Source organism: Duganella sp. LjRoot269 (assembly GCF_964254095.1).
GTDB lineage: Bacteria > Pseudomonadota > Gammaproteobacteria > Burkholderiales > Burkholderiaceae_D > Rugamonas > Rugamonas hordei.
In genome coordinates this window covers 7,110,172-7,281,707 of sequence record NZ_CAXUSL020000001.1, presented here as the reverse complement: position 1 = coordinate 7,281,707, position 171,536 = coordinate 7,110,172, and the positions used below count along the sequence as shown (strand labels likewise).

Sequence of the window (171,536 nt, the reverse complement as noted above, 5' to 3'; positions counted from 1 at the left end):
GAATCTTTTATCTATTCTTTTACTGCTGATAAGGGTGCGAGCGGACCTGGGTTCGCCACACGTAACGCGCTATTCTACTCTCGCCGGGCAAAGTTATCCACAGGCACGACGCTTATTTTCGCAGTTTCGGCGGGGTATCGGCGGGCTCCTGACCTGATCAGTTGTTGACAAGCGAGACCGAAATGCTGATAATTCAGGGTTCCCCGCCCGTATTCCTTGTTTATTCACATGAACGTCAATATGGAGTAAGCGTGGATTTAGCGGGCGATGAGATGGACCCAGCTTGTGCCGGAGCGTTGGCATGGGTGCGCGAAGTGTCATTGGCACCAAAAACTGACGGGGCCACAACCCGATTTTGCATTTTTTTCTGCTTTTAGCGAGACCAACATGAAACGTACTTACCAACCTTCCGTTGTACGCCGTAAGCGTACCCACGGCTTCCGCGCTCGTATGGCTACCCGTGGTGGCCGTGATGTGCTCAACGCACGCCGCGCCAAAGGCCGCAAGCGTCTGGCTGTATAAGCCACTGCTTGTTAGCTGATCGCGTGGAAAGCTGTATTTCAAGCGGCTCGACAGGCGAAGGTTCACACGACTTCGCGCGCGTTCGGCGTATCGTTAAAACGGATGAATTTTCATCCGTTTTTCGTTTGCGCCCTACGCAAAAAAGCGCGCACTTCGTGCTTTACACCCGTCTGAATGACTTGCCGCATGCGCGGCTGGGCGTCGTTGTGGCCAAGCGATTTGCGCCGCGCGCCGTCACGCGCAACACGATCAAGCGCGTTACCCGCGAACTGTTCCGCCAGACCGCCCTGCCGGCGATCGACTGCCTGGTGCGCCTGGCCAAGCCGGTCAACAGCAAGGACGGGCCGGCCACCACCGCCAGGCTGAAAGCGGACCTGCGGGTGGAGCTGGCACGCCTGTTCGCCCAGGCCAAGACGGCAAAACCGCCGAAACCGGCCTTGCCTTCCGCGCCGCCGCCTCCACCTGTGGCATCATGAAAAAATTGCTACGTTTCCTTTTGCGCGCTTACCAGCTGACGATCAGTCCGCTGATGACGCCTTCGTGCCGCTTCCATCCAAGCTGCTCGAACTATGCGCTGGAAGCGTTGCAGGTGCACGGCGCGGCCAAGGGCAGCCTGCTGGCGGTCAAACGCATTTGCCGCTGCCATCCGTGGAATCCGGGCGGGCACGATCCCGTTCCCCCGGCGGACGGCAAAACGAATACTTCAACGACCGCTTGCGGTTGCAACCACTCCTGATAAATACCCTAATGGATATCAATAAACGTACCATCCTGTGGATCGTGTTTGCCGTGTCGCTGGTTATTCTCTGGAATAACTGGCAGGTCTCGACGGGTCGTCCTTCCATGTTTGCTCCGGCCCCGGCGCAAACCGCCAAGGCGCCGGAAGCGAAGAAATCCGATCTGCCTGCCGCCTCCGCGACCGCAGCCACCGGCGCCGCCGCCTTGCCTGGCGCGGGCGCCACGGCAGCCGCCGAGCCGTTCAAGAGTGAGCGCATCACCGTCACCACCGACGTGTTCCGCGTCGACATCGACACGCTGGGCGGCACCATCAAGCGCCTGGAACTGCTGAAGTTCAAGGACGGCGTCGATCCGACCAAGAACCAGGTGCTGTTCGACGTCGACGGCGCCACCGGCAAGACCTACCTGGCCGAAACCGGCCTGGTCGGCGCGCCCGGCCTGCCGAACCACCAGACCGGCTTCGTCGCCAAGCCCGGCCCGCGCATGCTCAACGACGCCAACCAGGTGCAACTGGTGCTGGAAGCGGAGCAGGGCGGCGTCAAGCTGACCAAGACCTTCACCTTCAAGCGCGGCGACTACGTGATCGACGTGCGCCACGACGTGGCCAACGTCGGCACCGTGCCGGTCAAGCCTGAGCTGTACATGCAGCTGATCCACGACGGCAACAAGCCGGCCGGCGACTCCTACTTCAACAGCAGCTACACCGGCCCGACGATGTACACCGAGGCCGAGCACTACAAGAAGATGAAGTTCGAGACGCTGGAAAAAGAAGCGCAGGAATCGATCAAGACCGGCAAGCCGGCGGTGCAGGATCACCCGACCAAGGCCGACAACGGCTGGGTAGCGATCTCGCAGCACTTCTTCGTCTCGGCGCTGGTCCCGCAGGACAAGCTGAAGCGCGACATCTTCACCAAGAAGGTCGACAACAACCAGTACGCGATCGGCACCATCCAGCCGCTGGGCACCCTGGCGCCGGGCGCCACCGTGAGCAACGAAGCCAAGCTGTATTCGGGTCCGCAGGAATCGAAGCTGCTGGAAAAAGTCACGCCGGGCCTGGAGCTGGTCAAGGACTACGGCTGGCTGACCATCATCGCCAAGCCTATCTTCTGGGTCATGGACCACATCCACCAGGTGCTGGGCAACTGGGGCTGGACCATCATCGCCTTCACCATCCTGATCAAGCTGGCGTTCTTCCCGCTGTCGGCCGCCGGCTACCGCAGCATGGCCAAGGTCAAGCTGGTCACGCCGAAGATGCAGGCCATCCGCGAGCGCTACAAAGGCGATCCGGCCAAGATGAACCAGGCCACGATGGAGCTGTACAAGACCGAGAAGATCAACCCGCTGGGCGGCTGCCTGCCTATCCTGGTGCAGATGCCGGTGTTCATCGCGCTGTACTGGGTGCTGCAGGCCTCCGTTGAAATCCGCGGCGCGCCGTGGATCGGCTGGATCACCAACCTGGCCGCGCCGGATCCGTGGTACATCCTGCCAGTGCTGTACGCGATCTCGATGTACATCACCACCAAGCTGAACCCGGCCCCGGCCGACCCGATGCAGGCGAAGATGATGCTGTTCATGCCGCTGGCGTTCTCGGTGATGTTCTTCTTCTTCCCATCCGGCCTGGTGCTGTACTGGGTGGTGAACAACGTGCTGTCGATCGGCCAGCAGTACGTGATCTCGAAAAAATTCGCTCCGCCGGCCGCCGCGTAAGCATCCCGCCAGTGTTGCTAAAAAGCCCGTGTTAATCGCGGGCTTTTTTTATACTTTACAATTCCCCCATGAACCTTGACTCTTCCCCCATCGCCGCCATCGCCACCGCACCGGGACGCGGCGGCATCGGCGTCGTGCGCGCCTCCGGCAAAGCCCTCAAACCGCTGATCGCCGCGCTGTTTGGCGCCACCAGCTTGCAGCCGCGCCACGCCACCTACATCCCGTTCAGGCAGGCCGACGGCGCCATCATCGACCAGGGCATCGCCATCTGGTTCAAGGGCCCGCACTCCTACACCGGGGAAGACGTGCTGGAACTGCAGGGCCACGGCGGCCCCATCGTGCTGCAGCTGCTGCTGGCGCGCGTGCTGGAGGCGGGCGCCGAGATGGGCCTACGGCTGGCCGAGCCGGGCGAATTCACGCGCCGCGCCTATCTCAACGACAAGCTCGACCTGGCGCAGGCCGAGGCCGTGGCCGACCTGATCGACGCCTCGACCGAAGCGGCGGCCAAGTCGGCGTCGCAGTCGCTGTCGGGCGCGTTTTCGAAAACCGTCAACGCGCTGGTGGACGGCGTGACCGGCCTGCGCATGCTGGTCGAAGCGACCTTGGATTTCCCGGAAGAGGAAATCGACTTCCTGGAAAAATCCGACGCGCGCGGCCAGCTGGCCGGCATCGTCGAGGCGCTGGAGACTGTGTTCCGCCAGGCGGCGCAAGGCGCGCTGCTGCGCGAGGGCCTGAACGTGGTGCTGGTGGGCCAGCCCAACGTCGGCAAGTCGTCGCTGCTCAACGCGCTGGCCGGCACCGACGTCGCCATCGTCACGCCGATCGCCGGCACCACGCGCGACAAGGTGACCGAGACGATACAGATCGAAGGCATCCCGCTCAACATCATCGACACCGCCGGCATCCGCGCGGCCGGCGAATCGGTGGACGTGGTCGAGCGCATCGGTATCGAGCGCACCTGGGGCGAGGTCGGCAAGGCCGACGTCATCCTGCACCTGCTGGACGCCGACCACGGCCCGACGCGCGCCGACGAAGGCATCGTCGCCGCCTTCCCGTCGGGCGTGCCGGTGCTGCGCATCTGGAACAAGATCGACCTGTCGGGCCACAAGCCTGGCGTGGACGCGATGGAGGACGCCACGCATGTCTACCTGTCGGCGCACGAGCATATCGGCATCGACCTGCTGCGCACGGAGTTGCTGCGCATCGCCGGCTGGCAGCAGACGGGCGAATCGCTGTACCTGGCCCGCGAGCGGCACCTGATCGCCTTGAAGAACGCCGGCGCCCACCTGGCGCGGGCCGGCGAGCACGCCGCGCAAAACGACCAGTCGCTGGATTTGTTCGCCGAGGAGCTGCGGCTGGCGCAGGTCCAGCTGTCGAGCATCACCGGCGCGTTCTCGTCGGACGATCTGCTGGGCGTGATTTTCTCGCGCTTCTGCATCGGCAAATAAGGCGGCCATGATCCTCTACCACAGCATCGCGGCGCGTTCCTTCCGTCCGTTGTGGATGCTGGAGGAATTGGGGCTGGCCTACGAACTGCGCGTGATGGCCTTCCCGCCGCGCGTGCACGACAGGTCCTATCTCGACATCAATCCCTGCGGCACCGTGCCCGCCTTTTTCGACGGCGCGGTGCGGATGACGGAATCGGCGGCGATCTGCCAGTACCTGGCCGAACGCCATCCGGCCGCCAGGCTCAACGTCGCGCTGGACGAAGCGGATTACGGCGCCTGGTTGAATGACCTGCACTTCGGCGAAGCCACGCTGACTTTTCCGCAAACGCTGGTGCTGCGTTACGGCCGCTTCGAAACGCCGGAGCGGCTGCAGCCGCAGGTGGTGGAAGATTACTCGCGCTGGTTTTTATCGCGGCTGAAAACGCTGACGCCGCGGCTGGAGCAGGCCGACTGCCTGTGCGCCGGCCGCTTCACGGCAGCGGACATCTCGGTGGGCTATGCGCTGCTGCTGGCCGAGCAACTGGGACTGCATACCGCCTTCACCCCGGCGGTCGCCGCCTACTGGCAGCGATTGCGCCAGCGTCCCGCCTTTGTGCGCGCCCAGGAAGCCGAACGCAACGCCGCCATCGCCCAAGGCGTATCGACGGTGCCGGCTCCGCTCAGCGTCTAAGAACACCCGGGGGCAGTGCCGACATTCGGTGATGTTGATGCGCGTGGCGTTACGCGCTACACTGCATCATGATAAAGTCATTCCATCACAAGGGGTTGAAGACATTTTTCGAGACGGGAAGCTTGGCTGGAATTCAGGCGGCTCATGCGCCCAAGCTGGGCGCCATGCTGCGTCGCTTAAATGAGGCTAGCTCTCCGCAGGGAATGAATCTGCCCGGATGGGGACTGCACCCGCTTAAAGGGAAGACGCTCAAGGGGCACTATTCCGTTCGGGTAAGTGGCAACTGGCGCATGACGTTCAAGTTCGAGGGGACGGATGCGATCCTTGTAGACTATCAAGATTATCACTAAGGAATAAGCATCATGGCACGCATGTTTAATCCACCACATCCGGGGCTGACTTTACGGGATGACGTTTTACCCGCACTGGGCTTGTCCGTAACGGAAGCTGCGCAGCAACTGGGCGTCAACCGCGTCACGCTGTCCCGCGTCCTCAATGGCCGCGCTGCAATTTCGCCAGAGATGGCTTTGCGAATCGAAGCTTGGTTGGGTGTAGGTCGCGGCGGTGAGGCCCGGCTGTGGCTCGCTGAGCAAAGCGCATACGATGTGTGGCAGGCAGCTCAGCGTTTCATTGATACACCGATGCAGGTGCAGCCAGCACCGCTGGCTGCCTGAAGTTCTTTCGACTTAATATGGCGAGCCGGTCACGTCCAGCGGCAGCTGCCACAGCGCGCCGGCGCCGGTGATGTAGAGGGTCTTGCCGTCGGCGCCGCCGAATGCGGCGTTGGTCACGTTGGCGTCGACCTTGATCGTGGCGATCTGCTTGCCGGCCGGCGTGAACACGCGCAAGCGCTGGTCGGTGTGCTCGGTCACGTAGATGTTGCCGTGGCAGTCGACCGCCATGCCGTCCGGGATGCCCAGCTTCGCCACCAGGTCGCTGCCCTTCTGCGGCTTGCCGTCGACGATCTTGTAGGCGCGCAGCACGCCGTGGTCGCCCACCATGCCGTTCACGTACAGCACGTCACCTTTCGGCGACAGCGAGACGCCGTTCGGGTTCTTCAACGTATCGTCCACCACCGTCACGCCGCCATCCTTCGCCACGCGGTAGACGCGGGTCTTGTCCTGGCCGCCCGGCGCCGCTTCGCGCTGGAAATCCGGATCGCTGAAGTACAGCGTGCCGTCCTTGGTCATCGCCATGTCGTTCGGCGAATTGAAGACGTTGCCCTGGTACTTGCCGACCACATCGCTGCGCTTGCCGTCCAGCGTGTAGCGCGACACGCTCTTGTACTTGTGCGTCGCCGCCAGGATGTTGCCGTCGTTGTCCACCGCCAGGCCGTTGCTGCCGCTGTCCTCGATCAGCGTGCTGACCTTGCCCGCCGCGTCCAGCTTGCGGATGCGCGAAGGGAAGCCGGGGCCGAAGGTGAAGTCCGAGAAATACAAGGCGTCCTTGATCCATACCGGCCCTTCGTACAGCCCAGGTTCGGTGCGCGTGGAATTGGCGGCGGCGATGCGCGTCGCCACCAGGTCGCCCGACGGCGCCTTGCCGGTGCACGACGCGGCAAAGGTGGACGGTGCGGTCAGCACGGCGGCAAGAACGAGGGCGGAACGGAGCAGGGTCATGGCGGGCAGGCTTTCTGAAAAAGGACTGCCGCCGAGTCTAACACCGGTGCAAAGTTACCGCTATCATTTCATGCGCCGGCAGCTCTGGATAAGCGCCCCGGTTCAGGCGGCACTGGCCTCGGGACGGTGGACGATCACGCAGTCGCGGCCGGCGTGCTTGGCCGCGTACAGGCAGCTGTCGGCGGCGGCCAGCATGGCGGCGGCGTCGGCCAGGCTGTCCTTGTCGAAGGTGGCCACGCCTATGCTCATCGTCACGTGCGGCCGGCCGGCGGCGGGCGCGTGGCTGATGCCCAGCGCGGCGATGCGGGCGCGGATGGTTTCGGCCACCTGCGCCGCCTGCTCCGGGCCGGTGTCCGGCAGCACGGCGGCGAATTCCTCGCCGCCGTAGCGCGCGGCCAGGTCGGCCGGCCGCTGCAGCGTGGCGGCAAAGGCCTCGGCCACCAGGGTCAGGCAGGCGTCGCCCTGCTGGTGGCCGAAATGGTCGTTGTAGGCCTTGAACGAGTCGATGTCCATCAGCAGCAGCGACAGCTGGCCGTTGTTGCGGTGCGCGCGCCGCAGTTCGCGGTCCAGCGCGACGTCGAAGTGGCGGCGGTTGGCGATGCCGGTCAGGCCGTCGACATACGATTGCGCGCGCAGCGCCTCGGCCGCGCCACGCAGCTGGCGTTCGCGGCCGACGGTGGTGCTGATGTCGCTGACTTCGATCAGGCAAAAGCGTTCCTTGCCTTCGCTGAACGGCGTCACCGACACCGCCTGCTCGATGCGCTCGCCGCCCCAGCTGCCGTCCGGATATAGCGGGAAGGGCGAGCGGTTCAGCGCCGGCGACAGCTGTTGCGGTTGCTTGCTTTGCATCGCGCTCTGCACCGCCTGCTCCAGCCGCTGGCCGCGCAGTTCGGGGAACAGCTCGAACAGCTCGCTGCCCAGCACGCGGTGCGCCGACATGCCCGAATGGCTGGACAGCCACTGGTTCCACATGACGATGCGCTGGTTGGCATCGAGCACCATCAATCCCAGCTTGGCCAGCGCGAGCACGCGCGTGGACAGGTGGGCGTGGCCGCCGGCGGCGGCCTGGGGAGCGGAGGTCGGTTCTTGCATGCGCGTTCCTGGCGGGACCAATAATCGTGCCACGATTATATGCGCAGCCGCGCGCCCATTGTTGCTTTCCGTTATGCCTCGGCCATGTGGTGGTTGATTGGCAACGTCACGCGGAAGGTGCTGCCCTCGCCGGGCGCCGACCGCACATCGATGCGGCCGCGATGGTTGCGCACGATGCCGTAGGACAGCGACAATCCCAGCCCCGTTCCCTTGCCGATCGGCCGGGTGGTGAAGAAGGGATCGAAGATGCGCGGCAACACGTCGGCGGCGATGCCGCAGCCGTTGTCGGCGATTTCGACCCACACCTGCCGGCCTTCGCCGCCGGTGCGCACGGTGATGCGGCCGGGCCGCGCCTGCGGCTCCAGCGCCTGCATGGCGTTCTGCAGCAGGTTCATGAAAACCAGGTTCAGCTGCGCCGGCAGGCATTCGATTTCCAGCATGGGCCCGAACTCGGTGCGCACCTCGGCCACCTGCCGCAGCTCGGCGGCCAGCACGTTCAGCGTCGATTCCAGTCCCGCGCGCAGATCGGCCCACACCCACTGCTGATCCAGTTCCACGTTGGAAAACTCCTTCAGGTCCTGCACGATCTTGCCGACGCGGTTCATGCCGCCGCGCGACTCGGCCACCAGCACGGGGATGTCTTCCTTCAGGTAGGCCAGGTCGATGCGGTTGCGGGTGTCGCTCAGGTGCGCCGCCATCTCCTGCGAGGCGACGCTGGACTCGGCCTCCTCGTAGGCTCTCAGCATCTCGAACAGGCTGTCCAGGTAGTGCTCCAGCGTGCTGAAGTTGGACGCCAGGAACGACAGCGGATTGTTGATCTCGTGCGCCACGCCGGCCGCCAGCTGGCCGATCGAGGCCAGCTTTTCCGATTGCACCAGGCGGCTTTGCAGCGCCTTGCGCTCGGCCATTTCCTGCTGCAGCCGGCCGTTGGCCTGCAGCAGTTCGACGGTGCGCTCCTGCACCCGGCCCTCCAGGTGGTCGTTGGCCTGCTGCAGCTCGGCGTTGACGCGCTTGATGGTGGCGTGCGTGCGGATCAGCCGCAGCGCCATCCAGCTCAGCAGGCCGCCCAGCGTGACGGCCAGCAGCGTCAGGTACAGGCGGTTGGTCTGCAGGCGCCGCAGGGCCTGCTGCTGGGCCTCGCCAAGCAGGCCGCTGATGGCGTCGATGCGCGCGGCGGTGGGCGTCGCCGCGATATCGCCCAGCAGCCGGGCGACGATGGCCTGTTCGCGCAGCACGGTGCGGGCATGGGCGGCCAGCAGGTCGATCTGCTCCTTCAAGTCGGTCGACAGGCTGGCCTTGACGGCGTTCAGCCCGGCCAGCTCGGCTTGCGCTTCCGCCAGCTCCTGCTCGGACGGCATTTCGTTGTACATCAGCGTGGCCAGCAGCACGCGGTTGGCGGCCGCCTCGGCCTGTCCCATGGCCACCATGCGCCGGCCGTGGTGGGCGTTGATCATCGCGCCGATGTCGTCGACCGCGACCGGCAGGAACGCCAGCGAATTGCGCAGCACGGCGTTGTGGGACTTGAACGCTTCCATCAGCGCGGACTTGTCGCGCAGCGCTTTCCGATAGGCGGCCACGGCGGACGCCAGCGCGCCGTCGGGCGCTTCCCGGGCCAAGCCGTCGAGCTGTTGCGGCAGCTCGCCCATGTCGTGCAGGGGATCGACCAGCGCGTCGTAATTCTGGTTCAGGCCGGCCTTGGACTTGAGCGCGTCCAGTTCCCACTGGGCGTCCAGCTGGCGGATCTGGCGCAGCTGCGCGATGTTGGCGAAATAGCTGGTCGCGTCGTCGTGCCGGGTGCGCAGGTACAGCCCCAGCAGCAGGCCGGCCAGCAACAGGATGGCGGCCGGCAGCGCCAGCCGCGTGCGCCAGTGAGGTGGGAGCTTCATGGCTGCCCCACCGGTGTGCTGCTCAGCGTATTGAGAAACTGGATGATGAACGCCTTGTCCTCGGGCGTGCCGGGCCGGCCCAGCTGGTAGGTGAACATGACGTCGATGGCCTCTTCCAGCGTCCTGGCCGAGCCGTCGTGGAAGTAGGGCGCGGTACGCGCCACGTTGCGCAGGCTGGGCACCTTGAACACGTGGATGTCGTCGGGGTTGCGGGTGACCAGGTAGCGTCCCATGTCGGCGTCGGTGGGCTTGCCGCGGCGGGCGAAATAGTCGCCCATCACGCCGAACTTCTGGAACATGTTGCCGCCGACGTTGACGCCCTGGTGGCAGGCCACGCAGCCGTATTGCTTGAACCTGGCGTAGCCGGTTTTTTCCGCCGCGCTGATGGCGTTGTGGTCGCCGCGCAGGTATTGGTCGAAGCGCGAGTTCGGCGTGATCAGCGTGCGTTCGTAGCTGGCGATGGCGTCGCGCACGTTGGCGGCGGTCAGGCCGTCGCGGTAGGTGGCGGCAAAGTCGCGGCGGTAGACCGGATCGGCGTCCAGCTTGGCCAGCACATCGCGCCAGTTGGAGCCCATCTCGATCGGATTTTGCACCACGATGTCGATTTGCGCTTCCAGCGTGTCGGCGCGGCCGTCCCAGAATTGCCTGAAATTGAGCGCGGCATTGAGCACGCTGGGCGCGTTGACGCCGCCGAACTTGCCCTGGAAGCCGGGCGAGCGCGCGCGGGCGTCGCCGCCGCCGCGCGCCACGTCGTGGCAGCTGGCGCAGGATACGGTGTTGTTGGCCGACAGCCGGCGTTCGTTGAACAGGCGCCGGCCCAGATCGGCGCGAGCCGGGTCCTGGTGCAGCGTCAGCGGCACCGGCTTGATCGGTTCGTCGAGCTGCGGCGCGGCCATGCCGGGCAGCGCGGCGGCCAGCCCCAGCACGGCAAGCAGCTTGAACAGGAATGGCATGGCGGTCTCCTTGATGGTTCAGGCCGCGTACTGCCGGCCATCGTGCCGCAGCGGCAGCACCACGCGAAACACGCTGCCCTTGCCCAGTTCGGTGCTGACTTCGATGCGGCCGCCGTGCCGGTGCACGATCTGCTGCGCCAGCGAGAGGCCGAGGCCGGTCCCCTGGCCCATCGGCTTGGTGGTGAAAAACGGCTCGAACAACTGCGGCAGGTGCTCCGGTGCGATGCCGGCGCCGCTGTCGCCGACGGCGAACCAGGCTTCGCCGTCGCCATCGGTTCCTGTCTGCAGCGTGATCCGGCCGCGCCGCGGTCCCAGCGCATGGGCGGCGTTGGCCAGCAAATTCATCATGACCTGGCTCAGCTGCGACGGCAGGCAATGCACCGGCGGCACCGCGCCATAGTCCTTGACGATCTCGGCGCGGTATTTGAGTGCGTTGCGCATCATGTTCAGCGTGGCGTCCAGGCTCCGGCGCAGGTCGGTCCACGCCCGTTGCTGCTCGGCCTCGCCGCCGTGCGCGTAGTCGAGCAATTCCTGCACCATCTGCCGCGCGCGCCGCATGCCGTCGCGCGACTCCTGCAGCAGCGCGGCCACGTCCTGGCGCAGTTGCGCGGCGTCGTCGCCGTCTTGCGGCAGCAGCCGCTCCAGGTATTCCTGCAGGGTGTCCAGGTTGGAGCCGACGTAGCCGAGCGGGTTGTTGATCTCGTGGGCGACGCCGGCGGCGATCTGGCCCAGCGCGGCCATCTTGCCGGCCTGCGCCAACTGGCGTTCAAAGCCGGCGTAGCTGGCGTCGACGGCGGCGCTCAGGCCGTGCAGGTCGGTGTCGCCGGATGCCGGGCAGTAGCGCTCGAGCTGGCGCGACAGCAGCGTATGCATCAGCAGCCTCCCGTCAGGGCCAGTTGGGGCCGGGCGGCGGCTTGCGGGCGCGCCGCTTCTTCGTTCAGTCCGTGCAGCTGCCAGTAGTGGCGGAACGCGGCGCGGATGTTGTCGCGCAGCGTGCGGTTGTCCCAGGGCTTGGTGTAGAACCGGTACAGCGAGCCGCGGTTGATCGATTCCATGATGGTCTTCAACTCCGTGTAGCCGGACAGGATGATGCGGAAGGTGTCCGGATACATGTCCTTGACCTTGTCCAGCAGCTCGGTGCCGCTCATTTCCTCCATGCGCTGGTCGCACAGGATCAGCTGCACCGGGTATTCGGCCAGCAGCTGGAAGGCCTCGGCCGCGCCGTTGGCGACCAGCACCCGGTAGCCGTCCGGGCGCAGCAGGCGCTGCAGCGCGGCCAGCACATTCGGTTCGTCGTCGATGATCAGCAGCGTGCGCTCGGCGGCGGCCTGCGGCACGCTCAGGCGCACGTCCCGTTGCAGCAGCTGCTCCAGTTGCTGCGCCGGCAGCGGCCGGCTGTAGTAGTAGCCCTGGATCTGGTCGCAGCAGCGGCGCCCCAGGTAGTTCAGCTGCGAGGCGGTTTCCACGCCTTCGGCCACCACGTCCAGCTTCAGGCTGTGCGCCACGGCGATGATGGCGTCGACCACGGCCGCGTCGTCCGGGCTGCTGGTGACGTCGCGGATGAAGGCGATGTCGATCTTCAGCGTGTCGACCGGGAAGCGCTTCAGGTAGGCCAGGCTGGAATAGCCGGTGCCGAAGTCGTCGATGGCGATGCGCACGCCCATCGCGCGCAGCCTGGCCAGGATGGCGGCGGTGCGTTCGATGTCGTCCATCAGCGCGCTCTCGGTCACCTCCAGCGACAGCAGGCCGGGCGCGATGCCGTGGCGGGCGATGGCGTCGGCCACCGTCCGCTCCAGCGCGTCGCTGGCGAACTGGCGGCTGGCGACGTTGACGGCGATCGCCAGCGGCTCGTCGTTGACCTGCGACCAGGCGGCGATCTGGCGGCAGGCCTGGTCGATGACCCAGGCGCCGACCGGCACGATCAGGCCGGTATGTTCCAGCGCCGGAATGAATTCGCCCGGCGACACCAGGCCGTGGCCGGGGCGGTTCCAGCGCAGCAGGGCCTCGGCGCCGACCATGCGGCCGCTGCTGATCTGCACCTTGGGCTGGTAGTACAGCTCGAATTCGCCTTGCTCGCAGGCGCCGCGCAATGCGCGCTCGAGCTGGTAGCGGCTCTGCGCCAGTGTGTTCATCGCCGCGGTGAAGCGGCAGCAGCGGTCGCCGCCCTCCTGCCTGGCCTGGTGCAGCGCGATGCCGGCATAGCGCATCAGCGTGGCGACGTCGTCGGCGTCGCCCGGGCAGGTGGCGATGCCGATGCTGACCGTCAGCGCGCGCTCGGCGCCGTCCAGCTGGAACGGCACGCACAGCGCCTCGCGGATCCGTTCGGCGGCGGCGCCGGCGTCGTGCAACTGGTCCAGCGCCGGCAGCAGCACCGCGAACTCGTCGTTGCCCAGGCGGCTGAGGCAGGCGCGCGGCAGCTCCAGCCGTTTCAGCAGCTCGGCGAACTGGCGCAGCACGTCGTCGCCGGCGCCGTGTCCGAGCGTATCGTTGACGATCGACAGGCCGTCGATGTCGATCTTCAGCAGCGCGCTGGCGCGCGGCCAGGCGGCCGCCAGCTGCTGCTCCAGCGACTGCGTGAACAGCTGGCGGTTGGGCAGCCCGGTCAGGCTGTCATAGCTGGCCATGCGCAGGCCGTAGGCGCGGCTGTCGCTGTACAGCAGCCGCACTTCCAGCATGTTGCGGATGCGCGTCAGCAGCTCGCCGTAATCGTAGGGCTTGCAGATGAAATCCTTGGCGCCGGCCTCCAGCGCGCGCAGCTTGCACGCGGCTTCGGCCGACACCACCAGCACCGGCAGATATTGCTCCGCCTCGAGCAGGCGCAGGCTTTCGAGCACCTGGAAGCCGTCCATCAGCGGCATGTTCAGGTCCAGCACGATCAGGTCGTAGCGATGCTGGCGGTGCATCTCGGCCACGGCGGGCGCGTCGCTGGTGGCGCTGACGGCCGTGTAGCCTGCGCTGGCGAGCAACTGTTCCAGTACCGCGATATTGACCGGCTGGTCGTCGACGATCAGGATCTTGGCGCTGTGCAGGCTGGTGAGCGATATCATGATGCGGGCCTCAAATGACAGGAGGGAGCGGTGACGGGCAGGCCGCGCCGATGGCGTCGAGCAGCAGCTGGTCGTTGACGGGTTTGGTCAGGTAGGCCAGCGGCCGCAGGCGCATGGCGCGCGCCTGTTCCTCGGGCGTGCCGTGGCCGGTCATGATGATGACGCCGGTGGCCGGCGCGATGGCGGCCAGCCGCTCCTGGACCTCGAGTCCGGACAGGCCGGGCATGTGCACGTCGAGCACCACGCAGCACGGCGGCAGCGCGGCCAGCGGAATGGCTGCCAGCAGGGCTTCGCCGCCGGCGTAGGCTTGCGCAGGGATGCCGGCCGAGCGCATCAGGCGCAGCAGCGCCCGGCGTATCGCTTCGTCGTCATCGACTATTGCTATCCAGGGAAGAGAGGTGTCCATGGCTGCCACGATACCGCGGCGGCCGGGGGGCCGATATTGGACCTTGGGCCAACATGTGGCGGGGAGGCACCGCCGTCAGCGGCCGCGGGCGCGGTCCACCAGCCGCACCAGCGCCGTCACCGAGCGCACTTGCATCTTCGACATCACGCGCGCGCGGTGCACCTTGACGGTCTTTTCCACCGTGCCCAGCGCGGCCGCAATCTGCTTGTTCAGCAGGCCCTCGACGACCAGCTGCATGACCTCGGTCTCGCGCGGCGTCAAGCTTGCCAGCCGCCGGCGGATGTCGCCGAGTTCGTCGCTGTCGCTGCGCGCCGCGCGGTTTTGTTCGAGGGCCAGGCGGATCGCCGCGATCAGCCGCTCGTCGTCGACCGGCTTGGTGAGGAAGTCGGCGGCGCCCAGCTTCATCGCGCGCACGCCGGTGTCGATGTCGCCATGGCCGGTGAGGAAGATAATCGGCAGCACGCTGGCGCGCGCGGCCAGCACCTGCTGCAACGCCAGCCCGCCCATGTCCGGCATCGACAGGTCCAGCACCAGGCAGCCGTCGGTGGCCGCATTGCCGCTGTCGAGAAAGGCTTGCGCGGTGCCGTAGGCCTGCACCGCGAAGCCGGCCGAGGACAGCAGCCGCGACAGCGCCTTCAGCACCGCCGGCTGGTCGTCGACCAGGAATACCTGCTGCTGCTGTTGTTCCAGGCCGCTCATGCCGCCTGCTCCGCGGCGGCCAGCGGCAGCCGCACATGGAAGCTGGCGCCGCCGTCCGGATTGTTTTCGGCCCACAGCCGGCCGTCGTGGGCGCCGATGATGGTGCGGCAGATCGACAGGCCCAGCCCCATGCCGCGCTCCTTGGTGGTGTAGAAGGGATCGAACAGCCGTTCCAGCACGGCCGGCGCCAGCCCGGTGCCCTGGTCGATGATGCTGATCTGCACCGCGTCGCCGGCCCGCGCGCTGCGCACCACGATGGTGCCGCCGTCCTGCTGGGCGTCGCTGGCGTTCATCAGCAGGTTGACCATCACTTGCTGCAGCTGCACCGGATCGGCGGCGATCGGCAGCGGTTCTTCGCTCAGCTCGGCGCGCACGGTCTGGCCGTGGTTGATCATGTCGTTGCGCAGCAGGCGGACGGCGCCGATCACCAGCTCGCCGGCGTCCAGGCGCTGGCGCGGCATGTCCTGCTTGCCGAACAGCCGGCGCAGGCGCTGGATGATGTCGCCGGCGCGCTTGTCCTCGTCGACGATGTCACCGAGGATCTCGCGCACCTCGGCCAGGTCGGGCGCCGGCTGGGCGAGGAAGCGCTGGGCCGCCTGGGCGTTGCTGAGGATGGCGGTGAGCGGCTGGTTCAGCTCGTGCGCCAGCGCGCCGGACAGCTCGCCCAGCATCGCCACCCGCCCCAGGTGCGTGACTTCCTTCTGCTTCTGCTGCAGGTCCAGCTCGGCCTGCTTGCGCTTGGTGATGTCGAGCGACACGCCGCGCAGCAGCGCCGGCCGGCCCTGGTCGTCGAGCTCGACGCTGCCGTGCGAGCCTATCCAGCGCAGCCGCGACAATCCGCCGTCGCTGCGCAGGATGCGGTACTCCATCTCGTAGCGCGGCGCGCCGCGCAGCGAACTGTCCCAGGTGCGCTGGACGGCGGCGCGGTCGTCCGGATGCACGATGGCCAGCACCTGGTCCAGCGTCAGCCGCTGGTCCGGCGGGAAGCCGAACAGCGCGCGCCAGGCGTCCGAGACCCAGATTTCATCGCGCTGCAGGTCGCGGGTCCAGATCCCCAGTTCGGCGGCGTTGGCGGCCAGGGCCAGCCGCCGTTCGCTTTCGTGGGTGGCCGCGCGGGCGCGCTGGACGCTGACGGCCGCCTCGTTCAACGCCTGGCCCAGCTCGTTGGCTTCGCGAAAGTGCAGCGGCGGGATCGGCAGGCTGTAGCCGGCGCCGACCGCCAGCGCCGGCTTGACCAGCGCCTGCACCGAGCGCGCGATGCGCCCGCCCAGCAGCCACGCCAGCGCCATGCCGGCACCCAGCGCCGCCGCCGTCGCCGAGACCAGCCAGGCCAGCGTGCGGCGCAGGCCGGCCGTCAGCTCGTCGCGCGGGATGCCGAGCACGGCGGCCCAACCCGTGCTTGGCGAGCGGCTGTAGACCACGTACACGTCCTGGCCATCGAGGGTGCGGCTGTTCATGCCCGATTCGCTGGCGCTGGCCAGTTGCTGGCGCAACTGGTCGCTGATCTGCCGGCCCGCGTACTTGTCGATCTCGTGCGAACGGGTGACCACGCGGCCCTCGTGGTCGATGACGCTGGCGCGCCAGTTGGGCGGCAGCTTTTGTTCGGCCAGCACGTGCAGCAGGCGGTCCGGCGTGGCGATGGCGTTGAGCGACATGACGATGACGCCATTGCGCACCACCGGCACGCCGATGCTGAAGATGGGCTTGCCGTTCAGCGGTCCGGTGAACACGCCCGACACGCCGGGCTGGCCGGTGGCAAGGATGTGCCGCAGCAACGGCGCCGTGCCCAGCTTGGGCAGCGGCGCGCCCCACGGCCGGCGGGTCGACATCAGCATCGCGCCGTCGGTGCCGAGCAGCACGATGCTGTCGGCGCCCAGCTTGCCGACCACCGAGGTGGCGCGCGCGTGAAAGCCCTGCAGGTCGCCGCTGAGCAGCACCTGCGACGTGGCCAGCATCTGCAGTGCCAGCTGGACGCTTTCGATATCGTGGTCGGCGGCGGCGATCACGGAGCGGGCGCGGCTGACGGTGTTCTCAATCAGCTTTTCGCGTTCCCTGGCGTAGAAATTGACGATGACGAGGGCGGCCACGGCGGCCACTGGCAGTATGCAAGCGATGACCAGGGCCGCAAGGCTGGCGCGCACGTTGGGGGCTTGTTTCCATTTCAAGGAGAACGGTGGGCGCATTGGTTGTCGGGCGGCTGCGAAAGCGGCTTGCTTGCCAGTCGATTGTATTGAATCTTGCCTTCCGTCACAACGTTTTACGACTCAGCGTTGTCATCCAGACGCACTATCATTTTTGAATTTTCAATTAAAAAATATTTCTTCACCCGGAGCATTGTTGCTCACCGAATGCGGGAGCTGGAGGAAGTGTCGTTTGGCGACGTTTTTTGCCATTTCGGCGCGTGTGGCGGGCTTGCCGAACCTGCTATTATTGATTCGTTGAGAATTCTCATGCCTGTGGTATTCCGCTGAAGTAACCTTGCAACGTTGACGTGAGCACTACCTGGAAAGGAGGGATCGTGGAACCGACACAAGAAAGCGTACCGGACGATGGTGCCGCGCCGCCATCCTCCACGGCTGCGCCGTCGGCGCCGCGCACCAGGCAGATGCTGCCGCCCAAGGGATCGTGCTGGTATTGCGAAAAGCCGCTCGACAACGTCAAGCGCTTCTGCGACAAGGAGTGCGCCGATGCCTTCGACGAGGAAAAGGAATATACCCGCTGAGAGGTACAGCTAGATGCACAGCTGAATACCCTGGCCGGACCTCAGGCGGAACCGCTCCGCAGCGCGGCCAGCGCCGCCTCGAATTCGAACTGGTGCGCCGCCGCCGTCACTTCCTGAAACACCGCCACGCCCAAGCCGGCCGCCAGCACCGTCGCCGACTGTTCCAGCACGTCGATCGCCGCCCCGTCGCCATCCTCCAGCAGCCGCGCCAGGTGCTGCACCAGCATCGTCGTCGACGGCGGATGCAGGTCCGCCGCTGCGGCGGGCGGCGGGGGCAAGTCGGCCGAGGCCAGCACGTTTTCCACCATCGGCAGCAGGTTGCGCAATGCCTGCTCCAGCTGCGCCAGCGGCGCGGCGCGGCCGTCCGCCGGCAGGGCCGGCGCCGTGCAGGCGCTCTCCAGCGCCGCCGCCAGCACATACACCTGCTGCGCGCCTATCATGCCGGCCGCCCCCTTGAGCGTATGGGCAATGCGCTGCGCCTCGGCGGCGTCGCCGGCGGCCAGCGCCGCGCGCGCCCGGTCCGCCACGTCGTGGTAGCGTTGGCGGAATCGGTGCAGGATCTGCAGGTACAGCGCGCGGTCGCCCATCAGCTGCTGCAGGCCGGTCTCCACTTGCAGGATGGCCGTCGTCATTTGGTGGTGAACGACCAGGTGCGCGTGACCGGTACCCCGGCCACCACACCGCTGAAGCTGACGTCGTAGACGGTGGCGCTCTTGAGCGGCGCCAGCGGGATGATGGCGGCCGCTGTCTCGGTGGTCATGCTGTCGGTGGCGTGGCTGAGCAGGCGCACCGACAGCGCGGCGCCGCCGCGCGGCGCCACCGTGAAGCTTTGCACCACCACGCCGACGCCATCGCGGATGGTGTCCGCATGCACGCTGATCGGATAACCGACCACGTCCTGTCCGGGCACCGGATCGGGGGATTCGCTGTCGCTGGAGAAAGTGGTCGGCACGGCGGTCTGGTTGTTGATCGGATAGTTGACGATCTTGCCCGCGCCCAGGCCGGTTCCATAGCCGCGCACGGCGGTCAGGTCGGCGGTGAAATAAGTGTAGCTGGAACTGTTGGTGGCGGCGCCGGTGCCGATTTCCTTGAAGATGGGCTCGAACATGACGAAGCGGTGATAAATCGCCGTGATCAATTCCTCGGCCTGGTAAAAGCCGGACGGATTGGAGGTGGCGGAAATGACTTCGCCGATCGCGTACGGCGCCACCACCGGATAACCGGCGTTGGTCAGGCGGTCGATCAGGTGGGCGCCGGTGAAGCCGGGCAGGCCGGGCGTCTGGTCATGGGTGACGGTGTTGTTGGCGCGCAGGTAGTTCGAGTGGCCGAGCGCGGCGGCGTCGATGCTGGCGTTGCGCGACAATTGCGACAGGCCCAGCATGCCGCGCCGGTAGTTGATCCAGGCATAGCCGTCGGTTGCGGTGTTGCCGGTCAGCGCAGGCGCGCCCGGCTCCGACGGGGTGGCCGGCGGCGTGACCACCTGATTGCTTGTGGAGCTGCCGCCACCACCGCCGCAGGCGGCCAGCAGCGCCGCCGTCAGCAGCGCGGGAAGAACGTTGTGCCATCGGTGGCGGGGGATCATGATTCGGTACTCCTGTACGGTATGCCGCCGGGAACGCGCCTGGCTGAGCCAATTCTAAGCCAGATTCCGGTCTGACAGCACCCGTTACGGATAAACCTGTGCAGGGTAAAATGGTAAGCTTGCCATTTCGCCAGCCGTTTTTTTGATTGTGTCCATTGAAGCCTAAAAATCATGCGCGCGTGCAACGCGCCAAGTTCGCCCTGCCCAGCATGGTCACCCTGATGTCGATCGCCTGCGGCTTCGGCAGCATCGTCATCTCGGTCGACAACGCCCTGGTCGGCTCGGCCCGCGACTACCGCCTGGCCGCCGTGCTGCTGGTGCTGGCCGGCGTGTTCGACGCCCTCGACGGGCTGGTGGCGCGCGCCACCAATACCGCCTCCGAGTTCGGCATGCAGCTCGACTCGATCGCCGACATGATGAACTTCGGCTGCGCGCCGGCGTTGCTGTTGTATTGCTACGGATTCGTGCAGCTGGGCGTCGACCACGCGGCGCTGCTGCGCATCGGCGGCATCGCCAGTTTCTTCTTTGTCGCCTGCGCCGCGCTGCGGCTGGCGCGCTTCAACGTCAACGTCGGCCGCACCGATCCGCGCTACTTCGTCGGCATGCCGAGCACGGCGGGCGCGGCTTGCGTGGCCTCGGTGGTGGTGGCGTGGCCGGACCCGGCGGCCACGGTGCTGCATGGCGGCCTGATCGTGGCGCTGCTGTTCATCGTGGGCGGGCTGATGGTGACGACCGTGCGCTTCCCCAGCTCCAAGCAAAAGAAGAGCCGCACCGCGCTGGTCGTGCTGCTGATTAACCTGGGCTTGCTGGCCTGGCTGCAGGCCATGTATTTCGCGCTGTTCTTCGCGGTCTACATCGCCGGCACGCTGGCGCTGAACCTGGCGTGGAAGCGGGGCTGGAGGGGCATCGCCCCGCCAGCCGTCTACACAGACTAATTACGCCACTTCGTGCCCGCGCGCCGCGCGCAGGATCTCGAACCACTGGCTGCGGCTCAGGCTGAACTGGGTCGCCTGCACCGCCTCCGCCACCGCCTGGATGCGGCCGGAACCGGTCAGCGGGACTGGGCGGCTCGGCAGCTGCATAATCCACGCGAACACCACGCTGCCGAACGGACGCTGCAGTTCATCGGCCACTTTCTGCACCGCCGCGCGCACGCGCACGCCGGCGGCGTCGTCGCTGCTGAACAGGCGGCCGCCGGCCAGTGGCGACCAGATCATTGGCGCCACGCCCAGGTCCTGCAGGCCGTCGAAGGTTTCGTCGAACATCGGCGCCACGCACAGCGGCGAGAACTCGACCTGGTTGGTGGCCAGCGGAATGCGGCGGTTCAGGCTTTCAAACTGGTGGCGCGAGAAATTCGACACGCCGAAGTGCCTGACCTTGCCTTCCTGCCGCAGGCGCTGGAAAGCATCGGCGATTTCATCGAAGTTCATCAGCGGATCGGGACGGTGGATCAGCAGCAGGTCGAGATGGCCGGTGCCCAGCTGGCGCAGCGAGTTTTCCGTCGAGGCGATGATGTGGCTGGCGCTGGTGTCATAGTGCTGGATCGTATGCTCGGGACGGGCGGCGTTGACCAGCTTGATGCCGCACTTGCTGACGATCTGCATGCGGCCGCGCAGCGACGGATCCAGCGCCAGCGCCTCGCCGAACACGGCTTCGACGCCGTAGCCGCCGTAGATGTCGGCGTGGTCGAAACTGGTCACGCCCATGGCCAGCGCCTGCTCGATCCAGGTCACGCGTTGCTGCGGCGTCAGCTTCCATTCGTTCATGCGCCACATGCCGGCGACGATGCGCGACAGCGTCGGTCCACCTTTGCTGGTGACGATGGACGGGCAGGACAGGTCGGTCGGTGGGGCGTAGCTCATGGTCGCGCTTTCGTGGTTGGAAGGGGTGGCAGGGATTATAACGACAAGCTTGTACTTTAGTTACAAATACGGTGATGCGGGCCGCGTGATTTTTTCGTTGAGGAATGATTTTGTGCCGTTGTTTCATTGTATGATCAAAAAAACACGCGGCTGATGGAGGCAATAAAGTGGGACTTTTATCGTTTCTGAAATCAAAACCGGAACCCGAAAAAGCAGCTGCCAGCTCTCCGGCGTCCGCCGCGCCGGCGAAGGTAAAAGCTGTGGAACCAGCGCGCGATCCGGAGGCCATCGTTGTCCGTTCCGAGATCGTCGATGATCACAGCCGCTTGTGCGGCTACCGCTTCTCGGTGCCGTTCGGCGCCAACCGCGTGGCGATGCCCGAACCCGCGGTGATGGAAGCGCTGGTGGCCGCCCGGCTGCCGGAGTTTGCACAAAAGCGCATCGCGCTGGTGCAGCTGAGCATGGACACCGTGGTGTTCAACCGCCACCTGCCGCTGGTCGCGCCGCATACGATTTTCATGCTGGACCGCAAGGCCGGCGCCCTCCCGGTCGAACAGATCGCCGGCCGCATGGCGGCGCTGCGCGAGACCGGCTGCAAGGTCGCGCTGCGCGGCGTGTCGCTTGATGCCGAGGACGCGCCGCTGCTGGCGCTGTGCGACGTCGCCGTGCTGTACCTGAACGAACACACGCTGGCCGAATTCCAGACCATCATCAAGCAGCTGCGCATGCGCTACCCGGACATGAAGCTGGTGGTCGACGGCGTCGAGTCGTGGGACGAGCAGCGCATGTGCCTGTCGTGGGGCTGCAACTACTTCATGGGCCATTTCCTGACCACCAGCGACAAGGTGGATCCGGACGCCAAGGTCGACCAGAGCCGCATGACGTCGATCGAGCTGCTGAACCTGCTGCGCAGCGACGCCGAACTGCCGGCCATGATCGAGGTGGCCAAGCGCGACCCCGGCATGACTTACCAGGTGCTGCAATGGGCCAACGCGCCGAGCAACGGCCAGGCTTCCAAGGTCACCAGCCTGAACCAGGCATTCATGGTGCTGGGCCGCAACCAGTTGTACAGGGGCTTGACGGTGTCGATGTTCCGCCTCGGCGGCGGCGCCAACAAGGACCGCGACGAATCGCTGCTGGAAGTGGCGCTGACGCGCGCGCGCTTCCTCGAGACCTGCAGCCCGCTGCCGCAGGCCAAGCGGGACGAGCTGTTCCTGGTCGGCCTGCTGTCGCTGTTCGACGTGCTGCTGGGCGTGCCGATGGCCAACCTGGTGGGCAAGATGCATCTGTCGGACGAGATCCGCGACGTGCTGCTGAACAGCGAAGGCGAGTACGGCCCGTATTTGATGATGGTGCTGCTGCTGGAGCGCGACAAGGTCGACCGCGCGCTGGAGATCGCCGAGAAGATCGGCGTGGATGCGGACACCCTGGGCCAGACCGGCCAGGCGGCGTTCAAGTGGGCGCAGGAATCGATGCACCACACCAGCGCCGACGATTAGGCACTAAAAGAAAACCCGGGGTCAGTTCCGGCAATCTGCCACGCGTGGCGGATTGCCGGAACTGACCCCGGGCTTTTCAGTCTAATCATACGGCCAGTTACTTCAGCCAGAGGCGGATCGAATCCCACGCGCGGCCGAAGATCGAGGCCTGGTCCACGGTCTCCAGCGCCACCACCGGCAGTTCCAGCAGCGGCTTGCCGTCCACCATCATCTTCAGCGAACCGACGCGGCTGTTCTCGGCCAGCGGCGCGACCAGCGGGTCCTTGCGCTCGAGCAGCGGCTTCATCTTGGCGGCCACGCCCTTCGGCACCGTCACCAGCACGTCGTTGGCAAAGCCGATCTTGACCGAGCCCTTCGATCCTTTCCAGATCTCCGGCGTGGCGATCGCCTGGCCCTTCGAGTACAGCTTGACCGTGTCGAAGTTCTGGAAGCCCCAGTTCAGCAGCTTCTGGCTTTCCTGCGTGCGCGACTGGTCGGACGTGGTGCCCAGCACCACCGAAATCAGGCGGCGCTCGCCGGCGCCGTTCGGACGGTGCGCCGAGGCGATCATGCAAAAGCCGGCCGCTTCCGTGTGGCCGGTCTTCATGCCGTCGACGGTCGGATCCAGCCACAGCAGGCGGTTGCGGTTGGGCTGGGTGATCTTGTTGTAGGTGAAGCTCTTGACCGAGTCGATCTTGTAGAACTCCGGGTAGTCCAGGATCACGCGCTTGGCCAGCACCGACAGGTCTTGCGCGGTGGAATAGTTTTCCGGGCTTGGCAGGCCGTGCGGGTTGGCGAAGTGGGTGTTGGTCAGGCCCATGCGCTGGGCTTCCTTGTTCATCATCGCCACGAAGGCGGCCTCGTCGCCGGCGACGGCTTCGGCCAGCGCCACGGCGGCGTCGTTACCCGACTGCACCATTAGGCCGTACAGCAGGTCGTTGACGCTGACCGGCGTGGCCGGGTCGATGAACATCTTCGAGCTGCTCGAGTCGACCTTCCACGCCTTGGTGGAGACGTTGACCATCTGCTTGAGGTCGACCTTCTTGTCGCGCAGCGCGCCGAACACGACGTAGGCCGTCATGACCTTGGTCAGCGAGGCCGGCTCGATGCGGGCGTTGGGGTCTTGCGAGGCGATGATCTGGCCGCTGGTGGCGTCCAGCAGCAGCCAGGACTTGGCGGCGATGGTCGGCGCCGGCAGGGTTTGCGCCACGGCGGCGGTCATCAACATCACACTGGTGGCCAGTGCCGCGATAATTTTTTTCATGGGGTACTTTGTTCGGTGAAAAGTTGAAAGCGTAGGGATTATAGATGCTTAGTCCGCCGTTGCGGTGTCCGTTTCAGTCTCGGCAACGTCGGTGGTGCGGTGCCACAGCTGCGTGACCCAGCTCTTGATGTGCTGCAGCTTGCGGTGGAAGAAGTGGTCCGCGCCCGGGATCACGATCACCGGAACGTCCTGCGGCCGCAGCCAGTCCAGCACGTCGATCAGCGGGATGGTGTCGTCGTTTTCGCCGTGGATCAGGATGGTGTCGGCCGGGATGGCGGCCATTTCCCATTTCTTCGCGGCGGCGCCGACCAGCACCAGGCGCTCGGCCGGCGTGCCGGCGGCGGCCAGGCGCTGCGCCAGCTGCGACTGCACGAAGGTGCCGAAGGAGAAACCCGACAGCGCCACCGGCAGGCCGGGATATTTCGCCGTCATCCACGCGTGCAGCAGGGCCATGTCGTCGGTCTCGCCGTGGCCGTGGTCATGCACGCCCTCCGAGGCGCCGACGCCGCGGAAGTTGATGCGCGCCACCACGTAGCCGAGGTTGACGAAGGTGCGCATCAGCGTGACGGCGACCTTGTTGTCCATCGTGCCGCCGTACAGCGGATGCGGATGGGCCACCAGCGCGATGCCGCGCGGCGCGTCCTTGGGAAAATCGATGATGCCTTCCATCTGGCCGGCGCCGCCGGCGAGGGTAAATTTTTCGTTCTTGTTCATGGGTTTTTCAGATTTTGAGACGATCGACGACCTTGCCCTGCACCAGGTGGCTATCGATGATTTCATCGATGTCGCTGGTGTCGACATAGGTGTACCAGGTGCCTTCCGGATAGACCACCAGCACCGGACCTTCTTCGCAGCGGTCCAGGCAGCCGGCCTGGTTGATGCGGACCTGGCCGTGGCCGTTCAGGCCGAGTTCCTTGCAGCGTTTCTTGGCATGCTTCTGCGCGGTCTCGGCGCCGTGGTGGCCGCAGGCGTCGCGGCCGTCGTCGCGGTTGTTCAGGCAGAAAAAGACGTGGTGTTTGAAGTAGGGAGTGTCGCTCATCGCTGTTTCTCGGGGATGGTTGTAGCCGCTATGATACCCGCTCTGCCCGCGCCAGGCTTAGTTACGGCTTATTGAGCTTGTGCGAGGGCAGCCACAGGAACCAGACCGCGAAGAACGGCCACAACAGGGTCAGGAACTGCGCCGCGCCGTTGAAGTTGAGGAACTTGCCCTGCACCCATGTTTGCAAAGTGGCCACGAAATACGGGTTGGCCGGCGTGGTGTTGACGATCACCAGGCTCAGCAGCAGGGTGGTCACCGCCAGCCGCCGCTGCGCCACATGCGGCGCGAACGCCAGGCCGGCCAGCATGATGGCGCCGATCAGGAAGCCGCCCTCGGCGCCCGGCGTGACCCAGACGAAGGCGTTTTCCGGCGAGAACAGCAGCGCCGTCGCCAGCGCCTTGACCACCACGGCCGCGCCTATCATGGCGGTCACCAGCAGCCCGCGCGGGGCCGGCTTGCGCAGCAGGCACAGCAGGGTAAGCGCGGCGCCCACCATGCCGCAGGCGGTGATGATGGTTTCGGACAGCCAGTACTGTTCCACCGTCAGCACGGTGTCCGGACGGATGTAGCTGGCCAGGTCGATCTCGGTGTCGAGCAGCTGCGACATCCAGTCCGACAGGATGGGCAGCAGCTGGCCGAGGCCGAACAAAAAGCTTTGCGGATACATCTGCGCCAGCGGCCACAGCGCCAGCAGCACCAGGCCCTGGCTGGCATGCGGCGCGAACCAGGCCTGGCGCAGGCGCTGCAGCTGGCTCCGGTCCAGCAGGCGCCGCACCGTCAGCACGCCGATCACGGCGCCCAGCGCGCAGCCGGCGGCGTTGGTGTAGAAGTCCAGGTTGGAGGAGACGCGGCTGGGCAGGTAGGTTTGCACGCTCTCCATCACGCCGGAGATCAGCACGCCGCAGACGCTGGCCATCAGCAGGGCGACGACGCCCTTGAAGCGCGGATACAGCGAGTAGACGATCAGCGTGCCGAGCGGGATGTAGCCGATGACGTTGGTGATGGCGTCGAACTTGGTCCAGTAGCGCGGCATGCTGGTCGTCTCAAGGAAGATCAGCGGCGACAAGCCCTGGTTGTGCCAGCCCGAGAACGGGAACCAGCTGGCGTAGACGATCAGCAGCACGTAGGCCAGCAGCGCCGCGCGCGTGAACGGCGACGGCTTGCTGGCCGGCGCCGCTGTTTCGGCCATCGCGGCTTCCGCTGCGGGCGGCGCTGCCGGCTCGCTGCCGGGTGGACTCTCGGTCATGCCTCGATACCCCGGTGTCTATTGCTGCGGCAGCGTTGCCAGCCACGCCAGCACGTCGGCCGCCACCGCGTCGGAGGCGTCGGCCAGCGCGCGGGCGCCGCCGGCGGCGTCCGCGCTCGGCGCCGGCACGCTGCGGGCGAAGGTTTTCTGGTCCACCAGCTTGTGGCTGCGGAACACCGAGGCGCGCAGGTTGACCACCCCGGCGCTGCTGGTGGCGCTGTCGAAGTTCTGCGCGAAGTCGTTCAGCTCCATGCGCAGCACGGTCGGACTGGCGGCGGCGTCGGTGGTCGATAGCACCTTGACGCCGGCCTGCGCGATGCGCGCCTTCATGCGCTGGGTCAGCAGCTGCAGCGGCGTGGCGGTCCACTGGTTGTAGGCGTAGGGGCGCGACTGGCGCGCGTCCGCATACAGCAGGCGGTATTGCATGCGCTCCGTGTCCAGCGCTGCGGGGCCGGCGACGTCGGCCACGATGATGGCGCCGATGCCGGCTGCCGGCGCGTCGGCCTGGGGCAGCGGGCCCAGGTCGTATTGTGCGGTCGACTGGCCCTTGCTGGCGCAGGCGCCCAGCAACACGGCGATGGCGGCGACGGCGGCGAAATTGCGGAGAGTGGTGGTCATCTCGGTAATCCTTATTTGGACGAGGCGGAAAAACCTTCTTCGCCGGGACCCGGCGGCGTGCCGGGTGCACCGAAGATCAGGCTTTGCGGACGGTCGTTAATCTTGTTCATGGTCTTGCGCAGCGCGCGCATCGAGGCCTTGGTGTCGTCGGACAGTGAATTCACCTGCGGCAGCGTATCGAGCTCGATGCCGCCTGCCACCGCTTCGACCGAGCCGCCGATGCGGTCGGCGGTGGTGGCGATGCGGGCGATCGGTCCGTCCGGCGCCTGCAGGGTTTTCACCAGGCGGTCGGCATCGCCGGCCAGCGCGTTGAAGGAGTTCAGCGTATTGTGGGCCTGGTCGGCCAATGCCGGCAGCTTGGCGATGGTCGGCTCCAGCTTGGCCGGCAGTTCGCGGTAGGCGTTGGCGGTGGCGCTGACGTCGGCAAAGGCGCCGAGGATGGTCTTCTGGTTCTCGGGGCTGAGCAGGTTGTTCAGCTTCTTCGTCACTTCCTCCGATTGCGTCAGGATCTCCTTGCCGCGCTTTTCCAGCTGGTCGAAGAAGCCAGGCCGCAGCGGGATGCGGGCCGGGTTGTCGCTGCTGGTGGCCAGCAGCGGCGAGCCGACCTTGTCGTCGTCGAGCTGGATGAAGGCGATGCCGGTCACGCCCTGGTAGCCCAGCGTGGCAAAGGTGGTCCTGGTGATCGGCGCGTCGGTGTTGATGTTCAGCGTGACGAGGATCTGGCCGGCGGTCTTGGGATCGAAGGCGATGCTGCCGACTTTGCCCACTTCGAGGCCGCGGTAGCGCACCGGCGCCTGCGGGTTCAAGCCAGGAACCGATTGCGTGGTGGCGATCACGTACGGCGCGCGTTCGATGCGGTCGCGGTTGAACCAGAGGCCGAACAGGATCGCCGCGATCAGCAGCGTGATCGTGAAGAAGCCGGTGGTGAGTGCATGGGATCTGTTTTCCATCAGTGCTCCGATTGGGTGGTGTCGGCTTTTTCGTCGAGCGCTTCCAGCGCGCGGCGGCCCCGGTCACCGAGGAAGAACTCCTTGATGAACGGATGATCGACTTTCAGCAGGTCGCGCAAGGGGCCGAGCGCGATCACATGTTTTTCGGCCAGCACGGCGATGCGGGTCGACAGCGCGAACAGCGTATCGAGGTCGTGGGTGACCATCACCACCGTCAGCCCCAGTTCGCGGTGCAGCGACTTGATCAGCGTGACGAAGGCTTCCGACAAGTCGGGATCGAGGCCGGCGGTCGGTTCGTCGAGGAACAGCAGCTTGGGCTCCAACGCCAGCGCACGCGCCAGCGCCACGCGCTTGACCATGCCGCCGGACAGGTCGGACGGCATCTTGTTGGCGTGCTCGGGGCCGAGGCCGACCATGTTCATCTTCAGCAGCACGGCGTCGCGGATCAGGTCTTCCGGCAGCGCGTGCAGCTCCTGCATCGGCTGGGCGATGTTCTCGAACACGGTCAGCGCCGAATACAGCGCGCCCTGCTGGAACAGCATGCCCCAGTGATTACGCAGCTGCTGCAGCTGGTCGGAGCCGACTTCGCTGATGTCTTCGCCGAACACGCGCACGCAGCCGCGCGCCGGCGTCTCGAGTCCCAGCATCTGGCGCAGCAGCGTGGTCTTGCCGGTGCCGGAGCCGCCGACGATGGACATGATCTCGCCCTGCTCGATCTCCAGGTTCAAATCCTGGTGCACCACGGTGCGGCCGTACTTGGTCCACAGGCCGGTGATCTCGACCACCGGCACGCTGCCGTCCAGCGTGAGTTCACCTGTACCGTTGGCTTTTGCGGGGACGAGCGCCTGGTTCGCCATCAGAACCCCACGCCGTTGAACAGCACCGCGAACACGGCGTCGGCCAGGATGACGACGGTGATCGCGGTGACCACCGAGGTGGTGGTGCCGCGACCGAGGCTTTCCGTGTTCGGCTTGATGCGCAGGCCGAAGTGGCAGGACACCAGCGCGATCAGCATGCCGAACACCGTGCCCTTGCCCAGGCCGATCATGTAGTTCGCCAGCGGCACCGCGTCCGGTAGCTTGAGGATGAAGTACTGCGGCGACAGGTTCAGTTCGATCTTGGCCGACACCATGCCGCCGATCAGCGCCATCGTGTCGGTCCAGATCACCAGCAGCGGCATGGAGATCGCCAGCGCCATCACCTTCGGCAGGATCAGGCGGAAGCCGTGCGAGATGCCCATCACCAGCATCGCGTCGAGTTCCTCGGTCACGCGCATCACGCCCAGCTGCGCGGTGATGGAGGAGCCGGAGCGGCCGGCCACCAGGATCGCCGCCAGCAGCGGCCCCAGTTCGCGGATGATGCTCATGCCGAGCAGGTTGACCAGGTAGATGTCGCCGCCGAAGGCGCGCAGCTGCTGCGCCGACAGATACGACAGCACCACGCCGATCAGGAAGCCGACCAGCGCCGTGATGCCCAGCGCCTGGAAGCCGGCGTGGAAGATGTTGGCGGAGATTTCCCGCCACGGCCCGCGCATCGGCGCGCGCAGGAAGCGCCAGGAGTCCTGCGTGACCTGGCCGATCAGCCGGATGAAGGCGCCCAGGTGCTCGAAGAACAGCAGCATCGCGAAGCCGAGCTTCATCACCCAGGTCAGGCGCTGGGCGCGGGCGCGCGGCAGTTCCAGTTTGCCGGCGGTTTCCAGACGGTTGAAGAATTCTTCGAGCCCCGGCGCCAGCTGCAGTTCGGCGGGACGGGTTTTGCCCCAGGCGTTCCAGAACAACTGGGCGCCGATGTGGTCCATGGCGTCGACCGCCGACAGGTCCCACTTCACGTTGCCGTCCTTGAACGATTTGAGCGTCGCGGTGATGGTGGCCATCGCCTTGCCCTGCGCCAGCGCGTGGACTTGCCAAGTGCCGCCCGCGGCGACCGAAGGCCCCTTGGCAGCACCGGGATTGAGAGTGAGTGTAGGCTCTTTGGCAATAGGCATACTGTCAGTTTAAGGGAGTTTGGCCCTTACCGCTACCAATGAGTGCGCGCACCTCAGGCGGCCAGTCTCCGGGCCTGCCGCTTGGGCGCCGGCGTTTCGGCGGCTTTGGGCTTGGCGCCTGCGTAATCGCTGGCCAGCAGCGTGTCGGCGGCGTCCTTGTCCATGCCCTGGGTTTGCAGGTATTTCGACACCATGCCCACCAGCCGGTCCAGCGCGATGCGGTGGGTGGCGTCGGTATTCGCGTACAGCCAGTCCGAAAACGCCATGAAGCGGCCGAAGGCGTCATCACCCAGCAGCACCGGCAGCGTGTGGCCGAAGCGGCCGGAGTTGGCCACCAGGTCCCAATACCGGGCAAAACGCACCAGGCGCTGCATGGTCGGGAAGTCGATGTCGCGGTTGGCGAGGATGGTATATGGCGCGTACGGCTCGAACACCAGGCCGAATTCCTGCGTGTGACGGATGATCGGCGTGCCGCGCAGGCGCTTCAGGATGCCGAACTGGATCTCGTGCGGATCGAGCGCCCACAGCTTGTTGAAGCCTTGGGCGAAGCTGTCGACCGTCTCGCCGGGCAGGCCGGCGATCAGGTCCACGTGCATGTGGGCGTTGGAGTGGTCGGTCAGCCAGCGGATGTTGTCGGCGGCCTTCTGGTTGTCCTGCTTGCGGCTGACCAGCGTCTGCACTTCGGGATTGAAGCTCTGGATGCCGATCTCGAACTGCAGCGCGCCGGGCGGGAACTTGCTGATGCCTTCTTTCAGTGCGTCGGGCAGGTGGTCGGGCACCAGCTCGAAGTGGGCATAGACCGGATCGTCCGGATTGGCTTCCAGCTTATCGAGGAAGAACTGCATGATCTTCAGGCTGGTCTTGATATTCAGGTTGAAGGTGCGGTCGACGAACTTGAACAGCCGCGCGCCGCGCGCATGCAGCGATTCCATCTCCGCCAGGAAGTTATCCAGGGCGAAGGGCCAGGCCGTCTTGTCCAGTGCCGACAGGCAGAACTCGCACTTGAACGGGCAGCCGCGCGAGGCTTCCACGTAAATGGTGCGGTTCTTGATGTCGTCGTCGGTGTAGAGCGAGTAGGGCAGCTTGATCTCCGCCATCGGCGGTTGCACGCCGGCGTGGATCTTCATCAGCGGCTTGGGGCCGTTGAGGATTTCGCCGCACAGCTTGGGGAAGGTCACGTCCCCCCAGCCGGTAATCAGGTAATCGGACAGCTTGACGATTTCCTGTTCGTTCGACTCGTAGGACACTTCCGGTCCGCCCAACACCACCATCACCTGCGGTGCCACGCGCTTGAGCATGGCAACGACCTTGGTGGTTTCCTCCACGTTCCAGATATAGATGCCGAAACCGACGATCCTGGGCGCATGGGCCAGGATGCGTTCGACGATTTCCGTGGTTTTTGCCCCGATGACGAATTCCTGCAGGCGGGTTTGAGCCTGCAATTCCCCCATGTTCGCTAACAAATAGCGCAGGCCCAGCGAAGCGTGGGTGTAGCGGGCGTTGAGGGTGGTGAGCAGGATGGTCATGATGCGGGGAAATTAGCGTGCAAAGGAAGCATTTTATTCCTAATAAAGTTCGCTCACATGTTTAGCTTGCGTCAAAGCGGCTTTTCCGCCGGATTGTTACCTTCTCAGGACCGTGCGATCCCGACAACCTCCCTGGTGATAATTCGATGGAATATGCGCAACTGACGCCGGGCCGCAGGTTTGCCCCGCTCCATAGTTTGTTGTACTACAGTCAACGTGTTGTGACCCGCCCTTCATTGCGGCGGCTGGTCGTTCGCGCGCTCAGCGGCGCGTTGCGCTGGCGCGAGGGCTCGGGCGAGGGCTTGTATGCAGGCACGGCCGAGGAGGAGGCCGCCTTGCTGCAACTGACGCACAGCGGCTACGCGCCGCTGGGCAATTTGCTCGATCCCGCGCAGTGCAACGACATACAAGCCCATCTGAGTAACAAGCTGCTGATCGACCGCGACCGGGTACGCGATGCGTTCACGCTGCAGCAGGTGCCGGCCAGTTTGCGCGTGGCGGACTATCAATTGCGCGACATTGTCACTTGCCCGCATATTCTGGCGCTGGCCAACAGTCCTGCGCTGCTGGGGCTGGCGGCGCGCTATCTTGATTGCAAACCGACCATCTCCGCGCTGGGCTTGCGCTGGTCGTTCCCGGCCGAGGGCGATAGCAGCGCGCTGCAGGCATTTCACCGCGACTCGGAAGACTGGCGGTATTTGAAGGTTCTGGTCTACCTGACAGACGTCGATGAGGAGTCCGGTCCTCATGTCTATTTGCATGGCAGTCACCTGGCGCGCGCGCCGATGCGGCTACGTTATTACAGCGACGCGGAAATCTCCAACGACTATGCGCCCACGATGCTGCTGACCGCCACCGGTACCCGCGGCTTTTGCTTTGCCGTCGATACGGCGGGTATTCACAAAGGTACCGCCCCTTCCAACCACCCCCGCCTGATGCTGCAAATCCAGTATTCGCTACTACCCAGCTACGCCTACCGCTACGCTCCCGAAGACTATCCTGGTCCGCTGGTTTTGGACCGCTACGTCAATCGCCTGATCATCAAGCAAAAAAGCCTTGCGGATACCGACAGGCCTTTGCTATAGTTCGCCCCCTCGCAGAACAACGCATGTAAATGCAGAGTGAAACGAGAATGTAGAAGGGGTTGACGAAACGATCTAAACGCTTCATACTCTTCCTTCTTCGCTGACGGACACAACGCTTCTTCAGCAGGCAGTACCAAGCAAAGTTCTTTAAAAATTAACAGTCGATAAGTGTGGACGTTTGATGGAAGTGCACACGAAGCCTTCGGGTTTCGTGAAACTTAAAAAATATCAAATGTTCACAAGAAGTAATGAAATAGGCGCTACGAAAGTAGTGGCCTGTCAGTATTTTGAGTGAGCGACCCAGCAGAAATGCTGGTGACACGAAAGTGTCAAAGTAACAGAGATTAAACTGAAGAGTTTGATCCTGGCTCAGATTGAACGCTGGCGGCATGCCTTACACATGCAAGTCGAACGGCAGCGCGGGGCAACCTGGCGGCGAGTGGCGAACGGGTGAGTAATATATCGGAACGTACCCTGGAGTGGGGGATAACGTAGCGAAAGTTACGCTAATACCGCATACGATCTAAGGATGAAAGTGGGGGATCGCAAGACCTCATGCTCCTGGAGCGGCCGATATCTGATTAGCTAGTTGGTGGGGTAAAGGCCCACCAAGGCATCGATCAGTAGCTGGTCTGAGAGGACGACCAGCCACACTGGAACTGAGACACGGTCCAGACTCCTACGGGAGGCAGCAGTGGGGAATTTTGGACAATGGGCGCAAGCCTGATCCAGCAATGCCGCGTGAGTGAAGAAGGCCTTCGGGTTGTAAAGCTCTTTTGTCAGGGAAGAAACGGCTGCCTCTAATACAGGTGGCTAATGACGGTACCTGAAGAATAAGCACCGGCTAACTACGTGCCAGCAGCCGCGGTAATACGTAGGGTGCAAGCGTTAATCGGAATTACTGGGCGTAAAGCGTGCGCAGGCGGTTTTGTAAGTCTGTCGTGAAATCCCCGGGCTCAACCTGGGAATGGCGATGGAGACTGCAAGGCTAGAGTTTGGCAGAGGGGGGTAGAATTCCACGTGTAGCAGTGAAATGCGTAGATATGTGGAGGAACACCGATGGCGAAGGCAGCCCCCTGGGTCAAAACTGACGCTCATGCACGAAAGCGTGGGGAGCAAACAGGATTAGATACCCTGGTAGTCCACGCCCTAAACGATGTCTACTAGTTGTCGGGTCTTAATTGACTTGGTAACGCAGCTAACGCGTGAAGTAGACCGCCTGGGGAGTACGGTCGCAAGATTAAAACTCAAAGGAATTGACGGGGACCCGCACAAGCGGTGGATGATGTGGATTAATTCGATGCAACGCGAAAAACCTTACCTACCCTTGACATGGCTGGAATCCTTGAGAGATTGAGGAGTGCTCGAAAGAGAACCAGTACACAGGTGCTGCATGGCTGTCGTCAGCTCGTGTCGTGAGATGTTGGGTTAAGTCCCGCAACGAGCGCAACCCTTGTCATTAGTTGCTACGAAAGGGCACTCTAATGAGACTGCCGGTGACAAACCGGAGGAAGGTGGGGATGACGTCAAGTCCTCATGGCCCTTATGGGTAGGGCTTCACACGTCATACAATGGTACATACAGAGGGCCGCCAACCCGCGAGGGGGAGCTAATCCCAGAAAGTGTATCGTAGTCCGGATTGTAGTCTGCAACTCGACTGCATGAAGTTGGAATCGCTAGTAATCGCGGATCAGCATGTCGCGGTGAATACGTTCCCGGGTCTTGTACACACCGCCCGTCACACCATGGGAGCGGGTTTTACCAGAAGTAGGTAGCTTAACCGCAAGGAGGGCGCTTACCACGGTAGGATTCGTGACTGGGGTGAAGTCGTAACAAGGTAGCCGTATCGGAAGGTGCGGCTGGATCACCTCCTTTCTAGAGTAGCACTGGTCAGCAATGACTACTCATCAAGCGTTCACACTTATCGACTGTCAATATTAAAGAACAGCATTTGGGGCTGTAGCTCAGCTGGTTAGAGCACCGTGTTGATAACGCGGGGGTCGTTGGTTCGAGTCCAACCAGCCCTACCAGTTTCTGCCTTGTAGTAAATCTCAGGGGGATTAGCTCAGCTGGGAGAGCACCTGCTTTGCAAGCAGGGGGTCGTCGGTTCGATCCCGTCATCCTCCACCAAGAGTTCAAATGTAAGGGTAAGCCTTTAGATTTGATCTTTTAGAGATCAAGTGCTGTACGTTCTTTAACAATCTGGAAGAAGTAAGTAAATTTTTATTGATCGTGTTCGCCGACAGGCGGATACGATGGGTAATGATTGTATGTATCAACAAACGCAACAACGTAGTACTTCTTATTTCTATAACCGCTCCTTTGTTTAGTCGCAAGGGGCTAACGTTATAGGGACAAGTGAATAAGTGCACATGGTGGATGCCTTGGCGATTACAGGCGATGAAGGACGTAGTAGCTTGCGATAAGCTGCGGGGAGCTAGCAAACAAGCTTTGATCCGCAGATTTCCGAATGGGGAAACCCACCCTTTATGGGTATTGCATACTGAATACATAGGCATGCAAGGCGAACGCGGCGAACTGAAACATCTAAGTAGCTGCAGGAAAATAAATCAACCGAGATTCCCAAAGTAGTGGCGAGCGAAATGGGAAGAGCCTGCACGTTTTAGCATGACGCATAGAAGAATCCTCTGGAAATAGGAGCCATAGCGGGTGATAGCCCCGTATTCGAAATGCGATGTGTGGAACTAAGCGTGCGACAAGTAGGGCGGGACACGAGAAATCCTGTCTGAATATGGGGGGACCATCCTCCAAGGCTAAATACTCGTAATCGACCGATAGTGAACCAGTACCGTGAGGGAAAGGCGAAAAGAACCCCGGGAGGGGAGTGAAATAGATCCTGAAACCGTGTGCATACAAACAGTAGGAGCGGACTTGTTCCGTGACTGCGTACCTTTTGTATAATGGGTCAGCGACTTACATTCAGTGGCAAGGTTAACCATATAGGGAAGCCGTAGAGAAATCGAGTCCGAACAGGGCGATAGTCGCTGGGTGTAGACCCGAAACCAAGTGATCTACTCATGGCCAGGATGAAGGTGCGGTAACACGCACTGGAGGTCCGAACCCACTAATGTTGAAAAATTAGGGGATGAGCTGTGGGTAGGGGTGAAAGGCTAAACAAACTTGGAAATAGCTGGTTCTCTCCGAAAACTATTTAGGTAGTGCCTCAAGTATCACCATCGGGGGTAGAGCACTGTTATGGCTAGGGGGTCATCGCGACTTACCAAACCATTGCAAACTCCGAATACCGATGAGTGCGAGCTTGGGAGACAGACGTCGGGTGCTAACGTCCGGCGTCAAGAGGGAAACAACCCAGACCGCCAGCTAAGGTCCCAAAGATTGGCTAAGTGGAAAACGAAGTGGGAAGGCTAAAACAGTCAGGATGTTGGCTTAGAAGCAGCCATCATTTAAAGAAAGCGTAATAGCTCACTGATCGAGTCGTCCTGCGCGGAAGATGTAACGGGGCTAAGCCAGTCACCGAAGCTGCGGATATCTAGCAATAGATATGGTAGGAGAGCGTTCTGTAAGCCTGCGAAGGTGTCTTGTAAAGGATGCTGGAGGTATCAGAAGTGCGAATGCTGACATGAGTAGCGATAATGGGGGTGAAAAGCCCCCACGCCGTAAGCCCAAGGTTTCCTGTTCAACGTTCATCGGAGCAGGGTGAGTCGGCCCCTAAGGCGAGGCAGAGATGCGTAGCTGATGGGAAGCAGGTTAATATTCCTGCACCGTCGTATGATGCGATGGGGGGACGGATCGCGGAAGGTTGTCTGCCTGTTGGAATAGGCAGTTTCTGGTTCATAGAAGGCGCTTAGGCAAATCCGGGCGCGGAATTCAAGGGACTGGGACGAGGCACTTAGGTGCTGAAGCAATCGGAAGTGGTTCCAAGAAAAGCCTCTAAGCTTCAGTCATACGAGACCGTACCGCAAACCGACACAGGTGGGCGAGATGAGTATTCTAAGGCGCTTGAGAGAACTCGGGAGAAGGAACTCGGCAAATTGGTACCGTAACTTCGGGAAAAGGTACGCCCTTGTAGCTTGACTGGCTTGCGCCAGAAGGGTGAACGGGTTGCAATAAACTGGTGGCTGCGACTGTTTAATAAAAACACAGCACTCTGCAAACACGAAAGTGGACGTATAGGGTGTGACGCCTGCCCGGTGCTGGAAGATTAAATGATGGGGTGCAAGCTCTTGATTGAAGTCCCAGTAAACGGCGGCCGTAACTATAACGGTCCTAAGGTAGCGAAATTCCTTGTCGGGTAAGTTCCGACCTGCACGAATGGCGTAACGATGGCCACACTGTCTCCTCCCGAGACTCAGCGAAGTTGAAGTGTTTGTGATGATGCAATCTACCCGCGGCTAGACGGAAAGACCCCATGAACCTTTACTGTAGCTTTGCATTGGACTTTGAACCAATCTGTGTAGGATAGGTGGGAGGCTTTGAAGCGGGGACGCCAGTTCTCGTGGAGCCAACCTTGAAATACCACCCTGGTTTGTTTGAGGTTCTAACCTTGGTCCGTTATCCGGATCGGGGACAGTGCATGGTAGGCAGTTTGACTGGGGCGGTCTCCTCCTAAAGTGTAACGGAGGAGTTCGAAGGTACGCTAGGTACGGTCGGACATCGTGCTAATAGTGCAATGGCATAAGCGTGCTTAACTGCGAGACTGACAAGTCGAGCAGGTACGAAAGTAGGACATAGTGATCCGGTGGTTCTGTATGGAAGGGCCATCGCTCAACGGATAAAAGGTACTCTGGGGATAACAGGCTGATTCCTCCCAAGAGTTCATATCGACGGGGGAGTTTGGCACCTCGATGTCGGCTCATCACATCCTGGGGCTGTAGCCGGTCCCAAGGGTATGGCTGTTCGCCATTTAAAGTGGTACGTGAGCTGGGTTTAAAACGTCGTGAGACAGTTTGGTCCCTATCTGCCGTGGGCGTTGGAAATTTGAAGGGGGCTGCTCCTAGTACGAGAGGACCGGAGTGGACAGACCTCTGGTGTACCGGTTGTCACGCCAGTGGCATTGCCGGGTAGCTAAGTCTGGAAGAGATAACCGCTGAAAGCATCTAAGCGGGAAACTTGCCTTAAGATGAGATTTCCCAGAGCCTTGAGCTCTTTGAAGGGTCGTTCGAGACCAGGACGTTGATAGGTCAGGTGTGGAAGTGCAGTAATGCATTAAGCTAACTGATACTAATTGCCCGTACGGCTTGTCCCTATAACCTTGGCAGGTTATGGTGAATGAGAAGTACGTTGGAACGTTCGTTGATACAACTTCATTACCTAATTACTTACCGATTCCAGATTCTGGGCAACGTTCACAAGAACGCGGCTCGTACAAGTCAATGCCTGATGACCATAGCAAGTTGGTCCCACCCCTTCCCATCCCGAACAGGACCGTGAAACAACTCTGCGCCGATGATAGTGCTGCAACCAGTGTGAAAGTAGGTTATCGTCAGGCTAGTTATAAAGAAAAAACCCCACCAGGTGATCCTGGTGGGGTTTTTTTATTTCACCGGCGCCGACATCGGTAGCATCAGCGTGAAGCGGGTACCCCCGCCCAGTTCGCTGCTGACGCTGATCGTGCCGCCGAGGATTTCAGTGACAATGTTGTGCACGATGTTCAGGCCCAGCCCTGAACCGCCGACGCCCAGCTTGGTGGTGAAGAATGGATCGAAGATACGCGGCACATCCTCGCGCCGAATGCCGACACCGTGGTCTTCCACGCCGAGCGTCACCAACCCTTGCGCGGACAACTGCGCCGTCGCTGCAATCAGGCCTTCTCGGCGGCCATCATAGGCGTGCACGATGGCGTTGTTGATCAAGTTGGTAATCACCTGGCCCAGCGGGCCGGGATAACTCTCCATCATCAAGTCTTCCGGTACATGCTGCTTGATGACGAACGGCGTGCGCTTGATGGTGGGCTGCAAGGTCAGCACATTGCCCGCCACAACCTCGGCCAATAAAAAGCTGCGCCGCTGCGAGCTGGTCTGGTCGACCGCCACCTGCTTGAAGTTGGTGACGATGTCGGCCGCGCGATGCAGGTTGCGGCTCAGGATGTCCACGGACAGCCGCGCATTCTGGATGTAGTGCTCGAACTCCTTGCGTGTGATGACGCCTTCGCTGGCGAGATGCTGGCCGATGTCGTCGGTCTGCACTTCAAAGGTGGTGGCGGCCATCAGGCTGTTGCCGATCGGCGTATTCAGCTCGTGCGCGATGCCGGCCACCATCGCCCCCAGTCCGGCCAGCTTTTCATTGCGCACAATGTCCTCGCGCGCCTTGGCCAGGGTGCCCACCATGTCCTGCAACTCGCGGTGCGCCCTGCGCAGCGCCAGGTGGGTGTTGATGCGCGCCAGCACTTCCTCGATCTGGAACGGCTTGGTGATGTAGTCGACCCCGCCGGCATCGAAGCCCGTCACTTTTTGTTTGGGGTCGGTGAGGCCGGTCATGAAGATGACGGGTATATCCTTGGTGGTCTTGCCGGCCTTGAGGCGGCGGCAAGCCTCGAAACCGTCGATGTCGGGCATGACGACATCCAGCAGGATCAGATCAGGCTCGGCGAACTCCGCGCGCATCAGCCCTTCCGCAGCGGTCTGCGCCAGCACGATCATGAAGCCGTGCCGCTCCAGGCGATCCAGCAACGCGGCCAGGTAGGACAGCGAGTCATCGACGATCAGGATCGTCGGCATCGGTACTACAGGGATCTCGCTCTGGTTCATTCTTTCGGCCTGAGGAATTCACGATGAGGACAGTATATTCAACCTGCAATGGCCAGGGTAAAAAAGAGCAAGACCGTTGGATTAAAACATATTCAATCCCTTGAGCATCACCAGCAGGATCAGCACCGGTGACACGTAGCGCAGCAAGGTGATCATCACCAGAATGCCGCCGATGAAGGCGAGCACGCCCCACTGCCACAGCAGCGATCGCTACTGAGGGTAGAGCCGTCGATGGCCTTGAAGACATACGCGAACACCCATGCCACCACTTCCGAATAGAACGACAGGATCAGGAAAGCGGCCGCTATTCTTGCTGAGTCGAGAGGTCGCGATTGTAGTAGTTCGGAAAATAAGCCTTGCGGATACCGGCCTGCCTTTGCTATAGTTCGCCTCCCCGCAAAACGGTGCATGCAAATGCTGAGTGTTGCGGGGAAAGAGAAGAAAATGTAGTGCTTGACGAAACATTCGAAACGCTTCATAATCTCGCCTCTTCGCTGATGAACACAACGCTTCTTCAGCAAGCAGTACCAAACAAAGTTCTTTAAAAATTAACAGTCGATAAGTGTGGACGTTTGATGGAAGTGCACACGAAGCCTTCGGGTTTCGTGAAACTTAAAAAATATCAAATGTTCACAAGAAGTAATGAAATAGGCGCTACGAAAGTAGTGGCCTGTCAGTATTTTGAGTGAGCGACCCAGCAGAAATGCTGGTGCCATGAAAATGGCAAAGTAACAGAGATTAAACTGAAGAGTTTGATCCTGGCTCAGATTGAACGCTGGCGGCATGCCTTACACATGCAAGTCGAACGGCAGCGCGGGGCAACCTGGCGGCGAGTGGCGAACGGGTGAGTAATATATCGGAACGTACCCTGGAGTGGGGGATAACGTAGCGAAAGTTACGCTAATACCGCATACGATCTAAGGATGAAAGTGGGGGATCGCAAGACCTCATGCTCCTGGAGCGGCCGATATCTGATTAGCTAGTTGGTGGGGTAAAGGCCCACCAAGGCATCGATCAGTAGCTGGTCTGAGAGGACGACCAGCCACACTGGAACTGAGACACGGTCCAGACTCCTACGGGAGGCAGCAGTGGGGAATTTTGGACAATGGGCGCAAGCCTGATCCAGCAATGCCGCGTGAGTGAAGAAGGCCTTCGGGTTGTAAAGCTCTTTTGTCAGGGAAGAAACGGCTGCCTCTAATACAGGTGGCTAATGACGGTACCTGAAGAATAAGCACCGGCTAACTACGTGCCAGCAGCCGCGGTAATACGTAGGGTGCAAGCGTTAATCGGAATTACTGGGCGTAAAGCGTGCGCAGGCGGTTTTGTAAGTCTGTCGTGAAATCCCCGGGCTCAACCTGGGAATGGCGATGGAGACTGCAAGGCTAGAGTTTGGCAGAGGGGGGTAGAATTCCACGTGTAGCAGTGAAATGCGTAGATATGTGGAGGAACACCGATGGCGAAGGCAGCCCCCTGGGTCAAAACTGACGCTCATGCACGAAAGCGTGGGGAGCAAACAGGATTAGATACCCTGGTAGTCCACGCCCTAAACGATGTCTACTAGTTGTCGGGTCTTAATTGACTTGGTAACGCAGCTAACGCGTGAAGTAGACCGCCTGGGGAGTACGGTCGCAAGATTAAAACTCAAAGGAATTGACGGGGACCCGCACAAGCGGTGGATGATGTGGATTAATTCGATGCAACGCGAAAAACCTTACCTACCCTTGACATGGCTGGAATCCTTGAGAGATTGAGGAGTGCTCGAAAGAGAACCAGTACACAGGTGCTGCATGGCTGTCGTCAGCTCGTGTCGTGAGATGTTGGGTTAAGTCCCGCAACGAGCGCAACCCTTGTCATTAGTTGCTACGAAAGGGCACTCTAATGAGACTGCCGGTGACAAACCGGAGGAAGGTGGGGATGACGTCAAGTCCTCATGGCCCTTATGGGTAGGGCTTCACACGTCATACAATGGTACATACAGAGGGCCGCCAACCCGCGAGGGGGAGCTAATCCCAGAAAGTGTATCGTAGTCCGGATTGTAGTCTGCAACTCGACTGCATGAAGTTGGAATCGCTAGTAATCGCGGATCAGCATGTCGCGGTGAATACGTTCCCGGGTCTTGTACACACCGCCCGTCACACCATGGGAGCGGGTTTTACCAGAAGTAGGTAGCTTAACCGCAAGGAGGGCGCTTACCACGGTAGGATTCGTGACTGGGGTGAAGTCGTAACAAGGTAGCCGTATCGGAAGGTGCGGCTGGATCACCTCCTTTCTAGAGTAGCACTGGTCAGCAATGACTACTCATCAAGCGTTCACACTTATCGACTGTCAATATTAAAGAACAGCATTTGGGGCTGTAGCTCAGCTGGTTAGAGCACCGTGTTGATAACGCGGGGGTCGTTGGTTCGAGTCCAACCAGCCCTACCAGTTTCTGCCTTGTAGTAAATCTCAGGGGGATTAGCTCAGCTGGGAGAGCACCTGCTTTGCAAGCAGGGGGTCGTCGGTTCGATCCCGTCATCCTCCACCAAGAGTTCAAATGTAAGGGTAAGCCTTTAGATTTGATCTTTTAGAGATCAAGTGCTGTACGTTCTTTAACAATCTGGAAGAAGTAAGTAAATTTTTATTGATCGTGTTCGCCGACAGGCGGATACGATGGGTAATGATTGTATGTATCAACAAACGCAACAACGTAGTACTTCTTATTTCTATAACCGCTCCTTTGTTTAGTCGCAAGGGGCTAACGTTATAGGGACAAGTGAATAAGTGCACATGGTGGATGCCTTGGCGATTACAGGCGATGAAGGACGTAGTAGCTTGCGATAAGCTGCGGGGAGCTAGCAAACAAGCTTTGATCCGCAGATTTCCGAATGGGGAAACCCACCCTTTATGGGTATTGCATACTGAATACATAGGTATGCAAGGCGAACGCGGCGAACTGAAACATCTAAGTAGCTGCAGGAAAATAAATCAACCGAGATTCCCAAAGTAGTGGCGAGCGAAATGGGAAGAGCCTGCACGTTTTAGCATGACGCATAGAAGAATCCTCTGGAAATAGGAGCCATAGCGGGTGATAGCCCCGTATTCGAAATGCGATGTGTGGAACTAAGCGTGCGACAAGTAGGGCGGGACACGAGAAATCCTGTCTGAATATGGGGGGACCATCCTCCAAGGCTAAATACTCGTAATCGACCGATAGTGAACCAGTACCGTGAGGGAAAGGCGAAAAGAACCCCGGGAGGGGAGTGAAATAGATCCTGAAACCGTGTGCATACAAACAGTAGGAGCGGACTTGTTCCGTGACTGCGTACCTTTTGTATAATGGGTCAGCGACTTACATTCAGTGGCAAGGTTAACCATATAGGGAAGCCGTAGAGAAATCGAGTCCGAACAGGGCGATAGTCGCTGGGTGTAGACCCGAAACCAAGTGATCTACTCATGGCCAGGATGAAGGTGCGGTAACACGCACTGGAGGTCCGAACCCACTAATGTTGAAAAATTAGGGGATGAGCTGTGGGTAGGGGTGAAAGGCTAAACAAACTTGGAAATAGCTGGTTCTCTCCGAAAACTATTTAGGTAGTGCCTCAAGTATCACCATCGGGGGTAGAGCACTGTTATGGCTAGGGGGTCATCGCGACTTACCAAACCATTGCAAACTCCGAATACCGATGAGTGCGAGCTTGGGAGACAGACGTCGGGTGCTAACGTCCGGCGTCAAGAGGGAAACAACCCAGACCGCCAGCTAAGGTCCCAAAGATTGGCTAAGTGGAAAACGAAGTGGGAAGGCTAAAACAGTCAGGATGTTGGCTTAGAAGCAGCCATCATTTAAAGAAAGCGTAATAGCTCACTGATCGAGTCGTCCTGCGCGGAAGATGTAACGGGGCTAAGCCAGTCACCGAAGCTGCGGATATCCAGTAATGGATATGGTAGGAGAGCGTTCTGTAAGCCTGCGAAGGTGTCTTGTAAAGGATGCTGGAGGTATCAGAAGTGCGAATGCTGACATGAGTAGCGATAATGGGGGTGAAAAGCCCCCACGCCGTAAGCCCAAGGTTTCCTGTTCAACGTTCATCGGAGCAGGGTGAGTCGGCCCCTAAGGCGAGGCAGAGATGCGTAGCTGATGGGAAGCAGGTTAATATTCCTGCACCGTCGTATGATGCGATGGGGGGACGGATCGCGGAAGGTTGTCTGCCTGTTGGAATAGGCAGTTTCTGGTTCATAGAAGGCGCTTAGGCAAATCCGGGCGCAGGATTCAAGGGACTGGGACGAGGTGCTTAGGCACTGAAGCAATCGGAAGTGGTTCCAAGAAAAGCCTCTAAGCTTCAGTCATACGAGACCGTACCGCAAACCGACACAGGTGGGCGAGATGAGTATTCTAAGGCGCTTGAGAGAACTCGGGAGAAGGAACTCGGCAAATTGGTACCGTAACTTCGGGAAAAGGTACGCCCTTGTAGCTTGACTGGCTTGCGCCAGAAGGGTGAACGGGTTGCAATAAACTGGTGGCTGCGACTGTTTAATAAAAACACAGCACTCTGCAAACACGAAAGTGGACGTATAGGGTGTGACGCCTGCCCGGTGCTGGAAGATTAAATGATGGGGTGCAAGCTCTTGATTGAAGTCCCAGTAAACGGCGGCCGTAACTATAACGGTCCTAAGGTAGCGAAATTCCTTGTCGGGTAAGTTCCGACCTGCACGAATGGCGTAACGATGGCCACACTGTCTCCTCCCGAGACTCAGCGAAGTTGAAGTGTTTGTGATGATGCAATCTACCCGCGGCTAGACGGAAAGACCCCATGAACCTTTACTGTAGCTTTGCATTGGACTTTGAACCAATCTGTGTAGGATAGGTGGGAGGCTTTGAAGCGGGGACGCCAGTTCCCGTGGAGCCAACCTTGAAATACCACCCTGGTTTGTTTGAGGTTCTAACCTTGGTCCGTTATCCGGATCGGGGACAGTGCATGGTAGGCAGTTTGACTGGGGCGGTCTCCTCCTAAAGTGTAACGGAGGAGTTCGAAGGTACGCTAGGTACGGTCGGACATCGTGCTAATAGTGCAATGGCATAAGCGTGCTTAACTGCGAGACTGACAAGTCGAGCAGGTACGAAAGTAGGACATAGTGATCCGGTGGTTCTGTATGGAAGGGCCATCGCTCAACGGATAAAAGGTACTCTGGGGATAACAGGCTGATTCCTCCCAAGAGTTCATATCGACGGGGGAGTTTGGCACCTCGATGTCGGCTCATCACATCCTGGGGCTGTAGCCGGTCCCAAGGGTATGGCTGTTCGCCATTTAAAGTGGTACGTGAGCTGGGTTTAAAACGTCGTGAGACAGTTTGGTCCCTATCTGCCGTGGGCGTTGGAAATTTGAAGGGGGCTGCTCCTAGTACGAGAGGACCGGAGTGGACAGACCTCTGGTGTACCGGTTGTCACGCCAGTGGCATTGCCGGGTAGCTAAGTCTGGAAGAGATAACCGCTGAAAGCATCTAAGCGGGAAACTTGCCTTAAGATGAGATTTCCCAGAGCCTTGAGCTCTTTGAAGGGTCGTTCGAGACCAGGACGTTGATAGGTCAGGTGTGGAAGTGCAGTAATGCATTAAGCTAACTGATACTAATTGCCCGTACGGCTTGTCCCTATAACCTTGGCAGGTTATGGTGAATGAGAAGTACGTTGGAACGTTCGTTGATACAACTTCATTACCGAAAATTTACTGCATAAACGATATAAATCGTTTATAATACTTCCTCCAGATTCCAGGCGGCGCGGAAAAAGACGCGACGCCAGTACAAGTCAATGCCTGATGACCATAGCAAGTTGGTCCCACCCCTTCCCATCCCGAACAGGACCGTGAAACAACTCTGCGCCGATGATAGTGCTGCAACCAGTGTGAAAGTAGGTTATCGTCAGGCTAGTTATATAAGAAACCCCACCAGGTGATCCTGATGGGGTTTTTTGCTTTTGTGGTTAAAGACGCATTTAAGATACACGCTAGATTTTGATCTAAGGAAACTAAAGGTGTACCATGTGTTCTTTCGCGCTTGCTTCACACTTCAATGAAAAATAAGACAGCCCAATCCACGCTGTATCGTGCCTTGGCTACCGCCGGCATCGTAGCAACCGTCTTCATGCAAGCGCCTGCGCGCGCCGATGAGATGGCCGACGTCAGCAAACTGGCCAAGGCCGGCAAAGTCGTCGAAGCGCTGAACAAGACCAACGAATACCTGAGCAAACATCCAGCCGATCCGCAGATGCGCTTCATGAAGGGCGTGCTGCTGACCGAGCAAAACAAGTCGGACGAGGCCATCGCCATCTTCACCAGGTTGACTGAAGATTACAAGGACCTGCCGGAGCCGTATAACAACCTGGCGGTGTTGTATGCGGCCAACGGCCAGTACGACAAGGCGCGCGTTGCGCTGGAACGGGCGATCCGCACCAATCCGAGCTATATGACCGCCTACGAAAACCTGGGCGACGTGTATGGCAAGATGGCCAGCCAGGCCTACGACAAGGCGCTGGCGCTGGGTTCGAACAATGCGCCGGTCAAGTCCAAGCTGACTTTGCTGCGCAACTTCTCCAGCAGCACCGGCGCCAAGGTTGGCCTGCCGGACGCGACGGCGTCGACGCCCGCGCCGGCCCCTGCCGCGCAAGTGGCGCAGGCGACGCCGCCCCGCACCGCCAGCTCGGCGCCACCGCTGATTTCGCAAATCCCTGCGGACGCCGGCAAGCAGACTACGCAGCAGCGGATCCCGGCATTGTCCGTCACGCCGCCGGCGCCAACGCCAGTGCCTGCGACCAAGGTTGCCGCCGCGCCGACGCCAGCACCTGCTCCGATACCGGCGCCTGTTGCCGCCAAGCCGGCCGCGCCTGTTCCTGCGCCGGTGATCGCCAAGGTCGAACCGCCCAAGCCGGCACCGGTGCCAGCTCCGGTGGTGGCCAAGGCCGAGCCGGTCAAACCTGCTCCGACACCTGTGCCGGCCAAGCCGCTGCCTGCGCCGGTGGTCGCCCAAGTCGAGCCGGCCAAGCCGGCCAAGATCGAGCCGCCCAAACCAGTCAAGCCTGAACCGGAAAAAGCCGCCAAGCCGGACACTGCCGAACGCGACGCGGTGCTGGCCCAAGTGAATGGCTGGGCCAAGGCCTGGGCCTCGCAAAACGTCGATTCCTACCTGGGTTATTACAGCCACGAGTTCGAGCCGCCCAAGGGCTTGTCGCGCAAGGCGTGGGCCGATGAGCGCCGCGCCCGCATCGAAGGCAAGGGCCGCATCCGCGTGGAAGTGGGCGGACCGGAAGTGGTTGTGAATGGCAATACGGCGAAAGTTACCTTCCGCCAGACCTATGAATCGGATCGTTTGACCGCCAAAAGCCGGAAGACGCTCGTGCTGATCAAAAATAGTGGAAAATGGCAGATCAAGCAGGAGTCCTCGGGTAGCTGATGTCACACTTTAGATTTTCGCAACACTGGCGTGCATGGAGTTTGTTGTGCGTAGCCCTTCTGAGCGTATTGGGAGGAGAGGTCAGCTACGCCGCAAAAAAGCCGGTACGGGCTGCTGCCCGTAAAGCCAACCCTGAGGACATGCTCTCTGATATCTACAAAGAGCTGTCCCAGCACAACCTGCGCGTCGCCCAGCAGAAGGCCGATGCGCTGGTCGTTGCCTATCCCAATTTCCGCCTCGGCCACCTGGTGCGCGGCGATATCCTGCTGATGCATACCCGCGCGGTGACCACGATAGGCGCCGCCGCACCGCAAGGAACCGACTCCAAGCTGGCCGACCTGCGGCGCGAGGCCGCGGTGCGCATGCAGGCCGAGCCTGGCCGTCCATCGTCGGCGCTGGTGCCGCGCGCGCTGCTGCAGATGCGCAAGGACCAGAGACACGCGCTGATCGTCGACGCCAAGCACTCGCGCCTGTACCTGTATGAAAACCGCAACGACCAGATCCGGTTGCTGTCGGACTTCTACGTCAGCCAGGGCAAGCTGGGCATTCATAAGCTGAAGGAAGGCGATATGCGCACGCCGGTGGGCGTGTACTACATCATCGGCCATCTGCCGGGAATCAAGCTGCCTGACATGTACGGCAAGGGCGCGTTGCCGCTAGACTATCCGAACGACTGGGACAAGGTGCAGGGCCGCAGCGGTTCCGGCATCTGGGTGCATGGCACGCCGCCGGAAACCTTCAGCCGTCCGCCGCTGTCGACCGACGGCTGCGTGGTGGTCAGCAATGACGATTTGAATACGCTGACCCGGACCGTGGAAATCGGCAAGACGCCGATCCTGATCGGCGATCAGGTCGAGTTCGTCAGCAAGGAGCAGATGGAGCGCGACCTGCTGGTCGCCAGTTCGCTGGTGGAGAGCTGGCGCCGCGATGTCGAGAACCGCGACGACGCCAGCCTACGCGCGCTGTATTCGCCGCGCTTCAAGTCGGCGGCCGACGAGGATGTGAATGCCTGGCTGGACAAGAATCGCTTCCTGCCGGGCGCGAAGAAGATCAGCGTGACGGTCACCGAGCCGAGCTTCTTCCGCCAGCCCAGCCAGGAAGAGGTCATCGTCAGCAGCTTCACGCAGCAGATCGTGGTCGGCAAATATCGCCACGCGGTGCGCAAGAAGCAGTACTGGGCCAAGGAAGGCAAGAACTGGAAGATTGTGGCTGAATCGAACGTGTAAAAAAGCGGGGGGCAGTTCCGGCAATCTGCCACGCGTGGCAGATTGCCGGAACTGCCCCCCGCTTTTTTACACATACATCAGAAGTGGTAGGCCGCTTTGACGACGATGAAGTTCACGCCGGTGTTCGGCTTTTTGTAGCCGCCGTTCGAGAAGTGCTGCACCTTGGCGCCGATTTCCCAGTTGTTGTCGAGCACATAGCCGATGCCGATGTGGTCGCCGAACTGGAAGTGGGTCGACAAGCGATAGGTGTCGTTGTCATACAGCTCGGACAGGCGGTGCACGCCGATGCCGCCTTCGTAGTAAATCCCCTTCTTGTTATCGTTTTCCCAGCGGAAGACCGGGTCCAGGCCGATGTCCCACAGGCTCTTGGAGCGGCCGGAAACGTTCTGGTACTGGTTCTGTTTCCAGAAGCCGGCGGTCAGGTCCCAGTAGCCGCTCAGGTGCGTGCCATTGGACTGGAACCAGCGGGCGCTCCAGTCTTTTTGCACGCTGATGCGGGTCATCTGGACCTTGGCGGCGTTGCCATAGTCGACCGACACGGAATCGATCAGTTTGTCTTCGGCGTAAGCTGCCTGGGCCAGCAGCAGAGCGGCTGCAGCCGCCATCATTTTTTTAGCGAACATAGTATCCTTGCAAGGTTTGTGCTGTATTTCTCACTAATACGGCTGCCGAGATTGTACCGGGGTTCCAAAAATAATTCCGGAGGCGGCCGTTTTGACTATTTCAGGAGTTGGAGTATCTATGCGTATCGCCTTTCTGGGTATCGGCTTGATGGGAGACCCGATGGTACGCCGCTTGCTGGCGGCGGGCTACCCCGTGACGGTCTGGAACCGCACTTTTTCCAAGGCGCAGGCGCTGGCCGGCGCCGGCGCGCAGGCCTCCGCTCAGCTGGACGAGGCGGTGCGCGGCGCCGACATCGTGATCTCGATGCTGGAAGCCGGCCCCATCGTCGCCGGCGTGATGCAGGACGCCTTGCTGTCGCTGGCGCCGCGCGCGCTGTGGATAGACATGAGCTCGACGCGGCAATCGGAGGCGCAGGAATTCCACGCGCTGCTGACGGCGCAGGGCCGGCGTTTTGTCGACGCGCCGGTGTCCGGCGGCGTGGGCGGCGCGGCGGCGGGCACGCTGGCCATCATGGCGGGCGGCAGCGCCGAGGATTTCGCCGAGGCGGAAGCGGTGCTGTCGGCGATGGGCCGGCCTACGCTGGTCGGCCCGGCCGGCAGCGGACAGGTGGCCAAGCTGTGCAACCAGCTGATCGTCGGCGCCACCATCAACATCGTGGCCGAGGCCATGCTGCTGGCGCAGGCGGCCGGCGCCGATCCGGCGGCGATGCGGGCGGCGATACGCGGCGGCTTCGCCGAAAGCAAGATCCTCGACGTGCACGGCCAGCGCATGCTGGAGCGTAATTTCGTCGCCGGCGGGCAGGTGAAGACGCAGCTGAAAGACCAGCGCAACATCCTGGCGGCGGCAGAGGCGGCCGGCATCACCTTGCCGGTGACCCAGCTGGTGACCGAGCGCTACCAGTCGCTGGTGGAGACCGTCCCGCAGGCCGACCACTCGGCGGCGCTGCTGGGACTGGAGGCCTTGAATCCGGGGCAGCGCGTCGGCACCGCCCCCGATAAATTGGCTTAGGCCATCGGCAAGCTCTGTTCGGCCAGGCGCACCCAGAAGCTGGCGCCGATCGGCAGCAGGTGGTCGTTGAAGTCGTAGCTGCCGTTGTGCAGCACGCACGGACCGAGGCCGTGGCCCCCGTCGCGGTGGTCGCCCTCGCCGTTGCCGATGAAGACGTAGCAGCCCGGCTTGGCCTGCAGGAAGAAGGCGAAATCCTCCGCGCCCATGGTCGGCTCGACGTTGTCGTCGACATTGTCCGCGCCGACCACCGATTTCATCACCTCGACCGCGAACTTCGTTTCGGCGGCGTGGTTGACCAGCGGCGGGTAATTGCGGCGGAACGTGAAATCGACTTCGGCGCCGAACGCGGCCGCCGTGTGTCTGGCGATCTCCCCCATGCGTTGCTCGATCATGTCCAGCACCGGCTGGGTGAAGGTGCGCACCGTGCCGACCAGCTCGGCCTCGTCGGGGATCACGTTGGTGGCGCTGCCGGCATGGATTTGCGTGATCGACAGCACGGCCGTGTCCAGCGGGCTCTTCTGGCGGCTGATGATGGTCTGCCAGCTTTGCGCGATCTGCACCGCCACCATCACAGGATCGATGCCCTTGTGCGGCTGGGCCGCGTGCGCGCCCTTGCCTTTGACGGTGACGTAGAACTCGTTGCTGGAGGCCATCATCGGTCCCTCGACCACGCTCATGGTGCCGACCGGCGCGCCCGGCCAGTTGTGCATGCCGTAGATCGCATCCATCGGGCATTGCTCGAACAGGCCGTCCTCGATCATGCGCCGCGCGCCCGCGCCGCCTTCTTCCGCCGGCTGGAAAATGAGATACACCGTGCCGTCGAAATTGCGGTGCTCGGCCAGGTGCCTGGCGGCGCCCAGCAGCATCGCGGTGTGGCCGTCGTGGCCGCAGGCGTGCATCTTGCCGGGATGGCGCGAGGCATGGGCGAAGGTGTTCACCTCCTGCATCGGCAGCGCGTCCATGTCGGCGCGCAGGCCGATGGCGCGCGTGGAGCTGCCGTTCTTGATGATGCCGACCACGCCCGTCAGGCCCAGGCCGCGAATGACGGGGATGCCCCATTCGCTCAGCTTGTCGGCCACCACGTCCGAGGTGCGTTTTTCTTCGTAGCACAGCTCTGGATGGGCGTGCAGGTCACGCCGGATTTGCTGGATTTCCGATTGAAATGCAATGATGGGTTCAACTAATTTCATCTGCTTCTCCAATGTAGGGTTCGCCTGCCTTTTGAGCAGCGAGAACAGCCATTGTAGCCCTTGTCAGCCAAACAAATCCAGAGCGGACGGAATGGTCGCCTAATCGTTTACCATACTGCTTTCAGTGTACGCTTTTTGGACTTTTGACATGACAACGACACAAGTTCGCGCGGTCTGCCCGCACGATTGTCCCGATACCTGCGCCCTGCTGGTGACCGTGGAGGACGGCGTCGCCACCGCCGTCAAGGGCGACCCTGATCATCCGACCACCGCCGGCGTGCTGTGCACCAAGGTGGCGCGCTATACCGAGCGCACCTATCACGAGGACCGTTTGCTGTACCCGCTGCGCCGCGTCGGCAAAAAGGGCGAGGGCAAGTTCGAGCGCATCAGCTGGGACGAGGCGCTGCAGGCCATCGCAGCGCGGCTCAAGCCGCTGGCCGAGCGCGCGCCGCAAGCGATCCTGCCGTACAGCTATTGCGGCACGATGGGGCTGCTGCAGGGCGAATCGATGTCTTCACGTTTCTTCCACAAGATCGGCGCCTCGCTGCTGGACCGCACCATCTGCGCGACGGCCGGCTTTACCGGCTACAAGTACACCATCGGCGGCTCGGTCGGCATCGACATGGAGCAGTTCCAGCATGCCAAGCTGATCCTGATCTGGGGCGGCAATCCGATCGCCTCCAACCTGCATTTCTGGACCCGCGCGCAAGAGGCCAAGCGCAACGGCGCCAAGCTGATCGCCATCGACCCCTACCGCTCGCTGACGGCGGAGAAGTGTCACCAGCACATCGCGCTGCTGCCTGGCACCGACGCCGCGCTGGCGCTGGGCATGATGCATGTGCTGATCGCCGAGGACCTGCTCGACCACGACTACATCGCCAATTACACGCTGGGCTTCGAGCAGCTGAAGGCGCGCGCGGCGGAATGGACGCCGGAACGCACCGCCGACACCTGCGGCATCACGGTGGCGGAAGTGGTCGACCTGGCGCGCCTGTACGGCAGCATGGCCAGGGCCGGCGAGCCGGTGGCGATCCGCACCAACTACGGCGTGCAACGGGTGCGCGGCGGCGGCATGTCGGTGCGTAACATGGCCTGCCTGCCGGCGCTGGTGGGCGCGTGGCGCCATCCGGCCGGCGGCATCCAGCTGTCGTCCAGCGGCTCGTTCCCGACCAACAAGGCGGCGCTGCAGCGGCCGGACCTGCTGACGCAGCTGCCGCGCACCATCAACATGACCACCATCGGCGACGACTTGCTGCGCCCATCCTCGCCGGAGTTCGGCCCGCAGGTGGAGGCGGTGATCGTCTACAACGCCAACCCGCTGGCGATCGCGCCGGATTCGTCGAAGGTGATGGCCGGCTTCGCGCGCGAGGATCTGTTCACCGTGGTGCTGGAGCACTTCCAGACCGACACCGTGGACTATGCCGACATCGTGCTGCCCGCCACCACGCAGCTGGAGCACGTCGACGCGCACACCTCCTACGGTCACCTGTACATGATGGCCAACAACGCCGCCATCGCGCCGATGGGCGAGGCCAAGGCCAACACCGAAATCTTCCGCCTGCTGGCGGCGGCGATGGGCTACGACGATCCCTGCTTCAAGGACAGCGACGACGAACTGGCGGCCATCGCCTTCAACGCGCAGGACGCGCGCGCCATCCACTTCGACTGGGAATCGCTGAAGCGCAAAGGCTGGCAAAAACTCAACATGCCGGAGGCGCCGTTCGCGCGGGGCGGCTTCCCTACGCCGTCCGGCAGGTGCGAGTTTTATTCGGCCGCGATGGAGGCCGACGGACTCGATCCGTTGCCCACGTATTTGCCGCCGTACGAATCGGTGGCGAGCAACCCGGAACTGGCAAAACGCTATCCACTGGCGATGATTTCTCCGCCCGCCCGCAACTTCCTCAACTCCACCTTCGTCAACGTCAAGAGCCTACGTTCGGCGGAGGGCGAGCCGCACCTGGACATCCATCCTGACGACAGCGCTTCGCGCGGCATCGTCGACGGCGACATGGTGCGCATCTTCAATGACCGCGGCACCTTCATCGCCAAGGCGCGCGTGACGGACAAGGCCCGCGCCGGTCTTGTTGTCGGCTTGTCAGTGTGGTGGAAAAAGCTCGGGCGGGATGGTAAAAACGCCAATGAGGTTACCAGCCAACAGTTAACCGATATGGGCCGCGCACCAACTTTTTACGATACACTGGTACAAGTCGAAAGAGTCGCTGCTTGAAGGTAATGTATGCGCAATTTAGCCCGCCGGATCGTCCGCGCCAGGTACTGGTTGGCGGCGGCATGTGCAGCACTTCTGCTGGCGGGTTGCGCGCAACTGAAGTACTACATGCAGGCCGCGCAAGGCCAGTACGCATTGTGGTCGGACGCCCGTCCGATTGACGACTGGCTGGGCGATCCGTCCACCGATCCCCAGCTCAAGGCCCGCCTGGAAAAAGCCCTGTTGATACGCAAGTTCGCGGTCCGGGAACTGGGCCTGCCCGACAACGCCAGCTACAAGAACTACGCGGCGCTGTCGCGGCCCTTCGTGCTGTGGAACGTGGTGGCGACGCCGGAACTGTCGCTGCGGCCGATCCAGTGGTGCTTCCCTATCGCCGGCTGCGTCAGCTACCGCGGCTACTACAGCAAGGAGGACGCGATGGCCTATGCCGACGAATTGCGCAAGGAGGGCAACGACGTCCAGGTGGGCGGCGTGCCCGCGTATTCCACGCTGGGCTGGTTCAGCGACCCGCTGCTGTCGACCTTCATCAACTATTCGGACGCCGAACTGGCGCGCATGGTGTTCCACGAACTGGCGCACCAGGTGGTGTACGTGCAGGGCGATTCGCAATTCAACGAAGGCTTCGCCACGGCGGTGGAGGAGGCCGGCGTGGCGCGCTGGCTGGAGCTGTACGGCACCGATCCAATGCGCGAGGCCTATACGCGCTACAACGCCCGCCGCCAGGATTTCCTGGCTCTGCTGGTCGCCCACCGCAAGATGCTGGCCGACCTGTACGCCGGCAAAACCAGCACCCGCCACAAGCGCGCGGAAAAGCTGCGCATCTTCGCCCATCTGAAAACCGACTACCAGAAGCTCAAGGACAGCTGGGGCGGTTATGCCGGCTACGACCGCTGGTTTGCCGAGCCGCTGACCAACGCCCACCTCAGCGCGGTGGGAACTTACCACGATTATTTGCCCGCCTTTCGCACGTTGTTAAAGCAAGAACGAACGTTCGTGCGATTTTATGCTGCGGTGCAAAATTTAGCATCTCTTGATCTAGTTCAACGCCAGCAGCAGTTGCAACAACTGGGCCGCCCGGTAATGCTCAATGCAGAGACCAGCAAGGAGCCGGCGGCCGCCCCGGAAGGCACACATTGATGTTGCGACGCAACATAAAAAGCCGTTAGAAGCCGCATTCAAATATGGTTAAATGCGCTTGCGTCCGAGCTTGCTGCCCGATAGCATCGTAACAAGTAAGCTCCGGTAACTCGCGCAGACGACACCCCCGACGCTGAACCGGCACTGTGCGCCGGACCATACAACGATAATATTGAGACACGAGGCACAGGATGGAAAAAATCTGGTTGAAGTCGTACCCTCCCGGCATGCTGACCGACATCGATCCCGGCCAATACGGTTCGCTGGTGCAGCTGCTGGAAGAGTCGTTCCACAAGTTCGCGGACCGCAACGCCTACGTCTGCATGGACAAGTTCCTCACCTATGCCGAAGTGGACGCCTACTCCAAGCGCCTGGGCGCCTGGCTGCAAAGCCGCGGCATGAAAAAGGGCGCGCGGGTCGCCATCATGATGCCGAACGTGCTGCAGTATCCGATCGCGATCGCCGCGATCCTGCGCGCCGGCTACACGGTGGTCAACATCAACCCGCTGTACACGCCGCGCGAGCTGGAGCACCAGCTCAACGATTCGGGCAGCGAAGCCATCCTCATCCTGGAAAATTTTGCCACCACGCTGGAACAGGTGCTGGGGCGCACGCAGGTCAAGCACATCGTCGTGGCCAGCATGGGCGAGATGCTCGGCGGCCTGAAGGGCATGCTGGTCAATTTCGTGGTGCGCAGCGTCAAGAAGATGGTGCCGCCGTTCTCGCTGCCGAACGCGGTGCGCTTCAAGGATGCGCTGTCGCAGGGCGGCGCGATGAAGCTGACGCCGGTGGCGCTGCAGCCCACCGATCCGGCCTTCCTGCAGTACACCGGCGGCACCACCGGCGTGTCCAAGGGCGCGACGCTGACGCACCGCAACGTGGTCGCCAACCTGCTGCAAAGCGAGGCCTGGTCGGCGCCGGCGCTGGGCGGCGTGACCGAACAGACCACCATCGTGTGCGCGCTGCCGCTGTACCACATCTTCGCGCTGACCTGCTGCGCGATGTGGGGCACCCGCGTGGGCGCGCTCAACATCCTGATTCCGAACCCGCGCGACATCGGCGGCTTCATCAAGGAACTGGCCAAGTACAAGTTCAACATGCTGCCGGCGGTGAACACGCTGTACAACGCGCTGCTGAACCATCCGCAATTCGGCAACCTGGATTTCTCGGGGCTGAAGATCTGCAACGGCGGCGGCATGGCCGTGCAGCAGTCGGTCAACGACAAGTGGCTGAAGGTCACGGGCGTGTCCATCATCGAAGGCTACGGCTTGTCCGAGACGTCGCCGGTGGCCACCTGCAACCGCGCCGACAGCACCGCCTTCAGCGGCACCATCGGCTTGCCGGTGCCGTCGACCGATATCGCCATACTCGATGATGACGGCAACGAGGTGGCGCTGGGCCAGCCGGGCGAGATCGCTATCCGCGGTCCGCAGGTGATGGCCGGCTACTGGAACCGCCCGGACGAAACCGCCAAGGTCATGACGGCCGACGGCTATTTCAAATCGGGCGACGTGGGCGTGATGGACGAGCGCGGCTACGTGAAGATCGTCGACCGCAAGAAGGACATGATCCTGGTGTCGGGCTTCAACGTTTATCCGAACGAGCTGGAGGGCGTGATCGCAGCCCACCCCGGCGTGCTGGAATGCGCCTGCATCGGCGTGCCGGACGAGCATTCGGGCGAGGCGGTCAAGGTGTTCGTCGTGCGCAAGGATCCGAACCTGACCACCGAGCAGTTGATGGCCTATTGCAAAGAACAATTTACCGGCTATAAGAAGCCGAAATATATCGAGTTCCGCGAGGAGCTACCCAAAACCAATGTCGGGAAAATCCTGCGGCGCATGCTGCGCGATGAACCACCCGGCCAGAACCAGAAAGCTGCATAAGATGGAAAAGATTTGGCTGAAGTCCTACCCCGAAGGCGTCCCCGCGGAAATCGACAGCACGCAGTACCGCTCGGTGACCCACCTGCTGGAGGAATCCTTCCGCAAGTATGCCGACCGCAACGCCTACGTCTGCATGGACAAGTTCCTGACCTACGGCGAGCTGGACAAGCTGTCGCTGCAGATGGGCGCCTGGCTGCAAAGCAAGGGCCTGCAGCCGGGCGCGCGCGTGGCGATCATGCTGCCCAACGTGCTGCAATATCCGGTGGCGATGGCGGCCATCCTGCGCGCCGGCTACACGGTGGTCAACGTCAATCCGCTGTACACGCCGCGCGAGCTGCAGCACCAGCTGGTCGACTCGGGATCGGAAGCGATCATCGTGCTGGAAAACTTTGCCACCACGGTGCAGCAGGTGGTCGCGCATACCCAGGTCAAGCATGTGATCGTCGCCACCATGGGCGACATGCTGGGCGGGCTGAAGGGCATGCTGGTCAACCTGGTGGTGCGCAAGGTCAAGAAGATGGTGCCGGCGTTTTCGCTGCCGGGTTCGGTGTCTTTCAAGCAGGTGCTGGCCGAAGGCGCGCGCCTGACGCTGCAGCCGGTCAAGCAGGGCCATGACGACATCGCCTTCCTGCAATACACCGGCGGCACCACCGGCGTGTCGAAAGGCGCCGTGCTGCTGCACCGTAACATCATCGCCAACGTGCTGCAGAACGAAGCGTGGCTGCAGTTCAAGCAGCAGAAGGAGCAGCTGGTGTTCGTGTGCGCGCTGCCGCTGTACCACATCTATTCGCTGACCATCAGCGCCTTCATGGGCATGCGCATGGGCGGGCTGAACCTGCTGGTGCCGAATCCGCGCGACATCCCGGGCTTCGTCAAGGAACTGGCCAAGTACCGCGTCGCCGTGTTCCCGGCGGTGAACACGCTGTACAACGCGCTGCTCAATAATCCCGAGTTCGCCAAGCTGGACTTCTCGTCCTACTCGGTCTGCAACGGCGGTGGCATGGCCGTGCAGCAGGCGGTGGCGGACCGCTGGCTGAAGCTGACCGGCACGCCGATCATCGAAGGCTACGGCATGTCGGAAACGTCGCCGGTGGCCACCGCCAACCGCGTCGACATCAAGGAATTCACCGGCACCATCGGCCTGCCGATTCCGTCGACCGAAGTGTGCATCCTGGACGACGACGGCAACGTGCTGCCGCTGGGTTCGACCGGCGAGATCGCCATCCGCGGCCCGCAGGTGATGGCCGGCTACTGGAACCGTCCGGACGAGACCGCCAAATCGATGACGGGCGACGGCTTCTTCAAGACCGGCGACGTCGGCATCATGAACGAGCAGGGCTTCACCCGCATCGTCGACCGCAAGAAGGACATGATCATCGTGTCCGGCTTCAACGTGTATCCGAACGAAGTGGAGGGCGTGGTGGCGTCGCACCCGGGCGTGCTGGAAGTGGCGTGCATCGGCGTGCCGGACAAGAATTCCGGCGAGGCCGTCAAGCTGTTCGTGGTGCGCAAGGATCCGAACCTGACCGCCGAGCAGATATTGGAGTTCTGCAAGCACGAGCTGACCGCGTATAAAAAGCCGAAGTACATCGAATTCCGCGACGAGCTGCCGAAGACCAACGTCGGCAAGATCCTGCGCCGCCAGCTGCGCGACGAAAAAGTCGCCGCGTAAGGCAAAAAAAATCGCCTGCTGAGCCAGGCGATTTTTTTTTAGCTCAATGGTGGTCTGATCGCGGCCCTTTCTTGATGCAAGCGAGCCGCTTTTCTCTCATGGCGGCGGCCAGTCGCTGGCGCACCTCATGATCGTGATCGATGTAGCCTTCGACGTTGGCCTTGCGGGCGCATTCGGCCCAGTGCTGGTCGTCGACATCCTGCAGCCGTTCGAATTCGGCTAGCGACAGCACGACCACAGCGTCGTGGTCGGCTTTTTCTACGACTATCGTTTGCGTCAGAGCCTGGTGCAGATAGCTATCGAGCTCCCGCGCAATTTCACTCTCTGTGACTTTCAACATGAAGCACCTCCATACAGGGTGGTCTAGCCAGTATAGGCAATGAGCGCGTCAATTCAAGCGCGGACCAGTCCGGGATGGCCGTCGCGCACCAGGAAGCTGGCGGCGGTGCCGATCGGGCTGGCGGGATCGTGCACGTCGTCCAGCGCGAGGAACAGCGTGGTGGTGTCGGACGGCGTGATATTGAGCAGCATGAAGCCGCGCTTGTCGCTGCGGCCGTATTTGATGGCGTGGTTCATCGATACAAACTGCTCGGTACGGGCCTGCGGGCGCGACGGCGAGGTGACCGAGGTGCCGACGAATTCCGTGGCGATGACCGGGTTGGCGGCCGAGCGCGGACGCGCCGGATTTCGGTTGAGCTCGGCAGCGAAGAAGCTGTGGACGTCGCCACCCAGCACCAGCGGATTGCGCGCGCCGCTGGCGTGCAGCGCGTCGAACAGGCGCTGGCGCGCCATCGGATAGCCGTCCCAGCCGTCGGTCCAGAAGCGGCCGTCCGATTCCTTGACGATGGGAACCTGGCTGTTTTGCGCCATCAGCGTTTGCTGGGCCAGGATGTTCCAGCGCGCCGGCGACGACTTCAGGCCCTGCTCCAGCCAGTCTTGCTGGGCGGCGCCGAGCATGGTGCGCGCGGGATCGGCCAGCGCCGGGCAATCGCGCCTGAGCACGGAGCTGGAACCGCCGCGCCCGGCCGGCGTGCAGGCGTGGTGGGCGCGGTACTGGCGGTCGTCCAGCACGTGGATGCGCGCCAGGCGGCCCCAGTCGTAGCGCTGGTACATGCGCAGGTGCGCGAAGCCGGCCGGCGCCACGCGCAGCGGCATGTGTTCGTAGAAGGCCTGGTAGGCCGCGGCGCGGCGGTTGAGAAAGTCCGGCGCCAGCCGCTCGTCGCGGTCGCTGCCGTAGTCGTTGGCCACCTCGTGGTCGTCCCAGGTGACGATCCACGGCGCGGCCAGGTGCGCGGCCTGCAGGTCGCGGTCGGTCTTGTACTGGGCGTAGCGGGCGCGGTAATCGGCCAGCGTGAAGCTCTCAGCGGTCCGTAGCGCGCTTTGCGGATGCTTCAGCTGGTATGGCCCCCACTCGTAGATGTAATCGCCCAGGAAGGCCACCAGGTCGGGCGCGGCGGCGGCGATGTGGCGGTGCGCCGCGTAGCTGCCGAACTCCCAGTGCTGGCACGAGGCCACGGCCAGTTTCAGCTGGTCCGGCATGGCGCCGGCGGCGGGCGCGGTGCGGGTGCGGCCGACCGGGCTGACGGCCTCGCCCAGCATGAAGCGGTGCCAGTACCAGCGGGCCGGCGCCAGGCCGGTGACGTCGACGTGGACGCTGTGCGCCAGCCCGGGCACGGCGCTGGCCGTGCCTTTGGCGACGATGCGGCTGAAGCGCTCGTCCTCGGAGACTTCCCAGCGCACGCTGAAGGCCACCGGCGGCGTGGCGGCGGCGTTCAGCGGATCGTGCAGGATGCGGGTCCAGAGGATGACGGCGTCCGGCAGTGGCGAGCCGGAAGCGACGCCGAGGCTGAAGGGATAGGCGCCGGAGTTGGAGCTGGCGCTGGTCGGCACCGGCACGGCGGCCAGCGCCAGTGCGGAAAGGCGGCCGGCGGCGAGGAGGAGGGCGCGGCGCTGCTGGTCCATGCGTCGCCGCGGCGGATCAGGCGTTGATCAGTGTTTCGATAGGCGGTACCTTGCGCGGCTTGCGGTCCGAATCGGTGGCGACGTAGGTCAGCGTGGCCTCGGTCACCTTGACGGTGCAGGCCTGCAGGCGGTTGCGCTCCGCGTACACTTCCACGTTGACGGTGATGGACGTATTGCCAACCTTGACGATATCAGCATAAAACGACAGCAGGTCGCCGACGAACACGGGATTCTTGAACACGAAGGAATTCACCGAAATGGTCGCCACGCGGCCGTTGGCGCGGCGGGTGGCCGGCAGCGAGCCGGCGATGTCGACCTGGGCCATGATCCAGCCGCCGAACACGTCGCCGTAGACATTGGCGTCGGACGGCGCCGGCATCATGCGCAATTCCGGCATTTTGCCCGGCGGCAGGCCGCGATTGACGGTTTCGACATTGGTGGACGGGGGATTTTGGGACGCGGTCATCGTGAATTCTCTTGAAGGGCTACAATTACCGGGATTGAACCATAAAAAGCCGACATCCGCCATGCGCCGTTACCCGAATACCCCGCCAGACACCTCCAGTAAAGCAGCCCCGGCCGCCGAGCGCAGCGACATGGCCACGCTGAAAACCCTCTTTCCCTACCTGTGGGTCTACAAATGGCGCGTGCTGCTGGCGCTGGGCTGCCTGATCGGCGCCAAGCTGGCCAACGTCGGCGTGCCGGTGGTGATGAAACGCCTGATCGACAGCCTGAGCGTCTCGCCCTCTCATCCGCAGGCGCTGCTGGTGCTGCCGCTCGGCGCGCTGGTGGCCTACGGCGTGCTGCGCGTATCGACCACGCTGTTCACCGAACTGCGCGAATTCCTGTTCGCCCGCGTCACGCAGCGCGCGGTGCGCACCATCGCGCTGCAGGTGTTCCGCCATCTGCATTCGCTGTCGCTGCGCTTCCACCTGAACCGCCAGACCGGCGGCATGACGCGCGATATCGAGCGCGGCACGCGCGCCGTCGGCTCGCTCATTTCGTACACGCTGTTCAACATCCTGCCGACCCTGGTGGAGATCACGCTGGTGCTGGGCTACCTCGTCACGCACTACGACATCTGGTTCTCGGTGATCACCTTCGTCGCGCTGGTGACCTATATTTCGTTCACCATCTTCGTCACCGACTGGCGCACGCACTTCCGCCGCACGATGAACGAGCTGGATTCGAAGGCCAACACCAAGGCCATCGATTCGCTGATCAACTACGAAACGGTCAAGTACTTCGGCAACGAGGACTATGAAGCGAAGCGCTACGACGAAGGCCTGCAGCGCTACGAATCGGCGGCCGTCAAGTCGCAGACCTCGCTGTCGCTGCTGAACACCGGGCAGTCGCTGATCATCGCCACCGCCGTCACGCTGATCCTGTGGCGCGCCACGCAAGGCGTCATCGACGGCAAGATGACGCTGGGCGACCTGGTGCTGGTGAACTCCTTCATGATCCAGCTGTACATTCCGCTCAACTTCCTCGGTGTGATCTACCGCGAGATCAAGCAAAGCCTGGCGGACATGGAGAAGCTGTTCTCGCTGCTGGACCAGAACCGCGAAGTGGCCGACTCGCCGGACGCGCAGCCGCTGGTCACGCACGGCGCGCAAGTGCGCTTCAACCATGTGGACTTCAGCTACGAATCGAAGCGCCAGATCCTGTTCGACGTCGACTTCACCATCGCGCCGGGTACGACGACGGCGGTGGTGGGCCACAGCGGCTCGGGCAAGTCGACCTTGTCGCGACTGCTGTTCCGCTTCTACGAGGTGAACGCCGGCGGCATCACCATCGACGGCCAGGACCTGCGCTCGATCACGCAGGACACGCTGCGCCACGCCATCGGCATCGTGCCGCAGGATACGGTGCTGTTCAACGACACCATCGAATACAACATCGCCTACGGCCAGCCCGGCGCGACGAAGGAGCAGATCGTGGCGGCGGCGCGCGCGGCGTCGATCCACGACTTCATCGACAGCCTGCCGGACGGCTACGCGACCATGGTCGGCGAGCGCGGTCTCAAACTCTCCGGCGGCGAGAAGCAACGCGTGGCGATCGCCCGCACGCTGCTGAAGAATCCCGCCATCCTGATTTTCGACGAAGCCACGTCGGCGCTGGACTCCAAGGCCGAGCAGGCGATCCAGGCGCAGCTGAAGGAAATCGCCAGGAGCCGCACGACGATGGTGATCGCGCACCGCCTGTCGACGGTGGCGGACGCGCAGCAGATCCTGGTGCTGGACCACGGCCGCATCGTCGAGCGCGGCACGCACCAGTCGCTGCTGGCGGCCGATGGCTTGTATGCGCAGATGTGGCAACGGCAGCAGGCCAAGGCCGATGAAGAATTGGCGTCGTCCCCCGACGACGTCGTTGACGCAGTCTAAATAAGGAAACGACTATGAAGTCTCGTTTTGCGCTGGGTGCAGTAACTGTCTTGATGGCTTGTGTTCAGAGTGCGTATGCCGATCCTACGGAACCGCAGTTCCGCGCCCTCTACAAGGAGCTGGTCGAAACCAACACCACGCTGTCGTCCGGCAGCTGCACGCTGGCCGCCGAGCGCATCGCCGCGCGACTGAAGACGGCCGGCTTTGCCGACGCCGAGCTGCATCTGTTCGCCGATCCGGCGCATCCGAAGGAGGGCGGCCTGGTCGCCGTCATGCCGGGCAGCGATCCGAAGGCGAAAGCGATCCTGCTGCTGGCGCACATCGACGTGGTCGAAGCCAAGCGTGAAGACTGGACCCGGGATCCGTTCACGCTGGTCGAGGAAGACGGCAAGTTCTACGCGCGCGGCGCGGTGGACGACAAGGCGCAGGCGGCCATCTGGGCCGACACGCTGGCGCGCTTCAAGAACGAGGGCTACGTGCCGCGCCACACGCTGAAGATGGCGCTGACCTGCGGCGAGGAGACCGGCGGCGCCTTCAACGGCGCAGAGTGGCTGACCAAGAACCGCCGCGAACTGATCGACGCCGGTTTCGCCATCAACGAAGGCGCGGGCGGCGAGCTCGATGCTGCCGGCAAGCGCGTGTCGATGACGGTGCAGGCGGGCGAAAAAGTCTCGCAGAACTACCGGCTGGAAGTGACCAATCGCGGCGGCCACAGTTCGCGTCCTCAAAAGGACAACGCGATCTACCATCTGGCCGGCGCGCTGAAGAAGATCGAAGGCTACACCTTCCCGATCCAGCTGGCCGACGGCAGCCGTGGCTATCTGACCGGCATGTCGAAGATCCAGGCGGCCGAAGGCCACAAGGACGTGGCGGCGGCGATGCTGGCGGTAGTGAAGAATCCGAAGGACGCCAAGGCGGTGGCGCTGGTCTCAGGTCGCGACGCCAGCTGGGGTGCGATGCTGCACACGACCTGCGTGGCGACCATGCTCGATGCGGGCCACGCCACCAACGCCCTGCCGCAGCGCGCGCGCGCCAACATCAACTGCCGCATTTTCCCCGGCGTGACGCAGGAGACGGTGCGCGAGGCGCTGGTCAAAGCGATCAACGATCCTGCTGTGAAGGTGGAGACGTTGGAAATCCGTGGCGAGAATTCAGCGCCGCCGGAGCTGACGCGCGCCATCATGGAGCCGGTCGAGAAGCTGACCGCGAAGATGTGGCCCGGCGTTCCGGTGCTGCCCATCCTGCAATCGGGCGCCACCGACGGCCAGTTCCTGAACGCGGCCGGCATTCCGACCTACGGCATCAGCGGCATCTTCCTGACCCCGGACCTGGGTAACATCCACGGCCTGAACGAATACATCGGCGTTCAGTCGCTGATGGAAGGCCGCACCTTCCTGTATGACCTGGTGAAGGTCTACGCCGGCCAGAACTAAGCCAGCGCGCGGTACTGGAAGTCCCGCATGTGTACAGCGCCTTCACCGGCGCTGTACACCGCCGGCTGCAGGCTGAGGAAGCCGCCGAAGACGTTGTGGTGCATGCCTGAGGTCTCCATCTGCCACGGGTGCTGTATCCATTTGCCGTCGTCCAGCGCGTAGAAGAACGTCACGATGTGCCGGTCATTCCTGACGCGGATGCGTACCGTGGAAGCCTTTACGGCTTCGCGCATCCAACCCTGTTCCCTGGCGTACTGGTAGGTCAGCATGTGCGTGGCGCTGAAGCCGACGCCGACGAACATATGCTCGTTGTAGTGCAGTAGCAGGCCGCCATGGCCCGCGCCGCTGATCTCAAGCGTGACGGTGGCTTCATAAGCGTGGTCGCCGACGATGCAGGACAGCGGCGAGCAGTCGGCCGGAGATGTGCCTTTACCCGCGATGACTACCGAACCCTGTTCAAAGCGCACGCGTCTCATCTCGTCCGGCCCCGGATTGAAGAAGCACCACTGAACGCCGAATTTGTTCTTCGTGAAGTCGTCTGATTTGGCGAAGCCTGCTGGAACGGCCGTACCTTTCTTCGGCATCGGCAGCGGCGACGACAGGTCGCCGCCCTTGGGCTTGAACCAGCCGTCCGCCGTCCATTCGATCGGTTCGAGCAGCGCCTGGCGGCCGAGAGTCCGGTAGCCGTTCTCGTAGCCGTGGTAGACCATCCACCAGTCGCCGGCCGGGCCTTCGACCAGCGTGGCGTGGCCGCGCGACCACCACCGTTCTTCGGCACTTTTGGTGCGCACCAGCGGATTCTGAGGACAGTGCTCCCACGGCCCATGGATGGAACGCGAGCGCGCGGCGATCACCATGTGGCTGGTCGGCGGGCCGGAGGTGCCGCCCACCGCCAGCACCAGGTAGAACCAGCCGTTGCGGCGCAACAGCTTCGGTCCTTCGGGCGCGAACATCTCCACCACCCAGTCGGATGGATAGCGCCACGGCTCATAGACCTTTTCGAGCGTGCCGACGGTCGCCAGGCCGTCGTCGGTCAGGCCGATGCGGCGCACGCCGTTGACGAACAGGTAGCGCTTGCCGTCCTCGCCGACCGCGTGGCCGGGATCGATGGCGTCGATATGCAGGTCGATCGGATCGCTCCACGGGCCCCTGATGTTGTCGGCCCAGATGACGAAGATGGTGCCTTTGCCGTCCGGGGTGGCGGGGATGTAGATGAAGTAGCGGCCGTTGTGCTTGACGAGGTCCATGGCCCACACGCTGCCGATCGGCTTGGTCAGAGCCGGGCCGATCGGCTCCCAGTTCACCAGGTCGCGCGAGTGCCAGAGGATGACGCCGGGATAGGACAGGAAGGACGAAAACGTCATGTAGTAATCCGCGCCATCCTTGAGGATGGTGGGATCGGGATGGTCGCCGGACAGGATGGGATTGAGGTAGGTGCCGTTGCCCAGGTCGGCCTTGCGCTGGCCTTCTACGCCGCGGCCCCATTTCGGCTCGGCTGCGTGGGCCAGTTGCGGCCCGACCGCGGCGCTCGCCAACAGCGTCTTGAGCGCGGTGCGCCGGGATGATGTCATGTCGTCTCCATCTGTGCAAAATAGTGCGTAGATGGTGCATCAGCCCACCGGCCGTCGCAATTACGAATCTCACCAAGCCCGATAACGATTCCGCGCAATGTCAGCTATAGTTCCGCCCGCTTGCTGTGAGGTGGCGCAAGGCGCATCATATTTATTCAAACTACCCTCCGGTGAAACACTTGTAGACAACGGAGGCCTTATGTCTGACTTTTACAAATACTTCAAAGAGAATATGGATGGATTGGGATTAGCTACTCCTGAAAATCTCTTCGGCAGCAGCCAATCGGCAGTTTCGACGGCTTCGACGCTGCTCGCGTTGATTGATAGGTTCGGAAAAAAGGTAACGGTAGCGGAGATGATCGGAGCTGGCACAGGTATTGAAAAGCTGGCGGTCCTAGGGGCGGCGAATGCATCATATTATGTGGGGGCGGTTATTGGTAGTATCGCCATTGCAACAGGGCGCGCCTTGGCGGGCGGAACCTCTCTTTCCGATGTTCTGTTGAATGCCCAAATGAATCACCTTCATCGTCCTTGGCTGGCGGCTGTACTGATGCGCCATCCTGAAATTTATAGCCGACGCAAGGTTGCGCAAGTTAGGAGAGCTAAATGAAAGATGGTTTGTTGTTGTTGCTTACCGCGATAGCGTGCTCAGTCGGTGCCTGGCTGTTTTTTAAGTATCTCGGCAACGATGCGTTCAGCGTCATCATGTTGGTGACTTTGGTATGCGCCATCTGGGACAACGCGCGCTTGCGACGCAAGCTTCGCGACCTGGGCTATAAGCCGGAAGGCAAGCGTACCTGGTTCTGATAAAAAAATGGCCACCGCGAGGTGGCCATCTTGTTGGGGCGCTGCTTGCTTAAGCGGCTTTGACCAGCTCGACTTCGCCGGGAGCGGCCAGCTCGCCTTCCCACTTGGCGACCACCGCGGTGGCCACGCCGTTGCCGATGACGTTGGTCGCCGAGCGCGCCATGTCGAGGAAGTGGTCGATGCCCAGCAACAGCAGCATGCCCGCTTCCGGAATGTTGAACTGGCCCAGCGTCGCGGCGATCACCACCAGCGAGGCGCGCGGCACGCCGGCCATGCCCTTGGAGGTCAGCATCAGCACCATCATCATGGTCATCTGCTGGCCCAGCGACATCTCGATGCCGTAAGCCTGCGCGATGAACACGGTGGCGAAGGTGCAGTACATCATCGAACCGTCCAGGTTGAACGAATAACCGATCGGCAGCACGAAAGCGGCGATGCGGTTGCGCACACCGAAGCGCTCCAGGCCTTCCAGCGTTTTAGGATAGGCCGCTTCGCTCGACGCGGTCGAGAAGGCCAGCAGCACCGGGCTGCGCAGTTCCTTCAGCAGCGAGAAGATGCGGCCCTTGAGGAACAGGAAGCCGATGAAGATCAGCAGTGCCCACAGCAGCGCGATGCCGAAGTAGAACTCGGCCATGAACACGCCGTAGGTCTGCAGCACGCCCAGGCCGCTCTTGGCGATCACGCCCGACACCGCCGCAAACACGGCGATCGGCGCGAACTGCATCACGTAGCCGGTGACCTTCAGCATCACGTGCGCCACGCCGTCCAGCGCGTTGATCATGACGTTGGCCTTTTCGCCGACGGCGGCTGCGGCCGAGCCGAAGAACAGGGAGAAGATCACGATCTGCAGGATCTCGTTCTTGCTCATGCCTTCGACGATGGAGGCCGGCACCAGGTGGGTGACGAATTCCTTCAAGGTCAGGCCCGAGGTGACGATGTCGGCCTTGGCGGTGGTGGCGGCCATGTGGCCGAGCAGTGCGTCGCCAGGGCGGAACATGTTCACCAGCACCAGGCCCAGGCTCAGCGACATCACCGAGGCGATGAAGAACCAGCCCAGCGTCTTGATGCCGATGCGGCCCACTTCCGAGGCATCGCCCATCTTGGCGATGCCGCACACCAGCGTCGAGAATACCAGCGGCGCGATGATCATCTTGATCAGGCGCAGGAACAGCGTGGTGATCAGCGACATGTAGTCCGCATATTCGACCGGCTTGGCCAGGTTGAGGTTTGCCAGGTAGCCGGCAAAGATACCCAGCGCCAGGGCGACGAGTATGTAGGTGGTCAATCGGCTTTGTTTGTGCATGTTATAAGCTTCCTGTGGTAGTGTCTCTCTGGGCCTGCGCAGAGGGCGGGGTGTCCGCCGCTGCTGTGGTTCTGCATTGGCTGCAACCGGTATTTTATGGTCCGGTTGATGAAACTATTGGCAAGTTCCGCAGTATCCTTGTGGGCAGAGGCGCTGTCAAGCGCATGTAGGGCCGCATCCACACAGGTGCGGACCGGCTTTTTTATTCAGCGTACATATGATCGAAATTAAGAACGTCAGTAAGTGGTACGGCCAGTTTCAGGTGCTCGGCGAGTGCAGCACCCGGGTCGAAAAGGGCGATGTGATGGTGATTTGCGGGCCGTCCGGCTCCGGCAAGTCCACGCTGATCAAGACCGTCAACGGGCTGGAACCGTTCCAGCAAGGGCAAATTACCGTCGATGGCATCGCCGTCGGCGACAAAAACACCGATTTGCCGGCCTTGCGGGCCCGCATCGGCATGGTGTTCCAGAATTTCGAGCTGTTTCCCCATTTGTCGATACGCGACAACCTGACCTTGGGCCAGACCAGGGTGCTGGGCCGCAGCGTCGACGAGGCCACCGCCCGCGGCTTGCAGTACCTGGACCGGGTGGGCCTGCTGGCGCAGCAGGACAAATTCCCCAGCCAGCTGTCCGGCGGCCAGCAGCAGCGCGTGGCCATCGCCCGCGCGCTGGCGATGGACCCGATCGCCATGTTGTTCGACGAGCCGACCTCCGCGCTGGATCCGGAAATGATCAACGAAGTGCTGGACGTGATGGTCGGCCTGGCGCAGGACGGCATGACCATGATGGTGGTCACCCACGAAATGGGCTTCGCCCGCAAGGTGGCCAACCGCGTGGTGTTCATGGACAAGGGCCGCATCCTCGAGGATTGCAGCAAGGACGAGTTCTTCGGCGCGCCCCGTTCGGAACGGGCGCGCGACTTCCTGGCACGGATAATCCACTAATATTCACTAATGAACATTCTCAAGCCTCTGGCGGGCGCCATGCTGGCGCTGGGATTGCTGGGCGCCGCCCATGCGGGTCACAGGATCGCCGTCGACCTGGCGCTGACCAAGGCCACGCTGATCGATGTGGCGGGCGGCAAGGCCGTCACCGGCAAGTCGGTGCTGCTGAAGGGCGACACCATCGTCGCCGTGGTCGACGACCGCCAGCTGTCCGGCTATGCCGCCAAAAAGACCCTGCGCCTGCCGGGCAAGTACCTGATGCCCGGCCTGTGGGACACCCACGTGCACTTCGGCGGTGGCCCGGCGCTGATCGAAGAGAACAGGCATCTGCTGGCGCTGTACCTGGCCAACGGCATCACCGCCGTGCGCGACTGCTCCGGCGACCTGCCTGACACCGTGCTGGCCTGGCGCGGCCAGATCAACGCCGGCCAGATGGAAGGGCCGACCATCTTCACCTCCGGCGCCAAGCTGGAAGGCTACAAGCCGCTGTGGAAGGGCACCATCGAAGTCGGCACGCCGGAAGAGGTGAGCAAGGCGCTGGACGGCCTGCAGGCGCAGAAGGTGGACTTCGTCAAGATCACCGAGAACACGCTGAAGCCGGAAATTTATCTTGAAGTGCTGCGCCAGGCCAGGGAGCGCGGCATGCGCACCTCCGGCCACATTCCCGTGCAACTGACGTTGGCGCAGATGTTCGACGCCGGCCTGGGCACGGTCGAGCACCAGTCCTACCTGCTGCGCGCGTCGACGCCGCGGGAGAAGGAGCTGACCGCGCAAGTGGCTGCCGGCACGCTGACCGGCAAGGAAGCGATGAGGCAAAGCCTGGCGAGCTACGACGAGCAGACCGCGCGCGCATCGTTCCGCTACATGGCGTCGAAAGGCACGGCGGTGGTGCCGACGCTGTCGGTATCGCGCGTGGTCGCCTACCTGGACCGCGACGATCATTCGAAGGATCCGGCCTTGCAGTACATCGGCAAGGGACTGCGCGCCACCTACGACTGGCGCGTGCAGCGCGCTGCGCTGGACAACGCGGAAGCCATCGCGCTGCGCAAGGCGACGTTTGAAAAATCGGCCGCGCTGCTGCCGATACTGGCGCAGGAAGGCGTCAGCATCATCGCCGGCACCGATGCCGGCTTCTTGAATTCCTACGACTATCCGGGCCAGGCGCTGCATGACGAAATCGGCCTGTACGTGCAGTACGGGCTGACGCCGGTGCAGGCGCTGCGGACGGCGGTGGTGAACGGCCCGCGCTTCCTCGGCAAGCTGGATCGCTACGGCAGCCTGGAGGCCGGCAAGTCGGCCGACCTGCTGGTGCTGGACGCCAATCCGCTGCAGGACATCGCCGCCACGCGCGAGATCCGCACGGTGGTCAGCCGGGGCCAGGTCTACGACCGCGCGCGGCTCGACAGGATGCTGGCCGAGACCAAGGCCTGGGTCGCAGCCCAGCAGTAGTCCTATGGCGGCGAGGAGTAGCCTTTCAGGCTGGTCTGGACGAAATCGATGAACAGCCGCACCCGCGACGGGATCAGGCGCGATTCGATGATGGCGTAGACCGGTATCGGCGCGAAATCCCATTGCGGCAGCACGCGCTGCAGATCGCCGCGTTCCATGTCCTCGCGCGCCTGGGGGCCGGCGGAGACCGCGATGCCCAGGCCCAGCGCGGCCAGCGTCCGCGTCATGCTGACGTTGTTGCAGGTGTAGCGGCCGGAGACGGCCGTGGTCACGCTCTTCTTGCGGGACGTCAGCGTCCACTGGGCTTGTTTTCCGGTGCCGGCCCCGATCAAACACTGATGGTGCTGCAGATCGTCCGGATGCCTGAGCGGCGGCGCGCCGCGCAGGTAGGCCGGTGACGCATACAGGTAGCGCGGCAGCAGGCCGACCTGCCTGGCGATCAGCGTGGACGGCGTCGGCGGCGGCGCGCCCATGCGGATCGCGCAGTCGAAGCCGTCGGTCACCAGGTCGACCCGGCGCGGCGTCAGGTCCATCTCGAAATCGATCAACGGGTATTGTTCACCGAACGCCTTCAGCATGGGGGAAAGGTAGGTGATCGCCAGGTCCACCGGCATCGATACCCGCAGCGTTCCGCTGGGACGCTCCGCCAGTTCGAGCAGCGATTCATGGGCGATGCGTGCCTCCGCGACTATGCTCTCGCAGCGGCGGAAGTAAGCCTGGCCGGCCTCGGTCAACTCCACCTTGCGCGTGGAGCGGTGAAACAGGCGCACGCCGATTTCCTTTTCCAGGTCGGAGATGCGGCGCGACAGCGTCGAATTGGGCATGTCCAGCATGTCGGCCGCCTTGCGGAAGCCCCTGGCGTTGGCGACCGCCACGAACAGCTCCATGCTTGATAACAGTGACATTTTGATTGCTCCATGGGTGGATCAGTGATTTCATTTTAAGCTATTTATCCCAAGAGTGAATCAATGGATGATGGCTGCACATTCACTCACTTAGCGAGGCTCTCCATGAACACCTTATCGACAGCAGTACAAATCGGCCGTCACACCCTGCGCAACCGCATGGTCATGGCGCCCATGACCCGTTCGCGCGCCAACGACGCCGACGGCGTGCAGTCCGAGCTGGCCGTCACCTACTACCGCCAGCGCGCCAGCGCAGGCTTGATCGTCACCGAAGGCACCTTCCCCAGCGCGATGGGCAAGGGTTACGTGCGTACACCGGGCATTTACTCCGATGCGCAGGTCGCCGCCTGGAAGCAGGTGACGGACGCGGTGCATGCCGAAGGCGGCCGCATCTTCCTGCAAGTGATGCACACCGGCCGCATCTCGCATCCGAGCATGCTGCCTGGCGGCGCGCAGCCGGTGGCGCCGTCGGCCATCAAGGCGGCCGGGCAGGCTTACACCGCCGGCGGCCTGGCGGACTTTGTGACGCCGCGTGCGCTGGAAACCTCGGAAGTGGCGGGCGTCGTCGCCGAATACCGACTGGCGGCGCGCCGTGCGCTGGAGGCGGGCTTCGACGGCGTCGAGCTGCATGCGGCGTCGGGTTATCTGCCGGAGCAGTTCCTGTCGTCCGGCACCAACCAGCGCGGCGACCAGTACGGTGGTTCGATTCCGAACCGCGCACGCTTCATCCTGGAGGTGCTCGATGCGATGATCCTGGAGGCGGGCAGTGACCGGGTCGGCATCAAGATCTCGCCGGAGATGGGGTTCAACGACATCAAGGATGAATCGCCGGTCGAGACCTACACCTATCTGGTGCGGCAACTGGCTGCGCTGGGCCTGGCCTATCTGCACGTGGCCACGTTCAAGGCGGAATACGACTACCACGGCGCATTGCGTCCGCTGTTCAACGGGACTTATATCCTGGGCGCCGGCCAGACCCGCGAAACAGGCGAGCAGCGCATCGCGGCCGGCGAAGCCGACGCGGTGGCATATGGCAGCGCGTTCCTCGCCAACCCGGACCTGCCGCGCCGCTTTGCGCTGAATGCCCAGCTGAACACGCCGAACCCGGCCCTGTTCTACGCGCCGGGCGCGCAGGGCTATATCGACTATCCGGCGCTGGCCGACAGCGAATCGAACCGCGCGTTGCGCATCCATGCCTACGGCGGCACGGAGGTGATGCAGTGGGATGAAGTGCCGATGCCGCAAGCGGCGCCGGGCGAGGTGCTGGTGCGGGTGGCCGCTGCAGGCGTCAACGGCCTTGATTGGAAAATCCGCGACGGCCTGGTCAAGGACGTGTTCAAGCTGCCGCTACCCGCCACGCTGGGCATTGAGCTGGCCGGCGAGGTGGTGGCCGTGGGCGAGGGCGTGACAGGTCATGCGATCGGTTCGCGCGTCTTCGGTGCGCTGGGCGGCGTTGGCGCCTATGCACGGCACGTTGCGCTCGCCGCGTCAAAGCTGGTGCCGACCCCCGCGGTGATTGACGACGCGACCGCGGCCGCGATCCCGGTCGCGGCCATGACGGCGTGGCAGGCGCTTTTCGACGCGGGCAAGCTGCAGCGCGGAGAGACGGTGCTGATCCATGGCGCGGCGGGTGGCGTCGGCAGCTACGCGGTGCAGTTTGCGCAACAGGCAGGCGCCCGTGTGCTGGTCACGGCGCAAAGCCGCAATGCAGACTTGCTGCGCCGTCTCGGTGCCGATGAAGTGATCGACTATAAGACCACACGTTTCGAGGAGCTGGTCGATAACGTCGACCTGGTGCTCGATCTGGTGGGCGGCGAAACGCTGGACCGCTCGTGGCAGGTGCTGTCGCCGCAAGGCCGTATCATCAGCACCGCCGCGCCGGACATCGCCGCGCGTGTGCCTGCGGGACGTCGCGGCAGTTGGTTCGCCCTGCAGCAGAATGGCGAACTGCTGGCACGGATCGCGGCGCAAGTCGCGAGCGGTGAACTGACCGCGGTGATCTCCGAAGTCGTCACTGCAGAGCAGGCCGTAGACGCCATCGAGCGCAACAAAACCGGCCACGGCGCCGGCAAGACGGTGGTCCGCTTCTGACAAATGATGTCAAGCGTAATGCGTCCACATGCGCAGGATGCGAACGATGTGCTGATCCGGAAAAACCTCATAGACGAGGCGGTGATGTATGTTGATCCTGCGCGAGTAGGCGCCCGCCAGGTCGCCGACCAGCTTTTCAAAAGGCGGCGGCCGGGCGAAGGGATCGTCGGCCAGCAAGTCGAGCAGTGCCTGCGCTTGCTTCTTCATTCCGGCCGCGGCTACCTTCTTTGCGTCTTTCTGGGCTTGGTGGGAGTACACCAGCTGCCAGCTCACCAGATCAATTCCTTGTCGCTGCCATCGAGGGGCTCCTCACGAGCTGCCATGATGGACTCGCGCATTCCAGGCACGGACAGCAGGTACAGCGTTTCCTGTATCGCCGTCCAATCTTCGACGGAAACCAGCACCGCGTTGTTCCGCTTGCCAGTGATGGTAATCGGCACGTGGCTGGCCGCTGTCTCGTCGATCAGGTTGTAGAGCCGTGCACGCGCGTCGCTGGCTGAGATGGTATCCATGGAAACTCCCTCGGTTGAGGTTAAAACGTACGCTTTAACGTACGCACTGTCAAGCGACCAGCGCAAGAGGGTAAAATGGCGGTATTCGCCATTGATAGCCTGAAAGCCAGCCGCCATGTCCGACCTCGAACACATCCCAGACAGCATCACCATCGCCCGTCCAGACGACTGGCACCTGCACCTGCGCGACGGCGCCACGCTGGCCAGCGTGCTGCCGCACAGCGCCCGCCAGTTCGCCCGCGCCATCGTGATGCCCAATCTGAAACCGCCGGTGACCACCACCGCCGCCGCCGAGGCCTATCGCAACCGCATCGTGGCGGCGCTGCCGGCAGGGATGAAGTTTGAGCCGCTGATGACGCTCTACCTGACCAACAACACGCCGCCGGACGAAATCCTGCGCGCTCAGGAAAGCGGCATCGTCCACGCGGTCAAGCTGTATCCGGCTGGCGCCACCACCAATTCGGACGCCGGCGTGACCGACCTGTCCAACTGCTACAAGACGCTGGAGATGATGCAGGAAGTGGGCATGCCTTTCCTGGTCCACGGCGAAGTCACCGACCAGGACATCGACCTGTTCGACCGCGAGGCTGTCTTCATCGAACGCGTGATGCGCCCGCTGCGCCGCGACTTCCCGGCGCTGAACATCGTCTTTGAACACATCACCACCAAGCACGCGGCGCAGTACGTGGCCGAAGCCGAAGGCCCGATCGCAGCGACCATCACCGCGCATCACCTGCTGTACAACCGCAACGACATCTTCAAGGGCGGCATTCGTCCCCACTACTATTGCCTGCCGGTGCTGAAGCGCGAGGAACACCGCCTGGCGCTGGTCACCGCCGCCACCAGCGGCGACGAACGCTTCTTCCTCGGCACCGACTCCGCGCCGCACGCGCAGGGCGCCAAGGAAGCCGCCTGCGGCTGCGCCGGCTGCTACACCGCGCTGCACGCGATGGAGCTGTATGCCGAAGCCTTCGAACGCGCCGGCGCGCTGGACAAGCTGGAAGCCTTCGCCAGCTTCAACGGCCCGGCCTTCTACGGCCTGCCGCGCAACACCGACACCATCACGCTCAAGCGCGAGCAGTGGACGCTGCCGGAAACGCTGCCGCTGGCGGACCAGCAGGTAGTGCCGCTCAACGCCGGCGAAACCATCAACTGGAAAATGGTATAAGCAGTGCTGCAGGCAATCGACTGGTCGCGTCCCTGGTACGAATCGGTACGGACGGCGGCCGGCCAATTGACGGCGGATGCGCACTTCCGCGACAGCTTCAACGCGCAGGCCGCGGCGCTGGGCCTGCGCAATCACCAGGGCCTGCCGCTGTCGTTCGTGCCGCAGGAGGCGCTGCCTGACGGTACCGCCTACGAAGCCTTCATCGGCGCGACCGGCGGCGTGCCCACGCGCGACAACCTGCACGATTTCTTCAACGGCCTTGTCTGGCTGAGTTTCCCCCGCATCAAAGTGCAACTGAACGCCCTGCAGGCGGCGCAGATAGCGCTGGACGGCGTGGGCAAATCGCGCGGCCCGGCGCGCGACGGCGCCACCATCTTCGACGAAAACGCCGCCCTGCTGGTGGTGCGCGACTGCGCCGCGGGCCAGGCGCTGACGGCGGCGCTGCGTGACCATCAATGGCGCGAGGCCTTCATCGAGCGGCGCGCCAGCTTCGGGCCGGACGCGCAGGTCTGGCTGTTCGGCCACGCGCTGATGGAAAAGCTGGTGGCGCCGCGCAAGGCGATCACCGCGCACACCCGGGTGGTGGTGGCGGGAGACGACTTCTTCGCCATGGACCACGACGCACGCCGCCGCTGGCTGGACGAGCGCGTGGCGCAGGAGCTGGCCGGGCATGGCCTCAGCACCGCCGACTTCACGCCGATGCAGGCGCTGGGCGTGCCGGGCTGGTGGCCGGACCAGGACGACGATTTCTATAACGACGCAACGGTGTTCCGCCCCAAGCGGCCAACGGCAGTAAAATAGTCTTTTTTAACCGACTTCGCCGCCGACGCGGCAGAAAGAGCACGCCATGACGCAGGTAATTCGCTGGGGCATACTGGGCACGGGCAAGATCGCCAAGGCCTTCGCCACCGCATTGCAGGACACGCCTGATGCAAAACTGGTCGCGGTTGCTTCGCGCACCGTAGATAGCGCTACCAAATTCGGCGCCGAGTTTGGCGCGGACCGATTCCACGGCAGTTACCAGGCGCTGGCGGACGATCCCGACGTCGATGTCATCTACATCGGCACGCCGCACCCCATGCACCACGAAAACGCGCTGATGTGCCTGAACGGCGGCAAGGCGGTGCTGGTGGAGAAGTCGTTCACGATGAACCGCCGTCAGGCCGAGGACATCATCAACCTGGCGCGCGCCAAAAAACTGTTCGTGATGGAAGCGATGTGGACCCGCTTCATGCCGGCCGTGGTCGAGGCCAAGCGCATCGTCGACAGCGGCGAGATCGGCGTGCCGGCCCACGTCAGCGCCGATTTCGGCTTTACCGCCGACGTCGGCCCGGAGCATCGCCTGTTCAATCCGGAGCTGGGTGGCGGCGCGCTGCTGGACCTGGGGATTTATCCGCTGTCGATGTCCTCGTTCTTCCTCGGCGCGGTCACCGCCGTGAAGGCGCAGTCCGAGATGGCCGCCACCGGCGTCGACATGCAGACCGCGTTCACGCTGTCGCACAAGGGCGGCGGCGTCTCGTCGTGCGCCTGCAGCCTGCGTGCGCGCACGCCGACCGAGCTGACGATCTCCGGCACCAAGGGCTTCGTGCGCCTGCACGACCGCTTCCACAACGCCGAGACCATCACCATCACGCTGGTGGACGGCACCTCGCGCAGCGAGCGTACGCTGAACCTGCCCCGCAGCGGCAACGGCTATACGCATGAAGCGCAGGAAGTGGGCCGTTGCATCCGCGCCGGCCTGATCGAAAGCCCGGTCATGCCGCACGAGGAAACGCTGTCCATCATGGGCACGCTGGACGAGATCCGCTCGCAGATCGGCCTGAGTTACAGCGCCGACCGATAGCTCTCCAAGCGCGGGTGGCGGGAACTAGGTAGAATCGGCGGATGTCGTTTCGATAACCAGGACCTGCCATGTTCATCGCCACCCGCGCTCCCTCCCTGAAAACCGTCCTGCTGGCCAGCGGCGTCGTGCTGACGCTGGCGATGGGCGTGCGCCACGGCTTCGGCTTCTGGCTGCAACCTATCTCGCAGGCCAACGGCTGGACCCGCGAAACCTACTCGCTGGCGATGGCCATGCAAAACCTGCTGTGGGGCGTGTTCGGCCCCTTCGCCGGCATGGCGGCCGACCGCTTCGGCACCATGCGTGTGGTGCTGCTGGGCGCGGTCAGCTACATGGCGGGCTTGATCTGGATGGCGCTGGTCACCAACCCGACCTTGTTCGTCATGGGCTCGGGCGTCTTTGTCGGCCTCGGGCTGGCGTGTACCGCGTTCGGCGCGGTCAGCGGCATCATCGGCCGCGTGGCGCCGATGGAAAAGCGTTCCTGGGCGTTCGGCGTATCGGGCGCCTGCAGTTCGTTCGGCCAGTTCCTGATGATGCCGGTCGAGCAGCAGCTGATTTCCGCGATCGGCTGGCAGCACGCGTTTTATCTGCTGGCCGGGCTGGTGGTGGTGGCGATGGTGCCGATGTCGTTCTTCCTGCGCGAGCCGGCGGTGGAGCATGGCCACGGCCCGCAGCAAAGCATAGGCGAAGCGATGAGCGAGGCGCTGGGCAACCGCTCCTTCCTGCTGCTGGTGGCCGGCTATTTCGTGTGCGGCTTCCAGCTGGTGTTCATCGGCGTGCACATGCCGGCCTATCTGCGCGACAAGGGCCTGGCCAATCCGAATGTGGCGGTGATGGCGCTGGCGCTGATAGGCTTGTTCAACATCGTCGGCTCCTACTATGCCGGCAAGCTGGGAGGCCGCATGCCCAAGCGCTATCTGCTGTCGGGCATCTACCTGTCGCGGTCCATCGTGATCACCTTGTTCCTGCTGGCGCCGTTGTCGCCGGCATCGGTGTATGTGTTCGCGGCGGCGATCGGTTTCCTGTGGCTGTCGACGGTGCCGCTGACGAACGGCATCATCGCGGGCGTGTTCGGCGTCAAGCACATGGCTATGCTGGCGGGCATGGTGTTCTTCTCGCACCAGCTGGGCAGTTTTATCGGCGTATGGCTGGGCGGGTATCTGTTCACCAAACTGGGCAGCTATGACGCGGTGTGGGGCATAGCGATCGGACTGGGGCTGATGGCGGCGCTGGCCAACCTGCCGATCAACGAGAAGCCGCTGGTACGCGGCGAGTTGAAGCCGGCATGAAGCTGCGGCCGGCACGCGTGGCAGCATACGCCGCCGGCGCGCTGGTGCTGGCGCTGGTGTTCATGGCCTACCTGAGCCCAGGCTTCATGCTCGACCTCGCCAACCGCATCTACCTGTGCTTTTAATCCGGGGTCAGATCCGATATTTGGACACGAGCCCTGCCGTAATGGTCATTACGGCAGGGCTCGTGTCCAAATATCGGATCTGACCCCGGGTTTAGACTTTGAGGAATTCCTCGCGGCCGCCGAGCCAGCGGGCCAGGTGGGCTTCCACCGTTGCGGCTTTTTCGGGAGTGTTTGCGTGGAGTAGGTCGTGAGCCACATCGCGCGCCTGGTCGACCAGCCAGCCGTCCGTTTCCAGGTCGGCGAAGCGCAGCATCGCCTGCCCCGATTGGCGCGCGCCGAGGAATTCGCCGGGCCCCCGGATCTCCAGGTCGCGGCGGGCGATCTCGAAACCGTCCGTGGTTTCGCGCATCGTCATCAGACGCTGCTTGGCGACGCCTCCCAGCGGGCTTTGATACAGCAGCAGGCACACCGACGCCGCCGATCCTCGTCCCACCCGTCCGCGCAGCTGGTGCAGCTGCGACAGGCCGAAGCGTTCCGCATGCTCGATCACCATCAGCGACGCATTCGGCACGTCCACGCCCACCTCGATCACCGTGGTGGCCACCAGAACCTGCATCTCGTTGGCGCTGAAGGCGTCCATGATGACCTGCTTTTCGGCCGGCTTCAGGCGGCCGTGCACCAGCCCCACGTTCAGGTCCGGCAGCGCTTCGGCCAGCAGCGCGTGGGTGTCGGTGGCCGTTTGCAGCTGCAGCGCTTCGGATTCCTCGATCAGCGGACAGACCCAGTAGACCTGCCGGCCTTCCAGCGCGGCCGCATGCACCCGCTCGATCACTTCGTCGCGGCGGTTCTGGTCGATCGCGCGCGTGACGATGGGCGTGCGGCCAGGCGGCAGTTCGTCGATCACCGACACTTCCAGGTCGGCGTAGTAGGTCATCGCCAGCGTGCGCGGGATCGGCGTGGCCGACATCATCAACTGGTGCGGAACGGCGCCTTCGTTGCCCTTGTTGCGCAAGGTCAGGCGCTGGCCGACGCCGAAGCGATGCTGCTCGTCGACGATCACCAGCCCCAGGTTGGCGAACAGCACCGCCTCCTGGATCAGCGCGTGCGTGCCGATCACCAGCTGCGCCTCGCCCGATTCGATCAGCGCATACGCGGCCAGCTTTTCCTTCTTCTTCAAACTGCCCGTCAGCCACGCGACCTTGACGCCCAGCGGTTCCATCCACGCGGCGATCTTGCGGAAGTGCTGGTCGGCCAGGATTTCGGTCGGCGCCATCAGCGCGGCCTGGAAGCCGCTGTCGATCGCCTGCGCGGCGGCCAGCGCCGACACCACCGTCTTGCCGCTGCCGACGTCGCCCTGCAGCAACCGCTGCATCGGATACGGATGGCGCAGGTCGGCGCGGATTTCGTTCAGCACGCGTTGCTGCGCGCCGGTCAGCTTGAACGGCAGCGCCGCCTGGAAGCGCTCGGACAACGCGCCGATCTTCTTCAGCGCCGCCGCGCCCTTGGAGCGCCGCGCACGCTGCGCGCGCTTCAGCGACAGCTGCTGCGCCAGCAGTTCGTCGAACTTCATGCGCGTCCACGCCGGATGCGAGCGGTCGGCCAGCGCGTGCTCGTCCACCTGCTGCGGCGGATAGTGCAGCAGCTTCACCGCCGGTTCGAAGTCGGACAGCTGCATCTCGGCGCGCAAGTCGGCCGGCAGGGTGTCGGTCCAGTCGACCCGCTTCATCGCGTCGCCGATCGCGCGTCGCAGTATCGGCTGCGACAAGCCTTCGCCCGACGGATACACCGGCGTCAGCGAAGTGGGCAGCGGCGCGCCTTCGTTGACGATCTTGTAAGCCGGGTGCACCATCTCGGCGCCGAAGAAGCCGTGTTTCAGTTCGCCGCGTGCGCGCACCCGCGTGCCCTCGGCCAGCTGCTTGACCTGGCTGCCGTAGAAATTCATGAAGCGCAGCTGCAGATCGCCCGTTTCGTCGGCGATGTGCACCAGCAGCTGCTTGCGCGGCTTGTAGCTGATCTCGTTCTTGACCACCACGCCCTCGACCTGCGAGGTCTCGCCGCCATGCAGCCGGGCTTCCTCGATGGTGATGACCTGGGTTTCGTCCTCGTAGCGCATCGGCAGGTGCAGCACCAGGTCCATGTCGGTGTGCAGGCCGAGCTTGGCCAGCTTGGCTTCCGGACTGACGGTCTTCTTGACGGGTTTAGACGTTGAAACAGGCATATTTGGAGCGTTTTTCGGGCACTAGCGTAAAATAGAGGGTTGGCCGCCGGTATTGTAAGGCTAGCACCGCGATCGGGCCTACCCGTATTTTCTTCAACAGTTTCCAGAAGTCCGCAAATGTATTCGCTTTCCGATTTCGATTTTAACTTGCCGCAAGAGCGTATTGCGCAATTCCCGCTGCCCGACCGCAGCGCCTCCCGCCTGCTGCACCTGGACGGCGGGCAGATCATCGACCGCCAGTTCGCCGACATCGTCGGTCTGCTGCAGCCCGGCGACCTGCTGGTGATGAACGATACCCGCGTGCTGAAGGCGCGTTTCTTCGGCGTCAAGGAAAGCGGCGGCAAGATCGAGGCGCTGGTCGAGCGCGTGCTGGACAACCGCACCGTGCTGGCACAGGTGCGCGCCTCCAAGTCGCCCGGCCCCGGCGTCAAGATCCGCCTGGCGGACGCCTTCGACGTCACCGTCGGCGAGCGCGCCGGCGAGTTCTACACGCTGCATTTCGATGCCGACGTGTTCGACCTGATCGAGGCCCACGGCCGCCTACCGCTGCCGCCGTACATCGAGCACGATGCCGACAGCTTCGACGAAACCCGCTACCAGACCGTGTTCAACAAGGTGCCGGGCGCCGTGGCGGCGCCGACCGCCGGCCTGCACTTCGACGAAAAACTGCTGGCCGAGCTGAAAGCCAAGGGCGTCAACTTCGCCTACGTCACGCTGCACGTGGGCGCCGGCACCTTCCAGCCGGTGCGCGCCGAGGTGCTGGCCGAGCACAAGATGCACACCGAGTGGTACACCATGCCGCAGGAAACCGTGGACGCCGTACGCGCCACCCGCGCCGCCGGCCGCGACGTGGTGGCGGTCGGCACCACCAGCCTGCGCGCGCTGGAATCGGCCTCGCAAAGCGGCCAGCTGGAGGCGGGCAGCGCCGACACCGCGCTGTTCATCACGCCCGGCTACCAGTTCAAGACGGTCACCCGCCTGATCACCAATTTCCACCTGCCGAAGTCGACCCTGCTGATGCTGGTGTCGGCCTTCGCCGGTTTTGAAGAGATCCGCAAGGCCTACGCCCACGCGATCGCCAACGAATACCGTTTCTTCAGCTATGGCGACGCCATGCTGCTGACGACGCAAGCACGAGCAAAATAAGGAACAATATGCTGGAATTTAAACTACACAAGACCGACAGCAGCGGCCTGACCAAGGCGCGCCGCGGCGAGGTGAAACTGAACCACGGCGTGGTCCAGACCCCGATCTTCATGCCGGTCGGCACCTATGGTTCGGTCAAGGCGATGTCGCCGCTGGAACTGAAGGAAATCGACGCGCAGATCATCCTGGGCAACACCTTCCACCTGTGGCTGCGCCCGGGCAACGACGTCATGGCCAAGTTCGGCGGCCTGCACGACTTCATGGGCTGGGACAAGCCCATCCTGACCGATTCCGGCGGTTTCCAGGTGTTTTCGCTGGGCGCGATGCGCAAGATCACCGAAGAGGGCGTGCATTTCAACTCGCCGATCAACGGCGACAAGCTGTTCCTGTCGCCGGAAGTGTCGATGCAGATCCAGCGCGTGCTGAACTCCGACATCGTCATGCAGTTCGACGAGTGCACCCCGTACGAAATCGACAACCGCCCGGCAACTCTTGATGAGGCGGCAAAGTCCATGCGGATGTCATTGCGCTGGGCGCAACGATCGCATGACGAGTTCCATCGCGGCGAGAACCCGAACGCGCTGTTCGGCATCGTCCAGGGCGGCATGTTCGAGAACCTGCGCGACGAGTCGCTGGCCGGCCTGGAAGAGATCGATTTCCCCGGCATCGCCATCGGCGGCCTGTCCGTCGGCGAGCCGAAGGAAGACATGATGCGCATGCTGGCCCACGTCGGCCCGCGCCTGCCGGCCAACAAGCCGCACTACCTGATGGGCGTCGGCACGCCGGAAGACCTGGTGGCGGGCGTGTCGAACGGCGTCGACATGTTCGATTGCGTGATGCCTACCCGTAACGCCCGCAACGGCTGGATCTTCACCCGCTTCGGCGACGTGAAAATCAAGAACGCCCGTTACAAGGAAGACAAGGAACCGCTGGACAGCACCTGCGCCTGCTACGCCTGCCGCAACTTCTCGCGCGCCTACCTGCATCACCTGAACCGCACCCAGGAAATCCTCGGCGCCCGCCTGAACACCATCCACAACCTGCACTACTACCTGGACATCATGCGCCAGATGCGCGAGGCGCTGGACGAGGACCGTTTCCACGCCTGGACCCTGCAATTCCATGCCGATCGGGCGCGCGGCGTCTGAAAACAACTAAAAGTGTTGTAACTCTTGTAAAAAGATTTATGCCACCCACATAGCCGGAAGGCCTAGCGTCTCCCGGCCAGTGCTAGAATACAGCGCTATTTTTTCAAACTATTATCGGAGTCACCTGTGTTCATTTCCAACGCTTACGCCCAATCGGCATCCCCACTCGACGCGCTCGGCCTGGGCGGCAACATCGGCAGCTTCCTGCCGCTGATCCTGATGTTTGTAGCGATGTACTTCCTGATGATCCGTCCTCAGCAGAAGCGCGCCAAAGAACAGAAGGCCATGATGGAAGCACTGGCCAAGGGCGACGAAGTCGTTACCGCCGGCGGCGTGCTGGGCAAAGTGTCCAAAGTGACCGACCTGTATGTGACCATCGAAATCTCCAGCGGTGCAGAAATGGTGGTTCAAAAGAACTCCATCACCATGCTGCTGCCTAAGGGCACGCTGAAGGCGCTCTAATTGGTCCCGGCCCGCGCTGCGCGGGCCGTATTGCATCCGACGCCTAACTTTGAACGTTGAACAATATGAATCGCTATCCCCTCTGGAAATACATACTGATCGTAGTCGCCATCCTGCTGGGCGCGCTGTACACCGCGCCCAACTACTATGGCGAATCGCCTGCGGTTCAGGTTACGAGCGGCAAATCGACCGTCAAGATGTCGTCCGCCATGACGGCCAAGGTGGAGGAGGTGCTCAAGGGCGCCAACATCGCCTATAACGGCATCGCCTTCGACGGCACCGGCACCTACGCTTCCGTGCGCGCCCGCTTCGCCGATCCGGACACCCAGTTCCGCGCCAAGTCGGTGCTGGAAAAAGGCCTGAACGCCGATCCGGCCGATCCGACCTACCTGGTCGCGCTGAACCTGCAAAAAGACACGCCGAAATGGATGCAGGCGCTGCATGCGCTGCCGATGTACCTCGGCCTCGACTTGCGCGGCGGCGTGCACTTCCTGATGCAGGTCGACACCAAGGCGGTGCTGGCCAAGCGCGTGCAAGGCATGCAGGCCGCCGCCCGCAGCCTGCTGCGCGACAAGAACGTGCGTCACGCCGGTATCGACCGCGTCGGCGACACCATCGAAATCAAATTCCGCGACGATGCCACCCGCCAGAAAGCCAAGGACGTGCTGCAAGGCCAGATGGCCGACCTGCTGTTCGTCGACGCCGGCGAGGGCGACGCGCTGAAAACCACCGTGAGTCTGAAACCGGCCGCGCTGAAGCAAACCGTCGACGACGGCGTCAAGCAAAACATCTCGACCCTGTCCAAGCGCGTCAACGAACTGGGCGTGGCTGAACCTATCATCCAGCAGCAAGGCCCTGACCGCATCGTGGTCCAGCTGCCTGGCGTGCAGGACGTGGCCCGCGCGCGCGCCGTGATCGGCCGCACCGCGACCTTGGAAATCCGCATGGTCGACGAGACCATCACGCCGGGCACCGAACTGTCGGCGGCGATTCCGTTCAACTCGGAGCTGTTCACGGTCGGCAAGGCCGTGCCTGTGGTGCTGTACAAGGACGTGGTGCTGACCGGCGACTACATCTCCAGCGCCACCGCTGGCCTCGACCAGAACCAGCAGCCTGCCGTCAGCATCGACCTGAACGGCGACGGCGGCCGCAAGATGCGCGATGCCACCCGCGACCGCGTGGGCAAGAAGATGGCCATCGTGCTGTTCGAAAAAGGCAAGCCTGAGGTACTGTCCGTGGCGACCGTCCAGCAGGAGCTGGGCAGCCGCTTCCAGATCACCGGCATGGGCAACGCGGAAAACTCCGCCGAGCTGGCGCTGCTTCTGCGCTCCGGCGCGCTGTCCGCACCGATGGACGTGATCGAAGAACGCACCATCGGCCCGCAGCTGGGCGCCGAGAACATCACCAAGGGCCTGCATTCGACGATGTACGGCTTCGCCGCCATCGCCATCTTCATGATCGCCTACTACATGATGTTCGGCTTCTTCAGCGTGCTGGCGCTGGCCTGCAACCTGTTGCTGTTGCTGGCCCTGCTGTCGCTGATGCAGGCGACGCTGACACTGCCTGGTATCGCCGCTATCGCGCTGGCGCTGGGTATGGCGATCGACGCCAACGTGCTGATTAACGAACGTATCCGCGAGGAGCTGCGTTCGGGCGCCACGCCGCAGGCGGCGATCTCCGCCGGCTTCGACCGCGCGTGGGCGACCATCATCGACTCGAACGTGACCACGCTGATCGTCGGCGTGGCCCTGTGGGTGTTCGGTTCTGGCCCGATCCGCGGCTTCGCCGTGGTGCACTGCCTGGGCATCATGACCTCGATGTTCTCCGCCGTGTTCATCTCGCGCGGCGTGGTCAACCTCTGGTACGGCCGCAAGAAGAAGCTGCAATCGATCGCCATCGGTACCGTCTGGGTACCGGGTCTGAAATAAACAGGGGTTCACATGGAATTTTTCCGCATTAAAAAAGACATACCTTTCATGCGCCACGCGCTGGTGTTCAACGTGATTTCCGCGTTGACCTTCGTCGCGGCCGTGTTCTTCCTGATCCATAAAGGCCTGCATTTCTCGGTGGAGTTCACCGGCGGCACCGTGATGGAACTGAAATACCAGCAGCCCGCAAAGCTGGAGCAGATCCGTCACTCGCTGGAGAAGATCGGCTACGAGCAGCCGGAAGTGACCAGCTTCGGCACCGCGCATGACGTCATGCTGCGCCTGCCGGTGATCAAGTCGGTCACCTCCAAGGATGCGTCGCTGCTGGTGTTCAACGCACTGTGCGCGGCCGAGCAGGGCACCACCAAGCAGGTCGACAACGTGACCGCCAAGGGCGAGCACGTGGTCAAATCCGCTTGCATGGATGCCGCCGGCGCGGAAGCCGTATCGCTGCAAAAAGTGGAATTCGTCGGCCCGCAGGTCGGCGACGAGCTGGCGCAGAACGGCCTGAACGCACTGGTGATGGTGATCATCGGCGTGATGATCTACCTGGCCGTGCGCTTCGAATGGAAATTCGCGGTCGCGGCGATCGTCGCGAACTTGCACGACGTGGTCATCATTCTCGGCTTCTTCGCCTTCTTCCAGTGGGAGTTCTCGCTGACGGTGCTGGCGGCGGTGCTGGCGGTGCTGGGCTACTCGGTCAACGAGTCGGTGGTTATCTTCGACCGTATCCGCGAAAACTTCCGCAAGCAGCGCAAGGCGTCGGTGCATGAGGTGATCGACAACGCGATCACCTCGACCATCTCGCGTACCATCATCACCCACGGCTGCACGCAGATGATGGTGCTGTCGATGCTGTTCCTGGGCGGTCCGACGCTGCACTACTTCGCTGTCGCGCTGACCATCGGCATCTGCTTCGGCATCTACTCGTCGGTGTTCGTCGCCGCCGCCGTCGCCATGTGGCTGGGCGTGAAGCGCGAAGACCTGATCAAGCCGATCAAGGAAAAAGACGAAACGGACGGCGCGGTGGTGTAAGCGTCGCCGGTTTCATCAAGATCCCTCCCCGCGTGCGCGCCGGGAGGGATTTTTTATTTGGGGTTGAGCCGCGCGCGGTTGCCGTCTAGCGCTGCCATGCGTAAATGTTGTCGGAATACGCCAACGCTGCCATATGTTTACAGCCGCGAGGCGGCCATATATAGTCTAGGCAACAATATCGTCGGCCAGTCTATCCACCGGAGCCAAGGCATGAACCTGTCCCCCGACCTTCCCGCCAAGCCCGTTATCCTCGTCGTAGACGACACGCCCGATAACCTGTTGCTGATGGCTAACTTGCTGAAGGAAAGCTACACCGTCAAGGCCGCCAACAACGGCGAGAAGGCCATCAGGATCGCCAGAGATAAACCGCCGCCGGACCTGATCCTGCTCGACATCATGATGCCCGGCATGACCGGCCACGAGGTGGCGCAGGTGCTGCAGGCCGATCCGGCCACGCGCGACATTCCCATCATCTTCCTGACCGCGATGGCCTCCAGCGAGGACGAGACGCGCGGCCTGGAGATGGGCGCGGCCGACTACATCACCAAGCCGATCAGCCCGCCCGTGGTGCTGGCGCGGGTGCGCACCCAGCTCAAGGTCAAGGACGCCGCCGAGTTCCTGCGCGACCAGAACGCCTACCTGGAACGCGAAGTGCAGCGCCGCACGCGCGAGCTGGGCGCGATCCAGGACGTCACCATCCACGCCATGGCCTCGCTGGCCGAAACGCGCGACAACGAAACCGGCAACCACATCCGCCGCACCCAGCACTATGTGCGGGTGCTGGCCGAGCACCTGCGCGACCATCCGCGCTTCCGCCACTTCCTCGACGCCGCCACCATCCAGCTGCTGTTCAAGTCGGCGCCGCTGCACGACATCGGCAAGATCGGCATTCCCGACCGCATCCTGCTCAAGCCCGGCCGCTTCACGCCCGAGGAATTCGAGATCATGAAGACCCACACCACGCTGGGCCGCGACGCCATCGCCCACGCCGAACAGCAGCTCGGCATGGACGTTGACTTCCTGCGCCTGGCTAAGGAGATCGCCTACGCCCACCAGGAAAAGTGGGACGGCAGCGGTTATCCCGAGGGCCTGGCCGGCGACGCCATCCCGATCTCGGCGCGGCTGATGGCGGTGGCTGATGTGTACGACGCGCTGATCAGCCGCCGCGTCTACAAGGAGGGCATGCCGCACGAGAAGGCGGTGCAGATCATCGTCGACGGCCGCGGCACGCACTTCGACCCGGACATCTGCGACGCCTTCCAGGCCTGCCTGCCGGCGTTCCAGCAGATCGCCGCGCGCTTTGCCGACAGCGACCACGACATGGCCAGGCAAGCCGCCGCGATGGCCCACATCGCGCCGGCGGCGTGAGCGGGTGCCCATGAGGTCGCCACTGGAGTATCTCGAACGCCTGCGCTTGCGCCAGAAACTGGCGGTCGGCTTCTGCTCGGTGCTGCTGCTGGCGCTGGCGCTGGGGGTGCAAAGCCTGCGCACCCAGGACCAGCTCAACCGCGACATGCAGCGCCTGCTCACCGAAGGCATGATCGGCATCGTGCAGGTCAAGGAAGCGCGCATCCAGCTGACCCACTTCGAACTGGCCCTGTACAAGGTCGCCCACGCTCCCGATCCGGTGGCGGCCGACGACGCCCTGCAGCAACTGGACCTGGCGCGCGAACGTCTGCATTTCGCCGGCGACGAGGCGCGCGCCACCTTGCTGCGACTCGACAACCAGCAGCGCCTGGCCACGTTCGACACCATGCTGGCGCGCGTCGAACGCACCGCCGACGAGGCGCTCGAACTGGTCCGCCTGCATCGCCCCGGCGAAGCCGGCGCGCTGCTCGACAGTCAACGCTTCCAGCAGGCGCTGGCCACGGCCGACCAGCAGCTGGCGGAGATCGCCGCCGTCAAGGATTCCAACGTCCGTAGCACGATCTACAACATCCGCCAGTTCGCCGTCACCAGCAACAGGCTGACCTATGCCCTGCTGATCGGCGGGCTGGCGCTGGCGCTGCTGTTTGTCGCGCTGATCAGCATGTCGATCCGGCGTCCGGTCAACCGCCTGCGCGAGGCCGTCGATACGCTGGCCGCCGGACAGCTCGATATCCACATCCCGCATACCGACTACCGCAACGAAACCGGCGACCTGGCGCGCGCCATCGCCAAGCTGCAAGTCGAGTCGAAGCAGCTGGAAATGCAGCGCTGGATCAAGTCGCAGGAAGCGGCGATTCAGGCCGAGCTGCAACTGGCCAATACGCTCGACGAGGTGGCGCGGCGCTTCCTGACCTTGGCGGCGACGTTGCTGCGGGCCGGCCAGGGCGTGTTGTACACGCTGGACGAAGACGGCCAGAAATTGCTGCTGAGCGGCAGCTACGCGACCGACGCCAGCCGGCCGCCGCTGGCGGAACTGCCCGTGGGCAGCGGCCTGCTGGGCCAATGCGCCCAAGACCGCCAGCCACGCCGGCTGACCGGCCTGCCGCCGGAATATGCGTCCATCCAGTCGCAGCTTGGGCAGGCGCAGGCGCGCCATCTGATGGTGCTGCCGCTGCTGCATGCCGACCGCCTGATGGGCGTACTGGAGCTGGCCAGCTTCGACCCGCCCGGCGAAGCCGAACAGGCGCTGCTGGACGAACTGCTGCCCAAGCTGGCGATGACCATCGAAATCAAGATCCGCAACCAAGCGGTGCGCACCTTGCTGGAACAGACCGAACGCCAGTCGGCCGAACTGGCCGGCCAGCAGGTGGTGCTGAAGGCTACCGAAGCCTGGTACCGCGGCATCATCGAGGCGGCGCCGGACGGCATGCTGGTGGTTGGCGCCGACGGCCTGATCATGATGACCAACCCGCAACTGGACCAGCTGTTCGGCTACGATGCCGGCGAGCTGGCCGGCCTGCCGATCGAAACGCTGGTGCCGCAGGCGGCGCGCGGCCGCCACGTCGGCGAGCGCGACGGCTTCATCGCCCACGGCAGTGCGCGCCAGATGGGCATGGTCGGCGCCGACCTGCACGGCCTGCGCAAGGACGGCAGAGAATTCTCGGTCGAGATCGGCCTGTCGCGGCTGCCGGCGATCGAGAACCGCGGCGTCTGCGTGTGCGCCTCGGTGCGCGACATCAGCGACCGCAAGCAGGCGGAGGCCGAGGTGCTGCGCGCCAAGGAGATCGCCGAGGACGCCACCCGCGCCAAGAGCGACTTCCTGGCCAACATGAGCCACGAGATCCGCACGCCGATGAACGCTATCATCGGCATGAGCCACCTGGCGCTGAAGACGGAACTGGACAAGAAGCAGCGCAACTACATCGAGAAGGTGCACCGCTCGGCCGAAAACCTGCTGGGCATCATCAACGACATCCTCGACTTCTCCAAGATCGAGGCCGGCAAGATGAGCGTCGAGCAGGCGCCGTTCCGGCTGGAGGACGTGCTGGAAAACTTCGCCAACATGATCGGTCTGAAGGCCGACGACAAGGGGCTGGAACTGCTGTTCTCCACGCCGCCCGACCTGCCGACCGCGCTGGTCGGCGACGCGCTGCGGCTGGGCCAGGTGCTGGTCAACCTCGGCAACAACGCCGCCAAGTTCACCGAGCATGGCGAGATCGTGGTCGGCATCGAGCTGCTCAACGAGGCGGACGGCCGGGTCGAGCTGCACTTCTGGGTGCGCGACAGCGGCATCGGCATGACGCCCGAGCAGTGCGAGCGGCTGTTCCAGTCGTTCAGCCAGGCCGACAGCTCGATCACCCGGCGCTACGGCGGCACCGGGCTGGGGCTGGCGATCTCGAAAAAGCTGGTGGAGCTGATGGCCGGCCGGATCTGGGTCGACAGCGTGCCGGGCCGGGGCTCGACCTTCCACTTCCACGCCTGGTTCGGGCGCCAGACCGAGGTGCAGCCGCGCCGCATGTTCCACGCCGACGAGCTGCTCGGCCTGCGGGTGCTGGTGGTGGACGACAACGCCAGCGCGCGCGAGATCCTGTCGACCATGGCGCGCAGCTTCGGGCTGGAGGTGGACGTGGCCGACGGCGGCGCCGGAGCGCTGCGCGCGATGGTCGAGGCCGAGAACAAGGCCCTGCCCTACGACCTGGTGCTGCTCGACTGGCGCATGCCGGGCATCGACGGGGTGGAGACGCTGCGCCGCATGCAGACCGGCGCCGTCACCCATGTGCCGTCGGTGATCATGGTGACTGCCTTCGGCCGCGACGAGGCGCAGGAAGCGGCAGCGCGCCAGCAGGTGCTGCTGCCGGCGGTGCTGACCAAGCCGGTGACGCCATCGACCCTGCTGGAGGCGATCGGCGAGGTGCTGGGCAAGGGCGTGGTGGCCGAGACCCGCCTGGCCGAGCGCCAGGACCGCAGCGCGGCCGATCAGGCCGCTCTGGCCGGCGCCCGCATTTTGCTGGCCGAGGACAACGACATGAACCAGGAGCTGGCGCGCGAACTGCTGGAAAGCGCCGGCATCGTGCTGGCCATCGTCAACGACGGCCAGCAGGCGCTGGACTTGCTGGCCAGCGGCGCGCCCTTCGACGGCGTGCTGATGGATTGCCAGATGCCGGTCATGGACGGCTACACGGCAACGCGCCGGCTGCGCGAGCAACCGCGCTTTGCCGCGCTGCCGATCATCGCGATGACGGCCAACGCCATGGCCGGCGACCGCGAACTGGCGCTGGCCGCCGGCATGAACGACCACATCTCCAAGCCGCTGAACGTGGCGGGCATGTTCGCCACCATGGCCAGGTGGATACGCCCGGTGCATCGTGCGGCGGCGGTGGGCAGTGCGGCGATCGCCGCCGAGACGGTAGGCGCGGCCGGTCCGGACGCCCTGCCCGCGCATCTGGCCGGCATCGACCAGCGCGCCGGACTGGCGACCAGCATGGGCCGTCCGGCGCTATACCGGCGCATGCTGGGCCGCTTCCACGATGGCCAAGGCCGCTTCCGCGCCAACTTCGACGCGGCGCGGCGCGGCGACGACCCGAGCGCGCCGGCGCGGGTGGCGCACACGCTGCGCGGCACGGCCGGCAATATCGGCGCCAAGCAGGTGGCGGCAGCGGCGGCAGCGCTGGAATTGGCGTGCAAGGCCGGCGCCGACGACGACGACATCGGGCACCTGCTCGACGAGGTGGAACAGCAACTGGCTCCGGTGCTGGCCGGCCTGGCCGCGCTGGCCGGCGGCAGCGGCGCCGGCAGCGCCGCCGCCGCGGCGCAGGCGCCCGCGTCCGCGCCGTTGCCGCCGCAAGCACCGGCCTTGCTGCAGCGACTGCGCGCGCTGCTGGGCGACAGCGACACCGCCGCGCTGGAAGTGCTGGGCGAACTGGAAACCCTGGCGGACGGCCACCCGCTGGCGCGCCAGCTGCGCAAGGTCAGCCAGGAAGTCGAGCGCTTCGATTTCGACGCAGCGCTGCTGGCGCTGGACGCGCTGGCGCCGGCGGCTTGAGCGCCGGCCGGCGCTACGGCGGCGACGCCGACGGGCCGGCCGGCAAGGTGATGATCAGCGTGGTGGTCTGCGCGTCGTCGTCCACCGCGAACGCCACCTCGCCGTGCTGGGCGCGCGCCAGCAGGCGCGCCGAGTAGGTGCCCAGGCCGGTGCCGCTGGCCTTGCCGTCGGTGACGAACTTGTCGAAGAAGCGCGCCCGTATCGCCGCCGGGATCACGCCCTTGTTGACGATCTCGATGCGCAGCGGCGCGTCGGCATACAGGGTGGCGATGACCCGGGTGCGCTCCGGCGCCGCCTCGCAGGCGTTCTTGATCAGGTTGTTGAGCAGCGAATACGTCAGCATGCCGTCGCCCAGCGCCAGCGGCGGATCGGTGCCGACGTCGAAGTCGGTGTCGACCGCGACCACCAGCTGCTTGCCGGCGTAGGTGGCGCGCGCCGTCTCCACCACCCGCCGCAGCATGTCGCTGATCGCCAGTGGCTCGGCCCGCAGCAGGTATTTGCCGGTCTCGATCTTGTACAACTCGGTCGACAGGTTGACCATGTCGATCACCTGCAGCATGGCCTGTTCGGCCAGCCGCAGGTGCTCGTTCTGGCGCCGGTCCAGGTCGCCCGCGTCGATCAGCGACTGCACCAGGCCGATGGCGCCGGCCAGCGGCCCTTTCAGGTCGTGCCGGGTCATGGCCTCGACATCGTCGCGCAGGCGGGCGATCGCCAGCATGTTGTCGTAGTCGGCCTGCAGGTGGCGGCGCAGCTCGACGTAGCGCATGAAATTGTCGACCCGCAGCTTGAGCTGGGTCGGATCGATCGGCTTGGTGACGAAATCCACCGCGCCCAGCTCCATGCCCTGCAGGCGCGCGCTGTCGTCGGTCAGCGCGGTGACGAAGATGATGGGCACGTTCTCGGAGTTCGGATGCTCGCGCATGCGGCGCGCCACCTCGAAGCCGTCCAGGCCGGGCATCATCACGTCCAGCAGCACCAGGTCGGGAGGCGTGTCGGAACAGCACAGCGCCAGTGCCTTCTCGCCGTTGTGGGCGGCCTTGATGCGGTACTGGCCCTTGAAGATATTGGCCAGCACGTGCAGGTTGTCGGCGGTGTCGTCCACCAGCAGCAGGGTCGGCGGCGGCGGTTCCAGCGGCGGCAGGTGGACCGCGCCGGGCGCCACGGCCGCAGGCTCGGCCGCCGGCGCCGCCGCAGGCGCGACCATGTCCGGCGCCGGCGGCGCCACGTGGTGCGCCATCGCGCGCTGCACGCTGGTGGCCAGCCGGCCGGCCGTGTACGGCTTGACCAGCAGGTCGCTGACGCCGCTGGCAATGGCCGCCTCGATGCGGCTGCGCTCGGCCTCGGCGGTGATCATGATGAACGGCGTATGCGCATGGCGAGGACTGGCCCGCATCAGCTGCAGCAGGGCGATGCCGGTCATGGCCGGCATGTTCCAGTCGGAGATCACCAGGTCGTAGCGCTTGCGCTCGATCATGCGCCAGGCTTCGGCTCCGTCGCCGGCCAGCTCCACCGGCCCGTAGCCCAGGGCGGCCAACTGACCCGCTGTCACCTTGCGCATCGTTTCGACATCATCGACCACCAGCACCTTCAGCACTTGCGCCATGCAACCCTCCTGTGTCGGTAACCGCTTGGCAGCGGGCAATTGCATCATTATCCTGTTTTTTTGCTGCAATCTTATTAAAACATCGAAAGAAAATTTCCCTGGATATGGCTAAAATTTCAGGGGTTTGATCATGTCGTACAGCGCCTGGGCTGCGGGCGACAGGTATCCAGATTTTCGCGTGATGAGCGCCAGTTGGCGCGAGATGACCGGCTCCTTCAGCCGGATGATGCGTACGCGCGGATAGCTGCCCTTCTGGATCGCCAGGTTGGGCACGATGGCCGCCGCGATGCCCGACGCCACCAGTCCCACGGCCGTCGAGCTGCGCTGCACCTCGTACTGGAAGTGCAGGTCCAGGTCCATGCTCTTGCTGCCCAGGTAGCTGTCGAGCAGCGCGCGGTTGCCGTTGACGTCGCCCGAGAAGATCAGCGGGTAGGACTGGATCTGCGACCACGTCAGCGAGCGGCGCTTGGCCAGTGGATGATCGTCGCGGCAGATCAGCACGAAGTGGTCGTCCAGCAGCGGCACGGAGGTCAGCTCCGGGTGCGTGCTGCCGGCCAAGTTGATGCCGAACTCCGCCTCCCGCCGCAGCACCGCCTCGGCCACCCGCAGCGAGGCGTGGTCGAGGATCTTGATGCGGTTGTCGGGGAAGCGCGACGAATATTCCTGGATGATCTGCGGCAGGTACTGGATGCCGACCGTCGGCACGCAGGCGATCGCCACGTCGCCGCGCTGCGCCTTGCCGGTCTCGCGGATCTCGTTCAGCGTGGACGACAGCTCCTGCAGCAAGCGCCGCGCCTGCGGCAGGAAGTCCTTGCCGATGCTGGTCAGCGCGATTGAGCGCGTGGTGCGCTCGACCAGCATCACGCCGAGGAAGTCCTCCAGGTTGCGCAGCCGCTGGGTGACGGCGGTCTGCGTGACGTACAACGTCTCCGCCGCTTTTTGAAAGCCGCCGAAGTCCGCGATCGCGACAAAAGCCTGCACGCCGAGTATGTCGATTTTCATCAGAAAAATGAATGAATAGTCTAAATAAATTCATTGTACTTATATTTCGGAGAGGAAGAAAATTCGCCCTAACGAAACATAGAGGAGCGCATCATGCCCTTATCGACAATCTTCCTGGTGTTTTCCAAGCTGGCGCTGATGGGCTTTGGCGGTGTGATGCCGTTCGCTTACCGTGCCCTGGTCGAGCAGCGCAAGTGGCTGACGGCCGAGGAGTTCGCGCAGTATCTCGCCAGTAGCCAGATGCTGCCCGGTCCGACGATCTGCAATGTCTCCCTGATGGTGGGCAACCGCTACGCCGGCACCGCCGGCGCGCTGGCGGCGCTGGCCGGCATGGTCGGCGGCCCGTTCCTGGTGGTCGTCGCCCTGGGCGTGGTATATCAGCGCTTCGGCGACATCGAGATGTTCCGCCACGCGATACGCGGCATGGCGGCGGTGGCGGCCGGGCTGATCCTTGCCACCGCCGTGAAGATGGCCAAGGCCATGTTCGCCAAGGTCGGCTGGCGCGAGCGTCGCACGCTGTTGCAGGCGGCCTTGCTGGCGCTGGCCTTCATCGGGCTGGGCCTGCTGCAATGGCAGCTGGCGCTGGTGTTCTGCGTGCTGGCGCCGTTGGGCACCGGCGCGACCTATCTGCTGGGAGAAAAGAAATGAACGAGCAATCTCCGGTGCTGGAACTCTCGCTGCACATAGCGTTGATGTCGTTGATGGCGGTGGGCGGCGGCGTGGTGCTGCTCGGACCACAGGTGGGGCACTACGTGGTCGAAGGCAAGCAGTGGCTGAACAATGAGCAGTTCTCGGCCGCCTATGCAATCGCGCAGGCGGCGCCCGGCCCCAACCTGCTGTTCGTCTCGCTGGTGGGCTGGCTGATCGCCGGCTGGGCGGGCGCGATCTTCACCACGCTGGCGGTGCTGGCGCCTTCGACGCTGCTGACGCTGACCGCGATACGCCTGCAGGCCCGCCACGCCGGAGGGCGATGGACGCAAGCGCTGGGTGACGCCTTCGCGCCGATATCGATAGGCTTCCTGGCGGCCACGGCCTGGCTGTTCGCCCGGATCTCCAACGTCAACTGGCATGCCGACGTGCTGACGGTGCTGGCCGCGCTGATCCTGCTCCGCTCCAAAATCAATCCGGTGATGCTGATCGCGGCCGGCGCGCTGGCCGGCGCGTTGCGTCTCATCTGAGCGCGTGCGCCGTGGAGCGTGAGCGCAGCGACGCCGATGGACACTGGCCGAACAGCTTGCGGTAGTCGCTGGAGAACTGGCTGAAGTTGCTCAGCCCCCAGGAGCCGGCCACGTCGCCGATGGCGCCGCCGTCCTGCAGCTGCCGCCGCACGCCGTTCAGGCGCACCATGCGCAGGTACAGCATGGGGCTCATGCCCAGCACATCCTCGAAGCAGTATTGCAGCGTGCGGCGGCTCACGTGCACGCGCTCACACAGCTCCGGCACCGTGATCGAATCGCCGCGATGGGCCATGATGTACTCGCGCGCCAGCGACACCACGTGGCGCCGGCGTTTCAGGCTGGCCGCCAGCGCCGGCTCCACGCTGCTGTGGTCCAGCATGTCGATCAGCGCGCCCAGCACCAGCTCCTGCCATTGTCCGTCACAGCCGTCGTGGCCGCCTGCGGCCATCTCCTCGGCCGGCAGCAGCTGCGACAGCAGGCGCAGGCATTTGGCCTGGGCTTGCGCATCCACCTGCAACAGCTCGGCCGACTGCACCCGCTGCCAGTCGATCCGGGAGCCGTAGCGGCGCGCCGTCTCGGCCAACAGCTCGCGGCTGGCGACGATGCCGAAGATGCTGTAGGCGCTCGGTGTTACCAGTTCGAACTCAACGTTGCCAGGTTGAACCATAATCCGGTCGGCCTCGGTCTGGCGGCCGTTGATGCGGGTGCTGGCGCCGTGGTCGGGCAGGCCGAACCAGATGGCGTCCGGCCACACGCGGCAGGATTGGCGCACCGACTGGCTCAGGCTTTCGCGGAACACTTGCAGCTGCGGCAGGCGCAACTCGGTCAGCGCGCCACGGAACAGGCCGGAGCTGATCTGGTCGTAGCTTTGTTGCCAGTTGGTGAGCTTGCTGGCCAGTTCATCGGCGTCGTGCGCCATCACGGTGCGCAAATCTGGCGCACTGTGTACCAATCCTGTCGCAGTCTGGTGCATATTATTTTTCTCCCGCTGTTGTTTTCCCGTTATTTCTTCCTGTGGACACCAGTCCACCGCAAGTTTGCCGATTTTCGATAACGCTAGCATTTGGCTCGCTTCTATACTCGATTCCGCTGCAACTTCCATACCAGAGCGCTTTACCTTAGGGAGAATCACATGAATGCAAAACAGGCGGCCGGGCAACCGGCGCTGCAACAGTCGCTGGGCACCTTCCAGTTGTGGGGCATCGCTGTAGGCCTGGTGATCTCGGGCGAGTACTTCGGCTGGAGCTACGGCTGGGCCTCGGCGGGGACGCTGGGCTTTACCATCACCGCGCTGTTCATCGCGGCCATGTACACCACGTTTATCTTCAGCTTTACCGAGCTGACCACGTCGATCCCGCACGCGGGCGGACCGTTCGCCTACAGCAAGCGCGCCTTCGGCCCGGTCGGCGGCTACCTGGCCGGCGCGGCCACGCTGATCGAGTTCGTGTTCGCGCCGCCGGCGATCGCGCTGGCGATCGGCGCTTATCTGAACGTGCAGTTTCCCACCGTCGATCCGAAGACGGCGGCGGTTGGCGCCTACGTCGTGTTCATGACATTGAACATCGTCGGCGTGCAGGTGGCGGCCACCTTCGAGCTGCTGATGACGCTGCTCGCCATCTTCGAATTACTGGTGTTTATGGGCGTCGTCTCGCCCGGCTTCTCGGTGGCGAACTTCGTCAAGGGCGGCTGGTCGGGCCAGGACCGCTTCAGCATCGCATCGATCCCCGGCATGTTCGCGGCGATCCCCTTCGCGATCTGGTTTTTCCTGGCGATCGAGGGTGTGGCCATGGCGGCCGAGGAAGCCAAGGATCCGAAACGGTCGATTCCCATCGCCTACATCGCCGGCATCATCACGCTGGTGCTGCTGGCGATCGGCGTGATGGTGTTTGCCGGCGGCGCGGGCGACTGGACCAAGCTGGCCAACATCAACGATCCGCTGCCCCAGGCGATGAAGATCATCGTCGGCGAGCACAGCAACTGGCTGCACATGCTGGTGTGGCTGGGCCTGTTCGGCCTGATCGCTTCCTTCCACGGCATCATCCTCGGCTATTCGCGCCAGATCTTCGCGCTGGCCCGCGAGGCTTACCTGCCGCACTACTTCGCCAAGATCCACCCGCGCTTCAAGACGCCGCACCGCGCCATCCTCGCGGGCGGCGTGATCGGCATCGCCGCCATCTACAGCGACGAGCTGATCAAGATCGGCGGCCAGACCCTGACCGCCAACATCGTCACCATGTCGGTGTTCGGCGCCATCACCATGTACATCCTCAGCATGCTCAGCCTGTTCAAGCTGCGCCGCTTGGAGCCGCACATGGCGCGTCCTTTCCGCGCACCGTTCTATCCGCTGTTCCCGGCGATCGCGCTGACCGGCGCGCTGATCTGCCTGGTGACGATGATCTATTACAACCTGCTGATCTTTGGCGTGTTCGTCGGCTTCCTGGCCGCCGGCTATGGTTTCTTCCTGGCCACCAAGGGCAATCGCCAGCAGCACGCGGCGCTTGACGCTGCCTAACCTACATCAACGGAGCACTCTTCATGTCCCAATCCATTTTCTCCCTGCTGGCCGCGGCCGGCCTGGCTTGCGCGGCAGGCGGCGCGTTGGCCGCCGACGCCGCGCCGGCGGCGCCCGCGCCCGACTGGACCAATACCGGCAACATCACGCTGGCGTCCGACTATCTGTTCCGCGGCATCTCGCAGACGCAGGCCAAGCCGACGGCGCAGGCCACGCTGGACTTCACCCACGTCAGCGGCTTCTACCTGGGCCTGTTCGGCTCCGGCGTCTCGCACGCGGCCTATAACAACGGCAGCGGTTCGGAGATCGATGTCTATGGCGGATACCGCTATCCACTCAGCGCGGACAGCAATATCGACGCCGGCCTGGTCACCTACTGGTACCCCGGCGCGCACTACGCGGCCGGCGGCAAGGACATCAAGTATCATACCCAGGAGGCCAAGCTGGGCGTCAACATCGGCGCCTTCAACGCCTACGCCTGGGTGGCGCTGAGCCGATACTGGTTCGGCTTCGCGGTGCAGCCGGACAGCGGCAAGCTGGCCGATACGCGCGGCACCGCCTATGCCGAGGTGAACTGGAATCCCGAACTGATGCCGGGCCTGGTGCTGAACCTGCACGCGGGCCGCCAGCAGGTGCGCAACATGAGCGATTTCAATTTCTTCGACGTCAAGGCGGGCGTGACCAAGACCTTCGACAGTTGGGCGGTCTCGGCGGCGGGCACCTACAACAGCGGCGACGCCAGCAAGAACGGCACGCCCTTGTGGACCTTCTTCAACGCCGACGGCAGCGGCAAGAACGTGGCACAGAAGCGCCTGGTCGTGACGGCCTCGCGCAACTTTTAACAACATCGAGCAACCTCGAGTACACCGGCGGCATCGGGAGACGGCAATGAGCAGCTTTGCACATACGGTAGGCAGCAGGACATATCAGTTCCGCGACCTGAAGGACTTGATGGCGAAGGCGACGCCGGCGCGTTCCGGCGACTATCTGGCGGGGCTGGCGGCGGCCAGCGCCGAGGAGCGGGTGGCGGCGCAGATGGCGCTGGCCGGGCTGCCGCTGTCGCTGTTCCTGAACCAGATGGTGGTGCCGTACGAGCAGGACGAGGTGACGCGGCTGATCATCGACGACCACGACCGCGTCGCCTTCGCCCGCATCGCCCACCTGACCGTGGGCGACTTCCGCAACTGGCTGCTGGGCGACGCCGCCGACGAAGCCGCGCTGGCCGCCGTCGCCCCCGGCATCACGCCGGAGATGGCGGCGGCCGTTTCCAAGATCATGCGCATCCAGGACCTGATCCTGGTGGCGAAGAAATGCCGCGTCGTTACCGGCTTCCGCAACACCATCGGCCTGGCGGGCTGCATGTCGACGCGCCTGCAGCCGAACCACCCGACCGACGATGCCAGCGGCATCGCCGCCAGCGTGCTGGACGGCCTGCTGTACGGCAGCGGCGACGCGGTGATCGGCATCAACCCGGCCACCGACAACGTGCCGCAGGTGATCAAGATCGTCACCATGCTCGACGAGATCATCGGCCGCTACGCCATCCCCACGCAATCGTGCGTGCTGACCCACGTCACCAACACCATCGCCGCCATCGAACGCGGCGCGCCGATCGACCTGGTGTTCCAGTCGATCGCCGGCACCGAGGCGGCCAACGCCGGCTTCGGCATCAACCTGGCCTTGCTGGCGGAGGCGCAACAGGCGGCGCTGTCGCTGCAACGGGGCACGGTGGGCAACAACGTGATGTACTTCGAGACCGGGCAGGGCAGCGCGCTGTCGGCCAACGCCCATCACGGCGTCGACCAGCAGACCTGCGAGACGCGCGCCTACGCGGTGGCGCGCAAGTTCCAGCCGCTGCTGGTCAATTCGGTGGTGGGTTTCATCGGCCCCGAGTACCTGTACGACGGCAAGCAGATCGTGCGCGCGGGGCTGGAAGACCACTTCTGCGCCAAGCTGCTGGGCCTGCCGATGGGCTGCGACGTCTGCTACACCAACCACGCCGAGGCCGACCAGAACGACATGGACATCCTGCTGACCCTGTTGGGCACGGCCGGCTGCACCTTCGTCATGGGCATTCCCGGCTCGGACGACATCATGCTCAACTACCAGACCACGTCCTTCCACGACGCGCTGTATGCGCGCCGGGTGCTGGGCCTGAAGCCGGCGCCGGAATTCGAGGCTTGGCTGAAGGAGATGGAAATCTTCACCCGCGACGATTACGTTACACTGGGCGAAGCGCTGCCGGCCTCCTTCCAGCGCGCGCTGGCCAGCCTGAACTGATGGGTAAGCACATGAACGACGACGAGGGCCTGCTGCCCGCCAGTCCCTCCGGCCCCAGCGGCGACGGCGTGGTGACGCCCAATCCGTGGGGTTCGCTGCGGCGTTTCACGGCGGCGCGCATCGCGCTGGGGCGCAGCGGCGTCAGCCAGCCGACCGCGCCGCAACTGGAATTCCAGCTGGCGCATGCGCGCGCGCGCGACGCGGTCCACCTGGCCCTGGATCACGCCGCGCTGGGCGACGCCTTGCGGGCCGCCACCGGCTTGCCCTGCCTGCCGCTGCACAGCGCGGCCGTCAGCCGCGACATCTACCTGCAGCGCCCCGACCTGGGCCGGCGCCTGGACGACGCCTCGCGCCGGGCCCTGCTGGAGCGCCCGCGCGACGGCGCCGGCTACGATCTCGCCTTCGTCATCGCCGACGGCTTGTCGGCGCTGGCCATCGAGCAGAACGTCCGGCCCTTCCTGACAGCGTTGATGGCGCGGCTGGCGGCCGAATCCTGGTCGCTGGCGCCGCTGTCCATCGTCCGCCAGGGACGGGTGGCGGTGGGCGACGAGGTGGGCGAGTTGCTGGGCGCGCGCGCGGTGCTGGTGCTGATCGGCGAACGCCCTGGCCTGAGCTCGCCGGACAGCATGGGCCTGTATCTGACTTGGGCGCCGCGCGTCGGCCTGAGCGACGCCGCCCGCAATTGCATCTCGAATGTGCGTCCGGCGGGCTTGACCTACGACGACGCAGCCTTCAAGCTTCACTACCTGCTGTCCGAATCGCGCCGGCGCCAATTGTCCGGCGTCGCGCTGAAGGATGAAACGGCAGCCGACAGCGCCGCCATGGAGGCGCCGCAGCGCAATTTCCTGCTGGAGTGAGACAAGTGAGATCGCAGCAATGAGCCGTACCGGCCGACTTTTCCTACTGATGGACGCCATGCGCGGCTACCGCCGCCCCGTCACCGCCGCCCGCCTGGCCGAGCAGCTGGGCGTCTCCGAACGCACCATTTACCGCGACATCCAGACCCTGGCCGGCCTCGGCGCGCCGCTGGAAGGCGAGGCCGGCGTCGGCTACATGCTGAAGGCCGGCTTCTTCCTGCCGCCGTTGATGTTCGGCGCCGACGAGCTGGAGGCGCTGGTGCTGGGCGCGCGCTGGGTGCGCAGGCAGGGCGACGAGGCGTTGGCCGCCGCCGCCAACAACGCGCTGGCCAAGATCGCCGCCGCCACGCCGAAGGACTTGCGCGACGACATGGCCGAGACCAGCCTGTGGGTGCCGCTGGGCATGGACCAGAACGCCGCCAGCGACGTCCACGTGCGGCCGGTGCGCGAGGCGATCCGTTACCAGCACCGCCTGCGCATGGCCTATTGCGACGAGCACGGCAAGCCGTCGGACCGGTGGGTCTGGCCGTTTGCGCTGGCGTTCCTGGAAGGGCGCCGGCTGCTGGCCGCGTGGTGCGAGCTGCGCATGGCCTTCCGCCATTTCCGCATCGACCGCATCGCCTCGGTGGAGTCGACCGGGCAGCGCTACCCGGCGCGCCGCAGCGACCTGCTGAAGACCTGGCGCCAGCAACAGAACCTGCGCGAAGACTACTGACAAAAACTGTCGCGGGGCGGGCTTACGATGAACTCCTCAACCCAGTCATCGGAGATTTGCAAATGCGCTTATACCACCACCCCGCCTCCTCCAGCTCGCGCCGCGTGATGCTGGCCGCCGTCCACATGGGCACGCCGCTGGAACTGACCGAAGTAAACCTGATGAGCCCGGAAGACCGGCGGCGGCTGGTCGCGCTCAATCCCAACAGCAAGGTGCCGGTGCTGCAGGACAGCGACTTTATCCTGTGGGAATCCTGCGCCATCATGCAGTACCTGGCCGACCGCACGCTGGGGCAGACCCTGTATCCCGACAACATCGTGGCGCGGGCCGACATCAACCGCTGGCTGCTGTGGTCGTCCCAGCATTTCGCGCCGGCGCTGGGGGCCATCGTCTATGAAAACATCTGGAAGGGGCTGACCGGCAACGGCGCGGCCGACCCGGCGGAACTGGAGCGCGCCGGGCGCCAGGTGGCGCAATTCGCCGCCGTGCTGGAGCAGCACCTGGCGGGGCGCGAATGGGTGGTCGGCGACAAGCTGAGCCTGGCGGACTTCGCGCTGGCGTCGTCGTTGATGTACACCGAGCAAGCCAAATTGCCGGTCACGCAATATCCGAAGCTGATGGCCTGGTATGGCCGCGTGCAGCAGCTGGAGGCGTGGAAGCAGACGGTGCCGGTCTGGTAAGGAAATGTGCTCCTTATGTGAACTGGCGCACAGAGCAGGACGGGGTGGCGGGGTATTCTTGAAACGTCTCCTCTGGAGGAGATCCCTAGTTTTGGACTTTGCCCGCTCCCCAGCGGGCTTTTTTTTGTCTACAGCATCAATACCGCGTACAGCGACTGCACTTCGAGCGCGGATTCGGTCATGATCGCGTGCAGCGTGCCTTCGCCGACGACGAAGTCGATGGTGCGGGCGCCTTGCAGGGTGGTGGCGCCGGGGCGCTGGTACAGCGGCGAGTGGACCGGCGACAAGTCGTTGGCCAGCAGCAGCGTGTCGCCCAGCGTTTCCGGCGGCAGCGCGCGCAAGCCCACCCACATCGATTCGATGGCGCGCGACACGGCTTCCGGCACGTCCAGCTTGGCCATCACGCCGCGGCCTATCGTCACCTCGCCGTGCTCGACCCAGTCCTCCGGCTCGCCTTCCATCACTTCCGGGTATTCGCCGGCGCAGGACAGCATGTAGAACCCGGCCACCTCGTGCATGATGCCGGCAAACAGCGCCGTGTCCGGGTCGACATGGGTGACCCGGCGCGCGATCACCTGCGACAGGGCCGCCACGTGCGCCGTGTGTTCCCACAATTGGTTGACCTTGGCCAGCAGGGCGGGATCGGTGATCTGGCTGCCGATCTGGCGCACGATCAGCGCCGCGACCAGCGATTGCAGGGTGCGCACGCCGAGCCGCTGCACGGCCGCGCGCACGCTGGAAATTTCAGTACCGGAGCGGTTGTAGGCCACCGAGTTGGCGATGGCGACGCTGCGCGCCGCCAGCAACGGGTCCGCCTGGATCAGCTTGGCCGCCGCTTCGACGTGGCAGTCGGGATCGTTGAGCGCCTGCTGCAGGCGCAGCGAGGCGTTGACGTTGGCAGGGAACGTCAGCTCCCCCCGGCTCGCCTGAGCGGCAATGGTCTTGAAGGCGTCGAGTCTGTCCATGCAAAAAAATTATACTCGGAATATTGCCTTGCGGCACTTCTTGGAAAAATACTTTTTTGCCGTACCACGCCCGCCGCCGCCGGGCTTATTGCTCGCTGAAGATGGCGTCGCAGCCGTCCTGGGTGGCGTCGGTGTCTTGCAGTTCGTCGGTCAGGCCCAGGTCGAACAGTTCCTCGATCGCGTTCATGAAGCTGTTGTGCTTGGTTGCGCCGATCAGACGATAGATCTCGCCGGCTTCGTTGCGGATGCCGATCAGCAGCTTTTCCTGGCGCACTTCGTCTGGTGTGGCCTGGTTCAGCAGCAGGTTGCCGATGATGTGTTTGTCGAATTTGGCAGGCTTTTTGCCTTCGAGCAGTGTCGTTTTCAAATGTTTTCCTTGGTTGAGTCAGGGGTGGACGGGCATTCGGTGTGGCCGGCCATGATCACAGTTTTGAGCTCGGACAGGGTTTTTTCAAGTGCCGCGAAATCGTCCTCGGTGTAGTGCGCAAACACTTTCCCGCTCTGTGAGATGACCTCCGGGAAGACGTCGCAGAACACCTGCTCGCCCTCCCTGGTCAGCTTCACGAAGAAGGAACGTTTGTCGCAGTCGTTGCGCTGACGTTCCACCAATCCTTTTTGCTCCAGCCGTTCGATCACGCCGGTCAGCGTGCCCTTGGTGATCAGCGTCTTGTCGCCCAGTTCTTTATAGGACATGCCGGGCGTATTGCCCAGCGTGGCGATGATATCGAACTGGGCGTGCGTCAAGCCGCTCTGGCGCACGTACTGTCCAGAGAGCCGTTCATAGCTCTGTAAGCAATCCGCCAGCAGCCGGATACTTTTCAAAAATCGTTCACCCATAGACTGTGATTATAGCTGTTTCGCACGGGCAGCCCCGGGCGGGTACTATAATGACGGACGAACATTGATAATAAAAAAGCCATGCCTCAACACTTGCGCGGCATCGCCGCTCTGCTGATCGTGACCCTGGTGTGGGGCACGACTTTCCCCGCGATGAAGGACATGACCGGCTACCTGTCGGCCAGCTGGATCGTGCTGTGCCGCTTCGCGCTGGCCGGCCTGCTGTTGCTGCCGTTTATGTGGCGCGCCCGGTGGAACGATATCCGCTGGGGCATCGCCGCCGGCGCGGTGTTGTTCCTGTGCTACGTGTTCCAGATCGAGGGGCTGGCGCTGACCAGTTCCAACCGCAACGCCTTCGTCACCGGCCTCAACGTGCTGGTGCCGCCGCTGCTGGGCGTGCTGCTCGGGGCCAAACTGGAGCGCCGCATCGTCGTCGCGCTGGTGCTGGCGCTGGCCGGCTTGTTCGCGCTGTGCTGGGAAGGCAGCTTCACCTGGGGCCGCGGCGACACGCTGGCGCTGCTGTGCGCGCTGTTCTTCGGCATCTACGTCAAGCTGATGGAAAGCACCACCCGCAAGGTCGAGAAGCTGATGGTGCTGACGGCCTCGCAAATCCTCACCGTGGCCGTGTGCGCGGCGGCCTGGCTGCTGATACGCGAAGTGCCGCTGGGCCTGGCCGAGCGCAGCCAGGACCTGCCGGACTATGTCAGCTATATCTGGAAGGGCTTGCAGATGTACGGCCTGAACCTGGTCTACCTGGGCGTGGTGGCCACGGCGGCCATCATTTCGCTGCAAACCTGGGGCCAGAGCCACAGCAGCGCCAACGAGGCGGCCGTGATCTACGCCTTCGAGCCGGGCTGCGCCGCCATCTTCGCGTATTTCTGGCTGGGCGAGACGCTGGCCTGGAACGGACTGCTGGGCGCGGTGCTGTTGATCTCCGGTATGATCGTCAGCCAGTGGAGCACCGAGCGGCCTGCCGCCGCGCTGGCCCCGGAGTAGCTAGCCCATGTCTTTCGATAACCTGTCCCGCGTCACCCAGGAGCGGCCGCTGCGCATGCTGCTGGTGAACGCCGGCGAGGCCGATTCCATCACCTGGGCCGGCCTGGTGCAGCCGCTGCGGCTGGCCGCCGCGTCGCTGGGTCCGCATCAATTTCATCTGGAAACAATGACGCCGGCGCAAGTGGTGCTGGCGCAGCCGGGCTGGCACATTGCGCTATTGGTCGCCGACGAGAGCCAGGCGCCGCTGGCGCCGGAGGTGTGCCGCGCCGTCATCGAACGCTGCCGCTCGGCCGAATACTGGGGCGGCGTCGGCGCCGGCGTGCTGTGGCTGGCCAGCGCCGGGCTGATGTCGGGCGTGCGCATCGCGCTGCCGTGGGCGCTGTACGCCGACACCGAGGAAATCGCCGAGCGCGCCATCCTGACGCCCCACCTGTTCGAACTGGACGGCCGGCACCTGAGCTGCTGCGGCGGCTCCGCCAGCATCGACTTTTCGCTGACGCTGATCGAGCACCTGTTCGGCGCCACCGTGCAGGCCGCCATCAAGGAGAGCCTGTGCGTCGAGCGCGTGCGCGGCCACGAGGAGCGCCAGCGCGTCGCCCTGCAGGCCCGCTTCGGTGCGCTGCAGCCGCGCCTGTCCGAGGCGGTGACGCTGATGGAAACCAATATCGAGGAACCGCTGTCCACCGACGACATCGCCAACCTGGTCGGCCTGTCGCGGCGCCAGCTGGAGCGCCTGTTCAAGCAATACCTGGGCAGCCTGCCGTCGCGCTACTACCTGGAGCTGCGCCTGCAGCGGGCGCGGCAGTTGCTGCTGGAAACCAATCACTCCATCGTGCAGGTGGGGCTGATGTGCGGCTTCTCCTCCGGCTCGCATTTTTCCACCGCCTTCGGCGCCCTGTTCGGCAACACGCCGCGCGAGGAGCGGCAGCGCAAGCTGATGCCGGTTGTATAGACTGGTCGTTCTGGCAAGCTTACTTTGCGGCCAAAAGTGAAAATCCTTGTCGCCATTAGAAAAGAGTTTTAGCATGCCGCTTTTTATAATGGGTCCACGCGGTGCTGTGCCGCGCCTTACCCAACACTGATAGGGAATGCCATGAACGCCAAGCTAGATACGACCGTAACCACCCGTCCTGTGACTCGTCAGACCTTTGATGAAGTCCTGGTGCCAACCTACGCACCCGCAGCGATGGTACCGGTCCGAGGCGCTGGTCTGGACCTGTGGGACCAGAATGGCAAGCACTACCTGGACTTCACCTCCGGCATCGCCGTGGCCTCGCTGGGCCATTGCAACCCGATCCTGGTCGAAGCGCTGACCCGCCAGGCCAACACACTGTGGCACCTGGGCAACGGCTACACCAACGAGCCGGTGCTGCGCCTGGCCATCGCGCTGACCGAGGCGACCTTCGCCGACCGCGCCTTCTTCTGCAACTCCGGCGCCGAAGCCAACGAAGCGGCGCTGAAGCTGGCGCGCAAGTACGCCCACACCAAGTTCGGCGAGCACAAGTCGCGCATCGTGTCGTGCTACCAGTCGTTCCACGGCCGCACGCTGTTCACCGTGTCCGTCGGCGGCCAGTCGAAGTACACCGAAGGCTTCGAGCCGCTGCCGCCGTCGATCGAGCACATCACGTATAACGACATCGAATCCGCACGCGCCGCCATCGGCGAAGACGTGTGCGCGGTGATCGTCGAGCCGCTGCAAGGCGAGGGCGGCGTGGTGCCGGGCGACAAGGCCTTCCTGCAAGAGCTGCGCGAGCTGTGCAACAAGACCGGCGCGCTGCTGATCTTCGACGAAGTCCAGTGCGGCATGGGCCGTACCGGCGACCTGTTCCACTACATGACTTACGGCATCACGCCGGACATCCTGACCTCGGCCAAGGCGCTGGGCAACGGCTATCCGATCGGCGCCATGCTGACCACCGAGGAACTGGCCAAGACGCTGGGCGTGGGCACCCACGGCACCACCTACGGCGGCAACCCGCTGGCCGCGACCGTGGCGCTGACGGTGCTGGACACGATCAACCAGCCGGCCTTCCTGGCCCGTGTCAAGGAAGCCGGCGCCAAGCTGCGCTCGACGATGGACAAGCTGATCGCCGACTACCCGCAAGTGTTTGCGCAAGTGCGCGGCGCCGGCCTGCTGCTGGGCCTGGTTGTGACGGATGCCTGGAAAGGCCGTTCGAAGGACATCCAGAAAGCCGCCGAAGGCAACGGCCTGATGGTGCTGATCGCCGGCATGGACGTGGTGCGCCTGGCGCCGGCGCTGATCGTCTCCGACGCGCAGATCGCCGAAGTCGACCGCATCCTGCGCCTGTCGCTGGACGGCATGATGGCGGCGGCCTGAGTTAAAACCACCGTCATCCCCGCGAAAGCGGGGATCCATGCCGCGCTTGAGTTGCCAGCGTTCTATGGATTCCCGCCTGCGCGGGAATGACGACTACACGGCCCGGCGCTCGCCGGGCCGGTTCGCATTTTCTAAGGAGTTCCCATGTATGTAGTCCGTCCGGTAGAACTTGCGGATATTGCTGCCCTCGAAGCGCTGGCTGCAGTCCCTATGCCGGGAGTGCATACCCTGCCGAAGACGCGCGAGAAGATCCTCGACATGATCGAGCGTTCGATCGCCTCGTTTGCGGCGCATGTCGATATCCCAAGCGAAGAGGTGTATCTGCTGGTGCTGGAGTCGGCGGACGATAAATCCATCGTCGGCACCTCGGCGATGTTTGCCGCCGCCGGTTCCAACGGCACCTACTTCTCCTTCCGCAACGACGTGATCCAGCAGGTGTCGCGCGACCTGAACATCAGCCACAGCGTGCACGCGCTGACGCTGTGCTCCGAGCTGACCGGCTATTCGCAGCTGTCGAGCTTTTTCGTCGGCGACCGCGAACACGGCACGCCGGAAGCGGCGCTGCTGTCGCGCGCGCGGCTGATGTTCGCCGTGCTGGCGCCGCACCGCTTCGCCGACCGCTTCTTCGTGCCGCTGGCCGGCGTGACCGATGCCGACGGCGGTTCGCCGTTCTGGGATGCGCTGGGGCGCAAATTCTTCAAGATGGACTTCCTCGACGCCGAGCGCGTCATCGGCGGCGCCCGCAACCGCACCCTGATCGTCGAGCTGATGCCGCACTATCCGGTCTACGTGCCGCTGCTGCCGGGCGACGCGCAGGCGGCCATGGGCCAGATCCATCCGTCGGGCGAGATGGCGTTCAACCTGCTGACGGCCGAAGGCTTCGAGGCCGACGACTATATCGACATCTTCGACGGCGGCCCGATCCTGCAGGCGCACAAGAATACGCTGCGCACCTTCAACGGCGCGCTGCAGCGGCGCGTGATCACCGCCGCCGAATCGCCGGACCGCGGCCGCGAGCCGCAGCTGCGCTACGCAGTCGCCTCCGGCTCCGAGCATAACTTCCGCGCGGTGATCACGCATTGCCCGTCGCTGGAATCGCAAGTCAATGTGGCGCTGCCTGCCGATGTGCAGGAAGCGCTCCAGGTCGCCGAGGGCGACACCGTCATCTGCGTCAGAATCTAAGAGTGGACAACCTATGCTAGTAGTACGCGCAATCAAAGCCGAAGACCTCGACGCCCTGTACGTGATGGCCACGCAGGTCGGCAGCGGCATGACCACCCTCAAGCCGGACATGAAGATGATGGGCGACCGCGTGGCGATCGCCGTCGCTTCGTTCGCCGAGAGCATCCCGCCCGAAAAGCGCGACTACATGTTCGTCATGGAGGATACCGACACGGGCCGCCTGGCCGGCGTGTGCGCGATCAAGGGCGCGGTCGGCTTGACGGAGCCGTTCTATAACTATCGCATCGGCACGCTGGTGCACTCGAGCCGCGAGCTCGACGTGTTCACCCGCATGGACACGCTGTACCTGTCGAACGACCTGACCGGCAGCACCGAACTGTGCTCGCTGTTCCTGCATCCCGACTACCGCACCGGTAACAACGGCAAGCTGCTGTCGAAGAGCCGCTTCCTGTTCATCGCGCAGTTCCCGCACCTGTTCACCGAAAAGCTGATCGCGGAGATGCGCGGCTACCAGGAGGAGAGCGGCCGTTCACCGTTCTACGAAGGTTTGGGCCGACACTTCTTCAAGATGGACTTCGACCACGTGGACGACCTGACCGCCGTCGGCAAGAAGTCCTTCATCGCCGAGCTGATGCCGCGCCAGCCGCTGTACGTGGCCTACCTGCCGGACGACGCGCAGGCCGTGATCGGCAAGGTGCATACCTCGACCGCGCCCGCGCGCCGGCTGCTGGAGCAGGAAGGCATGTACTTCGAGGGCTATATCGACATCTTCGATGCCGGTCCGGTGCTGCAGGCCCGCGTGTCCGAGCTGCGCGCGATGCGCGACAGCACGCTGGCCGAGATCGGCCTGGCCGGCGACTGGGATTCGGCCTGCGCACCGGAGACCGCCGTGGCCGAACCGATGCTGGTGTCGAACACCACGCTCAAGGATTTCCGCATGATCCTGTCGCAGTCGGTGCCGGTCGCCGGCATCGTGGCGCTGCCGGATGCCGAACAACAACTCCTGCACTGCCACACCGGCGATACCGTGCGCACGCTGTCTCTCAATCTGAGGAAGAATCCACATGTCTAACGTTTTAAGCAACTACATTAACGGCGAATGGCTGCCGGGCAGCGGCGCCGAACTGGTCACCATCGATCCGTCGAACGGCAAGCAGACCTGGGCCAGCAAGGAATCGACCGCGCAGGACGTGGCGCAGGCTTGCGCCGCCGCGCGCGGCGCCTTCGAAGCCTGGGCGCTGACGCCGCTGGCCGAGCGCACAGCCGTCTGCACCCGTTTCCGCGATCTGCTGAAGCAGGACGCCGAAGAGCTGGCGCTGCTGATTTCCGAGGAAGTCGGCAAGCCGCTGTGGGAAGCCCGTACCGAAGCGACCACCATGGCCAACAAGATCGACATCTCGGTCCAGGCCTACGGCGCGCGCACCGGCGAAACGCAGAGCAAGGTTGCCGACGGCGAGGCCGTGCTGCGCCACCGTCCGCACGGCGTGTTCGGCGTGTTCGGTCCATACAACTTCCCCGGCCACCTGCCGAACGGCCATATCGTGCCGGCGCTGATCGCCGGTAACACCGTCGTCTTCAAGCCCAGCGAATTCGCCCCGCGCACCGCCATCAAGACCGTGCAGCTGTGGGAGAAGGCCGGCTTGCCGAAGGGCGTCATCAACCTGGTCAACGGCGGCCGCGACGCGGGCATCGCGCTGGGGCGGAACGAACTGCTGGACGGCGTGCTGTTCACCGGCAGCTGCCAGACCGGCACCGCGCTGCACAAGCAGTTCGGCGGCCAGCCGGGCAAGATGCTGGCGCTGGAAATGGGCGGCAACAATCCGCTGGTGGTGTGGGACGTCAAGGATGTCGACGCCGCCGTCTTCATGGCGATTTCGTCGGCCTTCATCTCGGCCGGCCAGCGCTGTACCTGCGCGCGCCGCCTGATTGTCAAGCAGGGCGCCGAGGGTGACGCGATCGTCGCGCGCCTGGTCGATGTCGCCAGCCGCCTGACGGTCGGCGCGTCGAACGCCGAGCCGGCGCCATTCATGGGGCCTGTGGTTTCGGCGGCCGTCGCCAAACGACTGGTGCAGGCGCAGGCCGACATGGTCGCCAAGGGCGGCAAGAGCCTGCTGCAGATGCGCCAGCTGGACGAGAACACCGGCTTCGTCACCGCCGGCATCGTCGATGTGACCGATGCGCAGGGCATTCCGGACGAAGAGTGGTTTGGCCCGCTGCTGCAGGTGATCCGCGTGGCGGACTTCGACAGCGCGGTCAAGGCGGCCAACGCCACCGAATTCGGCCTGGCTTCGGCGCTGATCTCGAACGACGAGAACCTGTGGAGGATCTTCCAGGTCCGCGCGCGCGCCGGCATCGTCAACTGGAACCGTCCGACCACCGGCGCCGCCAGCAGCGCGCCGTTCGGCGGCGTGGGCAAGTCGGGCAACCATCGTCCGAGCGCCTACTACGCGGCGGACTACTGCGCCTACCCGGTCGCATCGATCGAAAACAACGTACTTGAAATGCCTGCGAAGCTGTCGCCGGGTATGAACTTCTAAGGAACTGCCATGAGCGCACGCGAATTCAATTTTGACGGTCTGGTCGGCCCATCGCACAACTACGCCGGTCTGTCGTTCGGCAATGTGGCCTCGTTCAGCAACGTCAAGAGCGCTTCGAATCCGAAGCTGGCGGCCTTGCAGGGCCTGGCCAAGATGCGCGCGCTGGCCGCGCGCGGCTTTGGCCAGGCGCTGTTGCCGCCGCAGGACCGTCCGAATTTCCGCCTGCTGCGCAGCATCGGCTTCACCGGCAGCGATGCCGAGGTGCTGGCGAAGGCCGCCAAGGAAGCGCCGGTCATCCTGGCCTGCGCCTGGTCGGCCTCGCCGATGTGGACCGCCAACGCGGCCACCGTCAGCCCATCCGCCGACAGCGCCGATGGCCGCGCGCACTTCACCGCCGCCAACCTGAACAACAAGCTGCACCGCGCTTTCGAGCACGCGCAGTCGGCCCGTTCGCTGCGCGCCATCTTCAAGGACGACCAGCACTTCGCCGTGCACGACGCCTTGCCGGGCACGCCGGCGTTCGGCGACGAAGGCGCGGCCAATCACACGCGCCTGTGCAAGGACCACGGCAGCGCCGCCGTCGAGATGTTCGTCTACGGCCGCACCGAGTTCGACGTGTCGGCATCGCAGCCGAAAAAATACCCGGCACGCCAGACGCTGGAAGCGTCGCAGGCGGTCGCGCGACTGCACGGCCTGTCGGCGGAACGCACCGTCTACATCCAGCAGAATCCCGACGTGATCGACCAGGGCGTGTTCCACAACGACGTCATCGCGGTAGGCAACGGCAATGTGCTGTTCTACCACGAGCAGGCTTTCGCCGACGAAGCGGGCGCGCTCGAGCAGCTGCGCCGCGCGATGGGCGGCGTGGGCGCGGACCTGAACGCGATCCGCGTCGACACGGCAAAGGTGTCGGTGGCCGACGCGGTGCACAGCTACCTGTTCAACAGCCAGCTGCTGAGCAAAGACAACGGCAAGATGGCGCTGGTGATCCCGCAGGAATGCCAGGAAAACGCCGCCGTCGCGGCCTATCTCGAAGGCCTGGTCGCCAGCGGCAACGCGGTCGACGAACTGATACATTTCGACCTGCGCCAGTCGATGCGCAACGGCGGCGGCCCTGCGTGCCTGCGCCTGCGCGTGGCGCTGACCGACGCCGAAGCGGCGGCCATGCATCAAGGCGTGGTGATGACGGAAGCGCTGTACCACACGCTGGTGGCGTGGGTCGAGAAACACTACCGCGACCGCCTGGAGCCGTCCGACCTGGCCGATCCCGCGCTGGCGATCGAGGTGCACGCCGCGCTGGAAGATTTGAGCCGTATTTTGGGCCTGCCTGGCCTGTACGATTTGTAAAACGGGATTTCACCCCCATATGGCGATTTGGTGTTTAATAACACGCGACCACCGCCGCGCAGCCACAAGCCGGCGCGGCTCTGCAACATAAAATACTCATAACGTATTGGAGAAGCAACGATGAAACAAATGCCACAAGACCTGCGCAAACAGACGCTGGATTTGGTCAACGCAAGCAAGCCTGCCAGCGACAGCACACAAGTCGCGGCGCTGATCAGCGCCTGGCTCGGCTCCCTGGATGACGAAGACCTGTCGGGCACCGCGCCCGACAGCCTGGCGCCAGTTTTGTGGGATGGTTTCACCTTCGCTTCCAAGCGCACCGGATCCGGCGCGCAAATCGCCAAACTGCGCTACGCGGACGGCCGCGGCGGCATGGCCACCGCGCTGCTGATCCTGAACGATGACATGCCGTACCTGGTGGACTCCATCGTCATGGCGATGCGCAAGCTGCGCGTCGGCGTCGATGGCGTACTGAATTCGGTGCTGCCGGTCGCGCGTAACGCGGACGGCGTGGTGACGGCCGTCGGCCAGAGTGGCGACAAGCTGGAATCGTACGTACTGTGCCTGCTGTCCGAAGACCTGCCGGATGCGGAAATCGGCATGCTGGTCGAGCGCCTGGAAATGGTGTCGCGCGATGCCGCCGTGGTCCGTCGCGACAAGGCCGCGATGGAAGCGCACTTCAGCCGCATCGGTGCCGAAGCCGCCACCCACGGCGACGAAGGCAAGGAAGTCGCGGCCTTCCTCGAATGGGCCAAGACCGAAGGCTTCGAGCCCTTCGGCTATGCCTACTACCAGGTCAAGCCGGGCGTGCGCGAACTGGAACGCGACATCCCGAGCCGCATCGGCGTGCTGCAGGATACGTCGCATCCGGTCTACGGCACCTGCCTGGCCAATATTCCCGGCGATTTCGACACGCTGTCGAAACGCGCCAACACGCTGTCCATCGTCAAGGCCGACGTCGAAGGCACGCTGCACCGCGACCAGCAGCTGGACTTCATCGGCGTGCGCCACACCGACGCGCAAGGTGCGATCCTTGGCGAATACTGCTTCGTCGGTTTGTTCACCCGCGCCGCCACCGCCACGCCGTTGAACCGCCTGCCGTTCGCGCGCGGCCGCGTCGCCAAGGTGCTGAGCATCGCCGGTGTGCGCCAGGAAGGCTTCCGCGCCGAGAAATTCATCGAGATCCTGGAATCGCTGCCGCGCACCGAAGCGCTGGAAGGCGAACCGGAATGGCTGGCCGAGGTCTGCGGCGCCGTGGTGTCGCTGTACAAGCAGCCGCGCACCAAGGTGTTTGCCCGTCGCGACGTCTATGCGCGTCACCTGAATGTACTGGTCTACCTGCCGCGCGAGCGTTACAGCGCAAGCGTCGCTTCGTCGCTGGCCAAGGCGCTGCAAGCCAGCTCCGGCGCCCAGCATGTCAGCTCGCAGACGCTGGTGGCCGATGGTCCGCTGGCCCGCGTCTACCTGATCGCCCACGCCGCGCGCTATCCGCTGGACCTGGAAACCGATATCCAGCAGCCGCTGTTGTCGGTGCTGGACGGCTGGCATGACCAGTTCTCCGCGCTGGCCGATGCCGTGCCGAACGTGCCGATGCGCGCGCACCTGCGCCGCATGTGCGCCACGCTGCCGACCGACTATGTCGCCTCGACCGCGCCGCAAGCCGCCTTCCACGACCTGGAAGCGATCCTGGCCAACACCGACCCATCGCGCGTGGACGTTCGCGTCGACGTCGGCAACGGCGCGGAGGCAGATGCCACCACGATCCGTTTGTATTCCGTCGACCGCGTACCGTCGCTGTCGACCATCCTGCCGGCGCTGCATAACGCAGGCGTCGCCATCGACCGCGAACAGGCGCACTCGATCCGCCTGGATGGCCAGCGTCGCTTCGTCACCAGCCTGACGGTGGATGCAGCCAGCGCCGCCAACCTGGCCAAGGCCGAAGTGGTGCCGGTCGCGCAGGAACTGTTTGCCTCGCTGTTCAACAACGAAGCCGAAGACGGCCGCCTGAATGGCCTGGTCATCGAAGGCGGCTTGAGCGTGCGACAAGTGCAACTGGTGCGCGCCTACATGAGTTACTGGCGCCAGACCGGCACCCGTTTCTCGGTGCGCTACATCGCTGAAACGCTGCGCAAGCAGCCGGCGATTGTGAAGGAGCTGGTGGACGCGTTCCTGCAGCGCTTCAATCCCGCGCTGGACGCCGCCACCCGCGCCGCCGCACTCGATACGCTGGCCGGCATCAAGAGCCGCCTGCCGGCCATCAACCACGCCGACAGCGAAGAAGTGCTGGGTGCGATGGTCGACCTGATCACCGCCACGCTGCGAACCAACTACTTCCAGAACAATCAGAAGGGCGACAAGATCATCTTCAAGTTCGACACCAGCAATCTGTCGCTGGTGCCGGAGCCGCGTCCGTTCCGCGAGATCTTCGTGTTCTCGCGCCGCTTCGAAGGCGTGCACCTGCGTGGCGGCCCAGTCGCCCGCGGCGGCCTGCGCTGGTCTGACCGCATGGAAGACTACCGCACCGAGGTCCTTGGCCTGGTCAAGGCGCAGATGGTGAAGAACGCCGTCATCGTGCCGGCCGGCGCCAAGGGAGGCTTCGTCTGCAAGCAGATGCCGAAGGACGCCGTGCGCGAGACCATCGCGGCCGAAGGCGAGGCGGTGTACCGCCTGTTCATCGCCAGCCTGCTGGAAATGACCGACAACCGCGTGCTGGGCAATATCGTTTCGCCGGCCGACACCGTCTGCTACGACGGCAACGACCCGTACCTGGTGGTGGCTGCCGACAAGGGCACCGCGACCTTCTCCGACATCGCCAACGGCATCGCCGTGGAGCGCGGCTTCTGGCTGGGCGACGCGTTCGCGTCGGGCGGCTCGAACGGCTACGACCACAAGAAGATGGGCATCACCGCCAAGGGCGCGTTTGAAGCCGTCAAGCGCCACTTCTACGAAATGGATCACGACATCCACGCCACGCCTGTGACCATGGTCGGCGTCGGCGACATGTCGGGCGACGTGTTCGGCAACGGCGCGCTGTTGTCGCGCAAGCTGAAGATCGTCGCCGCTTTCGATCACCGCCACATCTTCCTCGATCCGAATCCGGACATGGAAAAATCCTTCGTCGAACGCGAGCGCATGTTCGCGCTGCCGCGCTCCTCGTGGGACGACTACAACAAGGAACTGATCTCGGCCGGCGGCGGCGTGTACCCGCGCACCGCCCGCAGCATCGAGCTGTCGCCGCAGATCCGCGCCGCGCTGGATATCGAGGAAACCTCGCTGCCGCCGGAAGAGCTGATGCACCGCATCCTGCTGGCGCCGGTGGACCTGTTCTATAACGGCGGTATCGGCACCTACATCAAGGCGTCGACCGAATCGCACGCGCAGGTCAAGGACCGCGCCAACGACAACATCCGCGTCGACGGCAACCAGCTGCGTTGCAGGGTCGTGGCCGAGGGCGGCAACCTGGGCGCGACCCAGGCCGGCCGCATCGAGTTCGCGCTGTCGGGCGGCCGCATCTTCACCGATGCGATCGACAACTCGGCCGGCGTGGATTGCTCCGACCATGAAGTGAACGCGAAGATGTGGCTGGACGTGGAAATGAACGCCGGCCAGTTGAGCGAAGCGGACCGCAACCGCGTGCTGAACGAAATGACAGCCGACATCGAACGCCTGGTCCTGCGCGACAACACGCTGCAAACGCAGCTGCTGGTGCGCGAAGCCCAGGCGCAGACCGACGCCTCCGTGCAGGACGGCTACGCATCGCTGATCGCCTTCCTGGAAGAAGAGGGCGCGCTGTCGCGCGAGCTGGAGCAGCTGCCATCCGTGGCTGAACTGGCGCGCCGCAAGGCCGATGGCCGTGGCCTGACCACGCCGGAACTGGCGGTGGTGATCGCCAACGTCAAGAACCGCTACAAGCGCATCCTGTCGGCGCTGCCGCTGACGGACCTGAGCTGGGCCGAGTCGGTGCTGAAGCCGTACTTCCCGGACCTGCTGGTGGCTACCCGTCCCGCGCTGGCGCACCCGCTGGCCAACGCCATCCTGGCGACCGTGCTGGCCAATGAATCGGTCAACCGTTGCGGTCCATTGATGCTGCGCCAGCTGGCCGGCGAGCATGGCGTGGATGAATCGGAAGTGATCCTGGCGTGGGGCCAGGCATGGTCCGCGCTGAACCTGGCGCCTGTCTTTGCCACGCTGGATGCCGACGCGCTGAAGGTGCCGCGCGCCGTGTCGATCAAGGTCGACGGCCGTACCCGCGTGCTGCAGAAGTCTGTCATCGAAGGCGTGCTGACGGTGCCTGCGGACCAGCTGCGCGCGGGCGTGGCCGAACTGACCAAGCTGTTCGCCAAGCCGGAGACGCTGGCGGCGCTGACGCCTGCGGGTAGTCAGTCCGACGCGGATATCACCGCCGGCCTGCGCACCGGGTTTGTGCTGGCATGGAAAGCGGTTGAAGCGATCGAGGCGGTGGCGGCGTTTGTGTTTGCCGCGCTGTCGGTATCGCGTCCGGAAGGCATGGACCTGCCGGCGTTCCTGCAGGTTGGCCTGGCGCTGCGCGCGCAGGTCGGCATCGATACGCTGGAACGCGGCCTGAAACTGCCTGCCACCAGCCGTTCGCAGGAACAGCTGCGCAGCTATGCGCAGAACGCGCTGCGCCGCACGCAGCAACGCCTGCTGTCGCAGGTGCTGCAGCATGCGACCGGCGGCCACAGCGCGTCGGAGGCGGTGGAAGTCGTGGCCAACACGCTGGGCCTGTCCGGCTATGCGGCGGCGACGGACCTGGAGCAGGCGATGCTGGATGTGTGGGCATTGTCCGAAGCGACCAACTCCGGCAACACGATGCTGGTGGTGTAAGACGATGGGAGATTTGCCAGCAGCCTTGCCGGAAGCCGTACGCTCGCTCGCCGAAGCGGATTTCAGCGCCGTGGCGCAGCGCTTTTCGGCGGCCGGTTTTGCGGTGGCGCAGCCGGCCGACGGTATCCTGACCATCAAGGCTGCCGGCGATCGTCCGAGCGTGCTGGTCTCGGTTGGCGTGCACGGCGACGAGACCGGCCCGATCGAGATGGTGGCGTATCTGCTGGACGCCTTGTCGCATCAGGCGTCCTCGCTGGCGGTCAATCTGATGCTTTGCGTCGGCAACATCGGCGCCATCCGCGCCGGCAAACGCTTCATCGATGCCGACCTGAACCGCATGTTCCGCCAGGAGCGGGGGGCGCTGGAAGGCACGGCCGAAGCGGCGCGCGCCGACGTGATGATTGCCGCCACCACGGCCTTCTTCGCGGATGCGGGAGCGGTGCGCTGGCATCTGGACCTGCATACGGCGATACGGCCGTCGGTCTATCCCACCTTCGCCATCGTGCCGGAGATTATCGCGGACCTGCCGCGCCGTACGCTGATCGAGTGGCTGGGACTGGCCGGCATCGGCGCCGTCATCATGAACCCGGCGTCGGTGGGGACGTACAGCTACTATTCGGCCGAGCATCATGCGGCGGCCGGCACCACGATCGAGCTGGGGCGCATCGGCACGCTGGGCCAGAACGACCTCGCGCAATTTGCCGACGCCTCGCTGGCGCTGGACGATCTGCTGCGCGGCGCGGCCAGGCGCGAGGCCAGGCAGCAGCCACACGTCTTCAACACGGCGCGCCAGATCATCAAGTTGAGCGACCAGTTCCAGATGGCCTTCGGCAAGGACACGCACAACTTCACGGCCCTGAAGCAAGGCGAGGAAATCGCCCGCGACGGCGACACGATCTACACCGTCCAGCATCCCGAGGAGCTGGTGGTGTTCCCCAATCCCGATGTGCGGGTCGGCCTGCGTGCCGGTCTGATGGTGGTGCGCGTCAGCTGATCCCGATCTTTACCCGTCTTTACACCTTGCGGGATCATGGTTACATGGATTAGTTCGTTAACAGGAGCAGCATTGTCCTTAACTACGGAGTAAGCACCATGACGACAGCAATCAGCGGCATCTCAAGCAGCAGCACCCAAGCCACCCCCTTCGATCCTGCGAAGGGGGCGGCGCGCCTTGCATCCAAGGTATTCGGCGATCTGGATGCCGACAAGGACGGCAAGGTCAACAAGGATGAATTCGTATCCGGCCTGAAATCCAAGGGCGTGTCGGCAGACGACGCCGCCAAGCAGTTCGACGCCATCGACACGCAGAAATCCGGCTCGATCACGCAATCGGACCTGGAAACGGCGATCAAGAGCGGCAGCTTTGCGCCGAAGCGTCCTGAGGGCGGTGCAGGCGGCCCCGGCGGGGCGCAGGGCGGCGGCAAGCCTCCTGAAGGTGCGGGCGGCGCTGGCGGGGCCGGCGGCGCCAGCAGTTCGACCAAAACCTACGAAGCGGCCGACACCAACCAGGATGGCACGGTCTCCGAACAGGAGCAGCTGGTCTACGATGTCTCGCATCCATCGGACAAGGCTTCCGATGCCAGCAAAATTGGCAACAACGTCGACGAGCTGGCCTGACGGCGTGCATGGTGGGTAGCGGCTATACTGCTTCTGTATTCAATCAACAGGAGCAGATTATGTCGCTATCGATGCATCAGGTTTCGGTGCCCGTGTTTGTGCGCGGGTTGAATGTGCTGGCGGATTTGCTGCACAAGGCGGAGGCGCACGTGGAGCAGCATGGCTCGGTGCCGGATGCGATGATCTCGGCGCGGCTGGCCGACGATATGCTTCCGCTGTCGGCGCAGGTGCAGCGCGCCAGCGATACGTCGAAAATGTCGGTGGAGCGCCTCAGCGGCGTGGTGGCGCCCAAGTTTGAAGACAACGAGACGTCGTTCGATCAATTGCAGGAACGCATCGCCAACACCATCGCCTATCTGAACAGCGTCGACGCGGATGCGCTGGCGGGCAGCGAGGTGCGTACGATCAAACTTAATTTTGGTTCGTTCCAGCCCGAGTTCAAAGGTGACGATTACCTGTTGACCTTCGCGCTGCCGAATTTCTTCTTCCACATCGTCACCGCGCACGACATCCTGCGCAACCAGGGCGTGCCGGTGGGGAAACGCGACTATCTGGGACCGTTCGCTTAACCGCGCATCAGCAACGCCGCCAAGGTGCCCGCCAGCCCCAGCAGGGCCACGGCGGCGCCCGCCACCGCAGGGTGGAAACGCCGGGATACGGTAGGGATCTTTTGGATAGGCATGGCAGGCTCCTTCTTGACGGAATGTAACACTTGACTCAAGAGTAGCGGGGCGCGGGTTTTCAATCTATACATCGTGCTGTATCAAAAGTAAGCAACTGTAACCTTCCCCTTGTGGCGTCTGGCCTCTGAGTTGTTTTTCTAACACAAAATTACTGTATGGCGATGGGCCGGAAGGCCCTATAATCGCTTAGTTTTTTTGCCCGAACATCTCTCCCACAAGGAACCGCCTGTGAACCAAACGCTGGTCCAGAAACTGACCCGTACCAAACCGGTCGACACCACAGCAGTAGAACACGCCCCAAGCAGCAACAGCCTGCACCGCTCCATCGGACTGTTTCCCCTGACTATGATCGGCGTCGGCGCCACGATCGGCACCGGCATTTTCTTCACGATGGTCGAAGCCGTGCCAAAAGCCGGTCCTTCCGTGATCCTGTCCTTCCTGTTCGCCGCGATCACCGCCGGCCTGACCGCGCTGTGCTATGCCGAGCTGTCGTTCCGCATTCCGGCGTCCGGCTCGTCGTACTCCTTCGCTTACGCGACGGTGGGCGAGTTCCTGGCCTTCATCATGGCCGCCTGCCTGCTGCTCGAATATGGATTGGCGGCCAGCGCCACGGCGATCGGCTGGTCCGACTACCTGAACAACTTCCTCAACAACGCCTTCGGCTGGCATATCCCCGAAGTGCTGCGCTCGCCGATGATAGTGTCGACGGCCAAGGGCATCGAGTTCCACGGCGGCCATATCAACCTGCCGCCCATCCTGCTGGTGGGCCTGTGCTGCCTGCTGCTGATACGCGGCACCAAGGAATCGGCCACCACCAACGCGATCATGGTGATGATCAAGCTGGCGATCCTGATCTTCTTCGTGGTGATCGCCTTCTCCGGCTTTGATATAAACAATTTCCATCCGTTCTTCAGCCCGGACAACGGCGTCCACATCACCGGCATGACCGGCGTGACGGCCGCCGCGGCAACCGTGTTCTTCTCCTTCATCGGCCTGGACACCGTGGCCACCGCCGGCGAGGAAGTGCGCGATCCCAAGCGCAATGTGCCGATCGGCATCCTGGCGGCGCTGGGCATCGTGACCCTGTTCTACCTGCTGGTGGCCGTGGCGGCGATGGGTGCGCAGCCGGCTTATAAATTCGCCGGGCAGGAAGCCGGCCTCGCCGTGATCCTGCAGAACGTCACCGGCAAGACCTGGCCGGCGCTGGTGCTGGCGGCGGGCGCGGTGATCTCGGTGTTCAGCGTGACCTTGGTGACGATCTACGGCCAGACCCGCATCCTGTACGCGATCTCGAAGGATGGCCTGATCTCGCCATCGTTCCGCAAGGTGAGCCCGCGCACCGCATCGCCGGTGCACAACACCTTGATCGTCTGCATGGTGGTGGGCCTGGTGGCCGGCTTTGTCGACGCGACCTTCCTGTGGGACATGGTCAGCATGGGCACGCTGACGGCCTTCATCGTGGTGTCGCTGGCGGTGCCGGTGATGCGCAAGAAGGAAAACGGCAAGGGCACCAAGGGCTTCCGCGTGCCTTTCGGCCCTTACTTTGTGCCGGGCCTGAGCATCTGCGCCTGCCTGTACCTGATGTTCGGCCTGTCGCTGACGACTTACACCATCTTCATCATCTGGATGAGCGCCGCGATCGTGACCTATTTCTTCTACGGCATCCGCAAGTCCAACCTGAACAAGTAAAAGCCCTGGACGTAAAAAAGCCCCGGCGCGCTGAATGCGGCCGGGGCTTTTTTTACGTCCGCAGCTTACGCTTCGTCTTTGCTTGGGTTGGCACCCAGGTACAGGCGCAGAACGAGGCCGGACAGGGCGATGGCGGCAGGCAGGTTTTCGATAATGGTCAGCATGGTGATCTCCAGGAAGTTAAATTCAAAATTGGTTCAATTAACCGCGCGACGCCATGAAGCGCAGTTCGGCAGACAGGTTAGGGGAATGACGTTCGCAATCATTGGCCAGGCTGTTCAGCCAGTAAATCGAAGCTTCCTTGCTGTGCATCTCGGCCACCTCGTCCGCCACTACGGCTGGACTTGCCTTGACAGCGAACAGTGCTGCGATCAATTGGCGGGCGGCAGTTGCCACGTTGCTCAGGTAGCCATTGCTTGCGAAGTCGTTGTAGGTCAGGTTGGTCGTGCTCATCAGAAGCTCCTATGAATGTTCGTTTGTTGCAGTGCAGTATGCGCGGCTTTCAGTAATAAGAAAACTTTTGATTTGTGATAAACGCCATAAGTTTTCTATATAACTGGTGCTTTCTCCTATGAGAAAAGCGTTCCTATGGGCAACGTTATAGTGAGTATTTCTTGGCTCGGACGCGTTCGTTCGAGGTATCATTGTGTCCAATTGGCAATAATCTGATGGAGTTTCGATGTCCCTGCGCACAAAATTCATGCTGGCTTTACTGCTGACCGGTCTGGCGGCGGTGGCGATGGTGGGGGGACTGGCGTACGTCGGCATGACCAAGAAAGTCGACCTGATCCGGCGCCAGCAGGCGGCCGATCATTTCTATGACGCTGTCAACGCTTATCTGCAAAAGCATGGCAGCTGGGAGGCGGCAGTGGCCGCCGAACCGTTCGACAACTATATGCATCGCGCCGACGGCCGGCCGGATAACGGCAGGCCACCGAGCGAGGAAGATGGCCAAAGATCGGAAGGGCCGCCGCCCGAAGGCCCTCGTGGCGAGGAGAACGGGCCGCCGGAAGGCCGTCGCCCACCACCACCACGGGGGCCGGGGGCGGGCGGAGAGCCTCCTTTCCACTTCATCCTGACCGGCCCGAACTACCGTGTGCTGCTGGGCGCCGGCGTCTATCGTCACGACGACCTGTTGCCGGAGGCCTCGCGCAAGGACGCGCGCCCGGTGATGGTGAACGGCCAGGTGGCCGCCTACATCTCGCCGGAAGGCGTGTTCACGCCCAGCAAGCAGGAACTGCAATACCTGGCGGCGATGCGCGAGGCGCTGATCGCCGGCGTGACGGGCGCCGCGGTGCTGGCGCTGGCGCTGGGCGTGCTGCTGAGCCGTGGACTGAGCCGCAAGCTGAGCCACCTGACCGGCGCCGTGCGGGCGATGCACGGCGGCTCGCTGCTGCAGCGCGTGCCGGTGGAGGGCAAGGACGAAGTGGCGACGCTGGCCAGCGCCTTCAACGACATGAGCGAGAAGCTGGCGCGCTCGCACGAGGAGTTGAAGAACTCGCACCAGACCATCCTGGCGCAGGCGGAGCAGATGCGCGAGTTGAGCGTGCGCGATGCGCTGACCAAGCTGCATAACCGCCGGCACTTCGACGAGCAGGCCACCACGCTGTTCAGCCATGCGGTGCGCCACCAGCGCCCATTCAGCATGGTGATCGGCGATATCGATCACTTCAAGCGCATCAACGACCAGTTCTCGCATGCCACCGGCGACGCGGTGCTGCGCCAGGTGGGCGAGATCCTGCGCAGCCACATGCGCCTGAGCGACCTGGTGGCGCGCTACGGCGGAGAGGAATTCGTCATCGCCTTCCCGGAGACCGAGCTGCCGCAGGCGGCCGCGCTGTGCGACAAGCTGCGCAACCTGATCGAGGGCTTCCCGTGGCATGAAATGCACCCGGACCTGAAGGTGACCATGAGCATGGGCGTGTATGCCGACATCGCCGCCGGCACGGCGGAAGCGATGCTGCAGAAGGCCGATGCGCTGCTGTACCGCGCCAAGGAGTCGGGCCGCAACCGGGTCTGCTTCGCCTAGCGCCTGTCCAGCCAGCGGCCGCCGAACATGGTGCAGACCAGCGACGCCACGATCAGCGTAATGCCGGCCCACTGCCAGGAGGTGATGACGTCGCCCAACACGATCATGCCGGTGCTGATGCCGACCACCGGCACGCCAAGGCTGAACGGCGCGACGCGGTTGACGGGGTGGCGCTTCAACAAACGCGTCCACATCGCGTAGCCGAGGATGGTGGCCATCCAGCCAAGGTAGGCGACGGCGATCCAAGTGCTGAAAGGCGCGGCGGTCCAGTGCCAGCGGGTGGCGGGATCGTCGAAGGCCAGCGACAGGCCGACGAACGGCACGATGGGCACCAGGCTGCACCAGACCATGAAGCTCACCACATCGAATTGCGGCGTGGCCTGCTGCGCACGGCGCACGACGATGTTCGATGCCGCCCACATCGCGGCGGCGGCCAGGCACAGGGCGAAGCCGCCAGCGGTGGTGGCGCCGGCGTGGCCGGGCTGCACGTAGTTCATGCCGAAGCAGACCAGGCCCGCTGCGGCCAGCAGCAAGCCCGCCTGCAGCGCGCGGCTGGCGCGTTCGTGCAGCAGCGCGAAGCCGAAGAAGGCGGTGAAGAAGACCTGGGTTTGCAGGATCACCGAGGCCAGCGAGGCCGACATGCCGATCCGCAGCGACAGGAACAGCAGGCCGAATTGGCCGACGCCCTGGAACAGGCCGTACAGCACGACCCACTTGACCGGCAGCTTGGGCGGACGCACGAACAGGATCAGCGGCAGCACGGCGAAGACGTAGCGGCAGGCGCCCATCTGGAACGGCGTCAGGTCGCGCAGGCCGACCTTCATCGCGACGAAGTTGGTGCCCCAGATCAGGACGACGAACAATGCGGACACCAGGTCGCGCGTGCTGAAGGAAGTGGACGATGAGTTCATCGCCCTATGTTATCAGCCTAGGCCACGTCGCGTACGATGGCTTCGCTGTGGACGATGATCTTGAGGGCGTCGGCCTGCAGCAGGCGGATGCGGCGCTGGACCAGCGGCCAGCCGGACCACGGCACGCTGGTTTCGTCGATGGACGGTGCGGCGGCTGGTGCGGTCATCGTCATGGCGGCCTTGCCCTGCGGCGCCAGCGCCTGCGTCAGGATGCGCACCACCTGGTCGTGGCTTTCGCCCAGCATGGCGTTGACGGGCGCCGTCGGCAGTTCCTTCGTGTGGCGGCGCAGGATGGCGCGCAGCGCGGCCACATGGGCCACCAGCAGGTAGTTCTGCACGATGAACAGATTGATGTCCTCCACCGCTCGCTGCATGCGGGCCGGCTCGTCGAGCATGCGCACCAGCGCGGAGCTGAGCGAGGCCAGGCTGTCCATCAGCCGCTTGCGCTCGATGCGGTAGGCGAAATCGTCCTTGCCCTTGCCTTGCAGCAGATCGAAGCTGGCCCGCATGTAGCGCAGGTTCACGTCCAGCACCTCGCGGATCAGGCCCGGCAGGGTTTGATATTCCCAGCTGGCCAGCACGAAGCTGAACGCCGTCGCCACGGCCGCGCCGATGAAGGTGTCGATCAGGCGCTCCATGATCAGGTCGTGGTTGCCCGGCGCGATCAGGTGCATTTGCAGCAGGATCATGATACTGACGGCGATCGCCGCATAGCGGTAGCGCAGGTAGATGAAGGTCGGCGTGGCCACTGTCGACAAAATCAGGAAGCCCAGTATCACCGCCGGATAGTTGAAGAACTTGATGATCAGCGCGGTGATCACGCAACCGACGATGGTGCCGACGATGCGGTCGCCGCGGCGCTGCTTGGTCATGCTGAAGCTGGGCTTGAGGATGATGACGATGGTCAGCACGATCCAGTAGCTGTGCACCGCATACGGCAGCCACGCGGCCACCGCCAGGCCGACCGAGATCGCCATCGCCACGCGCAGCGAGAAGCGGAAGATCGGCGAGTCCCAGCGCAGGTGCGACAGGATCATGCGGAACTCGTACTTCTGCTGCGACAGGAACGGGCCCATGTCGGCGTCGACCCAGAATGGCGTGCTGTCGTAGGCCTTCTGGCTGGCCTGGTGCAGCTCGCCGATCATCTTGATGATGGCGCGGATCTTGTTGCGCTGGGCGCGCAGCACGGCCAGCGCTTCCTGCTGCGGCTTGCCCTCGTCGATGCGGCGCTGCAGGGCCGCCAGCTCCGCCTCGACCGCCTCCAGCTCAGGCGCATAGCTGATCTCGGGATAGGAAGCCTTCTTGCGGGTGACGTCGTAGGCCACCGATTCGATATCGCGCGCAGCCTTGTAAGCCAGGTCGTGCAGCGTTTTCAGCACCGGCGCATCGGCCAGGTGCAGGCGCAGCTGGGTGTAGTCGGTGTGGGTCGACAGGATCAGCTCATACAGGTCCAGCATGCAGACGTGGGTCTGCACGACGATGGCGTCCTTGCTGTTCTGGTGGCTGCGCAGTATCAGGTCGCGCGACGCCTGCTGGCGGTCGGCCAGCAGGCTTTGATGGCGCACCAGCTTGTTGAATTGTTCGGTGAGGTTGTAGCGGTTGTCGTAGAAGTCGGCCTTGATGTCGATGTAGGCGGCCAGCTCGAACAAGGCTTCCGCCAGCACCTGCTGCTTGATGCGGTGGCGCAGTATCCACGAGATGCCCATGGCGTAGGCCAGGTAGGCGACGGCGCCCAGCGTGAACAGGCCGGTGTGGACGAAGGACTCGCGCACCGTCATCTCGTGTTCCATCGACATGGTCATGATGAACAAGGTGGCCAGTTGCAGCGGCATCGACTTCTTGCCGTAGACGACCATCATGCAGGCCAGGAAGCTGATCACCACCAGCATCGTCATCAGCAGCCATGGCAGCGGCGCGCAAAGGCTGATCAGCAGCGTGACGGCGCTGCACAGCAGCACCGAGGCGCTCATCTCGTTGAACTTGTGGCGCAACGGGCTGGGCATGTCCATCAGCGCGGTGCAGAGGGCTCCGATGCAGACCGTCATCGCGGTCGCCATATTGGAGAACTGCAGGGCGATCAGCGTCACGCCGATCAGGCCCGCGGCAAAGCGCAGGCCCAGATAGAAGTAATGACTGTAGAAGAAGGTGCGCGGGTTGAGGGCGTAGTGCATGGCGGTTTTAGAAAACCGACAGCACCGGGTAGCGGCGCCATTCCGGCTCGGCGTGACGCTTGCCGTGCTCGAAGATGAAGCCGAGGACCTTGTCCTGGTTGGCCAGCAGTTCCGGATGGGCGGCCTTCCACTGTTCGAACCTGGCCTTCAGCTCAGGCTCGGTTTCCAGCATCTCCAGCGCCAGGTCTTCGAACACGTAGTCGGAGAACGCTTCTTTTTTCTCCAGCACGCTGTTGAAGAAGCCCCAGCGGAAGAACGAGTCGTGGCCCTGCGGTTCCAGCGTTTCGACGACGTAGCGGGCGCGCACCTGCTTGAGTGGAATGAAGTAGTCGCCCGGCTGCACGGTGAAGCTGCCGGTGCGCGCTTCCAGTTCCACCGCGTCGTGGTACATATGGCCTTCGTAGGCGTTCGGGCGCGAGGTGACGGCGGCGATATGGTAGTACTGCGCCTCGATGACCGAGGCCTCGTCGAAGCGGGCCATCTCGACGCCGTTCCATTGCAGGCGCTCGATCACTTCGCGCCAGGCTTGCGGCACCACGTATCCTTTCGGCGCGCGCACGGTGACCGACGGCACGAAGCTGTTGTAGTAGGGGATGTCGTTTTCCCACGGCTTGCTGCGGTCGTAGGACAGGCGCATGTAGTCGCCCAGCAGGCTGGGGCTGCGCTTGGCTTCGTAGCCCTTGAAGCGGAAGGTCGATGGATTCGATTCGTCCAGCTTCCAGTTGACGGTCCATTCCTTTGCGCCGGCGGCCTGCTCGCGCGCCTCGGCGCGCAGCTTCTGTATCTGCTCGCCGTGGCTGACGGTGAAGGCCATCGTCACGTCCAGCAGCGCGCGCATCGAATCGTAGCGGTCCTTGAAGGGCTTGAGCATATGCGTCTCGGGCATGAAGCCGATCACGTGGTGCAGCGCCGTGAAGCCGGTCGAGAAGCGCGGCACTTCCAGGAATTCGGCGATGCCGTCGTCCGGACTGTCCTTGACCGGGTTGACGTAGGGGCAGGTCGGCCAGCCTTTCGCTTCCATCTGCGCGTAGATGTGCGGCAGCATGGTCTCGCGCAGGAAGGGGCCGAGGCCGTAGCCCAGCTTGTCCGCCTGCGTGTGGATCAAGGTCATCGTGTACGGGTAGTCGGCGCCGTTGGAGGTGTGGGTGTCGACCATGACGTCCGGATCCCAGCTGGCGATCAGCTGGTTGAACAGCTGCGCGTTGAGCGTGTCGCACTTGATGAAGTCGCGGTTCAGGTCGAGGTGGCGGCTGTTGCCGCGGAAGCCGAACTGCTCGGGGCCGTCCTGGTTCACGCGCGAGGTGTTGGCGCGGTTCAGCGCGCCGTCGACGTTGTACAGCGGGACGAACAGCAGCACCGTCTTGCCCAGCGCGGCCAGGCGGGCCGGCTCGAAGCACAGGTCGCGCACGATGGCCATGCAGGCATCCACGCCTTCCGGTTCGCCGGGATGGATGCCGTTGTTGTTGAAGAAGACGGGGCGGCCTTCGGCCTTGATCTGCGCGCGGTCGAACACGCCGTCCGCGCTGACCACGCCCGCATGCACGGCGATGCCGCCGTCGGATACGCCGATCTGCTCAAACCGCAGCACTTGCGGAAAGCGCTGCGCCAGCTCCTGGTAGAACGCGATGCATTCAGTCCATAAGGTGGTTTGATTTTGATTGCCCTTTTCGTAAGGCGTCGGCATTTCTGGGTGCATGGCTGTCTGGATCTCAGAGGAAGTTGGCGGAAGAAGCGCGCTGGATAAGCACGTCGTCGAGGGGCGAATTGTATCATTCGTGCCCGATTTTTGAGCGCCGGCAGGCAAGCCGGCTGCCGCGATTGCGTTGCTTCAAGAAAAGCTGGCGGTGGCGGTGTTCTACTGGCTGGTGAGCCGTCAGCCGGGAGGAAGCAATGCGGAACAGGTATGGATTGCGGGCATTGATCGTGGTGCTGTTGCTGGCGCTGGGCTGCAGGATGGGCGTGGCGCAGATCGGGCCCCGTTATGTGATCGAGCTGGACGCGGCCGCCCGGGTGCCGCAGACGTCCGCCGGGCGTGTGCAACTGGCCGGCAAGGGGCTGGCGCTGATCCGCTTCCAGGGGCTGGATATTCTCACGGTGGGCGCCGACGCGGACGCTTACAGCGCCGAGGCGGTGCGCAACTGGCCGCAAGCCGACCTGCTGCTGGTGACGCCGGCCAGCGCCGGCCGCTACGGCGGGCTGGCGCCGCTGGATGCGCTGGGCGGCTTGCCGGTGATCATGGTCGAGCCGTCAACCAACGCTGAGCTGGTCGCTGCCGTGGCGGCGGATGCGCCGCGGTTTTATCCGATGCAAACCTGGGATACGCTGCATCTGCGCAAGGGCAAGACGCGGCTGCGGGTGACGGCGTTGCCGGGACAGCCGGGCACGTCCCACGTCGCCGGATTCATGCTGGAGGTGGGCAATAGCTGGGCGTCGTACCGGCTCTATGTCAGCTGCGAGCGCGTGGGCGAGGACGAGGCGGGACTGCTGGCGCAGCGCCTGCCGGGCGCCGACCTGGCGCTGCTGCCGGCCGGGAATACGCCCCTGCTGCTGGCGCTGCGGCGCGAGTCGGCACCGCCAGGCAAGCCGGCCACGCTGACTGCGGCCGGGTTTGCCTTCAGGGCGATCAGGCGCTGATCACTTCCTGGCGTTGGTCTCTACCCACGCGGCAAAGGTGGCGGCGAACTTCTGCAGGAACTGTTTGGTGCTGTCGTTGTTCAGCTTGCCGTCCGGGCCCAGCAGGCCGGCGGCGCCGCCGATATAGGCTTCCGGCTGCTGCAGCAGCGGCATGTCGAGGAACACCATCGACTGGCGCAGGTGGTGGTTGGCGCCGAAGCCGCCGACCGCGCCCGGCGACACGCTGATGATGGCGGCCGGCTTGCCGCTCCAGACGCTGCTGCCGTAAGGGCGCGAGCCGACGTCGATGGCGTTCTTCAGCGGCGCCGGCACCGAGCGGTTGTATTCGGGCGTGAAGAACAGCACGCCGTCGACGTCCTTGATGCGCTGGCGGAAATGCGTCCACGCCTGCGGCGCGGTGGCGCCGTTCTCTTCCAGGTCCTGGTTGTACAGCGGCAGTTCGCCGATCTCCACGATCTCGAACGCCAGCGATGGCGGCGCCAGCGCGATGACCTCGTGGGCGAATTTGCGGTTCAGCGAATCCTTGCGCAGGCTGCCGATCACTACGGCGATTTTTTTCGCGGCCATGACATCTCCTCAGGTTGGTGGAATGGAACGTTAATGTAACCCATTTGCAAAAAAAACCACGCCGCGTTGCCGGGGCGTGGTCGGGCCTTGCAGGCGATCAACGCTACGCCGGCTCGGGCGCTCAGTCGGCCTTGATGGCTTCGATCTGGATCGCCAGCTTGACTTCGGGAGCGAAGGCCGGGGTGCCGTAGTTCAGGCCGAAATCGGTGCGCTTGAACTCGGCCAGCGCGTTGGCGCCGCACACTTCACGCTTGTAGCGCGGGTGCATGATGCAGTTGAACTTGTCCACCTTCAGCGATACCGGCTTGGTCACGCCCAGCATCGTCAGCTCGCCGTCCACGCCGACCAGCTTGTCGCCGTCGAACTTGAACGACTTGCTCTTGTAGGTGATGGTCGGGAATTTCTCGACGTTGAACATGTCGGCCGTCTTGGCGTGGGTGTTCATCTTGTCCATGCCGAAGTCGACCGAGTCGGCGGCGATGGTCACGTCCAGCGCGCCGGTCTTGGCGGCGCGGTCCATGGTCACGGTGCCGCTGGTCTTGCCGAACTTGCCGCGCCATACCGACAGGCCCATGTGGTCGGCCTCGAAGCTCGGGTAGGTGTGCGTCGGGTCGATGTTGTAGGTGGCGGCGATGGCCGACGAGGCCGAGGCGGCCAGCAGCGTGGCGATCAGGATCTGTAATTTCATGTAGCGGTCTCCGTGTGAAAAATTATTGGCCGGCGACGACGTGGAACTTGATCGTCACTTCGTCGGCAACCATGCCGGTATCTTTCCATTCGCCTTCGCCGATGTTGTAGGCCAGGCGTTTGATCGGCAGCGCGCCGTCGAATACCTGCTTGCCGCCGTCGGCCTTGACCGTCAGCGGGAAGGTGATGTCGGCGCTCTTGCCCTTGATGGTCAGCTTGCCGGTCACGGTCAGCTTGCCGGCGCCGGCGCTCTTGATCGCGCTCGAGACGAAGGTGGCTTTCGGGAACTGGGCCGAGTTGAACCATTCCTTCTTCGCCACTTCCTTGTTCATGTCGGCGTCGCCGACGTCCAGGCTGGCGGTCTCGACTTCAACAGTGGCCTTGGAGGCGTCCGGCTTGGCCGCATCGTAGTCGATGGCGACGGTGTATTTCTTGAACTTCGATTCCACCGGCACGTTCATCTGCTTGAACACGGCCGACACGGTCGACTTGGCGGGATCGGTTTTCAGCGCCGCGGCGCTGGCGGCCAGGGCAACGCCCATCAGGGATACGAGTACGAGTTTTTTCATTGTTGGACTCCAATAGTAGGCGAAGTTTATGGCAGCATGCGCTTGAGCGTGATGTCGCGGTCGATAAAATGGTGCTTCAGTGCGGCCAGGGCGTGGGCGACCACCGCCGCTGCCATCGTCATGGTCAAAACATAATGAACGGTCTTTAAGATGGGCTTAAGCTCGGCGTTCGGCGCGATGAGGGCCGGCAGCTGGAACAGGCCCAGGTAGACCACCGGCACGCCGGCCGCATAGGTGTACAGGTAGCCGGACACCGGCACCGCGAAGATGAAGAAGTACAGCAGGTAGTGCATGCCTTCGGCCGCCTTGTGCTGCCAGGCGGGAATGCTGGCCAGCGGCGGCGGCGGGATATTGGCCTTGCGCCACAACAGGCGCACGGCAGCCACGCCCAGCACCGTCACGCCCAGCCACTTGTGCCAGGAGTAATACTTCAGCTTGGTCGGCGTGATGCCGGGGATGTCGACCATGGTCAGGCCGAGGAAGAAGGCGGCGATGATCAGCAGGGCGGTCAGCCAGTGCAGCAACATTGCCGTTTTGGTATAGCGTTGCATAAGCGTTGCTCCAGAAAATAGTACGTGTTAGGACTAATATACCAAAGAAATGCATTGCGTGCTGGACGGGCGAAAAAAAAGCCCCCGGGGGACTTGCGTCGCGGGGGCTAGTGTAAAGCAGATTGCTTTGCTACATCAGATGGCTTTAGCCAGAGACGCGGCGATGCCGATGTAGTTGGCCGGGGTCATGGCCAGCAGCAGGTCCTTGGCGTCCTGCGGGATGGCCAGTCCGGTGATGAAGTCGCGCAGCGCGTCTTTCGAGATGCCCTTGCCGCGGGTCAGCTCCTTCAGCTGCTCGTACGGGTTCTCGATGCCGTAGCGGCGCATCACGGTCTGCACCGGCTCGGCCAGCACTTCCCAGTTGGCGTCGAGGTCGGCGGCCAGGCGGGCGTGGTTCACTTCCAGCTTGTTCAGGCCGCGCAGGCAGCTGTCGTAGGCCAGCAAGGTGTAGCCCAGGCCGACGCCGATGTTGCGCAGCACGGTCGAATCGGTCAGGTCGCGCTGCATGCGCGAGACCGGCAGTTTTTCGGACAGGTGCTTGAGCACGGCGTTGGCCAGGCCCAGGTTGCCTTCCGAGTTTTCGAAGTCGATCGGGTTGACCTTGTGCGGCATGGTCGACGAACCGATTTCGCCGGCCTTGGTCTTCTGCTTGAAGTAACCCAGCGAGACGTAGCTCCAGATGTCGCGGTTCAGGTCCAGCAGGATGGTGTTGACGCGGGCGAAGGCGTCGAACAGCTCGGCCATGTAGTCGTGCGGTTCGATCTGGATGGTGTACGGGTTGAACACCAGGCCCAGGCGCTGCTCGATGACGTCCTTGGAGAACGACGCCCAGTCGAACGACGGGTAGGCCGACAGGTGGGCGTTGTAGTTGCCCACGGCGCCGTTCATCTTGCCGAGGATCTCGACCTGCTCGATGCGCTGGATGGCGCGCTGCAGGCGGGCCACGACGTTGGCCATTTCCTTGCCCAGGGTGGTCGGGCTGGCGGTCTGGCCGTGGGTGCGCGACAGCATCGGCACGTCGGCGTTGTCGATGGCGATTTCCTTCAGGCGGGCGATGACCTTGGTCAGCGACGGCAGCATGACGCTGTCGCGGGCCGCCTTCAGCATCATGCCGTGCGAGGTGTTGTTGATGTCTTCCGAGGTGCAGGCGAAGTGGATGAACTCCGACGCGGCCACCAGTTCCGGCACATCCTTGACCTGCTCCTTGAGCCAGTATTCCACGGCCTTGACGTCGTGGTTGGTGACGGCTTCGATTTCCTTGATGCGGGCGGCGTCCTGCTCGGTGAACTGGTTGGCGATCTTGTCCAGCAGCGCGGTGCCGGCGGCCGAGAACGGCTTGATTTCAGCGAAGCCGGCCTGCGACAGCGCCTGCAGCCAGGAGATTTCCACTTTGACGCGGTGGTGCATGAAGCCCGATTCGGACAGGATGGGACGCAGCAGATCGGTTTTACCGGCGTAGCGGCCGTCCAGCGGCGACAGCGCCGACAGCGTGGAGTAAGGAGTAGTGGTCATGATGGGGGAGGAAAGGCAGGGTTAAAATTGCGCAAAGCGTGATTTTACCATTGGCCGGCCCCCACCCCGCCGATGTTATACTGTTGTCTGATCTTCCACTCTAAGCCTCTATGAAACTAATCGGTTCCCTCGCCAGTCCCTATGTACGCAAAGTTCGTGTCGTTTTGGCGGAAAAAAAGCTCGACTACGAGTTTGAATTGGAAGATGTGTGGGCCGCGGATACCACCATCGACAAGCTGAACCCGCTGGGCAAGGTGCCCAGCCTGATCATGGAAGACGGCAACGTCATGATCGACTCGCGCGTGATGGTCGAGTACCTCGATACGCTGACCCCCGTGTGCAAGTTGCTGCCGCCCAACGGCCGCGACCGCGCCGACATCAAGTGCTGGGAAGCGCTGGCCGACGGCATGCTGGACGCCGCCGTCAGCGTGCGCCTGGAGCGCATCAAGCGCCCGGTGGAGCAGCAAAGCGAGGAATGGATGGCGCGCCAGATGCGCAAGGTGCACCTGGGTCTGGCGTCGCTGTCGGAAAAGCTGGGCGAACAGCCTTATTGCGCCGGCAACCACTACACGCTGGCCGACGTGGCGGTCGGCTGCACGCTGGGCTGGCTGTCGTTCCGCTTCCCGGAAATCAGCTGGCGTGACGACTACGCCAATTTGGCGCGGCTGTACGACAAACTGTCCGAGCGCCAGTCGTTCAAAGACACCGTGCCGCAATAAGCCATGCCCAAGACCACGCCGCCCGACGCGGACGGCTCCGCCCAGCAGCGGCGCCTGCAAATGGCCGACATCGCGCGGCTGGCCGGCGTGTCGACGTCGACGGTGTCGCGCGCGCTGGCGGGCAGCAAGCTGGTCAGCGAAGAGACGCGGGTGCGCATCATGGAGCTGGCGCGCTCGCTCAAGTACACCATCAACATCGGCGCGCAAAACCTGCGCATGAAGCAGAACCGCACCGTCGGCGTGGTCATTCCCTACGACTCGGCCACGCGCCAGCACCTGTCCGATCCCTTCTTCCTGTCGATGCTCGGCAGCCTGGCCGACGCGCTGACCGAGCTGGGCTTCGACATGCTGGTGTCGCGCGTCGATGCCGAGGAGCTGGACGCGGCCGCCGCGCCGTTCGACACGGGCCGGGTCATCGGCATCGTGCTGATCGGCCAGTGGCGCCACCACGAACAGCTGAACCAGCTGGCCGCGCGCCACGTACCCATCGTGGTGTGGGGCGCGCAGCTGCCGCAGCAGCTGTACTGCACCGTCGGCGGCGACAACCTGACCGGCGGCGAACTGGCGGCCGCGCACCTGATCGCGCAGGGCCGCCGGCACATCGCCTTTTTCGGCGACATCAACCTGCCCGAAGTGGGCCAGCGCTACGCGGGCCAGTGCCGCGCGCTGGAGCGGGCCGGCATCGCGGTCGATCCGGCGCTGCAGGTGTCGGTGTCCTTCCTGCCGGAGGGCGGCAAGCAGGCGGTGCAGGAGTTGCTGCGCCGCGGTGTGCCGTTCGACGCGGTCTTCGCCGGCAGCGACCTGATGGCCATGACGTCGATCAACACGCTGCGCCAGCACGGGCTGGACGTGCCGGGCCAGGTGGCCGTGGTCGGCTATGACGATATCGAGCTGGCCAGCTATTTCCATCCGCCGCTGACGACCGTGCGGCAGCCGATCCGCGAGGCCGGCCGGGCGCTGGTGGCCCAGCTGCTGGAACTGGTCGACGGCCGCCCGGCGCCTTCGCTGCAACTTCCCACCCAATTGATCGTCCGCGCCAGTTCTGTGTGATTTGCGCAACCGATTGCAATGACTGCTCACTATGACAGATAGGTAGTGGATAAATATTTTTTTGCACCGTTATGCAATCGATTGCATTAAATTGAAATCCGATGAATAATGGCGCATCTGCTCAATAAAAGGGCAGGCCAAAACGACAATATCTGGAGACGACAATGGAACAACGCACCTTCAAACTGGGCGGCATCGCTGCCGCTGTTGCAACGGCAGTCCTGCACATGGGCGGCGCCTCGGCGCAAGAGGCCGCGCCGGCCGCCGACGGCCTCAACATGGAGCGGGTGGTGGTCACCGGCACCACCGCAGGCTCGTCGAAAATGAAAAGCAGCGTGTCGATCAGTACGCTCGAAGGCGATACCATCAAGAACGGCGCGCCGCTGAGCGCGGCCGAGGTGCTGCGTTCGGTGCCCGGCGTGCGCTCGGAATCGTCGGGCGGCGAGGGCAACGCCAACATCACCGTGCGCGGCGTGCCGATCTCGGCCGGCGGCGCGCGCTACGTGCAGATCCAGGAAGACGGCCTGCCGGTGCTGCAATCGGGCGACTTCAACTTCATCACGCCGGACAGCTACGTCAAGATCGACGGCACGCTGGACCACCTGGAAGTGGTGCGCGGCGGCTCGGCCTCCACGCTGGCGACCAACGCGCCGGGCGGCATCATCAACTTCATCACCAAGACCGGCGAGGAAAAGGGCGGCCATATCGGCATCAGCCACGGCCTGGGCTACGACGAAACCCGTCTCGACTTCGACTACGGCGCGCCGATCTCCGACAAGACGCGCTTCTTCATCGGCGGCAGCTACCGCACCGGCGAAGGCGTGCGCAACACCGGCATGAGCACCGAGAACGGCGGCCAGATCCGCGGCAATATCACGCATGACCTGGACAACGGCTTCATCCGCCTGTCGTTCAAGCACCTGGACGACAAGTCGCCGACCGCGCTGCCGGTGCCGGTGCAGGTGGTGAACCAGCAGATCCAGGAAATCCCGGGCATCGATCCGCGCAAGGTGACCTTCTATTCGCCGTACTGGGTGCGCGATGTCACGCTCGACAAGAGCAACAACAAGGTCTCGACCAACGTCAACGACGGCTTGAAGGTGAAGAGCGACACGGTCGGCCTCGAAGGCTCGTTCGACCTGGGCGAGGGCTGGAACCTGAGCGACAAATTCCGCGTCTCCAGCAACAGCGGCCGCTTCACCGGCGTGTTCGCGGCAAACAACGGCACGGTCGGCAACTACGTGTTCGCGACCGGACCGAACAAGGGCAAGGCCTATGTCGGCCGCGCCTTCTCGGCCGTGGTGTTCAACACCTCGATCGACGACGCCGGCAATACGCTCAACGACACCAAGCTGGCCAAGACCTTCAAGCTGGCCGACGGCAGCAAGCTGACCACCACCGCCGGCCTGTACCTGTCGACGCAGAAGCTGGGCCTGACCTGGAACTTCAACGAATACCTGATGCAGGCCAGCGGCGACAAACCGGCGCTGCTGCAGACGGCGAACGCCACGCCGGGCCTGGTCGGTCCGGCCTTCGGCGGCTGCTGCTCGCGCGCGGTCGACATGGAATACAAGCTGACGTCGCCGTACCTGAACCTGGGCTATGAAGCCGGTCCGCTGAACCTGGACGCCAGCGTGCGCCAGGACCGCCAGCGCGCCAGCGGCACCGCCAACATCGCCACCGGCGGCCTGCGCTACGATGCGGCCTCCGAGCAGCAGGTCGACTACAAGATCAATCACAATTCGTATTCGGTGGGCGGCAACTATCGTGTGACCAGCAACCTGGCGGCGTTTGCCCGGGTCAGCGACGGCGTGGCCTTCAATGCCGACCGCATCCTGTTCGGCACGCCGCTCGACGGCAGCGCGCCGATCAACATCAACACCGTCAAGCAGGTCGAGGGCGGCGTCAAGTGGCGCAGCGGCGGCATCAGCACCTTCGTCACGCTGTTTCAGGCCAAGACCGACGAGAGCAACTACGAAGCCACCACCCAGCGCAGCACCTCCAACCAGTACGACGCCAAGGGCGTCGAGCTGGAAGGCGCCTACAACATCGGTGGCTTCCGTGTCACCGGCGGCATGACCTACACCGACGCCAAGATCACCGGCACCGCGCCCGGCGACGTGGCGGTGATCGGCAACACGCCGCGCCGCCAGGCCAAGGTGGTGTACCAGATCGCTCCGACCTACGAATTCGACAAGGTCACCGTCGGCGCCAGCTTGATCGGCACCGGCAAGTCGTGGGGCGACGACGCGCACACCATCGTGCTGCCTGCGTATGAGGTGGTGAACGCCTTCGTCAATTACCGCGTGACGGAGAAGGCCACCCTGTCGCTGAGCGTGAACAATCTGTTTAACAAGATCGGCTACACCGAAGTGGAAGGCGACGGCCATGCCGCGCGCTCGATCTCCGGCCGCGCCGCGAAAGTCAGCCTGTCCTATGCCTTCTAAAGTAATGCCGGGCCGCCTGCTGGCGGCCCTCCCCGACGATCTGCGACCGCAGGCCGCGCAGCGGCTGGCGGCGGCCGAGCCGGTGTTGCGCCGGCTGCTGGCCGGCCTGTATGGCGGCCACGCCGGTTTCGATGCCTGGCTTGGCGATCTGATGGAGTCCCTGGGCGTGTTGTACGCGGCGCGGCCGGCGGAGCTGCGCGCACTGGATGTCCAGCGCGCGGCGCAGCCGGAGTGGTTCCTGAGCCAGCGCATGTTGGGCTACTGCGCCTACGTGCAGAACTTCGGCGGCGATTTGCGCGGCGTGGCGGCGCGCATCCCTTACCTGCAGGAGCTGGGCGTCAGCTATCTGCACCTGCTGCCGTTCCTGCGCCCGCGCGCGGGCGAGAACGACGGCGGTTTCGCCGTCGCCAGCTTCGACGATGTCGATCCGGCGCTGGGCAGCAACGCCGACCTGGATGCGCTGACCGCGCAACTGCGCGCGGCCGGCATCAGCCTGTGTTCGGACTTCATCCTGAACCACGTGGCCGACGATCACGCCTGGGCGCAGGCCGCCAAGGCGGGCGACGCCGGCGCGCGCGCGATGTTCCATGTGTTCGCCGACCGCGATATGCCGGACCGCTACGAGCGCACGCTGGGCCAGGTGTTCCCGCAAGTCGCGCCGGGCAATTTCAGTTTTGTCGGCGCGCTGGACGGCTGGGTGTGGACCACTTTCTATCCCTACCAGTGGGACTTGAACTACGCTAACCCGGCGGTGTTTGCCGAGATGGCGGTCGCGCTGCTGCGCCTGGCCAACCGCGGCGTCGAAGTATTCCGCCTCGACTCCACCGCCTTCCTGTGGAAGCGCGAAGGCAGCAACAGCATGAACCAGCCGGAAGCGCACCAGCTGCTGCAGGCCCTGCGCGCGATTGTCGATATCGTCGCCCCGGGCGTGCTGCTGAAGGCCGAGGCCATCGTGCCGACGCGCGAGCTGCCGGCCTACCTGGGCAGCGTCGCCGCGCCGGAGTGCCACATCGCCTATCACAGCAGCCTGATGGCGGCCGGCTGGGTGGGGCTGGCGGAGCAGGACACCGGCGTGCTGCGCGAGGTGATACGCAACACGCCCGCGCTGCCGGCCGCCGCGACGTGGCTGAGCTACGTGCGCTGCCACGACGACATCGGCTGGAACGTGCTGCGCGCGGAAGCGGCCGCCGACGGCAGCGACAGCGCGGCGCGCCTCGCGCGCGTGGCCCGCTTCTTCAGCGGCGCGGAAGGCAGCTACGCCAGCGGCGCCGCCTTCCAGAGCAGCGATCCGAACGCGGCGCACGGCAGCAACGGCATGGCCGCCTCGCTGACGGGCTTGCAGGGCGCGGCCGACGAGCAAGCACGCGCGCTGGCGCTGCGCCGCATGCTGCTGCTGCACGGCCTGGCCTTGAGCTTCGGCGCGCTGCCGGTGCTGTACATGGGCGACGAGCTGGCGATGGAAAACGATTACAGCTACCTGAATCGCCCGCAGCATGCGATGGACAGCCGCTGGCTGCAGCGGCCATTGTTCGACGAGCAGCGCTGGAAGCATCGCTACGACGCATCCACGGTGCCGGGCGCGATGCACCAGGCGCTGGCCCGGCTGGTGCGCATCCGCCAGCGGCACGAGGAACTGGCGGCCAACGCGCCGCGCGCATTGCTGGACGATGCGCCGGACGGCATGCTGGCGCTGGCGCGCGGCGAACGCTTCCTGACGCTGATGAATTTCTCCGGCCAGCCGCAAAGCTATGCGCTGCAGGGCGATTGGCGGGATTGCGTGGCCAATTGCGCAACGGGCGGCACGCTGGTGCTGGAACCGTATGCGATGTACTGGCTGGAACGCAAATAATATAGAATCGCCCAAGCAGGGCGTGGAGACAAGCATGACCCAACAAACCATCGCCGTATTCGGCGAAGCGCTGGTCGACGATTTCATCACCGAGCAAGTCGTCGGCGGTGCGCCGTTCAACGTCGCGCGTAACCTGGCGGCCTTCGGCGTGGCCACGCTGATGGTCACGCGCATCGGCGCCGACAAGAACGGCGCATTGGTACGCAAGGAATTCGAGCGCTTCGGCATGAGCGAGGCGGGCCTGCAGATCGATGCGAAGGAGGCCACCGGCCGCGTGGTGGTCGAGCGCAACGCGGACGGCCACCGCTTCATCATCCTGCCCGACCAGGCCTACGACTACGTGGAAACGGCGCCGGCGCTGGCCGCGTTGGCGCAGGCCGCGCCCGGCGTCATCTACTTCGGCACCATGGCGCAGCGGCACGAGCGTTCGCGCGCAGCGCTGCGGGCCATGCTCGATGCGTCCGGCGCGCAGCGCTATCTGGACCTGAACGTGCGCGAGGGCCAGGTGACGGAGCGCTGCGCCTTCGAGTCGCTGCACCTGGCGGACATCGTCAAGGTCAACGAGGACGAGCTCAAGGATTTGTTCAGCTGGTACACCCACACCAAGCCCGGCACCAAGGCCATCGACGGCGCCGAGATGGTGGAGGCCTGCCAGGCGCTGATGCGCATCTTCTCGCTGCAAGGCCTGATCGTCACGCTGGGCGAGCGCGGCGCGCTGCACTTCGGCGCCGACGGCACGGTCACGTCCAACCAGGATTGCCACGCGCCGGTGCGCATCGTCGATACGGTCGGCGCCGGCGACGCCTTCTCGGCCGTGTTCCTGTACGGGCAATCGCAGGGCTGGCCGCTGGCGCTCACGCTGGCGCGGGCCAACGCCTTTGCCGGCGCCATTTGTGGCATCTCCGGCGCGGTGCCGGCGGATATCGCGTTCTACCTGCCGTGGGCCGCCGCGTGGCGGGCCGGAGCCGTGTCATGAAGCCGCGCCTGTCGTTCTGGCAGATCGTCAACATGAACATCGGCTTCTTCGGCATCCAGTTCAGTTTCGGCCTGCAGCAGAGCAGCATGAGCCCGATCTACAAATACCTGGGCGCGGACGAGGCCAGCCTGCCGTATTTGTGGCTGGCCGGGCCGATGACCGGCCTGCTGGTGCAGCCGCTGATCGGCGCCATGAGCGACCGCACGGTCACGCGCTGGGGGCGGCGCACGCCGTACTTCCTGGTCGGCGCCATCCTCTGCAGCCTGGGCCTGCTGGCGATGCCGTTCAGCCCCACGCTGTGGATGGCGGCCAGCCTGCTGTGGATACTGGACGCGGCCAACAACGTGACGATGGAGCCGTACCGCGCCTTCGTCAGCGACAAGCTCGATGAGCGGCAGCATTCGGTCGGCTTCCTGATGCAGAGCGCTTTCACCGGCCTGGGGCAGACGCTGGCCTACCTGACGCCGTCGCTGCTGGTGTGGCTGGGTATGAACAAGGACGCCGTCAACGGCAGCCATATTCCGCATATCGTCATCGTCGCCTTCCTGATCGGCGCGGTGTTCTCGATCGCCTCCGTGCTGTGGACCTTGAAGACCACGCCCGAACATCCGTTGAGCAGCGCGGAGCTGGCGCAGATCCGCGCGCGTCCGGCCGGCTGGCGCCACACGCTGGGCGATGTCGCCAGCGCGATGCGCGAGATGCCGGCGACCATGAAGCAGCTGGCCTGGGTCAAGCTGTTCCAGTGGTATGCGATGTTCTGCTATTGGCAGTACATCATGCTGTCGCTGTCGACCACCCTGTACGGCACCACCGACCAGGGCTCGCAGGGTTTCCGCGACGCCGGCCTGCTGGCCGGGCAGGTGGGCGCGTTCTACAACTTCGTCGCGTTTATCGGCGCGCTGGCGCTGGTGCCGTTCACGCGCCGCCACGGGCCGAAGGTCACGCACAGCATCTGCCTGGCGCTGGCCGGCGTCGGCATGCTGGCGATACCGATGATCCATACGCCGGCGCTGCTGTTCGTGCCGATGGTCGGCATCGGCCTGGCGTGGGCCAGCATCATGGGCAACCCGTATGTCATGCTGGCGGGCTGCATCCCGCCCGAGCGCACCGGCGTCTACATGGGCATCTTTAACATGTTCATCGTGATCCCGATGATCATCCAGATCTTCACGCTGCCGCTGTACTACCGCAGCCTGTTGGGCGGCAATCCCGAGAACGTGATCCGGCTGGCCGGCGGGCTGATGCTGTGCGGCGCGCTGGCCGTGCTGGCGGTGAAAATAAAAAAGCCGCAGGCGAAGCTGCGGCTTGACGAGGCGGCGTAGAGCTTAGTCCTCGTTCATCTGGCTTTGCAGGTAGTTCTGGATGCCGATCTTGCCGACCAGGTCCAGCTGCGTCTCGAGCCAGTCGATGTGCTCTTCAGTGTCTTCCAGTATCGTCAGCAGCAGGTCGCGCGACACGTAGTCGGCGGCCTTCTCGGCGGCCGCGATGCCTTCCTTGACGGTGATCTGCGCGCCTTTTTCCAGCTTCAGGTCGCAGCCGATCATTTCTTCGGTGTTTTCACCGATCATGATCTTGTGCATGGCTTGCAGGTTGGGCAGGCCGTCCAGCATCAGGATGCGGTCGATCAGTTTGTCGGCGTGCTTCATTTCGCCGATCGATTCCTCGTACTCTTTTTTCGCGATCTTTTCCAGGCCCCAGTGGCGGTACATGCGCGCGTGCAGGAAGTACTGGTTGATGGCGGTGAGTTCGTTGGTCAGCTGAGCATTCAGCAATCGGATTACTTCTGGGTCGCCCTTCATGGGAGGCTTTCTGAAATGGTGATGGAATACTGCCATTTTGCCACGAACGGCGTCCCGGAGCGTAGACCGGAGGGCTGAAATCGGCCAAACTGTATCAATTCCCCGGGGCTGAGATTGTTGACGCTAATGAAAACAATTAACATTCGCATGCCACTCACCGCCAAGGACGTCCGATGATGCTGCATATCCCCGCCGTGCTGACCAAGCCGCAGGTGCAGGAAATCCGCCAGCGCCTGGCGCAGGCCGACTGGATCGACGGCCGCGCCACCGCCGGCGAACAGAGCGCGCAGGTCAAGCGCAACCGCCAGCTGCCGGACATGTCGCCGCTGGCGCGGGAGCTGGGCGGCTTCATCACGCAGGCGCTGGCCCAGCATCCGCTGTTTTTCGCCGCGGTGCTGCCGCTGCGCATCCTGCCGCCGTACTTCAACAGCTATGCCGGCGGTGGGCACTACGGCATGCATGTCGACGGCGCGGTGCGCACCCGTCCCGGCACCGCGAACGCGATGCGGGCCGACGTGTCGTCGACCTTGTTCCTCAGCGAGCCGGAGGAGTACGACGGCGGCGAACTGGTGGTGATGGATGCCTACGGCACGCACGAGGTCAAGCTGGCGGCGGGCGATTTGATCGTCTACCCGGCCAGCAGCGTGCACCGGGTCGAGCCGGTGACGAGGGGCGAGCGCGTCAGCTCGTTCATGTGGACGCAGAGCATGGTGCGCGAGGACGCCAAGCGCGGCATGCTGTTCGAGCTGGACCAGAACATCCAGAAGCTGCGCGCCAGGCACGGCGACTCGGATATCACCGTGGAACTGACCGGCCATTATCACAATCTGCTGCGCATGTGGGCCGATGTGTGAGGAACAGCACGATGTGCTGACGCCGCCGGGGGTAGTATCGGTCCACCATCCCCACCGGAGCGCATCGCCATGGATACAACAGAACATCATCGGGACTTGATCGGCGAAGATGCCGTCAAGAAAATCAAGGACTTCGTCGACAGCACGCCAGGCTGCTTCTTCTGCACCAGCGACGCGCAGGGCGGCCCCGGCGACGCGCGGCCGATGACGGCGCTGCAGGTCGACGAGCAGGGCAACCTGTGGTTCATCAGCGCCAGCGACAGCCTGAAGAACCAGGAGCTGGCGGTCGAGCCGTCGGCCACGCTGTATTTCCAGGGGACGGGCAACGCCGAGTTCATGCACCTGGAAGGCATCGCCACCGTGCTGCGCGATCCGCTCAAGCTGAAGGAGTTGTGGAGCTTTACGATGAAGACGTGGTTCACCGGCGGCGAAGACGATCCGCGCATCACGCTGATCAAGTTCGCGCCGACCTACGGCTATTATTGGGATACCCGCCATGGCAGGGCGGTGGCCAGCGTCAAGATGCTGATCGGCGCCGTCATCGGCAAGACGCTCGACGACTCGGTCGAGGGGCGCCTGGACGTTTGAGAGCCGGGCTTAGCCCAGCTGGAAGTTGATCGGCACCAGCGCGTACACGGGCACCGGCTTGCCGTCCTCATAGCACGGCTTGTACAGCGCGCGCAGCACGGCCTGGCGGCCGGCCTCGTCGAGGTTGGCCGAGCCGGACGATTTCTGGATATCCACTTGCACCGCCTGGCCTTTTTCGCCGATCAGCACGCGCAGCATCACGGTGCCGCTCTCGCCCATGCGGCGCGAGATGCTCGGATACACCGGCTGCGGCGCCCGCACATATTCCACACCTGACACGGTTTTCGGCGCGGCCGGTGCGGCCGCATGGGCCGGCGCAGGCGTTGCCGCCGGCGCCGCCACGGCGACCGGTTCGCTGTTGCGCGGCTGCACCGGCGCGGCGGTGATGGCCGGTTCCGTCTGCACGATGTTCAGCTGGGGCAGCGGCGGCAAGGGAGTCAGCTTAGCCGGTGTCTGGTGCACGACCGGCACCGTCTTGGGCGGCGGCGCGGGCGCTTTCAGCGGTTCCGGCGAGGCGACAAAGGTGATGTTGACCACCTGCGGCATCATCGCATGCGCCGCCTTGTGCAGCATGCCCGACTGGAACAGGTAAAACATGAACGCATGGCCGAGGACGATGGCGGCCAGCGGCGCGAACTTGCGGCCGCGCGTTTGCCATTGCTGCTGCAATTGCGCGGGCAAGCCGGCAGCATCTCCGGAGGGCGCTGGCGCCGTCCGGCCATAAACCATGGTGTTCATATAGACAGTCTTAGTTGGTGAAGACGGGGCGCTTCAGTTGCGTTTCTTCGATCGCGGCGCCGGCCAGGTGCTCGTTCAGGATTTCCTCGGCGCAGGAGAAGCATTGGCCGCAGCAAGTCGCCAGGCCCAGGTCGCGGCACAGTTCTTCCATGCTGGTGATGCCCAGCTCCATGGCTTGACGGATTTCACGATCAGATATGTTGTTGCAGACACATACAATCATTGCTACACCTTCTGGCTGATGAGAACAAATAACAGAGCGACATGATTGCTTCTTAGCTACTTAATGCGAATCATTATCATTAAGCGTATACTGCCTCAACTTGAATCCAGATGCAAGCGCAAATAGAAGTAATTCGCATTACCGTTTATAATGCTAGTATCTTATTTCCGGCGAGAACGCGTTTTTGCTGCCCGCCGGCAAGCCTTGAACGGACTTAGCCCATGACGCACGCTGTTCCCCTGATCACTCTCGATGCCCTGAAGGTAGGCGGCAGCGCCACCGTGGTCCATGTCGCCCCCGGCGACGTGCACGAGGACGGTTCCACGCTGGCGCGCCGGCTGATGGAGCTGGGCTTCGTGCCGGGCGAGAAAATCCGCATGCTCAAGCGCGGCATGCCGGGCGGCGAGCCGCTGGCGATCAAGGTCGGCAACTCCACTTTCGCGCTGCGCCGTTTCGAGGCGGCGCTGATCTCGATCCAACCGGAATAAACCATGGGTGCAGTAGAAAAACCAGTGCCGGACGCGCCGGTCGTCCCCAGGACGCCGATGGTGGCGTTGCTGGGCAATCCGAATTGCGGCAAGACCGCGCTGTTCAACCGCCTGACCGGCGCGCGCCAGAAGGTCGCCAACTACGCCGGCGTGACCATCGAGCGTAAGGAAGGCTCGTTCAACTCGCCGGCCGGCAACGCCTTCCGCGTGCTGGACCTGCCCGGTGCTTATAGTTTGTCGGCCCACACGCCGGACGAGGCGATCACGCGCGACGTGGTGGCCGGGCTGCGCGCGGGCGAGCAATCGCCGGACGTGGTGGTGTGCGTGGTCAACGCGACCAATCTGCGCCTGAACCTGCGCCTGGTGCTGGAGATCAAGCGCCTGGGCCTGCCGATGATACTGGCGCTGAACATGGTCGACGTGGCCAAGAAGCGCGGCATCGAGATCGACGCCGACCGCCTGGCGATGGAGCTGGGCATGCCGGTGGTCGAGACGGTGGCGGTGCAGGCCGGCGGCGAGAAGTCGCTGCTGCGCGCGCTCGACGAGATGTGGCCGCTGCACGTGAGCACGCCGCAGCCGCTGTCGGCGATCGACGCCGTCAGCGTGGAGGAGACGCAGCGCGAAGTGCGCCGCATCCTGGCGCTGGTCAGCAGCGATTTCCACGACACCGGCAACCTGACCGAGAAGATCGACAACGTGGTGCTGCATCCGGCGCTGGGGCCGGTGATCCTGGCGGTGCTGATGTTCCTGGTGTTCCAGGCCGTGTTCAGCTGGGCCAATGTGCCGATGGACATGATCAAGGCCGGCGTCGACGGCGTCGGCGGCCTGATCAAGGGGGCGATGGCCGACGGCCTGCTGCGCAGCCTGCTGGTCGAAGGCATCCTCGGTGGCGCCGGCAGCGTGCTGGTGTTCCTGCCGCAGATCCTGATCTTGTTCTTCTTCATCCTGATCCTCGAGGACTGCGGCTACCTGCCGCGCGCGGCCTTCCTGCTGGACCGGCTGATGGGCGGCGTCGGCCTGTCGGGGCGCGCCTTCATTCCGCTGCTGTCCAGCTTTGCCTGCGCCATTCCCGGCATCATGGCGGCGCGCACGATCCAGAATCCGCGCGACCGGCTGGTGACCATCATGATCGCGCCGCTGATGACCTGCTCGGCGCGGCTGCCGGTGTATGCGCTGATCATCGCGGCCTTCATCCCGGAGCGCGAAGTGGGCGGCTTCATGAGCCTGCAGGGCCTGGTGCTGTTCGCGCTGTACTTCGCCGGCATCGCGTCGGCGATGGCGGTGGCCTACTTCATGAAGCGCACCATGGGCTCGAACCACCAGCAGCCGCTGATGCTGGAACTGCCGGACTACCACTGGCCGCATCTGCAGAACCTGGCGCTGGGCCTGTGGGAGCGCTGCAAGATCTTCCTGTCGCGCGTCGGCACCATCATCCTGACCTTGATGGTGCTGCTGTGGTTCCTCAGCTCCTTCCCCGGCGCGCCTGAAGGGGCGACGCATCCGGCCATCTATTACAGCCTGGCGGGCATCCTGGGGCGCGGTCTCGAATACGTGTTCGCGCCTATCGGTTTCAACTGGCAGATCTGCATCGCGCTGGTGCCGGGCCTGGCCGCGCGCGAAGTGGCGGTCGGCGCGCTGGGCACCGTGTATGCGCTGTCGCAGAGCGGCGAGGAACTGGCGCAGTCGCTGACGCCCATCATCGCCAGCTCGTGGGCGCTGCCGACGGCCTTGTCGCTGCTGGCCTGGTATGTGTTCGCGCCGCAGTGCATGTCGACCTTGAGCGTGGTGCGCCGCGAGACCAACAGCATCCGCTATCCGCTGCTGATGGCCGGCTACATGTTCGCGCTGGCCTATACGGCATCGTTCCTGACTTATCGCATTTCACTGTTCTTTATCGGAGGCTGACCATGTGGCAGCAAGTGATCGTGGCTTTGATCGTGGTGGCGGCGCTGGCGCATTTCTGCACCAAGTACCTGCCGGCGGCCTTGCGCAAGCAGATCGTCTACGTGCTGTCCCGGCGCGGCTTCGACCAGAACAAACTGGCTAAACTGTTTAACACGAAATCGAGCTGCGGCGATGGCTGCTCCAGCTGCGGCTCGTGCGAGACCACGCCGTCCGCGTCGTCCGACGCCCCCGCCTCCGCGCCGCTCAAGCGCGTCATCAAGCTGCACGTGCAGCGCTGATTGCCACGCCTTCCTAACAAAGCGGATTGAACGACTCCGCCTGCGCCATCGGCCAGTACAGGCCGAACACCGGCGGCAGGCGCGACAGCTGGCTCGGGTCCAGCAGCTCGCCCGGTTCCAGATACGGCAGCAGGGTCGACGCCAGCTTGACCTGGTTGGTCGAGATGCGCCGCACCAGGTGGTGCGGCTTCAGTTGCGACGGGTGCGTCAGGCCGGCGGCGGCGATCAGCTGCGCCAGCGCCTTCAGGGTGTTCTGGTGGAAGTTGGCCACGCGCCGGGTCTTGTCCGGCACCACCAGCGCGCGCTGGCGCTGCTTGTCCTGGGTGGCGACGCCGGTCGGGCAGTGGTCGGTGTGGCAGCTCTGCGACTGGATGCAGCCCAGCGCGAACATGAAGCCGCGCGCGGAATTGCACCAGTCGGCGCCGAGCGCGAGGATGCGGGCGATGTCGAAGGCGGTGATGATCTTGCCCGAGGCGCCGATCCTGATCTTGTCGCGCAGGTTGGCGCCGACCAGCGTGTTGTGCACCAGCAGCAGCGCTTCCTGCAGCGGCGTGCCGATGTGGTCGGTGAACTCGACCGGCGCCGCGCCGGTGCCGCCCTCGCCGCCGTCGACCACGATGAAGTCCGGCGTGATGCCGCTGGCCAGCATCGCCTTGACGATGCCGAAAAATTCCCATGGATGGCCGATGGCCAGCTTGAACCCGGTCGGCTTGCCGCCGGACAGCGTGCGCAGCTTGTCGATGAAGGCCAGCATTTCCAGCGGCGTGCTGAAGGCCGAATGGCTGGACGGCGAGATGCAGTCCTGGCCCGGCGTGACGCCGCGCGTGGTGGCGATTTCTATCGTCACCTTGGCGCCCGGCAGCACGCCGCCGTGGCCGGGCTTGGCGCCCTGCGACAGCTTCAGTTCGATCATCTTGACCTGCGGCGAGGTGGCGTTGGCGACGAAGTTCGCCTCGGAGAAGCTGCCGTCGGCGTTGCGGCAGCCGAAGTAGCCGGAGCCGATTTCCCACACCAGGTCGCCGCCGTTCTGGCGGTGGTAGGGGCTGATGCTGCCTTCGCCGGTGTCGTGCATGAAGCCGCCGACCTTGGCGCCGCCGTTCAGCGCCAGGATGGCGTTGGCCGACAGGGCGCCAAAGCTCATCGCCGAGATGTTGAACACGCTGGCCGAATACGGCTGCGCGCGCCGGCAGTCCGGATGGTTGCCGATCTCGATGCGGAAGTCGTGGTGCTGCTCGGGCGCCGGGCTGATCGAATGGTTGATCCATTCGTAGCCGGGCGCGTAGACGTCCATCTGGGTGCCGAACGGGCGCTTGTCGGTGTCCATCTTGGCGCGCTGGTAGACGATGCTGCGCTGGTTGCGCGAGAACGGCTCGGCCACCGTGTCGTCTTCCAGGAAGTACTGGCGGATCTCGGGCCGTATCGATTCGAAGAAGAAGCGGAAGTGCGCCAGGATCGGATAGTTGCGCCGCAGCGCGCGCTTGGTTTGCAGCAGGTCGGTGATGCCGACGACGGTCAGCGCGGCGGCGGTCAGCGGAATCCACCACGGCGCGCCCAGCGCCAGCGAGGCGGCCAGCGTGACGACAGCTGCAACAAACACGAGGTAACGCGGTGAAAACAGGTTCATGGACGCTCCGGTAGGCCACTGATGGGGGCAGTGTACTGCTGTTTCTCAGGGGAATCCATCAGTCTATGGCGGGGGCGCGCAAGATGGACAACAATGCTAAGCTAGCGGGGTTGCGGCGCACGGCCGTTCTTTTTTTTCGGGAAGCTGACCATGATCGTAGTCCACCATCTGAATAATTCGCGCTCGCAGCGGGTGCTGTGGCTGCTGGAGGAATTGGGCCTGGAATACGAGATCGTGCGCTACCAGCGCGACAGGAAGACCATGCTGGCGCCGCCGGAACTGCGCGCGATCCACCCGCTGGGCAAGTCGCCGGTGATCACCGACGGCGACATCGTGGTGGCCGAGTCGGGCGCGATCGTCGAGTACCTGATCGAGACCTACGGCAACGGCCGCCTGGTGCCGCCGGCCGGCACGGCGGAACGGCGCCGCTGGACCTACTTCCTGCACTACGCCGAGGGCTCGGCGATGGCGCCGTTGCTGATGAAGCTGGTCTTCGACCGGGTCGAGACCAGCCCGGCGCCGTTCTTCGTCAAGCCGATCGCGCGCGCCATCGCCCGCAAGGTCAAGACCAGCTACATCCTGCCGCAGATCGCGGCGCACCTGGATTACCTGGAGGCGGAGCTGAACAAGACGCCGTGGTTTGCCGGCGCCGAGTTCACGGCGGCCGACATCCAGATGAGCTTTCCGCTGGAGGCCGCCGCCGCGCGCGCCGGGCTGGACGCGAGCCGGCCGAACCTGAGCGCCTTCCTCAAACGCATCCACAGCCGCCCGGCGTTCCAGCGCGCGCTCGAGCGCGGCGGCCCTTACGAGCTGCTGAAATAGATCAAGCCGGGCCGGTGCGGCGGTGCGGTAGAATGGCGGCTTGAACAAGCCCGGATGATGTTGAACATGGGTAGACTCCTTGCCATCGACGGCCTCAATATTGTGCGCCGCGTCTACGAAGCCAGCCCCGAACCCGACAGCCCGGAAAAGGCCGAGATCGCGCTGCGCCACGCGCTGTCCTCTTTCCGCAAGCTGGTCACCGACCACGAACCGACCCATGTGCTGCCTGCCTTCGACTTCGGCGGCCGCACCTGGCGCCACGAGCTGTACGCCGGCTACCGCGAGGGCCGCGCGCCGATGCCGTCGCCGCTGCGCGAGGCGCTGCCGGCCTTCTACGACAAGCTGCGCGAGTTCGGCCTGCACGTGGTGTCGCTGCCGCAGGTGGAGGCCGACGACGTCATCGGCACGGTGGTGCTGCGCTGGCTGGCCGACGGCCGCGGCGAGGCCACCATCGCCAGCACCGACAAGGACCTGCACGGCCTGATCGCGCAGGGCGCCCGCGTGTGGGACCATTTCAAGAGCGAATGGCACGACCACGCCTGGGTCGAGCGGAAGTGGGGCGTGCCGCCCGAGCAGCTGCCGGACCTGCTGGCGCTGATGGGCGACGCCACCGATTCCATCCCCGGCGTGTCCAAGGTCGGCGTCAAGAAGGCGGCCCGACTGTTGCGTACATACGGCAATCTGGACGCGATCATGGCCGGCGCCGGGATTCTGAAGGACACGCTGGGCGAAACACTACGAAAAGAACGCGAAATGCTGTATCTTTCTCGACAATTGGTGCAATTAAAAACGGACGTGCGGGTCGGGGTGACCTGGAATATGCTGGCCTGGGAGACTTTCTAGGCGCGCACGCGGCCACTAGAACAAGGTTTGCAAGATGTTAAAAGCGGTCATTATCGACACCAGCGCCGTCGCACGCGGGCTGCTCAACACGGTGCTGCTGGACGGCGGCTACGACGTGGTGGGCCAGACCCACACCTGCGCCAGCGGCCTGGCGCTGCTGATCAAGCATCATCCGCACATCGTCTGCATCGCCCGCGAGCAGATCGAAAACGGCGAGGACGTGGTGCGCGAAATCAAGACCAACTGGCCGAAGACCCTGATCTTCATGGTCTCGAGCGAATTCGACGCGGCCACCGTGCAGGCCGCGCACGCGATGGGCGTGAACGGTTTCATCGTCAAGCCGTTCAAGGCCGACACCGTGCTCAATACGATACGCAACACGGTGATCGCGATGGTCAAGCGCCAGCGCGCGGCGCTGGCGAAGGCCGCCGATGCGCCGCAGGCGGACGACGGCGCGCCGGCTTAGCCGACGAAGGTCGAGCTGTCGATGATGCCGCCGCCGAGGCAGACGTCGCCGTCGTACAGCACGGCCGATTGGCCCGGCGTCACCGCCCACTGGGCATCCATGAACTTCAACGCGAAATCGGTATCGCCTTCCGGGGCGAGCTCGCACGCCACGTCGGCCTGGCGGTAGCGGGTCTTGGCCGACATCGCGCGTGCCGATGGCGCCTCGCCGGCGATCCAGCTGGCCTGGTCGGCGCGCAGCCGCGACGACAGCAGCCACGGATGCTCGTGGCCCTGGACGATGTACAGCGTGTTCTCGGCCACATCCTTGCGCGCCACGTACCAGGCGTCGCTGCTGCCGTCCGGATTCTTGTAGGCCTTCATGCCGCCGACGCCGATGCCCTTGCGCTGGCCCAGCGTGTAGAAGCTCAGGCCGACGTGCTCGCCGACCACCTTGCCGTCCGGCGTCTTCATCGGGCCCGGCTTGTACGACAGGTAGCGGTTCAAGAATTCGCGGAACGGCCGCTCGCCGATGAAGCAGATGCCGGTCGAATCCTTCTTGGCCGCGTTCGGCAGCGCCAGCTTCTCTGCGATCTTGCGCACCTCGGTCTTGGGGATCTCGCCCAGCGGGAACAGCGTCTTCGACAGCTGGGCCTGGTTCAGCCGGTGCAGGAAATAGCTCTGGTCCTTGGTGTGGTCGACCGCCTTCAGCAGCTCGTGGCGCTCGCCGTTCCGGCGCACGCGCGCGTAGTGGCCGGTGGCGATCAGGTCGGCGCCCAGGTGCATGGCGTGGTCGAGGAAGGCCTTGAACTTGATCTCGGCGTTGCACAGCACGTCCGGGTTGGGCGTGCGGCCGGCCTGGTATTCGCGCAGGAAGTCGGCGAACACGCGGTCCTTGTATTCGGAGGCGAAGTTGACGGCCTCGATGTCGACGCCGATGACGTCGGCCACGCTGGCCGCGTCGATCCAGTCCTGGCGCGTCGAGCAGTATTCGGAATCGTCGTCGTCTTCCCAGTTCTTCATGAACAGGCCGACCACGTCGTAGCCCTGTTCCTTGAGCATCCACGCCGCGACCGAGGAATCGACTCCGCCCGACATACCGATGACGACTTTTTTCTTGCTCATCTTGCTAATCCTGCCTATCCATTCGCGGTGCTCACCGCTTGCTTGTACACCGAGGTGTGGGTTTGTATCAGTTCCAGCGGGGCGCGGCGCCCGGCCAGGTATTCGTCGACGCACTGCAGCACGGTCGGGCTGCGGTGGCGGTCGGCGCAGGCGGCCAGTTCGTCGCGCGTCAGCCACATGGTGCGCAGGATGCCCTCGTCCAGCGGCCGGTCGTGCTGGGCGCCCGGCACGCCGCAGAAGGTGAAGCGCAGATACGTCACTTCCTCGCCGGTGCGGTTGGAGGTGTAGCGCGACATATACATGCCCACCAGCGCGGTCGGCGTGAAGTCGTAGGCGGTTTCCTCCAGCGTTTCGCGGATCACCGCCTGTTCCAGCGATTCGTGCGGGTCCAGGTGGCCGGCCGGCTGGTTGATGCGGATGCCGTCGCTGGTCTCTTCTTCGATCAGCAGGAACTTGCCATCCTTTTCCACGATGGCGGCAACAGTCACAGAGGGTTTCCAGATACGCGGCATGAGTCATCCTTGAAAAGAGCCGACATTTTAGCCTGTTCCTGGCATTTGGTCTGGAACGCCGCTGGCGAATGACGGGAACGTAGCAAAAAGATACAAGCTTTGTGTCGGATTAAGCTTTTAGCGGGCAATTCATGATAAATAGTAATAAATGATGTGATGAAACCGCTATTTATTGATAAAAATTCATTGGGTATGATGGGGCCAACGAGGGGCGTTGCTGTCCCGGCATTCCGTGTTAGATTCTAGTCAGTTTATTAATCCTTTTGGAGGCAGCATGAGAATAGGCATACCGGCCGAGACACGGCCGGGGGAGACCCGGGTCGCGGCAACGCCCGAGACAGTCAAGAAACTCGCAACCAAGCATCAGGTGGTCGTGCAATCGGGAGCCGGCATTTCGGCCTCGGTGACCGACGAGGCCTATGCGGCGGCGGGCGCGCAAATCGTTGGCGCGGCGGAAGCCTACGCGGCGGACGTGGTGCTGAAGGTGCGCGCCCCCAGCGCCGAGGAACGGGCGCTGATCAAGGCCGGCACGGTGGTGATCGGCATGCTCAACCCCTTCGACGCGGACAACAACGCGGCGATGGCGGCGGCGGGGCTGCAGGCGTTCGCGCTGGAGGCCGTGCCGCGCATCACGCGCGCGCAGTCGATGGACGTGCTGTCGTCGCAGGCCAACATCGCCGGCTACAAGGCGGTGATGGTGGCGGCCAACACCTACCAGCGCTTCATGCCGATGCTGATGACCGCCGCCGGCACCGTCAAGGCGGCGCGGGTGCTGATCATGGGCGTGGGCGTGGCCGGCCTGCAGGCGATCGCGACGGCCAAGCGGCTGGGCGCGGTCATCGAGGCGTCGGACGTGCGGCCGCCGGTCAAGGAGCAGGTGGAGTCGCTGGGCGCCAAGTTCATCGACGTGCCTTTGCTGACCGACGAGGAAAAGGAAATCGCCAAGGGCGTGGGCGGCTATGCGCGGCCGATGCCGGCGGACTGGATGCGCCGCCAGGCCGAGCTGGTGCACGAACGCGCCAAGCTGGCCGACATCATCATCACCACCGCGCTGATACCGGGGCGTCCTGCGCCGGTGCTGATTTCCGAGGAGACGGTCAAGGCCATGAAGCCGGGCTCGGTGATCGTCGACCTGGCCGTGTCGCAGGGCGGCAACTGCCCGCTGTCGGAACTCAATAAAACCGTGGTCAGGCACGGCGTGCACATCGTCGGCGAGCCGGACCTGGCGACCTTGGTGGCGGCCGACGCGTCGGCGTTGTACGCGCGCAACGTGCTGGACTTCCTCAAGCTGATCATCGACAAGGAAGACAAGCTGGTGATCGACCGCGAAGACGAAATCATCAAGGCCACGCTGCTGTGCTCCGGCGGCGAATTGTTACGAAAATAAGTAAGAAAATAAGAAGGAGAACAATCATGGAAGTCAGCCACACCATCATCAATCTGATCATCTTCGTGCTCGCCATCTATGTCGGCTACCACGTGGTCTGGACCGTCACGCCGGCGCTGCATACGCCGCTGATGGCGGTCACCAACGCCGTCTCGGCGATCATCATCGTCGGCGCCATGCTGGCCGCCTCGCTGACCGAAGGCGTGATCGGGCAGGTCGCCGGCACCGTCGCGGTGGCGCTGGCCGCCGTCAACGTGTTCGGCGGATTCCTGGTCACGCAGCGCATGCTGGAGATGTTCAAGAAAAAAGAGCCCAAGGCGAAGCCCGTCGTGGCCATCAAGGAGGAGCACGCATGAATTTCATCTCCATGAACCTGGTGACGATGATGTATCTCATCGCATCGGTGTGCTTTATCCAGGCGCTGAAAGGGTTGTCGTCGCCGTCCACGGCGCGTACCGGTAATGCGTTCGGCATGTCGGGCATGGCCATCGCGGCCGTCACCACGGTCGCGCTGATCCTGAAGCTGAAGGCGGAAGCGACGGCGGCCGCCGTGGCGGGCACTTCCGGCGGCATGGGCCTCGGCCTGGTGGCGCTGGGCGTCATCGTCGGCGGCGGCATCGGCGCGGTGCTGGCGAAGAAGGTCGAGATGACCAAGATGCCGGAACTGGTCGCGGCGATGCACTCGCTGATCGGCCTGGCCGCCGTCTGCATCGCGGTGGCCGCCGTGTCGGAACCGCACGCCTTCGGCATCGCCGCCGTGGGCGAGGCGCTGCCGTTCGGCAACCGCATCGAGCTGTTCATCGGCACCTTCGTCGGCGCGATCACGTTCTCCGGTTCGGTGATCGCGTTCGGCAAGCTGTCGGGCAAGTACAAGTTCCGCCTGTTCCAGGGCGCGCCGGTGAGCTTTGCCGGCCAGCACATGCTGAACCTGATCCTGGCCATCGTCATGGTCGGCCTGGGCCTGGCGTTCTGCTTCGCCGGCGGCAACGAGCCGGCGTGGGTGCCGTTCCTGATCATGACCGCGATCGCCTTCGTGCTCGGCGTGCTGATCATCATCCCCATCGGCGGCGCCGACATGCCGGTGGTGGTGTCGATGCTGAACTCGTACTCCGGCTGGGCGGCGGCGGGCATCGGCTTCTCGCTGAACAACGCGATGCTGATCATTGCCGGGTCGCTGGTCGGATCAAGCGGCGCGATCCTGTCGTACATCATGTGCAAGGCGATGAACCGTTCGTTCTTCAATGTGATCCTGGGCGGCTTCGGCGGCGCGCCGGCGGAAGCGGGCGGCGGCGGTTCGAAGGAACAGCGTCCGGTCAAATCCGGTTCGGCGGACGACGCCTCGTTCATCATGGCCAACGCCGAAAGCGTGATCATCGTGCCTGGCTACGGCCTGGCCGTGGCGCGCGCGCAGCACTCGCTGAAGGAGCTGGTCGAGAAGCTGACGCACAAGGGCGTGACCGTCAAGTATGCGATCCACCCGGTGGCGGGCCGCATGCCGGGCCACATGAACGTGCTGCTGGCCGAAGCCGAGGTGCCGTACGACCAGGTGTTCGAGATGGAGGACATCAACGGCGAATTCGGCCAGACCGACGTGGTGCTGATCCTCGGCGCCAACGACGTGGTCAACCCGGCCGCCAAGGATCCGAAATCGCCGATCGCCGGCATGCCCATCCTGGAGGCCTACAAGGCCAAGAGCATCATCGTCAACAAGCGTTCGATGGCCTCCGGCTACGCGGGCCTGGACAATGAGCTGTTCTACCAGGCCAACACCATGATGGTGTTCGGCGATGCGAAGAAGGTCATCGAGGACATGGTCAAGGCTGTGGAGTAATTCACATTTTGTGAATGATGTCTTAGCTTTGAGGTGATTGTTGGTGGTGTTGATGAAGCCTACTATGGCTACATCAACCCACCACAAGGAGCCTCACCATGAACCGCTTGCAAAATAAAGTCGCCATCGTCACCGGCGCATCTTCCGGCATCGGCCGCGCCACCGCCAAACTGTTCGCCGCCGAAGGTGCCAAAGTCGTGGTGGCCGCGCGCCGCCAGGCCGAACTCGATACCCTCGTTGCTGAAATCGTCGCCGACGGCGGTGCCGCCATCGCGCTGGCCGGCGATGTCACTTCCGAATCGTTCAACGCGCAACTGGTCGCCGCCGCGGTGGAAGCCTACGGCCGCCTGGACATCGCCTACAACAACGCCGGCACGCTGGGCGAAATGGGCGCCACCACCGGCGTTTCCGAGCAGGGCTGGAACGACACCCTCGCCGCCAACCTGACCAGCGCCTTCCTCGGCGCCAAGCACCAGGTCCCTGAAATGATCAAGCATGGCGGCGGTTCGGTGATCTTCACCTCGACCTTCGTCGGCTACAGCTTCGCCTTCCCGGGCGTGGCGGCTTACGCGGCCAGCAAGGCCGGCCTGATCGGCCTGACGCAGGCGCTGGCGGCGGAATACGGCCCGCAGGGCGTGCGCGTGAACGCGGTGCTGCCGGGCGCCGTCGATACGGCGATGTATCGCGACATGAACGATACGCCGGAGTCGACCTCCTTCGTCACCAACCTGCATGCGCTGAAACGCGTGGCGCAGCCGGAAGAACTGGCGCGCTCGGTGCTGTACCTGGCTTCGGACGATTCGTCCTTCGTCACCGGCACCGCCTCGCTGGTCGACGGCGGCGCTTCGATCACCCGCACCTAGTCTAGTAGGCCACGTCTTCCAGGCGGTAGCGGAATTTGCGCCGCTCTGGAAGATTCCATCCCGGCTCGTGGTCGGTATTTCTGGCCGGGGCGGGGGATGGCTCCGGTGCCGGCTTGACTTGGACCGGGACGGGTAAAGGCGGTGGCAGGACAGAGGCCGCGGCAGCCGCGGCCCCGGGCTGCGCTTGCGTCCGCAGCTCTTCCTGCTTCGCCTGCTCCTTGCGCAGCAGGTTCGCCATCTTGAAATGCTTTTCGCCCGGGAATTTGACGGACAGGTCGAACCAGGCGTTGCGCGCGGTGCGCGCGAAGGAGCGGGCAAATTCGTTGGGCGTCACAGATTGCCCTTCGTGAATGATCTTGTCGCCTTCCACTCGTGCGTAGTTGTGCTCTCCATAACTCCACGATCGCAGGATCGTGCCTTCAGGCAGAAACAACGATTTCCATTGGTAGCCGCGCACGTTGCCAGGATCGGAGCCAGGCGGCAGCGCCTTTTTGGCGTCGAGCCAGAATTCCAGCGCCGCGTTCATTGCTTCGGACAAGTCCTGCACGCCGCCGTCGCGGCGCAGCCGCTCGACCAGCCGGAGCAGGGTATCAGTAGAGAGCTGCACGCTCATTGTGGTAAACATTCTGCTTTCTCCTCTCTTTTCTTCACTTTTCATTTCTTTAGACCGCAAATTTTGGAAGAAGTTCAAAAAGCGAGGTAAGGCAAGAAAAAGAGAGGAAAAGAGAGGTCGAAAGCGATGGTTTACCACAGTGAGTGGGACGGGCAAGCCCACCTGTGTGTTCTCAGGTCAACGGCGACCGTACATCATCAGTTCGGCCAGCACGCCGCGGGCGGGGCCGATCATGTCGATGGCGGCCAGCGACAGGCCCAGCAGCGCCTGGGCCGGCGAATCGTTGGCGAAAATGCGGGCCATGGTGTCGGTCAGGCGCACGGTCGTGTCGCGGTCCTGGCGGCGCAGTTCGGTGAATTGCGCCAGCATCGCCGGATTGGCGCCTTGCGCCAGCAGCCGCGCCAGCACGGTGACGTCGCGCAAGCCGAGGTTGAGGCCTTGTCCGGCGACCGGATGCAGCGTTTGCGCGGCGTTGCCGATGGCGACGGTGCGGGCGGTGCCGCGCGGGTCCGCGTTCAGGCCGAGGGGGAACGCCAAGCGCGGAGAAGCGTGTGTGAAGCGGCCGACACGGTCGCCGAACGCGGCGCCCAGTTCGGCCAGGAAGGCCTCGTCGTCCAGGCCTTGCAGGCGCGCCGCCGACTCGGGGCGCACGCACCAGACCAATGAATATTCGTCGCCTTGCGGCAGCAGCGCCAGCGGGCCTTGCCCGGTAAAGCGTTCGTAGGCGCGATGCTCGACCGGCCGGCTGGCACGTACTTGCGCGATGATCGCGGTTTGCTGGTAGTCGTGGCGGCGGGCCTTGCTTTCCTGGTCGCTGAACAAGCCGCCTTCGGCCTGCGCCACGATGGCTGCCTGCAGCGACCGCGCGGCGCCGGCGGCGTCCAGCGCCAGCGCGACGGCGTCGTCGCCTTCGTTGATCGCCTGCACGCGGGCGGGACGCAGCATGACGATGCCGGCCCGTTCGCAGGCGGCGCCCAGGGCGGTCACCAGATCGCCGTAGCGGGTGACGTAGCCGAGCGCCGGCAGCTTGTGCTCGTCGCGGTCGATCAGGCTGCGGCCGAACTGGCCGCGACGCGACACGTGGATCTGGTGGATGGCGGTGGCCGCCACCGGCCACGCGCCGATGTCTTCCAGTATCTGGCGGCTGCCCCAGGACAGCGCGATCGAGCGCGGATCCTTGCCGGCCTGCTCCAGCGTCCTGGCGTCGATCAGCGCGATGCGGTGCGCCGCCATGCCGCGCCTGGCCAGCAGCGCGGCCAGCGCCATGCCGGCCGGGCCGGCGCCGCAGATGGCGACGTCGAAAGTGGAATCCGTCATTGCTGCCGCATCAGTTGCTCGATCTCGTCGACGGTCTTGGGCGCGGTGCTGAGGATGGTGTGGCCGCTGTGCGTCACCAGCACATCGTCCTCGATGCGGATGCCGATGTTCCAGTATTCCTCGGGCACGCCCTCCGCCGGACGCACATAGATGCCCGGCTCCACCGTCAGCACCATGCCCGGCTGCAGCGCGCGCGACGGCTTGCCTTCGGCGGCGGTGTCGCGGTACTGGCCGACGTCGTGCACGTCCATGCCCAGCCAGTGGCCGGTGCCGTGCATGTAGAACTGCAGGTAGCGCTTGTCGGCGATGATGTCGGCCAGGCTGCCGTGGCTGTTCTTGTCGAGCAGCCCCAGGTCCAGCATGCCCTGCGCCAGCACCTGCACCGCCGCCTCGTGGCCGCCGGAGTAGGGCAGGCCGGGGGCGATCGCCTTCAGCGCGGCCGACTGCGCCGCCAGCACCAGTTCATACAGGCGTTTTTGCGGCGCGCTGAAACGGCCGTTGACCGGCCAGGTGCGCGTGATGTCGGAGGCGTAGCCATCGAGCTCGCAGCCGGCGTCGATCAGCACCAGGTCGCCGTCCCTGCTCTGCGCGCTGTTGGCGCTGTAGTGCAGCACGCAGGCGTTGGCGCCCGCCGCGACGATGGAGTTGTAGGCCGGCGCCTGCGCGCCGTTGCGGCGGAACTCGTACAGCAGTTCCGCCTCGAGTTCGTATTCGTACATGCCTGGCCGCGCGGCCCGCATCGCCCGCGCGTGGGCCTGCGACGAGATGGCCGCGGCGCGCAGCATGGTCGCCTGTTCGCCGGCGTCCTTGAACAGGCGCATTTCGTCCAGCAGCGGCAGCAGGTCGACCGCGCTGGCCGGCGCGCTCACGCCGGTGCGCGCCATGCGCCGCACGTTGGCCAGCCACAGCCTGACCTGCGCATCCAGCGGGCTGCCCAGCGCGTAGTACAGCGCCGGCGCGTCGGCCAGCAGCTTGACTATCTCGCCGTCGAGATCTTCGATGGCGTGGGCGGCGTCGAAGCCGAAGGCCGCGCGCGCGCCCTCGGGGCCGTGGCGGAAGCCTTCCCAGATTTCGCGTTCGAGATTTTTCTGGCGGCAGAACAGGATGGCGCGGGCCGGCACATCGCCGCGCGCGGCCACCAGCACCAGCACGCTGTCCGGCTCGGTGAAACCGGTCAGATAGTAGAAGTAGCTGTCGTGGCGGTACAGGTATTCGCTGTCGCTGTTGCGCGTCACTTCCGGCGCGGTCGGCAGCACGGCCACCGCGCCGGGCGGCATATGGGCCAGCAGGCGCGCGCGGCGCTCAATGTGGACTTGCAAGGCGGCCGCCATCACTGCACGTCCTTGGCGCCGCGTGCGCGGGGGGCGATCGGCGCGTTCAGCCGGTCGAGCTGCTGCACGGTGCCGAGGTTGTGCCACTCGCCTTGGTAGACCTCGCCGCCGACCTGTTTCTTGTCGGCGTAGGCGCGGATCAGCGGTCCCAGCTTGGCGTGTGCGCCGGGCGCGATGCCGTCGAACATTTCGGGACGGTAGACGCCGATGTTGCCGAAGGTCCATTTCGGCGAGCCGTCGTTGGTCAGCGAGTACATCGTCAGGCCGAAATCGCCGTCCGGCAGGAAGTCCGGATTCGGCACCAGGTACAGCCAGCAGATGTCGCGCTGGTCGGCGGGGTAGGGGTTGCCCCACATGTCCTTGTCGTGCAGCACGTCCTTGACCTGCTCGAAGTCGAAGTAGGGAATATAGATGTCGCCCGAGACGGCGACGAACGGCTCCTCGCCCAGCAGGTGGCGGGCCTGGGCGATGCCGCCGGCCGTCTCCAGCGCGACCGGCTCGTGCGAGTACATCAGCCGCGCGCCGAACTGGCTGCCGTCGCCCAGCGCCGCCTCGATCTGCTGGCCCAGGTGCGAATGGTTGATGACGATCTCGGTGATGCCGGCCCGCACCAGGTTGACGATATGCCAGACGATCAGCGGCCGGCCGCGTACCTTGAGCAGCGGCTTGGGCGTGGTGTCGGTCAGCGGACGCATCCGCTCGCCGCGTCCGGCGGCGAAGATCATGGCTTTCATGCGCGCCGCCTCAGAAGGTGTAGCCGACTTGCGGCTGCTTGTCTTCCAGCGTGTCGAGCAGGCGCAGCAGCGGCTTCAGGTCCTTGTAGCGGCCGGCGGTCTTGCGCACGTAGTCCATCACGGTCGGCAGGTCGCCCAGGTACTGGGCCTTGCCGTCGCGGTAGTTCAGGCGGCAGAACAGGCCGAGGATCTTCAGGTGGCGCTGCAGGGCCATGTATTCGAAGTCCTTGTAGAAGGCGTCGATGTCCTGGTTGACCGGCAGGCCGGCCGCCTTGGCGTGCTGCCAGTAGCGGATCGCCCAGTCCAGCACCAGCTCCTCGTCCCACTGCACGTAGGCGTCGCGCAGCAGCGAGGCCAGGTCGTAGGTCATCGGGCCGTACAGCGCGTCCTGGAAGTCCAGCACGCCGGGGTTGCCGGCGTCCATCCACATCAGGTTGCGCGAATGGAAGTCGCGGTGCACATAGATCTGCTGCTGGGCGGTGACGTTGGCCAGGATGGCCTCGAACACGCCCTGCAGCTCGGCCGCCTGCTTGTCGCTCAGCGTGGCCTTCAGGTGCTGGCCGATGTACCACTCGGGAAACAGGTTCATTTCGCGCAGCAGGAAGGCGCGGTCGTACTCGGGCAGCACGCCCGGCTGGCTGGTCAGCTGGAACTTGACCAGCGCCTCCAGCGCCTCGGCGTACATGGTCGAGGCGTTGTCGTGGTCCAGCACCTGCAGGTAGGTGGTCACGCCCAGGTCGGACATCAGCATGAAGCCGCGCTCGTAGTCGGTGGCGACGATGCGCGGCACCGTCACGCCGGCATGGGTGAGCATTTCGTCCAGCTTGACATAGGCCAGCACGTTCTCGCGCTCCGGCGGCGCGTCCATGACGATCAAGGTGGCGCCCAGCGCGGCTTGTTGATTCGGCAATACATCGACGCGGAAGTAGCGGCGGAAGCTGGCGTCGGCCGAGGCCGGACGGGCGCTGGCCACGTCGACCACGTCCAAGGTCGCCAGCCAGGCGGTCAGCTGTTCGAGGCGGGGGTCGGAAGATGTATCGGAAGTTAAATTCTGTAATAAAGACATTAAGCGAGCCGTGGAAACCGGTATCAGGTGAAGATTCCCATATAATAAGGGATTCAAATCAAAAAATCGCCTGTCATGGTGTTTCATCCCTTCTTTTCATGAGTTGCATGCGCTGGCTACTGGCCCCCCCCTCTACCTCGCAACGCTGGGCGTATGCCCTGACTGCCATCGTCACCGTCTCGGCAGCGCCGAGCTACGCCCAGACCGGCGCGCCCAAGCCGCGCGCGCCGCGGGTGGAGGACAAGAACGCCGTCACCACGGTCCAGGCCGAGGACATCGGCGGCCGCCCGGAACGGGAAATCACGCTGGAGCGGGACGCCGAGCTGGTCAAGGACAAGACCCGCGTCAAGGCCGACACCGCCTGCTACCGCCAGGTCGAGGACGAGGTCGAAGCCAAGGGCAACGTCAAGATCTGGCGCTTCGGCGACTATTTCACCGGCGACGAGCTCAAGCTGAACATGGACACGGGCAAGGGCTATATGCTCAACCCGACGTACAAGCTGGAAGCGAACCACGCCCAGGGCAAGGCCGAGCGCATCAACTTCATCAACGAAGACGAGGCGGTGGTGGTCAACGGCACCTACAGCACCTGCGAGGGCTACAACCCGGACTGGTATCTGCGCTCGAACACGCTGAACCTCGACTCCGGCCGCGACGTCGGCACGGCCGGCAAGACCATCATTTATTTCAAGGACGTGCCGATCCTGGGCACGCCGGCCATGTCGTTCTCGCTGTCGGGCGCGCGCCGCTCCGGCTGGCTGTCGCCGACGCCGGGCTTCGGCTCCAAGAACGGCGCCGAGCTGACGGTGCCGTACTACTTCAATATCGCGCCCAACCGCGACTTGACCGTGTATCCGAAAATCATCTCCAACCGCGGCATCCAGCTCGGCGCCAGCGGCCGCTATCTGGGCGAGACCGCCGGCGGCCTGTACCAGGGCGAGACGTATATCGAGTACATGCCGCACGACCGCGAGTACGCCAAGGCCAATCCGAACGACCAGAGCGACCGCTGGATGATACGGACCACGCACACCCAGGACCTGAGCCCCAGCTGGTCGTACGGCTGGAGCATCCGCGCGGCGTCGGACGACAACTACCCGAACGACTTTTCCAAGACCGTGTCGAGCTCGACCGAGCGCCAGCTGCTGCGCGAACTGCGCACCGACTACCACGGCGATTTCTGGACCCTGACCGCGCGGGTGCAGAAGTACCAGGTGCTGCAGGATCCGGAATCGGTGGTCGATCCGACGCTGTTCGTCTCGCGTCCCTACGACCGGCTGCCGGCGGTCAATTTCCACGCCGCGCAGTACGACGTGGCGGGCGGCTTCGACTGGGCCTTCGATTCCGAGCTGACGCGCTTCTACCACCCGACCCTGATCAACGGCACCCGCCTGGTGGCGATCCCGCAGCTGAGCTATCCGATCGTCGGGCCGAGCTACTTCGTCACGCCCAAGGTGATGGTCAACCTGGGCAGCTACCAGCTCGATTCCTACGGCACGCAGAAATCGGAAAACCTGTCGCGCGCGGTGCCCACGTTCTCGCTGGACTCGGGCCTGGTGTTCGAGCGCGACATCAAGTTCGGCGGCAAGGACATGACCCAGACGCTCGAGCCGCGGCTGTTCTACGTCAACACGCCGTACCGCGACCAGAGCCGCTTCCCCACCTTCGACACCGACGCGGCCACGTTCAACTTCAGCCAGATCTTCAGCGAAAACCGCTTCGTCGGCTCGGACCGCATCGGCGACGCCAACCAGCTGACGGCCGCGCTGACCTCGCGCTTCCTCGACGCCAACGGCGGCGAGGCGCTGCGCCTGGCGTTCGGCCAGCGCTTCTATTTCCGCGACCAGAAGGTGCAGCTGGACTCGTCGACGCCGGTGGTCGACGCCCATTCCGACATCCTGCTGGCGGCCACCGGCCGCATCTCCGAGACCTGGACCTTCGACAGCGCGGTGCAGTACAACCCGAGCCAGAGCCGGGTGGTGTCGGAAAGCTATACCGCGCAGTGGGTGCCGGGCGCCAAGAAGGTGCTCAACCTGGGCTACCGCTACCTGCGCGGCAGCTTCAAGAATATCGAGCTGTCGAGCCAGTGGCCGATCTTCCAGCGCTGGTATGGCGTGGGCCGGGTCAGCTACTCGGTGCAGGACAAGAAGATCCTCGAGAGCCTGGTCGGCCTCGAATACAACGCCGACTGCTGGGTGTTCCGCACCGGCGCCCAGCGTTTCGTGACCACCTCGACCAAGGCCTCGACGCAGATCTTCTTCCAGCTGGAACTGAACGGGCTGTCGCACCTGGGCGTGGGCAGTCCGCTTGAAGCGATGAAGAGCAGCATTCCCGGTTATCAGCGTTTGAACGAGGGCTACGGCCGCTAAAGCAAGGCAACCCGGCGCCCGCCGCAGCAGCAATGGCAACAACAGCGGCAGCGGGCGCTTTTTGATTTTTTTTACACCTGACTCATGAGCGTTCCACCATGCAGATGAAGTTCGAAATGAAAATCCTCGCAGTCCTGCTGTGCACGGCCGCCCTCGGCGGTTGCAGCCTGTTCTCGAAGAAGCCTGCGCCGGCGCCCGCCGCCGCGCCGGCGTCCGCGCCCGCCGCCACGGCCTTGAACACCACGCCGGCCGCGCCGGCCAAGGCCGACAAGTCTGACGGCAAGGGCGGCTTCCTGCCGCCTGGCGAGTCGGGCAACGTCGCCATCGATTCGATCGTGGTCGTGGTCAACGACGACGTCATCACCCAGCGCGAGCTGAGCAACCGGATCAAGGCCGTCACCGCCCGCATGAAGGCGCAGAACGTGCAGATGCCCGATCCGGCCGACCTGCGCCGCCAGCTGCTCGAGCGCATGATCGTCGAACGCGCCCAGCTGCAGATGGCCAAGGAGATGGGCGTGCGCGTCGACGACCTGCAGCTCGACCGCTCGATTTCCCGCATCGCCGAGGCGCAGAAGCTGACCGTGCAGGACCTGCGCAACCAGATGGAAAAGGACGGCACGCCGTTCGCCGCCTTCCGCGAGGAGATCCGCGAAGAGATCATCATGCAGCGCCTGCGCGAGCACGAGGTCGACTCCAAGATCCAGATCTCGGACGCCGAGGTCGACAGCTTCATGGCCGCCGAAAAGGCCGCCGCCGCCGAGCAGTTCGAGGTGAACATCTCGCAGATCATGGTGCGCATCCCCGACAACGCCACCGCCGAGGTGATCGCCCAGCGCCGCGCGCGCGCCGAGGAAGTGATGCGCCAGCTGCGCACCGGCGCCGACTTCGCCAAGATGGCCGCCACCTATTCGGACGCCAGCGACGCGCTGGAGGGCGGCGTGGTCGGCTGGCGCCAGCCCGAGCGGCTGCCGCCGGTGTTTGCCGAGGCGCTGGTCAAGCTCAAGCCGGGCCAGGTCACGCCCATCATCAAGAGCGTGGGCGCGTTCCACATCCTGAAGGCGGTCGACCGCCGCAGCGTGGCCGAGGCGCAGGCGGCGGCCTCGGTGCAGCAGACCCACGCGCGCCACATCCTGATCAAGGTCACGCCGACGATGAGCGCGGCCGACGCCAAGCGCAAGCTGACCGAGCTGAAGGAACGCCTGGACAACAAGGCGGCCAAGTTCGAGGAACTGGCGCGGCTGTTCTCCAACGACGGCTCGGCCGCCAAGGGCGGCGACCTGGGCTGGCTGTATCCGGGCGACACCATGCCCGAATTCGAGGCGGCGATGAACAATCTGAAGATCGGCGAAGTGAGCCAGCCGGTGGAGACCAGCTTCGGCATCCACCTGATCGAAGTGCTCGAGCGCAAGAGCGACGACGTGTCGAAAGAGCGCGAGCGCAACAACGCGCGCCAGGCGATCCGCGAGCGCAAGCTGGAAGAAGCGTCGGAAAGCTGGCAGCGTGAAGTGCGCGACCGTGCCTACGTCGAGTACCGCACCGACGACGGCAACAACGTCAACAAATAAGCGGCAAGGGGACCACGCGTGAGCGCCACTTTGAACCCTGGGCGCACCGCAGTGCGTTCCCCGTCCGCCCGTCCGGCGATCGCCGTCACGGTCGGCGAGCCGGCCGGCATCGGCCCGGAAATCTCGATCCGCGCCGCCTGGGCGCGGCGCCATGACGTCAACTGCGTGCTGCTGGGCGACGCCGCCTTCCTGGCCATGACGGCCAGCGCCATCGATCCCGCGATCCAGTTGTCGGCGCTGTCGCTGCAGGCGGTGCGCAACGGCGGCCTGCCGCACTTCGGCCCCGGGCGCATCAGCGTGATCGACGTGCCGCTGTCCGCGCACGTGGTGCCGGGCCGGCTGGACAAGGAAAACGGCCGCGCCGTGCTGGCCACGCTGGACGCCGCCATCGAGGGCGTGCGGGCCGGCTGGTTCGAAGCGGTGGTCACCGCGCCGCTGCAAAAGAGCACCATCAACGACGCCGGCGTCAAATTCTCCGGCCACACCGAATACTTCGCCGACCAGACGGGCACGCCGCAGGTGGTGATGATGCTGGCCGGCACGCCGGCGTCGCCCGCCGGCGCGCCGCCGCTGCCGCCGTTGCGCGTGGCGCTGGCGACCACGCACCTGCCGCTGAAGGACGTCGCCGCCGCGCTGAGCCAGGACGGGCTGGCGCGCATCCTCGACATCATAGACCACGACCTGAAGACCAAATTCGGCATCGCCGCGCCGCGCATCCTGCTGTGCGGCCTGAACCCGCACGCGGGCGAGGGCGGCTACCTGGGACGCGAAGAGATCGACGTCATCGCGCCGGCCATCGCGGCGGCGCGGGCGCGCGGCATCGCCGCCGCCGGCCCGTATCCGGCCGACACGCTGTTCCAGCCCAAATACCTGAAGGACGCCGACTGCGTGCTGGCCATGTACCACGACCAGGGCTTGCCGGTGCTGAAGTACGCCACCTTCGGCCAGGGCGTCAACATCACGCTGGGCCTGCCGCTGATACGCACCTCGGTCGACCACGGCACCGCGCTGGACCTGGCCGCCAAGGGCCTGGGGCTGGCCGATTGCGGCAGCATGGAGGCGGCGATCGACACCGCCGTCGCCATGGCCAACGCCGCGGCCTCCCAGCCTCCTAATCACTCTCAATAAGAACAATCATGAAACACGTCGCCCGCAAACGCTTCGGCCAAAACTTTTTACACGATAAATACGTCCTCTCCAGCATCACCGACGCCATCGCCCCGGCGCCGGACGACGCGATGGTGGAAATCGGCCCCGGCCTGGGGGCGATGACCGAGCAGCTGATGCGTACGCTGAAGATGATGCACGTCGTCGAGCTGGACCGCGACCTGGTGGCGCGGCTGGAAAAGACCTACAACCCGGCCAAGCTGACCATCCACGCCGGCGACGCCCTGAAATTCGACTTTTCCACGATCCCGGTGCCGGCCGGCCAAAAGCTGCGCATCGTCGGCAACCTGCCGTACAACATCTCCAGCCCGCTGCTGTTCCACCTGGCGACGTTCGCGCCGCAGGTGCAGGACCAGCATTTCATGCTGCAAAAGGAAGTGGTGGAGCGCATGGTGGCCGAGCCGGGCAGCAAGACCTACGGCCGCCTGTCGGTGATGCTGCAATGGCGCTACGACATGTCGCTGCTGTTCGTGGTGCCGCCGGAAGCGTTTGATCCGCCGCCGAAGGTGGAGTCGGCGATCGTGCGCATGATCCCGGTGGCCAAGCCGCTGCCGTGCGACGGCCCGACCTTGGAGGCGGTGGTGCTGAAGGCGTTCTCGCAGCGCCGCAAGGTGATCCGCAACTGCCTGGCCGGCATGTTCACCGAAGAACAGATCGTCGCCGCCGGCATCGACCCGACCATGCGTCCGGAAACGGTGGGCCTGGCCCAGTACGTCGCGCTGGCCAACCTGCTCAAGCCGCAAACCGTCTAGGCAAAAAAAAGCCCGCTGGTGAAAGCGGGCTAAATCCAATTCCTTTGCAAGAAGTGGAGGAGACAGGTGAATTATGCTGCGACGCGGCATATAACACAAGTTTATTTTTCACATATCGAACATCATGAATGTGAATAACACTCCTCCCGCTTCCTGTCCTTCCCTTAGTTCGTCGTGCAGGTCAGCACCAGGTTGCTGACATTGTTTTCGTGCATCACGCCGGTGCCGTTGACCAGCGTGCAGGTGGCGCCGACCGGCTGGGTCAGGATGGTCACGCCGTAGGCTTGGCCGTCCGCCACCTGGCTGCCGAACACGAAATCACCCTTGCCGCTGCTGTCGGTCGGGCTGCTGACCGTCAACTGGCCGCCGGTCGAGCCGTTCAGCAGCACCACGCTGCGATTGAGCAGCGTGTCGGGCGTGGCCGAGGTCGCGTCTTTGTACTGGAACAGGCCGGTGAACTGGCCGCCCAGCGTGTGGGTGCTCTGATTACACACCACTTGGGCTGCGATGGCGACGTTGTGGCCGGCCGAACCGCTGGCACCGCCGAGGGAGCAGCTCATGTGCGCAGGCTGGGTCTGGATGGTGATGTTGTAGTCTGTGCCGTACGGAATCTGGTGCGGGAACACGAAGCTGCTGGCGCCGGCCGGCACCTTGACGGTGTCGCTGCCGTTGGCCAGCACCAGGCCGTCGTTGTTCAAGCCTGCAATCGTGCCCTGCACCGCGAACTGCGCCTTGCCGCCGCAGCCGGCCAGCGCCGCAGCCAGGATCAGCGCCGCGCCGGCGCCCAAAGTCGAAAATTTCATGTATTACTCCAAAAAATAAGCGGGGCCGGCAATTATTGGCAGGTGACGGTGATCGGCGAGTAGTCGCCGGCCGGCATCGTGCCGACGTTGTTGGCGATGGTGCAGGTCTTGGTGGTGTCCTTGGGCTGCGACAGGATGGTCACGCCGAACGGCGAGCCGTCGCCGACCTTGGTCGGGAAGGTGAAGTTGACCGGCGTCGAGGCCGATGCGCCCGGCAGGATCGCCACCGTGTCGGAGCCGTTGGCCAGTACCAGGCCTTTGGTGTCCAGGCCGGTGACGGTGCCGCCCAGGGTCCACGGATTGGTCACGCAGATGAAGGCGATGTAGTAGGCGGTGTAGACGTTGGCCTTGCCGGTGTTGGTGGTGCCGCTCGGAGTGCACTTGGCGCCGGTCGGCTGGGTATCGACGATGACGTTGAACTGCTCGTCGACGGCGGCCAGCTTGGTGAAGACGAAAGTGGACGTGCCGTTCGGGATCGGCAGCTTCTCGCCGGTGTTGGTGTTGACCAGCACCAGGCCATCCTTGGTCAGGCCGCTGACGCTGCCGGACAGGGCCAGGCTACCGTTGCCGCCGCCGCAGGCGCTCAAAATGACGGCACACAGCAGGGCGAGGCCCGAACGCAGATACAAACTTTTCATAAAAATCTCTCTCCAAAACGAATAGGGCCGGCAACACCACTGGGTGCAGCATATTACACGGAATTGCCCGGTATTTTAGTGCATTTGGTAACGCCGGGCCCTGAACCGATGTAACAGCATGTGACACCGGACCGGCGGCGGCGCTGGCCGCCGCCTTATTTGACCCGCGCGGCGACGCAACTGGAGCGGCGGCCGTCGATGCGGCAGCGGTTGCGCACCTTGCCCTGCAGATCGTGCACCAGCACCTCCCATTGCTCGGCGCCGCGCCGCTCCATGGTCATGAAGCCGAAGCCGTCGACCCAGGAGCTGAAGCTGTCCACCACCGCGCCCGGCGCGGGCGTGGCGCCGGCCGGCAGCCGCTCGGGCAGCGGCACGATATCCTCGGCGGTGCCGGCAAAGCCGGAAATCAGCTGGCTCGGATGGCCGGAGGAAAAACTGACCTGTTCCCACAGGTGCACATGGCCGGACAGCATGGTCTGTATCGCCGCCGGCAGCAGTTGCGGGTTGAGCGAGCCGAACGCCTGCTGCAGGCCGGCGTCGCCCGGCAACAGCACGATGGGACCGTCGCCCTTGCGGTCGGCGCCCATGCCCAGCAGCGGGTGGTGGGTGATGCCGATGTTGTGCGGCGCCTGCCGCGACAGCGCGTCGACCTTGCGGTACAGCTCGCGGTACTTGTCGTAGCCGAGGTCGCCCGGCTTCAGGCCCTTCCACGTGGTGGCGGCGGTGTCCATGACGATCAGCTGGGTGGACTGGCCGATCGTCACGGCGTAGGGATCGCTGTAGTTGCCGATGGCGTCGTCGGCGTCGGCGTTGCAGTCGCGGCCGGCCAGCAGCGGGCGCGGGTCGAGGAAGCGCCAGTAGCCCTGGCCGCCGCGCGGGCAGCTTTCATGATTGCCGCGCGCCATGATCCACGGCGCCGCCCGCAGCAGCGCCGCGCCGGGGGCGAAGAAGTCGGCGTTCCACGCGTCCCAGCCGTAGCCCCAGGGACTGCCCGCGCAGCCTGCATCGCCGTCGGGACAGGCGTTTTCGCGGTAATGGTAGTCGCCGACGTGGATCACCAGGTCCGGACGCCAGGCGGCGGCCTGGGCCGCCACGGCGGCGAACGGATAGGCGGCGCCGTCGTTGCAGGCCTGGTAGCTGGCGCTGCTCTTTTGCAGGCGGCAGCCGGTGTCGCCGATGACGACGATGCGTTGCGGCTCGGCCTTCGGCAGCGGCAGCGCGCGGCCCAGCACGGTGGCGCCTTGGCCGCCAGCCGGCAGCGGCGCCTCGCAGGTCAGCAGCGGGAAGCTGGCCGGCCTGGAGTCGGCCGGCGCCGACGGCGTGGAGCGCAGCGCGATGGTGGCGGCCGGCGCGCGCACGGTCATCGCCAGCGGGCGGCCGTCGACGACGATGTCGGGGCAGGCCGGCGCGGCGACCAGCACGCGCGCCACGGCGGCGCCGTTGTCGCCCATCACCACGAACGAGGAAAAGTCCGGCGGCTGGACGACGGTGGCGCAGCCGGCCAGCAGCGAGGCCAGGGCCAGGGCCGGCATTGGACGGCAAAGAGTGGTCGGGAACACGGCATCTCCGGCTGAGTAATCCAATAATTTACCATGCCGTCACGGCGCCGTGATCGGTGCGACAATACCGCTTGTCCACTATTTTTGGCCCGCCATGACCTCACGCCGCCCCCACGCCTTGTTGTTCGACCTCGACGATACCCTGTGGCCGATCGGCCCCGTCATCGCGGCGGCGGAAGTCAGCTGGCACGCCTGGCTGGCCGAGCGCGCGCCCAAGGTGACCGGCAAATATACGGTCGCCGAGCTGCGCGCCATGCGCATGGCGCTGCTGGAGCGCCGGCCCGAGCTGGTGACCGACCTGTACCAGTTGCGCCGCCAGGCGCTGCTGGACGTGTTTGCCGAAACCGGCGAGGACGCCGCCCATGTGGAAGGCGCGATGCGCCACTTCGCCGAGTGCCGCAACGCCGTCACGCCGTTCGCCGACGTGGTCCCGGCGCTGGCCGAGCTGCAGCGCATGCTGCGGCTGGGCGTGATCACCAACGGCAATGCCGATCTTGAAGTCATAGGGCTGCACCACCATTTTGAATACACGCTGGCGTCGGCCAGGTTCGGCCGCGCCAAGCCGGACCCGGACATCTTCCTGGCCGCCTGCGAGGCGATGGGGGTGGCGCCGCGGGACGCGGTCTACGTCGGCGACGACCTGCGGCTGGACGTGCAGGGCGCGCAAGGGGCGGGGCTGCGGGCGGTGTGGATGAACCGTGGCGGCGGCAGCGCCCACCTCGAGGCCGGCATCGCGCCGGACGCCATCTGCGCCTCGTTCGACGAACTTCTGGCCTGGGTACGCGAGCAAATGCGGCATTGACGCCACGCCGCGGCCCCCGTCCGGCGCGGAGCGTGCATAATAGAAGCAAACCCGACGGAACTACCTCGATAGACTCAACATGCAACTCGATACACGCGCACAAACACTGCTCAAGGCCCTGGTCGAACGCTACATCGCGGACGGCCAGCCGGTAGGCTCGCGCGCGCTGTCCAAGATCTCCGGACTGGACCTGTCGCCGGCGACGATACGCAACATCATGGCCGACCTGGAGGAGCTGGGCTACGTGGCCAGTCCCCACACCTCGGCCGGCAGGGTGCCGACGCCGCGCGGCTACCGCATCTTCGTCGACACGCTGCTGACGGTGCAGCACCTGGACGAGCAATCGGTGGAGGGGCGCATGCGGCTGCAGGCGCCGCAGCCGCAGAAGATGATTTCCAACGCCGCGCAGATGCTGTCGTCGCTGTCGCAGTTCGCCGGCGTGGTGCTCAGCCCGCGGCGCGAGTCGGTGTTCCAGCAGATCGAATTCCTGCGCCTGGGCGAGAAGCGCATCCTGCTGGTGATCGTCGGCCCGACCGGCGACGTGCAGAACCGCCTGCTGCTGACCGACGTCGACTACAGCCCGGCGCAGCTGGTGCAGTCGGCCAACTACATCAACCAGAACTACGGCGGGCTGGCCTTCGACGAGGTGCACACGCGGCTGCAGCACGAGCTGCGCCAGCTGCGCGACGACATGGGGCGGCTGATGCAGGCGGCGGTGGAGGCGGGCAGCGAGGCGATGGCCGACAACTCGGACGACATGGTCATCGCGGGCGAGCGCAACCTGCTGTCGGTCAGCGACCTGTCGTCGAACATGACGTCGCTGCGGCAGATGTTCGACATGTTCGAGCAGAAGACGGGGCTGATGCAGCTGCTCGACGTGTCGAGCAAGGCCAGCGGCGTGCAGATTTACATCGGCGGCGAATCGAGCCTGGTGCCGATGGACGAGATGAGCGTGGTCACCGCGCCGTACACGGCCAACGGCAAGATCGTCGGCACGCTGGGGGTGATCGGCCCGACGCGCATGGCCTACGAGCGGGTGATACCGATCGTCGACATCACCGCCAAGCTGCTATCGAACGCGCTGAGCCACAACTAATCCGGGGTCAGATCCGACATTTGGACACGGGCTCTACCGTAGCGGCCGCTACGGTAGAGCCCGTGTCCAAATGTCGGATCTGACCCCGGATTTTCAAGGGCGGTGCGGGCAGGCGGTCTTGGTGCAGTTGCCGTAGATCGCCAGCGCGTGTTCGGCGATCTTGAAGCCGCGCTCTTTCGCCACCAGTTGCTGGCGCGTTTCGATTGCCTCGTCAAAGAATTCCTCCACGCGGCCGCAATCGAGGCACACCAGGTGGTCGTGGTGCGAGCCTTCGTTCAGCTCGAAGATGGCCTTGCCGGTTTCGAAGTGGTTGCGGTTCAGCAGGCCGGCCTGCTCGAACTGGGTCAGCACGCGGTAGACGGTGGCCAGGCCCACATCCATATTCTCGGCCAGCAGGATCTTGTAGACATCCTCGGCGGTCAGGTGGCGCACTTCGCTGTTCTGGAAAATATCCAGGATTTTGAGGCGTGGCAGCGTGGCTTTCAGGCCGCTGGCCTTCAGATCGGTAGGATTGTTACCCATGGTCGAGACTCTATAATGTG

At 64.2% G+C, this 171,536-nt stretch carries 147 protein-coding genes, 4 tRNA genes and 6 rRNA genes; 94 read left to right on the top strand and 63 right to left on the bottom strand.

The features are described 5' to 3' along the window. Nucleotides 1-387: 387 nt before the first annotated feature. The 8 genes from rpmH to ACSQ3S_RS32570 all read left to right on the top strand — a co-directional run bounded on the left by rpmH (nt 388) and on the right by ACSQ3S_RS32570 (nt 5,759). Nucleotides 388-522 carry a 50S ribosomal protein L34 gene (gene rpmH / locus ACSQ3S_RS32605; protein WP_010401996.1) on the top strand — a complete coding sequence of 45 codons (135 nt, stop codon included), beginning with the start codon at nt 388-390 and terminating at the stop codon, nt 520-522. Nucleotides 523-557: 35 nt separating this feature from the next. Next, nucleotides 558-998: a ribonuclease P protein component gene (rnpA, locus tag ACSQ3S_RS32600; RefSeq protein WP_176655913.1), complete on the top strand. Its 441-nt coding sequence runs from the start codon at nt 558-560 to the stop codon at nt 996-998. Beyond that, on the top strand, nt 995-1,258 hold the full coding sequence (yidD, locus tag ACSQ3S_RS32595) for a membrane protein insertion efficiency factor YidD (RefSeq protein ID WP_436144972.1): 264 nt from the start codon (nt 995-997) through the stop codon (nt 1,256-1,258). The genes rnpA and yidD overlap by 4 nt, the downstream gene beginning before the upstream one ends. Before the next feature lie 11 nt (nt 1,259-1,269). Next, the gene (gene yidC / locus ACSQ3S_RS32590) at nt 1,270-2,967 is read left to right on the top strand and encodes a membrane protein insertase YidC (RefSeq protein ID WP_436144971.1); all 1,698 of its coding nucleotides are present in this window, start codon (nt 1,270-1,272) and stop codon (nt 2,965-2,967) included. A gap of 68 nt (nt 2,968-3,035) precedes the next feature. Then, complete coding sequence (mnmE, locus tag ACSQ3S_RS32585; RefSeq protein WP_436144970.1) at nt 3,036-4,415, top strand: tRNA uridine-5-carboxymethylaminomethyl(34) synthesis GTPase MnmE; 1,380 nt, start codon at nt 3,036-3,038, stop codon at nt 4,413-4,415. 7 nt (nt 4,416-4,422) lie between these two features. Further along, the gene (locus tag ACSQ3S_RS32580; RefSeq protein ID WP_353405416.1) at nt 4,423-5,085 is read left to right on the top strand and encodes a glutathione S-transferase family protein; all 663 of its coding nucleotides are present in this window, start codon (nt 4,423-4,425) and stop codon (nt 5,083-5,085) included. Nucleotides 5,086-5,153: 68 nt separating this feature from the next. Beyond that, entirely contained in the window at nt 5,154-5,435 is a 282-nt protein-coding gene (locus tag ACSQ3S_RS32575; RefSeq protein ID WP_176655851.1) for a type II toxin-antitoxin system RelE/ParE family toxin, read from the top strand. A 12-nt stretch (nt 5,436-5,447) separates the two neighbouring features. Then, complete coding sequence (locus tag ACSQ3S_RS32570; protein ID WP_436144969.1) at nt 5,448-5,759, top strand: HigA family addiction module antitoxin; 312 nt, start codon at nt 5,448-5,450, stop codon at nt 5,757-5,759. A 12-nt stretch (nt 5,760-5,771) separates the two neighbouring features. Here the strand turns inward: ACSQ3S_RS32570 and ACSQ3S_RS32565 are convergent, their stop codons facing one another. From ACSQ3S_RS32565 to ACSQ3S_RS32525, 9 genes are all read right to left on the bottom strand, one after another. Next, complete coding sequence (locus ACSQ3S_RS32565; protein ID WP_436144968.1) at nt 5,772-6,704, bottom strand: SMP-30/gluconolactonase/LRE family protein; 933 nt, start codon at nt 6,702-6,704, stop codon at nt 5,772-5,774. A gap of 102 nt (nt 6,705-6,806) precedes the next feature. Then, nucleotides 6,807-7,796: a diguanylate cyclase domain-containing protein gene (locus ACSQ3S_RS32560; protein WP_176655846.1), complete on the bottom strand. Its 990-nt coding sequence runs from the start codon at nt 7,794-7,796 to the stop codon at nt 6,807-6,809. A gap of 71 nt (nt 7,797-7,867) precedes the next feature. Further along, nucleotides 7,868-9,682 (bottom strand): DAHL domain-containing protein, encoded by a 1,815-nt coding sequence (locus tag ACSQ3S_RS32555; protein ID WP_436144967.1) that lies wholly within the window; start codon nt 9,680-9,682, stop codon nt 7,868-7,870. Then, nucleotides 9,679-10,635 (bottom strand): cytochrome-c peroxidase, encoded by a 957-nt coding sequence (locus ACSQ3S_RS32550; protein ID WP_436144966.1) that lies wholly within the window; start codon nt 10,633-10,635, stop codon nt 9,679-9,681. The genes ACSQ3S_RS32555 and ACSQ3S_RS32550 overlap by 4 nt, the downstream gene beginning before the upstream one ends. 18 nt (nt 10,636-10,653) lie before the next feature. Further along, nucleotides 10,654-11,508, bottom strand: a complete 855-nt coding sequence (locus tag ACSQ3S_RS32545; protein WP_436144965.1) for a sensor histidine kinase — start codon at nt 11,506-11,508, stop codon at nt 10,654-10,656. Next, nucleotides 11,508-13,682, bottom strand: coding sequence for an EAL domain-containing protein (locus ACSQ3S_RS32540; RefSeq protein WP_436144964.1), 2,175 nt, complete (start codon nt 13,680-13,682; stop codon nt 11,508-11,510). Before ACSQ3S_RS32540 ends, ACSQ3S_RS32545 begins: the two co-directional genes overlap by 1 nt. Before the next feature lie 10 nt (nt 13,683-13,692). Continuing rightward, nucleotides 13,693-14,088 carry a response regulator transcription factor gene (locus tag ACSQ3S_RS32535; protein WP_176655841.1) on the bottom strand — a complete coding sequence of 132 codons (396 nt, stop codon included), beginning with the start codon at nt 14,086-14,088 and terminating at the stop codon, nt 13,693-13,695. Nucleotides 14,089-14,163: 75 nt separating this feature from the next. Further along, complete coding sequence (locus tag ACSQ3S_RS32530) at nt 14,164-14,787, bottom strand: response regulator transcription factor (RefSeq protein ID WP_353405407.1); 624 nt, start codon at nt 14,785-14,787, stop codon at nt 14,164-14,166. Further along, nucleotides 14,784-16,952, bottom strand: coding sequence for a sensor histidine kinase (locus tag ACSQ3S_RS32525; protein WP_436144963.1), 2,169 nt, complete (start codon nt 16,950-16,952; stop codon nt 14,784-14,786). The genes ACSQ3S_RS32530 and ACSQ3S_RS32525 overlap by 4 nt, the downstream gene beginning before the upstream one ends. A gap of 353 nt (nt 16,953-17,305) precedes the next feature. On the opposite strand from ACSQ3S_RS32525, the gene ACSQ3S_RS32520 reads away from it, so the two are divergent. Next, nucleotides 17,306-17,509 (top strand): hypothetical protein, encoded by a 204-nt coding sequence (locus ACSQ3S_RS32520; protein ID WP_176655838.1) that lies wholly within the window; start codon nt 17,306-17,308, stop codon nt 17,507-17,509. A gap of 41 nt (nt 17,510-17,550) precedes the next feature. Here ACSQ3S_RS32520 and ACSQ3S_RS32515 read toward each other — a convergent pair whose 3' ends face one another. Next, entirely contained in the window at nt 17,551-18,141 is a 591-nt protein-coding gene (locus ACSQ3S_RS32515; protein WP_436144962.1) for an Hpt domain-containing protein, read from the bottom strand. Further along, nucleotides 18,138-19,091 carry a CAP domain-containing protein gene (locus ACSQ3S_RS32510; RefSeq protein ID WP_353405404.1) on the bottom strand — a complete coding sequence of 318 codons (954 nt, stop codon included), beginning with the start codon at nt 19,089-19,091 and terminating at the stop codon, nt 18,138-18,140. Before ACSQ3S_RS32510 ends, ACSQ3S_RS32515 begins: the two co-directional genes overlap by 4 nt. A 179-nt stretch (nt 19,092-19,270) precedes the next feature. On the opposite strand from ACSQ3S_RS32510, the gene pssA reads away from it, so the two are divergent. Then, nucleotides 19,271-20,026, top strand: a complete 756-nt coding sequence (gene pssA / locus ACSQ3S_RS32505) for a CDP-diacylglycerol--serine O-phosphatidyltransferase (protein ID WP_353405422.1) — start codon at nt 19,271-19,273, stop codon at nt 20,024-20,026. On the opposite strand, the gene ACSQ3S_RS32500 is transcribed toward pssA, so the two are convergent. Beyond that, on the bottom strand, nt 20,027-20,953 hold the full coding sequence (locus ACSQ3S_RS32500; RefSeq protein ID WP_436144961.1) for an aldo/keto reductase: 927 nt from the start codon (nt 20,951-20,953) through the stop codon (nt 20,027-20,029). It lies immediately after the preceding gene. Between the two features lie 260 nt (nt 20,954-21,213). Here ACSQ3S_RS32500 and ACSQ3S_RS32495 point away from each other — a divergent pair, with 260 nt between their 5' ends. After that, entirely contained in the window at nt 21,214-22,452 is a 1,239-nt protein-coding gene (locus ACSQ3S_RS32495; RefSeq protein ID WP_353405401.1) for an EAL and HDOD domain-containing protein, read from the top strand. A 97-nt stretch (nt 22,453-22,549) separates the two neighbouring features. Here the strand turns inward: ACSQ3S_RS32495 and ACSQ3S_RS32490 are convergent, their stop codons facing one another. The 9 genes from ACSQ3S_RS32490 to ACSQ3S_RS32450 all read right to left on the bottom strand — a co-directional run bounded on the left by ACSQ3S_RS32490 (nt 22,550) and on the right by ACSQ3S_RS32450 (nt 31,058). After that, complete coding sequence (locus tag ACSQ3S_RS32490; RefSeq protein WP_176655833.1) at nt 22,550-23,695, bottom strand: D-alanyl-D-alanine carboxypeptidase family protein; 1,146 nt, start codon at nt 23,693-23,695, stop codon at nt 22,550-22,552. A 48-nt stretch (nt 23,696-23,743) separates the two neighbouring features. Beyond that, the gene (locus tag ACSQ3S_RS32485) at nt 23,744-24,409 is read right to left on the bottom strand and encodes an alpha/beta hydrolase (RefSeq protein WP_436144960.1); all 666 of its coding nucleotides are present in this window, start codon (nt 24,407-24,409) and stop codon (nt 23,744-23,746) included. 7 nt (nt 24,410-24,416) lie between these two features. Continuing rightward, nucleotides 24,417-24,734, bottom strand: a complete 318-nt coding sequence (locus ACSQ3S_RS32480; RefSeq protein WP_176655831.1) for a (2Fe-2S) ferredoxin domain-containing protein — start codon at nt 24,732-24,734, stop codon at nt 24,417-24,419. Between the two features lie 61 nt (nt 24,735-24,795). Continuing rightward, complete coding sequence (locus ACSQ3S_RS32475; protein WP_176655911.1) at nt 24,796-25,923, bottom strand: VanZ family protein; 1,128 nt, start codon at nt 25,921-25,923, stop codon at nt 24,796-24,798. A 75-nt stretch (nt 25,924-25,998) separates the two neighbouring features. Continuing rightward, nucleotides 25,999-26,598 carry an ABC-type transport auxiliary lipoprotein family protein gene (locus ACSQ3S_RS32470; protein WP_436144959.1) on the bottom strand — a complete coding sequence of 200 codons (600 nt, stop codon included), beginning with the start codon at nt 26,596-26,598 and terminating at the stop codon, nt 25,999-26,001. 11 nt (nt 26,599-26,609) lie between these two features. Further along, entirely contained in the window at nt 26,610-27,548 is a 939-nt protein-coding gene (locus ACSQ3S_RS32465) for an MlaD family protein (protein WP_436144958.1), read from the bottom strand. Continuing rightward, complete coding sequence (locus ACSQ3S_RS32460) at nt 27,548-28,405, bottom strand: ABC transporter ATP-binding protein (RefSeq protein ID WP_436144957.1); 858 nt, start codon at nt 28,403-28,405, stop codon at nt 27,548-27,550. The genes ACSQ3S_RS32465 and ACSQ3S_RS32460 overlap by 1 nt, the downstream gene beginning before the upstream one ends. Next, complete coding sequence (locus tag ACSQ3S_RS32455) at nt 28,405-29,532, bottom strand: MlaE family ABC transporter permease (RefSeq protein ID WP_176655827.1); 1,128 nt, start codon at nt 29,530-29,532, stop codon at nt 28,405-28,407. Before ACSQ3S_RS32455 ends, ACSQ3S_RS32460 begins: the two co-directional genes overlap by 1 nt. 53 nt (nt 29,533-29,585) lie before the next feature. Next, complete coding sequence (locus ACSQ3S_RS32450) at nt 29,586-31,058, bottom strand: DUF4080 domain-containing protein (protein ID WP_436144956.1); 1,473 nt, start codon at nt 31,056-31,058, stop codon at nt 29,586-29,588. Between the two features lie 146 nt (nt 31,059-31,204). Here ACSQ3S_RS32450 and ACSQ3S_RS32445 point away from each other — a divergent pair, with 146 nt between their 5' ends. The 6 genes from ACSQ3S_RS32445 (at nt 31,205) to rrf (ACSQ3S_RS32420) (ending at nt 37,613) form a co-directional block, all read left to right on the top strand. Further along, a complete protein-coding gene (locus ACSQ3S_RS32445; RefSeq protein WP_176655825.1) occupies nt 31,205-32,143 on the top strand; it encodes a phytanoyl-CoA dioxygenase family protein in 939 nt (312 codons plus the stop codon). Nucleotides 32,144-32,489: 346 nt separating this feature from the next. Next, nucleotides 32,490-34,018: ribosomal RNA gene (locus ACSQ3S_RS32440) — 16S ribosomal RNA — on the top strand. Nucleotides 34,019-34,096: 78 nt separating this feature from the next. Further along, nucleotides 34,097-34,173 (top strand) — tRNA-Ile (locus ACSQ3S_RS32435). A 24-nt stretch (nt 34,174-34,197) separates the two neighbouring features. Beyond that, nucleotides 34,198-34,273: transfer RNA gene (locus ACSQ3S_RS32430), tRNA-Ala, on the top strand. Between the two features lie 222 nt (nt 34,274-34,495). After that, nucleotides 34,496-37,370: ribosomal RNA gene (locus tag ACSQ3S_RS32425) — 23S ribosomal RNA — on the top strand. A 130-nt stretch (nt 37,371-37,500) separates the two neighbouring features. Beyond that, nucleotides 37,501-37,613 (top strand): 5S ribosomal RNA (gene rrf / locus ACSQ3S_RS32420). A gap of 46 nt (nt 37,614-37,659) precedes the next feature. On the opposite strand, the gene ACSQ3S_RS32415 is transcribed toward rrf (ACSQ3S_RS32420), so the two are convergent. Then, nucleotides 37,660-38,871 (bottom strand): sensor histidine kinase, encoded by a 1,212-nt coding sequence (locus tag ACSQ3S_RS32415; RefSeq protein ID WP_436144955.1) that lies wholly within the window; start codon nt 38,869-38,871, stop codon nt 37,660-37,662. Nucleotides 38,872-39,611: 740 nt separating this feature from the next. Between ACSQ3S_RS32415 and ACSQ3S_RS32410 the strand changes: the two genes are divergently transcribed. From ACSQ3S_RS32410 to ACSQ3S_RS32380, 7 genes are all read left to right on the top strand, one after another. After that, nucleotides 39,612-41,140 (top strand): 16S ribosomal RNA (locus ACSQ3S_RS32410). 78 nt (nt 41,141-41,218) lie between these two features. Next, nucleotides 41,219-41,295 (top strand) — tRNA-Ile (locus ACSQ3S_RS32405). A gap of 24 nt (nt 41,296-41,319) precedes the next feature. Beyond that, nucleotides 41,320-41,395 (top strand) — tRNA-Ala (locus ACSQ3S_RS32400). A 222-nt stretch (nt 41,396-41,617) separates the two neighbouring features. Then, nucleotides 41,618-44,492, top strand: a 23S ribosomal RNA gene (locus ACSQ3S_RS32395). Nucleotides 44,493-44,653: 161 nt separating this feature from the next. Further along, a 5S ribosomal RNA gene (rrf, locus tag ACSQ3S_RS32390) occupies nt 44,654-44,766 on the top strand. The 16S, 23S and 5S rRNA genes sit together here with 4 tRNA genes alongside, the layout of an rRNA operon. A gap of 144 nt (nt 44,767-44,910) precedes the next feature. Continuing rightward, nucleotides 44,911-46,287: a L,D-transpeptidase Cds6 family protein gene (locus ACSQ3S_RS32385; protein WP_436144954.1), complete on the top strand. Its 1,377-nt coding sequence runs from the start codon at nt 44,911-44,913 to the stop codon at nt 46,285-46,287. A gap of 140 nt (nt 46,288-46,427) precedes the next feature. Beyond that, a complete protein-coding gene (locus tag ACSQ3S_RS32380) occupies nt 46,428-47,513 on the top strand; it encodes a L,D-transpeptidase family protein (RefSeq protein ID WP_413447488.1) in 1,086 nt (361 codons plus the stop codon). A gap of 77 nt (nt 47,514-47,590) precedes the next feature. On the opposite strand, the gene ACSQ3S_RS32375 is transcribed toward ACSQ3S_RS32380, so the two are convergent. Further along, a complete protein-coding gene (locus tag ACSQ3S_RS32375; protein WP_413447489.1) occupies nt 47,591-48,136 on the bottom strand; it encodes an acyloxyacyl hydrolase in 546 nt (181 codons plus the stop codon). A gap of 118 nt (nt 48,137-48,254) precedes the next feature. On the opposite strand from ACSQ3S_RS32375, the gene ACSQ3S_RS32370 reads away from it, so the two are divergent. Continuing rightward, nucleotides 48,255-49,145 carry an NAD(P)-dependent oxidoreductase gene (locus tag ACSQ3S_RS32370; protein WP_436144953.1) on the top strand — a complete coding sequence of 297 codons (891 nt, stop codon included), beginning with the start codon at nt 48,255-48,257 and terminating at the stop codon, nt 49,143-49,145. On the opposite strand, the gene ACSQ3S_RS32365 is transcribed toward ACSQ3S_RS32370, so the two are convergent. Further along, a complete protein-coding gene (locus tag ACSQ3S_RS32365) occupies nt 49,142-50,335 on the bottom strand; it encodes a M20 aminoacylase family protein (protein ID WP_436144952.1) in 1,194 nt (397 codons plus the stop codon). The genes ACSQ3S_RS32370 and ACSQ3S_RS32365 overlap by 4 nt on opposite strands. 148 nt (nt 50,336-50,483) lie before the next feature. Between ACSQ3S_RS32365 and ACSQ3S_RS32360 the strand changes: the two genes are divergently transcribed. The 4 genes from ACSQ3S_RS32360 (at nt 50,484) to ACSQ3S_RS32345 (ending at nt 57,254) form a co-directional block, all read left to right on the top strand. After that, complete coding sequence (locus ACSQ3S_RS32360) at nt 50,484-52,562, top strand: molybdopterin-containing oxidoreductase family protein (protein ID WP_353404438.1); 2,079 nt, start codon at nt 50,484-50,486, stop codon at nt 52,560-52,562. Between the two features lie 9 nt (nt 52,563-52,571). Then, nucleotides 52,572-53,699, top strand: a complete 1,128-nt coding sequence (locus tag ACSQ3S_RS32355; RefSeq protein WP_176655813.1) for an aminopeptidase — start codon at nt 52,572-52,574, stop codon at nt 53,697-53,699. A gap of 191 nt (nt 53,700-53,890) precedes the next feature. Continuing rightward, on the top strand, nt 53,891-55,582 hold the full coding sequence (locus tag ACSQ3S_RS32350; protein ID WP_176655812.1) for a long-chain-fatty-acid--CoA ligase: 1,692 nt from the start codon (nt 53,891-53,893) through the stop codon (nt 55,580-55,582). Nucleotide 55,583: 1 nt separating this feature from the next. Next, nucleotides 55,584-57,254 carry a long-chain fatty acid--CoA ligase gene (locus tag ACSQ3S_RS32345; protein ID WP_176655811.1) on the top strand — a complete coding sequence of 557 codons (1,671 nt, stop codon included), beginning with the start codon at nt 55,584-55,586 and terminating at the stop codon, nt 57,252-57,254. Nucleotides 57,255-57,297: 43 nt separating this feature from the next. On the opposite strand, the gene ACSQ3S_RS32340 is transcribed toward ACSQ3S_RS32345, so the two are convergent. From ACSQ3S_RS32340 to ACSQ3S_RS32330, 3 genes are read right to left on the bottom strand one after another with little or no spacing between them, the layout of a single operon-like run. After that, nucleotides 57,298-57,594, bottom strand: coding sequence for a hypothetical protein (locus tag ACSQ3S_RS32340; protein ID WP_176655810.1), 297 nt, complete (start codon nt 57,592-57,594; stop codon nt 57,298-57,300). Nucleotides 57,595-57,647: 53 nt separating this feature from the next. Further along, complete coding sequence (locus ACSQ3S_RS32335) at nt 57,648-59,216, bottom strand: alkaline phosphatase D family protein (protein WP_436144951.1); 1,569 nt, start codon at nt 59,214-59,216, stop codon at nt 57,648-57,650. A 16-nt stretch (nt 59,217-59,232) separates the two neighbouring features. Further along, nucleotides 59,233-59,682, bottom strand: a complete 450-nt coding sequence (locus ACSQ3S_RS32330) for an acyl-CoA thioesterase (RefSeq protein WP_176655807.1) — start codon at nt 59,680-59,682, stop codon at nt 59,233-59,235. Nucleotides 59,683-59,743: 61 nt separating this feature from the next. On the opposite strand from ACSQ3S_RS32330, the gene ACSQ3S_RS32325 reads away from it, so the two are divergent. Continuing rightward, the gene (locus ACSQ3S_RS32325; protein ID WP_436144950.1) at nt 59,744-61,600 is read left to right on the top strand and encodes an ABCB family ABC transporter ATP-binding protein/permease; all 1,857 of its coding nucleotides are present in this window, start codon (nt 59,744-59,746) and stop codon (nt 61,598-61,600) included. Between the two features lie 14 nt (nt 61,601-61,614). Beyond that, nucleotides 61,615-63,033: a M20/M25/M40 family metallo-hydrolase gene (locus tag ACSQ3S_RS32320; RefSeq protein ID WP_436144949.1), complete on the top strand. Its 1,419-nt coding sequence runs from the start codon at nt 61,615-61,617 to the stop codon at nt 63,031-63,033. Here ACSQ3S_RS32320 and ACSQ3S_RS32315 read toward each other — a convergent pair. Next, the gene (locus ACSQ3S_RS32315; RefSeq protein ID WP_436144948.1) at nt 63,030-64,604 is read right to left on the bottom strand and encodes a family 43 glycosylhydrolase; all 1,575 of its coding nucleotides are present in this window, start codon (nt 64,602-64,604) and stop codon (nt 63,030-63,032) included. The genes ACSQ3S_RS32320 and ACSQ3S_RS32315 overlap by 4 nt on opposite strands. Nucleotides 64,605-64,803: 199 nt before the next feature. Here ACSQ3S_RS32315 and ACSQ3S_RS32310 point away from each other — a divergent pair, with 199 nt between their 5' ends. Then, entirely contained in the window at nt 64,804-65,214 is a 411-nt protein-coding gene (locus ACSQ3S_RS32310) for a hypothetical protein (protein WP_413447498.1), read from the top strand. Beyond that, a complete protein-coding gene (locus ACSQ3S_RS32305; RefSeq protein ID WP_176655802.1) occupies nt 65,211-65,411 on the top strand; it encodes a hypothetical protein in 201 nt (66 codons plus the stop codon). The genes ACSQ3S_RS32310 and ACSQ3S_RS32305 overlap by 4 nt, the downstream gene beginning before the upstream one ends. A gap of 49 nt (nt 65,412-65,460) precedes the next feature. On the opposite strand, the gene ACSQ3S_RS32300 is transcribed toward ACSQ3S_RS32305, so the two are convergent. Beyond that, a complete protein-coding gene (locus tag ACSQ3S_RS32300) occupies nt 65,461-66,714 on the bottom strand; it encodes a dicarboxylate/amino acid:cation symporter (protein ID WP_176655801.1) in 1,254 nt (417 codons plus the stop codon). A 217-nt stretch (nt 66,715-66,931) separates the two neighbouring features. On the opposite strand from ACSQ3S_RS32300, the gene ACSQ3S_RS32295 reads away from it, so the two are divergent. Both ACSQ3S_RS32295 and ACSQ3S_RS32290 read left to right on the top strand, forming a co-directional pair. Then, nucleotides 66,932-67,657 carry an amino acid ABC transporter ATP-binding protein gene (locus ACSQ3S_RS32295; protein ID WP_436144947.1) on the top strand — a complete coding sequence of 242 codons (726 nt, stop codon included), beginning with the start codon at nt 66,932-66,934 and terminating at the stop codon, nt 67,655-67,657. Between the two features lie 9 nt (nt 67,658-67,666). Beyond that, the gene (locus tag ACSQ3S_RS32290; RefSeq protein ID WP_436144946.1) at nt 67,667-69,106 is read left to right on the top strand and encodes an amidohydrolase family protein; all 1,440 of its coding nucleotides are present in this window, start codon (nt 67,667-67,669) and stop codon (nt 69,104-69,106) included. 2 nt (nt 69,107-69,108) lie between these two features. Here the strand turns inward: ACSQ3S_RS32290 and ACSQ3S_RS32285 are convergent, their stop codons facing one another. Then, nucleotides 69,109-70,011, bottom strand: a complete 903-nt coding sequence (locus ACSQ3S_RS32285; RefSeq protein ID WP_436144945.1) for a LysR substrate-binding domain-containing protein — start codon at nt 70,009-70,011, stop codon at nt 69,109-69,111. Between the two features lie 105 nt (nt 70,012-70,116). On the opposite strand from ACSQ3S_RS32285, the gene ACSQ3S_RS32280 reads away from it, so the two are divergent. Then, nucleotides 70,117-72,102 carry a zinc-binding dehydrogenase gene (locus ACSQ3S_RS32280; RefSeq protein ID WP_436144944.1) on the top strand — a complete coding sequence of 662 codons (1,986 nt, stop codon included), beginning with the start codon at nt 70,117-70,119 and terminating at the stop codon, nt 72,100-72,102. A 9-nt stretch (nt 72,103-72,111) separates the two neighbouring features. Here the strand turns inward: ACSQ3S_RS32280 and ACSQ3S_RS32275 are convergent, their stop codons facing one another. After that, nucleotides 72,112-72,375, bottom strand: coding sequence for a Txe/YoeB family addiction module toxin (locus ACSQ3S_RS32275; protein WP_413447502.1), 264 nt, complete (start codon nt 72,373-72,375; stop codon nt 72,112-72,114). Continuing rightward, on the bottom strand, nt 72,372-72,614 hold the full coding sequence (locus ACSQ3S_RS32270; protein WP_436144943.1) for a type II toxin-antitoxin system Phd/YefM family antitoxin: 243 nt from the start codon (nt 72,612-72,614) through the stop codon (nt 72,372-72,374). Before ACSQ3S_RS32270 ends, ACSQ3S_RS32275 begins: the two co-directional genes overlap by 4 nt. A gap of 115 nt (nt 72,615-72,729) precedes the next feature. On the opposite strand from ACSQ3S_RS32270, the gene pyrC reads away from it, so the two are divergent. The 5 genes from pyrC to ACSQ3S_RS32245 all read left to right on the top strand — a co-directional run bounded on the left by pyrC (nt 72,730) and on the right by ACSQ3S_RS32245 (nt 77,036). After that, complete coding sequence (pyrC, locus tag ACSQ3S_RS32265) at nt 72,730-73,782, top strand: dihydroorotase (RefSeq protein ID WP_436144942.1); 1,053 nt, start codon at nt 72,730-72,732, stop codon at nt 73,780-73,782. A 3-nt stretch (nt 73,783-73,785) separates the two neighbouring features. Further along, on the top strand, nt 73,786-74,583 hold the full coding sequence (locus ACSQ3S_RS32260; RefSeq protein WP_413447504.1) for a DUF3025 domain-containing protein: 798 nt from the start codon (nt 73,786-73,788) through the stop codon (nt 74,581-74,583). A gap of 46 nt (nt 74,584-74,629) precedes the next feature. Further along, on the top strand, nt 74,630-75,625 hold the full coding sequence (locus ACSQ3S_RS32255) for a Gfo/Idh/MocA family protein (RefSeq protein ID WP_436144941.1): 996 nt from the start codon (nt 74,630-74,632) through the stop codon (nt 75,623-75,625). A gap of 68 nt (nt 75,626-75,693) precedes the next feature. Continuing rightward, a complete protein-coding gene (locus ACSQ3S_RS32250) occupies nt 75,694-76,911 on the top strand; it encodes an MFS transporter (protein ID WP_436144940.1) in 1,218 nt (405 codons plus the stop codon). Next, nucleotides 76,908-77,036, top strand: a complete 129-nt coding sequence (locus tag ACSQ3S_RS32245; protein WP_413447507.1) for a hypothetical protein — start codon at nt 76,908-76,910, stop codon at nt 77,034-77,036. Before ACSQ3S_RS32250 ends, ACSQ3S_RS32245 begins: the two co-directional genes overlap by 4 nt. A 91-nt stretch (nt 77,037-77,127) precedes the next feature. Here the strand turns inward: ACSQ3S_RS32245 and recG are convergent, their stop codons facing one another. After that, complete coding sequence (recG, locus tag ACSQ3S_RS32240) at nt 77,128-79,194, bottom strand: ATP-dependent DNA helicase RecG (RefSeq protein ID WP_176655792.1); 2,067 nt, start codon at nt 79,192-79,194, stop codon at nt 77,128-77,130. Between the two features lie 117 nt (nt 79,195-79,311). On the opposite strand from recG, the gene queA reads away from it, so the two are divergent. The 7 genes from queA to ACSQ3S_RS32205 all read left to right on the top strand — a co-directional run bounded on the left by queA (nt 79,312) and on the right by ACSQ3S_RS32205 (nt 90,323). Further along, complete coding sequence (gene queA, locus ACSQ3S_RS32235) at nt 79,312-80,340, top strand: tRNA preQ1(34) S-adenosylmethionine ribosyltransferase-isomerase QueA (protein ID WP_436144939.1); 1,029 nt, start codon at nt 79,312-79,314, stop codon at nt 80,338-80,340. An 8-nt stretch (nt 80,341-80,348) separates the two neighbouring features. Further along, nucleotides 80,349-81,488: a tRNA guanosine(34) transglycosylase Tgt gene (gene tgt / locus ACSQ3S_RS32230; protein WP_353404420.1), complete on the top strand. Its 1,140-nt coding sequence runs from the start codon at nt 80,349-80,351 to the stop codon at nt 81,486-81,488. A gap of 126 nt (nt 81,489-81,614) precedes the next feature. Next, on the top strand, nt 81,615-81,950 hold the full coding sequence (gene yajC / locus ACSQ3S_RS32225) for a preprotein translocase subunit YajC (protein WP_176655789.1): 336 nt from the start codon (nt 81,615-81,617) through the stop codon (nt 81,948-81,950). Nucleotides 81,951-82,015: 65 nt separating this feature from the next. Next, entirely contained in the window at nt 82,016-83,878 is a 1,863-nt protein-coding gene (secD, locus tag ACSQ3S_RS32220) for a protein translocase subunit SecD (protein WP_436144938.1), read from the top strand. A gap of 12 nt (nt 83,879-83,890) precedes the next feature. Then, on the top strand, nt 83,891-84,913 hold the full coding sequence (gene secF, locus ACSQ3S_RS32215) for a protein translocase subunit SecF (RefSeq protein WP_353404418.1): 1,023 nt from the start codon (nt 83,891-83,893) through the stop codon (nt 84,911-84,913). Between the two features lie 210 nt (nt 84,914-85,123). Next, nucleotides 85,124-86,281: a response regulator gene (locus ACSQ3S_RS32210; RefSeq protein ID WP_436144937.1), complete on the top strand. Its 1,158-nt coding sequence runs from the start codon at nt 85,124-85,126 to the stop codon at nt 86,279-86,281. A gap of 10 nt (nt 86,282-86,291) precedes the next feature. Next, nucleotides 86,292-90,323, top strand: coding sequence for a response regulator (locus ACSQ3S_RS32205; RefSeq protein ID WP_436144936.1), 4,032 nt, complete (start codon nt 86,292-86,294; stop codon nt 90,321-90,323). 13 nt (nt 90,324-90,336) lie between these two features. Here ACSQ3S_RS32205 and ACSQ3S_RS32200 read toward each other — a convergent pair whose 3' ends face one another. Both ACSQ3S_RS32200 and ACSQ3S_RS32195 read right to left on the bottom strand, forming a co-directional pair. Continuing rightward, nucleotides 90,337-91,926 (bottom strand): ATP-binding response regulator, encoded by a 1,590-nt coding sequence (locus tag ACSQ3S_RS32200; RefSeq protein ID WP_436144935.1) that lies wholly within the window; start codon nt 91,924-91,926, stop codon nt 90,337-90,339. Nucleotides 91,927-92,034: 108 nt separating this feature from the next. Next, a complete protein-coding gene (locus ACSQ3S_RS32195; RefSeq protein WP_436144934.1) occupies nt 92,035-92,928 on the bottom strand; it encodes a LysR family transcriptional regulator in 894 nt (297 codons plus the stop codon). Between the two features lie 93 nt (nt 92,929-93,021). Between ACSQ3S_RS32195 and ACSQ3S_RS32190 the strand changes: the two genes are divergently transcribed. Together ACSQ3S_RS32190 and ACSQ3S_RS32185 are read left to right on the top strand one after the other, a co-directional pair. Then, nucleotides 93,022-93,576 (top strand): chromate transporter, encoded by a 555-nt coding sequence (locus tag ACSQ3S_RS32190; protein WP_436144933.1) that lies wholly within the window; start codon nt 93,022-93,024, stop codon nt 93,574-93,576. Further along, complete coding sequence (locus tag ACSQ3S_RS32185; protein WP_436144932.1) at nt 93,573-94,106, top strand: chromate transporter; 534 nt, start codon at nt 93,573-93,575, stop codon at nt 94,104-94,106. The genes ACSQ3S_RS32190 and ACSQ3S_RS32185 overlap by 4 nt, the downstream gene beginning before the upstream one ends. Here the strand turns inward: ACSQ3S_RS32185 and ACSQ3S_RS32180 are convergent. Beyond that, nucleotides 94,099-95,079, bottom strand: coding sequence for a helix-turn-helix domain-containing protein (locus ACSQ3S_RS32180; RefSeq protein ID WP_436144931.1), 981 nt, complete (start codon nt 95,077-95,079; stop codon nt 94,099-94,101). The two genes, ACSQ3S_RS32185 and ACSQ3S_RS32180, sit on opposite strands and share 8 nt — an antisense overlap. A gap of 159 nt (nt 95,080-95,238) precedes the next feature. Here ACSQ3S_RS32180 and eat point away from each other — a divergent pair, with 159 nt between their 5' ends. The 6 genes from eat to ACSQ3S_RS32150 all read left to right on the top strand — a co-directional run bounded on the left by eat (nt 95,239) and on the right by ACSQ3S_RS32150 (nt 101,150). Then, nucleotides 95,239-96,618: an ethanolamine permease gene (eat, locus tag ACSQ3S_RS32175; protein WP_436144930.1), complete on the top strand. Its 1,380-nt coding sequence runs from the start codon at nt 95,239-95,241 to the stop codon at nt 96,616-96,618. A gap of 23 nt (nt 96,619-96,641) precedes the next feature. Beyond that, the gene (locus ACSQ3S_RS32170) at nt 96,642-97,460 is read left to right on the top strand and encodes a TorF family putative porin (protein WP_413447512.1); all 819 of its coding nucleotides are present in this window, start codon (nt 96,642-96,644) and stop codon (nt 97,458-97,460) included. 46 nt (nt 97,461-97,506) lie between these two features. Then, nucleotides 97,507-98,898, top strand: coding sequence for an ethanolamine ammonia-lyase subunit EutB (locus ACSQ3S_RS32165; RefSeq protein ID WP_353404412.1), 1,392 nt, complete (start codon nt 97,507-97,509; stop codon nt 98,896-98,898). 11 nt (nt 98,899-98,909) lie between these two features. Further along, nucleotides 98,910-99,755 (top strand): ethanolamine ammonia-lyase subunit EutC, encoded by an 846-nt coding sequence (gene eutC, locus ACSQ3S_RS32160; RefSeq protein WP_436144929.1) that lies wholly within the window; start codon nt 98,910-98,912, stop codon nt 99,753-99,755. Nucleotides 99,756-99,774: 19 nt separating this feature from the next. Beyond that, entirely contained in the window at nt 99,775-100,470 is a 696-nt protein-coding gene (locus tag ACSQ3S_RS32155) for a helix-turn-helix transcriptional regulator (protein WP_176655778.1), read from the top strand. 62 nt (nt 100,471-100,532) lie between these two features. After that, nucleotides 100,533-101,150: a glutathione S-transferase family protein gene (locus ACSQ3S_RS32150; RefSeq protein WP_176655777.1), complete on the top strand. Its 618-nt coding sequence runs from the start codon at nt 100,533-100,535 to the stop codon at nt 101,148-101,150. A 128-nt stretch (nt 101,151-101,278) separates the two neighbouring features. Here ACSQ3S_RS32150 and ACSQ3S_RS32145 read toward each other — a convergent pair whose 3' ends face one another. From ACSQ3S_RS32145 to ACSQ3S_RS32135, 3 genes are all read right to left on the bottom strand, one after another. Then, entirely contained in the window at nt 101,279-102,115 is an 837-nt protein-coding gene (locus ACSQ3S_RS32145; RefSeq protein WP_353404410.1) for an HDOD domain-containing protein, read from the bottom strand. A gap of 85 nt (nt 102,116-102,200) precedes the next feature. Beyond that, complete coding sequence (locus tag ACSQ3S_RS32140) at nt 102,201-102,482, bottom strand: hypothetical protein (protein ID WP_176655775.1); 282 nt, start codon at nt 102,480-102,482, stop codon at nt 102,201-102,203. Then, nucleotides 102,479-102,952 (bottom strand): MarR family winged helix-turn-helix transcriptional regulator, encoded by a 474-nt coding sequence (locus tag ACSQ3S_RS32135; RefSeq protein WP_176655774.1) that lies wholly within the window; start codon nt 102,950-102,952, stop codon nt 102,479-102,481. Before ACSQ3S_RS32135 ends, ACSQ3S_RS32140 begins: the two co-directional genes overlap by 4 nt. 81 nt (nt 102,953-103,033) lie before the next feature. Between ACSQ3S_RS32135 and ACSQ3S_RS32130 the strand changes: the two genes are divergently transcribed. The 12 genes from ACSQ3S_RS32130 to ACSQ3S_RS32075 all read left to right on the top strand — a co-directional run bounded on the left by ACSQ3S_RS32130 (nt 103,034) and on the right by ACSQ3S_RS32075 (nt 120,186). Continuing rightward, entirely contained in the window at nt 103,034-103,948 is a 915-nt protein-coding gene (locus ACSQ3S_RS32130) for a DMT family transporter (protein WP_353404409.1), read from the top strand. Between the two features lie 7 nt (nt 103,949-103,955). Beyond that, a complete protein-coding gene (locus ACSQ3S_RS32125) occupies nt 103,956-104,900 on the top strand; it encodes a GlxA family transcriptional regulator (protein ID WP_176655772.1) in 945 nt (314 codons plus the stop codon). A gap of 141 nt (nt 104,901-105,041) precedes the next feature. After that, nucleotides 105,042-106,286 (top strand): acetylornithine/succinylornithine family transaminase, encoded by a 1,245-nt coding sequence (astC, locus tag ACSQ3S_RS32120; RefSeq protein ID WP_436144928.1) that lies wholly within the window; start codon nt 105,042-105,044, stop codon nt 106,284-106,286. Nucleotides 106,287-106,430: 144 nt separating this feature from the next. Further along, nucleotides 106,431-107,468: an arginine N-succinyltransferase gene (locus tag ACSQ3S_RS32115; RefSeq protein WP_436144927.1), complete on the top strand. Its 1,038-nt coding sequence runs from the start codon at nt 106,431-106,433 to the stop codon at nt 107,466-107,468. 13 nt (nt 107,469-107,481) lie between these two features. Then, nucleotides 107,482-108,540, top strand: coding sequence for an arginine N-succinyltransferase (astA, locus tag ACSQ3S_RS32110; protein WP_353404406.1), 1,059 nt, complete (start codon nt 107,482-107,484; stop codon nt 108,538-108,540). Beyond that, nucleotides 108,533-110,005: a succinylglutamate-semialdehyde dehydrogenase gene (gene astD / locus ACSQ3S_RS32105; protein ID WP_436144926.1), complete on the top strand. Its 1,473-nt coding sequence runs from the start codon at nt 108,533-108,535 to the stop codon at nt 110,003-110,005. Before astA ends, astD begins: the two co-directional genes overlap by 8 nt. A 9-nt stretch (nt 110,006-110,014) precedes the next feature. Then, nucleotides 110,015-111,352, top strand: coding sequence for an N-succinylarginine dihydrolase (gene astB / locus ACSQ3S_RS32100; protein ID WP_436144925.1), 1,338 nt, complete (start codon nt 110,015-110,017; stop codon nt 111,350-111,352). Nucleotides 111,353-111,472: 120 nt separating this feature from the next. Next, the gene (locus ACSQ3S_RS32095) at nt 111,473-116,197 is read left to right on the top strand and encodes an NAD-glutamate dehydrogenase domain-containing protein (protein WP_436144924.1); all 4,725 of its coding nucleotides are present in this window, start codon (nt 111,473-111,475) and stop codon (nt 116,195-116,197) included. 4 nt (nt 116,198-116,201) lie between these two features. After that, a complete protein-coding gene (locus ACSQ3S_RS32090) occupies nt 116,202-117,191 on the top strand; it encodes a succinylglutamate desuccinylase (protein ID WP_176655765.1) in 990 nt (329 codons plus the stop codon). 98 nt (nt 117,192-117,289) lie between these two features. Beyond that, nucleotides 117,290-117,814, top strand: a complete 525-nt coding sequence (locus tag ACSQ3S_RS32085) for an EF-hand domain-containing protein (protein ID WP_176655764.1) — start codon at nt 117,290-117,292, stop codon at nt 117,812-117,814. A 59-nt stretch (nt 117,815-117,873) separates the two neighbouring features. Beyond that, nucleotides 117,874-118,383, top strand: a complete 510-nt coding sequence (locus ACSQ3S_RS32080; RefSeq protein ID WP_176655763.1) for a DUF1993 domain-containing protein — start codon at nt 117,874-117,876, stop codon at nt 118,381-118,383. Between the two features lie 342 nt (nt 118,384-118,725). Continuing rightward, nucleotides 118,726-120,186 (top strand): APC family permease, encoded by a 1,461-nt coding sequence (locus tag ACSQ3S_RS32075; protein WP_436144923.1) that lies wholly within the window; start codon nt 118,726-118,728, stop codon nt 120,184-120,186. A gap of 201 nt (nt 120,187-120,387) precedes the next feature. Here the strand turns inward: ACSQ3S_RS32075 and ACSQ3S_RS32070 are convergent, their stop codons facing one another. Further along, nucleotides 120,388-120,639 (bottom strand): hypothetical protein, encoded by a 252-nt coding sequence (locus tag ACSQ3S_RS32070; protein WP_353404398.1) that lies wholly within the window; start codon nt 120,637-120,639, stop codon nt 120,388-120,390. Nucleotides 120,640-120,865: 226 nt separating this feature from the next. Here ACSQ3S_RS32070 and ACSQ3S_RS32065 point away from each other — a divergent pair, with 226 nt between their 5' ends. After that, nucleotides 120,866-122,215: a diguanylate cyclase gene (locus tag ACSQ3S_RS32065; RefSeq protein WP_436144922.1), complete on the top strand. Its 1,350-nt coding sequence runs from the start codon at nt 120,866-120,868 to the stop codon at nt 122,213-122,215. Here the strand turns inward: ACSQ3S_RS32065 and ACSQ3S_RS32060 are convergent. From ACSQ3S_RS32060 to ACSQ3S_RS32050, 3 genes are read right to left on the bottom strand one after another with little or no spacing between them, the layout of a single operon-like run. Next, nucleotides 122,212-123,126, bottom strand: a complete 915-nt coding sequence (locus tag ACSQ3S_RS32060) for an EamA family transporter (protein ID WP_436144921.1) — start codon at nt 123,124-123,126, stop codon at nt 122,212-122,214. The genes ACSQ3S_RS32065 and ACSQ3S_RS32060 overlap by 4 nt on opposite strands. 17 nt (nt 123,127-123,143) lie before the next feature. After that, entirely contained in the window at nt 123,144-125,297 is a 2,154-nt protein-coding gene (locus ACSQ3S_RS32055) for an FUSC family membrane protein (RefSeq protein WP_436144920.1), read from the bottom strand. A 7-nt stretch (nt 125,298-125,304) separates the two neighbouring features. Continuing rightward, complete coding sequence (locus ACSQ3S_RS32050) at nt 125,305-126,993, bottom strand: M14 family zinc carboxypeptidase (RefSeq protein WP_436144919.1); 1,689 nt, start codon at nt 126,991-126,993, stop codon at nt 125,305-125,307. Between the two features lie 194 nt (nt 126,994-127,187). On the opposite strand from ACSQ3S_RS32050, the gene ACSQ3S_RS32045 reads away from it, so the two are divergent. Further along, nucleotides 127,188-127,931: a hypothetical protein gene (locus ACSQ3S_RS32045; protein ID WP_436144918.1), complete on the top strand. Its 744-nt coding sequence runs from the start codon at nt 127,188-127,190 to the stop codon at nt 127,929-127,931. On the opposite strand, the gene ACSQ3S_RS32040 is transcribed toward ACSQ3S_RS32045, so the two are convergent. The 5 genes from ACSQ3S_RS32040 to purB all read right to left on the bottom strand — a co-directional run bounded on the left by ACSQ3S_RS32040 (nt 127,932) and on the right by purB (nt 131,817). Continuing rightward, nucleotides 127,932-128,498, bottom strand: coding sequence for an NADPH-dependent FMN reductase (locus ACSQ3S_RS32040; protein WP_176655756.1), 567 nt, complete (start codon nt 128,496-128,498; stop codon nt 127,932-127,934). A 121-nt stretch (nt 128,499-128,619) separates the two neighbouring features. Further along, nucleotides 128,620-129,186, bottom strand: a complete 567-nt coding sequence (locus tag ACSQ3S_RS32035) for a YceI family protein (RefSeq protein WP_176655755.1) — start codon at nt 129,184-129,186, stop codon at nt 128,620-128,622. 22 nt (nt 129,187-129,208) lie between these two features. After that, entirely contained in the window at nt 129,209-129,754 is a 546-nt protein-coding gene (locus ACSQ3S_RS32030; RefSeq protein WP_176655754.1) for a YceI family protein, read from the bottom strand. A gap of 26 nt (nt 129,755-129,780) precedes the next feature. Then, nucleotides 129,781-130,305, bottom strand: a complete 525-nt coding sequence (locus ACSQ3S_RS32025) for a cytochrome b (RefSeq protein WP_176655753.1) — start codon at nt 130,303-130,305, stop codon at nt 129,781-129,783. Between the two features lie 135 nt (nt 130,306-130,440). Then, nucleotides 130,441-131,817, bottom strand: coding sequence for an adenylosuccinate lyase (gene purB / locus ACSQ3S_RS32020; protein ID WP_436144917.1), 1,377 nt, complete (start codon nt 131,815-131,817; stop codon nt 130,441-130,443). Nucleotides 131,818-131,927: 110 nt separating this feature from the next. Between purB and ACSQ3S_RS32015 the strand changes: the two genes are divergently transcribed. From ACSQ3S_RS32015 to ACSQ3S_RS31990, 6 genes are all read left to right on the top strand, one after another. After that, on the top strand, nt 131,928-132,536 hold the full coding sequence (locus ACSQ3S_RS32015; RefSeq protein ID WP_176655751.1) for a glutathione S-transferase family protein: 609 nt from the start codon (nt 131,928-131,930) through the stop codon (nt 132,534-132,536). Nucleotides 132,537-132,539: 3 nt separating this feature from the next. Further along, a complete protein-coding gene (locus tag ACSQ3S_RS32010) occupies nt 132,540-133,586 on the top strand; it encodes a LacI family DNA-binding transcriptional regulator (RefSeq protein ID WP_413447526.1) in 1,047 nt (348 codons plus the stop codon). A 164-nt stretch (nt 133,587-133,750) separates the two neighbouring features. Next, nucleotides 133,751-136,033: a TonB-dependent receptor gene (locus ACSQ3S_RS32005; protein ID WP_436144916.1), complete on the top strand. Its 2,283-nt coding sequence runs from the start codon at nt 133,751-133,753 to the stop codon at nt 136,031-136,033. Further along, nucleotides 136,023-137,882 (top strand): alpha-amylase family protein, encoded by a 1,860-nt coding sequence (locus ACSQ3S_RS32000; RefSeq protein WP_436144915.1) that lies wholly within the window; start codon nt 136,023-136,025, stop codon nt 137,880-137,882. The genes ACSQ3S_RS32005 and ACSQ3S_RS32000 overlap by 11 nt, the downstream gene beginning before the upstream one ends. 34 nt (nt 137,883-137,916) lie before the next feature. Beyond that, entirely contained in the window at nt 137,917-138,858 is a 942-nt protein-coding gene (locus ACSQ3S_RS31995; RefSeq protein ID WP_436144914.1) for a PfkB family carbohydrate kinase, read from the top strand. Further along, the gene (locus ACSQ3S_RS31990; protein ID WP_436144913.1) at nt 138,855-140,180 is read left to right on the top strand and encodes an MFS transporter; all 1,326 of its coding nucleotides are present in this window, start codon (nt 138,855-138,857) and stop codon (nt 140,178-140,180) included. The genes ACSQ3S_RS31995 and ACSQ3S_RS31990 overlap by 4 nt, the downstream gene beginning before the upstream one ends. A 3-nt stretch (nt 140,181-140,183) precedes the next feature. Here ACSQ3S_RS31990 and bfr read toward each other — a convergent pair whose 3' ends face one another. Then, nucleotides 140,184-140,657: a bacterioferritin gene (gene bfr, locus ACSQ3S_RS31985; RefSeq protein WP_176655745.1), complete on the bottom strand. Its 474-nt coding sequence runs from the start codon at nt 140,655-140,657 to the stop codon at nt 140,184-140,186. A gap of 173 nt (nt 140,658-140,830) precedes the next feature. On the opposite strand from bfr, the gene ACSQ3S_RS31980 reads away from it, so the two are divergent. Together ACSQ3S_RS31980 and ACSQ3S_RS31975 are read left to right on the top strand one after the other, a co-directional pair. Next, complete coding sequence (locus ACSQ3S_RS31980; RefSeq protein WP_436144912.1) at nt 140,831-141,511, top strand: Fe2+-dependent dioxygenase; 681 nt, start codon at nt 140,831-140,833, stop codon at nt 141,509-141,511. A gap of 69 nt (nt 141,512-141,580) precedes the next feature. Then, nucleotides 141,581-142,099: a pyridoxamine 5'-phosphate oxidase family protein gene (locus ACSQ3S_RS31975; RefSeq protein ID WP_353404382.1), complete on the top strand. Its 519-nt coding sequence runs from the start codon at nt 141,581-141,583 to the stop codon at nt 142,097-142,099. Nucleotides 142,100-142,108: 9 nt separating this feature from the next. Here ACSQ3S_RS31975 and ACSQ3S_RS31970 read toward each other — a convergent pair whose 3' ends face one another. Further along, nucleotides 142,109-142,780 (bottom strand): energy transducer TonB, encoded by a 672-nt coding sequence (locus tag ACSQ3S_RS31970; protein ID WP_436144911.1) that lies wholly within the window; start codon nt 142,778-142,780, stop codon nt 142,109-142,111. Between the two features lie 67 nt (nt 142,781-142,847). Beyond that, entirely contained in the window at nt 142,848-143,060 is a 213-nt protein-coding gene (locus ACSQ3S_RS31965) for a (2Fe-2S)-binding protein (protein ID WP_176655741.1), read from the bottom strand. Between the two features lie 221 nt (nt 143,061-143,281). On the opposite strand from ACSQ3S_RS31965, the gene ACSQ3S_RS31960 reads away from it, so the two are divergent. The 3 genes from ACSQ3S_RS31960 to ACSQ3S_RS31950 are packed head-to-tail and all read left to right on the top strand — an operon-like array spanning nt 143,282 to nt 145,731. After that, nucleotides 143,282-143,548, top strand: a complete 267-nt coding sequence (locus tag ACSQ3S_RS31960; RefSeq protein WP_176655740.1) for a FeoA family protein — start codon at nt 143,282-143,284, stop codon at nt 143,546-143,548. Between the two features lie 3 nt (nt 143,549-143,551). After that, nucleotides 143,552-145,453, top strand: coding sequence for a ferrous iron transporter B (gene feoB, locus ACSQ3S_RS31955; protein WP_436144910.1), 1,902 nt, complete (start codon nt 143,552-143,554; stop codon nt 145,451-145,453). 2 nt (nt 145,454-145,455) lie between these two features. Further along, a complete protein-coding gene (locus ACSQ3S_RS31950; RefSeq protein WP_436144909.1) occupies nt 145,456-145,731 on the top strand; it encodes a DUF6587 family protein in 276 nt (91 codons plus the stop codon). Nucleotides 145,732-145,744: 13 nt separating this feature from the next. Here ACSQ3S_RS31950 and ACSQ3S_RS31945 read toward each other — a convergent pair whose 3' ends face one another. Continuing rightward, on the bottom strand, nt 145,745-147,355 hold the full coding sequence (locus tag ACSQ3S_RS31945; RefSeq protein ID WP_436144908.1) for an FMN-binding glutamate synthase family protein: 1,611 nt from the start codon (nt 147,353-147,355) through the stop codon (nt 145,745-145,747). A gap of 150 nt (nt 147,356-147,505) precedes the next feature. On the opposite strand from ACSQ3S_RS31945, the gene ACSQ3S_RS31940 reads away from it, so the two are divergent. The 3 genes from ACSQ3S_RS31940 (at nt 147,506) to ACSQ3S_RS31930 (ending at nt 149,486) form a co-directional block, all read left to right on the top strand. Next, nucleotides 147,506-148,177 carry a glutathione S-transferase gene (locus ACSQ3S_RS31940; protein WP_436144907.1) on the top strand — a complete coding sequence of 224 codons (672 nt, stop codon included), beginning with the start codon at nt 147,506-147,508 and terminating at the stop codon, nt 148,175-148,177. A 66-nt stretch (nt 148,178-148,243) separates the two neighbouring features. Beyond that, the gene (locus tag ACSQ3S_RS31935) at nt 148,244-149,020 is read left to right on the top strand and encodes a 5'-3' exonuclease (RefSeq protein WP_436144906.1); all 777 of its coding nucleotides are present in this window, start codon (nt 148,244-148,246) and stop codon (nt 149,018-149,020) included. 34 nt (nt 149,021-149,054) lie between these two features. Beyond that, nucleotides 149,055-149,486: a response regulator gene (locus tag ACSQ3S_RS31930; protein ID WP_353404376.1), complete on the top strand. Its 432-nt coding sequence runs from the start codon at nt 149,055-149,057 to the stop codon at nt 149,484-149,486. Here the strand turns inward: ACSQ3S_RS31930 and mnmA are convergent. After that, nucleotides 149,483-150,589 carry a tRNA 2-thiouridine(34) synthase MnmA gene (mnmA, locus tag ACSQ3S_RS31925; protein WP_176655733.1) on the bottom strand — a complete coding sequence of 369 codons (1,107 nt, stop codon included), beginning with the start codon at nt 150,587-150,589 and terminating at the stop codon, nt 149,483-149,485. The genes ACSQ3S_RS31930 and mnmA overlap by 4 nt on opposite strands. Before the next feature lie 14 nt (nt 150,590-150,603). Beyond that, entirely contained in the window at nt 150,604-151,101 is a 498-nt protein-coding gene (locus tag ACSQ3S_RS31920) for an NUDIX hydrolase (RefSeq protein ID WP_176655732.1), read from the bottom strand. Nucleotides 151,102-151,375: 274 nt separating this feature from the next. On the opposite strand from ACSQ3S_RS31920, the gene ACSQ3S_RS31915 reads away from it, so the two are divergent. From ACSQ3S_RS31915 to ACSQ3S_RS31900, 4 genes are all read left to right on the top strand, one after another. Then, nucleotides 151,376-152,488, top strand: a complete 1,113-nt coding sequence (locus ACSQ3S_RS31915; RefSeq protein ID WP_436144905.1) for a Re/Si-specific NAD(P)(+) transhydrogenase subunit alpha — start codon at nt 151,376-151,378, stop codon at nt 152,486-152,488. A 26-nt stretch (nt 152,489-152,514) separates the two neighbouring features. Beyond that, a complete protein-coding gene (locus ACSQ3S_RS31910; RefSeq protein WP_176655730.1) occupies nt 152,515-152,844 on the top strand; it encodes an NAD(P) transhydrogenase subunit alpha in 330 nt (109 codons plus the stop codon). After that, a complete protein-coding gene (locus ACSQ3S_RS31905) occupies nt 152,841-154,319 on the top strand; it encodes an NAD(P)(+) transhydrogenase (Re/Si-specific) subunit beta (protein WP_436144904.1) in 1,479 nt (492 codons plus the stop codon). Before ACSQ3S_RS31910 ends, ACSQ3S_RS31905 begins: the two co-directional genes overlap by 4 nt. A 98-nt stretch (nt 154,320-154,417) precedes the next feature. Beyond that, entirely contained in the window at nt 154,418-155,182 is a 765-nt protein-coding gene (locus ACSQ3S_RS31900; protein WP_353404372.1) for an SDR family oxidoreductase, read from the top strand. Nucleotide 155,183: 1 nt separating this feature from the next. On the opposite strand, the gene ACSQ3S_RS31895 is transcribed toward ACSQ3S_RS31900, so the two are convergent. The 5 genes from ACSQ3S_RS31895 to ACSQ3S_RS31875 form a co-directional block, all read right to left on the bottom strand. Continuing rightward, nucleotides 155,184-155,807 (bottom strand): hypothetical protein, encoded by a 624-nt coding sequence (locus ACSQ3S_RS31895; protein WP_436144903.1) that lies wholly within the window; start codon nt 155,805-155,807, stop codon nt 155,184-155,186. 165 nt (nt 155,808-155,972) lie between these two features. Continuing rightward, a complete protein-coding gene (locus tag ACSQ3S_RS31890) occupies nt 155,973-157,112 on the bottom strand; it encodes a UbiH/UbiF/VisC/COQ6 family ubiquinone biosynthesis hydroxylase (RefSeq protein WP_436144902.1) in 1,140 nt (379 codons plus the stop codon). Further along, on the bottom strand, nt 157,109-158,443 hold the full coding sequence (locus ACSQ3S_RS31885) for an aminopeptidase P N-terminal domain-containing protein (protein WP_436144901.1): 1,335 nt from the start codon (nt 158,441-158,443) through the stop codon (nt 157,109-157,111). The genes ACSQ3S_RS31890 and ACSQ3S_RS31885 overlap by 4 nt, the downstream gene beginning before the upstream one ends. Beyond that, complete coding sequence (gene murU, locus ACSQ3S_RS31880) at nt 158,443-159,177, bottom strand: N-acetylmuramate alpha-1-phosphate uridylyltransferase MurU (protein ID WP_436144900.1); 735 nt, start codon at nt 159,175-159,177, stop codon at nt 158,443-158,445. Before murU ends, ACSQ3S_RS31885 begins: the two co-directional genes overlap by 1 nt. A 10-nt stretch (nt 159,178-159,187) precedes the next feature. Next, on the bottom strand, nt 159,188-160,243 hold the full coding sequence (locus tag ACSQ3S_RS31875; protein ID WP_436144899.1) for an aminoglycoside phosphotransferase family protein: 1,056 nt from the start codon (nt 160,241-160,243) through the stop codon (nt 159,188-159,190). 107 nt (nt 160,244-160,350) lie between these two features. Here ACSQ3S_RS31875 and ACSQ3S_RS31870 point away from each other — a divergent pair, with 107 nt between their 5' ends. From ACSQ3S_RS31870 to rsmA, 4 genes are all read left to right on the top strand, one after another. After that, complete coding sequence (locus tag ACSQ3S_RS31870) at nt 160,351-162,612, top strand: LPS-assembly protein LptD (protein WP_413447534.1); 2,262 nt, start codon at nt 160,351-160,353, stop codon at nt 162,610-162,612. A gap of 116 nt (nt 162,613-162,728) precedes the next feature. After that, on the top strand, nt 162,729-164,177 hold the full coding sequence (locus tag ACSQ3S_RS31865) for a peptidylprolyl isomerase (RefSeq protein WP_436144898.1): 1,449 nt from the start codon (nt 162,729-162,731) through the stop codon (nt 164,175-164,177). An 18-nt stretch (nt 164,178-164,195) separates the two neighbouring features. Beyond that, complete coding sequence (gene pdxA / locus ACSQ3S_RS31860; protein WP_436144897.1) at nt 164,196-165,305, top strand: 4-hydroxythreonine-4-phosphate dehydrogenase PdxA; 1,110 nt, start codon at nt 164,196-164,198, stop codon at nt 165,303-165,305. Between the two features lie 8 nt (nt 165,306-165,313). Continuing rightward, complete coding sequence (rsmA, locus tag ACSQ3S_RS31855) at nt 165,314-166,096, top strand: 16S rRNA (adenine(1518)-N(6)/adenine(1519)-N(6))-dimethyltransferase RsmA (protein ID WP_436144896.1); 783 nt, start codon at nt 165,314-165,316, stop codon at nt 166,094-166,096. A gap of 164 nt (nt 166,097-166,260) precedes the next feature. Here the strand turns inward: rsmA and ACSQ3S_RS31850 are convergent, their stop codons facing one another. From ACSQ3S_RS31850 to ACSQ3S_RS31840, 3 genes are all read right to left on the bottom strand, one after another. Continuing rightward, nucleotides 166,261-166,899 carry a hypothetical protein gene (locus tag ACSQ3S_RS31850; RefSeq protein WP_176655720.1) on the bottom strand — a complete coding sequence of 213 codons (639 nt, stop codon included), beginning with the start codon at nt 166,897-166,899 and terminating at the stop codon, nt 166,261-166,263. Nucleotides 166,900-166,931: 32 nt separating this feature from the next. After that, complete coding sequence (locus tag ACSQ3S_RS31845) at nt 166,932-167,537, bottom strand: hypothetical protein (RefSeq protein WP_436144895.1); 606 nt, start codon at nt 167,535-167,537, stop codon at nt 166,932-166,934. 155 nt (nt 167,538-167,692) lie between these two features. Continuing rightward, the gene (locus ACSQ3S_RS31840; RefSeq protein ID WP_436144894.1) at nt 167,693-169,096 is read right to left on the bottom strand and encodes a metallophosphoesterase; all 1,404 of its coding nucleotides are present in this window, start codon (nt 169,094-169,096) and stop codon (nt 167,693-167,695) included. A gap of 94 nt (nt 169,097-169,190) precedes the next feature. Between ACSQ3S_RS31840 and ACSQ3S_RS31835 the strand changes: the two genes are divergently transcribed. Together ACSQ3S_RS31835 and hrcA are read left to right on the top strand one after the other, a co-directional pair. After that, a complete protein-coding gene (locus ACSQ3S_RS31835; RefSeq protein ID WP_436144893.1) occupies nt 169,191-169,898 on the top strand; it encodes an HAD family hydrolase in 708 nt (235 codons plus the stop codon). 79 nt (nt 169,899-169,977) lie between these two features. Further along, on the top strand, nt 169,978-170,994 hold the full coding sequence (gene hrcA, locus ACSQ3S_RS31830) for a heat-inducible transcriptional repressor HrcA (protein WP_353404352.1): 1,017 nt from the start codon (nt 169,978-169,980) through the stop codon (nt 170,992-170,994). A 93-nt stretch (nt 170,995-171,087) separates the two neighbouring features. Here the strand turns inward: hrcA and fur are convergent, their stop codons facing one another. Then, the gene (gene fur, locus ACSQ3S_RS31825; RefSeq protein ID WP_436144892.1) at nt 171,088-171,516 is read right to left on the bottom strand and encodes a ferric iron uptake transcriptional regulator; all 429 of its coding nucleotides are present in this window, start codon (nt 171,514-171,516) and stop codon (nt 171,088-171,090) included. Between the last annotated feature and the right edge of the window lie 20 nt (nt 171,517-171,536).

Bases quoted from the DNA above. Each gene is read 5' to 3' on its own strand.
- rpmH (WP_010401996.1), top strand. From the start codon at position 388: ATGAAACGTACTTACCAACCTTCCGTTGTACGCCGTAAGCGTACCCAC.
- yidD (WP_436144972.1), top strand. From the start codon at position 995: ATGAAAAAATTGCTACGTTTCCTTTTGCGCGCTTACCAGCTGACGATC.
- yidC (WP_436144971.1), top strand. From the start codon at position 1,270: ATGGATATCAATAAACGTACCATCCTGTGGATCGTGTTTGCCGTGTCG.
- mnmE (WP_436144970.1), top strand. From the start codon at position 3,036: ATGAACCTTGACTCTTCCCCCATCGCCGCCATCGCCACCGCACCGGGA.
- ACSQ3S_RS32580 (WP_353405416.1), top strand. From the start codon at position 4,423: ATGATCCTCTACCACAGCATCGCGGCGCGTTCCTTCCGTCCGTTGTGG.
- ACSQ3S_RS32575 (WP_176655851.1), top strand. From the start codon at position 5,154: ATGATAAAGTCATTCCATCACAAGGGGTTGAAGACATTTTTCGAGACG.
- ACSQ3S_RS32570 (WP_436144969.1), top strand. From the start codon at position 5,448: ATGGCACGCATGTTTAATCCACCACATCCGGGGCTGACTTTACGGGAT.
- ACSQ3S_RS32565 (WP_436144968.1), bottom strand. From the start codon at position 6,704: ATGACCCTGCTCCGTTCCGCCCTCGTTCTTGCCGCCGTGCTGACCGCA.
- ACSQ3S_RS32560 (WP_176655846.1), bottom strand. From the start codon at position 7,796: ATGCAAGAACCGACCTCCGCTCCCCAGGCCGCCGCCGGCGGCCACGCC.
- ACSQ3S_RS32555 (WP_436144967.1), bottom strand. From the start codon at position 9,682: ATGAAGCTCCCACCTCACTGGCGCACGCGGCTGGCGCTGCCGGCCGCC.
- ACSQ3S_RS32550 (WP_436144966.1), bottom strand. From the start codon at position 10,635: ATGCCATTCCTGTTCAAGCTGCTTGCCGTGCTGGGGCTGGCCGCCGCG.
- ACSQ3S_RS32545 (WP_436144965.1), bottom strand. From the start codon at position 11,508: ATGCATACGCTGCTGTCGCGCCAGCTCGAGCGCTACTGCCCGGCATCC.
- ACSQ3S_RS32540 (WP_436144964.1), bottom strand. From the start codon at position 13,682: ATGATATCGCTCACCAGCCTGCACAGCGCCAAGATCCTGATCGTCGAC.
- ACSQ3S_RS32535 (WP_176655841.1), bottom strand. From the start codon at position 14,088: ATGGACACCTCTCTTCCCTGGATAGCAATAGTCGATGACGACGAAGCG.
- ACSQ3S_RS32530 (WP_353405407.1), bottom strand. From the start codon at position 14,787: ATGAGCGGCCTGGAACAACAGCAGCAGCAGGTATTCCTGGTCGACGAC.
- ACSQ3S_RS32515 (WP_436144962.1), bottom strand. From the start codon at position 18,141: ATGACGACGGCCATCCTGCAAGTGGAGACCGGCCTGCAGCAGCTGATG.
- ACSQ3S_RS32510 (WP_353405404.1), bottom strand. From the start codon at position 19,091: ATGATCCCCCGCCACCGATGGCACAACGTTCTTCCCGCGCTGCTGACG.
- ACSQ3S_RS32500 (WP_436144961.1), bottom strand. From the start codon at position 20,953: ATGAGCTACGCCCCACCGACCGACCTGTCCTGCCCGTCCATCGTCACC.
- ACSQ3S_RS32490 (WP_176655833.1), bottom strand. From the start codon at position 23,695: ATGAAAAAAATTATCGCGGCACTGGCCACCAGTGTGATGTTGATGACC.
- ACSQ3S_RS32485 (WP_436144960.1), bottom strand. From the start codon at position 24,409: ATGAACAAGAACGAAAAATTTACCCTCGCCGGCGGCGCCGGCCAGATG.
- ACSQ3S_RS32480 (WP_176655831.1), bottom strand. From the start codon at position 24,734: ATGAGCGACACTCCCTACTTCAAACACCACGTCTTTTTCTGCCTGAAC.
- ACSQ3S_RS32475 (WP_176655911.1), bottom strand. From the start codon at position 25,923: ATGGCCGAAACAGCGGCGCCGGCCAGCAAGCCGTCGCCGTTCACGCGC.
- ACSQ3S_RS32470 (WP_436144959.1), bottom strand. From the start codon at position 26,598: ATGACCACCACTCTCCGCAATTTCGCCGCCGTCGCCGCCATCGCCGTG.
- ACSQ3S_RS32465 (WP_436144958.1), bottom strand. From the start codon at position 27,548: ATGGAAAACAGATCCCATGCACTCACCACCGGCTTCTTCACGATCACG.
- ACSQ3S_RS32460 (WP_436144957.1), bottom strand. From the start codon at position 28,405: ATGGCGAACCAGGCGCTCGTCCCCGCAAAAGCCAACGGTACAGGTGAA.
- ACSQ3S_RS32455 (WP_176655827.1), bottom strand. From the start codon at position 29,532: ATGCCTATTGCCAAAGAGCCTACACTCACTCTCAATCCCGGTGCTGCC.
- ACSQ3S_RS32450 (WP_436144956.1), bottom strand. From the start codon at position 31,058: ATGACCATCCTGCTCACCACCCTCAACGCCCGCTACACCCACGCTTCG.
- ACSQ3S_RS32445 (WP_176655825.1), top strand. From the start codon at position 31,205: ATGGAATATGCGCAACTGACGCCGGGCCGCAGGTTTGCCCCGCTCCAT.
- ACSQ3S_RS32415 (WP_436144955.1), bottom strand. From the start codon at position 38,871: ATGAACCAGAGCGAGATCCCTGTAGTACCGATGCCGACGATCCTGATC.
- ACSQ3S_RS32385 (WP_436144954.1), top strand. From the start codon at position 44,911: ATGAAAAATAAGACAGCCCAATCCACGCTGTATCGTGCCTTGGCTACC.
- ACSQ3S_RS32380 (WP_413447488.1), top strand. From the start codon at position 46,428: ATGCTCTCTGATATCTACAAAGAGCTGTCCCAGCACAACCTGCGCGTC.
- ACSQ3S_RS32375 (WP_413447489.1), bottom strand. From the start codon at position 48,136: ATGTTCGCTAAAAAAATGATGGCGGCTGCAGCCGCTCTGCTGCTGGCC.
- ACSQ3S_RS32370 (WP_436144953.1), top strand. From the start codon at position 48,255: ATGCGTATCGCCTTTCTGGGTATCGGCTTGATGGGAGACCCGATGGTA.
- ACSQ3S_RS32365 (WP_436144952.1), bottom strand. From the start codon at position 50,335: ATGAAATTAGTTGAACCCATCATTGCATTTCAATCGGAAATCCAGCAA.
- ACSQ3S_RS32360 (WP_353404438.1), top strand. From the start codon at position 50,484: ATGACAACGACACAAGTTCGCGCGGTCTGCCCGCACGATTGTCCCGAT.
- ACSQ3S_RS32355 (WP_176655813.1), top strand. From the start codon at position 52,572: ATGCGCAATTTAGCCCGCCGGATCGTCCGCGCCAGGTACTGGTTGGCG.
- ACSQ3S_RS32350 (WP_176655812.1), top strand. From the start codon at position 53,891: ATGGAAAAAATCTGGTTGAAGTCGTACCCTCCCGGCATGCTGACCGAC.
- ACSQ3S_RS32345 (WP_176655811.1), top strand. From the start codon at position 55,584: ATGGAAAAGATTTGGCTGAAGTCCTACCCCGAAGGCGTCCCCGCGGAA.
- ACSQ3S_RS32340 (WP_176655810.1), bottom strand. From the start codon at position 57,594: ATGTTGAAAGTCACAGAGAGTGAAATTGCGCGGGAGCTCGATAGCTAT.
- ACSQ3S_RS32335 (WP_436144951.1), bottom strand. From the start codon at position 59,216: ATGGACCAGCAGCGCCGCGCCCTCCTCCTCGCCGCCGGCCGCCTTTCC.
- ACSQ3S_RS32330 (WP_176655807.1), bottom strand. From the start codon at position 59,682: ATGACCGCGTCCCAAAATCCCCCGTCCACCAATGTCGAAACCGTCAAT.
- ACSQ3S_RS32325 (WP_436144950.1), top strand. From the start codon at position 59,744: ATGCGCCGTTACCCGAATACCCCGCCAGACACCTCCAGTAAAGCAGCC.
- ACSQ3S_RS32320 (WP_436144949.1), top strand. From the start codon at position 61,615: ATGAAGTCTCGTTTTGCGCTGGGTGCAGTAACTGTCTTGATGGCTTGT.
- ACSQ3S_RS32315 (WP_436144948.1), bottom strand. From the start codon at position 64,604: ATGACATCATCCCGGCGCACCGCGCTCAAGACGCTGTTGGCGAGCGCC.
- ACSQ3S_RS32310 (WP_413447498.1), top strand. From the start codon at position 64,804: ATGTCTGACTTTTACAAATACTTCAAAGAGAATATGGATGGATTGGGA.
- ACSQ3S_RS32305 (WP_176655802.1), top strand. From the start codon at position 65,211: ATGAAAGATGGTTTGTTGTTGTTGCTTACCGCGATAGCGTGCTCAGTC.
- ACSQ3S_RS32300 (WP_176655801.1), bottom strand. From the start codon at position 66,714: ATGCACAAACAAAGCCGATTGACCACCTACATACTCGTCGCCCTGGCG.
- ACSQ3S_RS32295 (WP_436144947.1), top strand. From the start codon at position 66,932: ATGATCGAAATTAAGAACGTCAGTAAGTGGTACGGCCAGTTTCAGGTG.
- ACSQ3S_RS32290 (WP_436144946.1), top strand. From the start codon at position 67,667: ATGAACATTCTCAAGCCTCTGGCGGGCGCCATGCTGGCGCTGGGATTG.
- ACSQ3S_RS32285 (WP_436144945.1), bottom strand. From the start codon at position 70,011: ATGTCACTGTTATCAAGCATGGAGCTGTTCGTGGCGGTCGCCAACGCC.
- ACSQ3S_RS32280 (WP_436144944.1), top strand. From the start codon at position 70,117: ATGAACACCTTATCGACAGCAGTACAAATCGGCCGTCACACCCTGCGC.
- ACSQ3S_RS32270 (WP_436144943.1), bottom strand. From the start codon at position 72,614: ATGGATACCATCTCAGCCAGCGACGCGCGTGCACGGCTCTACAACCTG.
- pyrC (WP_436144942.1), top strand. From the start codon at position 72,730: ATGTCCGACCTCGAACACATCCCAGACAGCATCACCATCGCCCGTCCA.
- ACSQ3S_RS32255 (WP_436144941.1), top strand. From the start codon at position 74,630: ATGACGCAGGTAATTCGCTGGGGCATACTGGGCACGGGCAAGATCGCC.
- ACSQ3S_RS32250 (WP_436144940.1), top strand. From the start codon at position 75,694: ATGTTCATCGCCACCCGCGCTCCCTCCCTGAAAACCGTCCTGCTGGCC.
- ACSQ3S_RS32245 (WP_413447507.1), top strand. From the start codon at position 76,908: ATGAAGCTGCGGCCGGCACGCGTGGCAGCATACGCCGCCGGCGCGCTG.
- recG (WP_176655792.1), bottom strand. From the start codon at position 79,194: ATGCCTGTTTCAACGTCTAAACCCGTCAAGAAGACCGTCAGTCCGGAA.
- queA (WP_436144939.1), top strand. From the start codon at position 79,312: ATGTATTCGCTTTCCGATTTCGATTTTAACTTGCCGCAAGAGCGTATT.
- tgt (WP_353404420.1), top strand. From the start codon at position 80,349: ATGCTGGAATTTAAACTACACAAGACCGACAGCAGCGGCCTGACCAAG.
- secD (WP_436144938.1), top strand. From the start codon at position 82,016: ATGAATCGCTATCCCCTCTGGAAATACATACTGATCGTAGTCGCCATC.
- secF (WP_353404418.1), top strand. From the start codon at position 83,891: ATGGAATTTTTCCGCATTAAAAAAGACATACCTTTCATGCGCCACGCG.
- ACSQ3S_RS32210 (WP_436144937.1), top strand. From the start codon at position 85,124: ATGAACCTGTCCCCCGACCTTCCCGCCAAGCCCGTTATCCTCGTCGTA.
- ACSQ3S_RS32205 (WP_436144936.1), top strand. From the start codon at position 86,292: ATGAGGTCGCCACTGGAGTATCTCGAACGCCTGCGCTTGCGCCAGAAA.
- ACSQ3S_RS32200 (WP_436144935.1), bottom strand. From the start codon at position 91,926: ATGGCGCAAGTGCTGAAGGTGCTGGTGGTCGATGATGTCGAAACGATG.
- ACSQ3S_RS32195 (WP_436144934.1), bottom strand. From the start codon at position 92,928: ATGAAAATCGACATACTCGGCGTGCAGGCTTTTGTCGCGATCGCGGAC.
- ACSQ3S_RS32190 (WP_436144933.1), top strand. From the start codon at position 93,022: ATGCCCTTATCGACAATCTTCCTGGTGTTTTCCAAGCTGGCGCTGATG.
- ACSQ3S_RS32185 (WP_436144932.1), top strand. From the start codon at position 93,573: ATGAACGAGCAATCTCCGGTGCTGGAACTCTCGCTGCACATAGCGTTG.
- ACSQ3S_RS32180 (WP_436144931.1), bottom strand. From the start codon at position 95,079: ATGCACCAGACTGCGACAGGATTGGTACACAGTGCGCCAGATTTGCGC.
- eat (WP_436144930.1), top strand. From the start codon at position 95,239: ATGAATGCAAAACAGGCGGCCGGGCAACCGGCGCTGCAACAGTCGCTG.
- ACSQ3S_RS32170 (WP_413447512.1), top strand. From the start codon at position 96,642: ATGTCCCAATCCATTTTCTCCCTGCTGGCCGCGGCCGGCCTGGCTTGC.
- ACSQ3S_RS32165 (WP_353404412.1), top strand. From the start codon at position 97,507: ATGAGCAGCTTTGCACATACGGTAGGCAGCAGGACATATCAGTTCCGC.
- eutC (WP_436144929.1), top strand. From the start codon at position 98,910: ATGAACGACGACGAGGGCCTGCTGCCCGCCAGTCCCTCCGGCCCCAGC.
- ACSQ3S_RS32155 (WP_176655778.1), top strand. From the start codon at position 99,775: ATGAGCCGTACCGGCCGACTTTTCCTACTGATGGACGCCATGCGCGGC.
- ACSQ3S_RS32150 (WP_176655777.1), top strand. From the start codon at position 100,533: ATGCGCTTATACCACCACCCCGCCTCCTCCAGCTCGCGCCGCGTGATG.
- ACSQ3S_RS32145 (WP_353404410.1), bottom strand. From the start codon at position 102,115: ATGGACAGACTCGACGCCTTCAAGACCATTGCCGCTCAGGCGAGCCGG.
- ACSQ3S_RS32135 (WP_176655774.1), bottom strand. From the start codon at position 102,952: ATGGGTGAACGATTTTTGAAAAGTATCCGGCTGCTGGCGGATTGCTTA.
- ACSQ3S_RS32130 (WP_353404409.1), top strand. From the start codon at position 103,034: ATGCCTCAACACTTGCGCGGCATCGCCGCTCTGCTGATCGTGACCCTG.
- ACSQ3S_RS32125 (WP_176655772.1), top strand. From the start codon at position 103,956: ATGTCTTTCGATAACCTGTCCCGCGTCACCCAGGAGCGGCCGCTGCGC.
- astC (WP_436144928.1), top strand. From the start codon at position 105,042: ATGAACGCCAAGCTAGATACGACCGTAACCACCCGTCCTGTGACTCGT.
- ACSQ3S_RS32115 (WP_436144927.1), top strand. From the start codon at position 106,431: ATGTATGTAGTCCGTCCGGTAGAACTTGCGGATATTGCTGCCCTCGAA.
- astA (WP_353404406.1), top strand. From the start codon at position 107,482: ATGCTAGTAGTACGCGCAATCAAAGCCGAAGACCTCGACGCCCTGTAC.
- astD (WP_436144926.1), top strand. From the start codon at position 108,533: ATGTCTAACGTTTTAAGCAACTACATTAACGGCGAATGGCTGCCGGGC.
- astB (WP_436144925.1), top strand. From the start codon at position 110,015: ATGAGCGCACGCGAATTCAATTTTGACGGTCTGGTCGGCCCATCGCAC.
- ACSQ3S_RS32095 (WP_436144924.1), top strand. From the start codon at position 111,473: ATGAAACAAATGCCACAAGACCTGCGCAAACAGACGCTGGATTTGGTC.
- ACSQ3S_RS32090 (WP_176655765.1), top strand. From the start codon at position 116,202: ATGGGAGATTTGCCAGCAGCCTTGCCGGAAGCCGTACGCTCGCTCGCC.
- ACSQ3S_RS32085 (WP_176655764.1), top strand. From the start codon at position 117,290: ATGACGACAGCAATCAGCGGCATCTCAAGCAGCAGCACCCAAGCCACC.
- ACSQ3S_RS32080 (WP_176655763.1), top strand. From the start codon at position 117,874: ATGTCGCTATCGATGCATCAGGTTTCGGTGCCCGTGTTTGTGCGCGGG.
- ACSQ3S_RS32070 (WP_353404398.1), bottom strand. From the start codon at position 120,639: ATGAGCACGACCAACCTGACCTACAACGACTTCGCAAGCAATGGCTAC.
- ACSQ3S_RS32065 (WP_436144922.1), top strand. From the start codon at position 120,866: ATGTCCCTGCGCACAAAATTCATGCTGGCTTTACTGCTGACCGGTCTG.
- ACSQ3S_RS32060 (WP_436144921.1), bottom strand. From the start codon at position 123,126: ATGAACTCATCGTCCACTTCCTTCAGCACGCGCGACCTGGTGTCCGCA.
- ACSQ3S_RS32055 (WP_436144920.1), bottom strand. From the start codon at position 125,297: ATGCACTACGCCCTCAACCCGCGCACCTTCTTCTACAGTCATTACTTC.
- ACSQ3S_RS32050 (WP_436144919.1), bottom strand. From the start codon at position 126,993: ATGCACCCAGAAATGCCGACGCCTTACGAAAAGGGCAATCAAAATCAA.
- ACSQ3S_RS32045 (WP_436144918.1), top strand. From the start codon at position 127,188: ATGCGGAACAGGTATGGATTGCGGGCATTGATCGTGGTGCTGTTGCTG.
- ACSQ3S_RS32040 (WP_176655756.1), bottom strand. From the start codon at position 128,498: ATGGCCGCGAAAAAAATCGCCGTAGTGATCGGCAGCCTGCGCAAGGAT.
- ACSQ3S_RS32035 (WP_176655755.1), bottom strand. From the start codon at position 129,186: ATGAAATTACAGATCCTGATCGCCACGCTGCTGGCCGCCTCGGCCTCG.
- ACSQ3S_RS32030 (WP_176655754.1), bottom strand. From the start codon at position 129,754: ATGAAAAAACTCGTACTCGTATCCCTGATGGGCGTTGCCCTGGCCGCC.
- ACSQ3S_RS32025 (WP_176655753.1), bottom strand. From the start codon at position 130,305: ATGCAACGCTATACCAAAACGGCAATGTTGCTGCACTGGCTGACCGCC.
- purB (WP_436144917.1), bottom strand. From the start codon at position 131,817: ATGACCACTACTCCTTACTCCACGCTGTCGGCGCTGTCGCCGCTGGAC.
- ACSQ3S_RS32015 (WP_176655751.1), top strand. From the start codon at position 131,928: ATGAAACTAATCGGTTCCCTCGCCAGTCCCTATGTACGCAAAGTTCGT.
- ACSQ3S_RS32010 (WP_413447526.1), top strand. From the start codon at position 132,540: ATGCCCAAGACCACGCCGCCCGACGCGGACGGCTCCGCCCAGCAGCGG.
- ACSQ3S_RS32005 (WP_436144916.1), top strand. From the start codon at position 133,751: ATGGAACAACGCACCTTCAAACTGGGCGGCATCGCTGCCGCTGTTGCA.
- ACSQ3S_RS32000 (WP_436144915.1), top strand. From the start codon at position 136,023: ATGCCTTCTAAAGTAATGCCGGGCCGCCTGCTGGCGGCCCTCCCCGAC.
- ACSQ3S_RS31995 (WP_436144914.1), top strand. From the start codon at position 137,917: ATGACCCAACAAACCATCGCCGTATTCGGCGAAGCGCTGGTCGACGAT.
- ACSQ3S_RS31990 (WP_436144913.1), top strand. From the start codon at position 138,855: ATGAAGCCGCGCCTGTCGTTCTGGCAGATCGTCAACATGAACATCGGC.
- bfr (WP_176655745.1), bottom strand. From the start codon at position 140,657: ATGAAGGGCGACCCAGAAGTAATCCGATTGCTGAATGCTCAGCTGACC.
- ACSQ3S_RS31980 (WP_436144912.1), top strand. From the start codon at position 140,831: ATGATGCTGCATATCCCCGCCGTGCTGACCAAGCCGCAGGTGCAGGAA.
- ACSQ3S_RS31975 (WP_353404382.1), top strand. From the start codon at position 141,581: ATGGATACAACAGAACATCATCGGGACTTGATCGGCGAAGATGCCGTC.
- ACSQ3S_RS31965 (WP_176655741.1), bottom strand. From the start codon at position 143,060: ATGATTGTATGTGTCTGCAACAACATATCTGATCGTGAAATCCGTCAA.
- ACSQ3S_RS31960 (WP_176655740.1), top strand. From the start codon at position 143,282: ATGACGCACGCTGTTCCCCTGATCACTCTCGATGCCCTGAAGGTAGGC.
- feoB (WP_436144910.1), top strand. From the start codon at position 143,552: ATGGGTGCAGTAGAAAAACCAGTGCCGGACGCGCCGGTCGTCCCCAGG.
- ACSQ3S_RS31950 (WP_436144909.1), top strand. From the start codon at position 145,456: ATGTGGCAGCAAGTGATCGTGGCTTTGATCGTGGTGGCGGCGCTGGCG.
- ACSQ3S_RS31945 (WP_436144908.1), bottom strand. From the start codon at position 147,355: ATGAACCTGTTTTCACCGCGTTACCTCGTGTTTGTTGCAGCTGTCGTC.
- ACSQ3S_RS31940 (WP_436144907.1), top strand. From the start codon at position 147,506: ATGATCGTAGTCCACCATCTGAATAATTCGCGCTCGCAGCGGGTGCTG.
- ACSQ3S_RS31935 (WP_436144906.1), top strand. From the start codon at position 148,244: ATGGGTAGACTCCTTGCCATCGACGGCCTCAATATTGTGCGCCGCGTC.
- ACSQ3S_RS31930 (WP_353404376.1), top strand. From the start codon at position 149,055: ATGTTAAAAGCGGTCATTATCGACACCAGCGCCGTCGCACGCGGGCTG.
- mnmA (WP_176655733.1), bottom strand. From the start codon at position 150,589: ATGAGCAAGAAAAAAGTCGTCATCGGTATGTCGGGCGGAGTCGATTCC.
- ACSQ3S_RS31920 (WP_176655732.1), bottom strand. From the start codon at position 151,101: ATGCCGCGTATCTGGAAACCCTCTGTGACTGTTGCCGCCATCGTGGAA.
- ACSQ3S_RS31915 (WP_436144905.1), top strand. From the start codon at position 151,376: ATGAGAATAGGCATACCGGCCGAGACACGGCCGGGGGAGACCCGGGTC.
- ACSQ3S_RS31910 (WP_176655730.1), top strand. From the start codon at position 152,515: ATGGAAGTCAGCCACACCATCATCAATCTGATCATCTTCGTGCTCGCC.
- ACSQ3S_RS31905 (WP_436144904.1), top strand. From the start codon at position 152,841: ATGAATTTCATCTCCATGAACCTGGTGACGATGATGTATCTCATCGCA.
- ACSQ3S_RS31900 (WP_353404372.1), top strand. From the start codon at position 154,418: ATGAACCGCTTGCAAAATAAAGTCGCCATCGTCACCGGCGCATCTTCC.
- ACSQ3S_RS31895 (WP_436144903.1), bottom strand. From the start codon at position 155,807: ATGTTTACCACAATGAGCGTGCAGCTCTCTACTGATACCCTGCTCCGG.
- ACSQ3S_RS31890 (WP_436144902.1), bottom strand. From the start codon at position 157,112: ATGACGGATTCCACTTTCGACGTCGCCATCTGCGGCGCCGGCCCGGCC.
- ACSQ3S_RS31885 (WP_436144901.1), bottom strand. From the start codon at position 158,443: ATGGCGGCCGCCTTGCAAGTCCACATTGAGCGCCGCGCGCGCCTGCTG.
- murU (WP_436144900.1), bottom strand. From the start codon at position 159,177: ATGAAAGCCATGATCTTCGCCGCCGGACGCGGCGAGCGGATGCGTCCG.
- ACSQ3S_RS31875 (WP_436144899.1), bottom strand. From the start codon at position 160,243: ATGTCTTTATTACAGAATTTAACTTCCGATACATCTTCCGACCCCCGC.
- ACSQ3S_RS31870 (WP_413447534.1), top strand. From the start codon at position 160,351: ATGCGCTGGCTACTGGCCCCCCCCTCTACCTCGCAACGCTGGGCGTAT.
- ACSQ3S_RS31865 (WP_436144898.1), top strand. From the start codon at position 162,729: ATGAAAATCCTCGCAGTCCTGCTGTGCACGGCCGCCCTCGGCGGTTGC.
- rsmA (WP_436144896.1), top strand. From the start codon at position 165,314: ATGAAACACGTCGCCCGCAAACGCTTCGGCCAAAACTTTTTACACGAT.
- ACSQ3S_RS31850 (WP_176655720.1), bottom strand. From the start codon at position 166,899: ATGAAATTTTCGACTTTGGGCGCCGGCGCGGCGCTGATCCTGGCTGCG.
- ACSQ3S_RS31845 (WP_436144895.1), bottom strand. From the start codon at position 167,537: ATGAAAAGTTTGTATCTGCGTTCGGGCCTCGCCCTGCTGTGTGCCGTC.
- ACSQ3S_RS31835 (WP_436144893.1), top strand. From the start codon at position 169,191: ATGACCTCACGCCGCCCCCACGCCTTGTTGTTCGACCTCGACGATACC.
- hrcA (WP_353404352.1), top strand. From the start codon at position 169,978: ATGCAACTCGATACACGCGCACAAACACTGCTCAAGGCCCTGGTCGAA.
- fur (WP_436144892.1), bottom strand. From the start codon at position 171,516: ATGGGTAACAATCCTACCGATCTGAAGGCCAGCGGCCTGAAAGCCACG.